207 protein-coding genes, 4 tRNA genes, 6 pseudogenes, 1 riboswitch and 1 other annotated feature (1 of these 219 cut by a window edge) are annotated in these 230,686 nt (G+C 40.5%); of the genes and pseudogenes, 81 read left to right on the top strand and 136 right to left on the bottom strand.

The window, feature by feature from the left end; all coding sequences use genetic code 11:
* From CWB60_RS01090 to CWB60_RS01030, 13 genes are all read right to left on the bottom strand, one after another.
* On the bottom strand, positions 1-478 hold the start of the coding sequence (locus tag CWB60_RS01090) for a PstS family phosphate ABC transporter substrate-binding protein (RefSeq protein ID WP_004586085.1). 488 nt of this gene lie to the left of the window's left edge; 478 of the gene's 966 nt are visible here — the first part of the coding sequence; it begins with the start codon at positions 476-478; the stop codon falls past the left edge of the window.
* Positions 479-593: 115 nt separating this feature from the next.
* A complete protein-coding gene (gene phoR / locus CWB60_RS01085) occupies positions 594-1,901 on the bottom strand; it encodes a phosphate regulon sensor histidine kinase PhoR (protein WP_004586084.1) in 1,308 nt (435 codons plus the stop codon).
* 58 nt (positions 1,902-1,959) lie between these two features.
* On the bottom strand, positions 1,960-2,649 hold the full coding sequence (gene phoB, locus CWB60_RS01080) for a phosphate regulon transcriptional regulator PhoB (RefSeq protein WP_004586083.1): 690 nt from the start codon (positions 2,647-2,649) through the stop codon (positions 1,960-1,962).
* A 633-nt stretch (positions 2,650-3,282) separates the two neighbouring features.
* Positions 3,283-4,347, bottom strand: a complete 1,065-nt coding sequence (fba, locus tag CWB60_RS01075; protein WP_004586082.1) for a class II fructose-bisphosphate aldolase — start codon at positions 4,345-4,347, stop codon at positions 3,283-3,285.
* A 203-nt stretch (positions 4,348-4,550) separates the two neighbouring features.
* Positions 4,551-5,726 carry a phosphoglycerate kinase gene (locus CWB60_RS01070; RefSeq protein ID WP_004586081.1) on the bottom strand — a complete coding sequence of 392 codons (1,176 nt, stop codon included), beginning with the start codon at positions 5,724-5,726 and terminating at the stop codon, positions 4,551-4,553.
* A gap of 63 nt (positions 5,727-5,789) precedes the next feature.
* Positions 5,790-6,800, bottom strand: a complete 1,011-nt coding sequence (epd, locus tag CWB60_RS01065) for an erythrose-4-phosphate dehydrogenase (protein ID WP_055252798.1) — start codon at positions 6,798-6,800, stop codon at positions 5,790-5,792.
* Positions 6,801-6,978: 178 nt separating this feature from the next.
* On the bottom strand, positions 6,979-7,641 hold the full coding sequence (locus tag CWB60_RS01060) for a peroxiredoxin-like family protein (RefSeq protein WP_138576903.1): 663 nt from the start codon (positions 7,639-7,641) through the stop codon (positions 6,979-6,981).
* Between the two features lie 79 nt (positions 7,642-7,720).
* Entirely contained in the window at positions 7,721-8,449 is a 729-nt protein-coding gene (locus tag CWB60_RS01055) for an SIMPL domain-containing protein (RefSeq protein ID WP_055252796.1), read from the bottom strand.
* An 82-nt stretch (positions 8,450-8,531) separates the two neighbouring features.
* Complete coding sequence (locus CWB60_RS01050) at positions 8,532-9,224, bottom strand: hypothetical protein (protein ID WP_029773917.1); 693 nt, start codon at positions 9,222-9,224, stop codon at positions 8,532-8,534.
* A 58-nt stretch (positions 9,225-9,282) separates the two neighbouring features.
* On the bottom strand, positions 9,283-9,906 hold the full coding sequence (locus CWB60_RS01045; protein WP_055252795.1) for a 3'-5' exonuclease: 624 nt from the start codon (positions 9,904-9,906) through the stop codon (positions 9,283-9,285).
* A 15-nt stretch (positions 9,907-9,921) separates the two neighbouring features.
* The gene (locus CWB60_RS01040; protein ID WP_055252794.1) at positions 9,922-11,760 is read right to left on the bottom strand and encodes a DUF294 nucleotidyltransferase-like domain-containing protein; all 1,839 of its coding nucleotides are present in this window, start codon (positions 11,758-11,760) and stop codon (positions 9,922-9,924) included.
* 113 nt (positions 11,761-11,873) lie between these two features.
* Positions 11,874-13,598, bottom strand: a complete 1,725-nt coding sequence (locus CWB60_RS01035; RefSeq protein WP_004586075.1) for a sodium:solute symporter family protein — start codon at positions 13,596-13,598, stop codon at positions 11,874-11,876.
* Positions 13,599-13,608: 10 nt separating this feature from the next.
* Positions 13,609-13,872, bottom strand: a complete 264-nt coding sequence (locus CWB60_RS01030; protein WP_004586074.1) for a DUF4212 domain-containing protein — start codon at positions 13,870-13,872, stop codon at positions 13,609-13,611.
* Positions 13,873-14,264: 392 nt separating this feature from the next.
* On the opposite strand from CWB60_RS01030, the gene CWB60_RS01025 reads away from it, so the two are divergent.
* Positions 14,265-17,705 carry a PAS domain-containing hybrid sensor histidine kinase/response regulator gene (locus CWB60_RS01025; RefSeq protein WP_004586073.1) on the top strand — a complete coding sequence of 1,147 codons (3,441 nt, stop codon included), beginning with the start codon at positions 14,265-14,267 and terminating at the stop codon, positions 17,703-17,705.
* 81 nt (positions 17,706-17,786) lie between these two features.
* On the opposite strand, the gene CWB60_RS01020 is transcribed toward CWB60_RS01025, so the two are convergent.
* The 4 genes from CWB60_RS01020 to CWB60_RS01005 form a co-directional block, all read right to left on the bottom strand.
* A complete protein-coding gene (locus CWB60_RS01020) occupies positions 17,787-20,483 on the bottom strand; it encodes a DUF2339 domain-containing protein (RefSeq protein ID WP_138576905.1) in 2,697 nt (898 codons plus the stop codon).
* A gap of 175 nt (positions 20,484-20,658) precedes the next feature.
* The gene (locus CWB60_RS01015) at positions 20,659-22,020 is read right to left on the bottom strand and encodes a DUF4397 domain-containing protein (RefSeq protein ID WP_138576907.1); all 1,362 of its coding nucleotides are present in this window, start codon (positions 22,018-22,020) and stop codon (positions 20,659-20,661) included.
* A gap of 153 nt (positions 22,021-22,173) precedes the next feature.
* On the bottom strand, positions 22,174-23,079 hold the full coding sequence (locus CWB60_RS01010; protein ID WP_138576909.1) for a GGDEF domain-containing protein: 906 nt from the start codon (positions 23,077-23,079) through the stop codon (positions 22,174-22,176).
* Between the two features lie 227 nt (positions 23,080-23,306).
* On the bottom strand, positions 23,307-23,891 hold the full coding sequence (locus CWB60_RS01005) for a YqaA family protein (protein ID WP_024033203.1): 585 nt from the start codon (positions 23,889-23,891) through the stop codon (positions 23,307-23,309).
* A 190-nt stretch (positions 23,892-24,081) separates the two neighbouring features.
* Here CWB60_RS01005 and CWB60_RS01000 point away from each other — a divergent pair, with 190 nt between their 5' ends.
* Positions 24,082-25,317, top strand: a complete 1,236-nt coding sequence (locus tag CWB60_RS01000) for a TMEM143 family protein (RefSeq protein WP_138576911.1) — start codon at positions 24,082-24,084, stop codon at positions 25,315-25,317.
* Between the two features lie 284 nt (positions 25,318-25,601).
* On the opposite strand, the gene csrA is transcribed toward CWB60_RS01000, so the two are convergent.
* The 6 genes from csrA to CWB60_RS00970 form a co-directional block, all read right to left on the bottom strand.
* On the bottom strand, positions 25,602-25,793 hold the full coding sequence (csrA, locus tag CWB60_RS00995; RefSeq protein ID WP_004587515.1) for a carbon storage regulator CsrA: 192 nt from the start codon (positions 25,791-25,793) through the stop codon (positions 25,602-25,604).
* Positions 25,794-25,882: 89 nt separating this feature from the next.
* Positions 25,883-27,100: an aspartate kinase gene (locus CWB60_RS00990; protein ID WP_055254819.1), complete on the bottom strand. Its 1,218-nt coding sequence runs from the start codon at positions 27,098-27,100 to the stop codon at positions 25,883-25,885.
* Positions 27,101-27,106: 6 nt separating this feature from the next.
* Positions 27,107-29,707: an alanine--tRNA ligase gene (alaS, locus tag CWB60_RS00985; RefSeq protein WP_138576913.1), complete on the bottom strand. Its 2,601-nt coding sequence runs from the start codon at positions 29,705-29,707 to the stop codon at positions 27,107-27,109.
* 19 nt (positions 29,708-29,726) lie between these two features.
* Positions 29,727-30,179: a regulatory protein RecX gene (locus tag CWB60_RS00980; RefSeq protein ID WP_004587512.1), complete on the bottom strand. Its 453-nt coding sequence runs from the start codon at positions 30,177-30,179 to the stop codon at positions 29,727-29,729.
* Positions 30,179-30,967, bottom strand: coding sequence for a BPSS1780 family membrane protein (locus CWB60_RS00975; RefSeq protein WP_004587511.1), 789 nt, complete (start codon positions 30,965-30,967; stop codon positions 30,179-30,181). Before CWB60_RS00975 ends, CWB60_RS00980 begins: the two co-directional genes overlap by 1 nt.
* 80 nt (positions 30,968-31,047) lie before the next feature.
* Positions 31,048-31,671, bottom strand: a complete 624-nt coding sequence (locus tag CWB60_RS00970; RefSeq protein WP_024031598.1) for a GTP cyclohydrolase II — start codon at positions 31,669-31,671, stop codon at positions 31,048-31,050.
* Positions 31,672-32,127: 456 nt separating this feature from the next.
* Here CWB60_RS00970 and CWB60_RS00965 point away from each other — a divergent pair, with 456 nt between their 5' ends.
* Entirely contained in the window at positions 32,128-33,240 is a 1,113-nt protein-coding gene (locus CWB60_RS00965; RefSeq protein WP_138576915.1) for an energy transducer TonB, read from the top strand.
* Between the two features lie 43 nt (positions 33,241-33,283).
* Here CWB60_RS00965 and CWB60_RS00960 read toward each other — a convergent pair whose 3' ends face one another.
* Both CWB60_RS00960 and CWB60_RS00955 read right to left on the bottom strand, forming a co-directional pair.
* The gene (locus CWB60_RS00960; protein ID WP_024031596.1) at positions 33,284-33,733 is read right to left on the bottom strand and encodes a low molecular weight protein-tyrosine-phosphatase; all 450 of its coding nucleotides are present in this window, start codon (positions 33,731-33,733) and stop codon (positions 33,284-33,286) included.
* A gap of 34 nt (positions 33,734-33,767) precedes the next feature.
* Complete coding sequence (locus tag CWB60_RS00955; protein ID WP_054983855.1) at positions 33,768-34,274, bottom strand: DUF3087 domain-containing protein; 507 nt, start codon at positions 34,272-34,274, stop codon at positions 33,768-33,770.
* A 145-nt stretch (positions 34,275-34,419) separates the two neighbouring features.
* Between CWB60_RS00955 and CWB60_RS00950 the strand changes: the two genes are divergently transcribed.
* The 4 genes from CWB60_RS00950 to CWB60_RS00935 all read left to right on the top strand — a co-directional run bounded on the left by CWB60_RS00950 (position 34,420) and on the right by CWB60_RS00935 (position 37,922).
* Complete coding sequence (locus CWB60_RS00950; protein WP_024031594.1) at positions 34,420-35,055, top strand: energy transducer TonB; 636 nt, start codon at positions 34,420-34,422, stop codon at positions 35,053-35,055.
* Positions 35,056-35,069: 14 nt separating this feature from the next.
* Positions 35,070-35,642: a sigma-70 family RNA polymerase sigma factor gene (locus CWB60_RS00945; protein WP_085065520.1), complete on the top strand. Its 573-nt coding sequence runs from the start codon at positions 35,070-35,072 to the stop codon at positions 35,640-35,642.
* Positions 35,629-36,252, top strand: a complete 624-nt coding sequence (locus CWB60_RS00940) for a hypothetical protein (protein ID WP_138576917.1) — start codon at positions 35,629-35,631, stop codon at positions 36,250-36,252. Before CWB60_RS00945 ends, CWB60_RS00940 begins: the two co-directional genes overlap by 14 nt.
* 140 nt (positions 36,253-36,392) lie before the next feature.
* A complete protein-coding gene (locus CWB60_RS00935; protein ID WP_138576919.1) occupies positions 36,393-37,922 on the top strand; it encodes a hypothetical protein in 1,530 nt (509 codons plus the stop codon).
* A 334-nt stretch (positions 37,923-38,256) separates the two neighbouring features.
* Here CWB60_RS00935 and CWB60_RS00930 read toward each other — a convergent pair whose 3' ends face one another.
* The 17 genes from CWB60_RS00930 to xerD all read right to left on the bottom strand — a co-directional run bounded on the left by CWB60_RS00930 (position 38,257) and on the right by xerD (position 55,873).
* The gene (locus CWB60_RS00930; RefSeq protein WP_004587502.1) at positions 38,257-39,999 is read right to left on the bottom strand and encodes a potassium/proton antiporter; all 1,743 of its coding nucleotides are present in this window, start codon (positions 39,997-39,999) and stop codon (positions 38,257-38,259) included.
* A gap of 210 nt (positions 40,000-40,209) precedes the next feature.
* Positions 40,210-40,920: a hypothetical protein gene (locus CWB60_RS00925; RefSeq protein WP_138576921.1), complete on the bottom strand. Its 711-nt coding sequence runs from the start codon at positions 40,918-40,920 to the stop codon at positions 40,210-40,212.
* 202 nt (positions 40,921-41,122) lie between these two features.
* The gene (locus CWB60_RS00920; protein WP_138576923.1) at positions 41,123-41,980 is read right to left on the bottom strand and encodes a hypothetical protein; all 858 of its coding nucleotides are present in this window, start codon (positions 41,978-41,980) and stop codon (positions 41,123-41,125) included.
* A 14-nt stretch (positions 41,981-41,994) separates the two neighbouring features.
* Positions 41,995-43,017 carry a LysM peptidoglycan-binding domain-containing protein gene (locus CWB60_RS00915; RefSeq protein ID WP_138576925.1) on the bottom strand — a complete coding sequence of 341 codons (1,023 nt, stop codon included), beginning with the start codon at positions 43,015-43,017 and terminating at the stop codon, positions 41,995-41,997.
* Between the two features lie 193 nt (positions 43,018-43,210).
* Positions 43,211-44,587, bottom strand: coding sequence for a Na+/H+ antiporter NhaC family protein (locus CWB60_RS00910; protein WP_138576927.1), 1,377 nt, complete (start codon positions 44,585-44,587; stop codon positions 43,211-43,213).
* 187 nt (positions 44,588-44,774) lie between these two features.
* Positions 44,775-46,439, bottom strand: a complete 1,665-nt coding sequence (pbp4b, locus tag CWB60_RS00905; RefSeq protein ID WP_138576929.1) for a penicillin binding protein PBP4B — start codon at positions 46,437-46,439, stop codon at positions 44,775-44,777.
* Between the two features lie 9 nt (positions 46,440-46,448).
* Complete coding sequence (locus CWB60_RS00900; protein WP_138576931.1) at positions 46,449-47,624, bottom strand: exo-beta-N-acetylmuramidase NamZ family protein; 1,176 nt, start codon at positions 47,622-47,624, stop codon at positions 46,449-46,451.
* A 372-nt stretch (positions 47,625-47,996) separates the two neighbouring features.
* Positions 47,997-48,073 (bottom strand) — tRNA-Arg (locus CWB60_RS00895).
* A gap of 138 nt (positions 48,074-48,211) precedes the next feature.
* A tRNA-Arg gene (locus CWB60_RS00890) sits at positions 48,212-48,288 on the bottom strand.
* Between the two features lie 149 nt (positions 48,289-48,437).
* Positions 48,438-48,514, bottom strand: a tRNA-Arg gene (locus CWB60_RS00885).
* Positions 48,515-48,548: 34 nt separating this feature from the next.
* Positions 48,549-48,641 (bottom strand) — tRNA-Ser (locus CWB60_RS00880).
* A 128-nt stretch (positions 48,642-48,769) separates the two neighbouring features.
* A complete protein-coding gene (locus CWB60_RS00875) occupies positions 48,770-48,952 on the bottom strand; it encodes a hypothetical protein (RefSeq protein WP_024031585.1) in 183 nt (60 codons plus the stop codon).
* A 396-nt stretch (positions 48,953-49,348) separates the two neighbouring features.
* Complete coding sequence (lysS, locus tag CWB60_RS00870) at positions 49,349-50,884, bottom strand: lysine--tRNA ligase (protein WP_004588007.1); 1,536 nt, start codon at positions 50,882-50,884, stop codon at positions 49,349-49,351.
* A 26-nt stretch (positions 50,885-50,910) separates the two neighbouring features.
* Positions 50,911-52,009 (bottom strand): peptide chain release factor 2 gene (prfB, locus tag CWB60_RS00865; protein ID WP_096041210.1). Its coding sequence is split into 2 segments (ribosomal slippage): positions 50,911-51,933 and positions 51,935-52,009, totalling 1,098 coding nucleotides; the frame shifts between segments, so codons are not numbered across the junction.
* A gap of 144 nt (positions 52,010-52,153) precedes the next feature.
* Positions 52,154-53,875 carry a single-stranded-DNA-specific exonuclease RecJ gene (gene recJ / locus CWB60_RS00860; protein ID WP_064385747.1) on the bottom strand — a complete coding sequence of 574 codons (1,722 nt, stop codon included), beginning with the start codon at positions 53,873-53,875 and terminating at the stop codon, positions 52,154-52,156.
* Positions 53,876-54,157: 282 nt separating this feature from the next.
* On the bottom strand, positions 54,158-54,886 hold the full coding sequence (gene dsbC / locus CWB60_RS00855; protein ID WP_138578685.1) for a bifunctional protein-disulfide isomerase/oxidoreductase DsbC: 729 nt from the start codon (positions 54,884-54,886) through the stop codon (positions 54,158-54,160).
* A gap of 60 nt (positions 54,887-54,946) precedes the next feature.
* Positions 54,947-55,873 (bottom strand): site-specific tyrosine recombinase XerD, encoded by a 927-nt coding sequence (xerD, locus tag CWB60_RS00850; protein ID WP_054983744.1) that lies wholly within the window; start codon positions 55,871-55,873, stop codon positions 54,947-54,949.
* Between the two features lie 106 nt (positions 55,874-55,979).
* Here xerD and fldB point away from each other — a divergent pair, with 106 nt between their 5' ends.
* Positions 55,980-56,501, top strand: a complete 522-nt coding sequence (fldB, locus tag CWB60_RS00845) for a flavodoxin FldB (protein ID WP_004588002.1) — start codon at positions 55,980-55,982, stop codon at positions 56,499-56,501.
* 34 nt (positions 56,502-56,535) lie between these two features.
* Here fldB and CWB60_RS00840 read toward each other — a convergent pair whose 3' ends face one another.
* On the bottom strand, positions 56,536-57,483 hold the full coding sequence (locus CWB60_RS00840) for a DMT family transporter (RefSeq protein WP_138578683.1): 948 nt from the start codon (positions 57,481-57,483) through the stop codon (positions 56,536-56,538).
* Between the two features lie 192 nt (positions 57,484-57,675).
* Between CWB60_RS00840 and CWB60_RS00835 the strand changes: the two genes are divergently transcribed.
* Positions 57,676-58,590, top strand: coding sequence for a LysR substrate-binding domain-containing protein (locus tag CWB60_RS00835; protein WP_138578681.1), 915 nt, complete (start codon positions 57,676-57,678; stop codon positions 58,588-58,590).
* Between the two features lie 2 nt (positions 58,591-58,592).
* Here the strand turns inward: CWB60_RS00835 and CWB60_RS00830 are convergent, their stop codons facing one another.
* From CWB60_RS00830 to CWB60_RS00820, 3 genes are all read right to left on the bottom strand, one after another.
* Entirely contained in the window at positions 58,593-59,039 is a 447-nt protein-coding gene (locus tag CWB60_RS00830) for a DUF2147 domain-containing protein (protein WP_055254841.1), read from the bottom strand.
* A gap of 179 nt (positions 59,040-59,218) precedes the next feature.
* Positions 59,219-61,225 (bottom strand): alpha-amylase, encoded by a 2,007-nt coding sequence (locus CWB60_RS00825; RefSeq protein WP_138578679.1) that lies wholly within the window; start codon positions 61,223-61,225, stop codon positions 59,219-59,221.
* Between the two features lie 155 nt (positions 61,226-61,380).
* Positions 61,381-62,079, bottom strand: a complete 699-nt coding sequence (locus tag CWB60_RS00820; protein WP_029774208.1) for a tRNA1(Val) (adenine(37)-N6)-methyltransferase — start codon at positions 62,077-62,079, stop codon at positions 61,381-61,383.
* 76 nt (positions 62,080-62,155) lie between these two features.
* On the opposite strand from CWB60_RS00820, the gene srmB reads away from it, so the two are divergent.
* Together srmB and CWB60_RS00810 are read left to right on the top strand one after the other, a co-directional pair.
* Positions 62,156-63,385: an ATP-dependent RNA helicase SrmB gene (srmB, locus tag CWB60_RS00815; RefSeq protein ID WP_138578677.1), complete on the top strand. Its 1,230-nt coding sequence runs from the start codon at positions 62,156-62,158 to the stop codon at positions 63,383-63,385.
* 229 nt (positions 63,386-63,614) lie between these two features.
* Positions 63,615-63,935: a BON domain-containing protein gene (locus tag CWB60_RS00810; protein WP_004587996.1), complete on the top strand. Its 321-nt coding sequence runs from the start codon at positions 63,615-63,617 to the stop codon at positions 63,933-63,935.
* Positions 63,936-64,734: 799 nt separating this feature from the next.
* Here CWB60_RS00810 and CWB60_RS00805 read toward each other — a convergent pair.
* Both CWB60_RS00805 and yaaA read right to left on the bottom strand, forming a co-directional pair.
* Positions 64,735-65,691, bottom strand: a complete 957-nt coding sequence (locus tag CWB60_RS00805; protein ID WP_029774207.1) for a mechanosensitive ion channel family protein — start codon at positions 65,689-65,691, stop codon at positions 64,735-64,737.
* A gap of 123 nt (positions 65,692-65,814) precedes the next feature.
* A complete protein-coding gene (yaaA, locus tag CWB60_RS00800) occupies positions 65,815-66,594 on the bottom strand; it encodes a peroxide stress protein YaaA (RefSeq protein ID WP_138578675.1) in 780 nt (259 codons plus the stop codon).
* A 254-nt stretch (positions 66,595-66,848) separates the two neighbouring features.
* Between yaaA and tal the strand changes: the two genes are divergently transcribed.
* Both tal and CWB60_RS00790 read left to right on the top strand, forming a co-directional pair.
* The gene (gene tal, locus CWB60_RS00795) at positions 66,849-67,799 is read left to right on the top strand and encodes a transaldolase (RefSeq protein WP_004587993.1); all 951 of its coding nucleotides are present in this window, start codon (positions 66,849-66,851) and stop codon (positions 67,797-67,799) included.
* Positions 67,800-68,104: 305 nt separating this feature from the next.
* Positions 68,105-68,293: a DUF3545 family protein gene (locus CWB60_RS00790; protein WP_004587992.1), complete on the top strand. Its 189-nt coding sequence runs from the start codon at positions 68,105-68,107 to the stop codon at positions 68,291-68,293.
* 180 nt (positions 68,294-68,473) lie between these two features.
* Here CWB60_RS00790 and ung read toward each other — a convergent pair whose 3' ends face one another.
* From ung to CWB60_RS00750, 8 genes are all read right to left on the bottom strand, one after another.
* Complete coding sequence (gene ung, locus CWB60_RS00785; RefSeq protein WP_138578673.1) at positions 68,474-69,136, bottom strand: uracil-DNA glycosylase; 663 nt, start codon at positions 69,134-69,136, stop codon at positions 68,474-68,476.
* Positions 69,133-69,993, bottom strand: a complete 861-nt coding sequence (locus tag CWB60_RS00780) for a cobalamin-binding protein (protein ID WP_138578671.1) — start codon at positions 69,991-69,993, stop codon at positions 69,133-69,135. Before CWB60_RS00780 ends, ung begins: the two co-directional genes overlap by 4 nt.
* Positions 69,993-70,592 (bottom strand): cob(I)yrinic acid a,c-diamide adenosyltransferase, encoded by a 600-nt coding sequence (gene cobO, locus CWB60_RS00775; protein ID WP_004587989.1) that lies wholly within the window; start codon positions 70,590-70,592, stop codon positions 69,993-69,995. Before cobO ends, CWB60_RS00780 begins: the two co-directional genes overlap by 1 nt.
* Positions 70,576-72,066 (bottom strand): cobyric acid synthase, encoded by a 1,491-nt coding sequence (locus CWB60_RS00770; protein WP_138578669.1) that lies wholly within the window; start codon positions 72,064-72,066, stop codon positions 70,576-70,578. The genes cobO and CWB60_RS00770 overlap by 17 nt, the downstream gene beginning before the upstream one ends.
* Before the next feature lie 5 nt (positions 72,067-72,071).
* On the bottom strand, positions 72,072-73,076 hold the full coding sequence (locus CWB60_RS00765; protein WP_004587987.1) for a FecCD family ABC transporter permease: 1,005 nt from the start codon (positions 73,074-73,076) through the stop codon (positions 72,072-72,074).
* Positions 73,077-73,080: 4 nt separating this feature from the next.
* On the bottom strand, positions 73,081-73,890 hold the full coding sequence (locus CWB60_RS00760; RefSeq protein ID WP_024031566.1) for an ABC transporter ATP-binding protein: 810 nt from the start codon (positions 73,888-73,890) through the stop codon (positions 73,081-73,083).
* 68 nt (positions 73,891-73,958) lie between these two features.
* A riboswitch (cobalamin riboswitch) is annotated at positions 73,959-74,090 on the bottom strand.
* A gap of 98 nt (positions 74,091-74,188) precedes the next feature.
* Positions 74,189-75,121 carry a porin gene (locus CWB60_RS00755; RefSeq protein WP_054983757.1) on the bottom strand — a complete coding sequence of 311 codons (933 nt, stop codon included), beginning with the start codon at positions 75,119-75,121 and terminating at the stop codon, positions 74,189-74,191.
* A gap of 198 nt (positions 75,122-75,319) precedes the next feature.
* Positions 75,320-76,189: a LysR family transcriptional regulator gene (locus tag CWB60_RS00750; RefSeq protein ID WP_138578667.1), complete on the bottom strand. Its 870-nt coding sequence runs from the start codon at positions 76,187-76,189 to the stop codon at positions 75,320-75,322.
* Positions 76,190-76,279: 90 nt separating this feature from the next.
* Between CWB60_RS00750 and CWB60_RS00745 the strand changes: the two genes are divergently transcribed.
* Both CWB60_RS00745 and CWB60_RS00740 read left to right on the top strand, forming a co-directional pair.
* A complete protein-coding gene (locus CWB60_RS00745; RefSeq protein ID WP_004587983.1) occupies positions 76,280-76,654 on the top strand; it encodes a MaoP family protein in 375 nt (124 codons plus the stop codon).
* 87 nt (positions 76,655-76,741) lie between these two features.
* A complete protein-coding gene (locus tag CWB60_RS00740) occupies positions 76,742-77,977 on the top strand; it encodes a response regulator (RefSeq protein WP_039972264.1) in 1,236 nt (411 codons plus the stop codon).
* 52 nt (positions 77,978-78,029) lie between these two features.
* On the opposite strand, the gene rarD is transcribed toward CWB60_RS00740, so the two are convergent.
* Positions 78,030-78,947, bottom strand: coding sequence for an EamA family transporter RarD (gene rarD, locus CWB60_RS00735; protein WP_004587981.1), 918 nt, complete (start codon positions 78,945-78,947; stop codon positions 78,030-78,032).
* A 130-nt stretch (positions 78,948-79,077) separates the two neighbouring features.
* Positions 79,078-79,533, bottom strand: a complete 456-nt coding sequence (locus CWB60_RS00730; protein ID WP_024031562.1) for a thioesterase family protein — start codon at positions 79,531-79,533, stop codon at positions 79,078-79,080.
* Between the two features lie 134 nt (positions 79,534-79,667).
* Between CWB60_RS00730 and recQ the strand changes: the two genes are divergently transcribed.
* The 4 genes from recQ (at position 79,668) to CWB60_RS00710 (ending at position 84,282) form a co-directional block, all read left to right on the top strand.
* Positions 79,668-81,491 carry a DNA helicase RecQ gene (gene recQ / locus CWB60_RS00725; RefSeq protein WP_054983758.1) on the top strand — a complete coding sequence of 608 codons (1,824 nt, stop codon included), beginning with the start codon at positions 79,668-79,670 and terminating at the stop codon, positions 81,489-81,491.
* Between the two features lie 7 nt (positions 81,492-81,498).
* Positions 81,499-81,783, top strand: coding sequence for a DUF3630 family protein (locus CWB60_RS00720; RefSeq protein WP_138578665.1), 285 nt, complete (start codon positions 81,499-81,501; stop codon positions 81,781-81,783).
* A gap of 146 nt (positions 81,784-81,929) precedes the next feature.
* Positions 81,930-83,639 (top strand): BamA/TamA family outer membrane protein, encoded by a 1,710-nt coding sequence (locus tag CWB60_RS00715; protein ID WP_138578663.1) that lies wholly within the window; start codon positions 81,930-81,932, stop codon positions 83,637-83,639.
* Between the two features lie 70 nt (positions 83,640-83,709).
* The gene (locus tag CWB60_RS00710; RefSeq protein ID WP_138578661.1) at positions 83,710-84,282 is read left to right on the top strand and encodes a mechanosensitive ion channel domain-containing protein; all 573 of its coding nucleotides are present in this window, start codon (positions 83,710-83,712) and stop codon (positions 84,280-84,282) included.
* Positions 84,283-84,356: 74 nt separating this feature from the next.
* Here the strand turns inward: CWB60_RS00710 and CWB60_RS00705 are convergent, their stop codons facing one another.
* From CWB60_RS00705 to CWB60_RS00695, 3 genes are read right to left on the bottom strand one after another with little or no spacing between them, the layout of a single operon-like run.
* Positions 84,357-85,415: a succinylglutamate desuccinylase/aspartoacylase family protein gene (locus tag CWB60_RS00705; RefSeq protein WP_024031557.1), complete on the bottom strand. Its 1,059-nt coding sequence runs from the start codon at positions 85,413-85,415 to the stop codon at positions 84,357-84,359.
* Complete coding sequence (rimK, locus tag CWB60_RS00700) at positions 85,402-86,307, bottom strand: 30S ribosomal protein S6--L-glutamate ligase (RefSeq protein WP_004587974.1); 906 nt, start codon at positions 86,305-86,307, stop codon at positions 85,402-85,404. The genes CWB60_RS00705 and rimK overlap by 14 nt, the downstream gene beginning before the upstream one ends.
* 10 nt (positions 86,308-86,317) lie before the next feature.
* Positions 86,318-86,746 (bottom strand): ATP-dependent zinc protease family protein, encoded by a 429-nt coding sequence (locus tag CWB60_RS00695; protein ID WP_138578659.1) that lies wholly within the window; start codon positions 86,744-86,746, stop codon positions 86,318-86,320.
* Between the two features lie 278 nt (positions 86,747-87,024).
* On the opposite strand from CWB60_RS00695, the gene CWB60_RS00690 reads away from it, so the two are divergent.
* Positions 87,025-87,996: a zinc transporter ZntB gene (locus CWB60_RS00690; RefSeq protein WP_029772374.1), complete on the top strand. Its 972-nt coding sequence runs from the start codon at positions 87,025-87,027 to the stop codon at positions 87,994-87,996.
* Between the two features lie 54 nt (positions 87,997-88,050).
* On the opposite strand, the gene CWB60_RS00685 is transcribed toward CWB60_RS00690, so the two are convergent.
* The 10 genes from CWB60_RS00685 to CWB60_RS00640 form a co-directional block, all read right to left on the bottom strand.
* Positions 88,051-89,226 (bottom strand): polysaccharide lyase family 7 protein, encoded by a 1,176-nt coding sequence (locus CWB60_RS00685; protein ID WP_138578657.1) that lies wholly within the window; start codon positions 89,224-89,226, stop codon positions 88,051-88,053.
* A gap of 680 nt (positions 89,227-89,906) precedes the next feature.
* Positions 89,907-90,242 carry a ribonuclease E inhibitor RraB gene (gene rraB / locus CWB60_RS00680; RefSeq protein ID WP_004587970.1) on the bottom strand — a complete coding sequence of 112 codons (336 nt, stop codon included), beginning with the start codon at positions 90,240-90,242 and terminating at the stop codon, positions 89,907-89,909.
* Positions 90,242-90,955 carry a 1-acylglycerol-3-phosphate O-acyltransferase gene (locus tag CWB60_RS00675; protein ID WP_029772377.1) on the bottom strand — a complete coding sequence of 238 codons (714 nt, stop codon included), beginning with the start codon at positions 90,953-90,955 and terminating at the stop codon, positions 90,242-90,244. Before CWB60_RS00675 ends, rraB begins: the two co-directional genes overlap by 1 nt.
* A 169-nt stretch (positions 90,956-91,124) precedes the next feature.
* On the bottom strand, positions 91,125-93,419 hold the full coding sequence (parC, locus tag CWB60_RS00670) for a DNA topoisomerase IV subunit A (protein WP_121637001.1): 2,295 nt from the start codon (positions 93,417-93,419) through the stop codon (positions 91,125-91,127).
* A gap of 10 nt (positions 93,420-93,429) precedes the next feature.
* Positions 93,430-94,524, bottom strand: a complete 1,095-nt coding sequence (locus CWB60_RS00665; protein ID WP_138578655.1) for a PQQ-dependent sugar dehydrogenase — start codon at positions 94,522-94,524, stop codon at positions 93,430-93,432.
* 30 nt (positions 94,525-94,554) lie between these two features.
* The gene (parE, locus tag CWB60_RS00660; protein WP_055254871.1) at positions 94,555-96,444 is read right to left on the bottom strand and encodes a DNA topoisomerase IV subunit B; all 1,890 of its coding nucleotides are present in this window, start codon (positions 96,442-96,444) and stop codon (positions 94,555-94,557) included.
* 26 nt (positions 96,445-96,470) lie between these two features.
* Positions 96,471-97,040: a YqiA/YcfP family alpha/beta fold hydrolase gene (locus CWB60_RS00655; RefSeq protein ID WP_004587965.1), complete on the bottom strand. Its 570-nt coding sequence runs from the start codon at positions 97,038-97,040 to the stop codon at positions 96,471-96,473.
* Positions 97,025-97,810, bottom strand: a complete 786-nt coding sequence (locus tag CWB60_RS00650) for a metallophosphoesterase (RefSeq protein ID WP_138578653.1) — start codon at positions 97,808-97,810, stop codon at positions 97,025-97,027. Before CWB60_RS00650 ends, CWB60_RS00655 begins: the two co-directional genes overlap by 16 nt.
* Positions 97,797-98,255, bottom strand: a complete 459-nt coding sequence (locus tag CWB60_RS00645) for a DUF1249 domain-containing protein (RefSeq protein WP_024031550.1) — start codon at positions 98,253-98,255, stop codon at positions 97,797-97,799. The genes CWB60_RS00650 and CWB60_RS00645 overlap by 14 nt, the downstream gene beginning before the upstream one ends.
* A 26-nt stretch (positions 98,256-98,281) precedes the next feature.
* Entirely contained in the window at positions 98,282-98,908 is a 627-nt protein-coding gene (locus CWB60_RS00640; protein WP_004587962.1) for an NUDIX domain-containing protein, read from the bottom strand.
* 150 nt (positions 98,909-99,058) lie between these two features.
* On the opposite strand from CWB60_RS00640, the gene tolC reads away from it, so the two are divergent.
* The 3 genes from tolC (at position 99,059) to CWB60_RS00625 (ending at position 102,052) form a co-directional block, all read left to right on the top strand.
* Entirely contained in the window at positions 99,059-100,414 is a 1,356-nt protein-coding gene (gene tolC / locus CWB60_RS00635) for an outer membrane channel protein TolC (RefSeq protein WP_029772380.1), read from the top strand.
* A gap of 97 nt (positions 100,415-100,511) precedes the next feature.
* Entirely contained in the window at positions 100,512-101,441 is a 930-nt protein-coding gene (lpxL, locus tag CWB60_RS00630) for an LpxL/LpxP family Kdo(2)-lipid IV(A) lauroyl/palmitoleoyl acyltransferase (protein ID WP_054983765.1), read from the top strand.
* A gap of 38 nt (positions 101,442-101,479) precedes the next feature.
* Entirely contained in the window at positions 101,480-102,052 is a 573-nt protein-coding gene (locus CWB60_RS00625) for a toxin co-regulated pilus biosynthesis Q family protein (RefSeq protein ID WP_138578651.1), read from the top strand.
* A gap of 382 nt (positions 102,053-102,434) precedes the next feature.
* Here CWB60_RS00625 and glnE read toward each other — a convergent pair whose 3' ends face one another.
* Positions 102,435-105,275, bottom strand: a complete 2,841-nt coding sequence (glnE, locus tag CWB60_RS00620) for a bifunctional [glutamate--ammonia ligase]-adenylyl-L-tyrosine phosphorylase/[glutamate--ammonia-ligase] adenylyltransferase (protein ID WP_138578012.1) — start codon at positions 105,273-105,275, stop codon at positions 102,435-102,437.
* A gap of 78 nt (positions 105,276-105,353) precedes the next feature.
* Between glnE and CWB60_RS00615 the strand changes: the two genes are divergently transcribed.
* The 6 genes from CWB60_RS00615 to ruvX all read left to right on the top strand — a co-directional run bounded on the left by CWB60_RS00615 (position 105,354) and on the right by ruvX (position 109,779).
* The gene (locus CWB60_RS00615; RefSeq protein ID WP_004586847.1) at positions 105,354-106,247 is read left to right on the top strand and encodes a DUF350 domain-containing protein; all 894 of its coding nucleotides are present in this window, start codon (positions 105,354-105,356) and stop codon (positions 106,245-106,247) included.
* A gap of 81 nt (positions 106,248-106,328) precedes the next feature.
* Entirely contained in the window at positions 106,329-106,805 is a 477-nt protein-coding gene (locus CWB60_RS00610) for a hypothetical protein (protein WP_024031544.1), read from the top strand.
* A gap of 72 nt (positions 106,806-106,877) precedes the next feature.
* Positions 106,878-107,612: a 16S rRNA (uracil(1498)-N(3))-methyltransferase gene (gene rsmE, locus CWB60_RS00605; protein ID WP_024031543.1), complete on the top strand. Its 735-nt coding sequence runs from the start codon at positions 106,878-106,880 to the stop codon at positions 107,610-107,612.
* Between the two features lie 75 nt (positions 107,613-107,687).
* Positions 107,688-108,638: a glutathione synthase gene (gene gshB, locus CWB60_RS00600; protein ID WP_029772385.1), complete on the top strand. Its 951-nt coding sequence runs from the start codon at positions 107,688-107,690 to the stop codon at positions 108,636-108,638.
* Positions 108,639-108,762: 124 nt separating this feature from the next.
* Positions 108,763-109,320, top strand: coding sequence for a YqgE/AlgH family protein (locus tag CWB60_RS00595; RefSeq protein WP_004586843.1), 558 nt, complete (start codon positions 108,763-108,765; stop codon positions 109,318-109,320).
* A 9-nt stretch (positions 109,321-109,329) separates the two neighbouring features.
* Entirely contained in the window at positions 109,330-109,779 is a 450-nt protein-coding gene (gene ruvX / locus CWB60_RS00590; RefSeq protein WP_004586842.1) for a Holliday junction resolvase RuvX, read from the top strand.
* Positions 109,780-109,912: 133 nt separating this feature from the next.
* On the opposite strand, the gene CWB60_RS00585 is transcribed toward ruvX, so the two are convergent.
* Together CWB60_RS00585 and CWB60_RS00580 are read right to left on the bottom strand one after the other, a co-directional pair.
* Positions 109,913-111,046, bottom strand: a complete 1,134-nt coding sequence (locus CWB60_RS00585) for a PilT/PilU family type 4a pilus ATPase (RefSeq protein ID WP_064385708.1) — start codon at positions 111,044-111,046, stop codon at positions 109,913-109,915.
* 9 nt (positions 111,047-111,055) lie between these two features.
* Positions 111,056-112,096: a type IV pilus twitching motility protein PilT gene (locus tag CWB60_RS00580; protein WP_004586840.1), complete on the bottom strand. Its 1,041-nt coding sequence runs from the start codon at positions 112,094-112,096 to the stop codon at positions 111,056-111,058.
* Positions 112,097-112,098: 2 nt separating this feature from the next.
* On the opposite strand from CWB60_RS00580, the gene CWB60_RS00575 reads away from it, so the two are divergent.
* The 8 genes from CWB60_RS00575 to CWB60_RS00540 all read left to right on the top strand — a co-directional run bounded on the left by CWB60_RS00575 (position 112,099) and on the right by CWB60_RS00540 (position 119,120).
* The gene (locus CWB60_RS00575; protein WP_138578010.1) at positions 112,099-112,812 is read left to right on the top strand and encodes a YggS family pyridoxal phosphate-dependent enzyme; all 714 of its coding nucleotides are present in this window, start codon (positions 112,099-112,101) and stop codon (positions 112,810-112,812) included.
* A gap of 17 nt (positions 112,813-112,829) precedes the next feature.
* Positions 112,830-113,651 (top strand): pyrroline-5-carboxylate reductase, encoded by an 822-nt coding sequence (proC, locus tag CWB60_RS00570; protein ID WP_138578008.1) that lies wholly within the window; start codon positions 112,830-112,832, stop codon positions 113,649-113,651.
* Between the two features lie 26 nt (positions 113,652-113,677).
* Positions 113,678-114,211, top strand: coding sequence for a YggT family protein (locus CWB60_RS00565; RefSeq protein ID WP_004586837.1), 534 nt, complete (start codon positions 113,678-113,680; stop codon positions 114,209-114,211).
* 57 nt (positions 114,212-114,268) lie between these two features.
* Complete coding sequence (locus tag CWB60_RS00560) at positions 114,269-114,712, top strand: DUF4426 domain-containing protein (protein ID WP_138578006.1); 444 nt, start codon at positions 114,269-114,271, stop codon at positions 114,710-114,712.
* Positions 114,713-114,716: 4 nt separating this feature from the next.
* The gene (locus CWB60_RS00555) at positions 114,717-115,316 is read left to right on the top strand and encodes an XTP/dITP diphosphatase (protein ID WP_138578004.1); all 600 of its coding nucleotides are present in this window, start codon (positions 114,717-114,719) and stop codon (positions 115,314-115,316) included.
* Positions 115,313-116,449 (top strand): radical SAM family heme chaperone HemW, encoded by a 1,137-nt coding sequence (gene hemW / locus CWB60_RS00550; RefSeq protein ID WP_138578002.1) that lies wholly within the window; start codon positions 115,313-115,315, stop codon positions 116,447-116,449. The genes CWB60_RS00555 and hemW overlap by 4 nt, the downstream gene beginning before the upstream one ends.
* A gap of 86 nt (positions 116,450-116,535) precedes the next feature.
* Positions 116,536-118,368 carry a DUF885 domain-containing protein gene (locus CWB60_RS00545; protein ID WP_029772392.1) on the top strand — a complete coding sequence of 611 codons (1,833 nt, stop codon included), beginning with the start codon at positions 116,536-116,538 and terminating at the stop codon, positions 118,366-118,368.
* A gap of 83 nt (positions 118,369-118,451) precedes the next feature.
* A complete protein-coding gene (locus tag CWB60_RS00540) occupies positions 118,452-119,120 on the top strand; it encodes a hypothetical protein (RefSeq protein WP_138578000.1) in 669 nt (222 codons plus the stop codon).
* Here the strand turns inward: CWB60_RS00540 and CWB60_RS00535 are convergent.
* Positions 119,117-119,833 carry an SIMPL domain-containing protein gene (locus tag CWB60_RS00535; RefSeq protein WP_004586831.1) on the bottom strand — a complete coding sequence of 239 codons (717 nt, stop codon included), beginning with the start codon at positions 119,831-119,833 and terminating at the stop codon, positions 119,117-119,119. The two genes, CWB60_RS00540 and CWB60_RS00535, sit on opposite strands and share 4 nt — an antisense overlap.
* Before the next feature lie 114 nt (positions 119,834-119,947).
* On the opposite strand from CWB60_RS00535, the gene CWB60_RS00530 reads away from it, so the two are divergent.
* Both CWB60_RS00530 and CWB60_RS00525 read left to right on the top strand, forming a co-directional pair.
* On the top strand, positions 119,948-122,620 hold the full coding sequence (locus CWB60_RS00530; RefSeq protein ID WP_138577998.1) for a bifunctional acetate--CoA ligase family protein/GNAT family N-acetyltransferase: 2,673 nt from the start codon (positions 119,948-119,950) through the stop codon (positions 122,618-122,620).
* On the top strand, positions 122,617-123,564 hold the full coding sequence (locus CWB60_RS00525; RefSeq protein ID WP_055254900.1) for an ion transporter: 948 nt from the start codon (positions 122,617-122,619) through the stop codon (positions 123,562-123,564). The genes CWB60_RS00530 and CWB60_RS00525 overlap by 4 nt, the downstream gene beginning before the upstream one ends.
* 8 nt (positions 123,565-123,572) lie before the next feature.
* Here CWB60_RS00525 and CWB60_RS00520 read toward each other — a convergent pair whose 3' ends face one another.
* From CWB60_RS00520 to CWB60_RS00510, 3 genes are read right to left on the bottom strand one after another with little or no spacing between them, the layout of a single operon-like run.
* Positions 123,573-128,078: an EAL domain-containing protein gene (locus CWB60_RS00520; protein ID WP_138577996.1), complete on the bottom strand. Its 4,506-nt coding sequence runs from the start codon at positions 128,076-128,078 to the stop codon at positions 123,573-123,575.
* Between the two features lie 20 nt (positions 128,079-128,098).
* Positions 128,099-128,500, bottom strand: coding sequence for a GNAT family N-acetyltransferase (locus CWB60_RS00515; protein WP_004586827.1), 402 nt, complete (start codon positions 128,498-128,500; stop codon positions 128,099-128,101).
* Between the two features lie 3 nt (positions 128,501-128,503).
* Positions 128,504-128,707: a DUF3283 family protein gene (locus CWB60_RS00510; RefSeq protein WP_004586826.1), complete on the bottom strand. Its 204-nt coding sequence runs from the start codon at positions 128,705-128,707 to the stop codon at positions 128,504-128,506.
* Between the two features lie 156 nt (positions 128,708-128,863).
* On the opposite strand from CWB60_RS00510, the gene CWB60_RS00505 reads away from it, so the two are divergent.
* Entirely contained in the window at positions 128,864-129,562 is a 699-nt protein-coding gene (locus CWB60_RS00505) for a substrate-binding periplasmic protein (protein ID WP_138577994.1), read from the top strand.
* Positions 129,563-129,577: 15 nt separating this feature from the next.
* Here the strand turns inward: CWB60_RS00505 and CWB60_RS00500 are convergent, their stop codons facing one another.
* Together CWB60_RS00500 and CWB60_RS00495 are read right to left on the bottom strand one after the other, a co-directional pair.
* Positions 129,578-129,823, bottom strand: coding sequence for a DUF1289 domain-containing protein (locus tag CWB60_RS00500; protein WP_004586824.1), 246 nt, complete (start codon positions 129,821-129,823; stop codon positions 129,578-129,580).
* A 108-nt stretch (positions 129,824-129,931) separates the two neighbouring features.
* Positions 129,932-131,071 (bottom strand): 1-acyl-sn-glycerol-3-phosphate acyltransferase, encoded by a 1,140-nt coding sequence (locus CWB60_RS00495; RefSeq protein ID WP_029774392.1) that lies wholly within the window; start codon positions 131,069-131,071, stop codon positions 129,932-129,934.
* A gap of 430 nt (positions 131,072-131,501) precedes the next feature.
* Here CWB60_RS00495 and CWB60_RS00490 point away from each other — a divergent pair, with 430 nt between their 5' ends.
* Together CWB60_RS00490 and CWB60_RS00485 are read left to right on the top strand one after the other, a co-directional pair.
* Positions 131,502-132,446: a D-2-hydroxyacid dehydrogenase gene (locus CWB60_RS00490; RefSeq protein ID WP_138577992.1), complete on the top strand. Its 945-nt coding sequence runs from the start codon at positions 131,502-131,504 to the stop codon at positions 132,444-132,446.
* 295 nt (positions 132,447-132,741) lie between these two features.
* Positions 132,742-133,122: a DUF3192 domain-containing protein gene (locus CWB60_RS00485; protein WP_004585870.1), complete on the top strand. Its 381-nt coding sequence runs from the start codon at positions 132,742-132,744 to the stop codon at positions 133,120-133,122.
* Positions 133,123-133,210: 88 nt separating this feature from the next.
* Here the strand turns inward: CWB60_RS00485 and CWB60_RS00480 are convergent, their stop codons facing one another.
* The 3 genes and pseudogenes from CWB60_RS00480 to CWB60_RS00470 form a co-directional block, all read right to left on the bottom strand.
* Positions 133,211-134,116 carry a diguanylate cyclase gene (locus CWB60_RS00480; protein ID WP_138577990.1) on the bottom strand — a complete coding sequence of 302 codons (906 nt, stop codon included), beginning with the start codon at positions 134,114-134,116 and terminating at the stop codon, positions 133,211-133,213.
* Positions 134,100-137,891 (bottom strand): PAS domain-containing hybrid sensor histidine kinase/response regulator, encoded by a 3,792-nt coding sequence (locus CWB60_RS00475; RefSeq protein ID WP_138577988.1) that lies wholly within the window; start codon positions 137,889-137,891, stop codon positions 134,100-134,102. The genes CWB60_RS00480 and CWB60_RS00475 overlap by 17 nt, the downstream gene beginning before the upstream one ends.
* Before the next feature lie 66 nt (positions 137,892-137,957).
* A pseudogene (locus CWB60_RS00470) lies at positions 137,958-138,497 on the bottom strand (PhoH family protein); the annotation flags it as partial.
* A 110-nt stretch (positions 138,498-138,607) separates the two neighbouring features.
* Here CWB60_RS00470 and CWB60_RS00465 point away from each other — a divergent pair.
* The 7 genes and pseudogenes from CWB60_RS00465 to CWB60_RS00435 form a co-directional block, all read left to right on the top strand.
* Positions 138,608-141,880: a hypothetical protein gene (locus CWB60_RS00465; RefSeq protein WP_058405809.1), complete on the top strand. Its 3,273-nt coding sequence runs from the start codon at positions 138,608-138,610 to the stop codon at positions 141,878-141,880.
* Positions 141,870-144,239, top strand: coding sequence for a hypothetical protein (locus CWB60_RS00460; RefSeq protein WP_058405808.1), 2,370 nt, complete (start codon positions 141,870-141,872; stop codon positions 144,237-144,239). The genes CWB60_RS00465 and CWB60_RS00460 overlap by 11 nt, the downstream gene beginning before the upstream one ends.
* The gene (locus CWB60_RS00455; RefSeq protein WP_058405807.1) at positions 144,232-144,936 is read left to right on the top strand and encodes a hypothetical protein; all 705 of its coding nucleotides are present in this window, start codon (positions 144,232-144,234) and stop codon (positions 144,934-144,936) included. The genes CWB60_RS00460 and CWB60_RS00455 overlap by 8 nt, the downstream gene beginning before the upstream one ends.
* A gap of 3 nt (positions 144,937-144,939) precedes the next feature.
* On the top strand, positions 144,940-145,383 hold the full coding sequence (locus CWB60_RS00450; RefSeq protein ID WP_058405806.1) for a hypothetical protein: 444 nt from the start codon (positions 144,940-144,942) through the stop codon (positions 145,381-145,383).
* Positions 145,383-147,614, top strand: coding sequence for an ATP-dependent DNA helicase (locus CWB60_RS00445; RefSeq protein WP_058405805.1), 2,232 nt, complete (start codon positions 145,383-145,385; stop codon positions 147,612-147,614). The genes CWB60_RS00450 and CWB60_RS00445 overlap by 1 nt, the downstream gene beginning before the upstream one ends.
* Positions 147,607-148,950, top strand: a complete 1,344-nt coding sequence (locus CWB60_RS00440; RefSeq protein ID WP_082653643.1) for a site-specific integrase — start codon at positions 147,607-147,609, stop codon at positions 148,948-148,950. Before CWB60_RS00445 ends, CWB60_RS00440 begins: the two co-directional genes overlap by 8 nt.
* A 247-nt stretch (positions 148,951-149,197) precedes the next feature.
* Positions 149,198-149,980 (top strand): annotated as a pseudogene (locus tag CWB60_RS00435) (IS256 family transposase); the annotation flags it as partial.
* A 32-nt stretch (positions 149,981-150,012) separates the two neighbouring features.
* Here CWB60_RS00435 and CWB60_RS00430 read toward each other — a convergent pair.
* A complete protein-coding gene (locus CWB60_RS00430) occupies positions 150,013-150,636 on the bottom strand; it encodes a recombinase family protein (RefSeq protein WP_008467336.1) in 624 nt (207 codons plus the stop codon).
* Between the two features lie 350 nt (positions 150,637-150,986).
* On the opposite strand from CWB60_RS00430, the gene merR reads away from it, so the two are divergent.
* The 6 genes from merR to CWB60_RS00400 all read left to right on the top strand — a co-directional run bounded on the left by merR (position 150,987) and on the right by CWB60_RS00400 (position 154,657).
* Entirely contained in the window at positions 150,987-151,358 is a 372-nt protein-coding gene (gene merR, locus CWB60_RS00425; protein WP_033011277.1) for a mercury resistance transcriptional regulator MerR, read from the top strand.
* 190 nt (positions 151,359-151,548) lie between these two features.
* Positions 151,549-151,896, top strand: coding sequence for a mercuric transporter MerT family protein (locus CWB60_RS00420; protein WP_016899520.1), 348 nt, complete (start codon positions 151,549-151,551; stop codon positions 151,894-151,896).
* A gap of 46 nt (positions 151,897-151,942) precedes the next feature.
* Positions 151,943-152,227, top strand: a complete 285-nt coding sequence (merP, locus tag CWB60_RS00415) for a mercury resistance system periplasmic binding protein MerP (RefSeq protein WP_008110847.1) — start codon at positions 151,943-151,945, stop codon at positions 152,225-152,227.
* Complete coding sequence (gene merC / locus CWB60_RS00410) at positions 152,227-152,646, top strand: organomercurial transporter MerC (protein WP_008467331.1); 420 nt, start codon at positions 152,227-152,229, stop codon at positions 152,644-152,646. Before merP ends, merC begins: the two co-directional genes overlap by 1 nt.
* Before the next feature lie 20 nt (positions 152,647-152,666).
* Positions 152,667-154,106 carry a mercury(II) reductase gene (merA, locus tag CWB60_RS00405; protein ID WP_138577984.1) on the top strand — a complete coding sequence of 480 codons (1,440 nt, stop codon included), beginning with the start codon at positions 152,667-152,669 and terminating at the stop codon, positions 154,104-154,106.
* A 113-nt stretch (positions 154,107-154,219) separates the two neighbouring features.
* A complete protein-coding gene (locus CWB60_RS00400; protein ID WP_008110853.1) occupies positions 154,220-154,657 on the top strand; it encodes a MerR family transcriptional regulator in 438 nt (145 codons plus the stop codon).
* Positions 154,658-154,826: 169 nt separating this feature from the next.
* On the opposite strand, the gene CWB60_RS00395 is transcribed toward CWB60_RS00400, so the two are convergent.
* The gene (locus CWB60_RS00395) at positions 154,827-155,042 is read right to left on the bottom strand and encodes a Tn3 family transposase (RefSeq protein WP_160327105.1); all 216 of its coding nucleotides are present in this window, start codon (positions 155,040-155,042) and stop codon (positions 154,827-154,829) included.
* Here CWB60_RS00395 and CWB60_RS00390 point away from each other — a divergent pair.
* Both CWB60_RS00390 and CWB60_RS00385 read left to right on the top strand, forming a co-directional pair.
* Positions 155,026-155,151 (top strand): annotated as a pseudogene (locus CWB60_RS00390) (IS256 family transposase); the annotation flags it as partial. The gene CWB60_RS00395 and the pseudogene CWB60_RS00390 sit on opposite strands and share 17 nt — an antisense overlap.
* A 33-nt stretch (positions 155,152-155,184) precedes the next feature.
* Positions 155,185-155,646: pseudogene (locus CWB60_RS00385) on the top strand (MauE/DoxX family redox-associated membrane protein); the annotation flags it as partial.
* Between the two features lie 216 nt (positions 155,647-155,862).
* Here CWB60_RS00385 and CWB60_RS00380 read toward each other — a convergent pair.
* The 27 genes and pseudogenes from CWB60_RS00380 to CWB60_RS00245 form a co-directional block, all read right to left on the bottom strand.
* On the bottom strand, positions 155,863-156,213 hold the full coding sequence (locus CWB60_RS00380) for a hypothetical protein (protein WP_004589646.1): 351 nt from the start codon (positions 156,211-156,213) through the stop codon (positions 155,863-155,865).
* Between the two features lie 50 nt (positions 156,214-156,263).
* Entirely contained in the window at positions 156,264-156,635 is a 372-nt protein-coding gene (locus tag CWB60_RS00375; protein ID WP_008467865.1) for a hypothetical protein, read from the bottom strand.
* 10 nt (positions 156,636-156,645) lie between these two features.
* Positions 156,646-157,068: a hypothetical protein gene (locus CWB60_RS00370; protein ID WP_138577982.1), complete on the bottom strand. Its 423-nt coding sequence runs from the start codon at positions 157,066-157,068 to the stop codon at positions 156,646-156,648.
* On the bottom strand, positions 157,052-157,717 hold the full coding sequence (locus CWB60_RS00365) for a methyltransferase family protein (RefSeq protein ID WP_138577980.1): 666 nt from the start codon (positions 157,715-157,717) through the stop codon (positions 157,052-157,054). Before CWB60_RS00365 ends, CWB60_RS00370 begins: the two co-directional genes overlap by 17 nt.
* On the bottom strand, positions 157,710-158,045 hold the full coding sequence (locus CWB60_RS00360) for a DUF2933 domain-containing protein (RefSeq protein ID WP_016899208.1): 336 nt from the start codon (positions 158,043-158,045) through the stop codon (positions 157,710-157,712). Before CWB60_RS00360 ends, CWB60_RS00365 begins: the two co-directional genes overlap by 8 nt.
* Before the next feature lie 9 nt (positions 158,046-158,054).
* The gene (locus CWB60_RS00355) at positions 158,055-158,408 is read right to left on the bottom strand and encodes a cupredoxin domain-containing protein (RefSeq protein WP_028834966.1); all 354 of its coding nucleotides are present in this window, start codon (positions 158,406-158,408) and stop codon (positions 158,055-158,057) included.
* Positions 158,409-158,419: 11 nt separating this feature from the next.
* Positions 158,420-160,663: a heavy metal translocating P-type ATPase gene (locus tag CWB60_RS00350; RefSeq protein WP_028834967.1), complete on the bottom strand. Its 2,244-nt coding sequence runs from the start codon at positions 160,661-160,663 to the stop codon at positions 158,420-158,422.
* Between the two features lie 101 nt (positions 160,664-160,764).
* Positions 160,765-161,178 (bottom strand): MerR family transcriptional regulator, encoded by a 414-nt coding sequence (locus CWB60_RS00345; RefSeq protein WP_008467855.1) that lies wholly within the window; start codon positions 161,176-161,178, stop codon positions 160,765-160,767.
* Between the two features lie 299 nt (positions 161,179-161,477).
* Positions 161,478-161,900, bottom strand: a complete 423-nt coding sequence (locus CWB60_RS00340; RefSeq protein ID WP_010558026.1) for a hypothetical protein — start codon at positions 161,898-161,900, stop codon at positions 161,478-161,480.
* 631 nt (positions 161,901-162,531) lie between these two features.
* The gene (locus CWB60_RS00330) at positions 162,532-163,398 is read right to left on the bottom strand and encodes a copper resistance protein B (RefSeq protein WP_028834968.1); all 867 of its coding nucleotides are present in this window, start codon (positions 163,396-163,398) and stop codon (positions 162,532-162,534) included.
* Positions 163,395-165,218: a copper resistance system multicopper oxidase gene (locus tag CWB60_RS00325; RefSeq protein ID WP_010558029.1), complete on the bottom strand. Its 1,824-nt coding sequence runs from the start codon at positions 165,216-165,218 to the stop codon at positions 163,395-163,397. The genes CWB60_RS00330 and CWB60_RS00325 overlap by 4 nt, the downstream gene beginning before the upstream one ends.
* 27 nt (positions 165,219-165,245) lie before the next feature.
* Positions 165,246-165,716, bottom strand: coding sequence for a YybH family protein (locus CWB60_RS00320; protein WP_021032425.1), 471 nt, complete (start codon positions 165,714-165,716; stop codon positions 165,246-165,248).
* 15 nt (positions 165,717-165,731) lie between these two features.
* Positions 165,732-166,619: a CopD family protein gene (locus CWB60_RS00315; protein WP_010558031.1), complete on the bottom strand. Its 888-nt coding sequence runs from the start codon at positions 166,617-166,619 to the stop codon at positions 165,732-165,734.
* A 19-nt stretch (positions 166,620-166,638) separates the two neighbouring features.
* A complete protein-coding gene (locus CWB60_RS00310) occupies positions 166,639-166,986 on the bottom strand; it encodes a copper resistance CopC family protein (RefSeq protein ID WP_029773133.1) in 348 nt (115 codons plus the stop codon).
* 24 nt (positions 166,987-167,010) lie between these two features.
* Positions 167,011-168,843, bottom strand: coding sequence for a 2Fe-2S iron-sulfur cluster-binding protein (locus tag CWB60_RS00305; protein WP_029773132.1), 1,833 nt, complete (start codon positions 168,841-168,843; stop codon positions 167,011-167,013).
* Positions 168,843-169,463 (bottom strand): PepSY domain-containing protein, encoded by a 621-nt coding sequence (locus CWB60_RS00300; protein WP_223230573.1) that lies wholly within the window; start codon positions 169,461-169,463, stop codon positions 168,843-168,845. The genes CWB60_RS00305 and CWB60_RS00300 overlap by 1 nt, the downstream gene beginning before the upstream one ends.
* Positions 169,464-169,542: 79 nt before the next feature.
* Positions 169,543-172,707: an efflux RND transporter permease subunit gene (locus CWB60_RS00295; protein WP_138577978.1), complete on the bottom strand. Its 3,165-nt coding sequence runs from the start codon at positions 172,705-172,707 to the stop codon at positions 169,543-169,545.
* Between the two features lie 14 nt (positions 172,708-172,721).
* A complete protein-coding gene (locus CWB60_RS00290) occupies positions 172,722-174,464 on the bottom strand; it encodes an efflux RND transporter periplasmic adaptor subunit (protein WP_029773130.1) in 1,743 nt (580 codons plus the stop codon).
* Positions 174,464-175,891: a TolC family protein gene (locus CWB60_RS00285; RefSeq protein ID WP_029773129.1), complete on the bottom strand. Its 1,428-nt coding sequence runs from the start codon at positions 175,889-175,891 to the stop codon at positions 174,464-174,466. Before CWB60_RS00285 ends, CWB60_RS00290 begins: the two co-directional genes overlap by 1 nt.
* Positions 175,891-176,388, bottom strand: coding sequence for a DUF411 domain-containing protein (locus tag CWB60_RS00280; protein ID WP_004589252.1), 498 nt, complete (start codon positions 176,386-176,388; stop codon positions 175,891-175,893). The genes CWB60_RS00285 and CWB60_RS00280 overlap by 1 nt, the downstream gene beginning before the upstream one ends.
* Before the next feature lie 107 nt (positions 176,389-176,495).
* On the bottom strand, positions 176,496-176,867 hold the full coding sequence (locus CWB60_RS00275) for a hypothetical protein (RefSeq protein WP_029773128.1): 372 nt from the start codon (positions 176,865-176,867) through the stop codon (positions 176,496-176,498).
* 157 nt (positions 176,868-177,024) lie between these two features.
* Positions 177,025-177,372, bottom strand: a complete 348-nt coding sequence (locus CWB60_RS00270; protein WP_016899198.1) for a hypothetical protein — start codon at positions 177,370-177,372, stop codon at positions 177,025-177,027.
* A 12-nt stretch (positions 177,373-177,384) separates the two neighbouring features.
* Complete coding sequence (locus CWB60_RS00265) at positions 177,385-177,702, bottom strand: hypothetical protein (RefSeq protein ID WP_008109627.1); 318 nt, start codon at positions 177,700-177,702, stop codon at positions 177,385-177,387.
* On the bottom strand, positions 177,699-178,736 hold the full coding sequence (locus tag CWB60_RS00260; protein ID WP_008109625.1) for a hypothetical protein: 1,038 nt from the start codon (positions 178,734-178,736) through the stop codon (positions 177,699-177,701). The genes CWB60_RS00265 and CWB60_RS00260 overlap by 4 nt, the downstream gene beginning before the upstream one ends.
* 207 nt (positions 178,737-178,943) lie before the next feature.
* Positions 178,944-179,306, bottom strand: coding sequence for a hypothetical protein (locus CWB60_RS00255; RefSeq protein WP_029773034.1), 363 nt, complete (start codon positions 179,304-179,306; stop codon positions 178,944-178,946).
* A 192-nt stretch (positions 179,307-179,498) separates the two neighbouring features.
* Complete coding sequence (locus CWB60_RS00250) at positions 179,499-180,881, bottom strand: PhoH family protein (protein ID WP_029773033.1); 1,383 nt, start codon at positions 180,879-180,881, stop codon at positions 179,499-179,501.
* Between the two features lie 257 nt (positions 180,882-181,138).
* Positions 181,139-182,002: pseudogene (locus CWB60_RS00245) on the bottom strand (PIN domain-containing protein); the annotation flags it as partial.
* 306 nt (positions 182,003-182,308) lie between these two features.
* Here CWB60_RS00245 and rapA point away from each other — a divergent pair.
* From rapA to CWB60_RS00225, 3 genes are all read left to right on the top strand, one after another.
* Entirely contained in the window at positions 182,309-185,203 is a 2,895-nt protein-coding gene (rapA, locus tag CWB60_RS00240) for an RNA polymerase-associated protein RapA (RefSeq protein WP_138577976.1), read from the top strand.
* A gap of 535 nt (positions 185,204-185,738) precedes the next feature.
* Positions 185,739-186,392 (top strand): bifunctional tRNA pseudouridine(32) synthase/23S rRNA pseudouridine(746) synthase RluA, encoded by a 654-nt coding sequence (gene rluA, locus CWB60_RS00230; RefSeq protein WP_138577974.1) that lies wholly within the window; start codon positions 185,739-185,741, stop codon positions 186,390-186,392.
* Positions 186,393-186,473: 81 nt separating this feature from the next.
* Positions 186,474-187,430 carry a DUF3530 family protein gene (locus CWB60_RS00225; protein ID WP_138577972.1) on the top strand — a complete coding sequence of 319 codons (957 nt, stop codon included), beginning with the start codon at positions 186,474-186,476 and terminating at the stop codon, positions 187,428-187,430.
* Here CWB60_RS00225 and djlA read toward each other — a convergent pair.
* Genes djlA through CWB60_RS00210 form a run of 3 tightly spaced genes read right to left on the bottom strand, consistent with a single transcriptional unit; the run spans position 187,413 to position 189,951 of the window.
* Positions 187,413-188,273, bottom strand: a complete 861-nt coding sequence (gene djlA, locus CWB60_RS00220; protein ID WP_029773301.1) for a co-chaperone DjlA — start codon at positions 188,271-188,273, stop codon at positions 187,413-187,415. The two genes, CWB60_RS00225 and djlA, sit on opposite strands and share 18 nt — an antisense overlap.
* 17 nt (positions 188,274-188,290) lie before the next feature.
* Positions 188,291-188,953 (bottom strand): N-acetylmuramate alpha-1-phosphate uridylyltransferase MurU, encoded by a 663-nt coding sequence (gene murU / locus CWB60_RS00215; RefSeq protein WP_138577970.1) that lies wholly within the window; start codon positions 188,951-188,953, stop codon positions 188,291-188,293.
* Complete coding sequence (locus tag CWB60_RS00210) at positions 188,950-189,951, bottom strand: aminoglycoside phosphotransferase family protein (RefSeq protein ID WP_138577968.1); 1,002 nt, start codon at positions 189,949-189,951, stop codon at positions 188,950-188,952. Before CWB60_RS00210 ends, murU begins: the two co-directional genes overlap by 4 nt.
* A 101-nt stretch (positions 189,952-190,052) precedes the next feature.
* On the opposite strand from CWB60_RS00210, the gene lptD reads away from it, so the two are divergent.
* The 7 genes from lptD (at position 190,053) to CWB60_RS00175 (ending at position 198,822) form a co-directional block, all read left to right on the top strand.
* A complete protein-coding gene (lptD, locus tag CWB60_RS00205; protein WP_138577966.1) occupies positions 190,053-192,305 on the top strand; it encodes an LPS assembly protein LptD in 2,253 nt (750 codons plus the stop codon).
* A gap of 92 nt (positions 192,306-192,397) precedes the next feature.
* Complete coding sequence (gene surA, locus CWB60_RS00200; RefSeq protein ID WP_064385734.1) at positions 192,398-193,693, top strand: peptidylprolyl isomerase SurA; 1,296 nt, start codon at positions 192,398-192,400, stop codon at positions 193,691-193,693.
* 2 nt (positions 193,694-193,695) lie between these two features.
* Positions 193,696-194,688 (top strand): 4-hydroxythreonine-4-phosphate dehydrogenase PdxA, encoded by a 993-nt coding sequence (gene pdxA, locus CWB60_RS00195; RefSeq protein WP_024031517.1) that lies wholly within the window; start codon positions 193,696-193,698, stop codon positions 194,686-194,688.
* A complete protein-coding gene (rsmA, locus tag CWB60_RS00190; protein WP_004585856.1) occupies positions 194,685-195,491 on the top strand; it encodes a 16S rRNA (adenine(1518)-N(6)/adenine(1519)-N(6))-dimethyltransferase RsmA in 807 nt (268 codons plus the stop codon). Before pdxA ends, rsmA begins: the two co-directional genes overlap by 4 nt.
* Complete coding sequence (apaG, locus tag CWB60_RS00185; protein ID WP_004585855.1) at positions 195,475-195,864, top strand: Co2+/Mg2+ efflux facilitator ApaG/CorD; 390 nt, start codon at positions 195,475-195,477, stop codon at positions 195,862-195,864. The genes rsmA and apaG overlap by 17 nt, the downstream gene beginning before the upstream one ends.
* An 11-nt stretch (positions 195,865-195,875) precedes the next feature.
* Complete coding sequence (locus CWB60_RS00180) at positions 195,876-196,694, top strand: symmetrical bis(5'-nucleosyl)-tetraphosphatase (RefSeq protein ID WP_138577964.1); 819 nt, start codon at positions 195,876-195,878, stop codon at positions 196,692-196,694.
* Between the two features lie 112 nt (positions 196,695-196,806).
* Positions 196,807-198,822, top strand: a complete 2,016-nt coding sequence (locus CWB60_RS00175; protein ID WP_126005891.1) for a methyl-accepting chemotaxis protein — start codon at positions 196,807-196,809, stop codon at positions 198,820-198,822.
* Positions 198,823-198,908: 86 nt separating this feature from the next.
* On the opposite strand, the gene CWB60_RS00170 is transcribed toward CWB60_RS00175, so the two are convergent.
* Together CWB60_RS00170 and CWB60_RS00165 are read right to left on the bottom strand one after the other, a co-directional pair.
* Complete coding sequence (locus tag CWB60_RS00170; protein ID WP_064385740.1) at positions 198,909-201,095, bottom strand: YgiQ family radical SAM protein; 2,187 nt, start codon at positions 201,093-201,095, stop codon at positions 198,909-198,911.
* A 105-nt stretch (positions 201,096-201,200) separates the two neighbouring features.
* On the bottom strand, positions 201,201-203,402 hold the full coding sequence (locus CWB60_RS00165; RefSeq protein WP_138577962.1) for a bifunctional diguanylate cyclase/phosphodiesterase: 2,202 nt from the start codon (positions 203,400-203,402) through the stop codon (positions 201,201-201,203).
* Positions 203,403-203,543: 141 nt separating this feature from the next.
* Here CWB60_RS00165 and CWB60_RS00160 point away from each other — a divergent pair, with 141 nt between their 5' ends.
* A complete protein-coding gene (locus tag CWB60_RS00160; protein WP_138577960.1) occupies positions 203,544-204,125 on the top strand; it encodes an SRPBCC family protein in 582 nt (193 codons plus the stop codon).
* A complete protein-coding gene (locus tag CWB60_RS00155) occupies positions 204,094-204,981 on the top strand; it encodes a TIGR03899 family protein (protein WP_138577958.1) in 888 nt (295 codons plus the stop codon). Before CWB60_RS00160 ends, CWB60_RS00155 begins: the two co-directional genes overlap by 32 nt.
* A 24-nt stretch (positions 204,982-205,005) precedes the next feature.
* Here the strand turns inward: CWB60_RS00155 and CWB60_RS00150 are convergent, their stop codons facing one another.
* From CWB60_RS00150 to dusA, 7 genes are all read right to left on the bottom strand, one after another.
* Positions 205,006-205,776, bottom strand: coding sequence for a TIGR04219 family outer membrane beta-barrel protein (locus CWB60_RS00150; protein WP_004585848.1), 771 nt, complete (start codon positions 205,774-205,776; stop codon positions 205,006-205,008).
* Positions 205,777-205,779: 3 nt separating this feature from the next.
* Positions 205,780-206,766 (bottom strand): DUF2333 family protein, encoded by a 987-nt coding sequence (locus CWB60_RS00145; protein WP_004585847.1) that lies wholly within the window; start codon positions 206,764-206,766, stop codon positions 205,780-205,782.
* Positions 206,767-206,774: 8 nt separating this feature from the next.
* The gene (locus CWB60_RS00140; protein WP_138577956.1) at positions 206,775-207,287 is read right to left on the bottom strand and encodes a copper chaperone PCu(A)C; all 513 of its coding nucleotides are present in this window, start codon (positions 207,285-207,287) and stop codon (positions 206,775-206,777) included.
* 79 nt (positions 207,288-207,366) lie between these two features.
* Positions 207,367-207,693, bottom strand: a complete 327-nt coding sequence (locus tag CWB60_RS00135; RefSeq protein ID WP_024031509.1) for a hypothetical protein — start codon at positions 207,691-207,693, stop codon at positions 207,367-207,369.
* A 9-nt stretch (positions 207,694-207,702) separates the two neighbouring features.
* Positions 207,703-207,909 carry a PspC domain-containing protein gene (locus CWB60_RS00130; RefSeq protein ID WP_054983547.1) on the bottom strand — a complete coding sequence of 69 codons (207 nt, stop codon included), beginning with the start codon at positions 207,907-207,909 and terminating at the stop codon, positions 207,703-207,705.
* 10 nt (positions 207,910-207,919) lie between these two features.
* Entirely contained in the window at positions 207,920-208,612 is a 693-nt protein-coding gene (locus CWB60_RS00125; RefSeq protein ID WP_138577954.1) for a PspA/IM30 family protein, read from the bottom strand.
* A 245-nt stretch (positions 208,613-208,857) separates the two neighbouring features.
* A complete protein-coding gene (gene dusA, locus CWB60_RS00120) occupies positions 208,858-209,847 on the bottom strand; it encodes a tRNA dihydrouridine(20/20a) synthase DusA (protein WP_138577952.1) in 990 nt (329 codons plus the stop codon).
* 232 nt (positions 209,848-210,079) lie between these two features.
* On the opposite strand from dusA, the gene CWB60_RS00115 reads away from it, so the two are divergent.
* Both CWB60_RS00115 and CWB60_RS00110 read left to right on the top strand, forming a co-directional pair.
* A complete protein-coding gene (locus tag CWB60_RS00115; RefSeq protein ID WP_138577950.1) occupies positions 210,080-211,138 on the top strand; it encodes a site-specific integrase in 1,059 nt (352 codons plus the stop codon).
* Positions 211,139-211,375: 237 nt separating this feature from the next.
* Positions 211,376-213,592: an AAA family ATPase gene (locus tag CWB60_RS00110; protein ID WP_138577948.1), complete on the top strand. Its 2,217-nt coding sequence runs from the start codon at positions 211,376-211,378 to the stop codon at positions 213,590-213,592.
* 506 nt (positions 213,593-214,098) lie between these two features.
* On the opposite strand, the gene CWB60_RS00105 is transcribed toward CWB60_RS00110, so the two are convergent.
* The 3 genes from CWB60_RS00105 to CWB60_RS00100 all read right to left on the bottom strand — a co-directional run bounded on the left by CWB60_RS00105 (position 214,099) and on the right by CWB60_RS00100 (position 215,405).
* The gene (locus CWB60_RS00105; protein WP_013463096.1) at positions 214,099-214,773 is read right to left on the bottom strand and encodes a hypothetical protein; all 675 of its coding nucleotides are present in this window, start codon (positions 214,771-214,773) and stop codon (positions 214,099-214,101) included.
* 120 nt (positions 214,774-214,893) lie between these two features.
* On the bottom strand, positions 214,894-215,058 hold the full coding sequence (locus tag CWB60_RS20705; protein ID WP_157743020.1) for a hypothetical protein: 165 nt from the start codon (positions 215,056-215,058) through the stop codon (positions 214,894-214,896).
* Entirely contained in the window at positions 215,055-215,405 is a 351-nt protein-coding gene (locus CWB60_RS00100) for a hypothetical protein (protein WP_138577947.1), read from the bottom strand. The genes CWB60_RS20705 and CWB60_RS00100 overlap by 4 nt, the downstream gene beginning before the upstream one ends.
* Positions 215,406-215,490: 85 nt before the next feature.
* On the opposite strand from CWB60_RS00100, the gene CWB60_RS00095 reads away from it, so the two are divergent.
* The gene (locus CWB60_RS00095) at positions 215,491-216,123 is read left to right on the top strand and encodes a recombinase family protein (protein ID WP_263972598.1); all 633 of its coding nucleotides are present in this window, start codon (positions 215,491-215,493) and stop codon (positions 216,121-216,123) included.
* A 415-nt stretch (positions 216,124-216,538) separates the two neighbouring features.
* Positions 216,539-216,982 (top strand): hypothetical protein, encoded by a 444-nt coding sequence (locus CWB60_RS00090; protein ID WP_024604508.1) that lies wholly within the window; start codon positions 216,539-216,541, stop codon positions 216,980-216,982.
* Between the two features lie 58 nt (positions 216,983-217,040).
* Here the strand turns inward: CWB60_RS00090 and tnpA are convergent, their stop codons facing one another.
* Entirely contained in the window at positions 217,041-217,721 is a 681-nt protein-coding gene (gene tnpA / locus CWB60_RS20845; protein ID WP_249318288.1) for an IS66 family insertion sequence element accessory protein TnpA, read from the bottom strand.
* Positions 217,722-217,779: 58 nt separating this feature from the next.
* On the opposite strand from tnpA, the gene CWB60_RS21150 reads away from it, so the two are divergent.
* Positions 217,780-217,884 carry a DUF4879 domain-containing protein gene (locus CWB60_RS21150; RefSeq protein WP_502704735.1) on the top strand — a complete coding sequence of 35 codons (105 nt, stop codon included), beginning with the start codon at positions 217,780-217,782 and terminating at the stop codon, positions 217,882-217,884.
* A gap of 43 nt (positions 217,885-217,927) precedes the next feature.
* Here the strand turns inward: CWB60_RS21150 and CWB60_RS00075 are convergent, their stop codons facing one another.
* The 8 genes from CWB60_RS00075 to CWB60_RS00040 form a co-directional block, all read right to left on the bottom strand.
* Positions 217,928-218,365: a hypothetical protein gene (locus tag CWB60_RS00075; RefSeq protein ID WP_013463093.1), complete on the bottom strand. Its 438-nt coding sequence runs from the start codon at positions 218,363-218,365 to the stop codon at positions 217,928-217,930.
* 240 nt (positions 218,366-218,605) lie between these two features.
* Entirely contained in the window at positions 218,606-218,986 is a 381-nt protein-coding gene (locus CWB60_RS00070) for a YlcI/YnfO family protein (RefSeq protein WP_024606317.1), read from the bottom strand.
* Between the two features lie 172 nt (positions 218,987-219,158).
* Positions 219,159-220,378 (bottom strand): IS3 family transposase gene (locus CWB60_RS00065; RefSeq protein WP_223230517.1). Its coding sequence is split into 2 segments (ribosomal slippage): positions 219,159-220,090 and positions 220,090-220,378, totalling 1,221 coding nucleotides; the frame shifts between segments, so codons are not numbered across the junction.
* Positions 219,984-220,100, bottom strand: a sequence feature (AL1L pseudoknot). Its footprint overlaps the gene before it by 117 nt.
* Positions 220,341-220,577: an AAA family ATPase gene (locus tag CWB60_RS21145; protein ID WP_171036106.1), complete on the bottom strand. Its 237-nt coding sequence runs from the start codon at positions 220,575-220,577 to the stop codon at positions 220,341-220,343. Before CWB60_RS21145 ends, CWB60_RS00065 begins: the two co-directional genes overlap by 38 nt.
* 480 nt (positions 220,578-221,057) lie before the next feature.
* Positions 221,058-221,576, bottom strand: a complete 519-nt coding sequence (locus CWB60_RS00055) for an HD domain-containing protein (RefSeq protein WP_138577945.1) — start codon at positions 221,574-221,576, stop codon at positions 221,058-221,060.
* 96 nt (positions 221,577-221,672) lie between these two features.
* Positions 221,673-222,002 (bottom strand): hypothetical protein, encoded by a 330-nt coding sequence (locus tag CWB60_RS00050; protein WP_138577943.1) that lies wholly within the window; start codon positions 222,000-222,002, stop codon positions 221,673-221,675.
* Positions 221,999-222,346 carry a hypothetical protein gene (locus CWB60_RS00045; protein ID WP_138577941.1) on the bottom strand — a complete coding sequence of 116 codons (348 nt, stop codon included), beginning with the start codon at positions 222,344-222,346 and terminating at the stop codon, positions 221,999-222,001. The genes CWB60_RS00050 and CWB60_RS00045 overlap by 4 nt, the downstream gene beginning before the upstream one ends.
* 648 nt (positions 222,347-222,994) lie before the next feature.
* Positions 222,995-223,615 (bottom strand): MarC family protein, encoded by a 621-nt coding sequence (locus CWB60_RS00040; protein WP_004589061.1) that lies wholly within the window; start codon positions 223,613-223,615, stop codon positions 222,995-222,997.
* 94 nt (positions 223,616-223,709) lie between these two features.
* On the opposite strand from CWB60_RS00040, the gene CWB60_RS00035 reads away from it, so the two are divergent.
* From CWB60_RS00035 to CWB60_RS00005, 7 genes and pseudogenes are all read left to right on the top strand, one after another.
* Positions 223,710-224,144 (top strand): transcriptional repressor, encoded by a 435-nt coding sequence (locus CWB60_RS00035; RefSeq protein WP_138578014.1) that lies wholly within the window; start codon positions 223,710-223,712, stop codon positions 224,142-224,144.
* 72 nt (positions 224,145-224,216) lie between these two features.
* A complete protein-coding gene (locus CWB60_RS00030; protein ID WP_029773279.1) occupies positions 224,217-224,684 on the top strand; it encodes a chemotaxis protein CheX in 468 nt (155 codons plus the stop codon).
* Positions 224,681-224,941, top strand: a pseudogene (locus tag CWB60_RS00025) (secondary thiamine-phosphate synthase enzyme YjbQ); the annotation flags it as partial. The gene CWB60_RS00030 and the pseudogene CWB60_RS00025, both read left to right, overlap by 4 nt.
* A 107-nt stretch (positions 224,942-225,048) precedes the next feature.
* Positions 225,049-226,407: a tyrosine-type recombinase/integrase gene (locus tag CWB60_RS00020; RefSeq protein WP_138577939.1), complete on the top strand. Its 1,359-nt coding sequence runs from the start codon at positions 225,049-225,051 to the stop codon at positions 226,405-226,407.
* Positions 226,400-228,286 (top strand): hypothetical protein, encoded by a 1,887-nt coding sequence (locus CWB60_RS00015; protein WP_138577937.1) that lies wholly within the window; start codon positions 226,400-226,402, stop codon positions 228,284-228,286. The genes CWB60_RS00020 and CWB60_RS00015 overlap by 8 nt, the downstream gene beginning before the upstream one ends.
* Complete coding sequence (locus CWB60_RS00010; RefSeq protein ID WP_138577935.1) at positions 228,286-230,289, top strand: site-specific integrase; 2,004 nt, start codon at positions 228,286-228,288, stop codon at positions 230,287-230,289. Before CWB60_RS00015 ends, CWB60_RS00010 begins: the two co-directional genes overlap by 1 nt.
* Positions 230,286-230,606, top strand: coding sequence for a hypothetical protein (locus CWB60_RS00005; protein WP_138577933.1), 321 nt, complete (start codon positions 230,286-230,288; stop codon positions 230,604-230,606). Before CWB60_RS00010 ends, CWB60_RS00005 begins: the two co-directional genes overlap by 4 nt.
* Positions 230,607-230,686 lie beyond the last annotated feature (80 nt).

Genomic DNA, 230,686 nt, shown 5'->3' with positions numbered 1-230,686 from the left:
GGTTAACTTGCTCAGACGCACCACATTTACGAGTAGATGAAAAAATAGCATCTACTTGGTCAATACGTAAGCCTTCAATTGGGTTATCTTTGTGTACAAATACCGCTAGTGCATCAATCGCTACACGTACTTCTGTAGGCTTGTAACCGTAGCGTTTTTCGAACGCTTCGATTTCTTTTGATTTCATTTTACGGCTCATAGGACCCATGTTAGAGGTGCCTTCGGTAAGCGCTGGTGGAGCAGTAGACGAACCTGCCGCTTGAATTTGAATATTTACATTAGGGTAAATACGTTTGTACTCTTCAGCCCAGAAAGTCATCATGTTAGCTAAAGTATCAGAGCCTACAGATGAAAAGTTACCTGAAACGCCGTTAATTTTTTGATATTCAGGAATTGCGTCGTCAAGAGCAACAGCCTGTGCAGATACTAATGTTGTAACAGCCACACCCATTGCGGCAACTAAGTTTTTAAATTTCATGCGGGGTTCTCCGATTTGTTCGTCCCATTTCCTAACTGTCGTCTACTGTAAAGTGAGTAGATGACAGTTACATTACTCTTAAATGACACTTTTATGACTTTGCTTTTTATTGCCTTTAACTTGCTAAGTTAACAAGCTTATCCTTTGAAAAGTCGAAAGAAAAACACGAGCCTTTACCAAGCTCACTGCTTATATTTAATTTACTATCGTGACGTGTAAGCACATGTTTAGTAATTGCTAAGCCTAAACCTGAGCCACCGGTTGTGCGACTCCTTGCTTTATCTACGCGGTAAAAGCGCTCAGTTAAACGATTTATATGCTCTGGTGCAATACCATCGCCATTATCATTTACGCTAAAATGCGCAAGCCCCTCTTTACGCTGCCAGGTAACAACAATTTTTCCGCCCGCTTTAGTGTAATGTATAGCGTTAAACACTAAATTAGAAAATGCACTGCGTAGCTCATCTTCAGAGCCTTTAATATCAAGCTCATTATCTATATCAAAAATAAGCTCATGGCCTTTATCTTGGTTTATAGATTGCGCTTCGGTTTTAATGTAGTTGAGCATTTGCGGCACATTAATGGCTTTGTCGTTGTCTTGCCTACGCGCCCCTTCAATACGCGAAAGAGATAAAAGCTGATTAACTAAGCTGTCCATACGCTTACATTGCTCAAGCATGGTATTTTGCGCTTTATTCCACATTGCAGGCGGTGGCATCATATCGCCATCCATCATCTCAAGGTAGCCAGTAACAACCGTAAGTGGCGTACGCAGCTCATGTGATACATTGGCAACAAAATCTTTGCGCATTTGCTCTAGCTGCTTTAGGCGTGTTACATCACGTACTACCACCATAAGCTGCGTGTTGGCATACGGCATTACCCTAAATTCAAGCACTTGGTCAACAATATGTCCGTTATCAAGCTCTAATGGCTCTTCAAATTCACCGCGCAGCATGTACTTGGCAAATTTAGGTTCGCGTATTAGGTTATCTAGGCGCTGGCCATGATCGGTCGGCCATTGGAGCCCCAATACTTTAAGTGCAAGTTGGTTACACCAAACAATGCTTAAATCACTTTGCAACACCACTACGGCATCGGGTACGGCTTCAGCTCCATCGCGAAAGCGACGAATTAAATCGGCCAGTTCATTGCGTTTTTTACGATTACGGTGCTGTAAATGATAAATGCCTTCAAATACTTGTTCCCACGCACCCTCGCCCTCTGGTGGGTTAAAGCTACGTTGATTTAAAAGCCAATCGCTTAAGCGATAAAGTTGATGATAATGCCAGACTAAAAGAGAAGAAGTGCCTAAAAATAAAAGCAAAAATGGTGCACCAATAAGCACACCAACTAATAACAGGGGTAAAAAATAGATAAACAGACGTTTTACTAACGCCTGTTTATTAATAACTCGATACATACACTCACTTTACCTTTGAGTAGTAATTTATGCGTACTCACACCCTAGCTGCGGTACCTTATAATTTACTAGAAAAACGATAACCTGCACCACGTACTGTTTGTACTAAGCGATCATGCCCCAGCGGTGCAATCGCTTTGCGTAAACGACGTATGTGCACATCAACTGTACGGTCTTCTACGTACACATTAGTTCCCCAAACATGGTCAAGCAGTTGCTCACGGCTATAAACACGCTCTGGGTGAGTCATAAAAAAATGTAATAATCTAAATTCGGTTGGGCCCATATCAAGCTCGCTTCCCTCAGAGGTAACGCGGTGCGATATTGGGTCTAAACGCAAGCCATGTACTTCTATGGCTTCTTCTAATGAGGTAGGCGATACACGGCGAATAACCGCTTTAATACGAGCCATTAACTCTTTAGGAGAAAAAGGTTTAGTGACGTAGTCATCTGCCCCTACTTCTAGGCCGCGTACTTTGTCTTCTTCTTCGCCGCGGGCTGTAAGCATAATGATTGGAATTTGGCGTGTGTATTCACTTTGCTTAAATTGCTTAGCAATTTGAATACCGCTACCACCTGGTAACATCCAATCGAGTAAAACCATATCTGGGTATGGTTCAACCATAGCTGCAATTGCAGAATCGTAATCTTCTGCTTCAATTGCTTGAAATCCATTTTGCTCTAAAACAAAAACTAACATCTCTCTGATAGGAGCTTCATCATCTACGACTAGTACTTTACGTGACATTCCAAATTATCTCTTACGCTATCGAATTAGTTTTCATTATTATGACTAAGTATGACATTTTTATGAAAGTGTAACGTGTAAATTAAAATCCTGGTAAAAAAAACACAAAATAGTGACAAAAAACCTCATTAACGTCATATTTTTAAAACTATTTTGCAAATTACGGTTAATCAAAACATATTTACAAAAAGATGACAGTTTTATTTCTAAGTAGATACTCATAGCGGGATCATTGCTTTACTAACACAGTAAAAAACCAGATACGAAACTGAGTTTGCACTGGAAGATGTCATTACGTGGTTAAAAATAGATCTGTTTTTTACTAAGCAGCCTATAAAAAGATCAGATTTTTACTAAGCCGATCGGGTTTGGGATCACGGTTATACTTAGTCAAACAACTAAGCATCTGATCTATTGTACAAATAAAAAACGATCTGATTGATTGAGCGCCTAACATGGCGTAAATTTATGCGCTAGTTGGTAAATAAATGATCCGAATGCGGGGCGGTTAGTAAATCAGTGATCCCATTTTATTAAGTTGGTACAACAGTGATCCCAGTGCTTTGCGGTATAAAAAAACCAGCTGGATTACGCCAGCTGGTTTTTATAACGCTATTTATTAATCAAAGATCATTATTTAATTTGTGGGTCTAACTCACCACTTAAATATTTAAGGTGCATGTCATCAAGTGAAATTGGCTTAATTTTACCTGCTTGACCAGCTGTACCAAACGCGTTGTAACGCGCAACACAAATCTCTGTCATTGCTTTAGTTGCTTCTGCTAGGTATTTACGCGGATCGAAGTTAGATGGGTTAAGCGCCATATGACGGCGAATAGCACCGGTAGAGGCCAGGCGTAAATCGGTATCAATATTTACTTTACGTACACCGTATTTGATCCCTTCTACAATTTGCTCAACAGGTACACCGTACGTTTCAGGAATTTCGCCACCGTATTGATTTATGATCTCTAACCACTCTTGTGGTACAGACGACGATCCGTGCATTACTAAGTGCGTGTTCGGGATACGTGCGTGAATTTCTTTAATACGATCAATCGCTAAAATGTCATCTGTGGGTGGGCGCGTAAATTTATACGCACCGTGCGATGTTCCACAAGCAATTGCCAAGGCATCAACATGGGTTTTATTTACAAAATCAGCGGCTTCTTCTGGGTCGGTAAGCATTTGATCAGTAGTTAGTTTACCTTCTGCGCCTACACCATCTTCTTCGCCCGCTTCACCGGTTTCAAGTGAGCCAAGTACACCTAGCTCGCCCTCTACCGATACGCCACAAGCATGTGCCATAGCCACGGTTTCGCGTGTTACTTCTACATTATATTCGTAGCTTGATGGGGTTTTTCCGTCAGTCATTAATGAGCCATCCATCATAACTGATGAAAAGCCAAGTTGAATTGAGCGTTGGCAAACACCGGGTGAGGTACCGTGATCTTGGTGCATTACTACTGGAATGTGCGGCCATTCTTCAACGGCTGCTAAAATCATGTGGCGGATAAATGGAGCACCAGCATAAGCACGTGCGCCTGCTGATCCTTGAACAATTACTGGGCTGTTTGTTTTATCAGCCGCTTCCATTATTGCGCGCATTTGCTCTTGGTTATTCACGTTAAAGGCTGGAACGCCGTAACCGTGTTCAGCTGCATGATCTAAAAGTTGTCGCATACTGATTAAAGCCATTGGGTATTCTCCAATTTATCGACAGCAGTCTCCTGCCATCTAGTTTGAACGGATATGTTAGTTTGACGCAATCACTGCGCCACAAAATAAAGCAATTTACACTGCTTAGTTTTGTCTTAATTAACTATTAAATAAGGGTGAGAGGTATTTAATAATTAATCGTTGGTGAGGGTTTCCCCTCACCTAATGCGGCTAAAAATTTATTATTTAGCGCGCGACTCTAGCATTTCTACTGCTGGAAGTTTTTTGCCTTCTAAAAACTCTAAGAACGCACCACCACCGGTAGAAATGTAAGATACTTTATCGGCAATGCCGTATTTATCAATTGCCGCTAAAGTGTCACCACCGCCTGCAATCGAAAACGCATTAGAGTTAGCAATTGCCTGAGCAATAGCACGTGTACCATTACCAAACTGATCAAACTCAAATACGCCAACTGGGCCATTCCATACAACAGTACCGGCGTTTGCAATAATTTTTGCAAGCTGGCTGGCTGTATCAGGGCCAATATCAAAAATCATGTCATCGCTTGTTACTTCGCTTACATCTTTAAGCGTAGCGACTGCAGAGTCTGAAAATTCATTACCTACCACAACATCAGTCGGTACCGGAATTTCACCATCGTTTGCTTTAGCTGCTGCACATAAACGATTTGCTTCATCCATTAAATCAGCTTCATAAAGTGATTTACCAACCGGATGACCCGCAGCAGCAATAAAGGTATTAGCAATACCGCCACCTGTTACAAGCTGATCTACAATCGTTGAAAGCGAGTCTAAAACAGTTAATTTAGTTGATACTTTAGAACCACCTACAATGGCCACTAATGGGCGTGCTGGGTTATCTAGTGCTTTACCTAGTGCTTCAAGTTCTGCTGATAATAACGGGCCAGCACAGGCAACATCTGCAAATAAGCCAACGCCATGAGTAGACGCTTGTGCGCGGTGCGCGGTGCCAAATGCATCCATTACATACACATCACACAGTGCAGCAAGTTGTTTTGATAAGGCTTCGTCGTTTTTCTTCTCGCCTTTATTAAATCGTACGTTTTCAAATACAACTACTTCGTTATCGGCAACTTCAACGCCGTTTAAGTAGTCTTTTTCAAGGCGTACATTTTGCTCAAGTGCATCGTTTAGGTAATCGGCTACAGGGGCAAGTGAAAATTCGTCATCGTACTCGCCTTCCGTAGGGCGGCCAAGGTGCGACATAACCATTACTTTAGCGCCTTTTTCAAGAGCTAGCTTAATAGTAGGTAGTGCAGCACGAATACGTGCATCTGAGGTCACTTTACCTGCTTTAACTGGTACATTTAAATCTTCACGAATTAATACGCGCTTGCCGTTTAAATCTAAATCTGCCATTTTTATGACCGACATAACATCTCCTTAGTTAACGATACTTGAACCTGAAAAATAAATTTTAAAATTATTATAAAATGCTTACTTAGCCATCATCGCACGTGCTGTATCTAGCATGCGATTGGCAAAACCCCATTCGTTATCACACCAAACAAGTAACTTTATCAGGCGTTTGTGACTAACGCGTGTCTGCGTGCCATCAATAATACAAGAATGTGGGTCGTGATTAAAATCAACCGATACCAATGGCTCTTCGGTGTAACTTAAAATACCTTCTAAGCGGTCTTTTGCTTGGGCTTTAAGTGCCGTATTTACCGCGTTTAAATCTACATCGGCATTTACTGTAACACTTAAATCCATTGCCGTTACGTTAATTGTCGGCACGCGAACCGCAATGGCTTCAAAGCGCCCTTCAAATTTGGGTAAAATGCGGTCTATTCCTCGTGCTAATTTTGTATCAACTGGAATAATAGACTGACTCGCAGCGCGGGTACGACGTAAATCATGATGGTACGCATCAATCACTTGTTGATCGTTCATCGACGCGTGAATAGTGGTAATAGCGCCCGATTCAATGCCAAACGCATCATCTAGCACTTTAATAACAGGCACCACACAGTTTGTAGTACATGAGCCGTTAGATACTATAGTGTGCTCGCGTTTGAGCTCATCATCGTTAATGCCATACACAATGGTGGCATCTACATCGTTATCAGCTGGGTGCGAAAACAACACCTTTTTAGCACCCGCAGTAATGTGTAATTGTGCATGCTCGCGCGAGTGATAAACACCGGTACATTCAAGCACTACATCTACATCAAGGGTTTGCCAAGGTAATTCTACTGGGTTTTCTTCACAAAATAGTGCAATGGTATCGCTTGCAACGCTAATGGTGTCTTCACCAAGTTTTACAGGAAAAGAAAAACGACCGTGGGACGTGTCGTATTTTAATAAATGAGCAATAGCTTCAGGGTCAGCAAGTTCGTTAATCGCAACAATTTTTATCTCGTTGCTCAAACCTGACTCGTACAACGCGCGGACAATATTTCGACCAATACGACCAAAACCATTAATTGCAAGTTTGATTGCCATGAAATATAAAATCCACTCTCTTTACGTGCAGACAAAGGCATCGATGCCTTTTAGATGGCTGTATTGTAATCGACCTTGAACATTATTATAAGAGGGAGCGATTAGAAACTTTAAATTAACCCAAAAGTAGCTAATTTACTTGGCTACTTTTGGGCATAAAGCGAGCTTGCTTGAGTGCTTACTGTAGTGCTTTTAAAGCATTAATTATATCTTGTGGCTCTGAGCGGGTGCGGTAATCAACATCGACATAGCGCCACGTCACTTTACCTTCGCTATCTAAAACAAACGTGGCAGGGATAGGTAAAATACTGCCGTTGCCGTTATTAAGCGACTCTAAATCAAGGCCGCGGTCTTCGCGCATATGCTCTAATAAAAATGCAGGTACTTGCCACGCTACGCCATAGCTTGCTGCTATATCTGCATTTTGGTCACTCAGCACAACAAAATCCATATTACGTATGTCGTTTTCGCTCATTGAGCCATCGGGCGCTTGTGGGCTAATAGCCACCAGCTGTTCGCCTAATGCGTGAATTTCAGGTAGGCGTGACTGCAATGCTTTTAGCTGTAAATTACAATAAGGGCACCAACTACCACGATAAAAAGTTATAACCACAGGCCCTTTTGCAAGTAGCTCATCTAATAAAACTTGCTCACCGTGCTGGTTAGGCAGTTCAAAGCGTGGGGCATTTTGATCTAAATTAAGTGCATTTGCCCCTTCTTGAAACGCTTTTGCCTGAGCAATGGTTTCATCAACGCCTTTCATAAAATCAGGATTACCTTTTCGCCCTGCTGCTATTTTTGCTTCGGTTTGTGCTTTTAATGTGTTGCTTTCATCGCTCATAGTATTGCTACCTTCAAATTAATCAAAAACATAAAACTAGCTTACAGTACGAACATGTATTTGAAATGAAATTATTAATTTAATCAGTTATCTCTAAATCAAACACCACGTTTATGGATGATTTAAAGCTTATTGTTGCCTGTAAATCGTTACTAAGTATTTGAGGAAAAGAGTTATTATCATACTGCGCCCTGTGCATCTTGGTTATAGCTGTACTAAAACCACTGTCATAGTTGTTTTTAGTTGAGCGAATAGTGCGTACTTCACCTACTTTTGCATTGAATGAATCAGCAAGTAAATCCGCTTTTATTTTTGCATCTTCAATTGCTAACTGTGTGGCTTGCGCTTGTAATTGCTCAAATTTTGAAGATAAAAACGCAATATTTTGAATCGCATTTACTTCTTGGTTCAATAAAAAATCGGTTAAATCGCTCACACGCTCAATACTGTTTAGCGTTACTTCAAACGTTCTTATCGCTGCGTATTCGCTAAGTGCCTGATGCCCTGTTTCAATATAATCCATTCCTGTTTTTTCAATTTTAACGTTTGAGGCAACTACGTCATCGGCGCTTATTTCAAATTGATTGAGCCCATCTATTAATAACTTCACTTTATTCTCAAGCGCGTTATTGGCGGCATTCGGCTCATTTTTAACACTATTCACCTTAAATAGTATTTTAGCCATGTCAGGCTCAACTAATACCTCAGCAGTGCCTTGCACTGAGATATGACGATTGGCAGGTAAGCTCGAATTAGCACAAGCGATCACAGGGAATAAGGTTAGAAGAATAGTGGTAATGAGTCTCATAATTTGTCCTGAATAAGTGCCATGCTTGGTTATGCGTCCATACTAATAAATAGCAGCCAATCGTGTTTCAGCGAATGTTTAATTACTGTGTGCTTGATGCAGCTTTTGACTTTGGCTTAATCGTTTTTTCTTGGTGTAGATTAGGTATCAAAGCTGAAATATTTTCTTGTGAAATAATAAGTAACTCATCTTGTTTATTATCATAAACAAATAAATTCCGCATTGTTGAGGCTACTATTTGAACATTTTGAAGTTGAGTTACTTTACTCTGAGCAATTGGATAATTTAATGACAAGTGATAATTCATTGTTCTTTCATTTATTATATCTTTACTGTGTGAATGCGCCAACATAGTAGGGTATGTAGATATTATAAGTGCTAAAAATAACATTAATGAGTAACTAGGTTTTAATAAATAGAACGGGTAACCAAAGCCATAATAAAGTTTTTTTAACACGGTTGTTTTACTAGGATCTGGCATGTGTCCTGAGCGCCAATTTAAATAAATAGCTGTTAAAACGATGATCGTAGTATAAAGAGTAATAAGTAAAAAATTTGAAATCAGTGCCAGTAAAAAGTCACTTATTTCAATGAAATTGAATATATCAACCGAGAAGTTATTAAGTAAAACGTAAAGATACACAACGCCTGATAAACTACCCAGTAAGTAAAGAATAGTAAGAAACACACCAAAATTATTGTGAATGTACTTTTTAACTGCTTTAAGGTCATTGTTTAACTGGTTGTAATACTTACTGGCGGCTTCAATTACCATAATAAATCCTTTTAAAATTCTTATCTTAACAAAATAATTAGTAAATGCTGTAGCTTTGTTAAATTATTGACCTCAACTGCAACTCCTTCCCACGGTTTATTTGGTAGCACTGGGCTAGTAATAATTCGGCGGTGGCCTGTGCGTCTGTAAGTGCGTTATGACAATGATAGCTTGGTAACTCATAACGTTTGCGACACGCACTTAGGGTTAAATCATCTTGTTTTATTTCTGCACCTTGGCAAATAAGGCGCTTTTTTTCTATGTGGAGGGTGTCGAGTATCAACTTAGGTTGTGCGTTTATATTGGAACCTTTAAGGGCTGCTTTTAAAAACCCCCAATCCAGTATGGCGTTATGAAAAACCAAAATATGGTCACTAAAATCACGGCTTAGCTGCGTTAATATAGTGTGCAGGCTTTGTCCTTTAGCCACTGTGTCGTCAATAATGCCGTGAAAAACAGGGCTTTGCTCTAGGCTTTTTACATCCTTGTTTATTAAATGCTGCGACTCGCTCATTTTTATACATTGGTTGTCTATTTTAACCCAGGCTACTGAGACAATTTCATGCTGGTTTACATCAAGCCCAGTAAGCTCTAAATCAATCACTAAATAGCGTTGCGTTAACGCATTTTGACTTAATAAATTACGCCTTTTTATATACTTACTGAGCCATTTTTTTACCACAGCGCTTACCTCTTATTACAAACTGCCACGGGCAAATTTAAACGCCGCGGCTTGCTGCGCTTGTTTTACTAAATAAAAAGCCTCTTTAAGCTGATGGCGCTCTAATGAACTTAATTTATCGGGGTTTATACAGTTACTTGGCAAACCTTCTTCGTTTATTTGCGTACTAAAACGTAACTGAGTTAAAAATCGCCAGCAATCTTTTAAATTATAAATATCGTCTTTATTTAGCAGTGAATGCTTAAGTAAAGCATCTAAGCGCTCTTGGGTATTGGCGCGTTTTATTCCGGCTTTTAACGCATATAAACGCACTATGTCGTTAATGATCACCACACCGCGTTTTTTTAAATCTATGTACTTATGGTTGTTGTCGCTTTTTTGCGTTTTAAGCTTATTAAATAAACCTATAGGCACTGAGCTGGCTCTTATATCGGTTGCCATAGCAGCATAAAATAACTCATCGCGCGATATCCTGTTTAACTGCTCGCAAAAGCCGCTGTATAGAGCATTGGAGCCTTCTATAAAGCGCAAATCAAAAAATATTTTGCAGTTAAGCATGGCGCTTGGGGTTGGGCTTTTTATCCATTTAAAAAAGCGCTCGCACCACTGGCTTACACTCATTCTGCATTCATCGCTGCTGGCCATAATATTCCCCGGGCAACGCCTAATGCCACATTCTACTAACTGCTCACATACAAACTCCCCCATGTGTTTAAAGTAAGCTTGGTGTTGCTCGCTTAAATCATTTGGGAGTAATAAGCCGTTGTCTTGATCTGAATGTAAGGTTTGCTCTTCGCGTGCTTGCGAGCCAAAACATATAAAGCAAAAACTGGTGGGCGCTGCGCCATTTTCTTCTTGAAATAAATGAATAAGACGCGAGGTGAGTGCATCGGTTAAGCCGCTGAGCAGTTTACCAATTAGCGATATGTCTTCTATGTTGTACGAAAAACTTCGCAGTAACTCAGGGATTTCGCCTGCATAACGTTTTAAATCGGCAATGCTGTGGGCTTTATAAATGCGGCCAATAAGCTGCACAGGGTCACTTTTTTGCTGGCGCAGTAAATCGGTACTAGTAAGCATACCCAAAGGCTTATGGTTTTCATCAAGTACAGGTAAATGATGAATATTGTATTTAAGCATTAAATGCAAAGCAGAAAACACCCGATTGTTTTCAAATATAAATTTAGGCTTTGCACTCATTATGCTGCTAACCGCATCTTGTGGGTCGACTTCATCGGCCAGTACACGGTTACGTAAGTCGCGGTCGGTCACTACGCCAACTAAAATGGCGTGTTCGGTGATCATAATTGACGATACACCGTGTTTTTTCATTTTTTTAGCGGTTTGCCTAATACTGGCATCGGGTGCTAAGGTTATGGCGGTGCGGGTCATCAGCTCAGATATTCTGCGCTCAGACCAGCTATCGTTTTTACTTTTATAATGTGATGAAAGTAAACGATTGGCGTGCGCGCGTACAAAATATTGCTCAAACGGTTTGTATTGATGACGTAAAAAGTCAAAATGCGTTTGCGCAAGCATATACACTATGCCCTCTTTTTGTACCTGTAACCTATTTTGAATCGCCTCTCCGGTTAACAAAGAAGGATAGCCAAAGTAATCCCCCTGCGCTAAACGCTTTACTACATCACCTTTTGCATCCACTAGGTCGTATAAACCAGAGCGAATTAAAAAAAGCTTTGGGGTTTGCGTTTGCAGCCACTGCGCTTGGTTTTCTCGGGTTAAATAAACACTATCAATATGGCTTACAAAATACTCACACGCACTGTCGTGTAGCATGCTAAATGGCGCCTGCATACACACAAACTGGGCAACTTCCTGCTGCTCTACACTCATTGCTGTACTCTTAAAAAGTATACACAAAATCTAATGTACTCATTATTTGAACAAATAAAAAGCCCGACTAAAGTCGGGCTTTTGGTGCTTTATTTTTAAGTAGGCTTAGCGCATTAATGTGCGTGTGCTTCACCTGACCCTTTAGGATTACGAATACCTTCCACCATTTGTTGTATTTCAAGCGGTGTCGATTTTGTTAATTTAAGTACGGTTGCAGCAACCACAAAGTTAATGATCATCCCCACTAAGCCAATTCCTTCGGGCGAAATACCTAAGAACCAATTTTCTGGGCTATTAAGCTCAGGGCTTACAAATTTAAAGAAGATAATATACGCAGCGGTAAAGCCTATACCGGTCACCATGCCAGCAATTGCGCCTTCTTTATTCATTGTTTTAGAGAATATCCCCATAATAATTGCCGGGAAGAAACTCGCCGCCGCTAAACCAAAGGCAAAGGCGACCACCGATGCAACAAACCCAGGCGGGTTAATCCCAAAGTAAGCTGATATAACAATGGCAATCATCGCGGCTAACCGAGCAGCTAGTAGCTCTTGTTTATCGCTTATGTCGGGTTTAAGGGTGCGTTTAAGTAAATCGTGCGACACTGATGTTGAAATAACCAGCAATAACCCCGCTGTGGTTGAAAGCGCAGCAGCAATACCACCGGCCGCAACTAATGCGATTACCCATGCTGGTAAATCAGCAATTTCAGGGTTAGCCAGTACCATAATATCGCGGTCTACTTTTACTTCGTTTGCGCTTGTTGGGTCTTCTACCTTGCCGGCGGTGTAAAACATTTTGCCGTCGCCGTTTTTATCATTAAAGGTAATTAAGCCCGTGCGTTCCCAGTTTTTGATCCACGCTGGTGCTTGAGCGTACTCTGTACCGCTACCATCTTTACCGTTAATGGTGTCAATCATGTTTACGCGTGCAAACGAGGCAACCGCCGGTGCAGTAGTGTAAACAATAGCAATAAATACCAGTGTCCACGCTGCTGAAATACGGGTATCTTTAACGCGTGGTACAGTGAAAAAGCGAACAATTACATGCGGTAAACCTGCAGTACCCACCATTAAAGCGCCGGTAATAGCAAATACGTCAATCATGCTTTTAGAGCCTTCGGTGTATTGTGCAAAGCCCAGCTCTGCGCTTAACCCGTCTAGCTTATCAAGTACATACATGCCTGAGCCATCACTCAATGTGGCACCAAAGCCGGTTTGCGGGAAGAAGTGGCCTGTCATCATCATTGAAATAAAGATAGCGGGCACAAGATAGGCAAACACAAGCACACAGTACTGCGCTACTTGCGTGTAGGTAATGCCTTTCATGCCGCCAAGTACCGCATAAAAGAATACAATCACCATTCCAATGTAAACACCGGTTTCAATTTCTACTTCTAAAAAGCGCGAAAATACCACGCCTACGCCACGCATTTGTCCAGCAATGTAAGTAAAACAAATAAAGATTGCACACAAAATAGCAACAACACGTGCTGTTTGTGAGTAGTAACGATCGCCTATAAAGTCAGGTACAGTGAATTTGCCAAATTTACGTAAGTAAGGCGCTAAACACATAGCGAGTAATACATAGCCGCCAGTCCACCCCATTAAGTAAACACCGCCATCGTAACCTGCAAACGAAATAATACCCGCCATTGAAATAAACGACGCTGCGCTCATCCAATCGGCTGCGGTTGCCATACCATTGGCAAGCGGAGGTACGCCGCCCCCTGCCACGTAAAACTCATTTGTAGAGCCTGCACGCGCCCAAATTGCAATGCCGATATAAAGCGCAAAACTTAAACCAACAATTATAAATGTGAGTGTTTGAACATCCATTACCTAGCTCCTATTCGTCTACGCCGTATTTTTTATCTAACGTGTTCATTTTGAAAACGTAAACAAAAATCAAAGCTACAAAGGTGTAAATAGCGCCCTGTTGTGAAAACCAGAAGCCAAGTTTAAACCCAAAAAAACGTACTTCATTCAGTACATCTACCAGTAATATGCCAAAGCCAAATGAGACCACAAACCACACTGCTAGTAACTTAAACAGTAGTGAAATGTTTTCTGCCCAATAAGCTTTTGCTTGTTCTTCATCTTTAAAAGCCATTTTTATTTTCCCCTTTAAGCATTGCATAATTGCAATGAGTGGTTTTTTTATAGTCGGTTATTAATTTAGCAACGCGGCGTGAAGAGTGAAGTGAGACCATAGTCGTAACAGCCTGTTAACGTTTACGTAAACTGCAAATGCAATTGTATTTAAAAATACAATTACACATAATTTTCAGTAGGTTAGCTTTTGCCTAAGCGCGTTAACGGCAAAATTTAAGTGGCTTTGTGTAAAAATGCGACATTAGTCTAATAAATCATCAACAATATAAATAATCATTTAAAATCAATACAATAAAAACAACGTTAATATTTTGCATAAAATTGTGCACGCACACTTAAAGTTATCTCTGTTATTGTGTGTGGGTATAAATAATAAGGTTTAATAACAACATGACTGCTGTACTGATTTTTGTAGCATTAGGCTATATTGGGGTGCTGTTTTGGCTCGCTAATTGGGGCGATAAAACAACACCACTTGCTAAACGGATTAGCCATCATCCTTTTGTGTATTCGTTATCGTTAGGGATTTATTGTACCTCGTGGACGTACTATGGTTCGGTTGGTACCGCTGCCACCAGTAGTTGGAGCTATTTACCCATTTTATTGGGGCCTTCATTGTTGTTCTTTTTTGGCCAAGGCTTTTTACGCAAACTGGTATTAGTAAGTAAAAAACAAAACATTACCACCATTGCCGATTTTATTTCTGCCCGCTACGGTAAACGTCAAACCAGTGCAATACTGGTCACTGTTATTGCCCTACTTGCCACCATTCCCTATATTGCGCTGCAGTTAAAAGCACTCAGTACCAGCTTTTTGCTTTTGCAAAACAGCAATCAAATATCTGGCGAAATGCTTACCCTCACCGCCACGTTAATTATGGCGCTGTTTGCAATATTTTTTGGTACCCGTAAGGTAGATGTTACCGAGTACCGCTCTGGGCTTATGCTAGCAGTCGCCTTTGAGTCAATGATAAAGCTCATTGCGCTTATTGCCGTCGCTGGCTTAGCCTTGTACACCTTATTTAATTTACCCACCCTTAGCGGCGACAAAGTCACAGAGTCGATTTGGCAACACTGGGGCAACTTTAACTTTTTTAGTTTTAACTTTATTGGCCAGTCACTTATGGCTGCCGCGGCCATAATTTGTTTACCACGACAATTTCATGTCACCGTGGTAGATAACCAAGACAAACGCCATTTATTTACTGCTCGCTGGGCTTTTCCGCTGTATTTATTACTCACCGCCGCGATGATAATTCCTATTGCTACTGCCGCAATTCACCCAAGTATTGGTAGCAGTTTTTCACCCGACAGCTTTGTATTAGCGCTACCGCTTATTCACGACCAAGCTTTTTTAAGTACCTTTGTATTTATTGGCGGGCTTTCTGCAGCCACCGCTATGATAGTGGTGGCCACACTTACGCTTAGCACCATGATCTCTAACGATGTAGTGCTGCCGCTTATGCTACGCCGTAAATTTAAGCGCAACTTAATTACCAGCAGTTATAAATCGCAAATTTTGTTAGTTAGGCGTTTTACCATAGCCGGCATACTTATATTGGCTTATTTTTATCAGCAATGGTTTGGCCATGGTAGTGCGCTGGCCAGTATGGGGCTGGTGGCATTTTCGTTAGTAACGCAGCTGCTCCCGGCTATTGTGGGCGGGCTTTACTGGCGAAAAGGCCATGCTTATGGTGTATATGCGGGGCTATTAGCGGGTTTTATTTGTTGGGTATTATTTTTAATGATGCCAATTTTAGATGCCGGTAGCGCTCTTGATAGCGAGCTTCAGCAAACACTTATTACACGCGGCACTCTGATTGCCTTATTTGCTAACATTGGCTGTTATATTAGCTTTTCGTTAGGGGCAGAAGAGCGCTTGATAGATAAAATTCAGGCCGCCGCATTTGTTAACCCTAAAGATCAGGCTATTTTATCGCGCCGCTTAAACAAAAATGTTAAAGCCACGGTTTACGACTTTAAAATACTACTGCAAACCTTTTTAGGTATTCAGCGTAGCCAACAAGTACTGGCGCACTTTTCACTTTCGCACCAGCTAAGTGACAATAATGCCCACCCCGAGCCCGAATTTATAGCCTACTGCGAACGTGCGTTAACTGGGGTGTTAGGGGCGTCTTCGGCGCAGGCGCTAATCCGTACGGTTTCATCGGGTAAACGTATGGCCTTTGAAGAGGTGGTTAACTTTTTTGACGAAACCACACAAGCACTGCAGTTTAACCAAAACCTTTTGTATACCTCGCTCGAAAACTTAAGCCATGGTATTTCGGTGGTCGATAAAGATTTAAAACTGGTGGCATGGAATAAGCGCTACAGCCAAATGTTTGGCTACCCCGACGGCTTTTTAGAAGTGGGGCAACCCATAGAAGATATAATAAGGTACAACGCAGTACGCGGTGAATGTGGCCCAGGCGAAATAGAGCGCCAAGTAGAAAAACGCGTTCAGCATTTAAAAAATGGTAGCTCGCATCACTTTATTCGTCACCGCCGTAATGGCCAAGTGTACGAAATGATAGGTAACCCCCTACCCGATGGCGGCTTTGTAACGAGTTTTTCAGACATTACAAACCATATAAGTACGCAAAATGCGCTTGAAGAAATTAACATGGATCTTGAAAACCGCATTGAGGCGCGAACTCAAGAAGTGCAAACCATTAATAAAGACTTACAAGCCCAAATAGATAGCCGAGTAAAAACAGAGCAAGCACTTACTTTAGCCAAGCGCGAAGCAGAGCAAGCCAACGACAGTAAAACGCGATTTTTAGCACTGGCTAGCCACGATATTTTACAGCCCCTTAACGCGGCGCGTTTATACCTTGCAGCCATTGATGAAAAGCAGCTTGATACAACTAACCAAAATAGCTTTAATAAGCTTGGCCACAGTTTAGACTCAACCGTGCATTTAATGTCAGCCTTACTAGAAATTGCCAAGTTAGAGCAAGGCGCAATGACCCCAACCCCTCGGCACTTTTGTATAAACGATATACTTATGCCACTGCAAAGCGAGTACGCTATTTTATCAAGCGATAAAGGCTTAAAACTAACCGTGCGTTCAAACGCACAAATTGTGCATAGCGACATTACCTACTTGCGCCGAATTATACAAAACTTGGTGTCTAATGCGGTTAAATACACCGAAACAGGGCGAGTATTAATAGCATGCAGAAACCGTAAACATAATTTACGTATAGAAGTATGGGACACCGGCCCAGGTATTAGCCAAATAGAACAAGCTAAAATATTTAACGACTTTTACCGTATAGAAGCCGGTGATAACAAAGGCGTTGGTTTAGGGCTTGGCGTTGTAAAACGTATGGCCGATTTACTTAGCTTAGAGCTTGATGTGCACTCAGAGCCCGGTAAAGGCAGTCGCTTTAGTATTGAAGTACCCTATGGCGATGCGCAGTTTGTTCAACAAAAAGCAACGGCCAGCAGTTTAGTAGAAAACCGCGACGCGATTAACATAGTCGCGGTAGACGATGACCCCGAAAACCTAGCAGCAATGGCCAGTTTACTTAAAAAGTGGCAAGCCAATTACACCTTGTTTGACGATGTAAATAAAGTACTCGCGCACGCTAAACAGCACACAGCGCCCGATGTAATTTTAATGGATTACCAATTAGGTAATGACTGCGATGGTATTTCGCTTATAAAAACACTGCGTGATACATGGCAAAGCGAAGTGCCCGCCATACTTATAACTGCCGTACGCGACACCGAGCTTAAACAAGAAACCAAAGCGGCTAATATTCATTATTTAAGTAAGCCTATTAAGCCAGGTAAGCTTAAAGCTTTACTTAATCACAGCACGTAATAGCCAATTGGCAGCAAAAAATAAGCCCAGTATTAGCTGGGCTTATTTATGTGCTTAACAAAGCGTTGGAACCCTAAATTATTAGGCTGGTTTGGCTTGGCTGCGTAGTTTTTGAAATAACCAACTTAGCCCCACTAACGACAAGCCTAAGCCAATAAACGACAGCGCTTTTAAAAGCCCCGTTAAATTAGCCATGTCCACTAAGAATACTTTTAAAATAACCGCTGCCAATAATCCTAACCCTATCTTTTGGATTAATAGCTGATTTTTTAAATGCCCTAGCACCACAGTAATAGCCCCTAACACAAGCCAAATAACCGAGTAGCTATAAAGCTCTGCGTTGCTTGCACCTGTTGATAAGTAAATATAAGGGCCTTGCCAGTATTGGCGTATAAAGCCATTAATTGCCAACACACTCAATACACCCGCTACTGTGAGTATAAATGGCGCAGCTTTTGTATACAGCGGTTTAATTAACGTATAAAGCCAAAGCACGAGACCCGCAGGCACTAACCAAAGCAAAAATAGCCAATTAAATACAAAATATTCGCCAATATAAATAGAGCTTAAAAATGGATTAGCGTTTAGTAAGGTGCTCAGTGCAGTAACACCCGCAGCACCTGCTAATGCTATGCCTGCCACTTGGTATAATTTAGCTAAGCTACCGGCAATACGAGCACGGTGTAAATATACACAACCCAGCGCAAGCCAATTACAGGTGAGTAAAGCTTGTTCATAAAAGCTCAAAGAATCAAACTGCGGATAGTGCCCTACCAGTTGATAGCTGGTTTCGGTGGTAATAAATAACGCCAAGCAATGCAGCGCTGCGCCTTCAAGCCAAACTTTTAACTGCGATGCGTTAAAGCATTTGGCTGCAGTGTAAAATAACACCACACACAAAGGATAAACTACTAAGCTCCAGTGCACACCCAATACACTAAGCGCCTCGTAACTTGGGGTCCACGGTGACAGTGTAAGGCGAAGTAGTAATGCAGCCACCAGCGCTTTAATTGGCCAATGTGGCATAGGCACCCGATAGCGGTTTATTAACACGCTAATAAGTAAAACTTGAATAGCCAGTGCAATGGTTAGCCCGCTGTCATTTAATAACATAGTGATAGCAAGCGTGATGTTGGCATTTGCCCCCACCCAATATGTAAAGCGCTGAAAAAGCGTTGCGCCACCTATTGCGCACCTAATTAAAATGGCGCTACTTGTAAGTAGTATCACTGCCCACAATGGATAGGCTGCGGCCAACGCATGGTTTGGGATTATAGCGTATAAGGTGGCAATCATTATAAATACGCTAAACGAGGCAGTAATATGAAAAGCCAATCGTTTAGGTTGCCACTTTATACCAAAATAAAGCCCATATACGCCGAGCGCTAACCCTAAAAATATAGCGCCACCATATTGGTGCCTAAATATAAATAGCGAGTCAGAATAATCAGCATAATAAGAAGGCGTGCTTAATAGCCAGAGTACTGCTATTAACATCGCCACCCCTTGCCATAAATCCCAGCGGCTATTTTTAAGCACTAAAAACAGCAATGTTAATATGCTTAACGCATTTATTATTTGCCACTGTAAGTAGTTAGTACTATCAAAAAGCATAGCCAGTAACAAAGGGACAATACAGGCAAGCATTAAAGGGTTACTAGGCAGTGCGTTTATTAGGCGCTTTAAACTATGTGGGCGAGTTTCAACCACCGCAAGTTTTAACCCCAAGCGTGGCACGGCAATTAAACCAATAACACTTAATAGCCCATACGTACCCATAAGCCAAATGGTGCTGCTGTTAGCTAAAGTAAAGCCAACAACATACCAGCTCAAATGCCCCGCCCAAAGTAAATACCACAGCCATGCACGCTGTACTTTATACGCGACCAGCGCAGCAGATAAGCTCACAAACCCAATGTACATATAAAGCGCAAATAAATTATTGCTGCCGGTATTAATCAGCACGGGGACACAATAAGCACCAATAATACCTAGTACGGCTAATACTGGGCCAAGCATTATTGCCATAGCGCTCGCACTTATGGCAATAACCCCAAGTACAACAAATGCTGTTAAAGGGCTGATCATGTTATAGCTGCTATACGCTAATAAGGTCAGTGCAAAGCACGTAATAAAACCCCCACTGGCAAGCGCTGCAGGTATATAGTTCTTAAACCCTTCAAATACACTATTTTTGTAATGCATATAAGCTGCGGCTGCAATTAAGCCTCCACCAAATAAACCGCCTAGGGTTAATCGCATCGTAGGAGAGAGCAACCCGGCTTCTAAACTGTACTTTGCTAAAAATATACCGCCTAGCGCCAATGCGATTGCGCCTATCCAGGTCATCCAGTTTTGTTCAAAGTCGCTACGCAATTTTTCAAAAAAAGAAGTAACAAGTGTGGGTTTGAGATTTTTACTGCCTTGCTTATGTTTATTGGCAGAAGCTTTAGCGGAAGGCTTTATTGCTGAAGCTGGCGTTTTTACCTGGTCACGAGGCTGATTGGATTGATTAGGACTAACTTGATTAAAAGTCGCCTCATTGCTATTTGCTTGAGCCGTGTCCGCATGTTCAGCTGTGGAGCAATCGGTGCTTTTATCGGCGTTTTCACCGTGGCTTTGTGCGTTGTTAGCTAATTCTAAACTAAGTACTTTTGCTTTTAATTGGGCAATTTCTTGCTTTAAATTACTAAGTTGTGCAATTGCGACAATACCGCAAATAGCACCGGCCATTATTGCAAATGCAAATAAACCCACTATCCCTAAAAACTCATCCATGGCACGCTCTTTTTATTTATTATGTTATGAGTGTACCTAAAATTTTTAAAAGTTATAGCAATCTGCTTATATATGGGTTTATTTAATGTAAACAAAATCACGCTACAGCTAGGCAAAAAAAGCCCCAAACAATAAAGCTTAGGGCTTTTACTTTCTAGAACGTGTTACATGTTACTTATTCTACGCTGTCTGTAATTGTGCGCGTTACACTCATTTTAAAGCCTGAACTGGTTGTCTCATCGTGATCTAAAATTAAGATATAGTTACCTTCTTCGGTAAAATCTATATCGCTTTGTTGAATTAACACTATTTGTTGGCCGTTATCTTCGTATACGGCATACACAGTGTAAGCTTCATCATCTACATCAATTTCTTCTTGATCGTATCTATCTAAGCCATCAATTACATTGGTGGCGTCATCAACAGTTTCACCATTTAAGGTAAAGTACACGTCAACTTCGCTTACTGTTTGCCCTGCGTAGCTTTCAATTAGGTTAACAACCGAAATAGTATGGCTGTAGCTGCTAGGTGTTAGGTTTTCCTCAACACTCATCATGCGTAAACCATTATCGACATCGTTGTAAAAAACGCCTACCGCACTTTGCTCGCGCTCTAGGGTCATTAAAAAGTTATCGGCAAGCTTAGTGCCCTCTTCGTCGTACATTGCAACGCTGTAACTGTTTGGCGAAAGCTCAATGTAATCGGTGTAGGTATCGCTTGCTACCGTATTGGTATCGTTAACTGTGGTGCCACGGGTCGTGCTAAAGCTAACTGGCGAGTAATCGTCAACGGTATTTATAAAGCGCAATTGGCCTAACGCTGATTGGTGCTTTAGTGCTGTAACATAGTTATTGTCAGTCACAATATCGAGCGTGATACCGTTTTCTTCTGTTGCATAGCTTGGGCGGATCATGGCTACGTAGCTTTCTTCATCATAAAAATAAACCGACTCCGACTCATACACTACATCAGTGCTACCTGCCTCAGTGATATAAATTGTGTAGTAACCCTCATCAAGGGTTTGTAAATCTAGCTCACTCAAATACTGTGTTGATGTAAATAGTTCAGCACTTTCAAATACGCCATCATCGGTTGCTAGGTAAATATCGTAGCTAGTGTCTTCACTGGTGATATTGTAAAAACCTAAGTTAAACTCATCTGTATCACTTGAAATGGGCACGCTTAGCTCTGTGAACGTAGGTTCGTCAAAGTTACCGCTCATTACAATTAGTTCGGTTTTGTCACCTTTGATTGATACTTCTTGTTCGCTAATTGTAATGTAGCTGTCGTTTGCATCTAAGTATTCAAAGCTTAAATCGTAAGTGCCGGTGCTGTAATTATGACGCGTGGTTACATCTGCAAAGTCGGTGCCTGAGCGCTCAGTTTCGTCTACAAATAAACGCGTATATGGGCTGTTATAAGAGCCATTATATAATTGTACGTAGCCTGTATCACTTGAGCCGTCGCTGCCGCCACAACCAACTAGAATAGACATTAAACTTAGAGGTAAAGCAGCTTTCAACAGAGAGTTGGTCATTAAAGTTTCCTTATTATTAAAATCACTATTATGACTTCTTTGCTGCATTTTAATTTCATAGTTTACAAAGTATTACCCTCGCTGACAGTTCTTTACGAAAACGTTTAAAAGTGTAATAAATGTGCAAATAATAAGGATATTTGCGTAGAAAGCTTAAGGGGCTATTTTATATTGATCTCGGCCATTATTTTTAGCAACGTATAAAGCCATGTCTGCCCGCTTCATTACCTTGTCGAGGTGCTCGTTAGCGCTTTGCAGCGCCATACCAATACTTACGGTAAGCTGTTTGACCTGTTTAACTTTAATATTGTGTGCAATGTCTATTAGTTGCCCACAAAATTCAGCCGCTTGGCTTATATTTCCGGTAGGCAAATAGCCGCCAAACTCCTCACCGCCTAAACGAGCAAATACTGCATTATTAACAAATGCACTATTATACTTAGTAGCTAACTGCTGTAGCACTAAGTCACCCTCATCATGGCCAAACTCATCATTAATAGCCTTAAAATGATCAATATCTATAATTAAAATAACGTAAGGCGTACTAGAGGCAGTTTTAACATGCCGATAAAAATAGCGTCTATTATGTACTTGTGTAAGATCGTCCGTTATCAACTCGTGCGCTAAACGGTTATGTATACTTTGTACAAAACGCATGGTCTTAAATAACCCATAGGCGGTAAAAAGCATTCCCATGGTTCTGCATAAGTCTTCAAAATAAACACTCATCCAATAAGGCTGCACAACTAATTCATCTATTACATCAGCCGTTGTACCCATACTCCATAGCAATAAACCTAAAGTAGAAAACACGTACGCTTGTTTTGAAAGCTCAGAGCATTGCACTATCCAAAATAAAAATACGAGCACGATGAGATTGCAAAAATCGGTAGTAAAACCATACACATTGTTTTGCACGTTTAAAGGGGGGAAAGTATTTAAAGCATAAAGTGAAAAAACAATAATGTAGAGAAGTAACGCTATACTTACCGCCTTATTTATCCAACTCATTTTATAAAAGTTAGACAGCCTAACGGTAAGTTTTACAGTTTCAATCATAGGGTGGCGCTTTTTAATGCGTTATTAACAAACTATAGCACACCAGAAAAAACCGCTATAAAAGGTTAACTTACCCTGTACTTGCAGGGTTATTTCACCACCTTGAATACAAAGAGTTGAGCAAAGCAGACACAAATACAATGCAAAGCTAAAAACCCACATTTGCATTAGTGTCCACACAGTTTTAGTCGCGCTGAGCAGCTTACTTATAACAACTAAGTATAAAACTATATTAAGGTGCTAAGGCCCCATAAAGCTAATATTAAAATAGTAATAGCAATCATTGCTTTAGTTTTGTGTTTACTGATTATTTGCTCGGCTTTATTACCTGCGTAATATACAACAACGGCTAAACTAAAATAGCGAATTGAACGAGCAATACCTGAGGCTAATAAAAACAAACCAATAGAGTATTTTGTAGCCCCAGCGGCAAGCATCGCAATTTGAAACGGAATGGGCACAATTCCCAGCGTCATTACAAACCAAAAACCTTGGCTTTGCATTTGCTGCTTAACATTTTCAAATTGCTCTTGGCTTGAAAACATTTCAATAACCCAGTCACCTACAGCGTCAAATAGGTAATAACCCAGCGCATAACCAAATAAAGCACCAATCACGCACCCAACTGTTGCCATAAGCGCTATTAACCAAAGCTTTTCACGACGTGCTTGCATAAGAGGCACAAGCACTGCTTCAAGCGGAATAGGGACTATCGTAGATTCTAAAAACGACGCTACGGTAATGCCTGTTAGCATATGTTTAGAATCTATAAAGTGCCGTGTTTTTTCTTTTAGTTTTTTTTGAATAGCCATGTAAATCCTTTTTTTGCTTGTGATGATAAGCCGTTGCTCAATGGGTTAATTCTTACATATTTACGTTAATACACGCTGAAAACAGTTAAAGATTTAACAGCCACATAACTGTTAACAAATTAGCAATGTTTATAAGAATATTTTATTATGTGCCAATGCAGTTAAATACCTACCAAAGCAGTTAAAATTTATGCAAAGTGCACGTTTTATTCCCTTTAGAAAACAAGATATTGTTGATATGTGCAGCGCTGAGCTCACAAACAACTCAGAGCAAACATCGTTTAAACAATTTTGCGATTTATTAGCAAGCCTTATCCATTACGATTACCATTCAACACTCGAGTCGCTCAAAAATAACTACGCGCCCTTTGATCCCAATAGCGATACGCGATCTTTAGCGCCAGTATCAGCTGATCAAAAAGCGCAGTGCCAACGCGAATTTGCTAAAGATTTTGCTAAGGTACTTAATTCAGCTAACTTTGAAGTGATCACCCATCAAGACCTGCAAGATGCACTCAACGAAGAGTCACTATTTAAAGTACGCCTTGAGGTAGAGTTTGACGACTTTGAAGAAGTGGTTTTTTACCGCCGTGGCGAATCACAACTCACTGAAACCATAACCAGCTTTTGGGGCTTGCGTAAAAAGCCCCTGCACTTTACCAATTACGACCGCGTTGCGGTGTTTATTCGCTTTAAAGATAAAGCCTACTTTGAGGCTAAAAATAAAACGCCTTTAGGGTTTGAGCCAAGCTCGACCATAGTTAAGCTGTTTCAAAATGTCCCAAAAGCCGACCTTGAAATGCTATTTCCGAATAGCGAAGTACGTATGCGCCCTATTGATAAAGTGATTATTGGCTCATCGGCTTTAGTAGGCGGTGCTGTGGTATTAATTACTAAGCTTGGCGCATCTATTTTATTGTTATTTGCTTTATTTGCTTTTTGGGGAGGCTTTAGAAGTGAAGCCGTAGAAATGACCCAACAACACTTTATTACCTTTGCTATTGGAATGGGGGTTTTTGGCAGCTTTATTTTTAAAGAATGGAGTAAATTTAAAAACCGTAAAATTAAATTTATGAAAGCCCTAAGCGATAATCTTTACTTTAAAAACCTTGATAACAACGCGGGTGTTTTTCATACCCTTATAGACGCAGCCGAAGAAGAAGACATAAAAGAAGCTCTGCTGGCCTATACGTTTTTACTAAAATCTAAAAATGGCTTAAGCGCACAAATGCTTGATGAGCAAATAGAGGCGTGGTTTAAAACAAAGTATAAATGCGAACTCGACTTTGAAATTAGCGATGCGCTTGAAAAACTCACCCGGATGCGTTTAGTAACCTGCACTAACGATGTGTATAGCGCAATAAATTTAGATCATGCCAAAACCATTTTGGATGAGCGCTGGGATAACCTGTTTCAATATAATTAAATAACCTTTAAGGCGGTTAGCTAGATTTAGATTCGGGGATTAGCTAATCTTACTCAAAGTACCTTAACTTTAATTTATGCTTTAGCATATTGTATTTTATGATAGCTTATATATTGCCTGAGATAGGTTACTTTCGCCTATCACCTTGTAAATTAAATACTTTCTATACAAAATTCATTGAATAGAGCTTGACGTAATAGAGCAAGCTAAGAACAAAAAAAAGCCACTCAGTGAGTGGCTTTTGGTATAGCTAAGTGCATTACTCAGCTAGGTATACGTGTTGATTAAGCATTGCCCGGATTAGGGTTAGACTTTTCAGCTTGTATACGCATGTAAATCTCTTCACGATGCACTGAAACGTCTTTAGGTGCGTTAACACCAATTCGAACTTGATTTCCTTTAACACCTAATACAGTAACAGTTACTTCGTCACCAATCATTAGGGTTTCACCTACTCTACGAGTTAGTATTAGCATTCTCTTGCTCCCATGTTCCAATAAATTATAAGATTCCGCTTGACCATTTTAATGAAAAATTGATTGAAAAGTAAGTAAAAACTCCCAAACTATCCATTTTCTGTTAAAAATTCTGAGTGTAACGCTCTTACTGCTAGTTCTAAATACTTCTCGTCAATTAAAACCGATACCTTGATTTCAGACGTCGATACTAAAACTATGTGTATGCCTTCTTGCGCCAATGCATCAAAAAATTGATGCGCTACACCACTGTGAGACTTCATTCCTATGCCAACAGCCGACACTTTTGCAACTGTTGTATCACTAGAAATGCTATCAGCTTGCAGATTTACCTGTTGTTGAGTTAGTAAATCGTGTGCTTGCAAATAGTCATTTGAATGCACAGTAAAAGCATAGTCTATTTTTTCAAAGTTATGATTAACTTGACTAATCATATCTATTTCGATGCCATTTTCTGCAAAAAGTTTCAAAATTTTTGTAAGAGAATGAACACAGTATGGTACGCCATGTACCTTTATCAAGCATTCGTCACGATTAAACGCAATCCCCGACACAACCTTAGTTGGCATATCGCTCTCCTCAAAACTTATTAGCGTTCCTTCATCGGGCTCAAAACTCGAAAGCACCCTTAGCGGCATTTTATGATTACCAGCCGACTCAACAGCACGAATATGCAATACTTTTGCGCCTAAGCTTGCCAGCTCTAGCATTTCGGCAAACGTTACATGGCGCATTCGCTGTGCGTTTGGTTCTACACGAGGATCAGTAGTGTATACGCCATCAACGTCGGTATAGATCTGACATTCATCGGCTTTTATTGCCGTGGCTATTTCTACCGCAGAGGTATCGGTGCCGCCGCGTCCAAGGGTTGTAATATTGCCCTCTACATCGCGCCCCTGAAAACCGGCAATAATCGCAACCCGATTATGCTCAAGCTCATGCTTTAAACGCGTCGCAGCAACCTCTTCAATACGGGCTTTACCAAACATGTTATCGGTTTGAATATTAACCTGATCGGCTAGTAGGCTTACAGCCGAATGGCCACGTTTTATAATAGCCATAGCAAGGAGCGAAACAGAAACCTGTTCTCCAGTGCTAATAAGTACGTCTAATTCTCGGCTACTCGGGCGAGTATCTATTTGCTTGGCGAGGTTAATTAAGCGGTTGGTTTCTCCCGACATGGCCGAAAGAACCACAACCACTTGATGACCTTGCTGCTTAGTTTTAACAACAAGGTCGGCGACCGCTTCTATTCGCTCAATAGAGCCAACCGAAGTGCCGCCAAACTTTTGGACAATAAGTGCCACGTAAGCTTAAACTTTCTCGCTTACCCAGGCTGTCACGCTTTCAAGCGCGGCGTTTAGGTTTTCTGGCTGTGAACCACCCGCTTGTGCCATATCAGGACGACCGCCCCCTTTGCCGCCTACTTGGCCTGCCATGTGGTTTACAAGCTCACCGGCTTTAACTTTAACGGTTAAATCTTTCGTTACACCGGTAATTAGGCTTACTTTTTCGCCGCTGGCAACACCCAATGCAATAACACCTGAGCCAATCTTGTTTTTAAGATCGTCAACCATACCACGAAGCGCTTTAGATTCAGTTCCTTCAACGTTTGCCACTAATAGCTTAACGCCATTAATTTCAACAATCGAATCAAGTAAAGACGCACCCGCTGCACTGGCTAGCTTATCGTTAAGCTGTGCAATTTGCTTTTCAAGGCCTTTAGACTTTTCAAGAAGCGCAGTTACTTTTTCAAGTACCGATGCGCTATCACCTTTTACCAGCGCTGCTACATCGTTTAGCTGTTTTTCTTGCTCGCTTACATACGCCACTGCATCTGCGCCTGTTACAGCTTCAATACGGCGTACGCCTGCAGCAATACCGCTTTCAGATACAATTTTAAATAAGCCAATATCACCCGCGCGCTCTACGTGCGTACCGCCACACAGTTCAATTGAGTAATCGCCAATGGTTACTACGCGTACTTCATCGTCGTACTTTTCGCCAAACAGCGCCATTGCCCCTTTTGCTTTAGCGTCATCAATCGCCATAAGCTCAGTGTTTAGGGCAAAGTTACGACGAATTTCATCGTTAACTACACGCTCAATTTCACGTAGCTCGTCTTTAGTAACAGCTTCAAAGTGCGAGAAGTCAAAACGTAAACGCTCAGGCTCAACCAGTGAGCCTTTTTGGCTTACGTGTTCACCTAATAGTTGGCGCAGTGCTTCGTGTAAAATATGCGTAGCTGTGTGATTTTTCTTAATGCGTTCACGGCGTGCATCATCAATAGTGGCATCTACTTTATCGTTAACCGCAATGCGCCCTTGTACGCTACCGTGGTGCGCAAACGCATTACCCAGTTTAGTAGTGTTAGTCACTGTAAACTCACCACCTGCAACAGTAATGGTACCGGTATCACCTGTTTGGCCACCAGATTCTGCATAAAATGGCGTATGATTAAGTACAACAATGCCTTGTTGGCCGTCTTCTAAAATAGAAACCGACTCACCATTTGCAAAAACTTCTACTACTGTAGCGCTATGATGTGTGCTGTCGTAGCCTTTAAACTCAGTGTGTTTTTCTGACTTTAATTGCTCGTTGTAATCGGCACCAAATTTACCAGCTTGCTGCGCTGTTTTACGCTGTACAGCCATGCACTCTTCAAAGCCTGCATGGTCTATTGTCATTTGGCGTTCACGGGCTACATCGGCCGTTAAATCAGCAGGGAAACCATAGGTGTCGTATAATTTAAATACTAAATCACCAGGAATAACATCGCCTTTAAGCTCGCTTAGGCTTTCTTCTAAAATAGCTAAGCCACGCTCAAGGGTTTTACCAAATTGTTCTTCTTCAATGCGCAGTACTTTTTCGATAATTTCTTGCTGCTTTGCAAGCTCTGGGTAGGCTTGGCCCATTTGTTCAATAAGCGCTGCAACCAGTTTATAGAAAAACGCACCTTGTGCACCAAGCTTGTTACCATGGCGTACTGCACGACGAATAATACGACGCAATACATAACCACGGCCTTCGTTTGATGGCATAACACCATCAGAAATTAAAAACGCACACGAACGAATATGATCCGCAACAACGCGTAGCGACTTATCGTTTAAATCTTGTGCGTTAGTTACACTTGCCGCAGCTGCAATTAAGCCTTGGAACAAGTCGATTTCGTAGTTTGAATGCACGCCTTGTAAAATAGCAGCAATACGCTCAAGGCCCATACCTGTATCAACAGATTGTTTAGGCAGCGGCTCCATAGTACCGTCGCTTTGACGGTTGTACTGCATAAATACAAGGTTCCAAATTTCGATAAAGCGGTCGCCATCTTCTTCAGGTGAGCCCGGAGGACCGCCCCAAATGTGCTCACCGTGATCGTAAAATATTTCAGAACACGGGCCACACGGGCCAGTATCGCCCATTGACCAAAAGTTATCTGAGGTAGCAATACGAATAATACGATCTTCGCTTAGGCCAATATCATTGTGCCAAAAGCCAAATGCATCTTCATCGTCGTGGTAAATAGTAACAAGTAGTTTTTCTTGTGGTAATTTAACAACCTCAGTTAAAAACTCCCACGCAAACTTAATAGCGTCTTGTTTAAAGTAATCGCCAAAACTAAAGTTACCTAGCATTTCAAAAAATGTATGGTGACGCGCTGTGTAACCTACGTTTTCTAAATCGTTATGTTTACCACCAGCACGCACACAACGCTGTGCACTAGTAGCACGCGTGTAAGGGCGAGTTTCGGCGCCTAAAAACACATCCTTAAAAGGAACCATACCGGCATTGTTAAATAACAACGTGGCATCGTTACCCGGAATAAGTGAAGCCGATTGGACAATTTGGTGCTGTTTGCTGGCAAAAAAGTCTAAAAACTGTTGCCTAAGTTGTGCCGTAGTCATGTGCTGCATGTGAAAATCTCACCTGTATTTACTGTGCTTGCATTGCAAAATCAATTTGTTCGTAGCTAAATCCTCGGTACATTAAGTAGCGCACGCGCTTAGCTTTATCTTTGTACTCGAGGTTGGCCGGTGTAGTTGAATACTTTTTGTTGTACGCTTCCTGCGCAAGCTCAAACCAGTCTATTTCAAGCTCTTCAACCACTCTTTCAAGTAGTGAACGGTCAATCCCTTTGCCTATGGCTTCGCTTTGAATGCGCTTTAAGCCATGGCCTTTAAAAATGTGTTTTCTGACAAACCCTTCGCAATAGCGTTGCTCGTTAATAAAATTGTGCTCTTCGCACCAATTAAGCAGGGTTTCTATAAACTCGTCGCTGGCTTCTTTTTGCTGAAGCTTAAAGGTTAACTCACGGCGCGAATACTCTTGGCGCCCAAGTAACCACAGTACATAGTTTTTAAGCTTTTGTTTTAACTTATCATCCATTAAGCGTCAAAGCGCCCGCTTTGTTCACTGCTAAGTGGTTTAACATTGCTATCGTCACTTGGCGGTACAACTGGCATAAAAATAGCCTGATAAGATACAAAGAAACTAATGTAGCAAATTGGCATTAAAATCAACAGCGGTAAGAACGATAAGAACATAGAAAGCGCCATAAATAACACACAAATAATGCCAAAAACACTCAATGCGAACAGGTTATGATAAAAAACCAATAGCGAATTTTTAAGCGCCGTTAAAATACGTTTTTCTTTACTAAAATAAATAAGCGGTACCGCGTAAGCAAACGCCATTAAATACACCGCCATTGCCACTAAAAATAGCACCACACTGGCGCCCGAAATACTATTTAAAGTTTGCTCAAGCGCAATGTTAGGATCAAGCCCCTCTTGGCTCATAATAGCTACTGCATCAGCAAATAGGCCATTAGCCAATAAGGCCATTAAAATACCCGCTCCCATTTGGTAAAGCGCTAAACGTAGTAGCCCTAAACGGTTACCTTTTGCGCTAAAGGGTTTGAGTATGTCTGCTAGCATAATTTTACCGCCCTGCTGCTTGCTAAGCACCGCTTGGTAAAAACCGGCGGTTAAAAAAGGCGTAGCAAGTGCCGCAACAACTTGCAGCAAAGGTAAAAATAACGACAGTATGCCCACTATGCCTATTAATAAGTGCATAACTACAAAGGTAAATGGCTGGGTTTTAAAAATATGCCAACCGGCTTTAAACCACTTTAGCCCGGCATCGGCTTTAAAAATTCGTAATTCGTTAGACATACAGGCTCTTAAATTAAACAAAACACGCCAAGTATAACTTGGCGTGAGGGGGGATTAACAGACACTACATGATTAAATAGTTAAGGTTTTTTAATTTTTTTAATATCTAACATATGTGCGCCGTGTTTTATTTTGGTTTCTAGGTAAGCTTTGTTACCTGTAAGGCCTGCTTTAATATGCGCATGGGTACCAATAACGGTGTCTACTTCAATGCCGGCATCTTTTAATGCATTAAGCTTTTTAGGGTTATTGGTCATTAATTTAACGTGGCTTAAATTAAGTGCGTTGAGCATTAATACCGCGTCCGAAAAATCACGTAAGTCGTCAGCAAAACCTAAGTGGTTATTAGCCTCGTAAGTGTTCATCCCTTGAGATTGCAGCACGTAAGCATCAATTTTATTATATAAACCAATACCTCGGCCCTCTTGGCGTAAATACAATAACACCCCGCCTTGCTCGTGCATCATTTCAATACACTCATTTAACTGCTCGCCACAATCGCAGCGCGATGAATGAAACACATCACCGGTTAAACACTCAGAGTGCATGCGAATAAGCGGCACATTTTGATTTACATCAGCATTGTTAAATACAAACGCAACGTGTTCTTGGCCGTCTTTTAAGCCACTAAAAGACACTATTTCTGCGGGAATATCACTATTTTTGCCAACATTAAGCTGGGCTCTTGCTCTTACTTGCGCCACGACAAATCCAAATAATTAAATAACTACGACACCATAAGGTGATAATATCACAAATGTTTAAAGTTAGATCGTAGTACACTAGGTTTATGGCAAATATATGGCGATTACACAGGCTATTTTCAATCTTAATATGCAATAAACTCCCACTACCTAGGGCTATTTCCCCAAAACAATGACAAACTTGTACGCATTTGCTATTTTAATTTTATTACTTTTACCACGCTGCTTATACATTAAGTTAATACACCGCACCTATAAAAAGCTAAAACGGTGTTACCTAGTTATCTCAGCAGGCACTTTTAGCACAGTTTAATGGCGAAAATTAGTTACAGCTTAGTGCACATTGGTAGTTAGGTAATTAGTTAGTTTTATAAGCAAGCGCCCACACAAAAGATAATGAAAACCATTATCACTTGTGGTATTTTGTTTCTAGATTGAACACTAATAGGGATTATTATGAAAGCACAACACCTCGCCTTAGTTATCGGATTAACCTTTACGCCTTTTGCAAGCCAGGCCAATGCAAGCCAAGTAAGCGATGATAAAGCCGCCTTTTCTGATGCATACCAAAGTTATTTAACGGCTGTTAAAAAAGACGAAAACATAGAGCAAGCAGCTAAACATGCCTATACTACAGGCCTTGCGCTTTATGGTGATAAAAGTGATAACACCGCAAGCCTTGCTATTAATTACGCCAAAGCAATTACAGCGCCGCGCTCTACCAACGACAAAAAAAATGTATCAGAGCAACGCTTCGAACTTTACTCGCAAGCCTATACAATACTGGCAAATAACCACGGTAAAAATGCAATAGAAACAATCGACGCCCTAATAGGCAAGGCTGAAAACACCAGCTCGGCCTATCAAGCCGATAACAATTACGACCGTGTAATTGAAATAGCTAAAACACAAAACAACCCTAAATTTGTTGCCGACATGCAGTTTGAAGCAGCCTCGCTGCTTGCCAAAAAATTTGCTCATAAAAAGTACCATAAAGCTAAAACACTGCTTAACCAAGCCGATGACTACTACCGTAATAACCTAGACGACAACACCGTAGAGCGCATTAAAGCCGACTTTTTAATGGCGTCGTTTGCTCAAGGTAAGAAAAAATACAATGAAGCCATTGAACGACTAAACCATGTTGTATCGGTATTTGATAACAACTTAAGCTTTGATCACAGCGCTGAGCTTACTGCGCACTCAAAGCTTGTTAACCTTTACGAAAAAACAGGCCAAAGCGAGCAAGCCACTAAGCATTGTTTAGCAATTGCTAAAATGGTGCCGTGGAAAAAAACACAAGAGCAAACACCTATATACCGCAAAAATCCTGAGTACCCACAAAACAAAGCACGCCAAATGCGAGATGGTATTGTCGTTGTTGAATTTGACGTAGATACCGCAGGCTTTGTTAAAAACCCAGAGGTAGTTAGCTCACAAGGGGGGAAAGAGTTTGAAAGGTCGGCACTTACGGCACTTAAAAAGTGGCGTTATGCACCAAAATTTGAAGACGGCCAACCCGTTGTTGCAAGCACGCAAGTACAGCTCGACTTTAAAATAGCCAGATAACACGCAAGGTATTATAGCGTCTTTTTTGTTCAGGTAGTTTTATTCAAAGCTTTGCGAGTATTTTATCGCTTGCGGCTTCAATTAAATCGAGCACATTTTCAAAGCCATCATCGCCGCCGTAGTATGGGTCGGGTATGGCGCTTTGGCTTTGCTCGCCGTATTCTAAAAACAATGCCAGCTTGTAATGTAAATGGGTGGGGCATTGCGCTTTTAAGTCAGCTAAGTTTTGTGTGTCGGCCGCTAAAATTAAATCAAACTCAGTAAAATCGCTGCTGCGCACTGGGCGAGAAAATATACCTTTAAAGCTATAACCGCGTTTTTCACCCGCAGCCATTGAGCGGCTATCTGGCGTTTTACCTTCGTGGTAGCCAATAGTCCCTGCCGAGTCTACCTTAACCTCAACGCCTAATTTTTTAGCACGCGCTTTTAACACCGCCTCTGCTGTGGGCGAGCGGCAAATATTACCTAAACACACTATCAGTACTTTTTTCATTAAGGCTCCTTTAGCTAATTTAATCACCTAGGCTTTAAAACTGTTTTAATATAGCCTCGTTATAGTCATCGGCATTTAAAGTCAGGTTATACTTGGCCGCCACACTATCAAGCTCGGCTTGTTTTATAGCTAACTCATCCATAGTAATGGTGTTATCGTCAAGCTGCCATAAAAGCCGTGAGCCCGCATAACTATAATGAATCGCTAATAATGCATCGGCATTACCCTCGCGCCCTGCCGCTTTTAGCTTTGGCATTTTGCGGGTTATTTTATTAAGCGCTTGTTTTAGCTCCCACACGTACACTACTTCGGTCATAAAACTATGGGTACGGTATTTATTTAACAGCCAGCCAATGGCCAAACTTGTTATAACAACACCGGTTAAATTCCAATGAAAGTGACTCCCACTTTCATCAGGAAACAACGCAATTAACGTTTGCGATATAGCCAAGCTGCCAACAGCTAAACCCGCCGCACACCCTACAATTACCCTATTTAAATGTTTGCGGTAACGTGCTTTATCTATTTGTATGAGTTGCATAACAGCCTAAAAAATTAATAAGTAAAAATATAGCGAACGCTATTGTAACTAAACCCCGCAATTTTTATAAAATAATTTAACCCCTTTTTTATTTGCCCCCCGTTATAGCTTTTAAACAACCCAATAAGTTTACTCGGAGCGGCTTATGCACACACTTGAAGTACCCAATAATTCAGCATTTATTAAAACATCAACCGCCGTTATTGGCGGCGCAGTAATGACCTTTGCCGCCTTTGCATTTATGCAATACCTAATTAGTGGCGAGCAGCGCGCACCTATAAAACTCGGCGACGATATTATTGTAGAGATTTTTCAGGCGCCAGAGGATTCACAAGTAAGGCATATACAAAAAATACAGCCACCACCGCCTGTACCAAAAACGCCGCCTAAAGCACCACCAATCGATACCTCAAACGACCCTGTAATAGCGATTAACGAATTAACACCAATCACTATTGATGATTTTGGAGATGATATAAATAGCACGATTAACCGCCCAACAGGCGATGCAACACCCATAGTGCGCATAAATCCAAAATACCCAACATCTGCCGCGCGCAATGGCATAGAAGGCTGGGTACAACTGAGCTTTAGTATTTCGCCCACCGGCGAAGTAATAAACCCAGTGGTAATAAACGCCGAGCCCAAACGCACCTTTGACCGCGAAGCAATAAGAGCCATAAAACGCTGGAAATATCGCCCCAAAGTAATAGAAGGTGTGGCACAATTACAAACAGATCAAACCGTACAGCTCGATTTTAAATTAGATAACTCTATTTAACGGACTAAACGCCTATGCTACTCAGTATTAAGTCATGGTTATTTGAAACGCCAAGCAAGGATTGCATGGCAAGTTACGCAAAAAGTGGCGACAACCGCCACTTAGAGCAGCTTATTGCCTTATACAGTAACGATTTATATCACTACCTAGTGACGCAATCTAATACGCATTTAGCATACGACGTAAGCCAACAAACCTGGCTAAAAGTAATCGAAAAACGCCACCTTTACCAAGCGCAAACCACGCCAAAAGCGTGGTTATTTAAACTCGCGCGCAACACATTAGTAGACGAATACCGCAAACAGCAGCGCTTTGTAGAGCTTGACGAAAACACCCACCTACCCGCGCAGCAAAATGAGCAAGGTAATAACAATAGTATTAGCAATATAAATTACCAAGCGTTCGATAGCGCACTCAAGCAACTGAGCTTTGTACAACGCGAAGCCATTACCTTACAACAAGAAGGCTTTAGCCTTGCCGACATAGAGCTTATAACGCAAAGCAACCATGAGAGCGTAAAAACAAGGCTGCGCTATGCCAAGCAAAACCTTAAACGTTTATTAGGAGCAAACAATGAACAAGCCTGATGAGCAGTTTGATCAAAAGCTCACTCAACACTACAAAGAGCGAAAAGCACGCACTACACTCAGCGCTTCCCAACAAAAAGCGTTACTTAATAATGCCAGCCATAAAAAGCCCTCAAGGCTTAGTTTTACGCTACAGTTAACCAGCCTTGCCTGCGCACTGGGCGTATTCGCCTTTATTGTGTTTGATAGTAACGAGGGCATTAACCACGCACCTAAAACGGTGCTTAACAGCTCATTTAAAACTATAGACATTCACGACTACTCAATTATTAAAACCCACGAAATAAACCCATCGGGCAGTTACACAAGCGCCATTACCGAGCAAAAACACGCACTCGATACACAACACGCTAATAGCTTGCGCTTACACCAACAACGCCACATAGAATACGGCACGCTCGTAAAGGTTGATAACGACTGGTACATAGCCAGCTGTAATGACGAGGTACTGGTACAAATTAAGCAGTCACTGCTCAGTGATTTAAAGGGTAAGCATGCGGTAGAAAGAGGTCTAAATACGGGCGATATGCTCGCTATGGCGCATAACGGTAAAGGGCAGATTGTAGCGCTTAAACATGCGGGTGCTGGGGTTAGGCAGTGTGGGGCTTAGGTGGTTTGGAGCTTAGATGGTGGTAATTAATTATTATAGATACAATATTTTATAAAATCCGTGCGTATTAGTAAATATCATAAATCGCATAATTAATTTAGAATAAGTTAAAGGTATTTGTAATTTATAAGGAAATAATAGTGTCAGATATTTGTATTCAAAATAATTGTAACATCCCAGCAATGTTCAATGGGGAATGTGCCCTTCATTGCAATAAAAGTGATTATCAAACAGATAAAATGAATGGAAAACTTAAAGAGTTTTATGATGATCTTGAATACCACATACGAAAAAACGTATTAAAAAATTCATCTGAAGAGCCGAAAAAAGAAATTGCTTCTGGTAAATATGCACAAGAGAACCTACCCACTAAAAAGCAAAAAATAATTCATCTTCGGCAGATAAAATTTCCAGAAAGGGATCCAAGAGACGAATTTGATTTCTTTAAGCTTCTAAAGCAATTTAAAGGGATCCACTTTGATGATTCCACTATATACTTTGGCAGTATAAATTTGCCTAATGTTCAGCTCTTTTTCCAAGATTGCATATTTCTGAATGATTGGTCTATACACTCTTTTCTAATGATAGAAGATGTTACTGAGCGAACAATTTTTCAAAATTGTGTCTTTCAAGGAGCTGTCACAAGTGCGTCTCCTGAAAGCGCAATTGATAAACTAGAAATAGAGAGTTATTTATTTAATGATTGCACTTTTAAGTGTCAGGTAATTTTTCATAGAGGAACCTACCTGAAAAGCATCTTTTTTAATTCCGAAGGATTTATCCAAAAAATATGTAACTTACACATAGAGAACTGTGAATTCAAAGAACGCTTATTACTTAACAAAAGTGAAATAGAAGTTTTAAAAATCCAAAATATGGAATTTGAAGGCAAAGTTGAACTTAAAGAGTGTGATATCAAATGTACACTGATATCTAATGTTAACTTCAAGTCATTATTCGATGCTTACAAAACCAAATTTAACCAGTTCAAAATGAATCGAAGTATTTTTGATGATTTTTCAGGCTTTGAAAAATGTGAGTTTGGTTGTGTTGGTAGTACAAGCCTAGAAAAAATCGAATTTGAATATGTTACGTTTCTTAATTTTACAAACTTTAGAAAAGCTAAGTTTTATAGTGGGTTAGATTTTGAGCATACAAATTTGAAGGAATCACCTAACTTTTTAAATGCAGAAATAAATTACAAAAATACAAACAGAGAAACCTTCAGGATCATAAAACATTCATTCGACAAAATAGGGAATCAAATTGAAGCAAATAAATACTTCGCTTTAGAAATGAAAAAATACAAAGAAGAGCTAAAAGCTAAAAATGGCTTTTCAGCCGAGAAAGCGGTCTTATGGCTTAATGAAAGCATATCTAATTTTGGTTCTAGTATATTTACTCCCCTAAGTTTGATGCTGGTAACAGCAATTATTTATTATTTTTTAATTTTAGGTTATGAAAATAATTACGTGTATAAAATATATGAACCTTTAAATGAATACATAATTAGTATTTCAAAAAACTTAAATGCCTTGGCCAAAGGAATACCACCATATGGTAGGTTTTTAAAAGAAGGGATGGAGTTCGTAACTTTGATTTACCATATTTTCTTTTTAACTTTTACTTGGCACTTTATAGTGGCAGTAAAACGATGTACAAAAAGATAGGTATATAACCTAAGGAAAAGTTTCTGTGTACTCTTTTAAAAAAGTGAGCTACTTAGCTGGCTTTTAAATATTTAAACAATCCAAATTGAATAAATAGTTATTCTCGTTACCAAACAGAACTGACTACAAGCGATAGTAGTCAGCCAAAACCTTGAATAAGGTTCCATGCTATATTTAGGTTTTGGTCTTATACACAGCGCCAGCAAGCTGTACGCCTACAACATACACTACATATAATTAGCTTTGGGTTTGCTCATTGCATCGGTGATACGTTGGGTTTCGTGTCACTCAACCCAACCTACGTCGCTAATATCTTGTAAATCATCGGTAATGGCTACTGCTTTAAAAGTCGTTGTTCTGGATTGTGTAAGTACTTTAAGCCGATGGTCACTATACGTGTATGTACCATTGTTATAACGCGTAGTTGAACATTACCAATAACCACAATTGAGCCTTTACTGATTTCTCCTGAGAGCTTTTGGTTGATCACCTCTTCCAAGCTTATGCCCTCTGGGGCGTCTATTTTCATGTGATATGAGTAAAATATATCGCCTACTAGCGTAACCCCTTTCACTTTAAGTTCGTTGCGCGCTAAGTGACTGTCTTGGTGGTTTGTTTTATCGGTTGCTGTAAAAACTAAATCAACAAAAGGTCTGTTAGCGGGTTTTAAAACAACAAATAAATGATCGTTTGGTTTTAATTTAGTAGAGCCGCGTGGCGGTATAATTGAAGGCCCTCGTGTGATCATGGCTACAACTACACTTTCTGGCAGAGCAGCATGTGACAAACTGCGCCCAGAAACCCGAGAAACCTCACTTAACGTGTACTCTACAATTTCTATATCAATATCATTTAGGGCGGTAATTTCGAGCGTTGCAGCTGCTAAATCGGGTGGCGGCTCTATTAAACTTAACTTTTTAGCCATCCAAGGCATAGTTGAGCCTTGCAACGTGGCCGAGATTAACACCACGAAAAAAACCACATTAAAAATAAGCTCAGCCCCTGAAAGGCCAAACAACAGTGGGAATATAGCTAAAATAATCGGCACTGAGCCTCTTAGCCCCACCCAAGATACAAATAATGTTTCGCGATTATTAAAGCCAAATAATTTTAAAATTGGCGCTACCGCTAGTGGGCGAGCAACAAAAATAAGTGCCAGTGCAATTAACAACCCTTCTAGCCATACATCAACCAACGACGAGGGGTTAATTAAAAGCCCTAACACAACAAACATGGTTATTTGCCCTAGCCACGCTAAACCGTCATGAAACAGAAAAATACCGCGTTTATATACAAATTTACTGTTACCTAAAATAACGCCGGTTATAAATACAGCTAAAAAGCCACTGCCGCCAAGCGTTGCAGAAAGGCCAAAAGAAAGCAGCCCAAATGCGGTTACCATCACTAAATACAAACCCGATGCATTTAGTTTAATTCGATTAATAAACCAAACCGACACTTTACCTATTAAAAACCCACAAACGGCGCCAACACCCATTTGCTGGGCAAATAGCTGCAGTAAACCCAGCCCTATTGGCATGTCGTTCACTAGCATTTCGAGCAAACCAACCGTTAAAAAAATAGCCATTGGGTCGTTCGAGGCACTTTCTATTTCAAGGGTTGATTTAAGCTTTTTATTTAGGTGAATACCGGCGCTACGTAAAAGTGCAAATACGGCAGCGGCATCTGTAGAGCCCACAATAGCGCCCAGTAAAACGCCTTGTAATACGGGTAAGTCTAAAATATAAGTGGCGACAAGGCCGGTAATTACAGCCGTTAAAAGCACCCCGACCGTTGCTAAAGCCGAAGCAGGTTTCCACACTTGTTTAATAGAGCTGGTTGGCGTTTGTAGCCCACCATCAAATAGAATAATAGCCAGTGCTAACGTGCCTAGAGCATGAGCCGCCTCTGCGTTATCAAATGATATACCTGCAATACCGTCTTCACCTGCAAGCATGCCCACCAGTAAAAATAGCACCAGCACGGGTAGGCCAACGCGCGCAGATAGCTTGCTCGAGATAACCCCTAGTAAAATTAAAATGGCACTAACAAGAATGATATTATCTATTACAAACATAGTGTGGGTTTACAGCCTTGTATAAGTTAAAAAGTAAGAATTTATAGCTATTAAAAAACTTAAAGCTCATGCCATACAATAACCTAAAAAATATAAATACGGGTACTTAACTGCATATTTAAAACAAAAAAACCTGCGATTAAGCAGGCTTTCGTATATTTAGTAGAGTCCTCTCATAAAATATTTAAAACTGTCTTTTCAGCCTTAACTCTATGAGAATCCGTTTTCAATATCCCTAAAAGTCCATTGTCCATTTGGATCAGCTATATCGATTAACTCACACGCTTTTTTATTCCAAGCCGCTAAACACGTAATGTAGTTAGTTAATTGATGATAGGCTCTATCCGGCGCATCAGGACGTATTCTTGACATAGTGAAACCTGAATAAGTAGCGCCACTACCTACCCAACTAACAATAGAGGATACGGCTCCACCTCCAGGAACAACAAAACCAACTGTAGTTGTGACCAGTCCTAATATAGTAGCTGTTCTTTCTACTGCGTTACCTGTTTTCATAATATCACTGCTTATTACAGGGTGTAATAAAGCTAACAAATTAACTGCTTGTGGTTGATTAGAAGCAACGGCAACATCATTGGATGTTTTGGAAGTATTAGTTGGTGCGGCTCTCCCACCACGCATTGCAGGTAGTAGGCTATTAAAAGATTTTTGGCTATTATTACTTGTGGAAAAAGTTACTGACTGTGTACTCAAGCCTCCGGCTTTAACTCTTTTTTCATCTCGTGGCGTTACAGTTGATTTATAAGTGCGCTGTAACCTCCTATAAACAGCTGCACTGCATTGAGTCATTTGTATAGCTAATGCTGCTTGCTCTTTGAAGTCTCGACCGATTGCTCGCTCTGATAACTGAGTTAGCTGATTTTTCTTTTTAAGAGCTTGCTGACCAATCATAATATCCATAAAAATGTCCTTATTTATTATTTAATTGGTGAAATCATATCATTTAAAGTTACGTAGAGAAATCCTGACTAGTTACTATTACAATGATTTAAGGTACATAAAAAGCTGCTTCAGAGTATTCGATTTATGCTTCTTTAACAGAGGAATATCTTAAGTATGAACCATGACTATATGTAAAACATAAGCCCTTTACTAAATTTACTTAGTGAATTATTTGAGGCTTAATATTACTAAAATCACTGTGGATTGTAATCTCTACATTATCAGGTTTTATAGCAACATCGCTTAAACCCGTATTAGTGAAATACTCTTCGAAGCCCTGCTGATATTCAGGAAGAACCTGCTTATATGCAGTAATAAATAAACTCAGCTTTTTAGCTATAGTTGGATACTTAGCTGCAAGGTCTCGTAGCTTTTCAGGTTCAGAAAAAGCAAATTCGGCGAAAATATTAAAGTCGTTCTCAATATTAGTTTTACCGTAGGTAGATAAAAATCCATTTTCATAATCAGGCCCTATACTTCTATCTTGCGTTAAAGCCTCATAATTCGAGGAAGCAGGACTCCAACTTTCAGGCAACAGACCTTGCCATGCAAGATTAACAAAAGGGGAGCGTAAATAAATTAAAGAACTAAGCTCGTGATGAACTCCCCGTAACGAATTTTCATAATTGAAGTTAGTACCGTTCTTATCTGAGATATTTGATAATATTATAGAGTTTCTTGAATATGTTCCCCCCGCTTCAGCCCCCTCCATGAGCATAGGTCCTGAAATATAAATAGCATTAATAAATTTGGAAACAAAGCCTTCAGGGTAAACCTCCAGCGCGGTTTCAATGCCATCAAGTGACTCTGAAGAATCCTCCAAAGAAGTGCTTTGCATTTCAAGTGTAGGCGGCTTGCCTTCAATTCCTAAAAATTGTTCAGGGAAAAATAAACGAGTATCGCCAGCTCGGATATCTAATTGGTATGTTTTACCTAAGCGCTTAGCTTGTTCTGATGCACTTTCTAAGTAAGTACATCCACTGAGAAAAAATAAAAAAACAATTGAAAATATTCTCACTAAATAAACCTCTTTTAATGGGCGTGTCTAAGTGTTGCGACTGGGACTATAGAAGTGCTAAACCTAACAACTGCGGGTAATACAGCGGGAATAACTACTGCTCTAGCAGAACCCCATAATACAACTCCCCTCGCTGTCATCCCTGCAGCTGCAGCAAAACTAGCGGGATCATCAGCGACTCCTGCACCTAATGTGACGTAATCTTCTACTAAAGTACCAATAACAATTAATGTAGCTCCAGCAAATAGTCCTATAGCTAAGGGCTTATCCCATACACTACTGTCAGGGTTATGTTCTCTAGCACTTTTACCATCTGAGCCCGTAAATGTTACTTCTAAAACAAACGACACTTTTTCAGCTATATAGTTAAATTGATTAATTTTTCCTTTTAATTGAGGGAGCTGCACTTCATATTTTAATTTTGGTATTGGTGAATTTGATGTGACTTCAATTCCCAGTGATGTAGTTGGGCTGTTTGGAGTAGTACTCTTAGAGACAATATTAGTTCCAAGCGTTAACTTTTTAGTTTTTTCGTCGAAAGCTAATTTTGTTTCACTAATTAATGCTCCAAAAGCTTTATTAGCTTGAGATGTTACCGTCGCCTCTAATTTTTTATCGTTAACTACGTAATTAACAGGATATTTATCTACACTAGATAAAACAATATTACCTGTCATTTTAATTTCCACTATAGCATTAGGGAGTACAATTGGAGGTTGTCTTATATCATCTAACTTATAGCTTAATGAAATTGGCGAAGTGATTTTAGGGAGTTGTTTTTGTGAAGACTCATTAACTGTATTAAATGCTCTGGCATTTTGCTTAATTTTAATTTGAGAAATATCTAAAGAAGGTATGAGTATTTTTTGCCCTGGATAAATTAGGTCGGGATTAGTTATAGGCTTATTAGTAATAGCCACAACTTCTTTTCGGTTATTAAACTTCCATAACCTAGGCCATTCCATTGGAGACCCTAAGTGTTTAGAAGATATATCCCATAATGTATCACCTTTTTTTACAATGTATTCCTTTACCATTTTTATTCCTAATATATTTAAATTCCATTATGGGCATAAATATACGAGGACAAACCCACCATGTCAATTTAGCTTAACTCTATTGGATGATATTCATCTATAATTTCAGTTTAATTAAGCATTGTATAATATTAAAAAGCCTGCAATTAAGCAGGCTTTTGAGTGTTTGGAATTGTCGTATTCTAAAATGCGTTTATAACACTATTATGCTTGTTACTAAGTACGCTATAAACGTCAGTGCGCCGCCAAATAACGCGTACGGTAGCTGCGTTTTAACGTGGGTGAGTAAGTCACACCCCGAGGCGAGTGCCGATACAGCGCTGGTGTCGGATATAGGGGAGCAGTGATCGCCAAATATACCGCCGCCTAAAATAGCGCCCACCACCAGTGAAGGTGGCAAACCGAGCGCTTGAATAAGCGGTACGCCAATAGGAATAAGTATGGCAAATGTGCCCCACGATGTACCCGTAGTAAACGACATAACCGCGCCGGTTAAAAACAGCACTGGTACAATTAAGTAAATAGGTAAGTAATCGCCCACTAGTGATGCGACAAATACGCCCGTGCCTAGCTCTTTTAAGCTTGCGCCCAGTGTAAGTGAAAGCAATACAATGCTCACCAGCGGTAATAACTCGCCCATGCCTTTAAAGCCGGTGTCGACTAATTGATGGTGAGTAAATTGGCGCGAGCTAATCATTAAAACATATGCAACCACAATGGCTAATACCGTTGCGTATAAAACCGATTTAGAGCCGCTGCCTTCTGCAAGTACGCCGTTGCCGGTGTAAAACATAAAGCCTACCATGCTCACAATTAGGGTAAGTAATGGCACGAGCATGTAACGCGCTTTAGAGCCTTTTATTTCTTCTTTTAGATCGGTTTTTTGCAGCTCTAGCTTTTGCTCGGCTTCTTTCATTGGGCCGTGTACTTTATCAAACGCGATAGTGTAAAACACAATGACTAGCGTGATAATCGCGTAAAAGTTATACCCTACGCTGCCCCATAAAATAGAAACTGCCGATTCGCTTAGCTCGTAATTGCCAAGTAAACCCAGTACAAATGCGCCCCAACCGTTAAGTAATATTAAAATACACACCGGTGCACTGGTACTATCAATAATATAAGCAAGACGGGCTCGGCTCATTTTAAACTTGTCGAACAAGCCACGCGATACAATACCTGAGGTTAATACGCTGAGGTTTGACTCTATAAATACCGCGATGCCGGTAAACATGGTTAAAAAGCCAACTTGGCGCTTACTTTTTGCAATGCCTTTATTCATAAGCATATTAACGGTGGCTGCTACGCCGCCAGATTCGCGTATGTAGGCAAGCAAGGCACCAATCATAATACTAAATATTAAAATGCGAGTGTTACCCGGCGAGCTGGCTACCGATATTATGCGCTCAATGGTATTTAAAAATGTAGCAAATAAGGTATTACCCTCGCCTTGTATAGCGAGTAAAAATTCTGACGAAGCCACGGCCACCAAAAGTGCCATTATTACTTCTTTTCGCCAAAATACGATAGCGATAGCAATGAGCGGCGGTAATATAGAATACCAAGACATAAATTAACCTTTATTAATAGCGAAGTGCGTTCGCTTTATTCACGTTGAAACGCTTATTTTACAGGCCGTTTTAAAAATGTGGCCTGAATTTGTAAACCGCTTAGCTTAATGGATTGGCTTAGTTAAGTCACCTGCAAATAAATCACTTAAGGCACTGCACTTAGGCCGTTTTAGCCTAAACGATAATTTATTGATTTAGTAGTGCTTCGTAAATAAGCGATACCACCGAGCCATATTGCGCGGTCTCGTATTGTTTGCCCAAAAACTGGTAATGTTTTTGGCTTCCTTTTATTTTTGTGTGCCGCGCATTGGTCAATAAAATAATGGCTAAGTCGTAGGTTGGGTCAATAACCGTTACTGTGCCCGTCCAGCCGGTGTGCCCATACGCTTGTGCACTTGCATAAGGGCCAAAATGCCAACGCCTAGCTTGGTTGTTACCTGCAAGCCTAAAGCCTAGGCCATAGGTTTCGTTGTTTAATTGTGGCGTTACAAACTGCGTTAAAGTTGATGCGCTAAATAATTGGGTATTGCCAAAGCCACCTTGGTTTAATAGTACTTGGCAAAGCACAGCTAAATCGGGTGCATTACTAAATAAACCGGCATGCCCTGCTACGCCATTAAACGAATAAAATGCTCGCTCGTCGTGCACTTCGCCCTGCAAAACATTGGTACGAATATTATCAAAGGTAATACGGCCATCACGGGTATTGCCGCTAAGCTCGGTTGCTGCAAATTCAGCGCGTTTAAAGCCCTTTTTAAGTGGGTTAAATACCGTATTGGTCAATTTAAGTGGGGCGTAAATGTGTTGCTCTAGGTAGTCATCAAGTGGTTGCCCGGTTATGCGTTCAACCAGTACGCCTAAAATCATGTAATCAATATCGGAGTAAACGGCTTGTGCGGGGTATTTATTGCTCAGCGGCACTTGCGTAAGTAACAGCTGCTTTGTTGTTTGGCTATTTTGCGAAAAATACGCATCGCCATTTTTAGCACCTTTACGATGAAAATCAAACACAGGCGGGTAACCCGCAGTATGCGTAAGTAAATTTTTAACTGTGCGCAGCTCGCGGCCATCACCTTTGTATTCGGGTAAGTAACTTTGTACGGGCTTGTTTATATTTAAAAGTCCTTCGCTTACAAGTTTCATAAGGGCAAAATTAGTGGCAAATATTTTGGTGTTAGAGGCTAAATCAAACAGAGTGTGTGTTTGCATTGGCTCTGGGCGTAGTAGCATTAAATCACTTTGTTGGTACTGTTTGGCATCGCCATAGGCACTAAGCTTTATGAGTTCGCCACTTTTAATAACAGCCAATACCGCACCAGGAAAACCAGCTTGTATGTCTTTTTCAATAAGGGCATCGACCTGGCTAAAGTCTATATTACTTTGCGCAGCGGTATTTAAGGTTGGAAACTCAAAGCGCAAGGTAAGGCTTGCGCCTTTAGGTTTAATATTTTCAACCTTAAACGTATTTACCCCGTTGTGAGTGCGCCTTGCTAGCGAATACTCATATAAAGTATTAGCGGCTAATTGGTTGGTAATATTAAGCTTTTGGTTATTTATAAAAATATCGGCGCTTATCGCGTTATTATTTTGAATTAATAACTGCCCTCGCCCTTTATACGCTTTAAATGTGCCACGGTTATTTACGTACTCACGGCTACTTGGGTTAGCCTCAGGAAAAGTGACAATAACTTGGGCGTTTGGAAGCGTTACTAATTTGCTTTGCTTAAGCTCACTGGCTGTAAACTCATTTGGCTTATTTGCCGAACTGCACGCTACAAGAGTAACACTAACAAGCGCCAGTAAAGCCGTTTTAAAACAGCTTCTTAATTTTTTGTTTATTACTAAAGCCATTTGCTCCCCTTACTTGTACAGCAAATAAGGCGCTCGTTGCTTTTTAAATGCTGCAAGCCCTTGCTGCCAACTTTGTTTTATTTGCCGCTCTGATTGCCCTGCTTCAATAGCTAAACGTAGTTTGTTAGTGCCAGCCAATTTATCCATAAAATCAGCGCGTTCAAAAAAGGTAATATTGTTTTTAGTTAATTTATTATAAGCCGTTATTAAGTAACTTAAATCAAGCCCGCGCGTGTTTGCTGTGCGTAAATCGAGCCCTTTTACAGGGGTATTTTTAAATTTAGGGTTTGCTGCCGCCCCTTTAATAGAGCGCGGTGTAAAACTAAAATCCCCAAGCGCAACGGGCGAGTAGCCAATGACTTGAAACGCAAAGTCGGTGCCTCTGCCAATACTTACAGGGGTTGACTCAAAAAAGCAAAGCGACGGATACAGCGCAATTGATTGATCGTTCGGTAAATTAGGGCTGGGTTTTACAGGTAAATTGTAGGATGTTAAGCGCGTGTAATGATCAACCGGGATCACCGTAAGCTTTAAATCAGCCGCTTTATTGATCCAGCTTTCGCCTTTGATCATTTTTGCAAGCTCGCCTACCGTCATGCCGTGCAGCACGGGGATCGGGTGCATACCTACAAACGATTTAAATTGGCGCTCAAGTATTGGCCCATCAACGTAGGCAATATTGGGGTTTGGCCTATCAAGCACAATAAATTCTATGCCCTGCTCGGCTGCGGCCTCCATCATGTAATGCATAGAGCTTATATAGGTATAAAAGCGCACGCCCACATCTTGAATATCAAAAATAATAACATCTACTTCGCTCAAAGCCTCAGCGCTTGGTTTTTTGTTTTTGCCATAAATAGAAATAAGCGGGATACCGGTTTTACTATCAACCGCATTTTTAACATGAGCTCCTGCGTCGTGATCGCCTCTAAAGCCATGCTCAGGTGCAAAAATTTTGGTTATGGTTATATTTTTAGTGAGTAAAGCATCAACCAAATGAGTATTTTCAACAAGCGATGTTTGATTTACCACAAGCCCAACACGTTTATTTTGTAGCTGTGGCAAATAATGTTTGTATTGAGCAGCGCCAACAATTGGCGTTGTTTGAGCTGTGTGAGCGTGCGCGCCCACATTAAAAATAGTGATAAATAGTAAAACAAAGGTGATGAATACAGCTTTAAACATACAGCAAGTTCCTTTTAAACAAGGTGTTTAAAATACCACAGCTTAAGTTAAAGAGCAGTGAATGGTTTTGAGCTGTACATAAGTAACTAGAAGGTGCGCTTCTAACGTGATCACGCTTTATGTCTACGACAATTAAACTCAGGGTTTAAAGTTTACCCTTAGGCGCTAAGCTTGCTAGCGCGACGAGCATCGCTCGTAAATGGGTTTGAATATATGCATAAGTAATTAGAAGCTGCGCTTCTAACGTGAGCAAGCTCTACGTCTACGCTGAAATTTTTAGCAGGGGTGTTTGTTTTGCTTAACTGATAGCTGATAGCTTTCTCAAAATTCAGATACAAAAAAACCGACTTAATGTCGGCTTATGTATGAAAGTGGTGGGCGCAGGAGGATTCGAACCTCCGACCGCCTGGTTCGTAGCCAGGTACTCTATCCAGCTGAGCTATGCGCCCACTTTCATTTTTTCTTATTTATACTCTAAGTGGAGTTTCTGAAACAATAAATATAAGTATACATTGTAAAATATGCGCTTAACTTATATGTTATTTCAGACACAAAAAAACCGACTTTTGTCGGCTTATATATGAAAGTGGTGGGCGCAGGAGGATTCGAACCTCCGACCGCCTGGTTCGTAGCCAGGTACTCTATCCAGCTGAGCTATGCGCCCACTTTTACTATTTGCTTATTTATACTCTAAGCAGAGTGTGTAAAAAGTGCTGGAAGCAGGACGTATCTTGTAAGAATGAACCTCCGACCGATTTGGTTTTAAACCAAACACTTTAACTTATTTATACTCTAAGCAGAGTGTGTAAAGAGTGGTGGGCGCAGGAGGATTCGAACCTCCGACCGCCTGGTTCGTAGCCAGGTACTCTATCCAGCTGAGCTATGCGCCCAATCTTTACTTTACAAGACTGCCATTAAAAGAAATGGTGGAGAAGGAGGGATTCGAACCCTCGATAGAGCTACAAACTCTATACTCCCTTAGCAGGGGAGCTCCTTCGGCCACTCGGACACCTCTCCGTCTTGTGGGGCGTATAATAAAGATTTCAGAAAATATGTCAAACACTTTTATGCCAAAAATGACTATCTGGTTACAGAACGCACATAAGTCAGCTTTAATTGTATAATTGGTTTGAAAAGTAAACGATTTAAATGTTTTTGTCTTGTGGATTAACGCCCATTAAAGGCACTAAATCATCTTTGAGCTGCGCTAAATATTGCTCTTGGTAACCTAATTGCTGAAACTCAGCAATACAGGCTCGGTAATAAGCTTGTCGCTTTTGCTCTGTGGTGTCAGTTTCTGGCGATTCTTCAACTCGGTTGTCTTTCATATTATATTCTAAGTCCATTTGAGAATTCATATTTAGAGTGCTATTTTAACCCAGCTCAAAATTTTGGCGTATTTTAGCTAAGTTTTTTACATAAATACAACATAATGTTTAAAAAACAGTCATAAAATTACGTTATAGCACTGTTATTAAGGTCATTTAAAACAAGGCTACATTAAATAACCCAATCTGAATTAACTATTAATAAGTACTAATAACTAGCTTTAAAATTTAGCTTAGTACTAATTAATTAAAAAGCGAACAATCTTATCCTCTCTTTCGTCTGTTTTTATAAAGCAATTTACTCTCCAACTTTTCCTGCATTGGCGCTTATTTTTGTACTCACACAAAAACGCCGCTAAAATTTAGCGGCGTTTATCACATTTATTTTGTTTAAGCTTAGTCAGCTTGTGGGCGCATATGCGGGAACAAAATAACATCTTTAATGGTTGGTGAATCAGTAAATAACATTACTAAGCGGTCAATACCAATACCTTCACCGGCAGTAGGCGGTAAGCCGTACTCTAGTGCGCGTATGTAGTCTTCATCGTAATGCATTGCTTCATCATCGCCGGCGTCTTTTTCTTCAACTTGGCGAGTAAAGCGCTCTGCTTGATCTTGTGCATCGTTAAGCTCCGAGAAGCCATTTGCAAGCTCACGTCCGCCAACAAAAAACTCAAAGCGGTCGGTAACAAATGGGTTTTCGTCGTTACGGCGCGCAAGTGGCGATACTTCCCACGGGTAGCCTGTAATAAATGTAGGTTGGATAAGCATGTGCTCAGCCGTCTCTTCAAATATTTCACATAAAAACTTACCTGGGCCCCATACACAATTTTCAGGAATTTTAACGTGCACTTGTTTAGCGTACGCTTTTAATTCTTCAAAGTGGTTTTCTGGGTCATTAAATACCGCAGCATCAAACTCAGGGTTATATTTTAAGATAGCATCAGCCATGCTTAGGCGCTCAAACGGTTGGCCAAAGTCGTACTCTACTGAGTCGATAACTTCGCCGTTTTCATCTTTAGTTGTATTAACAACAATTGGGCTACCTAAAACGTTTGTTGCAACTGTACGTAGCATGTCTTCGGTAATGTTCATCAGATCGATGTAATCAGCGTATGCTTGGTAAAATTCAATCATAGTGAATTCTGGGTTGTGGCGCGTTGATAACCCTTCGTTACGGAAGTTACGGTTAATTTCAAATACGCGGTCAAAACCACCTACGACTAAACGCTTAAGGTAAAGCTCAGGTGCTATACGTAAGTACATGTCTATATCAAGTGCGTTATGGTGAGTCACAAATGGACGCGCAGACGCACCGCCAGGAATAACCTGTAGCATTGGCGTTTCTACTTCCATAAAGTCGCGCTCTGCTAAAAAGCGGCGAATACCTTCAACTACTTGTGAGCGAATGCGGAATGTTTCGCGCGTCGCTTCGTTAGTAATTAAATCAACATAACGTTGACGGTACTTGGTTTCTTGATCTGATAAACCATGAAACTTCTCTGGTAATGGGCGTAGTGATTTAGTAAGTAGTTCGTACTCGGTCATTTCTACGTATAAATCGCCTTTACCTGATTTATTAAGCGCACCTTTAACACCAATAATATCGCCAATATCTAGTTGGCCATATTTTGCTTTTAAGTCTTTTTGCACATCTTTAGATGCGTAAGCTTGTACACGGCCTTTCATGTCTTGAATGGCCATAAAAGGACCACGCTTAGCTAAAATACGGCCAGCAATTGATACAACGTGCTTAAGCTCTACTAATTCTTCTTTACTCTTATCACCAAACTCAGCCTGTAAATCAGCCGTGTAATGTTCACGACGGAACTGATTAGGATGACCGTTGGCTGGGCAATTTTCGCGAATAGCGTCTAATTTGCCGCGACGCTCAGCGATTAACTTATTTTCGTCTTGGATTTGATCAGTCATTTTTTAGCTCTTTTTTAGCTTGGTGGTTATAGGCCAGATTTTAGGCTGGCTTCAATAAATTTGTCTAGGTTGCCGTCAAGTACCGATTGCGTATTACGGTTTTCAACGCCAGTTCGTAAATCTTTAATACGTGCATCATCAAGTACGTAAGAACGAATTTGACTTCCCCAGCCAATATCCGACTTTGCGTCTTCTTGCGATTGCTTTTCAGCATTTTGCTGCTGAAGTTCAAGCTCAAATAATTTTGCTTTTAACTGCTTCATTGCTTGGGCTTTATTTTTGTGTTGTGAACGCTCGTTTTGACACTGAACAACCGTGTTGGTAGGTACGTGAGTAATACGTACTGCCGATTCGGTGGTATTAACGTGCTGACCACCCGCGCCCGATGCACGGTAAACGTCTATACGTAAGTCAGCTGGATTAATATCAATTTCAATATTGTCATCTACTTCTGGGTAAACAAACGCAGAGGCAAACGAGGTATGACGACGACCACTTGAATCAAATGGGCTTTTACGTACTAAACGGTGTACGCCTGTTTCTGTGCGCAGCCAACCATATGCGTATTCGCCGACAAAGCGCACTGTTGCACCTTTAATACCGGCCACATCGCCATCGGTTGCTTCTACTAGCTCAACTTTAAAGCCTTTCGCTTCGCCCCAGCGTAAATACATGCGTAATAACATGTTACACCAGTCTTGTGCTTCAGTACCGCCAGACCCAGACTGTAAATCAAGGTAAGCATCGTTTGCATCGTGAGAGCCCGAAAACATACGGCGAAACTCTAAACCCTCAAGCTGTTTATTTAAGCCTTCAAGTTCAGTTTGCGCTTCAACAAACGTGTCTTCGTCTTCTGCTTCTACTGCAAGCTCTAATAAACCTTCTACGTCGTCAGCACCTGCTACTAAGTTGTCGATTGTTTCAACAACCGCTTCTAAGGCTGATTTTTCACGACCAAGTGCTTGTGCGCGCTCAGGTTCATTCCATACGGCTGAATCTTCAAGTTCGGCGTTTACTTCTTCTAGGCGCTCTTGTTTGTGAGCGTAGTCAAAGGTACCCCCGAAGCAGTTCAGTACGTTCGCGAATTTCCTTGATTTGATTAATCACAGGATTCACTTCAAACATGTACATTACTCCAAAATGGCTAGATTATTGCGCGCTAAAATTAGCACTAAACGCAATAAATTATCGTCAAATGATAAAAACGCCCGATTTTAACAAAAAACCGCGCGCTTTATTAGCCTTTTATGCATGCATTGTGCATATTTTTTAATGCACTTTTTCAAGCTCGCGAACAATTAATTGCAGACTAAACTTGCCTCTAAATTCGTTTATGTCGAGCTGATAAGCCACTTTGACATAACGGGCCTCGGTGTCGGGCCATGCTTTTACATCTATTCCAAATGCAATGGCGTCAACTAAGCGCCCAGATTGATGTTTAAGCACCAGCTTTAAGTGTTTTTCGCCTACTATACGCTGCTGAATAACTTCAAAGGTGTGCTCAAATACCGGCTCAGGAAATTGCTGCCCCCATGGGCCTGATTGCTTTAATAGCTGAGCAAAGTCCATTGTAAAGCACTCGTTTGGCAGCTCGCCATCGGTAAATACAATGCAGCGTTTACTTTCTTCGCTTAATTGCGCGCTTACAGCTGCATCAAACGCGTTTTTAAAGTCATTAAAATTTTGCTCATCAATACTTAGCCCTGCCGCCATGGCATGGCCGCCAAATTTATTAATTAAGTGCGGGTCGGCGGTATTTAGCCCTTCGAGTAAATCGCGCATGTGCAGCCCTTCAATAGAGCGGCACGAGCCTTTTATTTCACCGTTTTCGCCACCGGCAAAAATAACGGTTGGGCGGTGGTATTTTTCTTTTAAGCGACCCGCCAAAATACCAATAACACCTTGGTGCCAATCTTCTTGGTATAAACAAATGGCATCGGGAATGGTGTCGTCACTAAACGCGAGCCTATCAAGCACTGCTTGCGCCTCGGCTTGCATGCCCTGCTCTATTTCGCGTCGTGCATGGTTTAAGCTATCTAACTCGCTGGCAATCCGCCTTGCTTGGTTTATATCGGTACTTAATAAGCACGCTATGCCCAAACTCATGTCATCTAGTCGCCCTGCTGCGTTTAAACGCGGGGCCAACGAAAAACCAAAGTCACTGGCGCTTAAACGCGCTGCATTACGATTAGCCACTTCAATAAGCGCAGTAATACCTGGGCGTGTTTTACCGCTGCGAATACGCGCCAACCCTTGGTGTACTAAAGTGCGGTTATTTGCATCAAGCGCAACTACATCGGCCACGGTGCCAAGGGCAACTATATCAAGCAAGTCGGCTAAATTTGGCATAGCATGGCGTTCAAAATAACCTTGCTCTCGTAACGTGCTTCTAAGGGCTATAAGCAAGTAAAAGGCAACGCCGACACCCGCAATTGATTTTGAAGGAAAACGGCAATCATGGCGATTTGGGTTAACAATTGCATCGGCATTAGGGAGCTGCTCCCCTTGCAAGTGGTGATCAGTAACCAGTACTTTAATGCCCACTTTTTTTAGTATGTCTATGCCTGCGATACATGAAATACCGTTATCTACCGTAATGACCAGCTCTGGTTTTATATCAACAATTTGCTCAGCAAGCGCAGGGCTTAAACCATAGCCTAAGCTAAACCTGTCCGGTACAAGGTAGTCTAAGTTATTAAAGCCAAACATTGCCAAGCCTTGCATTAAGGTAGCTGTACTGGTTGCGCCATCGGCATCGAAGTCGCCAACAATTAAAATGCGGCTTTGCGCATTCAGCGCATCAATTAATAGCTCGGTGGCTTTGTCGATGTCTTTAAACAGTTTAAAGTCGATTAGCGTGGCTGCACTATTATTTAGCTCGTGTGCATTTTGCACGTTACGCGTGGCATAAATTTGCTTAATAACAGGGTGCAGATCGCTTGGCAGGTAAGAATCGTCTACATTTTCGCGCGCAATGATCAGTTTTTTCATGCTGGTTTTTAACTTATGGTGTTCATAATAAAAAGACAAAAAAAGGCCATAAAGGCCTTTTTAAACCAATTCGCTTAATTAAGTGATCTATTTTGAGGCTGGAAAAACGTGTTGATAGCTAGGCAATAAATTCGCTATTTAGTTGTTCTCGGCATTGCTCTATCTTCTGCATCCATGCAGTCGTAAATAAGCATTTTTTAACGCCTGTAGCAGCATGTTTAGCCCCGCAAAATGATTAAATATTATCGCGGATTGGTATTAAACAGTTACTCAGATTTTTAATTAACCTGCTTTGTTCGCCTCAAGCGCTGCACTTAATGCCGCGGCTGGCTGGTAGCCTGGGATCATTGTACCGTCTTCTAAAATAATGGCTGGCGTGCCGCTAATACCAAAGCTTTGGCCTAGCTGGTAATGCTCAGCTACTGGTGCGCTACAACCGGCAACAACTGTTGTGTCTTCGCCTGATTTAGCTTCTGTTAGTGCTTCTTGCTGGTCGCGTGCACACCATACATTCATTAAATCGGCGTAGCCCGAACCTTGCAGTCCACCACGCGGAAACGCTAAATAACGAACAGTAATGCCTGCATCAAGCAAGTCGTCTAGTTCGCGGTGTAATTTACGACAATAGCCACAGCTAATATCGGTAAATACCGTAATTTGGTGTTTTTCGTTAGGCGCTTTATAAACGATCATTGAATTTTGGTATTCTTTAATACCTTCAACACGGACACCATTTAACGCTTGCTCGGTTAAGTTGCTGCGGTTGTTTAAATCAATTAGCGTGCCTTGCATTAAAAACTGGCCGTCTGGGCTGGCGTAAAGTACACCTTTATTTGTAATAAGCTCTTTTAAACCGGCAACGGGGCTTGGGTTTATTTGCTTAACTGTTACACCTAACGTAGCAAATTTAGTAACAATAGGATCATTAGCATCTGGCGTTGTGGCTACGCCATTTGCAAATGCACTAATACTTGTGCACAACATTGCACCTGCTAACATTAATTTTTTCATAATTTTCTCTATCTAATAATACGTACTAAATTGACCGCTAAGCTGATATTAAATTTCATATTACGCGCGCGGATGATGCTCTGAGTGTACCGATTTTAATCGCTCATTGGCAACATGGGTATAAATTTGTGTAGTCGATAAGTCGCTGTGCCCTAACATCATCTGCACCACTCTTAAGTCGGCACCATGATTAAGTAAATGTGTTGCAAAGGCATGACGCAATGTATGCGGCGATAAATCTGACTCAATAGACGCCAAAATAGCATAGTGTTTAATACGATGCCAAAAGGTTTGTCGGGTCATACCTACACCGCGTTTTGAAGGAAACACAAAATCGGTGGCGTGTTTTATCATTTGTGCACGCCCCCCTTTTAAAAACTGCTCAAGCCAGTACATGGCTTCTTCGCCTAAAGGTACTAAGCGCTCTTTGTTGCCCTTACCTTTTACAAACACAACCGACTGGCGCAAGTTAATTTGCTCCATACGCAGCCCTACAAGCTCGGTTACACGCAAGCCCGTAGCATAAAGTAGCTCTAGCATGGCTTTATCGCGCAGCCCCATTGGTTCTTCAATATTGGGCGCACTTAATAATGCCTCTACCTCGGCTTCTGAGAGCGTTTTAGGTAACGATTGACCCGCTTTTGGTTGCGCAATGTTTTCAAGCGGTGAGCTTGCGATATGTTTTTCACGTACAAAATACTGATAAAACCGCTTTAAAGCACTTATGCTGCGTGCCGTGCTACGTGGTTTTAACCCTAAATCTACGCGATACGCTAGGTAGCTTTCTATATCTAAGCTGGTTACCGTCATTAAGCTTTCGCCTTTTAAAAACTGACAAAACTTATCTAGGTCACTGCGATACGCGCTAAGGGTGTTTTCGCTTACACCTTGCTCTAAGTACAAGCTATCTAAAAAGGTTTCTAAAAAGTCGCTGTTGCTGTTTAGCTCGGTATTTGGTTCAGGTAAATCGTCAGGTAGCGTTGTCACGTTGTGATCTCATGTTGGTAATACCCACGGTAGAAGGTATCAATTAAAAATACCTTACGGTAAACTGCGCCCTATCATAACAGGCAATTACACAGTGATAAATACGATGCAGATTGGTTTATTTTTTGGCTCTACTACATGCTACACAGAGATGGCAGCAGAAAAAATTCGCGACCTTATTGGCGCCGATGTAGTGACCTTACACAATATTAAAGACGAACCACTTAAAAATGCAGAGCAGTACGACTTTATCATCTTTGGTATTTCAACATGGGATTTTGGAGAAATACAAGAAGACTGGGAGTCTAAGTGGGACGACATTAAAGATGTAAACCTAAATGGTAAAACCATTGCTTTATTTGGCATGGGCGACCAACAAGGTTACGGACAATGGTTTCAAGACGCCCTTGGTATGCTTCACGATGAAATAAATACCCAGTCGTTTACGCAACTTGGTTTTTGGCCAAACGATGAAAACTACGAGTTTGAAGCGTCAAAAGCACTTACCCCCGATGGCAAACACTTTGTTGGCCTGGCGCTTGATGAAGACAGCCAATACGAGCTAAGCGATGAGCGCATAGCCAGCTGGGTTGAACAAATAATGACAGAGTATAGCGAAACGCTATAACGAGTTTGGCCTAAACCATGTTTAGGCCAACGCATTACAAATAACTAAGTTTTTTAGCGCACTTTTTTTCACGTATTTTTGCTTGCCTTTGCAATAGCCAATTAGGCGCAAAGGTATTAATAATACATGCCAGTACAATAAGCGCTGAGCCTATTACTTGCGATAAACTTAATGTTGTATCGTAAAAAATTAGCTGAAATAACAACGCAAATAATAAGTTAGAATAAATAAGCGGTGCTAGCTGCGAGTTAGAACTGGCTAATCGGTACGCCTTTCCTCTAAAAAACTGCGTTGCAGCAGTCGAAAACCCAATTAACGCCACCATCAGTAATAAACTATAATTGCTTATATCGATTGCAAAACCTTGATAAAAGCGCTCACCTTCGCTGGTAAACATTAATACTGGCACCATAAAAATGGCAGCCAGCGTAAAACTCCAACCGTTAATAACCATCATCGGAAGCTTAATTTTACTGGCTCTAAACAAGGTGATTTGCGAGCAGGCATTAAAAATACCAGCCCCTAAACCAATTAATAAGCTCCAGCGCCATTGTATGCCGTCGCTATGAATATTTTGAATAATCACACCCGCAAACATCAGCGCCATTGTAGGTAGCAATAACCAATTTAATTTAGTTTTAAAAAGCACCCGTTCTATTAGCGGTATAAATAACGGCCCAGTGCTAAATAAAATAACCGCTTCCACCAGCGTTAAAGTATTTAGCGCCACTAAAAAGCAATTTTGGCACAGCACTATAAAAATTGCGCGAATAGCAAAGGTTCGCCATGCTGATTTATTAGGCAGCTGCCATTTAATACCTGCCGCCAATGCCAGCATAATAATCGCGGGTAAAAACACCCGTAAAAAAACCACTTCGCTGGTGCTAAAGTAATCGGTAAGTAACTTGGCTATAAAGCTATTTAACGCCAAGGTAAATGTAGAGAGCAGCATAAACATACTAGCACGAGAATTTAACGTCACCGCAGTTATCCTTTGAATAAAAAATGAATGTAAAAAGCAAAATTAAAGGCTTAATTTTTTTAATCTATTTATTATTTTTCAAAAAATTGGCATTGGCTTTTATGGCGCTAATTTTACGTGTACTTTATAAATTTAAAAGCGAATAATATTAAACTAACCTGTAAGTAAAACTTAACTGTTAATAAATAACCTATGATCAAATCAGCGCCGTTAAAATCTCTCTATACGTTTATAGCTGTTGCCGAAACTGGCAGCATGGTGCTCGCGGCTGAGCAGCTAAGTATTAGTCACTCGGCGGTAAGTCAGTCTATTAAAGCGTTAGAGTTACAACTTAATACACCGCTTTTTAATCGCATTGGTCGCCGCGTTGAGCTCAACCCTGTGGGTGAGCGCTATTACAAACGCATAGCCCCGGCCATGGCTGAAATTTTAGCAGCCAGCCAAGAGGCAAGTAACACAGCGAATGAGCCAACTTATTTAACACTCAATATGGTTAACTCACTAGCACTGCACTGGTGGATCCCTAGGGTGGCCGATTTTCAGCGAATTTCGCCAAACAGTGACATTCGTATTTCTAACTTGGTGGGAGAATTTGATTTAGAGCGTGAAGGGATTGATGCAGCGATTATTCATGGCCAGCCCGATAAGTGGCAAAATTATCACTGTGAAAAACTAGCCGACGATCAGTTAATTTTAGTCTGTAACCCACAGCTTTTAGCTGGCTTAAATAAAGATGAGTTAACCGCGCAAAATTTGCTGCAGCGTTTTAAAGCAATCTACGTTACCAACCCACGTAGACAAAACGATTGGCAAACGTGGTGCGAGGCTAATAATTTAGCGCAGCCTAAGCAGCATAATAACTTAACCTTTAATATTTCAGTGCAAGCAACGCAAGCCGCGATGCGCCAGCTTGGCGTTTTGGTCACCCACAAACAATTTGTACGCGACGATATAAAGCACGGCATGCTCACGCAAATTGGCCAAAGCATTGTAAATCCGCATCAGCAGTTTTATTTTGCAACGAGCCACGCCATGCTTAATCACCCACAGGTAAGCGCATTACGAGCGTGGCTTAAACGCGAGTTTTTAAAAACAGCAAACGAGTAGTGCTACTCCACACGTTGCCAATATTGGTTACGGTAAAAAAAGCCTATATAGCCACGTACTTCTAATGTTTTACCGTCGTTTTGTGGCGTTAGTTGCACGGTATAAGTTTTACCATTTGTAGGGTCAAGTATTTCACCATCGCCCCACACGCCATCATCTTCTGGTTTTACATCAGTGATTATGGTCATCCCTAAAATAGGCTGATTTTTTAATGCCCCATCACACTCTTTACAAATACCGGTTTGTTTAGCTGGGTCTAAAATAGTCTCAACTTTACCACTGAGCACCTTATCGTTTTGAGTAATGCGTACATACGATTTAGCCTCGTTGGTGTCTTCATCTATGGTTTTCCAAAGCCCAACAGGAGTCATGTTTGCAAGCGCACCTTGGCTTATAAATAAAGCCGCAGCGAGTGTAGTTAGTAACGGTAATTTGTTTAACTTTTTCATTGTGTTGCCTAAATTAAAAAATGGCGAATAAAACGATAATACCAGCTGATTTATAAACGCACTATTAAATTAAACTTCTATTTAGGTACATATAAAAGTAAAAAACCAAGTGCGCGTTAACCCACTTGGTTTTTAAATTGGCTGATAGTTTTTTAACGTACGCGTTTTAAAGTACGTATTTAAAAGTCACGTACCTCTACACTTGAGCGGTTAAATTCAAACATATTAATTTTGCCACACTGTGCCATATGGTTAGTACTTGTATAGGGGGTATTTGCTTGGCTTATATCGCCTTCCCACTCTTGGCCATTTTTTATAAATGCTTTTAATTCAAACCATCCGTTAACAGCTTTACTGCAATCCATATCAACATCAAGCATCCAATAGTGTTCGCCCCATATATTAAGGGGTGTAACACCAAAGCCATCTACTGTTACCGATTTTTGGGCGCCATATTCACTTGGCCAAACATTTGTAGTCCAATCCATGGCAGTACCTTGCGCTTCACTGCTTTGGCCTTGTTCAATTCCATACCAATCTAGGTAGTTATCGTTTGCTTTCCAAGGTGTTGTGGTGTTGTTTTTTAGATTGTTATGGCGAATTGGCATAGCACATTCAACATTTGTTGTTTGGCAGTTTCTAGCAAGGTTTGTATTTGCATAGGTGTGGTCTATCCCACCGCGTACAAACATGTCTTGTCCGCTTTGTGTTTGAGCATTAATAAAAATAACGGTTCTTTGCCAGTCGCTATTATTAGGCACTGCCTCTTGGGTTAATTTAGCATTTTTATGAATTGCTATTGCATCCCATGGCGCTACATTTAAATTAATAGTGCCGTTGCTATTAACTGTTATTACTTCACCGCTACAGCTAGTAGCATTACCCAAAAGCTCGCCTTTTAACACATTGCAGTACTGTCCAGGCGCCATATCTGTTTGAATTGTTGCATTAAGCGTTGAGTCTTCTTTATTAATTGCCATATGACCTGAGCTACCACGTCCAAATGCAATCTGGTTATGGGTGTTATCCCACCAATTTGTTACTACCCAGTTGTCGGCTGTGTTATTTCTAAAATCGACACCACCCGCAATATAAGACCAGCGATGCTCGCACTTCCAGTTACTTGCAAAACATTCTAAATTACCATTATTGTGCACCGGTACACTTGGCCCACCCGCATCTGTATCGCCGTGAAAATCATAACTCGACATTACTTTTGGATACCCATACGGATACGCCAACATAAATACGTTGGCTAGGTCGTATAAACGGCCATCTTCAAAGGTGATTACATTACCTGCACCACCATGGCCGCGCTGATTGTCGTGGTTATCTACAAATACCACAGCTGATGAACTTGGCATAAAGCCCCAGCCTTCACCAAAATTACTTAACCATGCAAGCGAGCCATTTCTAAAGGTATTACCAAGCTGCGTACTGTATTTAAACTCGGTAACTAGCCCTGTACTTAAATACTCTGAGGCTGCAACCGCTTCAGTACCTTGATCTATCACCTCATGAAACACCACTGGCGAGCCATTTATTTTTGCCATTAAACTTTGAATATCACTTGCAGCAACATGCTTAGCAGCATCAAACCTAAAACCTTTAACACCCATAGCTTGAAGGTCATTAATATATGCCGCTAATGTATTTTGCACATAATTTGAAGAAGTATTTAAATCGGCCAGCCCTACTAGCTCACAGTTTTGCACGCGATAACGGTTATTACCGTAATCTTCTGGGTTAATAGAACAACTTTCGTGAAAATCTTGTGGGCTATAAATAGGGTATTGTTTATTACCAAAAGTATTACCAGCAGTGCCCGTACCACTGCCGGCTGCCATATGGTTTATTAATGTATCAACATATATATCGACGCCTGCGGTGTTACAGCGATTAACCATATCTATAAATTGCGAACGGTTACCGCCTCGGCTTTGTAGTTGGTAGCTCACAGGTTGATAGCGAGTCCACCATTGGCTACCTGTAATATGCTCGTTAGGCGGAGACACCTGTACAGCAGCGTACCCTTTTGGTCCTAAAAACTGCTCACATTCTTGGGCTACATCTTGCCAATTCCATTCAAATAAATGCACAAATGTTGTAGGCGCAGCCGATACTAAACTTGGTAAGGTTAAACCTATGCTAAAACCTGCAGTGGTGATCATTTTATTCAGTTTCATAGTGTGTGTTTCCAGTGTTGGGCGAGTTAAACAACATACTCGACGTTATTTACAAGTGGTTAACACTAGTTTGAGAGTTGCTCAAATAAAAACTGAATACGTATGCATAATGGGTAAACTATCCTTTATTACTAGATAATTACCTGCCTTAAAAATTACATTTTCAAGTAAAACGCTTTACATAACGCAATATAATCATCGCTGTAGCGGTTGTTTTCATCTTTTATGCATAGGGAGGTAAGCTCAAGCAAAGTGTTTACTAAGCTAAAGCGCATCAAACTGCGGCTAAATGCTTTACTTGGTGTGGTTTTTACTTGGCAATGCGCGTTTAAATAAAGCCCGTTTTGTTTTGCCAGTTCAATGAATAGGCCCGCCTCTGTGGTGGGTAAAATTACGTTAAAGCACGAATACTCATGACTTAAACGCATATAGGCATGTATTAGTTCGTCAAAACTTAAACCATCGGTATGGCGTGCGGTGTTACGGGCATCGCTTAGCCCTTTTAAACTGCGGTTAAAATAAGGGGGGTTAGAAATCACGACATCAAATGGCGCCGCCTGTTTAAACGCTTGTATAGTGGTGTGCTTTACTGTGATATTTGGCCACGGGCTAGAGGCTATATTTTGCTGCGCTTGCTTGTAAGCAGCTTCATCAATTTCAACAGCGGTTATGCTAAGTGCTGGTTGGCGCTGTTTACACATAAGCGCAAGTAAACCGGTACCTGTGCCTATATCGAGTAATGTGTTGGCGCCTTTTAAATACGCCCATGCGCCAAGTAAAATGCCATCGGTTGAGACCTTCATAGCACAGCTATCGTGCTCAACCTTAAATTGTTTAAACGTAAACCCTGACATTTTTTCACCTTTTCATTCACCAACTGGCGTATAGCGCGTATAATTGCAGGTAATTGTCCCTTATTTTAGACACTCTATGCAATTTTCTGAATTTGATCTTGATACTAAACTACTCAACGCCATTGATAAAATGGGCTACGAGACACCAACCAGCATTCAACAACAAGCTATTCCTGAAGCGCTGCAAGGTCGCGATATTTTAGCATCAGCACCTACTGGCACAGGTAAAACGGCGGCATTTTTAATTCCGGCTATTCAATACTTAATGGATTTTCCGCGTCGCGACCCAGGTTTTGCACGTGTGTTAATAATGACCCCAACCCGTGAACTGGCTTATCAAATTCATGAGCAATGTGAACTACTTGCTAAAGGCACTCACCTTAAAATTGGTGTAGTAACAGGTGGTATAAACTACGGCACCCATAAAGAAATTTTTGAAAACAATAACGATATTTTAATCGCCACACCAGGACGTTTAATGGAATATCTTGAAACCGAAAATTTCCATGCTGAAAACGTAGAAATGCTTATTCTTGATGAAGCCGACCGCATGTTAGACATGGGCTTTAGAAAAGAAATGCTGCGCATATGTGACGAAGCTAAAAACCGTCGTCAGTGCTTTTTATTCTCTGCAACGTTAGAAGGCGATAGCGTTGAGTTATTTGCAGAGCGTATTTTAAACGACCCTGCTTTACTTGAAGCCGAATCGTCACGCAAAGAAAAAGCAAAAATTCATCAATGGGTTCACCTTGCTGATGACTACCACCACAAGCTTGAGCTGTTGGTTAATACCTTAAGCGGCCCAGATGTAAGTAAAGCCATTGTGTTTGTAAAAACCCGTGAGCGCCTAGAAACGCTAATTGGTGAGCTAACTAACAATGGCGTAAAAGCCGCGTGGCTGCGTGGCGAAATGCCGCAAGATAAGCGCATGAAAGCGATGGAAAATTTCCACAGTGGTAAAACGCGCATATTAATAGCAACCGATGTTGCGGCCCGCGGTATTGATGTTTCTGACATTAGCCACGTAATTAACTTTGATATGCCGCGCACTGCCGATGTCTATGTACACCGTATTGGCCGTACTGGCCGTGCAGGTAAAAAAGGGATTGCTATATCATTAGTTGAAGCGCACGACATTGGCATTTTATACAAGGTTGAGCGATACACAGAGCAAAAGCTTAAGCGCCGTATAATTAAAGGGCTTGAGCCACAGCATAAAGAAGCTAAGCCACCCGCTAAAAAGCGTAAAGACCCGGTAAAAATGAAAGCTAAGAAAAAAGCCAAAGCTAAAATTAAAAAGAAATAGCACACCATAAATAAACAAGCCGGCAGTTGCCGGCTTTTTTGTACCCGTTACAAATGTAACCCAAGCATGTAACTCATTCCCATTAAAGTGTAATTATTGCCCACCTGAATTCCCACTTAATAAAATAACCTTATATTTCAATAAATTAAAACTGGCATCGAAATTGTAACTGAGAAAGTAACTCAGCTAAGAATAGCTGCACGATTAACCGTAATGTAAGGATGAAGTTATGAACCGCTTTAAGTTAACTATCGCTTTAGTATCATTTTGTTGTTTATTTTTATTAGCTTGCGCTACAAAAGTAAGTGCAGCAACTAACTTAGCCGTAGTAAGCAGTGTGGCTACTCAACCTAACTTACAACAAACAATCACCAATACGTTACGCACTAACCCAAACTTAGCATTAAGCGATATTCGCGTGCAGGTTGAAGACGGTGAAGTTGACCTATACGGTGAAGCGCAAACAGGTTTTCAGCGTGCACTTGCGCAAAAGTTTTTAGAAAATATGGATGGCGTTAAAATTATCCGTAATAAAATTAGTGTTATCTGATACCGCATTACAGTATTTGTTTATATAACTTATTCCTCTGCGTGGCTTGTTTCTCCAACACAAGCCGCGCTTTTTTATGCTTAATAGCACACTTTAGTATCTAAACTTCTAGCTTTAGCTCCCCTATGAAAAGCAGAGCAAACACTTAGCCGTCCTTTCCCACTCTTTTAAATTAGTGACTTACTACAGCTTTGATAAAAGAATGCTATAACAAGGCTGTAAAGTTCATATAATCAGCGCATTTTTAATACCGTTGGCAATCTACAAGTGTTTGCTAATCAACCTCACCATAAATAACAGATAATATATGACTTAATGCATGCAAATGCCCCATCACTTACACAAGGAAGCTAATACATGAAATGGTTTATTTACTACTGCTAATCCCTCTTATTGGCCATGCAGAGGAAGCTACATTTGGCTTTGCTGCAGATGTGTCTGTATCCGGCTTTTTAGCCCAGAAATTAGTGAAATAGATATTATAAAAGTCTTTGCTGATTTGGCAGGATTAAAAGTAGGCGACAAGGTAATAGAATTAGATAGCTGCGCTATTTCAGATTGCCCTGCTGAGGTTACAAAAATCGATGACAAAAAGCAGTGGTGAAACGCTTTTACTACTAATCAAAAATTCGATGGCAGCGAAAAGCAAATAAGTATTAACTTAAAATAAATTGATTAAAAGTATAGTTAAATTTAACCCGACTTAGCGCTTTGAAATTACTAGCAGCGCACTTTTTATGTAAAAATGCGCTGCTAGTGGGTAACTATTACTGGGCTAGTTTAAACCAGTATTAGTCGCTCATTCGCTTTGATTTGAACCCGTATTACTCCCGCCTTGTTGTTTGGGTGACTGTTGGTTTATTTTATCGCTTATCATGGCATCGAGCTTTTCACCGCCTTTAATGCCAAAATCTAACGTACGTATTGGGAATGGAATACTTATATCTGCAGCATCAAGCGCTTGTTTAACAGCGACTACGCCTTTATGGCGTACTGTCATAAAGTCTGGCTCGCCTGGGTATTTTATCCAAAACCACACCAGTAAATTAATACTACTGTCGCCAAAACCTTCTGCGTACACAGCGGTTTCATCTTTGCGTATTACAAAGTCAAACTCGTTAATTTTATCTACTATCACTTCTTTGGCTTTTTCAATGTCGTCGCCGTATGAAATACCCACCGGTACCTCTATGCGCCTAACGCCTAACGTGGTGTAATTTTTTAACACATTTCTAAATAATACCTTGTTAGGTACCAGTATTAACTGCCCGTAAAAGCTCTCTATTAGCGTGTTACGCAGGTTTATAGAATGTACCGAGCCAAATACATCGTCGGTTTCAATTACATCACCCGCTTTAAATGGCTTGCGTATTCCCATAGCAATACCGGCAATTAAGTTCTCGGTCATGTCTTGAAAAGCAAAGCCAATGGCTAAACCCACAATACCCGCACCCGCTAGTAACGATGTGACTGTGCCTTTTAACCCCATAAAATCTAAAGCGATAAATAGGCCCACACATAACACAATAACCTTAAAAATAGACGCCATTAAATCAGCAATTTGCTTAGAGTCGAGTGAGCGCCTTAATAGGTTTTTCATTAGCTGGCCGGCAAAGCGCGCTATTATTGAAAATACAATGGCTATTACCACTGCCACAATAAAGTTTGGGATGTGGCTTATTACTACATCAAACCACCCTCCGAGTTTTTCTTCGATGAGTTTTTCGGCTTCGGCTACTGAAGGTATGCTGATCATATTTTTACACCTATCTATTTTTTATCTCATTAATAGTAGGTGAAGTTAGCAAGTTTAGCGCCAGCATAAAAAAAGCCATGCAATGCATGGCTTTTTAACTCATTGTTTGCTGAGTATAAACGCTTAGTTTTGCTCGTCGCGCATAAATACTGGCTCAAGCTCTTTTGCTGTTGCTTCAGGGCTAAAGTAATAACCCGCCACAGTAAACTCTTTTAATTGGCTAAGCTGTGTGACCTGGTTTTCTATAATGTAACGGGCCATCATGCCGCGCGCTTTTTTAGCGTAAAAGCTAATTACCTTATATTGACCATTTTTGCAGTCTTTAAAATGCGGGGTAATAATTTGCGCATTGAGTGCTTTTTTATCTACTGCTTTAAAGTACTCGTTTGAAGCAAGATTAACCAGGTATTGTGCGTCTTGCGCTTTTAATTCCTCGTTTAATTTATTAGCAATAATGCTACCCCAAAATTCATACAAATTTTTCCCGCGAGGGTTATCAAGCTTAGTACCCATTTCTAGGCGGTAGGCTTGCATTAAATCAAGCGGCTTTAATAAGCCGTATAAACCCGAAAGTATACGTAAATGGTTTTGCGCATAATCGAGGTTAGCGGCAGTGAGTGTTGCGGCATCTAAACCACCGTACACATCGCCGTTAAAGGCTAGTACCGCTTGTTTAGCATTACTTTGTGTAAATGGTTGCGACCATTCGCTAAAGCGCGCAGCGTTAAGCCCTGCAAGCTTATCGCTAATTTTCATTAGGCTGCCAATTTGCGCTGGAGTTAGTTCACGGCATACTTTCATGAGCTCTTCGCTGTGCTCTAGTAATTCAGGTTGAGTGAACTTATCTGTTGCGGGTGGCGTTTCGTAATCAAGATTTTTTGCTGGTGAAATAACAGTGATCATAGTTAGCTATTGACTTGTAATTTATTTAATGTCAATTTCAACATTAAATGAGACGAAAAGCACGTTTTGTTTATAAAATACCATTGAAAATTAATCGCAATGGCCTAAATCCTACCTTAATAAATCATGCATCGTCGTTTTTCTATTGATAAGGACATAAGACCTATCAAGCATTGTCACACTGTTGCAGTATTGAATACTTATATTAAGGTAGTTTAGATTTTCTTTTAACTTGCTTGGAATGAGGAAGGCAAATGACTAGCGCTCTACAAAGGCTAAAACAACATTCATCTATCGTAGCCGACACTGGCGATATTGAAGCGATCAAAAAGCATCAACCAGAAGATGCAACCACAAACCCGTCGCTTTTATTAAAAGCGAGCGAGATTGAAGCTTACAAGCCTTATTTAGATAAAGCTTGGAGCTATGCAAAAGAAACAGAGCAAGATGCAGCTAAACAGCTTGAACTTGCATGTGACTACTTTGCCGTATTACTTGGTAAAGAAATTAGCGAAATTGTACCTGGTTATATTTCTACTGAAGTAGATGCTCGTTTATCATTCGACACCCAAGCAACTATTGATAAAGCACATACCCTGCTTAGCCTTTATGAAAAAGAAGGTGTAAGCAAAGACAAAATTTTAATTAAAGTTGCGTCTACATGGGAAGGCATTAAAGCGGCCGAACAGCTAGAAAAAGAAGGGACTAAATGTAACCTAACTTTATTATTTAGCGATGCTCAAGCACGTGCGTGTGCTGATGCAAATGTATTTCTAATCTCGCCATTTGTTGGCCGTATTTTAGATTGGCACGTAGCAAATGGTATGGAAAAACCAACCGATCCGCTACAAGATCCAGGTGTTCAATCTGTACGTAGCATTTTTGAGTTTTATAAACGCCATGATTACAAAACCGTTGTTATGGGCGCAAGCTTCCGTAACACTGGTGAAATTATTGCGCTTACAGGTTGTGACAAGCTAACGATTAGCCCTAACCTACTAGAAGACTTAGGCAATTTAGAAGGTGCAGAAGAATACTTACTACAAAGTGATATTCCTAAAGAGCCAAAGCCTGCTCCACTTACTGAGTCGCAGTTCCGTTGGTTACATAACCAAGATGCAATGGCCACTGAAAAACTAGCTGAAGGTATCCGCTCATTCGCAGATGCACAAGAGCAGCTAGAAGCACGTTTTAAAGCAATGTAATACGCGCTAATTATGTATTAAACGCCGCACCTGCGGCGTTTTTTTATGCCCTTAATATAATCCGCACTGCTTTATACTAACCTGCCACAACATGTACCATTGCCTACACAGCTAAATAGCTCACTTTTAGTGTTTTTTTATTTATTTTTTCTATCTAAAAATAGCGCGCTCAATAAAGCTAGCTAGTATTAAACTTCATCAACGCATCACATACCTGTAACAAATTCGTCACTTTTTTATTCTATTTTAGCTAGGCCTGTGGTATAGGTATTCTCGAGGTTCACTAAAATCAATAGGAGATAGTCATGGATAGCCTAAACGATATATTAGAGATATTAGAAGGTCCTGATACAACAAGAAAAACCTCTCAAAAGAATAAAAAAAGAAAGTGGCGCGAGATTGAGGCCATAAAAGACAAACAACGGTTACGTAAAGAACTACAGGAGTTAGACTTTTTTACAGACAGCATTGAAATTGATGAGCTAGATTTTTAATTTCAAACTCATTGCGCTCAATTAGGCAATTTATTTTGCGGCAGGAAAACCGTATCGATAGTAAAGCTAACGCCAGGTTTTACCCCTTCAAAGTAATTGATAATTATTGCGCATGGGCATTAGTACACAATAACTAAGCAAAAGGCTTTCATGATACGAAAGCCTTTTTTAATATATCAATTAAACCTGCCAGTTAATGGGCGTATCGCCTTGGGCTTGTAATAATTCATTTGTTTGTGAAAAGTGCTTACAGCCAAAAAAACCACGATGCGCAGAAAGCGGCGATGGGTGCGGCCCTTTTAAAATATGATGGCGAGCGCTGTTAATATTTTTACCTTTTTTTTGCGCATGAGCGCCCCATAAGATAAACACGACACCTTTGCAGTGTGCATTTATATGAGCTATCACGTTATCGGTAAATTGCTCCCACCCTAAATGCTTATGCGAGTGCGCTTGGCCTTGCTCAACCGTGAGTACCGTATTGAGTAAAAACACGCCCTGCTCTGCCCAGCTTTGTAAGTAGCCATGGTCTGGTATTTCAAAACCGGGAATATCCGTTGCCAATTCTTTGTACATATTTTTTAGCGACGGCGGTAACTTTTTAACCTCTGGCAACACAGAAAAACATAAGCCATGGGCTTGGCCTTCTCCGTGGTATGGGTCTTGGCCTAAAATAACCACGCGAATATTGTTAAGGGCTGTCGCTTCAAAGGCGCTAAATACTTGCTCTTTGGGTGGGTACACAGCAACACCTTCGACACGGCGTTTTGCTACATAATCTAATGTTTGCTGCATATAAGTTTGCTGTAATTCATATTCTAAAAAGGCTGGCCAATCGCTCATTGTATACTCTTAATTTGTTTGCGTGATGCGTCTATTTTATCACACATATTTGCCAGTCCATCTAGCATGCGCGGCGTAAAACGATGTAATAAATCGGCATTTACACGTATAAATTGGTTATGTTTTACAGCGGGGACTTCTGGCCATTTTTGCCAATTAATTTTAGGCTGTGGCTTATCGGCTTGTTCATCAGGAATAATAATAATCTGTGGTTTTTTAATCACCACGTTTTCAATACTTATTTGCGGGTAGTCGGTTGGGCTGTGTGCAAATACATTGCTTACATGACATGTTTCTATAAGCTGGTTTATCCATGTGTTTTCACTTACCGTCATCATTGGCTCTGGCCATAATTGATAAAAACCAGTTAATATTTTTTTGCTTTGCTGCTGCTTTTTAATATTTTTGAGCTTAGTAATAAATGCGTTTGCTACTTGCTTGCTTTGCTCAATACGCCCAGTAAATTTTCCAAAAGCAATCAGCTCGTTTGCAACTTCTTCTATTTTTTTGGGAGCACTTAAATGTATTTTTATACCAAGGCGTTTAATTTGTTCTAAATCTTCACTTTGGTTACCGCTTTTCCAACCAATCACTAAATCGGGTTTTAGCGCTAATAATTTTTCAAGGGAAATACCATAGTAACCACCAATGCGTTCAATACTTTTAGCTTCATTTGGGTAATCAGCGTAATCAACAGTGCCAACAATATTACTTCCCGCACCTATAGCAAATAGGTTTTCTACTATATGCGGTGCAAGTGCTACAACGCGCAGTTTATCTGGCGCAGCTGTATCACTGGCCACGGCACTGCCCCCAGAACACAATAACAGCAGTGCAGTAAAAAACGCTTTATACATTAGTAATCAAACCCTTCTAGTGCTTTTATACCCGAGTCGAAGGCGTGTTTAACATTGCGCACTTCGCTTACTGTATCGGCAAGGTCTGTTAATGTGCGGTGCGCTGCGCGACCTGTAATAATAACCGATTGCATGGGAGGGCGATTATTTAGCGCGTTTACTACCTCATCTAAATCAATATAACCGTAAGTCACCATGTAGGTAAGCTCATCTAGTAATACTAAATCAATACTGCTATCAGCAAGCATACGCTTTGACTCTTGCCATGTTGCTTGCGCGGCTGCGGTGTCGGCTTCTTTGTTTTGCGTATCCCATGTAAAACCGGTATTCATAACGGCAAATTCAACCCCTGCGCCTTGTAATAAGTTACGCTCTCCACACTCCCATGTGCCTTTAATAAACTGACAAACAGCGGCTTTTTTACCATGCCCTACGCAGCGAGCAACCACACCAAAGCCTGAGGTGGATTTACCTTTACCATTACCCGTAATTACCTGAAATATCCCTTTAACATCTTGCGCAGCAGCCACGCGTGCATCTACCTGCTCTTTTACTTTTTGTTGGCGCTGCTGGTGCTTATCGTTATTTGTATCCGTCATTATTATCTCCTTCATAAATCGAAATAATGTGTTGTATGTTCAAATGCGCCTCGCACATAGTGGCCAAGCGCTCAAGTTGTTGCTCGCGGTGCGCTACAATACTCACAGGTTGTATGGTTGCATCGCTTTTTACCCACTTTAAAATTTGCAGTGTGGCAGCGGGTTCATCAAACAAGCCATGCAAATAAGTACCAGCAATGGCATTATCATCACTAATAAAGCCATCGTTTTCAAACCCATAAGGGTGCGCGTTAAACGTTAAAAATGGCTTATCAAGTGCTGCGCCTTCACTAATGCCGGCATGAATTTCGTAGCCGCTACACGGTGTTTGCAAATCATTTAACTGCATAGCCGCCGTTACTTTAGTGAGTACTTTTTGGGTGCTTAGAGCGGTATCAAAGTCACTTAATGCAAGGCCTTTAACACGTTTTAATGACGATTCAACCCCCATCGGATCAGCAATGCTATTTCCCAACATTTGCATACCACCACAGATACCCAATACTTTGCCACCATAGCGTAAGTGGCGCTTTATTTGCGTATCCCAGCCTTCATTTTTTACAAAACTTAAATCGCCCAGCACGTTTTTACTGCCAGGAATAATAATCAGATCAACCGGTGGGATCGCGTGTGTGTGGCGTACATAATTTATATTAATATTTGGGTGCAGCCGCAATGCATCAAAATCGGTATGGTTACTAATATGCGGCAATAAAAGCACGGCTATATTAATGGTGGCAGTCGTCACCGTGTTATCTATTGCTACAGCATCTTCGGCATCAAGTGCTAAATCATGCAAATAAGGCAGCACTCCAAGCACTGGTTTTTTTGTGTAGCGCTCAAGCCAATCTAGTCCACTTTGTAGCAAGCTTATATCGCCTCTAAAGCGGTTTATAACAAAGCCTTTTACGCGCGCTTGCTCGGATTCGCTTAATAACGCAAGTGTGCCCACTAAATGCGCAAACACACCGCCTTTGTCTATATCGGCAATAATAATGACAGGGCAATCTACCGCTTCTGCGTAACCCATATTGGCAATGTCGTTCTCGCGTAGGTTTATTTCTGCGGGGCTGCCTGCGCCCTCAACCAATAATAAATCAAACTGCTTTGCTAGGCGTTTATGCGAGGCAAGCACTGCATCCATCGCAACCTGTTTATAGTTATGATAAGCCCCTGCCTCCATATTACTAATGGCTTTTCCATGTATAATGACTTGTGCCCCCGTATCACTATTTGGTTTGAGCAATATGGGGTTAAAGTCGTTTTGAGGCTCTACTTTAGCGGCTATAGCTTGCAAAGCTTGCGCACGGCCTATTTCTCCACCCTCTTTTGTAACCGCGCTATTAAGCGCCATATTCTGCGGTTTAAAAGGCGCGACCTTTACACCTTGCTTTGCAAACACTCTACAAAGCGCAGCGACTAAGGTGCTTTTTCCGGCATCTGACGTAGTGCCTTGAATCATTAAGGTTTTCATCAGCACTATGCCTTTGTTTTTCTAAAAAAGAGTAAGCTTAAAAAAAATACGCTACCCATAGCTGCTGTAATTACCCCTACAGGGAGCTCTTGGTTTTTAAGTAATGAGCGCGAAAGCACATCGACCCACACCATAAACGTGCCGCCCACTAAGCTAGTAATTAGTAAGCCAGCAGTACTGCCCTGAGATATAAAAAAGCGCACTATGTGCGGCACCATTAAACCTACAAAACCAATACCGCCACATAAGGCCACCAGCACGGCCGTTATTAACGAGCTCAATACCAACATTAAAATTCTAAAACGGTGCACACGGACCCCAAGCGTTATCGCGCTTTCATCGCCAAGAAGCAGCGCATTTAACTGCCTTTTAAAGCTCAGCATAAAGCTAATACACACCACTATAACCACGCATGGCAACCATAACGTGGCCCATTGTGCGCGGGCAAAGCTACCTAACGTCCAAAACAAAATACCAGCCACTGCTTGCGGGTCACTCCAATACAGCAATAAACTTGTAAATGCGCTAAATAAAAATGACAGCGCCACCCCCGCTAGCAACATAGACTCTACTTGCGTGCTTTTTTGCCGCCCAGCAATAAGTATCAATAAGCCCATTGCTAAAAAGCTCCCCAATAAGGCAGCAGCCGATAACATAAACCCTGCACTAATACCCGCAACGGCCATAAGCAGTACGACCCCAAACGACGCGCCTGACGATATGCCAAATAAATACGGATCAGCGAGCGGGTTACGGGTAACCGTTTGTAAAATAAGCCCTGCAATAGCCAAACCTGCGCCCGCCATAAAGGCAAGTAAGGTACGAGGTAACCTAAGCTCATAAATAATACGCGCGTTAAAGGAGCCCTCCCCTGCTGATAAAATTCCTGTGAGCACATCACTTAACGGCGTATCTGCGGCGCCAAAGCTCAGTGCGCTAAAAAGGCTGCCCAGTGCAATTAATACGGCTGCTATAAATATTGTCCACTGGTTTATTTTTGTTATATCCATTTAATTAATAGCCATAAAAGTAAGTAATATGAGGAATAGTTTGGCCATTTTCTGTGCGCTGAGGGTGGCTAGTTACGCGCGCACATACCCCAAAAACATCCGCTAGCATGTCCTCACTAAGTACCTGCGCAGGCGAACCTGTATGTGTTATTTTACCTTTATTAATAACCACCAGCTCATCGCACATAGCGGCTGCTAAATTTAAATCATGAAATGAGGCAAACACAGTGACCCCTAGCGATTTTGCCAGTTCCATCACTTGTATTTGATATTTAACATCTAAATGGCTGGTTGGCTCATCCATGATGAGTAATTGCGGTTGCTGCACTATAGCGCGGGCAATCAATGCACGTTGCTTTTCGCCCCCCGAAAGCGATTCAAAATTTTGCTTACACTGTTGCTCAAGCCCTACGGTTTTTATTGCCTGTGTAATTTTTTGTTTGTCGCTGTGGGTGGTGGCGCTAAATAATGATTTATGAGGTGTAAGCCCAAGGGCAACCACATCAAATAATGTTAGGTTAAATTGCGCGGGCGTTTCTTGTAGAACTACAGCAACATATTTTGCGTAGTCTTCACTTTTAAGCTGCCAAATATCCTGCTGATTAAAGGTAACGTTACCAGCGGTGGGTTTATTAAAGCGATACAAACAGCGCAGTAAGCTCGACTTACCCGCCCCATTTGGGCCAATTAACCCAATAAACTTACCCTTAGCTATGTGTAAATTAATATTGTTTAAAATGGCGTGATCATCAACTTCCCACGACACATTTTGAACGTTTAATAAGGGTGTATTTGGCGCTAATGTAGTTTGCAAAAGTGAGTCCTTGGAAAGCGTGCACTCACTAACACACAGCTAAAAGACTAGTGCATCAATAAAAATGAGTTTACCCGCTCGTTAAAAAAGTATACCAATCTAGAACTTCTCATGCTGATTGATATGTCTCATTTGTATCTGACTTAAAGCGTGATGCTAATTACAGTTACGGGAATAGTTGAGGAATTTCACCCCATTCCAAATGAGGGTCTATTATGGGCGGGTAAGTAAATAATTTAAAGCAAAAAAAACCGCGCTCATTAGAGCGCGGTTAATAAAGGGAGTGTTTAAGCAACGCTTAAAACTTGTATTCCATACCTAGGCCAACGTAGTCTTGGTCAACATTGTTGTCCATATCAAAGCTTGAGTAAAAACCAAATACTTTAATGTTTTTATTAAACTTATGATCAACACCTACAGAAACTGCCGTTTTGTCGTCGCTGTCATCAAAGTCCATTGCTTGGTATTGCACTTTAAACGTGTTTTTACCCATGCTGTAGGCTGCGTTTAATAAATAGCCGTCAGCTTCTGCGCTACCGTCTACTTTTTCTTGAGTTTGGTACATAGCGCCTAATTTAAAGCTCTCTACTTTACCTTGAATTGACGCACGCACTACATCGTAGCCATTTACTTCGCTATCGGCTGCAACCGAGGCGTATACCGCACTCTTTTTAAGTGCAGAGTCACCGTAAGTAACCGCCATTGAATAACCGTTATCTGCATCTACGTCATCTTCGGCAATAAATGTAGCAAGTACTTTAAAGCCTTCGTAGCTTTTAGATGTATAAGTGATTGAATCACCTAAGCGGTTTTCACCTTTAAAGACATTTTTAATATCGCCTTCAAGGTCATTAAATAAATCTAACTTACCTTGCGATTGTTTAAGCGCTGTATCGTTACGACCCACAACAACTTGACCATATGCACCTTTTAAACCTACATACTGGTTACGTGCAGAAATATTGTCGTCGTTATCACCTTTAGAGTCAGCATCAGATACATCAACTTGAAACTCAAACTTATAAACCGCTTCTAATCCATCAGTAATCTTTTCAGACCCTTTTAGTCCAAAGCGAGATGCATTACTTTTAATTTCAGTGAAAGACCCTTCGCCATCATCAGACGATTGCACAGTAACATTCGCTTTACCGTATACATCAACGTCTGCAAACGCGCTAAAAGATAAACCACTTACTAGTGCAACACATAAGCTCGATTTTACAAAATTCATGTTATTTCCTCGATAATCACAAGACTAATTTTTAAAACAGCTGCAGTTTGTCACCGTTAAATGACAGATATATTACAAAGGAAACATTTTTGTCTTTTTATTTTAATAAAAGTGTCTAAATTCTGAAAACAAACCGACATGAATATTTAATAAACAAAATTGTACCTATTCAACCTCATTAAAAATCATAGTCGGTATTTAGTGTTCATCAATAGGCTGATAAGCATTTATTTTAGGTAATAAGTTAATCAGGGTTTCTATTAACTCTTTTTGTTCGTTGTCTCTGTGGTAGGCCACAAAAATATCACGCGAAGTATGTTCTACGTCTTTTACATGAAACAGCTCACCCTTTTCTAGGTGAGACTCAACAAGCACCTCGGGGATGAACGCACTGCCGCCACACTGAAGAATTAAATCAAGGGCAATACGCCCCGTACTGGTTCTAAAATAAGGCGGCGTTTTACCGGTAAATTGGCGCGCATGCCATAGCGAAAACGTAGTGCCCCAATCAACATATACATATTGGTTATCAAAAAAGTTCTCGTTAGTGGCCGTGTCATAGCCACTAACCGGAATAATTGGCAGCTCGCAAATTCGCTCTACCACAAGCTCGTCTACTTTAGGGGGGTCAAATAAAATGGCTAAATCAAGCGTACGCTCTAATAATAACCGCGTGCTTTCTTGTTGGGCTTTAACCTCTGCGACCAACGAGACCCCAGGCATAGCCGACACAATATTAGTAATGCCAAATTGTAAAAACGCATCCCATATATTAGGTGTACCCGCTAAACTTATTTGCTTGTGCATGTTATCGGCAAGTGCCACATCCACTTTGGCACGCTGCATGCCGGTGATGATCATTTTAGCGTGCGGAAGCAATCGCTCTCCTGGCGCCGTTAATTGAATATTGTTACGCTGGCGAATAAACAAGTTTACACCCAACCCCTGCTCTAATTGGCGAATTCGAAAGCTTACTGCCGATTGAGTGATATACAGGTTTTCGGCCGCTTTACCAAAGTGACGCGTGCGCACAACCTCTACAAATGTTTTTAATAAATCTATATCCAATTTTTTATCCTCACGATAAAAATAACTTGTTTAATAAATTGTCAAACTTGCATCATACTCCAGCAATAAACAGGGTATGAGGATACAGTTATGAGCAACGATATTTCACTACTTCGCCAAGCGTTTGTTAGCCAACGTCAATTTTATGATGATCAAAACTTTCCTCGCGGGTTTAGCCGCAGCGGAAACTTCACCTTATTAGAAGCCAGCATATTAGAGCAACACGGCGTTGTACTAAAAGGCCTTTATAATAAAACTTTAGCACCCCAAAATACGCTACAAGAGCAATTTGTTGACGTAGTTTGTGGCAGTAAAGAACCTACAAACCCAATCGAAAAAGCCTGGGTTAAATATTTAAAACTAACAACCTGTAAAACCAAGTTTCATACACTTTTTGGCCGTTCAAAAATGTCAGGGCCGGTACCAATAAGCCAAGATGATTATAGCGAATCAGATAGCGTATAAGCCCCTAAGATATTTGCTTTTTTGCGTTTTAACAGTTACAACTTGTATAAGCAAATACTTTTGCAAAATATCAAACAAGGTTGTTACGTGACGCGAAAAATACTCATAGTTGAAGATACGCCTACTATAGCGCGTGTGCAAAAGCATATCGCGCTTAAAGCAGGTTACGAAGTAGATATAGCCGAGTCTTTAGCGGCAACAAAAGAGCTAATAAAACACAATAGCTACTTTTGCGCTGTTGTTGATTTTATCCTTCCCGATGCTCCTGCCGGTGAGGCGATTCCGTATACTATTAATGCCGACATTCCCACCATCGTAATGACAGGCAACATAGATAAACAAACTCGCGACACGGTAGAAAAATACCCAATAATTGATTACATAATCAAAGAAAACAAACAAGCTTACCAATACCTAGAAAAACAACTAAGCCGTTTACCACGTAACGAGAACGTAAAAGTGTTGGTCGTCGACGACTCAACCTCTACCCGTAGATACATTTGCAGTTTACTAAAGCGCCATAAGTATCAAATACTCGAAGCAAAGGACGGCAAAGATGCGCTAGAGGTACTTGAAAGCCAAAAAGACGTGTCTGTTATTATTACCGATAACGAAATGCCAAACATGAATGGTGATGAGCTATGCGCCGAAATTCGCCGGCTTTACAGTAATGATGAAAAAGCCATTATCGGTATTTCAGGTGCTGACTCGTCAGCATTATCGAGCCTATTTTTAAAAAATGGTGCCAACGACTACCTTCATAAACCCTTTAACAGCGAAGAGTTTTACTGCCGACTAAGTCAAAACGTCGACATGCTTGAGCAAATAGCAACAATTAAACGCCAAGCAAATACCGACTACTTAACAAACCTGCCTAATCGACGTTACTTTTTTGAAGAGTCGAGCAAGTCTCTCAAGTATTTAAAAAAATCAAATCAAGATGGCGCACTCGCCATGCTTGATATAGACCACTTTAAATCGATTAACGATACATACGGTCACGATTCAGGCGATGAGGTTCTCAAAGGGTTGGCGGTGTGTTTTAAAAAGTACTTTGAAAAGCAGCTAGTCGCTCGCTTAGGCGGTGAAGAATTTGCCGTTTACTTTACTGATGCAACCACAGCGCAAGCGCTAAAACGCCTTGAAGGATTTAGGCAATTTATAGAGCTTAATAGCCAAGAGTTTAGCCAAGAAAAAATTAAATTTACAATTTCTATTGGTTTTGCAAGCGGCCCTATTTACCAAATAGATGAGTTACTTAAACAGGCCGATTTAAAGCTATATGATGCAAAAGAAACCGGCCGTAATAAAGTAATAAGCTAAACCTTAACGCTGCTTTATAGCAACTTGCTTAAACTATTATTGCGCATAGGTATTAAACTTCGGCGGCGGTAACAGCCGCTTTTTTACGCTTACGCGATTGATGATAAGAGTCCCAAGTAAATATAGCCAGTGCACTCCAAATACAGGCAAACGTAATCACCCGCTCTGCATCAAATACTTCATCGTAAAACACCACAGCAAGCATAAACATTAAACTTGGCCCTATGTACTGAAAAAAGCCCAATGTTGTGTACTGCAAACGCTTGGCCGCTCCGGTAAAGCAAAGCAGCGGCAACGTAGTAATAATACCGGCACTAATTAACAGCGCATTAGTATGCCAATCGTTTAGGGCTAAGTCGGAAGTAGGCGTTGGTGCCATTACCCACCAGTAAATTAATGCAACCGGCAGTAAAATTAGGGCTTCGAGTAAAATGCCTGGCAGCGCTTCAACAGGTAACTTTTTACGCAGTAAGCCATAAATAGCAAAAGACGTGGCAAGCGAAAACGCCACCACCGGAAACGAGCCAAAACTGACCAATTGCAATACTACGCCCGCAAAGGCTAAAAACACTGCAAACCCTTGTAACTTTCGCAGCCGCTCGCCTAAAAATAGCATGCCCAACAGCACATTAAGCAATGGGTTTATGTAATACCCTAAACTGGCATCGAGCATATGGTTATTATTAACCGCCCAAATAAACAGCCCCCAATTAAAGCCCAATATAGAAGAGGTAAGTACTAACATTAAAATAATTTTTGGCTGGGCAACTATGCGCTTAACCTTATCCCAGTATTTAAGCACACTGACCACAAGCACTAAAAAAACCACAGACCAGACAACACGGTGAGTTAAAATTTCAAAAGCAGAAACATGCTGTATTTGTTTGAAATAAATAGGCGCTAAGCCCCACATTAAAAAAGCTAAACAGGCAAAAATACCGCCTTTACGCTGCTCGTTTGCAATCGACATACATACTACTTATTCATACTAAAAGGCCGACAGTTTATACCAATTCGCGCTATTAAGTGATTTATTTTGCGGTAACTAAAGCTCAGCGCAAGGCAAAGCTTTTTATTTTAGCCGTACGTAATTAGCAGCTTTAACCTACTAAATACGTACCTGTACCAAAGGCGATTTGGATTGCCTTTTCATTGTGTAGCTCCATTCTACATACACACACTTTATTACCAGAGCGGATCAAAGTAGCACTGGCTGTAAATGCTTCCCCTTTGCCAGGGCGCAAATAATCTGTGCGCAAATCAATAGTGCCTAAGGTAGCCAGCTTTTGCTGTACGCTAGGGATATCAAGGTCGGTTAATTTATCAATAACACTGGCTGCTGCAAGCATGCCGCCCACATTATCGAGCACCGCCGATATAATACCGCCATGAAGAATTTTTTGTGCAGGATTGCCTATAAATACATCCTGCCAGGGAAAGGTAATTTTAGCTTGCTCAGGGCTGAGCGACTCTACCGAGATATTTAAAAACTGATTAAATGGCATGCCATTTACAAACAATGCGCCAACTTGTTCAATTAACATTTCTTTATTCATTATTATTCTCTATGTTTAAATTAACACTGGTACGATGAGTTAAGCATACCTGAAGCAAAACCACGAGGCACTAATTAAATCATTTACCTCTAAGCTAAAGACATCCTATTAAAAAAACACTAAAATAGCCGCCGATGAATACTCTAACCCCTACACCTAGCACATTGGTCCGCAAGCCCGACACGGTTCTTAAACAAGTGTTTGGCTACAGCGAGTTTCGTGATGGCCAAAAAGCGGTGATCGACGCGGCCATTAATGGCCAAGACTCTTTGGTACTTCTGCCTACAGGCGGCGGTAAATCAGTGTGTTACCAAGTACCAGCGTTAGTGCTCGAAGGGGTTACTGTGGTAATTTCACCGCTTATCTCGCTCATGCAAGACCAAGTAACGCAACTGCAAGCATTAGGTGTTAAAGCCGCTTACATTAATAATAGCCTGGCTCGCGAAGAGCAACAATTAGTGTACCAACAATTGCACCAAGGGCTAATAAAATTACTGTATGTTGCCCCTGAAAAAGTGCTTCAGCATGAATTTACTGAGCGACTCAGCCACTTAAATATCAGCTTATTTGCAATTGACGAAGCACATTGTGTATCGCATTGGGGGCATGACTTTAGACCTCATTACTTTAGATTAAATGAGCTTAAGCAGCGCTTTTCACATGTACCTATGATGGCACTGACCGCCACGGCCGATAAAGCGACCCGCTTTGATATAGTTGAGCAATTAAAATTACAACAGCCCTATATACATACCGGCAGCTTCGACAGACCGAATATTCGTTACACCATCGAAGAAAAGTTCAAGCCCATGGCGCAACTACTGCGCTATTTAAAAGAGCAAAAAAATCAAAGTGGCATTATTTACTGCACTAGCCGTAAGCGTGTTGATGACATTGCCGAAAAACTCGCTGATGCAGGTTTAAATGCCGCCGCGTACCATGCCGGTATGAGCAACGAACAGCGCCAATTTGTGCAAACCGGATTTGCCCGTGACGACATTCAAATAGTCGTTGCGACCGTTGCCTTTGGTATGGGCATAAATAAACCAAATGTGCGTTTTGTTCTGCATTACGATATTCCAAAAAGTATTGAAGCCTACTATCAAGAAACTGGCCGCGCTGGGCGTGATGGCTTAGCCGCAGAAGCCATTATGTATTTTGATCCCGCCGATATAGGCCGCGTTAGGCGCTTTTTTGAAGACATAGACGATGAACAACGTCGCCGCGTAGAAGAACAACGCTTTAATGCCATGGCCAGCTTTGCCGAGGCGCAAACATGCCGCCGGCAAATACTATTAAACTACTTTAGCGAGTATAAACGCGAGCAATGTGGCAACTGTGATATTTGCATTAACCCACCAAAAAGCTTTGATGGCACATTAGTAGCGCAACAAGCGCTTTCGTGTGTGTATCGAGCTGGGCAGCGTTTTGGCTTAGGCTATATTGTAGAATTATTACGCGGGGCTAATACCAGCCGCATACGCGACAACAACCACCACGAACTCAGCACCTATGGCATAGGCAAAGACAAAAGCAGTGAATTTTGGCTCAGTATATTACGCCAACTTATACACCAAGGCTTGTTAAGCCAAGATATTACCCAAGGTGCCTCGCTGCGCTTAACCGAAGCAGCACGCGCAGTGCTTAAAAGTGAATACGCTCTACAGCTTGCCGAGCCGCGCTTACAAGCTAAACACGTATACCAAGATAAACTGGCGCAGTTTAACTACGACAAAAAACTATTTGCCCGCTTACGGGCTCTGCGTAAAGAACTCGCTGATGCCGACGATGTACCGCCGTACGTTGTATTTAACGATAAAACCTTAGCCGAAATGGCGCAATTAATGCCCACCAACGACAGCGAATTTTTAAAGGTGTCGGGCGTTGGCTTTACCAAACTCAATAAATATGGCGGCGAATTTTTAACGGCCATTCGTAATTACCTTGCTAGCAATTAAGTAAACTATGACCCAAATTGAATACAATCACGCCCATAAATGCATTGTTATAAGCCCGGTAGAAGCCCCACACGATGAAGACTTTGAGCTGTGGAGCACGCTGTTTTTACACGCAGATGAAATAACAATTATTGACTACGCAGGGGGTGCTGACCGTCATCAATTGCGCTTTAGCTATCAACAGCAAACCTTTAATTTAAATTTTGAACACTACAGCGAAAGTATTTGGATTAATGGCGAAGGCCAAGAAGCCGAGCATTTATTAGCAGCCCTTGCTTTTTACTTAAGATAAAACGCCTCGCATAAGCACTAATTAACAAAGGTGCATAACGGTAACAATTAATTAGTTTCAAAATCCATACCTTTTACTTACATTGTAATAACAATGATGTAAGCTGATATTACGACTCATATTTGCAGTAGTATTGAAGAGGTTGAATGGTGAATAGAAAATGGATTGCACACTGTTGTATAAGCTTAGCCCTTGTAAGCTTTAGTGCGCCTAAAGCCTTTGCACAACAACCACCCAATAAAACTAACACCTGCTCCGCTGTGCAAACTCACTCAGACAAAAGCAATAATTTACGCCGTGAGGTTGAAGATAAAACCACACTGATTAATAGTCGCAGCGACGCCCGAATAACCTCAATTACCCTTAAACAACTTAACGTTTTTAATACCGAGCTGGAGGAGGAAAATAACGCGCTTTTTCGTTTTGCCAACCGCGCGCATATTCAAACCGAGCCAGACGTTATTAGTAATATTTTGTTATTTAAACAAGGCGATAATTACAATGCCAGAAAACTCGCTGAGTCAGAGCGTTTATTACGCCAACAAAACTATTTATACGATGCGCAAATAAGCGCGGTTGAAAACTGCGACGGCAACGTAGATGTAACTGTGGTAACTCGCGATTTATGGACTTTACTACCCGAAATAAGCTTTAGTCGCAGCGGTGGCGAAAATAAATCGAGTATTGGTTTTCGTGAGTCCAATTTACTGGGTTGGGGCAAGCGTTTATCGTTTTCACGCACCACCGACAGCGATCGTAATGGTTATTTATTTGTTTATGACGATCCTAATATATTATCTAGCCGGTATCGCGGGCGCTTAGAGTATGCCGACAACAGTGACGGTAAACGCCACTTATTAGAGCTAACCTATCCGTTTTACGCCATAGATACACCTTATAGCTATGGTATTAAAAGCTTTTCTGAACAGCGAGAAGAGTCGTTGTATCGCCGTGGTGATGAATACAGTGAGTTTGATCAAACAACCGATTTTTTTAGCGCTTTTTTAGGCCACTCTAAAGCATTATCTGATAGCTGGACACAGCGCTTAACGCTTGGCTATGTAAACCAAGAAGACAGCTTTGCAGAAATAGAAACAACCTTTGCTCCCTTGGCCAAAAACAGACAACTAAGTTACCCCTATGTGAGTGGTCATTGGTTTGAAGACAGTTATATAAAAGTACGTAATTTTGACAGTATTTCGCGCACCGAAGATTTAAATTTAGGGTGGAATATTAAAGCCCTATTAGGCTACTCAGATGAGTCACTAAGTAATGATGACAGCAGAGCCGTGTATTCGTTAAAAGCTAAAAAAGCGCACTTTACTACCGACAGAACGCTGTGGCGTTTTAGTGCTCAAGTGGATGGTTATTGGAATAAAGAGCAAAAACAACTAGAAAACTTTTTAGCCACCAGCGAAGTGCAGTACTACTTAAATACCAGCGAAAACCAATCTTGGTTTGTTAAAGCCCGTGCTCAGTATGCTAAAAACCTAACCGCCGATAAGCAGCTAACACTTGGCGGCGAAACGGGCCTTCGTGGCTATCCTATGGATTACCAGCATGGCGACCGAAGCTTTTTAGTCAGCTTAGAAAAACGCTATTACTGGGAGTACGATTTACTGCAGCTATTTAAAGTCGGTGCAGCGGGCTTTGTTGATGTTGGCCGCGCTTGGTTTAACGATGAAGACAACGGCGAGAACGATCATGTTTTAAAAAATGTTGGTGTGGGTTTGCGTTTAGCACCTAGCAGAGCAAACTCTGGCACCATGATCCACCTTGATATTGCCGCCCCGCTTGATAGCTACGACGATGTTGATTCGGTGCAGTGGCTCGTAAGTGTTAAAAACACCTTTTAAATAGCGAGCAATAAACGAAAGCGTTACACTAGCGCTTTAAATTTACCTAAAAACAGTACGGGATCACACTTTGGAATTGTTTGCGCTTTTAGAGCTAGTGGGTACGCAATATAAATTGATTTTTACCCTTATGGCCATTTTACTTTTTCCTCTTTTATTAAAAGTCACTAAAAAGTTGCTCGAAAAAGCCATAAAAGGAAAAGTAGATGTTCATCGTAAATTTAGAGCTGAGCTGTTATTAAAAATAATACTCGCGTTTGTAGTGCTGTGCTTAGTGCTTATATTTTGGGGTATAGAGCTGCGCGGGCTATTAGTTTTGGGCTCATCCTTATTTGCTATGCTCGGGGTCGCTTTATTTGCCGCTTGGTCGCTGCTTAGTAACCTTACCGCTTTTTTACTCATGTTTATTCAAAATGGTTTTCATGTGGGAAATTGGGTGCGTATTGTTGATGGCGCAAACCATATAGAAGGGCGCATTGTCGAATTAGGTTTAATGAACGTGCTACTTGAGCATGTGGATGGGCACCGAGTTGTTTACCCTAACAACCTGTTTGTGACACGCCCGGTTATGGTATTAAATAAAGAACCTAAGCCTACAAAGGCACCGGTAATAAAACGGATTATTGGCCCTAAAAAGACATAGTTTAAAAAGTCATATCCGCAAAAAAGCCGCAGTAAGGCAAACCTCACTGCGGCTTTTTAGTAGCTAACATAGTGCTAATTATTTAGCTCAGCTGTTTTAAGCTCTTCATCTAAATCATTTATTTCGTCAATAAAATGCTCTAATTGCTGCTCTACTAAGCTGTTATCATTTGCAAAGTAAGCAAGGTGGAATACCGCATCCCCTTCATTTACTAATGGCATAGTTTGCTGGCCTATCACAATACCGCCCTTAGGCGCTAAAAGCTCAAGCTCGGCATCACCTAATGGGCTACTTATGTACGCCAGCACTTGGCCTTTTTCTACGTGTTCACCTAGCGATACTTGCGCACGTACAATGCCATCTACCTCAGCGCGTATCCAACTTGTAGACCCTGCAATAATAGGATCGGGCAGTTTTTTAGGACGCTTGCCGCGGATCATTTTTAAATGCCGCATCACATAATCCACACCCTGCACACCTGCTGCAATGGCAATAGGGTCAAAGCGTAAGGCTTCACCGGCTTCGTAAGTAATAACCGGTATACCTAAATTAGCGGCTTCACTACGTAATGAGCCATTACGAAGGGATGCATTTATAACCGCTGGCGTACCGAATGCTTTAGCCATATCAGCGGTTGCTTCATCATCTAAGTTAGCGCGTATTTGCGGTAAGTTAGTACGGTGAATAGCCCCCGTATGTAAATCAATAATGTGGGTACAATGTACCGCCACCTGATTAAAAAACATATGTGCCATACGCCCCGCTAGCGATCCACGCTCAGAACCCGGAAAGCTGCGGTTCATATCACGTCTATCGGGTAAATAACGTGATTTATGAATAAAGCCAAACACATTAACAATCGGCACAGCAATTATGGTTCCGCGCAGTTGGCTTGCATCTATTTTAGAGAGCAGCTGGCGTACAACTTCTACACCATTTAGCTCATCCCCATGAATAGCGGCACACACCATCAGCACTGGGCCTTCCATTACACCATTAACCACTTCAATAGGAATATTGAGCGGTGAATGGGTGTAAAGTTTAGCAGCCTCTAAGGCAAGGGTTTTACGCTCGCCCACGCCTACACTTTCACCTAGTAAGGTAAAAGGACGATTAATTTTAACCTTTGCCACGGGTTGCGGTTCCTTTAATAGCAGCATTTTTTTCGATGAAATCAATCACCATACCGGCAATATCTTTACCTGTTGCCACTTCAATCCCTTCAAGGCCTGGAGAAGAGTTTACTTCCATTACCAACGGCCCACGAGATGAGCGAAGTAAATCAACGCCCGCTACATTTAAGCCCATTGCTTTTGCTGCAGCAACGGCGGTTTTACGCTCTTCTGGGGTAATGCGTACCAATGTAGCGCTACCACCACGGTGAAGGTTTGAGCGAAACTCGCCTTCTTGCGCTTGGCGCTTCATGGCCGCTATTACTTTATCACCAAGTACAAAACAACGAATATCGGCTCCGCCGGCTTCTTTAATGTATTCTTGAACCATAATATTGGCTTTTAAACCCATAAACGCTTCAATAACACTTTCAGCCGCTTTACGTGTTTCAGCAAGTACAACACCAATGCCTTGTGTGCCTTCAAGTAATTTAATAACCACCGGAGCACCGCCTACCATTTCTAGTAAGTCTTTAACGTCATCTGGTTTGCTGGCAAAACCGGTTACCGGCATGCCTACGCCTTTACGTGATAACAGCTGAAGTGAGCGTAATTTATCGCGCGAACGAGAAATAGCCACCGATTCGTTAACAGGATAAACCCCCATCATTTCGAACTGACGTAAAACAGAGCAACCATAAAACGTCACCGATGCACCAATGCGTGGAACAATGGCGTCAAAATCTTTTAAATTTTCACCACGGTAGTGAATTTCTGGCTGTTCTGAGTTTATATTCATATAGCAACGAAGCGCATCAATCACCTTTACCTCGTGACCGCGTGCCTCTGCCGCTTCAATTAAGCGACGCGTTGAATACAAATTTCTGTTGCGAGATAAAATACCAATTTTCATAGTTAAAACCTTAACTATCTAATAAATGAGATAAAGCCGGATCAACGACTATACGATTTTCCATGGCTGTACGCCCTAATAACATTCTAAACTTCATGGTTGCTCTACTCGTTAAAGTAACTTCTATTGGCCAGCTGTGCTGCCCTGCAGACAACCTTGTTTCTATAAAGTAGCGCAACTCTTTTTGCCCACTAGAGCTGGTTACGGCCTTAATTTTTTTAACCTTTGCTTTGCAAGTAATGCGTGTTTGCTCATCGTCTTGCAAAGGCTGGGCTATAAATTTCACCCACTTTTCACCGTCTTCTTCGTACTCTTCAATGTTAATTGCATGAATACATGAAGTGCGGGCGCCAGTATCAACTTTTGCTTTAATCTTCTCGATGCCAAGCTCGGGTAAACTTAACCACTCACGCCAACCAACTGTTAACTTTGCTGTCATAAATTTGCCCTTAATAAAAAAGTGACTTATACGCTACGGCGCAAAAAACACCAGCGAAATAAATTTATCTAGTCGATGAGTAAATTAAATTGATCTTTTATAGGAACTAATCACACAATGCGCGCCTTGCTGTTTAGTGCCTTATTTAGCAATTAAAGCCTGCATATAGGTTTTACCTTAACGCTAACTTATTAAAAGTTAAAGTAAGTTTGTAAAGCACTATGCAGATACACTATAGTTAACTGTATTAAAAATACACTATTATATGAGTTTAAAATATGATTAATGGTTTACTGCATGCACTGGTGCTTGATGAAAAAGGCGGCGCGCACGCCATAGAAAACACCCGCGATTTAAATAACTGGCACCCTAGCCAAGGTAAACTGTGGATACATATGGACTACAGCCAAAGCGAGGCAGTAACGTGGCTTAAAAGCCAGGCTCACCTTACCGACTTTGAGCTTGATTCGCTTATTGCTGATGAAACTCGCCCTCGCTTAACACCTAGTACCAATGGCCATATGCTGTTTTTGCGTGGTGTAAATTTAAACCCAGCGCAAAGCCCTGAGGACATGGTGTCAATTCGTTTATTTATTAGCGAATCTGTGGTTATCACAACGCGCAAACGTCGCTTACTTTCGATTCAAGATATATTAGCAGAGCTTAATGCTGGCCACGGCCCATGCTCAATATCAGAGTTGGTCGGCTCTATTACGCAAAAACTGACATCACGCATGCAAAGTGTCATTGATACGCTTGATGAAACCCTCGATGAATTTGAAGAAGAAATAGACGAGCCAAGTAAAAAGTTTGATAACCAAGGTTTATCTCAACTACGCCGTCAAACTATTGCCTTAAAGCGTTACTTAAAACCGCAAAAAGAAGCGTTGAGTTTAATGGTAAATAACCATTACCCCTGGCTTTTAGATGAAGATAAAGCAAAGCTAAACGAAACCACTAACTTACTTATTCGTTATTTAGAAGAGCTAGATAGCGCCATAGAGCGTGCGCAAATTATTCAGCAAACCATTACTAACCAAGTGTCTGAGCAATTAAATCAACGCATGTATGTAATGTCGGTTGTGGCTGCGCTTTTTTTACCACTGGGCTTTTTAACGGGCCTTTTAGGGGTAAATGTAGGTGGCATACCAGGTACCGAAAACCCTTATGCATTTAGTGCATTTGTGATTTTTTTAATTGTGCTTACTGGCGGTATTGGCGTGTACTTTAAAAATAAAAAATGGTTATAAAATAAAGTTTTTTTATTATGGCCACTCAATTGAGTGGCCATAATAAGTCACTAATTAATTAGTTTCGCGCGTATAACTCACATTGGTCATCGTCACTTTTGACTCTGTAATGCCTAAATCCTCAAAACAGTTTTTAAACGAGTTAGAGTTTCCGGCCTCACCACATTTGTCTAATGTGTATGGGTCTTGCGATTGCAGGTAGTTACCAAACTTAAAGTATGACTGCGAATCATCCTCTACTGGTATACCGAACGAGTTACCGAATGCCGTAACCTCTACATCGCCGTAGTTATTAACTACCCGCAAGTTAAATTTCTCACCGCTGGTCATTGTACCCAAAGCAAATTTTTCTTCATTACCGCTGGTATTACGTAAACGTACGTACACATCAAAAATTCCGTTGTTCGCTACGCTATCATTAAAGCCCGATTCATCAGTATCCGACACATACACTTTAGATATAGTGCCGGTATCGCTAGCATGGTGCTGCGATATAATTGTTTTTCCGCCATCAGACATCTCAACTTTTACCGTAGCTTCGAACACTTCATAGGTTTGAGTCATAGCAACGCGTAAACTTGCTTTAACCTTATACTCATGACGCCAGCCATTACCATTAGGCGTAATATGTTGTGCCTCTAACGGCACAAACACTAAGGTGCTATCGTCAACGAGAGGATTTGGGTTATCCCCTTCTAAATCAAAAATGCTACCACTGGTTATGCTGCTAGGAATTGTTGAACCATTTGAGTTATCGCTGCCGCCATCTGAGCCACCATCATTACTGCCGCTGCCCTCAACCAAGGCAAAATTATCAAACCTTACATCGCTGGTGTTGTTGTAATGTTTAGCAAAAACCTGAAGTGAATTGGTGTTTGCTGAGGTAAATGTTTTTGTTACTTTAGTCCACGAAGAAACATTAAAGGTTTGGTTTTTAAATAAACCATTTAAATCGTTTACACCAATTTGCCCTTTACCCAACACATAAGCACTTAGGGTGTATTCAGTGTTAGGCTGTATATCTACCACTTGATAAACCCGTGCTGGACTGCCCTGAATCTTTAACGATTTTGAGCCACTGTAAGCATCTGAAGAAATAGCGGCTGGGTCGGTTTCGTTCCAGTTACTAAAGCCACTTTCAAAGCCTGCATTATTAATTGTTGCAGCATGAGATAGTGCTGAACTTGTCGCAATTGCGCTGTAAAAAAACAGTTTTTTATGGTTAATCATTATCTTTATTCCTTTAAACCTGAATATAAAAATAACCTAACTACCTAGTTTTGTGTCAGTCACTAAAACTTAGATCACCCTGTGTAAACAGGTTTCTATTTTTGTGTATGAATAGATTTGGCAAGAATACTTGGGTTACAAAATCAATCTAAAACCCCTGAATTGGCCTTACCAATATTAATGCCATTTGGCGAGATAAAGGCTATATTTTTTGTTACCAATATGTCAACAGAGGATGTAATAGAAAATAAGTATTAGTTTTATTAAATATTGCATTTACAACTTGTAAATAGTTATAACTATTCAATAGGTTATATATTAGGGACAGGTTAGCAATAAATAAAAATATTTTTTCAATTTAATGAATAAGTAGTACGTCGAAACAAGCTCTATTACCAATAGGAATATGAACAAGCTTAACTTTTAATGAATAAATTAAGGAGAATTAAGTTTTTTATATGAAAGATAATAATTGGTTATAACAAAAATGAAATTGGTAACACGAAAAGTATTAAATTTTTGCCGTTAAATAAGGCAAAATAAAGGGGGGTATTAATGCGCCATTACACTAAAAATGAATTAATATCTGAAAATAGGCTGCGGTTTAAAGAGTCATGTTTACTCTGTGCACAAAAAAGCGAGCATATATAAATGCTCGCCTTTATCAACTAGCTAACGCCTTACTCTTGAAAGTAAGTGCCCCAACCGTCGTATTCAACGTCACACTCAACAGCTAACGCTGCAAGTTTATCAACGTCTTCCATTATAACTTCAACGTCTAGCTCAGCTTCGACTACAATATCAAAGCTCCAAATTTTGCTGCCATCTTCTAGCTCAAGCTCTGCCGGTTCTTCAACATCGTAGCCTAATTTAAAGGCAGCCAGTGCCGCTTGCTCTAATTTGCTAAAATCTTCGCATACAAAATGATGCTCAACTTCATAAAGTATTTCAGGATCAGAGCCATCTTCAAGTAGTGAACTTACGATGTCTTCACTTATTTCACGCCAGTTTTCCATTATTTATCTCTCGCTTGAGCATCTAATTCAGTTATTTTAGCAGCCATAATACTATGCACTTGGGTGGCCTGTTCACGGGCACTCACTTTTTTATCAAGTGATATAGGCGCTAACATTTCAATGTAAATTGTACCATTATCCCAGCGGTTTAGCTTAATAGTTTTATCAGTTGTGCTCATACATACCGGTACTATGGGTACATCTGCGCTTAAAGCGGTGTGAAATGCACCGGTTTTAAATGGCAGTAAACCGCGGCCATAGCTTCTTGTGCCTTCGGGAAATACCCAAATAGATAGGCCTTTTTGTTTAATTTTTTCAGCGGCTTTTGAAATTGTACCTGCCGCTTTTGAGCGATTAGCTCTATCAATCAATATGTTGCCCGACAACCAGTAAAGTTGTCCAAAAAATGGGATCCACTTTAAGCTTTTTTTGCCTAAGCTAACGCAGTTTTCAGGCACCATAGCCGATACAGTAAATAAATCGTAATTGTTTTGATGGTTTGATAGGTAAACCGCAGGGCCAATATTGAGCGCATCAGGGTGGCGTTTAAGGACAAGTTTAACCCCTAACATTTTAGCCATTGAGCCAAACCAGCCGGCTATCACATGCACATTATTAGGGTGAAACGGTCTCACAATCGACAGTAACAACCCAAACACGCAGCTGAAAAATATAAACAGCACCATAATTAAAACACGTATAACAGCTAACAAACTTCTCTCCAAAATGTGTGTGCAATGCGCTATAAGCCACGCATATTTCACTATTATAACGTGATTTTATGACGATCACGAGACAATAGCGAACAGCTGTAAGCTGAAAAATACAGCATAAACAAAAACGGCCTGCAAAAGCAGGCCGTTAGAGGTGTATATTTCGGGTTTATTCTTCGGCTAATGTGTCATCACTTTGCTCATCTGCCGGCGTAAACTCCACCACTGCTTCATCAACACGCTGTAGGCCTCGCGGTAACTTATTACCTCTACGCCCGCGCTCACCATGATAATGCTCCAAGTCGCTCGGTTTAAGCGTTAGCTTTCGTTTACCAGCATGAAGGGTAACGCTACTGCCTTGTGGTACCACCGCCAGCACTTTGACAAACTCTTCACGTGCTTGCACTTTAGCCCCTGGTATAGAGATAATTTTATTGCCTTTACCTTTACCCAGTTTTGGTAAGTCGCGCAGTGGGAACAACAGCATGCGCCCTTCGTTCGAAATGGCCATGCAGTAATCGGTTGCTACATCGTTTACTCTGATTGGTGAGAGTAAAATTCCGCCCTTAGGCACGCTCACCAAGGCTTTACCGTTTTTATTTTTACTTACTAAATCTTTAAAGTCAGTAATAAAGCCATAACCCGCGTCAGAGGCCATAAGTAGCACTTGATTATCTTCACCCATTACCACGTGCTCAAAATTAGCTCCAGTGGTGAGGTTAAAGCGCCCTGTCATCGGCTCGCCTTGGCTACGTGCCGATGGCAAGCTGTGTGCATCGGTTGCAAATGCACGCCCTGCTGAGTCTAAAAATACCGCAGGCTGATTACTCTTACCCTTAGCGGAGGCTTTGTACTCATCGCCAGCACGGTAATTAAGCCCTTCTACATCAATGTCATGGCCTTTACCAACACGTGCCCAGCCTTTATCAGAAAGCACGACTGTTACCGACTCTGAAGGAATTAAATCTTTTTCACTCAGAGCTTTAGCTTCTACGCGCTCAATAACAGGTGAGCGGCGATCGTCGCCATACATGTCGGCCGCTTCTTGAATTTCTTTTTTAAGAAGCGTTGACATACGACGGTCTGAGCCAAGCGTTAGCTCTAACTTGTCACGTTCTTTGGCCAGTTCATCTTGCTCGCCACGTATTTTAAATTCTTCTAGTTTTGCTAAATGACGAAGTTTTAATTCTAAAATGGCTTCGGCTTGAGTATCGGTTAAATCAAAGCGCTCCATCAACACAGGTTTTGGTTTATCTTCTGTGCGAATAATTTCAATCACTTCATCAATATTTAAAAAGGCAGCAAGTAAACCTTCTAAAATATGCAATCGTGCCAGTACTTTATCTAAACGGTGCTGTAAGCGCCTACGTACTGTTTCGCGTCTAAACGTTAGCCACTCAGATAAAATACTGCGTAGGTCTTTTACTTGCGGGCGGCCGTCAAGGCCTAGCATGTTTAAGTTTACACGGTAGTTTTTTTCAAGGTCGGTGGTGGCAAATAAGTGCGCCATTAACGGCTCAGCTTTAATGCGGTTTGAACGCGGTACAATCACAATACGGGTTGGATTTTCGTGATCAGACTCATCTCGTAAATCAGCGACCATTGGCAGCTTTTTAGCATTCATTTGCGCTGCGATTTGCTCAAGCACCTTAGCCCCTGAACACTGATGCGGTAGCGCAGTAATAACAATATCGCCATGCTCTTCAGTATACACCGCGCGCATTTTAATTGAGCCTCGGCCGGTTTTGTATATTTTATGAATATCGGCTTTCGGGGTAATTATTTCAGCGTCGGTTGGATAATCAGGTGCGTGTACAAGCTCAAGTAACTCATCAAGCTCGGTTTTAGGCTTATCAAGTAATAAACAACAGGCACTGGCTACTTCACGCACATTATGTGGTGGAATATCGGTTGCCATACCTACTGCAATACCCGTTACGCCATTTAACAAAATATGCGGTAAGCGCGCCGGTAATACTAATGGCTCGTCCATGGTGCCGTCAAAGTTTGGCGTCCAATCAACGGTGCCTTGGCCTAGCTCTTTAAGTAATACCTCAGAGAACTTTGATAAGCGTGCTTCGGTATAACGCATTGCTGCAAACGATTTAGGGTCATCTGCTGCCCCCCAGTTACCTTGCCCATCAACTAATGGGTAACGGTAAGAAAACGGCTGCGCCATTAATACCATAGCCTCGTAACAGGCACTGTCGCCATGCGGGTGGTATTTACCTAATACATCACCTACCGTACGAGCCGATTTTTTATATTTAGCAGCGGCCGATAAACCCAGCTCGCTCATAGCATAAATAATACGACGTTGAACCGGTTTTAAACCATCGCCAACATGCGGTAATGCACGGTCCATAATTACGTACATAGAGTAATTTAAGTAGGCGTCTTCGGTAAAACGCCCCATTGTTTGTTGTTCAATTCCTTGCATTAGCAAGGTATCTGTATCACTCATTAAAGCTTACCTAGTTTTTCTTATAGCTTACGCGGTAGATCACGTTTGCGTAATCGTCGCTTATTAGCAGACTGCCGTCATTTAATTGTGCAAATGCAACTGGGCGTCCAAAGGTTGTTTCGTTATGCATAAAGCCGGTAATAAATGGCGTGTATTTAGTAATACGCCCTTGCTCTACATTGGCTACAGCCACTTTATAACCTGATTTTTTAGTACGATTCCACGAGCCATGTTCAGCAACAAATAGCTGCTCTTTGTAAGAGCCCGGGAACTGTTTACCGGTATAAAAATGAATGCCAAGTGGCGCAACGTGAGCTCCTAGCGCAAGCGCTGGCGGGCTGTAGTCGCTAATGTTTTTACCTTTACCAAACTCAGGATCTACAATGGCACCGGCGTGAACATAAGGAAAACCAAAATGCTCGTTTTCTTTACTTACGCGGTTAATTTCATCAGGTGGAATATCATCACCCATCATGTCGCGGCCATTATCACTAAACCATAATGCTTGCGTGCTTGGATGAAAGTCAAACCCCACTGAGTTGCGTACCCCTTGGGCTATTGTTTTAATTTGTTTGGTTTCTACATCAAGTGCAAAAATACGCCCGTAACGCTCATCTTCGGCGCATATATTACACGGAACACCAACCGGAATAATAAGCTCTCCGGTGGGTGCAAAGCGTAAAAACTTCCACCCGTGGTGACGATCCGATGGCAACGCGTTGTAAACCACGTCAAATTTAGGGTCTTTTAACTGCGTGTCTACGTTTTTAAAGCGAATAATACGGTGTACTTCACCTACGTATAAATCGCCATCTTTAATTGCTAATCCCGAGGGCATATTTAGCCCCTCAGCAATCACCATTTTTTTATCTGCTATGCCATCACTGTTATGATCGATTAACGCATACACATTTCCTGCTTTGCGCGAACCTGCGTAAACAATGCCTTTTTTTGATACTGCTATTTGGCGTGCATTTTCAACATCATCAGCAAATAAGCTTACCTCAAACCCAGGTGCTACGGTGAGTTTGTCTAGTATGTCTTTTGCCATTGCTGGGGCTGTTGTTAAGCCAAGCAATAATAAACTTCCTAGTATTTTATTCATTTGCCTCTCCAAGTGTTAAACACAAGCTTATTATACCTGTGCTTTATTACCGTGATCTTCTAGCCACTGGCGTCTGTCTGACGAGCGCTTTTTAGCAAGTAGCATATCCATCATTTCTAATGTTTGCTCCTCTTCGTCTAGCGTAAGTTGCACTAAGCGGCGAGTGTTTGGGTCCATTGTCGTTTCGCGCAGCTGCAGCGGGTTCATTTCGCCGAGCCCTTTAAATCGTTGCACGTTTACTTTACCGCGCTTTTTCTCTGCTTCTATGCGGGCCAAAATACCTGTTTTTTCATCTTCATCGAGGGCGTAATACACCTCTTTACCAATGTCGATTCTAAACAGCGGTGGCATAGCTACGTATACATGTCCTGTTTTAACCAGTTGCGGAAAATGACGCACAAACAAAGCACACAATAAGGTGGCAATGTGTAGTCCATCCGAGTCAGCATCGGCCAATATACAAATTTTATTATAACGCAGGCCGGTTAAATCAGTTGAGTCTGGGTCAATACCCAGCGCCACCGAAATATCATGCACCTCTTGCGAGGCTAATATTTGCCCTGATTCAACTTCCCACGTATTCAAAATTTTACCGCGCAGTGGCATTATTGCCTGAAACTCACGATCGCGTGCCTGCTTAGCCGAGCCACCTGCTGAGTCACCCTCTACCAAAAATAGCTCGGTACGGTCGTTATCGGCGGCACTACAGTCGGTTAGTTTACCGGGTAACGCAGGGCCTGAGGTAACGCGTTTACGCACTACTTTTTTCGCCGCTCGCAATCGGCGCTGTGCATTTGAAATACATAGTTCTGCAAGCAATTCTGCAGTGTCTGTGTGCTCGTTTAACCATAAGCTAAATGAGTCTTTAACCACACCCGATACAAACGCTGCACATGAGCGAGAAGAAAGCTTTTCTTTGGTTTGGCCGGCAAATTGTGGGTCTTGCATTTTTACCGATAACACATAGCTACAGCGCTCCCAAATATCATCTGGGGTAAGCTTTACGCCACGCGGTAATAAGTTTCTAAATTCACAAAATTCGCGCATTGCTTCAAGTAAGCCTTGGCGCAAACCATTTACGTGTGTACCACCTTGTGCGGTAGGAATAAGGTTTACATAGCTCTCAGCAATCGACTCACCGCCCTCAGGTTGCCATACAACAGCCCAATCAGCCCCTTCAATCGAGCTTGAAAACTCGCCTACAAATGGGTCTTTTGGCAGTACTTCAAAGCCTTTAACAGCTTCAATTAAGTAATCCTTTAAGCCTGTTTCGTAAAACCATTCTTGAGTTTCTTTAGTTTGCTTATTAACAAACTTAATGCGCAAGCCTGGACATAAAACCGCTTTTGCTTTTAATAGGTGGTTTAATTTAGTAATTGAAAAGTTAGCTGAGTCAAAGTAACTCGCATCGGGCCAAAATCGAACGGTTGTACCAGTGTTGCGCTTACCAACAGTGCCGATGACATTTAAGTCTTCAACTTTATCGCCGTTTTCAAAGGCCATTCTAAATTGTTGAGCGTCGCGCCTTACCGTTACTTCAACACGGTGCGATAACGCATTTACAACCGAAATACCTACCCCGTGTAAACCGCCCGAAAACTGATAGTTTTTGTTAGAGAATTTACCACCTGCATGCAGCTTGGTAAAAATCAGCTCCACCCCAGGAATACCTTCCTCAGGGTGAATATCTATAGGCATACCACGGCCATCGTCTATAACTTCAAGAGAGTTATCTTCGTGTAAGATCACATCAATTTTAGTGGCATGGCCCGCCATGGCTTCATCGACACTGTTATCGATAACCTCTTGGCCTAAATGGTTTGGACGTACCGTGTCGGTATACATACCAGGGCGGCGTTTTACCGGCTCTAATCCATTGAGAACCTCAATGGCTTCGGCGTTATAATTTTGCTGACTCATAATTTTTATCTTTATATGCGCTTAGGCTAATTTGTTTTAGGTAATTTAAGAAACTCTACAATACTATCTAAGGTGCGTTCAAAACCAACAAAGCTGTGATCGCCACCAAACTCAACTAACTGTTTGCATTGTGAAAAATAATTTACTGCGTGTTGATAATTTAACACTTCATCTCCCGTTTGCTGCAACAAATAGAGCAGTTCGGGGGATGTTAATTTAGGCACATACAATGCTTTTAAAGCATCCATGTGGCTGGTATTTAACTCATAATGATAATCTTGATACGGATTATAATTGTGGCCAATAAGCGGCGCTAATAAGTTAAACGGTGCTACTGCTGGGTTTATTAAAGCTGCTCGCAGGTTATAACGCTGCGACAAGTAGGTGGCATAAAACCCACCTAGTGAGCTCCCAAGTAACGCGGTATCTGGCGTTAATAAATGCTCAAGCTGTAAAATAGCTTGTAAGGGCTCGTGATTTAAACGCGGTACGCAATAGTCAACGTCATAGTTTGCCATAAGCTCACCAAAGCGCACAGCTTTATATGATTTTTCAGAACTATTAAAGCCATGAATATAAATTACGCGTTTAACCATACAACATCCGTTTTAACTGTTAAAGCATTGTCCTGTGTAGTTAAATGCAACATTCGATAAGCGGGGCCGTGGTTTTCTTGCTGCCATTGCGGGCAATTTTTTGTAAATTGCACCGAACTGGCGGGCGTTGCATAAATACTCAGCTCTCTAAAAGTTTGCGTATAGTGATTATGCACATGACCGTGCAGCAACGCCGCTACATTAGCACTATTAACTAACACGTTTAATAATTGCGGGCCGTTTTCAAGCATGTGTTTATCAAGGTAGCCATTAATAGCAAGCGGGTTGTGATGACAAAACACCACATGCTGCGATTGCGAACTTGCTAAACAATCCGCGATTTCATTTAAGTGCTCGCTAGACACCCACCCTGCAGGTGTAGGGCCTTTTGAATTTATAAGTAGCAGCTCAAATCCTTGTGCGATAATACGTTTAGCCGACACTATTTGCCCACCACTGATGCGATTAAGCATGGCAATCTCATCATGATTGCCTGGTACCCAAAATACTGGGCAGGTCAAATCAGCGTTTTTAATAAGCTCAGCAAATAATAAATAAGACTCAAAACTATGATCTTGTGTTAAATCACCACCAAATATAACCGCATCTAATGACTGCGTGGCCATGTGCGCTAATGCTTGTGCAAAATGCGCGGCGGTGTTTACGTTAAAGTACTCAGCGTTAGGGTCGGCAAATAAATGGCTATCGGTTATATGCGCAACACGCAGCGATGAGCGGTTAAAGTGATAATGCTCATCAAACCAAGCCATTGTTTATATCCCAGTTTAGTACTGCTCGGCCATGCTCTACACAGGCTACTAACCAGTCATATAAAAATGCATTAAGTTGATACTTTTCATCTTTTTGGTGCATTTTAGGATTTGGATAACCATAAGATGGCTTTATCCGTTGATGATAATCGTGGTGAATAATTTCAGCCACTTTTGCATCTTGATAAAGCCTGACTGTTAAATACAAAGGAGAAACGCCTTTAACCATCCCTGTTAGCTGTTTGATAGAAATATCCAGTGTGTACTTAGCACTATCGTCAATGATAATGGCAAATTCACTATGACCTAATTTAACTTTACGCACACTATTAGCACTGCGCTCTTTAGGTAATAGTTTTGAAAGACGTACGTAATTATGCTCGCAAAGCGTCATGTACTTTGGGAGGCTCTGAATATATCGTTGGGTTGCTAAAAGTGCTGTCAAAGTACCGCCGTATTAAAAAGTTAAAATTATGTCCACTTACTGCTTATTTTTTCACGATTTAACGCCAACCACTGTAAACAGATTACCGTTGCCGCGTTATCTATTTCACCGTTATTGAGGCGCGAAAGCGCATCATCAAGGCTTAATATATGGGTTTTAATGTCTTCACCTTCGCTTTCAAGGCCATATACACCACTTTGTACTTGGCTTAAATCTGCCCGCGCTAGGTATAAATGTAAGCGCTCAGTGGTACCGCCCGGACTTGAAAGGTAAGAGAGCATAAATTCAAGATCAGTAAGCTCAAGCCCAGCCTCTTCATAGGCTTCTTTTTTTACCACCCCTTCGTAATCGGTACTGCCATCGGTCATACCGGCAATACATTCTAGCAGCCAGGGCGAGTGTTTGCTGTTAATAGCGCCAATACGTATTTGCTCTATTAAAAGTACACTTTGCGTAGTTACATCATAAGGTAGAACAGCAATGGCATCGCCCCGCTCTAGTATTTCGCGCTTTATAAGTTGCGATGTACCACCATTAAACAGGCTATGCTCAAACTCATACATATCCACCTTAAAAAAGCCATTATACAGACTTTTAACTGCTTTTAAGCTCACATCTTTATGTGTAAATTGAACCAAGCTTTTATCTGCCATATTATACATCCCGCTTATTTAAACGATTAAAGTTTGTTAATATATTCTGTTACATTTGAACATACAGTTTTACTAATTTCTTTTTTAGTTATTTAGCAAAACACGTTACCATGCTTTTAGTACAAAATTTGTCTAAGGACTGAACCTAACATGAAAAAGAACATCCTTGCAGCGCTCGTTAGTTTGTCGTGCGCATTAGGCACAACCACAGCAAGTGCTGAAGATTTAATGCAAGTTTTTGAAATTGCTACTGCTAACGATCCCACTGTTTTAAAAGCAAAAGCCCAAGCAGATGCGCAATCTTACGAAAGCGATTTAGCAATGAGTGCATTACTGCCGCAAATTGGCGTAAGCATGGGCTATGAAAAAAGCGATTCTACCTCTTTTCAGAGCGTTGGTGATTTAGCTGACCAAGTTAAAATAAACAGCGATACCGACCAATTCACGCGTGGTGTTAGTTTAAGCCAAACCTTATTCGACTTAGGCGCATGGAATACACTTGATATTGCCGAAAAACAAGCGCTGCAAGCCAATGCGCAATACGATAACGCAAAACAAAACTTAATTGTGCGCGTTGCTGAAGGCTATTTTAACGTATTAAGCGCCATTGATAACCTTGAATTTGTGCAAGCCGAAAAGCGTGCCATTGAACGCCAGTTAGAGCAAACCAAACAGCGCTACGCAGTTGGCCTTACAGCAATTACAGATGTTCACGAAGCGCAAGCACAATACGATAACTCAGTAGCACAAGAAATTATTGCCAGTAATGCCGTTGAAACCGCACGCGAGCAACTGCGTGAAATAACCGGTAAGTACCACGCAAAACTTGATTTTTTAAACACCGAAACATTTTCAACAGTAAAACCGGTTAAAAAATCGACTGACTTTGTAAAAGTAGCTGAGAACAATAATATCAGCTTACAAGTGGCTAAAGTCACGGTTGATATTGCTAAGGATCAGATCACGCTTGCTAAAGCTGGCCACTACCCAAAGCTAACACTTGATGCCAGCTACGGTGATTCTTTAACTGACCAAAATATAAATGGTTTAAGCTTTAACGACCAACCACGTGCCGACTCAACATCGGTTGCCGTTAATTTAAGTGTTCCTCTGTACACAGGCGGCGCAACCGTAGCTGCAACTAAACAAGCCCGTGCGTTTTATGTTTCAGCCAGCCAAGATTACGAAACAAATTACCGCGCCGTAACGCGTACCGTTATTACCTCATACAACCAAGTTGTATCAGACATCGCGACTTACAAAGCCTTAGAGCAAGCCGTGGTATCAGCGCAAAGTGCGCTTAAAGCAACAGAAGCTGGCTTTGAAGTAGGCACGCGTACTATTGTTGATGTGCTTGTAAGCACGCAAAACCTGTACGATGCAAAACGTAACCTAGCTGATGTACGCTATCGTTACGTGTTATCTACGCTTCGCTTAAAGCAAGCTGCTGGTACACTAACAAGTGCCGATTTACTAGGTATTAACCAAGGCTTAAAAAAAGCCTAATAAGTTAAAAGGTAACGTTTAAAGCCAGCCATTGCTGGCTTTTTGTATTTTATAACAGTAAGCGTTAAACTAGCGTTTTTATTTTAGAGAGTATTTTGTGGTCACCTCATCTCCTTTTAAAGCCTCGTTTTTAGGCCCTCGTTATTGGCTAACGTGGATTGGCGTTTTCTTTTTGTATTTGATTTCGTGGTTGCCACAAAAAATTCAGCTTAGCTTAGGTAAGTTATTAGGGCGCTTAGTACATAAATTTATGAAACGTCGTCGCCATATTGCCGAGGTTAATATAAAGCTGTGTTTTCCTGATATGAGCGAAGCCGAGCAACAACAGCTTGTGCTAAAAAACATGGAAAATACCGGTATTGCCATGGTGGAAACTGGCATGGCCTGGTGGTGGCCGCAGTGGCGCGTTAAAAAAGCGTATGGCTCTATTAAAGGATTAGAGCACTTTGAGCGCGTGCAGGCTCAAGGTAAAGGCGTATTGCTATTGGTGCCGCATATTTTGCATTTAGAAATGGCGAGTCGTGTTATGGGCACCAAATGCCAAGGGCTGGGATTTTACCGCCCACACAACAATGCACTCATGGAATACTTTACAACCAATGGCCGCCTTCGTTCTAACGAGTATTTAATTGGACGAAAAGACGTAAAAGGCTTGTTAAAGTCACTAAAAAATAAAAAGGTGTGTTACTACCTACCCGACCAAGACTACGGCCGTAACCGCTGTGAATTTGTGCCTTTTTACGCAGTGCCAGATACAGCCACAACCACAGGTACATTACTTTTTGCAGCAAGTAAACACTGCGAAACCATGAGCCTAATTAGTCGTCGTGATGAGCACGGTAAATACCATTTAGAAATAGTACCTGAGCTTGAAAATTTCCCAAGCGGCGATGATAAAGCAGATGTAACACGTGTAAATCAGCGCGTTGAGCAATCAATTAATGCAGCGCCTGAGCAATACATGTGGCTGCACCGCCGTTTTAAAACACGCCCAGATAAAAATACTCCTTCTTTTTATAAAAAGTAGTGGTATAAATAAATAATGATAATAAATGAGCATAAGTTATGTGGTTTTGGGTTAAGCATTTAATACTAGCAGTTGCATTAATCTTACTAACTACCTATGTGTTAGTTGGTACGGGTCCATTGTTTGACATAAAAGAGAGTAAAAACGCAGCCGCCGAGGGGCTTTCACGCTTTTATTCGTCTATCCGTAACCAAGTTAAATCCGATAGGGAGCGCGATAAGTTTGTACTACAACTTAAAAAACCCGAGCAAACACTTGATCGTGTTTTAGCAGAGCGCGGCAGAGCCGTTGACCCTATGCCTGCTAGCTGGACAGGAACAAGTGCACCAAGACGCTTTGAAAACGGCTCAACGTTAAAAGACGTACTTAACCAATACGCTAAAAGCGAAGGTATTCAATTATATTGGTATTTGAGTAAAGACTACGTTGTAAAAGATCATTTTAGAGTTGATAGCAGTTTTACCTCAGCGCTTTATCAAGTAGGCCGCGCAATTAATGATGACTTTGAATACGAAGTGTATACCTACCTTTGCCACAAACAGCGCGCAGCGGTGATCACTGAGCTGCCCTCTGAATTTGTGCGCAGCAATTGTTTAAAGCTTAATACTTAGCAGCGTAAATAAACCAAACCCATAGATAATAAAAACCCAAGCCTGTGCTTGGGTTTTTAGTGTTTATGTTTCGAGGGCGTGTTGAACTTTGATGGTTGAATTTGCAGCAGCATGTTTGGTTTTTAGGCAAGACAGAGCCTATGAAGTGTGGGTATTCCACATAAATAGGCGATAACGCAGCATAAATGCCAAACATGCGCTGCCCTTCGGGTTCTGCCTAGGGGCGATAAACTCTTTGTTGCCTACATGGATGTAGGTAAGGGGCGTGAGCAGGACGCGGAAGCTTTGCTCAGTTTTTACTTATTCTTACAGGGATGTAAGTCATTAGAATAACGCAGGAGCAGTTATCGAGCCCACTAGGTTACAAACCTCGCGCCGCGATTTAATCGTCCCTAGATTGAACAAATTTCAATCCGCAAAGATCAACACGCCCTAGTTCAAATATTGCATTCCAGCATGCCGTTACACTTTCTATATCGGTTTGATACTCCTTACGCGACACCAAGCGACCTTGCTGATTTAGGCTTAAAACGTGGTAACGTGAGCGATAATCAATATACGCCTGGATTAACTGCTGCTTTTGGGTTTTAGTGATACAACCAATCGCGGCAGCGTCTGTGAGTATTCTTACATTATCGGAAAACACCGTTAGCTGGCTAAACTGATTTGCGTTTTTGAGCACTAGGTATTGAGTTATAAATTCAATGTCGGTCATGGCGCCTACATCTTGTTTTAAATCAAATTGCTCAGAGTTTCCTTTAGCTAAGTGCGTGCGCATTTTTTCGCGCATTTTAAGCACATCCTGTTTGAGTGTATCTACATCCCGTGGGGCACATAATATCTCTTTACGAATTTGTGCAAAGCGCGCTCTTAGCTCATCTTGGCCTAATATAACGCGGGCGCGCACAAGCGCTTGGTGCTCCCAAGTCCATGCTTGCGTTTGCTGATAATGATTAAAGCTCTCTAAGTTAATAGCCAATAAACCAGAGGCGCCTTCAGGGCGCAGGCGTGTATCAAGCTCATACAATATGCCCGAGGCGGTACGGGTATTAAATAAATGCATTAAGCGCTGTGCAAGTTTTAAATAAAACTGTCGTGAGGTAATCGATTTATCGCCATTGGTACTGCTATTACCGTCGTGATTATGCACAAACACAAGGTCTAGGTCGGAGTCGTAGCCTACTTCAAAGCCGCCCGTTTTACCGTACGCAATAACGGCAAAGCCTTTGTGTTCATCATCAGTGTTTGGTGGCATGCCAAAGCGCTTAACCGTGTTATACCACGCGATATTAACTGCTTGGTCTACCACAGCCTCGGCAAGAGCAGTTAAGTGATCGCTTACTTTCATAACATCAATCACACCGGTTGCATCGGCAGCCGCGATACGTAATTGATGTGTTTGCTTAAATTGCCTAAGCGCTTCCATTTGTAGCTCTAGGTCGTCGTGTTCTATACGTAAAAAATATTGCCGTATTTCATCTTTATAGGCGCTCAACGGCGTAGGTTTGTAAAGGGCAGCAGGGTCTATTAGCTCATCAAGCAAAATAGGATAACGGGAAATATGCTCCCCTATCCATTTACTATGGCAACATAATAAAACAAGCTGCTTTAGCGCACCTTGGTTTTCGTAAAGCAATTCAAGGTAAGCAGTACGCGATACAATTTTATTTAAAATTTGGCATACCAAGGTAAATGTCTCACCACTGGCATTAAAGTCACTGAGCTGTTTGAGCAATAAAGGCATTAGCTTGTCGAGAATATCTCGCCCACGATTACCTATATTTACCTTACTCAAACGTTGTTTAAAATCATGAAGTGGTACTTGCCACTGATCTTTTATGTCGTTTAAAAAGCTAACATCACCATGATCCCAAGCACTTATAAACGCACCTTCGCAGGTATCAAGGGGAACGGTTTCCTCCCCTATCACCAATAAAAATTCATCGTGAATTTTGGCCATGACCTGCTCAATATCGCTCATGGTATGGTTAAAACTTTCAGACTCGAGTAAGTAATTTAAGCGCTCTTGATTAAGCTCATCATCGGGCAGGGTTTGTGTTTGTTGATCGTCAAACATTTGCAAGTATTGCTCTACTTTACGTAAGTGTAAGTAGTTGCGCTTTAGCTCATTCGCTTCTTGCTCATCCATCGCTTGGTTTAACGTTAACTGCTCTAAGGCGTACAGTAACGATTGGGTTTGTAAGTTAGCTTCTCGCCCACCACGCACCATTTGCAAAGCTTGTACAATAAATTCAACCTCGCGAATGCCACCAGCACCTAGTTTTATATTGTTGGTCAGGCGTTTTCGGCGGACCTCTTGGGCTATCATAAGCTTCATTTTTCTGAGCGATTCAATCACCGAAAAATCAATATATCGACGATAAACAAAGGGTTTTAAAAGCTGTATAAATTCATCCCAATATTGATTGGGTGTGCCAATTAGCCGCCCTTTTAACATGGCGTAACGTTCCCAATCGCGGCCTTGCTCTTGGTAGTAATCTTCTATGGCGTGAAAGCTCATCACTAAAGGCCCACTTTCACCAAATGGGCGCAAGCGCATATCAACCCTAAATACTTGGCCATCACCGGTTACTTGATTAAGTGCATTAATCAGTTTTTGCGCTACTTTGGTGTAAAACACTTGGGCTTCAATACGTTTGCGCCCACCTTGGGTCGGTACATTGCGCGGATAAGCAAAAATCAAATCTATATCTGATGAATAATTAAGCTCGTGGCCGCCCAATTTACCCATGCCTAAAACCATTAAAGGCAAAGAGTTACCTTGCTCATCTAATGGCTCCCCTGCTGTTTTTGCCGTTTGCGCATGGGCCCATCTATTTGCGCTATTAATTAGCATATCAGCTAATAGGCTTATGTATTTTATACTGTCACTGATTGGGTTATCGCAACACAAATCGAGGTACGCTACTTTTAACCAGTATTTTTCTCGGTACTGTCTTAAAATCTTATTGCACTGGTTTTCATCTACTTGCTGCAAGTCAAGGCCGTCGAATGGCGCGGGCACGTCTCGGCTAAATTGCTCATCTGGGTTTATTAACCAGTCTTTTAATTGAGGTTGCGACTCTAAACTACGAAAAGCAAAGTCGCTCAAAGCACATAATTTTACAACTTCTTCTTGTATAGGTTGCTGCGGATACAGCTGTGCAAAGCGTGTTGAGCCAAGTTTTTGTAATTGAATAGGAAGTTGCATTTTGTTACTCATCAATCCTCTCTTTTATATATGCGCTAACCATACTAGAATAACTAAAACCAAGAAAGGTTATCTCTACTTAGGATCAGCATGTCATATTTATCATTATCTAACACTAGTTTAGTTGCGATTGCCATTAGTTTTGCGGTTATATGCATTACTATTTTTAGTCTTAGAATTGTCGCTCAAATAAAAGCAAAACAGGCACTTAAAGATGAACTAGCGCAGCATGATAATTTTGCAATGGGGATTAGTTTCGCCTCAGAAATTACCGTGGTTATTGCCACTATGGCGTTTTTATTTGATGAAATAAGTATGAGCACGGCACAACATAATCCATTAAAAGTGGTTATTTTAATTGTTCTATTATTTACATTTATAAAAGTCGGACATTTAATTCATAGAAAATGGATATTACACAGATTTAATGAAGAAGCTGCTATATTAAAGCAAAATGTATGCGCTGCATTGGTTGATTCTGGTATGTTATTAGCCAACTGTATTATTGCACTTGGCTTGTATACCTGGACTCATGCACAAGGGTTTAGTAACTTACTTATTGCTTTTGTTAGCTTTTTTACGCTACAAGGGATGTTTGCACTAGATAGCAAAATCCGTGAATACCGCTTCGCTAAAGCAAACCAAGGTGCGTCACTGCAAAGTAACTTTAACCTTGAAAACACCTCTATTGGCATTAGATACGCAGGAAAATCAATAGGTTTAGCCCTAGCCGTGTATGCAGGATTATCTAGTGCGGCCTTTCAAAATGGAAAAATGGTCGAAAATATATTTACACTGGTAATGCATTGCGGTGTAATGTGGGTGTTATTATATTGTTTAAGTTTTGTAATAAAAGCAATTTCATTACCCAATATTGATGCCGCTTTAGAGGTCGACCATCAGGACAATATAGGCATAGCATGCATTGAGTTTGCTGTTTTTTGTGCTATAGGCTATTTACTTATTAGCATGTTTTCACTTTAACGCCACGCTATTAAATAAGTCGCCAAGCGCCCCGTATTTAGTTAACTGGCATAACACATTTGCATAAAGCAACGGGGCCCTATGTCATTTGAAGTAACTAACTATTTGTTAATTGATATAGATAACGAATTTAGTCGTACATTTGCCGAGTATTATTTTAAGCACGCGGCACCCAATACACCCAGCACCTTAATAGTTGCAGGCAGTAACACCCGTAAGCTGGTAAAAATGATGTTTGACGAACTCATTAAAGACTATTGCTATTGCGACCTAGAAAACGAAATTAGCGTATCTGAACTAGCCACTTACCTGCACGAGCACCACGATATTCAGGGCGTATTATTTAATAACACCGACTATCTACTTGCCGACGACAAACAACGTTTTATATATAACTCCCTGCATGAAAAACGCTACGTAGTTAGCTTTGACGACAACGGCTATACATTTAATCGTATTACTGACGAAGGCTTTAAAAATCACTTATCGTGCGATACCGATATTGCCGAAACACCTAAAGATTTAATCGCACTTGCCAAGGCACTTAAACAAAAATAAATAATTGCGTACAGCGCCCTGCTTACTTACCATAGCGCTATACACCTTTACGCTATAAAATAAGTGACCCCCATGCGAGTACCTCATATTTATCAGGCATCGAGTATTGCCTTAAACACCCCGGTTTCTTTAAACGACGATGCAGCGGGCCATATTGGCCGCGTATTGCGCATGAAAGTAGGCGAACATGTGTCTATTTTTAATGGCGAAGGCGGTGAATACTTCAGTGAAATTATTGAGGTAACTAAAAAATCAGTTGTTGTTATGCCACAACGTTTTGATGAGCATGATGTCGAGTCGCCGCTTAAAATTCATTTAGGGCAATGCGTATCACGTGGCGACAAAATGGACTTTACCATCCAAAAATCTGTTGAACTTGGCATTAGCGAAATCACCCCTATTTTTAGTCAGCGCTGTGGCGTTAAACTCAGTGGCGACCGGTTAGAAAAAAAACACCAACAATGGCAAAAAATTGCAATTTCAGCCGCCGAACAATCGGGGCGTAACTTTGTACCAGTTGTTCACACACCGGTTGATTTAAAGCAATGGCTTGAACAACAAACAGACGCCATTAAGCTCACTTTGCACCCTCGTGCCGAGCACAGCATTAAAACAATAACCGTTCCAAGCGCCGGTGTACGCTTTTTAGTAGGCCCTGAAGGCGGCTTTACCGATGAAGAAATGCTGCAAACTAAAGATCAGCACTTTGTTGATATTCGCTTAGGGCCGCGCGTTTTACGAACAGAAACGGCCGCTTTAACGGTCTTAAGTGCATTACAATTGCAATTTGGCGATTTAGCTAATTGAAATAGCTCAATGGTACCCTCATATAAAAACTATTAGCACTCTAGTAGTCATTATAATTAGATTAAGGCACAGCGCATGGCGATAAAGTTAGGTATTATTTCTGATCCTATTAGTGGATTTAACATCAAAAAAGACACCGGTTTTGCAATGATGATGCAAGCGCAAAAACGTGGTTACGAAATTTACTACATGGAGATGGATGACTTATCACTTCGCCAAGGTAAATCGTATGCAACCGCAGCAAAAGCGCAGGTATTTAACAACACCGAAAAGTGGTACGAACTTGAAGAAAAAACCACAATCGCGCTTGCCGACCTAGACGTTATTTTAATGCGAAAAGATCCACCGTTCGATACGGAGTACATCTACGCAACTTATATCTTAGAGCGTGCAGAGCAAGAAGGTACTTTAATTATTAATAAACCACAAAGCCTGCGCGATGCTAACGAAAAGCTATTTACAGCGTGGTTTAGCGAGCATACGCCAGATACTCTAGTAACACGCAGCCAAGCTCAAATACGCGCGTTTTTAGCTGAGCATAAAGACATTATTTTAAAACCACTCGATGGCATGGGCGGCGCATCTATTTTTCGTATTAAAGAAGATGATGCAAACATTGGCGTTATTTGCGAAACCTTAACTGAGCATGGTAGTCGCTTTGCCATGGTGCAAAATTACATTCCAGAGATCAAACAAGGTGATAAACGCGTATTGGTTGTTGATGGTGAAGTTATTCCGTATTGTTTAGCGCGTATTCCACAAAATGGTGAAACCCGCGGTAACTTAGCTGCAGGTGGCCGTGGTGAAGCCCGCCCCCTTAGCGAGTCAGACCTTAAAATAGCTCAAGCAGTTGCCCCTACGCTTAAAGAAAAAGGGTTAGTGTTTGTAGGGTTAGATATTATTGGCGACAAGCTCACCGAAATTAACGTAACAGCACCAACCTGCGTACGTGAAATTGAAGCCGCTTACGATATATCTATTACCGGTATTTTGTTTGACGCAATTGAGCGTAAGCTCGCTAAATAAACACCATTTAAAAGTCCATTAATTTAAGTATTTCATACAATTAATGGACTTTTTATACGCTACGTATATATCTATGCCATACTCAAAGTTCAATAAGTATTCATAAACTAAAAGGGTGAAATCTATGCAATCATTAGAAAATCATTTTTTAATCGCTATGCCGTCGATGCAAGACCCTTTTTTTAAACGTGCTGTTACCTATATTTGTGAGCACAATGAAGATGGGGCTATGGGATTGGTGATCAACCAGCCTATTGATGTGACCGTTGGTGAGCTTTTAGATAAAATAGAAATAGACAACGACAAAACCCAACAAGCCGCGCAAGTCTCTGTTTTTGCAGGTGGTCCGGTTAAAACCGACCGAGGTTTTGTACTTCATTCACCTCAGCCAGGCTACTCTGCAAGCCAAAAGCTTAGCAGTGATATAATGATCACCACATCAAAAGACGTACTTGCCAACCTAACCACCGCCCATGCACCTGAGCAATTTATTATTACGCTTGGTTATTCGGGCTGGGAGCAAGGACAACTTGAGAAAGAGCTTTTAGATAACAGTTGGTTGATCATTAAAGCCGATCCGAAGATCATTTTTGATACGCCGGTAGAAAAACGCTGGGAAAAAGCAGTTTCGATGCTGGGCTTTGATGTTAGCCAACTTTGCAGCGAAGCTGGACACGCTTAAAGAACGATAATGACGAAAAAAAACCTTAAGCCGCAAGGCCAGCGCACCGTAATGGGCTTTGACTTTGGCACCAAAAGCATTGGTATTGCCATAGGACAAGAGCTTACAGGCAGTGCGTCTAGCCTAAAAGCGGTAAAAGCCCAAGATGGTATTCCTAATTGGGATCATATTGCGGTTCAAGTTAAAGAGTGGCAACCCGACTTAATGGTCGTCGGGTTACCCCTTAATATGGATGGTACTTCGCAAGAGGTAACCTTTAAGGCTAAAAAGTTTGCTAACCGCTTGCACAATCATTATGGCATACCGGTGCAAACACAAGATGAGCGACTCACAACCGCCGATGCAAAAGCGCGTTTATTTGAGCACGGTGGCTATAAAAATTTAGGGAAAGGAAATGTCGATAATATGTCGGCAGTGATTATTTTAGAGAGTTTTTTTGAAGCCAGTTATGGTGAATAAATAATGCCGACTCCTTTAATTACGTAATCTATTTTAAAGGTAGAAAAACACCGCAGTGGTATAAAACGTTATAAGTAACTTTATCCATAAAAAAAGCGCCGCTGGGCGCTTTTTTTATGGATAAAATGCAGTGTTAATTGCTGTTTTTATCATCTAGTCCATCAATAGTTACACCTTGTAAAAATCCTGCACCTTGTTGCTCATTATTGCGCAGCTTAATCATTAAGCGTAAATCGTTTGGCGAATCAGCATGATGCAGTGCATCGGCGTAATTAATACGTTGCTGTTTGTATAGCTCAAATAAGGCTTGGTCAAAGGTTTGCATACCCATTTCTTTAGATTTAGACATGGCCTCTTTTATGCCACCAATATCCCCATTTTTAATTAGCTCTGCCACCATGGGTGAGTTTAATAATATTTCAATCGCGGCTACACGCCCTTCCCCATCAGAAGTGGGAATAAGTTGCTGGGCAACAATGGCGCGTAAATTTAGCGCTAAGTCGTACTTAAGCTTGTCGTGTTTTTCTTTAGGGACTAAGTGCATAATACGGTCAATGGCTTGGTTGGCATTATTAGCATGCAATGTAGCCACACATAAGTGACCCGTTTCGGCAAAGCTCAGTGCGTATTCCATGGTTTCTTGCGAGCGTATTTCACCAATTAAAATAACATCGGGAGCTTGGCGTAAAGAGCTTTTAAGTGCCGACTCAAAGCTGTCGGTATCAAGCCCTACTTCGCGCTGAGTAATAATACTTTTACGGTGCTCGTGCACAAACTCAATCGGATCTTCAATGGTGAGTATATGGCCGCGCTGGTTGCGGTTTCTGTAGCCAATTAAGGCAGCCAGTGAAGTTGATTTACCCGTGCCAGTACCACCAACAAACAGCACTAACCCGCGCTTTGACATAATTACATCGGTGAGTGTAGAGGGCAGCCCTAAATCACTTACATCAGGTATTTGCGTTACAATGCGGCGAATAACCATACCCGCTCTATCGCGCTGCCAAAAAGCCGATATACGAAAACGCCCTTCGTCTGTGGCTATCGCAAAGTTACACTCTTTAGTGGTATGAAACTCGTTTTTTTGTTTATCGCTCATCGCTGACTCTACTAGCGCAAGCGATTGCTCGTCACTTAACTTATCGTCGCTAAGAGCGATAAGCTCACCATTAATTTTTGCACTGACTGGTAATTGACTAGAGACAAATAAATCCGAGCCTTTTTTATCAATCATTATGTGTAAAAAGTGATTTAAAGATAAATTCATAATATGTCCTTAGCCACCAAACTGGGTTTTATCTTGGGCTTTTTCTTTTGCGGCTGCGGTTGTCACAATGCCGTGATTAACTAAATTATTTAAACATTGATCCATGGTTTGCATACCGTGTGATGCACCCGTTTGAATAGATGAATACATTTGTGCAATTTTATCTTCACGAATTAAGTTACGAATCGCCGGTACACCAATCATAATTTCGTGCGCGGCCACGCGTCCACCGCCAATTTTTTTCAGTAGTGTTTGCGAAATAACGGCGCGCAGTGACTCAGAAAGCATTGAGCGCACCATATCTTTTTCTTCACCTGGGAATACATCAATAATACGGTCAATCGTTTTTGGTGCCGAGGTGGTATGTAGCGTACCAAACACTAAGTGGCCGGTTTCAGCGGCGGTCATCGCAAGGCGAATGGTTTCTAAGTCACGTAGCTCACCAACGAGTATTACATCCGGGTCTTCACGCAGCGCGCTGCGCAGTGCATTAGAGAAGCTGTGCGTATCTCGGTGCACTTCACGTTGGTTAATAAGACTGAGTTTATTATCGTGTACAAATTCGATAGGATCTTCAATGGTGAGGATATGGTGATGTTTTGTTTGATTTATATAATCGACCATAGCCGCAAGCGTTGTTGATTTACCCGAACCAGTTGGGCCGGTAACCAATACTAAACCACGCGGGTTATCTGATATTGTTTTAAAAATATCTGGCGCACCTAAATCTTCAAGCGTCAGTACATCGCTAGGGATGGTACGAAACACCGCTGCAGGGCCGCGGTTTGAGTTAAATGCGTTAACACGAAATCGAGCAAGGTTAGGCACTTCAAACGAAAAATCCACTTCTAGATTTTGTTCGTAGTCCTTGCGCTGATTATCGTTCATAATGTCGTAAACAAGGCTGTTTACATCTTTGTCTGCAAGTGCAGGTATATTAATGCGGCGAACATCACCATCTACGCGTATCATAGGTGAAACACCTGACGATAAGTGTAAATCAGATGCTTTGTGTTGCACACTAAACGCTAATAATTCGGTAATATCCATTTATGACTCCACAACTAACTGATAAATATATGGTTACAATAGCAGAACGACTCACATCCGCCTACGCTAGAATTACCAGCGCGGCTAAAAATGCTAAACGTAGTAGCGACGCTATTACGCTGCTAGCAGTATCAAAAACAAAACCAAGCGACGATATTATTGCTGCCTACGAGCATGGCCAGCGCCAATTTGGTGAGTCTTATGTTCAAGAGGCTGTAGATAAAATAGCTCAACTACACACATTTAGCGACATCATTTGGCATTTCATTGGCCCTATTCAATCAAATAAAAGCGCCCTTGTTGCTGCACATTTTGATTGGGTACAAAGCGTAGATAGAATAAAAATAGCTAAGCGTTTAAACAGTCAACGTCCAGAAAACCTAGCGCCTTTAAATGTGCTTATTCAAGTAAATATAAGCGCCGAGGAGGCAAAGTCGGGCTGTAGCGTAGAGCAAATACCCGAACTAGCTGAGTTTATTGACCAATGTGAGCAACTCACTTTGCGTGGTTTAATGGCTATTCCGGCTAAAAGCGACGATCCGAGTGAGCAAAGTCAATCTTTTGAGCAATTACAAACTTGCTTTGATAAACTAAAGGCCCAATATCCTCATATAGATACGTTGTCGATGGGGATGAGCAATGATGTTGAAGCCGCCGTTAGCGCAGGTTCAACCATGGTGAGGATCGGCACAGATATTTTTGGAACTCGAACTTAAAAGGTGATAACAGACATATGTCAGATAAAACAATCGCATTTATAGGCACAGGTAACATGAGCTACGCCATTATTGGTGGCATGGTAAAAAACGGTTTTAATGCAAACAACATCATTGCTACAAACCGCAACCAAGAAAAGCTTGCCAAGGTAGCAGACGATTTCAAGGTGAAAACCACCAGCGACAATAACGAAGCCTTACGCGATGCTGATGTCATTGTATTGTCTGTTAAACCACAAATGATGGGCGATTTATGTAAATCGTTCCAAGAATCGGGGATCGACTTTAGTGATAAACTGTTTATTTCGGTAGCGGCTGGCTTAACCGTTAAGCGTTTACGCGAAATGCTTGGCCAAAACGTTAAAATGGTACGTTGTATGCCAAACACGCCATCGCTACTAGGGCGTGGTGTATCGGGTTTATTTGGCGCAGATGAAACACCCGAAGAGCACGACTTTGTACAACAAGTGTTTGAGTGCACAGGTATTGTTGTGTGGGTAGAGCAAGAGTCGCAAATTAACGATGTCATTGCTGTGACAGGCTCATCGCCCGCTTACTTTTTCTTATTTATGGAAGCCATTGAAGAAAAAGCGAAAGCACTTGGCTTTAACGATGAAGATGCGCGCCGCTTAGTACAGCAAACTGCGCTGGGTGCAGCCGAAATGGCATTGAGCCAACCAGAGATAAGCATTTCGCAATTACGCGCTAATGTAACTTCTAAAGGCGGCACCACCCATGCTGCGGTTGAGCATTTAAAAGGCGAAGGCCTAGTGCAAACAGTTAGCGATGCAATGGATGCGTGTATTGCGCGTGCAATGCAAATGGAAAAAGAACTTTAAAATTACTTTTTATTAAAGGTTACACTATGAATGCCATGCAATTTTTGATCAGTACCCTGTTTGATTTGTTTTTAATGGTGGTACTACTGCGTTTTTGGCTACAGTGGGCAAAAGCCGACTTTTACAACCCAATGAGCCAATTTGTGGTTAAAGCAACGTCGTTTGCAGTTAACCCGTTACGTAAAATTATACCTGGCCTAGGGGGGCTTGATTTAGCCTCTCTATTGCTGGCATTTATTGTAGCCGTTGCCAAAATTAGTACTTTAATGCTGGTGATATACGGCGCATGGGCTGCGCAACCTGTGTTTATACAAGCACTTATTACCGTACTTAAAGAAGGCTTAAACCTTGTATTTTGGGTATTGATTATTCGCGCTATTTTAAGCTGGGTAAGTCAAGGTTATAACCCAATAGAAGCGGTTTTCCATCAGCTTACTGAGCCAATGCTCAAGCCACTTCGTAAAATTATTCCACCAATGGGTGGCTTAGATTTATCGGTGCTTGTACTAATTATTGGTATTCAGTTTTTACAAATGCTGCTAATGGACTTTTTAGCCTAAATTTTTTGTTATAAGCAAAAGAGGCCCTTTGGCCTCTTTTTTATATAGGACATCATAATGAACCGTTTAATTAAGTTTTTCTTTATTAGTTTTTTAGCCTTTGCTTTTAATGCCCACAGTGAAGACATGCAAGGCGCACAGTACAAAGAGCTGGGCCCTTGGCAAGTGCATTACATTGCTTTTCCATCTACCTTTATTCAGCCGCAAATAGCTAAAACATATGGCCTTGAGCGTAGTGGTTATAAAGGCATTGTTAATATTTCAGTACTGAAAAACAATAGCGATAAAACCGCGCAAACCGCTCAGCTCAGCGGCACCGCAAAAAACCTACTCGGCAATAAGCAAGCCCTTACTTTTAAAGAAGTAAAAGAGGGTGAATCAATTTATTACCTTGCGCAAGTAGACTACACCAACGAAGAGATTTTACGTTTTGAGATAAACATCCAGCAAGGTAGTCAGTCTCAAAAACTCACGTTTCAGCAAAAATTTTACGTAGATTAAAAACATGACCAAAACATTAGTGCTTGCCACAGGCAACCCTGGCAAAGTTAAAGAGCTGGCCAATATGCTTAGCCCGCTTAATATAAATGTGCTTCCGCAAAGCGATTTTAACGTAGGCGAAGTGGCCGAAACCGGCACCACCTTTGTAGAGAACGCGATAATTAAAGCCCGCCATGCTGCTAAAATTACCGGCATGCCAGCCATTGCAGATGACTCAGGCTTAGAGGTAGATGGCTTAAATGGTGCGCCGGGCGTGTACTCAGCTCGTTTTGCCGGTGAAAGCGCCAGCGATCAAGACAACATAGATAAACTACTTAACGAATTAGCCAATAACCCAAATCGTAAAGCCCGCTTTTGGTGTGTGCTGGTATTAATGCGCCACGCCGATGACCCTACCCCGCTAATTTGTAGCGCAAGCTGGGAAGGCGAAATTACACAAACCCAAAATGGCGAAGGCGGCTTTGGTTACGATCCGGTATTTTTTGTAGCAGAGCAAAACTGTACCAGCGCCGAGCTCACCAAAGAGCAAAAAAATGCGGTGAGTCATCGCGGCCAAGCACTTAAAAAGTTATTACTAGAGCTACAAAGCAAAGGCGGCCTGTGAACCTTCCACCACTGAGCTTATATGTGCATGTACCTTGGTGCGTGCAAAAATGCCCCTATTGCGATTTTAATAGCCATGGGCAAAAAGGCGACATTCCTGAAGCTGAATATGTTCAGCATTTAATTGACGACTTAAAAGCAGATTTGCACTTGGTGCAAGGGCGTAAAATTCACAGTATTTTTATTGGCGGCGGTACTCCAAGCTTATTAACTGGCGATGCATACACCCGCTTATTAAGCGAAGTCGATAACCTAATTGGCCTAAGCGACAACTGCGAAATAACCCTTGAGGCAAATCCTGGTACCGTAGAAACCGGACGCTTTAAAGAGTACGTTAAAGCGGGTATTAACCGTATTTCTATTGGCGTGCAAAGCATGCAAAACGACAAGTTAAAAGCACTGGGCCGTATTCATGGCGCCGATGAAGCGCACTACGCTGCAGAGCAAGCTAAGCAAGCCGGGTTAAATAGCTTTAACCTTGATTTAATGCATGGCTTGCCTGGGCAAAGCCTTGACGATGCGCTGAGCGATTTAAAAAAAATAATTGCTTTAAACCCGCCACATATATCCTGGTATCAGCTTACTATTGAACCTAATACACAATTTGCATCCAAGCCGCCAACTTTGCCACAAGATGAAACCCTATGGGATATTCAAGAGCAAGGCCAAGCACTACTTGCTCAAGCCGGTTACATACAATACGAAATATCGGGCTATGCAAAGCCAGGCTTTCAATGCCAACATAACTTGAATTATTGGCGTTTTGGCGATTATCTCGGTATTGGCTGTGGCGCTCATGGTAAGGTGACTGATGCAAAAACCGGCATTATTACCCGTACTGAAAAAATTAAGCATCCGCGCGGTTACATGGATATGCTTAAGCCGTACTTGTATAAAAGCTGGCAAGTAGAGCAAGACGATTTAGCCTTTGAATTTTTTATGAATCGCTTTCGCTTAGTCGAGCCTTGCCCTATTGATGATTACAGTGCGCTGACTAATCAGCCATTGCAAAACCAACAAGCAGCGTTAACTAAAGCAATAAATGCAGGTTTGTTAATACAAGAAAACGGCCACTGGCAAGTTAGCCTCAAAGGGCATCGTTTTTTAAATGACCTGCTAGAATTGTTCGTGTAGTGGTTTTAACCACGCGCGATAAACATAAAATACAAGCAAATAAATATAATACCCCCTAATGGGTTTCTAACAACAAAGGGAAAACAATGCGTAAACTTACCTTTATTGCAGCAGCCGTGAGCGTTGCTATTTTAGCCGGCTGCCAGCAGGCACCACAACAAACAACCCCGGCGCCTGCAGTGCAAGCGCAACCTGTGCAAAGCGAAATCGACAAAGCGAATGCGTTTTTTGAAGATACCTTTAACCGCGATGTAATGAGCAGCCCGGTTTATCAAACTTACATGGGTATTAAAAAAGATTACGATAAATGGGATGACGGCAGCGAAGAGCAAAAACTAAAAGACCTTGCGCAAGCAAAAGAAGACTTAGTTACTTTAAATGCTATCAACCGCGACCTGCTTGATGATGCCACTAAAGTAAGTTACGACTTAAAAAAACAAGACCTAGAAAGCTCGATTGCTGATTTTAAATGGCGTTACCATAACTACCCGGTTAACCAAATGTTTGGTACGCACTCTATGGTGCCTGCGTTTTTAATTAACCAACATTCAATTAGTAATGTTAAAGAAGCTAAAGATTATATTGCGCGTTTAAACGGTGTACCTACTGTATTTGATCAGCTAATTACTGATTTAGAAACCCGTGCTGATAAAGGCATTATTGCGCCTAAATTTGTGTTCCCACATGTTATAGATTCGAGCAAAAACATCATTCATGGTGCGCCGTTTGATAAAGGTGAAGACTCAACACTATTAGCCGACTTTAAACGTAAAGTAAGCGCTCTTGAAATTAGCCAAAATGAAAAAGATGCCTTAATTAGCGATGCAACTGATGCATTAAAATCAGCCGTTAAGCCTTCTTACTCTAAGTTAATTAATTACTTAGCACAGCTAGAAAAACGTGCAGATAACCGCGATGGCGCATGGAAACTGCCTGACGGCGAAGCGTTTTACAATAACGCACTTAAGCGCACCACAACAACTGACTTAACCGCTAAAGAAATTCATGCCATTGGCCTTGCTGAAGTAAAACGTATTCATGATGAAATGCGTGAAATTAAAGACAAAGTAGGTTTTAAAGGTGATTTAAAAGCGTTTATGCAGTTTATGAAAACGGATAAACAATTTTATTATGCCAATGACGAGCAAGGTAAACAGCGTTATTTAGATGAAGCCACTGGCCTAATCAACACCATGAAAACTCGTCTAGATGAGTTATTTATTGTTAAGCCAAAGGCTGATCTTAAAGTTAAAGCCGTTGAAGCATTCCGCGAAAAAGCAGCAGGTAAAGCATTTTACCAACAACCTGCACCAGATGGCTCACGCCCTGGTATTTACTACGCAAACCTTTACGACATGGAAGCAATGCCAACGTACCAAATGGAAGCATTAGCGTACCATGAGGGTATTCCGGGTCACCACATGCAAATTGCTATTTCACAAGAGCTTGAAGGTGTACCTAAGTTTCGTAAGTTTGGTGGCTACACCGCTTATATTGAAGGTTGGGGCTTATACTCAGAGTACATTCCTAAAGAAATGGGCCTTTACTCAGACCCATACTCAGACTTTGGTCGCCTTTCAATGGAATTATGGCGCGCATGTCGCCTAGTGGTTGATACCGGTATTCACGCAATGAAGTGGACTCGCCAAGAGGGTATTGATTACTACGTAAATAACACGCCTAATGCCACATCTGACGGTGTTAAAATGGTTGAGCGTCACATTGTAATGCCATCGCAAGCGACAGCTTATAAAGTGGGTATGCTTAAAATTTTAGAGCTGCGTGAAGAGGCTAAAAAGCAACTAGGCGATAAGTTTGATATTCGTCAGTTCCACGACGTTATACTTAAAAATGGCCCTGTACCACTTAACGTACTAGAGAACTTTGTAAACGAGTGGGTAGCAAGTAAAAAAGCTTAATACTTGGTTATAAATAGAAAAAGGTCGCTGATGCGGCCTTTTTTGTTTTATAGTAATAAAAACGCTCAGAGGTAGGGTTAAGAATGGATTTAAGCATACAATTACTTAATGCGCGCATTGCTAAGCATCAGCTAGACGAGCTCGATAACGACTTTAAACAGTTAAGCCCGGCTCAGCAAACATTACAGCTAAACCACCTTTACGAAAGTGCTTTGCGGATGAGTATTAAATACGACTTTATGCAAAATGTGGCAACACGTATTTTAACAACCAACACCCCACCAGCACCTTTTATAAACCAATTAACAACAATTGATGCATTAACGTTTTTTACACCTGCATTAAAAGAAAATAACGGCTTTTTAGCACAAGACAGCCAAGGAAATAATGTACTGCACAATGTATTTAAACACGCCAATGCTCAAAAGCTGGCGTTTAACTATGTGCGCTCATTAATGCTATTTGAATCTAACGATAATTTAGTAAAAGCCCTTGCACAAACAAATGCTCGCGGCCTTACCCCTGTTGCCTGTTATATCGCCTATGCTGATAAACCTAGCACACCAATAAAGCATGAATTTTCAGCATTATTAGCGCTTATGGAAATAGAGCAAAAACAAAATCCAACCGCTAAACAGCAACTGGCAAACATATTAAAAGGCGCTGATATAAACGAAACCAGTATTTTACTTAGCGCTGCTTACCTACAGCGCTCAACCGCGCAAATTGCCCACTTAGTTAGAGCAATTTAGTCACTTAAGTAATATTCAACACTGGTGACCACCCTCACCTTTTTGATATGTGGCGTGTTTGAATCGCGATTGCTAATGCTAAATTGCCCTTGGCGAGCGGATTTTATTTTACCCAGCGTTGAGTTCGAATCTTTAGCAAATTTGTTGGCAACTTCACGGGCTTTTTCTGTAGCCTCTTGCACCATGGCTGGTTTTATATCGTTAAGGCCGGTAAATAAATACTCAACTTTGGTTTCGTAACTATTTTGCACAATGGCAATGCCCTGTTTAGCTAATTGACTCACTTTACTCAGCGCATTTTGTACTTTGTCGGGCGCGTTCGAATACACAATAATATTAGCGCGTACCAAGTAACGAAACTTTTGATTATCGTTAGCGTATTCACGGGCTTGCTTATCAATAATCGACTGGCTACCCGTGCTTATTTCGTCATCATCAAAGCCATGTAGCTTTAAAAATGCAATAACAGCATCGTTTTTTTGCTCAACCCGACTAACCAGTTTTTCTAAGTCGTTGTCTGCATCACTGTATTGCAGCGGCCAAATTACCGTATCAGCGCTAACTTCACGCTCTGCTAACCCTTTAACCTGCACACTACGTTCCATGCTTTTTACATCTACTGCGGCACTTTTAATAATAAAGCCTAATAAAATTAAGCCTATACTTAGGCAAATTGCGGCTATAACTGTGTAAAAACCGGGTGTTTTATTCACAAAAAACTCCTTGATTGATATCAATAATAAGTATCTATGCGCTCGAAATAACACAGCAAACAGGGTACATTGAGACTATAAATAACGCAAAATATAATCAGCCAAGGATATGCCATGAGCTTAAAGCGCATCAGCCAATTTTTTAATCCGGCCTCGGTAGCCGTTATTGGCGCCTCGAATACCCCCACACGCGCGGGGTTTGTGGTTATGCGCAATTTATTACAAGGTGGGTTTAAAGGGCCAATCATGCCCGTAACCCCTACCCATAGTGCGGTACACGGTGTGCTTGCCTACCCTGATATTGCCGCGCTGCCCAAAGTGCCCGACTTAGCCGTTATTTGTACAAATAAAAATACCTTACTGAGCATTATCGAGCAGCTAGGTGAACTTGGCTGTAAAAGTGCAATTGTGATTGCTGATGGGCTCTCATTGAGCCAAAAAACAGCCTTAAAGCGCGCTGCAAATGCACATCACGTTACTTTGCTTGGGCCTAATTGTTTAGGGCTGCTTATTCCGCATATTGGCCTTAATGCCAGCTTTTCTCACACAGTTGCAGCACCAGGGAAACTGGCATTTATATCGCAATCCGCAGCGGTGTGTTCCACTATTTTAGATTGGGCTAAAAATAAAGAAATTGGCTTTTCGTATTTTGTTTCGGTCGGTGATTGCCTAGATATCGATTTTGACGAGCTGCTCGATTTTTTAGGCCGCGATGCTAAAACCAAAGCGATTTTGCTCTACATAGATAATATTGAGGATATTCGCGGGTTTATATCAGCAGCACGGGCAGCGGCCTTTAGTAAACCGGTTATTGCCATTAAAACGGGAAAAACCGGAGCAGGCGCACTGGCTGCTGAAATTCATACCGGTGGCAAGCAAAGTTCAGATGCAGTGTACGATGCGCTTTTTCAACGCGCCGGAATGCTACGTGTTAGTGATCTGCGCGAACTTTTTGCAGCCACGCAAACACTTGCCATCCACCCTAAATTACTAAAAGTTGAGCAGTTAACCATTTTAACCAACGGCGGCGGCCCGGGGGTTATGGCGGTCGATGAGCTTATTTTAAATTCGGGCAAACTTACCCAGCTTAGTGAGCAAACACGATCCGCACTCAATAAAGTTATTCCGCAGTCGGATACTACATCTAACCCTGTCGATATTTTTGGTGACTCTGCTCCGGCGCGTTACAAGCAAGCATTAGAAATTTTACTTCGCGCCGAAGAAGTTAAAAACTTACTTATTATTCATACCCCTTCGGCACTTGCACCAAGTGAAGACTACGCCGATATGATAGTGCAAACCTTACAAAAAATACCAAAGATGGCACGCCCTTATGTAATGACCAACTTTATGGGGGAAGATGCGGCTTATGCCGCGAGGCGTGTTTGCTCTAACCACACTATTCCAACCTATCGTACGCCTGAGGGTGCGGTTGGCGCATTTATGCATTTAGTTAGCTATCGTCGTAACCAAAAACATTTAACGCAAACACCCGAATCAAATACCGATGATGCAAAAATAAATAAATCAGCGGCCACTACGCTCATTAACGAATTTTTAGAAGAAGAGCAAAGCTACTTACCCACTCATCAAGCAAGCCAAATTCTTAGTCATTATGGTGTTGAGTGTATTCAAACAGAAGTAGCCTACACGCCCACAGAGGCGCGTGAGCAAGCAATTGAACTAGGTTTTCCGGTAGCGTTAAAGTTGATTAGCCCAAGTATTGCCTCAAAATCAGAAGTAGGGGGCGTGGTTCTTAACTTAAACGATGCAAACGAGGTTGAACAAACCGCCTTTGCCATGCTGATACGAATTAAAAACACCTATCCAGATGCTGTTATTGAAGGGTTTTCATTGCAAAAAATGGCGCCGCGCGCCGGCGCTAATGAACTGCGAATCGCCATTAAAACTGAGCCTAATTTTGGCCCTGTTATATTACTTGGTGAAGCGGGTAATGGGTTAGAGTATGCCCAAGCAGCCGTTGCTTTGCCGCCGCTTAATATGAACTTAGCTAAATACCTCATTGCAGCCGCAAACGATAAAGGCGTATTAAAAGATCGCATTTTGCCAGAAAAAGTCGACAAATATCGCTTGTGCGCCCTGCTCACACGTATATCTCAACTTGTTGTCGATCAGCCCGATATAAGTGCCATGGAACTTAATCCTATTTTAGCCAGTAATGGGCAATTTTTGGTGCTTGATGCCACAATTAGTGTTAATCGCTATCAGGCACGCAGCGATCGTAAACGTTTATGTATTCGCCCTTACCCTATTGATCTTGTAGAAGAAGTAACCCTTAAAAATAATACACGAGCTACATTAAGGCCTATTCGTCCAGAGGATGAAAAAGCCCACCAAGAGTTTGATCAATCACTCAATAAAGAAGATCGTTACAAACGCTTTTTTGGTGAGCTGCCCCAGTTTAACCACGACCAGCTCGCAAAAATGACACAAATAGATTACGACCGAGAAATGGCCTTTATTGTATGCCAGCGCTTTGAAGGTAAAAGCCGCACCCTAGGTGTAGCACGCGTTATTATGGACCCTGATAATTTACATGCTGAGTTTGCAACCGTGGTTCGCTCTGACTACCAAGGCTTAGGTCTTGGCAGACTGCTTATGAGCGCTGCAATAAATCATTGTAAGCGCCAAGGCGTAGAAGTAATTGAAGGCATAACACTGCCTGAGAACACCGGCATGATTGAGCTTGCCCGTAAGTTAGGTTTTACTATTAGCCGTGATTTTGAAGAAGGCAGTATTAATATGCTGTTAAAGCTAAACACATGAGCAGCACAGCAAGACAAACGTTAGCGCAGGTATTTGAAGGGACTGGCGATTACCGCAAAGCGGGGCATATACTAGATACCGCGCTGATTGCTTTAATTATGCTTAACGTTATTGCCATTGTGTTGGAATCAGTACCGAGTATAAACAAAGTATATTACCCGCAGTTTTTACTATTAGAGGTTATTTCGGTGGCTATTTTTAGCCTTGAATACCTTGCAAGGCTTTGGGCCTGTGTCGATAAAAGCAAATACGTAGCTATAAAAGGTTCAAACGCAAAACGCCGGCTGCATTATTTTTTATCACCTTTGGCTCTCATCGATTTAATAGCCATTTTACCCAGCTTGTTAATGTTTGTGTTTCCTCTGGATTTGCGTTTTTTACGTGTATTAAGGCTGTTAAGAGTATTTAAACTTACTCGTTATTCACGTGCAATGCAGTTGCTATTACAAGCATTTAAAGACGAAGCGAGCTCGTTACTGGCTGCGTTTTTTATTATGTCGGTACTGCTAATACTTGCCTCCTGCGGTATTTATTTATTGGAGCACGATATTCAGCCAGATAAATTTGGCTCTATTCCTGCGGCTATGTGGTGGGCTATGGCGACCCTCACTACGGTTGGGTATGGTGATGTTGTACCGCTAACGCCACTTGGTAAACTATTTGGTGGCGTAGTCACTTTGGTGAGCATGGGAATGGTGGCAATTCCTACAGGCTTGCTTGCCTCAAGTTTTTCGGAGCAAATACGTAAACGCCGGCAATTTTTTGAAGATGCCGTACATGAGCAAATTCACCAAGGCAGTTTAGATGACTCACAGCGTTTGCACTTAGAGGAGCTGCGCTACAAACTAGGTTTAAGTAAGCTTGAGGCCAATAAAGCAATTAAAACGCAGCTTAATCAACGCAACAGCCATTTATTTTGCCGCCACTGTGGTAAACGCCAATAAGCTTATTTTTACTGGTTAAATATGTTGCCCCAATCTTGTTTGATCAGTTCGGGAACAGCTTCTTTAGGTACTGGCTTACTAAATAAATAGCCCTGAAAATGCTTACACCCTAACTGCTTTAAAAACTGCAGCTGTTGTTTGTTTTCAATGCCCTCTGCCACACACTCTTTACCTAAACTATGAGCTAAGGTAAGCGTTGATTGAATAATGGCTTCATCATCCGAGTCCACACCAATATCTTGCACAAAGCTTCTATCTATTTTTAGTACATCGATAGGAAAACGCTTTAAATACGTTAATGAGGCATAGCCTGTTCCAAAGTCATCCATGTAGAGTTTACAGCCAAGCTTTTTCAGCATTTCCATACTGTGCAGCGCATGTTTAGAGTCGCGCATTAAAATAGACTCGGTGATTTCAAACACTATGGCTTCTGAGGGCACATTAGCGTGGCTCAGCGCTTTATGAATGTCGGTTACAAGCTCTTCGTATTCAAAATCAAGTGCTGAGAGGTTTATCGACAAGTACAGCTGAGGTGAAATCTCACGCCATTGTTTAAGGGCTTGCAACGCACGGGCAAAGGTTTGCAGCATAATTTTTGTTATTAACCCTATGCTCTCAGCCGCTAAAGAAAACTCTTGCGTGGGCACTAAAGTGTTTTCTGGCCAGCGTAACAACACTTCAAAACCTTCGGTTTTTTGAGTGTGCGCATTCACTATAGGCTGGTAGTAATTGCAAAACTCTTGCTCTTGATACGCTTTAGTTAGCAAAGACTCTAAATGCAGGGCTTTTTGTACATGCTGATTCATCTCCTGCTTGTAAAACTTATAACTGCTTTCGAGCGACTCTTTTGCATGGTACAAAGCTATACTGGCAGCTTTTAACAGCGCCGCATGATCTGCGGCGTCATCAGGCGCTATTGCTACACCAATACTTAAATTAACATTTACCACCTGGCCATTAAATTCCATATTTTGGCTTACAGAATCTATTAATTTAGAGCAAATAAGTAATACTTCTTCAATTTGCTGCACATCTTCCACCAGCACCACAAATTCATCGCCACCAAAGCGCGCAACACTTGCAGAAGGACGCAAAGAGCGCTTAATGCGCTTAGCCACTTGCTTTATTAGCTCATCAGCCGCTTCACGTCCAAATGAGTCGTTAAAGTATTTAAACCGCTTAATGTTTATGTGCAGCATAGCTACTTTACATTGATGATTTTGCGCTTGCTCAATCGCATGCTCAACCCTGTCGTTAAACAGCATACGGTTAGGCAAACCGGTTAATGAGTCATAGTTGGCTAAAATATGAAGCTCATTTTCAGCCAATTTTTGCGCATGAATATCGGTTAAAATAATAACGTAGCTGCTTAAACGGTGTTCAGTGTCGGCCACTGCACTTATTTTTACTAACACATGGCGCTGCTCACCACTGGCAAGGGTGACTAAGTCTTCACAGGAAAAATGCTCACCCACATTCAGCTTTTGCATTATCCGTAAATAGTCAAAACGATTACTTCGCGATATACCTAAATTAAGGGCGCGGCTAGAGCGTGGCTCACTAGGAAAGTTAAAGGCCGTTTGCAACGATTTGTTAGAGGCGCGAACCGTAAAGTTTTTATCAAGAATAAATACCCAATCGCGGGTTTGCTCAAACGCAGCGGTAAATAAACGGGCATGCTCTTCAAACACCATTTCGCGGGTCATATTGGTGTAAGTACCCGCTACTTTTTTAGGAAGTTGTCCGCTCCATTCCACCACTTTGCCAAAGTCTTTATACCAACGCCAATAGCCTTTAGCGTGGCGTAAACGATAAGTGCAATTAAAGTAGCCTTTATCGGTTGATAAAAATTCTAACCATTCTAATCTGAAAAGCGCTTTATCTTGCGGGTGAATTTTAGCTAGGTAATCATCTAGGCTCACGCTTTCTTGATCATACCCAAGTTCATTACATAAGCGCGGCTGGTAAATACTACTCGATGTTGACTGCCAATCCCACATGCCCGACTCACTACCCTCTAAGGCTAGTTTTAATCGCGCTTCACTTTCTTTACTTTCTTTATTAGCGGCCAGTAATATGCGCTGAATTTTGTTGCGGCGCATTACCCAAAAAGCAATAAATGCGATAAACAAAACGCCATAAAGCACCATAAAATATGGCGCTCGCCACAGGGGATACTTAACACGAATTTTTAGCACTGCAGGCGGCGTGTACTCGCCGGTTAACGGATCTTTAGCCCATACTTTGAGCTGGTAATTACCTGGATTTAATTTAGGGAATAACACCCGATTATTATTACGGGTGTAGGTTTTTTGGCCGTTATCGAGCTGGTACTCATAAATTATGCGCTCTTGATAGCTAAAGGCCATCGCCGAAAACGCTACCTCTAAACCGATATCATCATGGTTGAGGACTATTTCATTTAATGGCTGTTTTAAATCGATAGATAAGTCGCGCGACATTAAATCAACTCGCGTTATATTTACATGATCAATTAATGAGTGGTAATTTTGATTTTCCATCGGATGAAAATATGTAATGCCCTTTAAGCTGCCATAGGCAATGCGCCCATCGCTTAAATGCGCCATGGCACTGCTGTTAAACTCAGCAGAAAGCAGCCCCTCAGATGTAGTAAACTGCTGAAAATGAAGTGTTTCTGGGTTTAGTCGCCATATGCCTTTATGGCTGCTCATCCAAATCATGCCATTATCATCAAGCACCATGTCATAAAGTAAGGTACCTAACTTATTTTTTTCTAAGTCAATCGTGTGTACCAATTTGTAACTGGCTGCATCAAGCCCAATCAGGCCAAAATTAGATAGTGAAATCCATAAAATATTGTTGTTATCGACCACGTAAGAAAGCACATTAATAGCCACGTTATCGTGCTGTTTTGGCACTTTATAAATGGTGTTTAATGCTAATGTGGTTGGGTTTACCTGGTATAAAATACCCGCATTAAAAAACAGGGGCATATCAGGCTTGGTTGCCAGCGCTGGCGAAAAACCATGCGCCAAAAACGGCTCTATTTTGCTAAAGGCCCCTTCTAATCGGGTGATCTGCTGAGTATCAATATTATATACAAACATACCGTGATCTGAGTGCACATAGTACAAATCACCGTTAGGCATTAAGGTTACGCCGTGTACCCAGCCTTCTATGTAGGCTCTATTGTTGGGGTTTGTTATTGTTGGCTCGTTAATTTGATGCGTTATGGGGTCAAACTCAAACAGCCCACGGTTTGTATGTAACCAAAGCTTTTGCTTATAAGGAATAATTTCATACACGCTAAATTCGGTAGTCAGTAAGTCTACTTTGTGGTTTTTTAAGTAAACTTGGCTGGTGTTAGTGGCTAAATCAATTTCGGTTAAGCCATTATGCGTTGCCAGCCATAGGCTGTTGCCATACTCCGTAATGCCCCAAACCGAAGGATGTGAAAGGCCATCGCCACCCAGTTTACTACCATCTATATTGCTAAAGTGATAGGTATTATTAGACAGATAAAATGCACCATCGGTTTTAGTAGCGAGCCAATATCCCCCCGATTTATCTTTTACCATGTCTATCATACTGGTATCAGATAGGCTGTATTTACTTTGTGTAATACGTGTATTTTTTACCAACTCTTTGCTATTTAAATCAAATTTAAAGAGCCCTTTATTAGTCGCCAGATCTAGCTTTTCGCCTTCGTTGATGATGCGCCATACATTTAAATCGGCAATAACGGCTTGGTTTTTAAATGCTATGTCGGGGCGTTCAAACATGCCTGGCAAGTCGCTAATATCAACTTGATACAAGCCTTTAACGGTGCCTACTAACAACTGATTATTTTCAATAACCGAAAACGATTTAACGTTGTTTTGATAAATATGCTCAGCTTTGCTTTTTAAATGCTGCAGCGGCCTAATTTGCTCAGAGGCGATATCAAATACAAACGCCCCATGGCTTGTGCCTATAAAAATATACCCATTGTAATGAAAAAGCTCTCTTACTAAGGTGTTTTCGTATTCTTTAGGCAGCTCAAATAAGCTGGTTATTTTACCTGTTTCAATATCTAATTTAGCAAAGTCGCGACCACGCCCAATCCATAAGGTTTTGTCATCAACCGCGGCCATACTAAATACCGACTGGCTTAAAATTTGTTTTTCGCTGGTAGGTTGAGAAATAAATTGCTGGTAGGTGTCGGTACTTGGGTCGTATTTAAATAAGCCGGCAAGTAATGAGGCTATCCAAATATTGCCTGCGGGGTCTTGGTAAATACAATCAATTATGGCTTCTTCAAGCTCGCCATTAGGGCCATTAATTGAAACAACTTGATAACCATCATAGCGGTTTAACCCCCCTTCGGTAGAGAGCCATAGGTAACCGTTATCATCAAGCAGCATAGTGTTCACATAGCTTTGCGACAGGCCTTCACTGGGGGATAAACGTTTAACCTGTGCGCCAACTTGGCAACTAAATATAGCGATTAAAGCTATACAGCAACTAATGATCCAATGAACGCCTTTACTCATGGCTTGATCCGTTGTTTTTGTTATAAGTATTCGAGTGCGACTATATTTCGATGCGTATAAATATCAAAAAGTGCTTTTAAACCAGGAGTATATGTTAATACTTGGTTAAAACCAAGACTCGTATATAAAGCTGTAATATTTTTATAAGCAAAGGTGTAAAGCGGCATGCTTTGCTGTTTTATAGCAGCGCATACTAGTTGCTTTGCCAGCCCTTTTGCACGGTGCTGCGGGGCAACAAATACGGTCGATAAAAATAAAAAATCGTGTTTATTTTGTATCCGACACGCCGCAACTATCTGCATTTCACTGTAAACAACCCAAACCTGATCTTGCTTATTAGCACGTCCTCTTACGCTATACAGTGCATAAAACTTATTAACTAATGGAATCTTAAGTGTGTCTAACTTTTGTACTGTATACATATATTAGCTTAGCATTAACGCCAAATACTGCTCAAACTGTTGCTTTAAAAACGTTTGCTCTGCCACTGGGCGGCTATGAATCGTATTATAAACTTGCTCACGTGTTTTTTTATTACGTTTAATTTGATAAGCCCAAAATGAGGCTTCGTAATCTAATTGAATCTGGTATTTTTGCTCTCGGGGTAAAGCACATAAATTAAAACTCACAACCACTCCTAAGTACGGTTAGTTATCCGCATTTATTATACGTATATTTGAACCCATTTACTGTTTAAAAAGCAACAAACATGGGCAAAAACCAGACTATTTTGGTATTATTCGCTGCGATCATTTGCCCTGTCCTCATTTTAAACGGAAGTAACCTTGCAGATACAGCTCAATGCTTTGTTTTTATTAGTCGTTTTATTTTTTAGTAAAATTACACTCGCCAATCACAATAGCGTTATATTTAACCGCCCGGCCGACTCAGCTCAAGCAAGCTATGCGCTCGCTTTACTCACATTAGCCTATAAAGAACTTAATTATGAAGTACACATAATTGATTTTAATCGCCAAAATGCCTTATTAGCAGCCAATAATGGGGTGTTAGATGGCCAGCTTGGCCGCGATATGAGTATAGAGGCGGACAATAAAAACCTGATCAGAATTAACTACCCACTGTTTGACTATAAGCTTTTACTGTTTAAAAACTGCCAACCCAATACACTCGATAAGCTCGATAGTATTGCGGTTTTATCAGGCTATCCAGTTCAACACCATTACTTAAATGAGCATAAGTTTAACGGCAATATTATTGAAGTAAAAAATATTACGACCCAACTTAACCTACTAGCCCAGCATAAAGTTGATGGGGTAATTATGCTCGACTTTGTGCTTAAAGCCGATAACTTTTCCCTGCCAGAGACGTGTATGCAAACCCAGCTGCTAAGTACATTTTCGCTCTATCACTATGTACATAAAAAGCACGCGGCTTTGGTAAGTAAATTATTGAATGCTTTAAATAAACTACACGATAACGGCACTAGTCGCGCATTGCGCGCAAAATACAATTTAAAACTCTAGCATGTACAGCAAGGTTTAAAATTCAAAGCCTTGTTGTTTATCTAAAGTGGCTTGTGATTGCGCAGCTTGGCGTTTTTGTAAATACCGTTTGTAACGTTGTTGGCACAAGCTAAGTACTTTCTTTTTTTGCGCATTGCTTAACGCGTTCCAATTAAAGCGCTCATCCCGGCTTCGGTAGCAGCCTTTGCAATAACCTCGGTTGTTTACTTGGCAAATACTTTTACAGGGGCTTGGAATATCAAATATTTCAATTTGTTGCATTGCGCCCCCTAAGTAGATTAATTGCTTTGTATGAGTATAGCGTTATTTATGCACAAAAAAAAAGCAGCGTTTACGCTGCTTTATTACGCTATTTGCCAACGCAGATGCCTAATGGCTTTGCTCACATACTTTGTTTGTGATTTCAGTTTTGCGTTGAAATGGCTTTGCATACATAGCTAAAACAAGTGGCTTTAGCTCTTCTGGCACTAAGGCTAAACGCTGCTCAAAAGTGGCGGTATCGGGCTCATCAATAACTGCTTGCTTGCACCCACCGGCAATGTAATTTCCTGGGTGTAAGTAAAAAGACTCAACAATATGCTTATCAATTGTTTGCGCCAGCTCATCAGCATCATCGCAGCCGCTTTCAACCGGTTGCCCAAATGCTAAGTGCACATGCCCTTTAGCAGAGCTAAACCCTTCAACAATACTTGCTATGTCTTCGCCTGCTGATTTTACGTATTCACCGTGCTGCTGTTTATGATAAAGCTCTTTTGCTTTAGAAATTGCACAAGGCTCATACTGATAGGAAATAGACACCGGAACAATTTTTAACTCTTTAATGTACTCGCCAAATTCTTTCTTTTGTTTGCGACCATTAAGTTGCAGCATTTTCAAAAGTGCCGGATCTGTTTGATCAAAGCCGTCTTTAGCACGCCCTTCTTTTTGCGCAATCCAAATAGAATTTCCTGCTGTTAACGAGTCATAAATATACGATGACAACTGCGTAAGCGCCTTAAGCATCTCTTTAGGTGCTTTGGCTGAGCGCTTAACGATAAAGCTTTTATTTAAACGCATCAGCTCGGTTATATACGGTATTTGCAATAAGTTATCACCAATTGCTATACGCACCGTCTTCATTTTATGTTGATACAAACCCCAATTAACAAGTGCAGGGTCCAGCACTATGTCGCGGTGGTTTGATATAAATAAATACGCCTGCTGCGGGTCTAATTTGTCTAATCCCGAAAAGGTGACTTTTGAGGTAGTGCGTTTTATAAGTTTATCTAAATACTTTGCAACTTCGTTTTGTACATCTTCAACGCTCGTAAATTTACCCCATTTTTTTCGTAACTGGCTTCTCACCAGTGTACGAGCAATAAAAGGCATAGCGGATATAAAGCGCGGTAAGTTGTACTTTGCTATTACATCTATAAACGCATTATCGTTAATTAAACGCGCTAGCGAGGCCGCAACTTCATCGTCGTTGTAAGGTCTTATGTCTGCGTACTTATCTTCTAATTCACTCATTACTGCATCTACAATGTTAAAAAAACGGCACGCAAAACGTACCGTTTATATATAATTTTGATTATAACTCAGCCACTCTTAAATAAGAAATAGCCATTTGGTTATGCTTATTTGCGAGCCATTTCAGTCTATGACCACACAAAAAGGGGTTGGTGCATTGTTTTTTAGTTTTATCAACGTTAATAAGGCTTGTTGACCTTTCACAGGAAAGTGAGTTCAACCTCAATTGATAAACAGGCTCCAGCGATATAGCCCGCTAAAATATCATGTTATTTATATTTGAGTGGGCAGACCAGCCAATTTAAACTTTTATCAGCAACCTGACTTTTTGTACTAAGCATTTGGTAGTAATAGCATTAACAAAGGTGTGTATTCGTAGTACCTTAAACGCTCTTGCCATTTTACGGTACGCATTTAGATAGGACACACAATGAAAATCACCATTCTCGATAACGCTACTTTAGCTAAAACCTCGTTAACTTGCATTGAAGAACTAGGTGAGCTAACTACTTACGAACTTACGTCACCTGAGCAAGTTGTTGCTCACAGCGAAGGCGCGGACGTCCTTATTACCAACAAGGTTGTGCTAAATCGCGATACGATAAGCCAACTTAAAACGCTCAAGCTTATTTGCGTAAGTGCAACAGGCACTAATAATGTTGATTTAAACGCCGCTGAAGAATTTGGTATTGCCGTTACCAACGTAGCAGGCTACTCAACCCCTTCGGTTGTACAGCACACGTTTTCGTTAGTGACTAATTTATTAGGTAATACACACCGCTACCAGCGCGACTGCCAGCAAGGCGCTTGGCAAAAAAGTGAGATGTTTTGCCGATTAGATTACAGCTTTAATGATTTACAAGGTAAAACATTTGCCATTATAGGTGGTGGAACGCTAGGTAAAGGTGTGGCGACAGTAGCGCAAGCTTTTGGAGCCAATGTAGTGGTTGCAGAGCGTAAAGGCGCCTCTTGTAGAGAAGGCCGTACACCTTTTGAAGAAGTATTAAAAACCGCTGATATAATTAGCGTGCACTGCCCGCTTACTGATGAAACACGTGATTTAATTTCGTTAGATGAGCTAAAAATGATGAAACCCAGCAGTATTATTATCAATACCGCCCGTGGTGGCATTATAAATGAAGCCGACTTAGCCACAGCCCTAGAGCAAAATTTAATTGCCGGTGCGGGTGTTGATGTACTTACTAAAGAGCCGGCAGAGCCTTCTAACCCGCTGGCTAATTACACAGGCGAAAACTTGCTTCTTACACCTCACATTGCATGGGCCAGCACAGAGTCAATCGTACGCTTAATTAATGAGGTAAGCCTAAATATTGCAGCCTTTACTAACGGCGAGTCTCGTAACCGCTTGGTATAATAACAATTTGCAATAATAATGAGCCGCATTGAGGCTAGGTTTTACCTGCCTCAAAGTCGCTCATTCTATTTAGTAAATAGCTGTAACGTGTTTTCGCTATACTAAATAAACGCAGGCTAGCTTAATCGTTAAAAAACCTAAAAAGTGGCTGTTTTTGCTAATGATTTTTATAATTAATCACTTAAAAACAGCCATCACAATCTAACCCTATGAATTTTATAACTTTGTTATATTGGCCTATTACTTGCTCCTGATAAGTAAATAATTAAATTAAAACTCATCAAGGACTATAACAATGAAAAAATCACTTTTAGCTGCTGCACTTATTGCTCCGTTTTTAACAGGCTGTGTTATTGCCGTATCAGATGGCGAAGCAGAAACGCACTGGGCAGGTAACGACTCATCAAGCTGGCAACATCAGCATAAAAAAAACCGCGAAGCGATTGCAGATTTAACAATGGATAGCAGCTACCAATCTGTTTTAGCGCAATTAAAAACGCCAAACTTTACCGAGCTATTGAAAAAAGACGATGATGTGTATCAGGTACTGTTTTACGTGACTAACAGCATTCACTCTGATGGCAAAACAACAAAAGATGAATGCACGCCATTGGTATTTAAAAATGATAAATTGGTAGGTATTGGTGAAAGCGCGCTGGGCATGATCACAAAATAATCGCTAGTAGCGTAAAGCAGCCCCACTTGGTAATAACATTAACGTGTGGGGCCGATTTAAATAACGCTTTAATATAAACACAGCCACATTATAAGTTAAGCGCAACCACCTGATCTCGCCCTGCATCTTTTGCGGCATATAGCCCTAGGTCAGCTTGTTCGAGTAAGGCTTGTTCGGCACTTGCATTGCCGTTTTCCATACTGGCAATGCCAATACTGATTGTTATGTGATCTGCATTTAACGAAGCTTTGTGCTCTATATTGAGGCTGTTTACTGCTTTTCTTAACTTTTGGGCAAATGCTAATGCCTGTTGTTTATTAACATCGGGTAATACCGCTGCAAATTCTTCCCCCCCGTAGCGGGCAATAAAGTCAGTACTACGCTCACATTGCGCTGCTAACGCCTGGGCAACCTGCTTTAAACACTCATCCCCCGCTCGGTGGCCATAGCAATCGTTGTAACGCTTAAAGTGATCTATATCTACTAATAAAACAGACAAACACGAGCCATTACGTTTACTTCTACGCCATTCACGAGAGAGGTTTTCATCTAAATAACGCCTGTTGGGTATTTCCGTTAAACCGTCTATTGAGGCAAGCATTTCTAACAAATCATTTTTTTGCTTGATCAGTAATTGGTTGCGTACCCGCACTTTGACTATAGACGCATTAAAGGGTTTAGTGATGTAATCCATTGCACCTAATTCAAGTCCTTTTGCTTCATCGGTGTGGCTATTATTAGCCGATATAAACACTATAGGAATAGACTGAGTAATAGGGTTTTCTTTAAGCTGTACAAGCACTTCATAACCATCAATGCCTGGCATCACCACATCTAAAATAATTAAATCGACCTGATTAGATTTAATAAAGGTGAGCGCTTTTTCTCCACTTTCGACTAAAAATACGTCATGCTCCGTGCCCAGTGTTTTTTCAAGCACCAGCCGGTTAAGGGGATCATCATCCACAATTAGTATTTTAGCTCTTTTTGGCATCCCGTCCCCCTAAGGTTTCAATAAATATAATCACTTGCTTTAGTTGAATGATTAGCTCTTTTAAAGTGTGCTGAAGCGGCTCGTTAGTTGTTTTAAGGTGCGTTTCACATTGTTTTGCACACAATGAAAGCCTAATAAAACCTAAGTTACCCGCCACGCCTTTAATGCTATGCACTAAGCGTACCACTTCATCTCGCTGGGTGTTTTCTTCAATTTGTTCTAACTGCGTTTCACACAACTTCGCAAACTTTCCGACCATGGTTGCCAGTAAATTTTCATCAAAATTAAACTGGGTGAGCGCAAAGCTTTGGTCATAAAACTTAGGTTTTATAAAGTCTACGTCTCTAATTGCATCTAACAGCACAGCTGCAACCACAGGTTTAGTCAAATGCTTATTCATGCCGCTACTAAGTGAGCGCTCAACATCTGCAGGTTCACAATGTGCTGTTAAAGCAAAAATAGGCAGCTGGCGCGCGTCAAACTGTTGGCGAATCAATTGCGTTGCTTGGCAACCATCAATATGCGGCATTTGCACGTCCATCAAAATTAAATCTGGTTTTAATATTTGTAGCAGCTCTATTGCATCTGGCGCATTGGTAACCGTTATTACATTTATATGGGACTGTTTTAGCACACTACTAATAATATCTAAATTAAGCGGGTTATCATCAACCGCCATAATAAGTAGACCCGATATATCTTTTTTTACTTCTTCATTATTTTCAGCGGCTTTAGGTGGCTCTGCCCCCGCATTAGCATTTAAGCTAATCAAGCGCTGAGCTAACGCCGTAGCTTTAACATGTTGTGCGTTGATTTGCATAGTACAAGGCAATGCTAAAGTGTGCTCGTGATTAACCACAACCACAGGGTATGAGTTGCCACTGAGCGTTTCGTGTATAGATTCAACCTTTAATAAATCGTTCAATGTGGTTTCATCAATAATCAGTTGCTGTGCATCAGCAAGCTTTATTGGGTAGCGAAGCGCCTCTTCTAAATCAATGGCCGTCACTTGTGAGTAGGCATTAACCACTTCGTTTAGCTGTACAGTGTCATCGCTCACAATGGCTAATGTATTAGGTATAAATACACTATTTTTAGCCGTATCTACCGCAAGCGCTAGAGTAAAGAAAAACTCACATCCACGGCCTTTGTCGCTATTAATTGCAATTTCGCCGCCCATTAAGGCTACACCATGTTTAACTATAGCAAGTCCAAGCCCGACCCCTTGGTGAATACGCGTAGAAGATTCATCGCCTTGAGTAAAAGCATCAAACAGTCGTCGTTGGTCAGCCTTAGCAATACCTACACCACTGTCTATTACGTGAAAACAAATACGTTGCTGATCTAAAACGTCATTTTCTTCAAGCACCATTTTTAAGGTAATACTGCCTTTATTAGTAAACTTAACGGCATTGGTAAGTAAGTTACCTAATATTTGTTGCAAACGTATTGAATCCCCCACCAGCGCGGGGTTAATGAGTGGATCTATTTCAATATTAAAGCTTAACCCTTTGTTTTGGCACAATGGCGCTGTTAAGCTCTCGCAAATATCAATCAGTTCAACTAAGCAAAAAGGCACCGGTTTTATTTGCGCTTGCGAACTTTCTACTCGGGCAAAATCGAGCATTCTGTTTAGCATTAATAATAAGCTTTGAGCTGCGTTTTTAGCCTGCTTAGTTTGTTGCAGCTGCTTATTTTTTAAGCCTTGCTCTACTATCATATCTAACAGCCCTAACACAGCGTTAAGAGGGGTGCGGATCTCATGGCTTAGATTAGCAATAAAGCGGCTTTTAGCTATTGTTGCGCGTTCTGCGTCATGCTTAGCTTTAGTCAGCGCACTTACATCTTGAATATGAATAACATAATAAGAGGGATCACGGTTTTCATCCCACACCAGCGACACACTCAGCTGCAGCCAACTTGTTAGTTTTCCTTGTGAGAGCGTTAAATGATAAACCCGTTTTTTATCATCTAATAAGTGACAAAGCGCATTTTTTATTTCTTGCCACTGTGCCTCATCAAACAGCATTTTTAGTGGCTCACCAGTTAAAATATCTTGCTGTGAAAATAACTTACGAGCCGCTTTGTTAACTTGCAATATGGTGTGCTCAAGCGAAAGTAACACCACACTGTTTGCTGCAAACTCTATTGCACTTCTAAATTTAGATTCTGACGCTTTTAACGCCGATAGAGTTTGCTGCTGCTCAGTAATGTCTCGCCCAATTCCCATAGTGCCTAATAAGTGCTGGTGCTCGTTATAAAATGGGGCAATCGTTAATTGATACGATTTGTCGGTGCTATCTATGCGTTGCTCAATGCTACTTTTGGTTTGTAAAACTTGCTTTTCTAGTAGGCTTAACTGCAAATCGTCGCTGTCTAAATCTTCAATACGCTTACCAACTAGGATGGCTTGCTCTTTGCCTACATAGGCTTCAAATGCTTTATTACAACCTAAAAAAGAGCCATCAATATTTTTAAAGTAAATAAGATCAGGCACACTATTTAGCATGGTATTTAATAGCGCTAGGTGTCGCTCTTTTGCTTCGTAGCTGCGTTTTAGCTTTTGAGATTGCAGCTGTAACTGTTCATCGAGTTCTTTATTAGCCTCTTGGAGCGACTCAACTAACTGTGCATTTTTATCAAATACATATTTAACGCGAGAAAACCAAGGCTGCCAATTTAAAGGGATGGGATAATTAGAAAGCGCGGCTTTAGGGGCATCATTTTGTTCAAAATATTGCATTAAATGAGTCATAGGCCTAACAAAAATACGTTGGCTTAACCAAAAAAATACCGCAAACATTAAGCTTAAAAATAACGTTAAAAACGCAAACTCTAAAAGAACTTCATACCTAATTGGCGTGATCACTTTTATTTGCGGCTCATAAAAGGCGGCATGAATGGGCAGATTCCCCATAGCTTGCATAAAAAACTGCGCATTTTTGTTATTAACTAAGTTTATTTTTTCATTGTTATGGGCTAATTCAGGCCAATAATCTTTTAAGGCTGTTGCTTCATTTAACTGCTTAACAGAGCTGGCTATCACTTGATGCGACTGGTTCATAAACACATATTCGCCTTCGCTTGGTGCCACCTTTTTAAGCCAGCTAGACATGGCCTCTAAATCGTATATTAAAATGATGTAGTCTGACGAATTAGGTTGTTTTTTACGGCCAATAGCAAAATAAGCGCTATCGCGTATTTTAACAATGGCGCTTGAGGTAAGCTGGCCAGGTATAAATGTGGGCTTAAAATTACCATTTAAAATTTTATTAAGCATAGTGCTTTGGCTTTTATTACGCCTTACCACATAGGCAAACCCCGAATCATCAACATAGGCAACAGCCGACAACGATTGCATAAGCGATAACGCGGTATTAAACGTTGGGCTTAGGGTTGTAGCTTGCTGCCATTGGATCAACGCCCGGTTAGAAAAAGCAAACTGCCCTTTACCGACTATTTCGCCTTGGCGCTCGCTAAAGTGGCGGTAGTAGTAATTGTCGTATTGATTAATACCTTCTAATAAGTTGCGATTGAACTGCTCAACACTAGGCTGCTGATACGATATAAAGGCATTGTCAAAAAAGTCGTTTACCGAGCTCATTATATGGCTAACTTGAGCCGACACTTGCTCAAAATCGGCTTGACGTTTTTCTATGGCGCGCTCAACTTTTATATTATACAAGTGCAAACACAGTAAAAATGCCACAAATAAGGGAACAAATAATGCTACAAATAAAGAGCGGTAATAGTCTTTTAGAGGTAAAAATTTCAACGTTTTGCCTAAGTTTTGGCCCGATAGTCAGCCACTAGACTATCGAGCCAAATTGTTCTGCGCAAGTTATAAATTTTCTTCTGCAAAGGAGGCTAAACGGCTGCGCACTACCCCGTTTAAATTAACTGTTGCACTACCTTCAAAGTCTTTAAAACGCTCAACAATATAAGTAAGGCCGGAGGTAACGGGGGTTAAGTAGTTACTATCTATTTGCGCTAAATTACCGCTACAAATTAGTTTTGTTCCCTCGCCACAACGGGTAATAATAGTTTTAAGCTGAGATGCCGTTAAGTTTTGGCTCTCATCCAAAATTACCACTGCATTTTGAATACTACGCCCACGCATAAAGTTCACCGACTTAAACTGTACATTGGCTTTTTCCATTATGTAATTTCGACTCGAAATTGGGTTCTCGTCTCCTTTGTGTAGTACCTCTAAGGTGTCGGTAATTGCAGCTAACCACGGCGCCATTTTTTCTTCTTCGGTACCGGGTAAAAAACCGATAGACTCAGCTATTTCGGGGGTATTACGCGTTACAATGACCTTGTCGTAAATACCACGCTCAATCACCATTTCAAGCGCACTGGCCAGTGCCAGTAATGTTTTAAGGTATTATAAATTATAAATAGACACACCGACCGACCGATTAAATGCTATGATTTACATTAACCATTCTGAAAGTCGATGAATTTTTTAAGGTATACCTAAGTCAGCCCATGAAAAACTATAACAATAAAAGCATCCTCAACATCGACAATGCAATTTTCCAAAGCTTAGCCCCAAAAGGTAGCTTTTTACAACATTGTTTAATCTGCTCAAAATGGGATGATGAAAACGAAAAAAGCTCTTCTCTTGCGCATTACAATTTACGATTAGCGATATCAAAGTTACTGCAACTGATAAAAGCTGACGAAGAAGAGCACCAAGCATTAATCCATTTATTAGTGCGTAAACCAGAAACTATAACCATCACAGATCTAATCCAAGGTTACAAGTCAGTTGAGCTAGCATTAATAAACAGCTTTCCTTTGAGCAGAGCCAAAAGTTACAGCACCGCAGTCAGAAACTTTTTCAATTCATTCAGTGCTCCCATAGAAAGTGGCTTCAATGCATCAGAATTAGCTTATGAAACACTATTATCAACAACTGTAGACTTTAAGAAAAACCCTAACATCGACCTTTTTACCGTCTATGTAAGAAATCAAACAAAATTTGCCGTTATTGATCCCGATACCTTCCCAAATCTATTTGTTAACGATTCGGTTTTACACAATCTTCTGGTCAATTTAGAAAACGCATCAAAAGAAGCCCCCTTTGAATACTCAGTCATTGCGGGCTTAAAAAAATTAATACGTGAAATTGATCAGTGGCCTGAATATTCTGAAATAAAAATATTACTTAACAGTCCCTTAAACTTATTAACCCCAAATAAAATTAACGATGCACTAATCGATTTTGAGAAATGCTTACATAAGGCATTGCCAAATAGAAAGTTGAATCAGCTAAGTACACTGTTTAGACAGAAACTATTTGATCATGGACTAACCGCTCCTGAGCTAAATAAAGCGAAAGACCTCTTCAAAACCAATTTCAACAGCTCAGGTCAGTTAAAATTTAAACCACGATTCATAATACAATGTAAGAACGTTGAGCATATTGTAGATTCGTTTCAACTACCATTGGTTCTGCCGTTAGAGAGTGTGGGCGAGAATTGTTTTAATCAGTTCGAAAAAATATCAGAAACCAGCGTTGCCGATACGGACAGCGTAACTGACCTAATAGAAATCTTGATGCTGCTTCAGCAAGGGGGATATAGTGACGCGAGACTATTATTAGCTAAAAAACCCGAAGACTTGATTACTTATAATGTTTCCAAGGGTTTAATAGATCTAGAGCTATTAATCACCAAACACTTCCCAGACAAGAAACAAGAAAAGCTACGCCTTATTCGTGACTTTCTGAACTTATGTGATATCCCAACTCAAAGTGGAAAATTATTAAACGATTTTGAGATTGATTCGACTATCAATGTAAAAGAAAAAGTTAAAACTATGGCTTTTCAAGGGTATTCCAAAGTTAACGGTAAAAAGAGTGATGTTACCGTCGAGTTTAACCTGACCAAATTAACCCCCTTATTAAAATTAAATAGCGTGCTAGTCACGGCGTTGAACAACCTACAAACGTACACAAAAACCACGCCGATGCCTGCCATATCTTTATCTGACATAGAGCGAACTTTAGGCTATGTCGTAGATACATCATTAGAGTCAGCGCAAGTAAGGCATATCCTTATCAGCCCTTTATCTGACCTAGAGCAGCGGGATTTCAGGTTGGGCTTTGCTCAACTTGAAGACATCATCGATGAGCAAGATATACAATTAAAAGCACCTAGAAGCCAAAGTCTACGAACATTTTTAAGTAATCACGCGGGTAAAATCAACGGCCAGATTGATATAAAAAACTGTGGTTTCAAATCTCGGTTTAGCGCTTCTGATGAAATGAATGCTCAAAAACTAATTGAGCCTGTAGATGAGAATGGCGATGTCTTACCCAGCCCTATTTTAAACCAACAACAATCGCTGTCAGAACTAAGAAAAAGTGTACAAGCGTACTTTGAAAAGCCAATTAACCAGATACTAAATGCGTGTAAGAAAGAAGTTGAATGTTATAAACAGCTTGTATCTACTTTTAACACTTATACGGAAAAAGACGAAAATGGGGTTCACATCAAAGATACCCCAGAAGAAGTTACTGTTCTAGTTAAAGATAATCAGGTTGACGAAGGTCGGTTGATTTTAAAGTCACAAGCGAGTTCCATCAGAAAGGAATTTACAAATGAAGTTGTGATAGGGGCTTACCTTCGACATCAACTATCCATTGGCATATCAGGCTCAATTTACTGCTCTCAAAAATCTGAGTTAATCCCGACTTATGTGAAACACTGGTTTCCTAACTCAAGTACAGGTATGAGAGATTTCTTTTGGTCAGGCATATTTTTGCCTAAAAATGTTCTTCTTGTGTGCTTTATAAGATTAGTTATCAGAACCACTTGGAATAAAGATGTAATAGCTACATTGACTCGTGCAAATTTGCCAGAGCAAATGCCAGAAGGATCTTTTGTACTTGCTGGCTTCAAAGAAAAAGTAGGTAAAGAGACTACGCCCGTTACGATTGAGCCTCATGAAAGAGAAATTCGTGAGGTGATCAGCTTTCTTATCCAACATCATGACAACATGATACGAATGGACTTTCAACCAGATAGTATTTGGGATACTCCGGGTTCGACAAAACTAAATTTCCTATCGGCAGCTATTATAGACAGGCTGCGTGATCACTACACCCTTCCATATTTCCGGATGGAGTTATTAGCCAAACATCAAATGAACCTTAGAAAAGGTATCGACGGTAGCTTGGTTAATTCACAACGAGAACGGAATCATGCAAGCAGTAGAGTCACTTCTGCTTATCTAACGCACCCTATCGCCGTGATTGAATATGAAGCCAACAATGCTGACTTTCAGCGAAAATTTGAGACAACCGTCCAGTTTAGACATAAAGAAACATCAATAGAGAAATACGGCTTAGATCGCAACAACATTGACGAAGATTTAATCGTAGCACCAGCAGACCATAAAGAAGAATTGCCAGATTGGTTCATTTTAGCAGACGGCTCATCATGCACAGACATCTTCGCTGCTGTTGATAAATCTAAGCAAGATAGCATTTGTAAAGGTCGAAAATGCCATTCAGGAGAAGGATGTGAGTTCAATCGCGTAGAACTAGGTGTTGATGAATTTGTACGAACTCTGCGACATCAGGCTTATTACATAGCACGTGGTGAGGTGCTGCTGGCAAAGCATGGTAGAGAGTATTTTGATGAGTATATAGCACCTGACATGCGATTTACGTTTGGTTTAGTGAAGTATGTAGAGTTATCCAATCCTCTAATGTTCAAAGACGCTAAAGGGAGATTAGAAAATGAACAGTAATCTTAAGTACCAGTTCTTAGAAGACATAAAGCCGGAAGAGATACTGGAAGAGCATGACGACCTGCTTTTAGAAAATGCAAAACTGTTGCAAGTTACAGATGAAAAGCTCTCTATTGAAGGTACTGTTTTACATTATCATGCAAAGATCACTGGCGCGAAAGCCAATGAAACGGTAGTGCAAAAAGGCTCTGTAGATCTACGTGATATATGGGTTCCCGGTGCTGCGGGGTGGCAGCACCCAGTGCCTATCTTGGTTTACCCTGACTATGCCAAGGCGCTTGTTGAAATCGTCGATATCTATGCAAACAGAGCTAAACATACGCCGACATTTGTAAAAACAGGGATAATGTCGCAAGTTAACGTTGCAGCGCAATTCATTGAATATATGTGCTTACATGGTCATCTCGTACTAAATGGTGTAAATCAAAAGCAAATCGATAAGATGAAAGTAACGCTCAAAGAAGGTGGTATTCCAGCAACGCTAGCCTTGCATGAACGAGTTAATTCATTTGTCGATTTGTTAATCGAGAATGACGAACTAGAGCCATTTTTAATCAAAGACGGTAATACCGAAAACTCTAAAGTAACTAGTATAAGAGTACCTAAGATTGCCCAATGTATCGGTGCGGTTAGTCTAGAAAATCAAGTTCCAACCAGCGTTTACAAAAAAGTAACAGAACACCTAAAATCAAAGGGAGTTAAATTCGGTGCTCGTTTAGCATCTAAAGGCGCATCTGCACCTTCTCAACCAGCCGTTAAATCTTTGAATAACTGGTTTGGTACTTGGAATAGGTTTGCAAAACTAGATAATGAAGATCGGATGCAGTTTATTCCTTTTCCTAACCCCAACCAGCTTTCTAAAAAACTAGGTAAAGTTGCTGGTCGCACAAAAAATTTGGATTTAGAACATGTTGTTGATCTATTAGGCGGTTCACACCTTTGGGTATACGAATATTCATCCAAAATAATTTCATTAGTAAATGAAATTACCAACTTAAAAAATCAATACCTTGATGAAGGGCTTCGCCATCGAACACTGACTGAAGGTAGATTTCCAGAGTTTTTAGTTAGTTCGAAAAAAGTTAAAGAGCTTGAAAAACTGCTAGGTATTGAAATTCACAAATCGAGTTTAACCGCTTCAGATAAAGATTCTGAGGCGTTCTCTGTAACCGAAGTAATCACGTTATTGATGACCGCATGCTATGTCATATTGCAAACTTACAACGCAAGAAGACAAGCCGAAGTCCAGCACCCTCTTATTGGCATTACGGAAGAGTTCTTTCGCTGTAAAGATAAAAAATTCAATTGGTATCAAGCGTGCTTTTATAACGAGAAAAATGGTGAGCGACGCTGGTACACAACTAACAACGGTAGCACTAAAGCAATTCAATGCTTAATTAAATTGAAAAAAGCATGGGGCGCTGTTGATGTTGACGGTTTGTTTAATGTGCCAAGTTTTCGAATTGATGATCAAGGAAACTTTAAACACTATAAATATCATTTTAATAAGGGAAAAGATTCAAAGATCACTGGCAATGCATTTTTAAAAATGGTGCTAGATGATGCTGAAGTGGACATGTCAAGCCACCCATTCAGACGTATCTACGCTGTTATTTACCATTATCAGTATAAAAACGCAGACTTACTAGCATTATGTCACCAGCTAGGACATGTTGATCCCGAAGAAACAACTGTTTATGTAACGGAGCCTGCCGCTAGAGAAACGCATGAGCAACTTCATCATAAAACCAAGCTGACTCGAAATGAGAAAGCTGAATCAACCATTGCGATAAAAGAAGAAAATAAGTCTCTAGATAAAATCATTGCTGAAGTAGGTGTTGAAACAACGGCAAAAGACATTCTGGCTTTACTTATGGGCACCGAAGAAATGGCAGGTAAATATACTTCTTATTTGAAAAAGGTTTACCGCGTTTTGCAAAAGAGTGTGAGGTTCAACAACTATACCAAAGACAAGTACGGTAAAGGCTTTAGCGAATTACCTGACGAAGAAAAAAGTAATGAAATAGCTCAAGTACTTGATGCTAGAGGTCATAAACACAAGCCTAAACCCCACGCAACTTGCCATAAAAAAGAGAATGAAGCTAAAAAGCATAAGTCTCCTTGTGAGCCATCTGTTTGTAAGGGCTGTGTATACCAAGAAGTAAAACGAACTCAACTAAACATAATGAAAGAAGACTTAATCGCGCTAAAGGCTGTCCTAACTGATTTTTCAATGCTTCCTATTGAACGTATGCGAGCAAAGGAGCAAAGCGATAACTTATCTATTTTGATAGAAAGCCATGAACGCGCAATGGAAAGAAGTAAGAGTATTTTCAAAGGGGGGCAACCTAATGGCTAAGACAAATCAAAACCAAGATCCTCAACAAAAAGAAGCCTTTGAGCGTATTGAACGAAAAGTAGAAATACTTGAAAAGTGGGCAAACGAAGGCATCCCTTTTGTATTGGTTCAAGGTAATAAACAAGTTGATGACAAAGGAAAATATGTCCTTGAATTCTTTCCTACCAGCCCTACAGGACTTAGAAATTGGAACGGTAAACAAAATAGTAAGGAAGTTGTTAAGCAATATGATATTCCGCCATATACAACGTCTGCAAAGTCTTTAGATGCTATACCCACGAGCTTAAAATTAAAAATTTATGGCGATAAAAATAAACTTAACCTTTGGGAAAGGCTGAAGTTTAAGGCCAAGCTGCAAGCCAACACTAAAGAAAAGAACGCCCTACAAGAGCTAGAGGAAGAGCTGAAAATATCTAAAGCTAATCACCAAGGGCTGGCATACGAGTTAATTGAACTTCGAGTGACTAACAAACACTTGGAAGAAGAAAACTGCACGCTAGAGAACCAGATTGAAAGTGTACGTTTGTCTATAAAATCCCAGCTTGATCTGAAGAAAAAACAACTTAAGCAGTCTGATCTAAAGAGCAAGCAGCTTAGCATCGAAAATACAAAGCTAAAAAAGCTTTTAGACGAACATGGTATCGACTACGAAAATGCTGACGAAAGCACCTCTATTATTGATTTTCCGGGGAAGTAAATCATGGTGAATAAGCGCAGAAAATCTTCTCAGGATATCGGTAAACAGAATGCTAAAAAGATAGCAGATTGGGTAAATACTTCGCCTGTTATCCCTTTGTATCAAGGTCGGGTTAACAAGACTCAAATTTTCAAGATGCATAATGTGCCTAAATCAACACTTGATACGAATGAAGATCTACAAAAGTTATTTGCTCCTGATGGTCCAATAGAGAAGCTAGTTCGAAAACAAAACGGGCTTGAGATTGAACTACCTGATGATGTTGAAGAAGAAAATTCAGCAAAAGAAAATGTAGAAAATATGGTTTCAAATAGTGAGCTTGAATTGAAAGTTAAGGTATTAGAGACCCAGCTTAACTCTATTCAATTAGATCTGGCTTCAGAAGAGTTTTTGTTGGCAACAGGTCGGTATATTCCAAAGCTTTACTTGGATGACGGTGACGTGTGATGCAAATAAGCAATATATCATTTCACGAAGATGTTAAGCAATTAACAGGCGTAGTCACTTTAGTTCGGCACTATACACAAGATAAACGTGGTATCTCATCTATATTTTTATTAAAGGTTGCACGTGAAAAAATAGTCGTTAAGGCTGAATTCGGTGCGATTACGTCAATCCCGCAAACAGGAGAAATCTGGAGAGCGACTGGTGATTATTCCTTTGATAAAGAATATGGCTCACAGTTCATTGTAGATGAGGCTTTAAAGCTGCACCCCAACGCAGAAATTTCAACTGAGGTACTTTGTGATTTCCTTATCTACAACGCCCATTTTGTCGGTATAAATAGCTATTGGACGAAGAAACTTAATCTCGCTTTTGGTGAAGATTTATTTGCAGTTTTACAAAGTTACTCAGCTAAAAAGTTATCTAACTGTAAAAAGCTAAAAATCTCACCAGTTATGGCTCAAAATCTTTGTGATGGTTGGGCTAAGGCTGTTGGTGAAAGTGAATTAAATCTATTTTTTGAACGACACAAATTACCAGTTGAGTATGTTGAAAGTACTCGTCAACTACTAGGCCGTGACGCAATTAGCTTGATAAAAAAGAATCCATATCTGCTCTATCCTATAACATCTGTAAATGCTGCAAAGCGGACATGGAAATCACTAGACAAAAAAGTAAGAGCTAACTTTGATATCAATTTAAACGATAAGCGTAGAGCTATTTCATTTGTTGAATCACTACTTTATTCAGCACATAGCAATAACGGTGATATGGCGTTACCTGCTAATGAAGTCAAAGCTGAACTGATTGAAGCAGGCATTGGGCTTGAACTTAATGAAATTGAAGACTGTGCTTTTCAGACACTTTGTTTCAACAAACAAAATGACACTATACAAATCTTAGGTCATCAGGCGATTGAAAAGGCAATTAATGCATTACTTCACAGGCGTTTATCTAAGATAAAGCAGCTATTTGATACGAATTCGTTGGCGTTTGACGAAACGTTATCAATATTAGATCACCACAGTGTTGAACTAAATCCTCTTCAGTTACAGGCATTAGGTAATGCCTTTAATCGACCTGTTTCTTTTATTGTAGGAGAAGCTGGTACAGGAAAGTCTTTGCTATCCCAGATCATCATTGATGTATGCCTTAATAATGGTATTAACGTTTGGAGAGTTAATTCAGTTGTTTGTAATGGAGACAATATACTGCCTAATTTAAAGGGAGAATCTATTAATCGCTTCATTTCACAGGCAAAAAAGCGAAACCTAAAAGGCGCATTGTCAGGAGCACTTATACTGATAGAAAATTCACATTCAGTTGATATGTTAACGTTATATAAACTATTAAAGGTTGTTCCTCTTAATGCTCACATTTGTTTTATTGGTGATAAATTTACATTACCGCCTATAGGTCCGGGATCGTTTTTTAAACAAGCTGTTGAATTGAAAAGTGAAGCCGTAACAGAGTTAGTTGAGGTCAATGGTGCCGAGTCCCAGCTTAATATCCAGCGGCTATATAGCTCTTTAATGGGCAGCACGGCATCATCAGTATTTGATGCTATTCCTGCATTTGACGTGTCAAAAGAACAAAGCCTAAGTATTTACCATACTGAAGATAAATCTCACGAGATGCTTAGTGCCATTACAATCAATATTTGGTTCGAATTGATTCCAATGTTAAGTGATGTACCTAAGATCATTTGTTCGAATCCTCAGTTATGCGATGACATAAATTCTCAAGTTCAGCGTATTCGTTTTAACCGAAAAAAAGTAGCAAAGCTAGAAATTGGAGAATCTGTTTTCTATGCGGGGGAGCCTATTATTTTTGCTAAATCTAATAAGTTTGTTGATGTACCAGTTGGTACGTTGGCAAACATAGCAGAAATATACGAAAAGCCTGTCGTTATATATGGGCGTGAGTATTGGATGAAGATAAACATTGGCGATGATTGTATCGATTTGTCATCAGATGATATTGAAAGTATTTCGCTGTGTTATGCAATTACGGCGCATAAGGTTCAAACTAATCAATTTACTCATTCCTTAGTTGTTTTGGATAATTTCTATTTGATTAATAAACCTTGGCTTTATACATGTATTAACGCTTCTAGTGATTCCATTCTGTTTATCGGCAATAAGAGCCAGCTAGTTGCTCAAGTTAATACAACTGATTTTAGTGCTAAAAGACATCACGGCACCCCTTTGAAATTGGAGGTTTCAGGTGAGTAACAAGATTACTGAAACAAAAATACGCTATGACCGTCACGATCACTACGTCTATCAAGATATTAACGGAGAGGTCCTTTGGGGACCTACTGATTTTCTAATCGATCTTGATAGAGATCCTAAAACCAAGCGTACCTATAGAAAAGCGTTTAGACGATTATTTAAATTTTTGAACTCTGGTAAACATAAAATAAGCTGGCTTGAAATGAATGACTCTCGCATGAGGGAATTTAGGACGTTCTGCTTGAAAGAAACGACAACAGATTCACGATATCGAGGTGATGAAAACGTTGCTAAACAGACGGTCAATAGCGACTTTTTGATGCCAATCTATAACTTTTATCATTGGGTACAAAAGCAAGGTACATATCACCCAAATATTCTTGGTTTTGATCCGGCTAATAAGTTCTCATATCAAATAACATCATCATTATTGTTGAAGGAAATCGCCGTATCTAGAAACGAAAAGCCAAACAATGATTCACTTTATCCAGAATTATTCAGAGATTGTGATAAAAGAAGTAGACAAAAGAAAGATGCTAGCGAATACGAACTAGAAGAATTAAACAATTATATCATTAATGAATATGACGGTTATGAACGCACGTCATTATTGCTAATTGCGCAGATTATGAATGAAACTGGTAGTCGCCCAATTTCAGTTAGTAGTTATAAAAGGCTTCAATTTTCAGATGAAATTATCACTAAAGAATTCGACCTAAACAAACAAGATTACTTGTCGGTTGTTCCGAAGCTAGCAAAGCAAGGTAATACTATGCCGATAAACTTTAGGTTATCTACTGTGCTAGCAATTAGTCATTTCATTAAGAATGATTTGAATGAATTTCTTAGGAATGTTGATACAGGTAGCTATGAAGGGCATTTGTTTTTAGACCCTAACAGCTTTAAACCACTAACGGCAGAGAATATTAGCAAGATCTTTAGTGAAATCACCACAGAACTTGGCTGGCCTAAAGGTAAATCAATTTATTCTTTACGTCATAAGTTTGCAGGAGATAGCCTTGATAAACATCTGGACGCTGCAATAGAGTTAGGTTTTAGTGCAAGTGAAACCGCTATTGCACTTCAGTTGGAAAGAGAAATGACCCATCGCAGTTCAGGCTCCTTAGAAGATTATATTTCAAGTCGAAAAAGAACAATGCAAAAAACGGAGTCTTTTAAAAAGTCATTGAAGATTAGTGAATTAGAATCAGATAAAATACGTCTTGAATTGGAAAAGAAAAAAATGATTGAAATTGCCGAACAGAAAGATAGTGAGAATCAGAAATTACTATTAGAGATAGAAAGGTTAAAAGCTAATTTGACACAACAAAGTTAGTGCAAATAATTATATAAATTTATTTTTAATCAATAAATGGTTAGACTGAATTGTTAAAGTGTTAGGCGAAAGAGGCTGTAATTGGGATTAATAGTACACGGGAACGTAGTCAAGGTTGACCACAGTAACAAAGAGTGGTTAAAAACAACACCTCACGGAAATCCCACTAAAGAAGTTATAGAAGGGCTTACGGTAGTGTTTAGAAATCTGTGTCATTTCAGTATTATTAAGAAAACAGGAGTGACACATGACTCAATCTTTCGACTTCAGCAAAGCATTAGCTGAACTTCAAGCTGGTAAAGATCTTACTGGCGAAGACGGTGTTCTAACACCATTAATCAAACAACTCACCGAAGCGGCTCTTAAAGCTGAATTAGAGCAGCATTTAGAATCTGAGACCGAAGTTAACCGTAAAAATGGTTCAACCAAAAAAACAGTTAAGTCATCCATAGGTCAATTCGAACTTGAAACGCCCAGAGACCGTTCAGGTTCGTTTGAACCTCAGCTTGTTAAAAAGAACCAAACCAAGTTAACGCCTGAAATTGATGAGAAAATTCTATCTATGTTTGCTTTAGGTATGAGCTACCGAGATATTCGAGGCCACATACAGGATATGTATGGCGTTGAAGTATCAGAGGCCACCATCACTGCCGTAACAGACCAACTGATACCAGAGCTTAAAGCATGGCAAGCGCGCAGCTTAGACACGCTTTACCCGTTTATCTGGCTTGATGCCATTCATTATAAGATTAAAGAAAATGGGCGCTACGTGAGTAAGGCTATTTATACCGTACTAGGTGTCAATATCGAGGGCCGCAAAGAGTTACTTGGTTTATATGTCTCTGAAAGTGAAGGGGCTAACTATTGGTTATCAGTATTAACAGATTTACATAATCGTGGTGTATCCGATATTTTAATTGCCTGTGTTGATGGACTAAAAGGTTTCCCTGAAGCAATAGCAACAATCTATCCTGACGCCGAAGTACAGGAGTGCGTTATTCATCAAATTCGTAATTCGATGAAGTATGTTGGGGTTTTGCGCCCATCCCCTCGAAATTAACCTTAGTCTAAATTTTTAAGCTTTTTTCTAACTCTAATTACCGTACTTCGACTAACTCCAACTGCTTCAGCCGTTTTATTAATACTAAATCCAGCTTCAGTAAACGAGGCAATCCTATCATGAGCCTCTAAATCAGGCTGACGACCGTGATAAAGTCCCTTTTGCTGTGCTTTTACAATACCTTCTTTTTGCTTACGTTCACGTTCTCGATATTCTTTATATGCACTGGCCGCTAATATTTCTAACAGCATATTATTAATAGCACTAAGTATTGATCTCATAAAATCATCACTTGGAAAACTGCCAAATGTTAAATGACTGGTTGGTAGATCTAAACTAACAACACTAATTCCTTTTTCATTTATTGAGGCTACAAGAGTTTTCCAATCATCAGGGCTTAGCCTTGTTAAACGATCGATTGATTCAACTAACAAAACATCACCGGACTCTGATTCATCCAATAAACGAATTAGCTCTGGTCTATCTAAAGAATTACCAGATTTATTTTCTATATAAAAAGAAGCAATTCGTTTGCTGAAGCCAGAAACGAATTTTTTTAATGAGCTTTTTGCTCTATTTGCATCTTGCTCAGAAGTTGATGCTCGTAAATATGCTCTTATGAACATTTTTGCCTAATTAGGTCTATTTAGATGGTGTCATATCATATAGGTTTATTTAAGTGGTGTCATTACGTAATTGCCTGTGATATATTAACAGTATCTTTAGGGTGTACCCATGTAGAACTGCATGTAATAACACTAATTTGGACTTTGATAATGAAAAAGGATAAACCATACATTGTTGTGGTTTAATATTGTTGTAACAACGGTAACTTTACTTATTTAATAGAAGAAAAAACAAAATCAATTAGCGATGTTTAAACTGGTATTCATTGATGGTCACTTTAATTAGATATAAAGTAAGTAAACAAAAAGTCAGTAAGGTAATTGATAACGTGTCTAAACGAACCATAAGTATGTTGGCTAAAGAACTGAGTGTAAATGTCGAAACAATTCGCTTTTATGAACGCAAAGGCTTAATTAAACAACCACCAAAGCCTATGCAGGGCTATAGACATTACCCGAAAGAAACGGTAAATAGAATACATTTTATCAAGCGTTCTCAAGAATTAGGTTTTACGCTAAATGAGATTGAAGGGTTACTTGCGTTAAACGATAGTCCATGTAGTAAAGTACAAGAATTAGCTAATAAAAAACTGATCGCAGTACAAAAAAAGATGGCTGACTTGTTGTTGTTAGAACACGCTTTGGAAGAACATTTAGGACAATGCCAAAATAATGATGACGATAGCCACTGCCCAATAATTGATTCGTTGCAACCGAAGTAAATGATTCACTTAACTACCATTTCCCACTAAAACAGCATATCCAATTTTACTTCTGCGCCTTAATTCAAGTTAGCTTATTCCCCGTATCTGTCGTAGCAGATTATCAAAGATAAATTTTTTATAAATCACCCTTGACTCCGTACTTAGGTACATGCAATACACTTGCATTATCACTTAATGAGGTATCTATATGAATCAAAAAGAATCAAACCTTCCAATGATAGGAGGCATCATAGCAGCATTAGGCGCAGGCGTATGCTGTGTAGGTCCTTTGCTCCTGTTATTACTTGGGGTAAGTGGCTCATGGATTGGTAATTTAACTGCATTTGAACCCTATAGGCCATTATTTATCGCATTTGTAGTGTTGTTGTTTGGTTACTCAGGTTGGAAAATTTACCGTCCTGTAGAAGAGTGTGAGCCGGGAACGGCCTGTGCAATTCCTAAGAAACAGCAACAACGAAAAGTCATTTTCTGGCTGAGCGCTATAGTTGCGACAATTTTAGTGACCAGTAATTATTGGATACTTTTGTTTGCTTAATATACAGATCAAGAAATTTATAACATTTTAAAATTTGGAGCTAATTATGAAAAAATTATTATTAACCGCACTGCTTTCACTTTCTAGTTTTGGTGCTTTTGCTGAAGTAAAAACAGTTACACTGGAAGTGCCAACGATGAACTGTGCGACATGTCCAATCACAGTTAAAAAGTCATTAGAAAATGTTGATGGCGTTGAAAATGCGAAAGTTACCTACAAGCCTAAGCTAGCTGTTGTTTCTTTTGATGACACTAAAACCAACATCAATGCATTAATTGCAGCGACTACCAACGCTGGCTACCCTTCAAATTTAAAAAGTGAAAATAAGTAATGTTTAGCCCCTTAGAACTAGTTACGCGTATCGGAGATAAAGCAGGCTCTATAGGTGCACTTGTTTCGGCAATGGGATGCGCCATGTGTTTTCCCGCGATAGCTAGTCTTGGTGCGGCAATTGGGATGGGATTTCTTAGTCAGTGGGAAGGGGTATTTATCAATACGTTGTTACCACTGTTTGCAGTATTAGCGCTGGCAATGAATATCTTAGGCTGGTTTAGCCATCGTCAATGGCACCGTAGTTTTATCGGTTCAATTGGCCCCATTTTGGTTTTACTCTCTTTATACCCTTGGTTCCAGTACGGGTGGAGTTCATACGTTACTTATACGGGGCTAGGACTAATGGTTGCTGTATCAATTTGGGACATGGTTTCTCCTGCGAATAAACGCTGTGATGATGAAACTTGTACCGCTTAACTTTTTAAGAGGAATAAAATATGTCAACGAATAGTTGTTGCTCGTCAAATGACATCCAGCCAGAACAATTACATGTAGCCATTATTGGTAGTGGTTCAGGGGCCTTTGCCAGTGCGATTAAAGCAGCAGAAGGCGGAGCAAGAGTTACTATCATTGAAGGAGCCGATGTAATCGGAGGTTGCTGTGTAAATGTCGGCTGTGTTCCTTCAAAAATATTGATCCGTGCTGCGCAATTAGCGCATCAGCAACGTACTAACCCGTTTGATGGTTTAGAAAATATTCAGCCACAACTTAGCCGCTCCTTATTAGCACATCAGCAAAACGCTCGCGTCGAAGAACTACGCGATGCTAAATATCAACGTATTTTAGAGAGTAATCCCGCGCTATCTTTACTTAAAGGTTATGCACGTTTTAAAAATCAAAATACCTTGCTAGTTCACAAGTCTGATGGTAGTGAAGAAGAGCTGGTTGCAGATCGCATTTTAATTGCAACAGGCTCTACACCAAGCATTCCGCCAATTAAGGGTTTAGTTGATACACCTTATTGGACATCAACAGAAGCCTTATTTGCAGAAGAGTTACCGAGTAGTCTAGTTGTCATCGGCTCCTCCGTTGTTGCTCTGGAAATTGCGCAAGCTTATGCCCGTTTAGGTAGCCGTGTGACAATTCTAGCCAGACATACCCTTTTATATGCTGAAGATCCGTTATTAGGTGAAAAACTGGCAGAGTGCTTTGAAAAAGAAGGTATTAGGGTACTTAATAATACGCAAGCAAGTCATGTTTCTTATGATAGCAATGGTTTTTCATTGGAAACTAACGAAGGAACATTAATCGCTGAAAAATTGCTTATCTCTACGGGTCGCCATGCAAATACTGGAAAGCTTGGTTTAGAAACTGTTGGTGTTGAAACAGATAAAAGTGGTGCCATTGTTGTTAATAGTATGATGGAAACATCAACAGCTAACATTTATGCCGCTGGAGATTGCTCCAATATGCCACAATTTGTTTATGTTGCTGCTGCTGCCGGAAGTAGGGCTGGAATTAATATGACAGGTGGAAATGCGCAACTCGACTTATCTACCATGCCTGCTGTTATATTCACCGACCCACAAGTTGCTACGGTAGGTCTAACCGAAGTACAAGCTTCAGCGGTAGGAATAAATACGATAAGTCGTGTACTTGATATGGAAAACGTACCAAGAGCTTTAGCAAATTTTGAAACGGATGGTTTTATCAAGTTGGTAGCTGAAGAATCCACGGGAAAACTGATAGGCGCACAAATTTTAGCCCATGAAGGCGGAGAACTGATTCAAAGTGCGGCTCTTGCTATTCATAATAAAATGACAGTCGAAGAATTGGCAGGTCAACTATTTCCGTATTTGACGATGGTTGAAGGATTGAAGTTATGCGCTCAAACCTTTAGCAAAGACGTTAAAGAGCTATCTTGCTGCGCAGGGTAATCATTTAACGGTAATGTACTTACAGAAATGTTAATGGAGTGCCAATTGATTGAATGTAATCAAGATATCTTAAGGCATTCCATTAACAACACAAATTGGAAGCATGCTAAATCATGATTAAATCTAAGGTTGAAAACATTCCTGTTGGTGAAGTCAGTTTTTTGACAGAGATACCTGACATCAATAAGTTCATTAGTAGTGATGATGATGCGTTGGATTTTCCTTTGAGTATTTCTCAACTGGCACTAGCTGCACAAACATCTGTCCATACGGTAAGAAATTATGTTCTTGAGAACTTAGTACACTGCGAAGAAAAAACTAAGTCAGGCCATTCACTTTACGGCTTATGTGCATTAAAGAGATTAAAGTTCATTCGAGCAGCAAGGGCGGCAGGTCTTCTTGTAGTTGATATCAAGCCATTACTAATGGCAATAGATGCAGGAGAAAGAAAAGTTCCTGAAGACATCCAAAAGCTGCTACTTACTAAAATCGAGCATAGAAAAGTATTTTTAAATCTAGTAACAAACCAAATTGAAGAGTTTTGCAATTAGAACAATTATAGAACAGTTCATGGCTCGACTAAAAACTTGTTAGCTTATCTGTTTTCTATCAATGTTAGCTTGTATATATCAAGCATATAGAATATCAACACCTCCAATTTTTAATGGCACTTTGATGCGCAGTACCTTTTGAATTAGAAATACAAACAGATGGCATTCTTTAACTTATTGATTCTACATCACTAAGTAAACCAGCTAAGTCGATTTCTTTGCGGTCTTTATTAAAGGCATATTCCCCATTTAGATTAATGTGTTGCCAAGCAACAGGTGAAAGCCGAGAAATAACATCAACCACATCTTGCCTACCGTTCCTCTCTTGGATTTGTAAAAATGCCGATAGTAACGCGGAATTATAATAAATATTGTATGCAGGCATATTAAATGCCTCGAAGAAATGGACAATGCCAATCCATAATTGGAATCTGACATTGTCGCAATTGGCCATCCACTTCGAAGGTAGGTTAGATGGTGTGCTAGATATTTAGCAACTTAGGCTGACACAGAATTCTGAACGCCCTCCCGTTGTAGCCATTTTCTCGATAGCTGCACTTCTTGCTGTCGCATCTCAACATTTTGCTTCCGGCTCATTTATCTCCATCAGAACACTGATGCTATTTATAGCTTTTTCAATGACGCTCTTAGCGGTGCAAAAACTGAAAGACCTATACAGTTTCACAAATTCGTTTATTACTTATGATTTACTAGCGATGAGATGGATAAGATATGGTTATATTTATCCCTTCATTGAAGCATATGCAGGTATTGGTATGGTTGCCCAACTACAGCCTCTCGCAGTGGCACCATTTTCATTGTTTATCGGCACAGTTGGAGCAATTTCAGTTTTCAAAGCCGTTTACATCGACAAACGCCAGTTAAAGTGTGCCTGTGTAGGCGGCGATAGCAGTGTGCCACTTGGATTTGTATCGCTATCTGAAAACTTATTTATGATCGCGGGAGCATTGATTATGCTGCTGATGTAAAGGTATAGCTCTATTCGGCGGCCCCTTAACTGTTAAGATTAGACCTAGGATGCCAGCCCATACCTTTCTAATTCATATGTAACATTTTTTCTGTCGTACTGGCATCAAGATAACCAGAACTGAGCAAACAATCTCAAAGGTTGTACAAAATAACACTAAAGTTTTTTCATTAAGTTTTATTGTTATGCTCTTGTGGTGGCTTTCGCCACCACTTTATTAGTTTTCAAGTTCCACCATATCTTTCGCTGCAATGTCACCAGACACTAGCTTTACAGTTGCGAAATGATCATTCACAATTTTAGTAATTTGTACCGTTCCTACCTTTTCGATAGTGTAGGGATCTTCACCTTCACTCAATACTATTCTTTCATGGAATCTAATAACACTGTATTTTTGCCCAACCTCTGCGCCATGCTTAGCACCAATACAGATTAGAGTTCGATTATCAGAACTTTCTACTACCTGACCTCTCATCATGTATTTATGATAAAAAGTGGTATTGGAACAACCCACTAAATATAAACCGAATGTAAGCAATAAAAGAGCTTTTATATAGGGTGTTTTCATCACTGTTACCTCATTTGACTAACTAATTATCTATACACTTTTTTATGAATTCATTTGTTTTTCCGGCCAGCCCCCGAAGGTGCTTGATGACAACTCCAAGGCTTATGAACAGAGTTATCTTTGATGTTCTGATCAACAAATTTATAGTAACTTTCTTTAGTATGTGTCCACCAATCATCATGAACATCTGCGCCATACTTACGGATTACCTCCTCAATCCCATCAAGGCTTACGTTTGCGGCATCATAGGCAAGGTGTATTTCACCTTCTTTGATGTTGTAACTAACTTCATCTATACCAAAAAGCTGATCTATTTCTTTTACTAACTCGTCACAGCTTTCTTCTGTGACATTGCTAAGCTTTAGGTTTCGAACAACTAAATTTTGCTCTTTAACGCCAACTCTATGATTTAAATCGCTCATAATTTTTCTCCTAATGTTTGTGTGAATGCTGTTGATTGCTATCTTTCATTTCTTCCATTTTACGGTTCATCTGCGGCATCATGTTCCCCATCATTTCTAAATGATGTTCAGCCATCTTGATTTGTTGATGCATTGGCATTTCTTCCATGTTTTTGTGCATGGATTGCATCATCTTCATCATTGAACGGTGATGTTCAACCATCATCTGCTGTTGCTTTTCAGGATCTTTTTCAGTTTTAATGGCATGGACTTCCTTTTTCATTTCCATCATTTTTGAATGCATTTTTCCCATGTTCTCATGCGACATTGCCATGCCTTGATGCATATCCGATTTGTTCGCACCTTCATGTTTATTCTCATTGTTTTGAGCAAATAAGCTTGTGGCCGCCAATAGTGAGCTGACAAATAAAATTGATTTAGTTAACGTTTTCATGATTTTTACCTTCTATGTTCTTATTAAAATTTGGAATCCAACTTGGTGTCGATTCCATATACCTGTGGTACTCCGAACCAAACTCAGCAATCGCTTGTGCTTCTTCGCGTTTCGCTAGCTCGACGTAAACAACGACTAAGATCGGAAACATCGCAAGTGTTGGGATTGTCGGCCACTGCAATAAAAAGCCGAACATGATTAGAATGAAAGCTACATACTGTGGGTGGCGACACCTTGCATACCATCCAGTTGTAGCCAATTGATGATGTTTTTGCGCGTGATGCAATACATTCCATGCTGAAGACAACATAAAGAAACCTGCAACAATAAACACCATACTCACTATATGAAATGGGTCCCAATGGGCATCACCTTGAAATCCAAAGAAAGTATGTAATAAATGCCCATTTTCATGCGCAAAGAAATTTACTTCTGGATAGGTCTCCGTCAGCCACCCCGACAGAATATAGATAGTTAAAGGAAAGCCATACATTTCAGTAAATAGGGCAACAATAAAGGCAGAGAACGCGCTTAGACTTCTCCAATCAGTTGATGTTTTTGGTTTGACAAAACTAAAGGCAAAAAAGATAAAAATTGCTGAGTTCAGTATCACCATTGACCATAAGCCATAATCATATGTTTCATTCATCACTGCTTTCCTTTTTATGTGATTCCTTACGTGCCTTTTCTAACCCTTGTATGTAGCCATCGTGATAGGCTGCATTTTTATCCGTGAGTTCTTGAAAGCTCTCTTCCTTTTTTTCATCAGGCGCATGTGAATGATCGTGACCATGTTTACCATGACTGCCATGCATAAATACGTGCATCAAGGGGCATAGCAATAAAATCAAGTAGGGAAGAAATTGCAGCATATGTTGACCATGCTCAAGCACTAAGAAGTAGGTCACTGCGGCAATAAGTGCCAGTGCAGCCCAGCCTGTAGGTGTTGACCAAAAATTAGGGTGTTGATTTTTCATATTGCCCTCCTAAACGACTTTTAAGACACCGCGATACATTTGCATCTGACAGTGAAACTCATGCTCTCCCGGTGATAAGTTCAATAGGGTAATTTGAGTAATTTCATTTAATTTAAGCTGTTCGCTTATATCCAATGAAGGAATAAGCATTGTTTCAGCGCAGGGGGATTGATCTTTGCGCATAAACTTCAGAGTGACAGGTTGGCTAGCAGACACCTGAATTGAGGATGGGGAATACACACCACCCCTCACTTCAATGAGTACTTCATTACCTTGAACGATTGTTTTATTGGGTTTATATAGCCAAAACCACCAAACAATCAGCGCGATTAACATTAAGCCTAATAAGTTAATAACCATCATTGTGATTCTCCTTAATGCTCTTTTGCTTTAAAAAAGCGAAGTCGATTTGCATTTGACACTACAGTCAATGACGAAAACGCCATTGCAGCACCTGCAATTACAGGGCTAAGCAGAATGCCAAAGAAGGGATATAGAACCCCCGCAGCAAAAGGAATCCCGGCTACGTTATAGACAAACGCGCCAAACAAGTTTTGTTTGATATTTCGTAAAGTAGCTTTGCTTACCGCTATGGCATCAGCAAGGCCATGAAGTGAACCACGCATTAGGGTAATGTCAGCACTTTCGATAGCTACATCAGTCCCTGTGCCTATGGCGAAGCCAACATCGGCTAACGCTAGCGCAGGAGCATCGTTGATGCCATCTCCTGTCATACCAACAATTTCGCCGCCTTCTTGTAGCTCTTTCACCTTGTTGGCTTTATCTTCTGGCAGCACTTCAGCAAGAAACTCACTAATACCCGCTTTTTTAGCTACGGCGGCAGCGGTTTCCTTGTTATCACCCGTTAACATGATGACGCGTATACCATTAGCCTGAAGCCGTTTGATAGCAGAGATTGAGTCTGACTTGATAGGATCTGCAACAGCAATGATTGCTGCAAGTTCACCATCTACAGCAAAGTACATAGGTGTTTTGGCTTCTTTGGCTAAAGACTGTGCTTGTTCAACAAAGCCTGTGAGGTCTACGCCTTTTAACTTCATTAGTTTATCGTTTCCGAAAAGCAGGGCTTTGTTGTTGCAGCTTGCTTCTACACCAAAACCCGTAATGGCGTTAAAGGCTTCAATTTTTAGTAACTCAATATCCTGATCTAACGCACTTTCAACAATCGCTTGCGCTAAAGGATGCTCTGAGCCGCTTTCTAAACTTGCTGCAAGCTGTAGTACGTCTTTTTCGTCAGTAGCTTTTGCTAAAATAATATCGGTTACCTTAGGTGCCCCTTCAGTAATAGTGCCCGTTTTATCTAAAATCATGGCAGTGATTTTAGAGGCGGTTTGCAGTGCCTCACCGTTGCGAATAAGCACTCCGGCTTCTGCTGCTTTTCCTACTCCCACCATGACAGACATGGGTGTTGCCAAGCCTAAAGCACACGGGCAGGCAATAATAAGCACAGTAGTTGCTGAAACGATGGCAAAAGCAATGGCTGGCTCAGGTCCAAAGTTAAGCCATGCTAGCGCACTTAACACAGAGATAATCATCACGACAGGTACGAAAAAAGCTGAAATAACATCGGCCAAACGGCCAATCGGCGGTTTTGAATTTTGTGCTCGTTTCACCATATTGATGATTTGTGCAAGCGCCGTGTCTTTACCAACGCGTGTGGCTCTAAATAAAATCATGCCTGATTTGTTCAAAGTACCTGCGACAACCTCATCTTCTTCAGCTTTTTCAGCAGGCATAGGTTCGCCTGTCAGCATGGACTCATCAATAGAGGTGTGTCCTTCCAATACCACGCCATCGACGGGAATTTTTTCACCCGGTTTTACCTTCACAATATCGTTAAATAAAACCTGCTCAATACCTATCTGAACTTCTTTGTTGTCACGAACCACGGTTGCTGTTTTGGCTTGCAAGCCGATAAGACGTTTAATGGCCTCAGAGGTTTTACCTCTGGCTTTGATTTCTAATGCTAAACCTAAATCAATTAAGCCAATGATCATGGCGGTAGCTTCAAAATAAACATGCCGTGCCATCAATGGAACAGCGTCAGGTGCAAACACGACAACCATCGAATACAACCAAGCTGTACTTGTTCCTAAAGCTATTAGAGTGTCCATATTAGCGGAGTGGTTTTTAAAGCTTTTCCAAGCGCCAACATAAAAATGCTTACCTGAAAAATACATAACACCAAAAGTTAAAATGCCTACAACCAGCCAAGACATGCGCTCAAGGTTTGTTTCAACCGTCATTTCTCCAACCACAATGCTGTAGATCATCAAAGGAACGCCGAGTGAAAGGGCAATAAACGTATCGCGCATTAGCTTTTTGTAATATGCAAAATCCGCAGCCTCTTTCTCATCAAGCGCATCTGTTGCTGAGCTATCATCAATTGGCTTCGCGTTATACCCCACTGACTCAACAGCTTTGATCAACTCTTTTGTTTTAGCTGTCCCATAAACTGTTACTGTCCTATCAGCAAAATTCATTTCCGCACTGACGACTCCAAGAGTTGCCTTCAACGCCCCTTCAATTTTGCCTACACAGCTAGCACACCCAGCACCTTCAATGATAAGCTGTTGGTTATGTGATACTTTCTCCAACGTATTCTCCTTACTTTTACACGAAGAGGGTTGAGCTTTTGCCTGACAGCAACAGCCTGATTCAGTTTTTATATTTGTGTTAGTAGCCACCCTTTTTCCTCCTATGCTTTTTTAATTTGCTCAAAGTTTTCGATGAGATGACAAACCATGTTTGCAGTCGGTGCTTTGTCTTCCATTTCTTCCCATCGAGAAAGCGCAGAAGACATTTTTCCTCGAAGTGCCAACATTGCTTGAAACTGCTTTTCTGTTTCTTCAAGCCGCTCTTTGATCAGGCTTCTGACTAATGGGCACGCACTTTTACCATCTTCAGATTCATTAATAATTTCCTTGATATCTGCAACGGAAAAACCAAGGTTTCTGGCACTTAAAATGAATTTAAGTCTCGATACTTCTTTATTCGAGTATGACTTGTAGCCGTTCACTGACTTAGCAGGTTTTAACAATCCTAATCTGGTGTAATAGCGCACCGTATCAGCAGTCGTTCCAAGGCTTTTTGCCAGCTCCGCAACTTTCATATTCACTCCTCAGTTTTTTAGCTAAGTTTGTACTCTCATCTTCAGCTTAGACCTGTGTCTAAGACACAGGTCAAGTACTAATTCTAGTGAATAAGCTAAAAACTAATTTTTTGGTAAAAGAGAAATCTCGGTCAAAATCGACAGCATTAAGTACTGTAAATAGCAATAGTTTGAGCATGTTCATCATGCCTCCAAAAAATATTGTGCTAATTGTTCAAAACGGTTGGTAATTTAAACCAATCAGTAAATCGTTTTATTTTTGATGGGACTGGCGAAAAAAAGGCGCACTGATCCCGTGATTAGCCAATAATTGGTGGACGATAAAGTAAGAGATGGATACCAGATTTTGGTAGGGGTATACGCTGTAGAATTAGCTCAGAATGAATATTGCAAATACCTTCGTCTTGCGCTTCCACAAGATAGGCATTTAAATGAAAGCTTGTACAAAAACCGCCTTCACAACAAACACAATCACCAGCTTTACATTTTTCACAGTCTTCATCACCATGACGGTTTTTAGAATCTTGCGAATTTTCAGTGTGATAGTGACTATTGTCATTCATTGATTGATGATGCATATTTTTGCTTGGTTGTATAATATGCGTGTCGGAAGATCCATTTTGATGTTCTTCACAATTCATTGGTTTAGCAATAGCAAAGCCATGCTGCGTAAGCAACAGAGTAATTACCACTATTTTAAACCACTTGAAAAGTCCAAACATTTTAATTCCTTATTTATCACCTACAATATTAGCCACTTTATAAAAATAATTTTATGATCTTGATCAACCTTTGAACTAAAACCTAAACTTTTTACTTTTTACTTTTTACTTTTTACTTTTTTAAACAGCTTTAACTTCACAAGTATAAAAGGGGTGTCTAATTTATACTCATGAGATTGAAGCCAAGCATGAGCACCATTAAAAGAAATAAAAACCCTACGCTCATAACTAGGTATTGAGTAATGGATCATTTTTCCAATTGTTCAGCTTTAAGCGCAGTACTTTGCAACAATCGGTTCTATCCCGGGCACATCCAATTCCCGTTCATCAAAAGTGATAAAATGGCCTATTGTACGTCTTTCAATGGCGATGTTTTTTGCCTTGACTCTTTAACCTTAACCATTCGCCAACTTTACTTCTTAGCTGATATTCCACCTTGATAGGTATACACCAGACTGGCACCGATTGAAAACAAGAAGTAGCTTACTATTACTGCTCTTAGTTCTTTCCAAAAAAACTATTAGCTAGGCCTTTCCTAACATAACTAAAATGGTTTAAATCCCAAAAAACGAAAGCTACCATCAATATAGTTGCGGTAGCTCTCATCAAGTCAATATAGTATTTCTTCATATCAGAGCCAGAACTTGATACCTGCAACAAAAGCAGTATCACGAGTACTTTGCCCATTTAACTTCGCAAAGTCGGCTGTATTACCAAATTTATTTGTCCACTCAACGCCAACATAGGGAGCAAACTGGCGGGTAAACTCATAACGAACCCGAAAACCAATAGCACTGCTAGACAAGCCACTACCAAGGTTATTTTGGACGTCATCCTTACCGTAAAGCGTCAACTCTGCTCGTGGTTGAACAATTAACTTTTGAGTAAGTAATAGCTCATACTCAGCTTCGATCGAAAATGCACTATTACCTTGCTCTCCTAAATACGCAGTCATATCAATTTCAAACCAGTAGGGGGCTAGACCTTGTAAACCAAAAGCTAGCCATTTGCGGTTTTCACCTTCGTTATTATAATCAAGTCGAATACCGACTTGTGTATCCCAATAAGCAGATATTGCGTGGCCCCATAGAAAATCTGTTTGGTTCTCCTCTAAATTACCTTCGCTAAAATCTCCTTCAGTTTTGATGACTAATCTATCAAAAGTAGTGCCATACCATGCCTGAAAGTCAAAAACACCTGCGTTTGTTTGCTCATTATATTCAAGACGATCCCCTAGTAGCGCGTAAAATGAATGCTCATCTGCCAAAGTCAGTCGTTTGTCGCTACTGAGTGCATAAGGGCCTTCAGTCAAAGTTGTACCTGCTGCATAAGCATGGGGGTCTCTAGCATCTTTAGGTGCATCTCCGCCTTGTGCTTGCATTTTAGAATCACCCATCTCAGTCATCTCATCTTTTGCAGATACAGATACAGATACACTTATAAGGGGCAAACCTATTAATAATAGTCTTAACGTATTGGTTAGTATTAATTTTTTCATGATACAACTACCTCTCTAAACATACCTGCATCCATGTGGAATAATAAATGGCAATGCCATGCCCAGCGACCTACGTCATGAGGTGTTGTTAAAAAACTAATTCTTTGCGCTGGTTGTACAGGGATAGTATGGCGACGAACCTGTACATCACCTTTTTCATTCTCCAAATCGCTCCACATACCATGCAGGTGCATGGGATGTGTCATCATTGTATCGTTTTGTAAAATAACTCTTAAACGTTGATTATGCTTCATGTGAACTGGCGTGCTTTTTCCAAATTCCAAGCCATCAAATGACCAGCTATAACGCTCCATGTTTCCAGTTAAATGTAATTCAATTTCAGCCTCTGGCTCTTGCTGGTTTGTAATTCCCTCAAGAGAATGTAAATCTGCAAGTGTTAAAACACGGCGTCCATTTTTACGTAAACCTATACCGGGATCATCAAGGTTTGTTCTAGGCATATCAACACGCATATCAACAGAAGCTCCATACTCTGTTTTTGCATGACGCACTTTAGTGCTAGCAACAGCTAATGGGTTTTTAGTCATTCCATGTTTACTATGATCCATTGCCATCGCTCCATGACCCATTGCACTATGATCCATTTTATTAGAATTCATGCCCGACATACCTGCCGTATCAGCCATTGTAGAATGCACACTATCATGGGTCATATTGCCCATCATATCTGTCATCGTTAACCACTCAACGGGGTCTAAAGAAGGTACTGGTGCATCAACGTTAGGTGCCATTGATAAAGTACCTTTAGCATAACCTGAGCGATCCATGCTTTGTGCAAAAATCGTATATGCATCATTTTTTGGCTCGACAAGTACATCATAAGTTTCACCGGGACCAAATCTAAATTCATCTACTGTCACAGGTTCAACATTTTGTCCATCAGCTTGTACAACTGTTAACTTCAGCTCAGGTATTCTTACATCAAAAAACGTATTGCTAGAACCGTTAATAAATCTAAGCCTAACCTTTTCGCCAGCTTTAAACATTCCACGCCAGTTTGTCAAAGGCGCACAACCATTCATTAAAAAAGTCATTGCAGATGCTGATAAGTCTGCAAGATCTGTAGGGTTCATTCTCATTTTATTCCACATTTCCCGGCGTTGTAGCGCATTTGAAACGCTGCTATTTGAAATGTCATCAAAAAACTCTGGAACAGTAGGTTGATTAAAGTTAAATACATCGCCCTGTACTTTTAACTTGCGAAACAAATCCATTGGGTCATCATCAGTCCAATCAGACAATTGGATGACATGCTCATTGTCAGCACTAATAATATCCTTTTCTCTTGGCTCAATAATTAATGCGCCGTACATACCTGTCATTTCTTGAAAGCCACTGTGTGAGTGATACCAATATGTGCCGCTTTGTTGCAGCTTAAATTTATAAACAAAGGTTTCACCCGGCATTATACCTTTAAAGCTAATACCCGGTACGCCATCCATTTGATACGGAAGAATGATCCCATGCCAATGAATTGAACTCGGCACTGATAATTTATTAGTTACCCTGATAGTAACGTCATCACCTTCTCTGAGGCGCAAGGTAGGAGCTGGTATTGAGCCATTGATTGTTGTAGCCATTCTTACAACACCTGTGAAGTTTACGGGTGACTCATCTATCACTAAATCTATTACTTCTCCACTTAGTTCGGGCGCAGTACCTGTTGAAGTTCCAGCAATCAAAGATGAAGCTGCATGAAGAACACTTGGAAAAGCAGCTAATACACCGCCAGCAATTACACCTTGTACAAAGCGTCTACGTGGCGTAGAAACTTGATGTAATGGACTTTTAATTCTCATTTTGTACTCCGTTATTTAACCAATAAATTAATGTGACCAATGAATGTGCTTAATCTTCCATTCACCATTTTGTTTTTCCAGCACTATCGTTTCCATGCCTTGATAATCGCGTTCAACACCTTTATGAGTACCTGTAGTTTGACTACGCGACGCAGAGATAGCGGTATTTCCAAGTATCGTCACTTGATGTTCAAGTGTGTCGCTCTTCATCGCTGCTAAATACTTCATATCCGACAACATATGATGATGAGCATATTCATCAGCGCTCCTTTCAACGCGGCCTCCCTCGAAAATGGTGACATCATCCGCTAACTGCGCTCTAGCCTGTTTTTGATTGCCAGTTTCAAGTGCTTGATGAAATGCCAAAACAACTTTTGCGGCAGGGGTATCTATACCTTTAAACAAACCTTTGTCTTTGTTCTTATCACCATGAGCGTTTGCTGCGAAACTAAACGTCATTAATAAAACGAGTAATATATTTATTGTTTTCATTTTCATTCTCTCTTTTAGGTTTTAATTTGCAGGGCCAACAACACTAGTAAGCCCAGCCGTTACAGATAAAATGGCAAAAGCTACTAGCATTTCTATCGAGATAGATTTAGATAAAGCCTCTCTGCCTTGACTATTTTTAAGTTGTGGAACGAGTATTAGTTTATGTTTAGCAGCAAGTGCCAAAATAGACACTACAAGGGCCAATTTAAACAACAGTGTTTGTCCGTAACTTGAGCTTATTAGTGCATCAAGACTTCCGACCAATTGAATCACGAGCCAGAGGCCTGCTACCAACAATAGGCTCACTGTAAAACTTGCTTGTTTGCCAAAGCTTTCCATCAGCAAATGAAGTTCTGCATAACTTAGCTGATGGCAAGCCTGTTTTAGTGGCAATAACGCCCCAAACCACCATGCCATAACGAGCACATGCAAAATAAGCAAGCCTTTTTCAATTGTGCCTAACTCAGAAATATGACCCAGTAACGTGAATGAGTATGCAAGGATTAATAAACTCAACATTAAAGCGCTTTGTTTTAAGTACGAGTTCACAGCGAGTTTGAACCTTAAAGCTAAAGCGATTATTGCGGTAACTAGCCCAAGCGCTCGAAGCAAAGCTCCAGTGCCGACAGAGGAGTCCCACATAATAGCCAATATATCAGCGTCTATCGCCCCCTGAATTCCCTCTTCTGCCATTGCACCAGTACTGGCAAAGAACCAAGTAATATTAGCGATCAAAGCCATAACTATATAAGTTCTTGTCCACGTTAAATTCGCTATTACAGTATTAGTATGAGATTCATTATTCTCAAATATTTGCCTGAAAAATGTATAACCAGCAATACAGGCAAAGCCGACGTAAAATACAATTTTTGACAGTACAATGACTGTATTCCAGATATACATTTCCATATCAATCACACCGCCTATTTTAGTGAACCATAAAGCCGAAGCTATGTTTCATTTTATGACCATCGTTACCTAAGAAGGTTACATCCACAGCATAGTTTGCAGGAGCTAATTTAGGTAGTTTCCATGTAAATTTGCTAGTAGCGACTTTAGAAGGCTCGAATCCAAATTTAAATTCTTCGCCTTGTTTATTGGCCAATGAAACTTTTACAACACGTACCTCTTTGGTGAACACCAAAGTTAACTCTTCTGGAGGATTCATTAGCATTGCATTATCAGCAGGCACACTTTTTTCAAGATGCACATGCGCAAATACCGCACTACTAAAAACGACACTGATTATGGTTAAAAGTTTAATTAATGTTTTCATATATACCTCTATTTATTTAATGGATTAACGACTAAATTTATCTTTGAAAATTTGATTACTTGGAATCCCAGCATCTGTAATTATTTTTTCCACTTCACTCATCATTGCTTCTGGACCGCACAAGTAAAACTCAGCCAAAAGCAGTTCTGATTTTTGGTTCATATACGGCAGAAGTACTTTTTGAACATAGCCTGAGTGCCCTTGCCATTCCTCTGAAGGATTAGAAAGAGTAGGAATATAAGAGAAGTTTTTATGCTTCTCACTCAGTGACTTCAATTCATTATGGTATAGCAAGTCATCTTCAGTTCGCGCACCATAGATAAGAGTCAAACCACTTTTATCTTTATGCTTTTTCAACTGTTCAAAAATAATAGACCTCAGTGGTGCAAGTCCTGAACCCGCACCAATAAACACGCGACTAACTTTTTTATTTGAAGTGGCATAAAAATCAGAAAAAGGGCCTTTTGCAGTTATCGTTTCACCTACTTGGAGTGAACCTAAATAACTTGAACCTATTCCTGCTTTAAAACCATTCTTTGCGGTCTGCCAACGGATATTAAACATTAACTCATCAGACTCCTCGTCAAAGTTAACTAATGAGTAGTGGCGAGTTACACCGTTATGAGAAAATTTTCCATGATAGTAGCTATCCCAGTATTTTTCATAGCACTCTGGCATATCATCTGGACGTAAGCTATTCATCCCTGCTGGCACATGAAATTGCATATATGCACCAGCTTTAAATGCCAACTGTTTGCCTGATTTCAGCTTAAATTTCACTTCCTTGATAAAAGGAGTAATGAAATTAGTCGCAACCACAACTAGCTCATGATTTTCAATATTGCGATCAGTATTAACTTCAATCGAACTAATTTCAGAGAACCTATGCTGACATCCAAGCCGATAACCTTCCTTAAGTTGCTCCTGAGATAAATGTTCCTGTTCAGATAGTGTGATAGGTAATTTAGTTGAACTTAAGAACACGCATTTGCCACAAGTACCGCCACCACCGCAACCTGAAGGAAGGTATACATGTGAACTAGCTAGCCCTTCTAGTACAGTTGAGCGACCAACTGCTGAGATGTCAGTAATAGTATTTTCATTGGAAAACGTCACTGCCACTTTTTGCCTGTTAGTGCCCCAACCTAGCTTCAGTAAACCACTTCGATACTGTTGTATCAGCCAAGTAACACCAGTAATTGAAAGGAATAGCGTTGCAAAAGCAAATGCAATGATCAACCAATGGTTAAATCCTCCAGAATTGCCATAGTCCATAAAGTGAAGCTTCATCATCAGATCTTTCAATCTGAAATCATCATTGGCATGGCGAAGTACTTGACCTGTAATACTATCTAAATAAATAGTTGTATTGTTCTCATCCTCAACGGCAACTTGCCACATAGGATTTTGCTGCCTTACGTGATCAGAAAACGGAGGTTGAGATAACACTGGAGTAGTTAACTTACCCTGTCCTGAGTAGGAGTTTTTTGCCAAAGTTAGTACTTGTTCTTCAGACAAATTAAATGGCTTTCCTGTTACAGCATCAAATAGCTTTGAGTGGCGTTCTTGATAGCTATGCTGCCCCTTATCGAACACAAAATGATAGTAAGGCTGATGTAAAACCCATATAAGGTTTACTTCCTGCGGAGCATTACTAGTAATGTCTTTAATAGGGAATAGGTCAAAGCCTGTAATGCTACCTTCATGATGAGAATGAACTCTAAGTTCATTACCACTGGCTTTACTGTGATCCATCAAATTGAAGTAAAGGCCCGTTCCCAACCAAATAAGCAGTTGTAAACCAACAAATAAAGAAAGCCACTTGTGTATCGTTGTATTTAACTTAAATAGTAGCATCAAATGACTCCCTTTTTATTTGGGGAAAGCACTCGGTAATAAGTCAATACTGCGCCAGTAATTGCTCCCATTAGACCTAGAGTTGCGACCAAGAACAAAAACCAGTTAGATACGTTTTCTCCATCATAGTAATCCATAATGTGGAACCGCCACATCCAATCAAACAATCGCCAGTAATCATGACGCTTGGCAACAAGTGATCCTGTTTGTTGACTTATATAAAATGTCGGTGTGGAGAATTGCTCAAACGTCACTCTCCAAACAGGTAAATGCCTTGGGGACAACTCAGCAGGCAAGTTTGTCGCTGACTTAATCAACCTTACGCTGTCGATTTGATGATTCAGCGCATAATGGTATTGTGCGATTTCTTTAGCCTTGATTTCATCAACAAGGGCCTGAACAGCTCCAGTTTTAGCATCTATTGCTACTTTTCCATTTTCTCCATTAATAAAAGAATACAAAGGACGGCCCATACTTTGAGTAAGTGTAACTTGGCTAGCTTTAGGATAATCCGCAGCTAGCTTTACAATGGAGTAATCCATACTTGCTAAATCTATTTTGGCTTCCTCACTCTTAGCCAAGGTTTCGCCGTGTATATAGTGAATATCCATAGTCACCATATACACGCCTGTAATAGACCAGAAGAGGAATTGTATTCCGACAAATGCCATTAGCCATTTGTGATATTTTCTAGCCGTGCTAAGCATTACTTTTTAGCTCCGCCTTAGAAAGCTCCTTGTTAAAGGCGTTTAATTCTGGCTTTTTAACGATTGAGTAAATTACTGGGAGCACAATAAGAGTGAGTAGCACAGCACTTGTCATTCCGCCTACCATAGGTGCAGCAATACGACTCATAATCTCCGAACCTGTTCCTGTACCATATAAAATGGGCATCAAGCCGATAATGATTGTTGCAACTGTCATCATTACTGGACGAACTCGTAAGCCTGCACCGTGCAATAATGCATCTTGATATGCATCATCAGAGATAGGTTCAGCTCGCTCTTCAGCTTTTTCCTTAAGCTCAGCAAGTGCCTGATTGAGATAGACCAACATTATCACACCAATCTCAACCGCTACCCCAGCTAGAGCAATAAAGCCCACGCCTACAGCCACAGAGAAGTTAAACCCTTCCAGATACATCAACCATAAGCCACCAATCATCGCCATCGGCAAGGTAACGATAATGATAGCCACCTCACTAAACGCTCTGAAGTTTAAGTAAAGTAGAATAACAATAATGGCGAGTGTTAAAGGCAATACATAGGTGAGCTTTTCTTTCGCTCTTTCCATATATTCGTATTGCCCAGCCCAAGTAATTGAATAACCTGCTGGTAGTTTTAGATTATTAGCCAAGTGTATTTTTGCACTTTCAACATAAGTACCTACGTCAACACCGTCTATATCGATAAACGTCCAGCCATTTAAACGAGCATTTTCACTCTTAATTCCCGGCGGACCGTTCTCAACTCGAATATCTGCGACATCACCTAGTGCAATGCGTTGACCACTTGGTGTTACAACAGGTAATCGTGATAGCTGCTCAGGAGAGTCTCGATAGTCTTGCGGATAGCGTAAGTTAACAGGGTAACGCTCTTGACCTTCTACCGTTTGGGTAACGTTCATACCACCAATAGCTGTAGAAACCACTTGTTGAACATCTTCGATGTTTAACCCAAAGCGACTTGCCTTATCGCGTGAAATATCAACCTTGATATATCGTCCACCTGCAACTCGCTCTGAGTAAACTGATGCTGTGCCTGTAACTTCGGGTAAAATTTGCTCTATTTGTTGGCCGATTTCCTGAATCACATCAAGCTCTGGTCCGGCGACTTTAATACCCACAGGCGTTTTTATGCCTGTTGCTAACATGTCGATTCGGGTCTTGATTGGCATAACCCAAGCATTCGTTAAGCCCGGAAACTTAACCAATTTATCAAACTCAGCTTTTAACGATTCAGTAGTCACACCCTCTCGCCACTGCTCTTGTGGCTTCAATTGAATAAAGGTTTCAATCATGGTTAAAGGTGCAGGATCGGTTGCAGTTTCAGCTCTTCCTACTTTACCAAATACAGTTTCAACTTCTGGCACAGTGCGAATAAGCTTGTCTGTTTGCTGCAATAACTCCCTTGCTTTACCAATTGAAATACCGGGATAGGTAGTAGGCATATACATGAGATCGCCTTCATCCAATGGCGGAATGAATTCACTACCAATTTTATCGACAGGCCAAAAGCCAACGATAGTCACTAATATTGCTGCTACTACTGTCGATTTTGGAAACTTCATGACTTGCTTTAAAACAGGCATGTAGATAGCAATCAATAATCGGTTTAACGGGTTTTTCTTTTCAGAAACAACTTTGCCTCGAATAAAGTAGCCCATCAAAACAGGCACCAATGTGATCGCCAAACCTGCTGATGCCGCCATTGCATAGGTTTTTGTATAGGCGAGCGGAGAGAACATTCTTCCTTCTTGCGCTTCCAAGATAAATACAGGTAAGAATGAGACTGTAATGATCAGTAAGCTAAAAAATAGTGCAGGGCCTACTTCACTCGCAGCCTTAGCAACAATTTGCCAGCGATTTTCATCTGTTAGTGGTGTTTTCTCCATATGCTTGTGCATATTTTCAATCATCACTATTGCACCATCAGTCATCGCACCAATCGCAATAGCGATACCGCCTAAAGACATAATGTTGGCATTGATGCCTTGCATATACATGATAATGAACGACACCAAGATACCTAATGGCAGAGTAACAACTGCCACAATAGATGAGCGAAGATGAAATAGGAAAGCCACACAGACAATAGCAACGACTGCAAGCTCCTCTAGCAACTTGCTCCAAAGATTATCAACAGCACGATCTATTAACTTCGATCTGTCATAAACAGGGACAATCTCCACCCCCTCTGGTAGAGAAGATTTAAGCGATTCAAGTTTTTCTTTTACCCCGTTTATGGTTTGTTGAGCGTTTTCACCAAAGCGCATAACGACAACACCACCAACAACTTCGCCTTCACCATTAAGCTCTGCGATACCACGGCGCATTTGAGGCCCTAAATTAACGGTAGCAACATCACCAATACGCAATGGCGTGCCTTGTTCGTTAATACCAAGTGGGATTTTCTCTATATCACTAACTGATTGAATATACCCCGTTGCGGTAACCATATATTCAGCTTCAGCCATTTCCACAACGGATGCGCCAGTTTCTTTGTTCCCTTTTTGTAAGGCTATTTGTATTAAACTTAGAGGAATATCGTAAGCTCTCAATTTATCAGGATCTACTTGCACTTGATACTGCTTAACCATACCACCAACGGCGGCAACTTCGGACACGCCCGGAACAGTTTGTAGTTCATACTTTAAGAACCAGTCTTGAATGCTTCTTAATTGGCTTAGATCATGGTTTCCAGACTTATCTGTTAAAGCGTAAATGTATACCCAACCCACACCTGTTGCATCAGGTCCTAATTGAGGTTTTGCCGAATCAGGCAGGCTTGATGCTACTTGGCTTAAGTATTCAAGTACTCTGCTTCTAGCCCAATACAAATCAGTATCGTCATCAAAAATAATGTAGACGTAGGAATCACCAAAAAATGAGTAACCACGAACAGTTTGCGCCCCCGGCACTGATAACATCGCTGTAGTAAGAGGAAATGTCACTTGATCCTGCACTACTTGTGGTGCCTGTCCCGGATAGCTCGTCTTAATTATCACCTGCACATCAGAAAGATCGGGGAGTGCATCTACTGGTGTTTTTTGTAATGAATACAAACCACCAAACGCGATAATTAAGGTAATCAACAAAACAAAGAAACGATTGCCGATAGACCATCTAATAATTGATTCAATCATTATTTTTCTCCCACTTAATGATTAGAATGATCAACAGCAGCTTTATTTTCCTTGCCGTGTTGTTCATCTGATTCAAGAGAAATGTCAGTGATAACTAAGTCATCTCTAACCTCAAAAGTGAAAGTGACATTATCACCGACATTGAAATCAACCATTTCTATATTGTCCGCGACGATAAAATCCATCGTCGCAGCAGGTCTATCCCATTTCTCTATTGGGCCTCTGCTAATATTTAGAATCCGTGTATCAATATCAATCGCATTGATCAAACCAGATACTGTTGCTGATGATACTTCAGGCTCACTCATGATATGAATTCCAGTAATTTCATATCCACCGTCTTCGGTTTTGCTCACTTCAAAGTGCAAAGATTGACCTGACTTTAATGAGTCAATATCGACTTTTTCAGCCACAGTAAAATCCATAACCATTTCAGGCCAATCCCAAGCTTCAGCAGGGCCATGTGAAATATTAACCATGCGGTGCCCTGCCATAACACTATTAACATCCCCTTGCATCCAAACAGAGTTAGGCACTTCATCATGAGTCATTCGTTTAAAGTCAGAGCTTTTACTTGATTCAGAATCAATCAAGAATTGGGCAGATGTCACCACAACGTCATCTTCATTTAAGCCGTCTAATATTTCGATGCTGTCGATATCAACCCGGCCAATAGTCACTTCAATAGATTTAAATTGCCCATCACCTAACGCAAGTACTACTCTGTCCTGTTTACCTGTTCTAATAACGGCTTCTTTAGGCACGAGGATGGTGCTATCAGCTTGATTAGCGTGAATAGAGACTTGTGCAAACATATTTGGTTTTAATTGATAGTCTGTGTTATCAAATTTCAATCTCACTCGGAGTGTGCGTGTTTTACTGTTCAATGTTGGATAAACATAATCAACGACACCAGCCCAGTCCTCACCGGGTAAATAATCCAGTGTCATTGATACAGGAAGTCCTTTTTTAATTAAGGCTGCGTCACGTTCAAACACTTCTGCTTCAACCCAAACTTGATCTAGCTGGCCAATGCTTAATAAGGTGTTTCCCGGCTTTACATAAAAACCTTCTCTAACCTTCAAACCATCGACAACACCTGCTTGTGGTGAATAAAAGGTAATTGTTTGCTGAACCTTTCGTGTCTTTTCTAGCTTTTGAACAAAGTCTGCTGAAAGCTGTAACGCTTTTAGGCGATCTTTGGCTGCTGAAATTAAAGAACTATTGTTGCGCTTTAACGCTATTAACAGCTCTTCCTGAGCATTAACTAACTGAGGAGAATATAGTGTATAAAGAGGCTGCCCTTTCTCTACAGGGTTACCTGCTGCTTTGATGTAAAGTTTATCAATCCAGCCATCAACCCGTGGGTGGATATGAATTAGCTTATCTTCATCATATTGAACGTAACCTACCGTTGAGATTTCAGTATGCATATTTTTCAGTTCAACAGGTGCAGTGCGAACCCCAAGGTTATTCACTACATGAGGCGCAATTTTTACTGCTCCGGGGCCAAAGTCATCACCAGATGATCCTTCCTCATACACAGGAATTAAATCCATCCCCATAGGCGACTTACCGGGCTTGTCCCGGCGGTAATTAGAATCCATCGGTGCAACCCAATACAGAGGCTTTTTTTCTCCTGATGTTGCTTCATTACTATTACTGTTTGAGCCAGTACCTTGATATAAGCTCAATGCTCCTGCACCTAGTGCTGCCCCAATAATGACGGCAATAATTGTTTTCGTATTCGTTGACATTATTTTTCTCCAAATTGCTTATTGGATAAGTGCTGATTAGTTTTGTGCGAAGTGTGCAATGGCTTATGTTCAGCATTTGATTTAGATTGAGAATGCGCAAAGAAATAGTTGATGCGAGTAACTGTTTTAAGTGCATCAACATCAATTCTTAAAGCTGATATTCTGGTATTTAATTCGGCAATTCTTGCTCGAACAACTTCGGCAAAATCGCCATCATCATTTGTGTAGGCTGTCAATGACGCTTCTGCTTGGTCATGAGTTTGTTTAAGGAGTTGTTCTTTATAGATAGATTGTCTATCTGATAAGCGTTTAAGCTGTCTTAGTTCTTTTTCTAAAACACTGATCATTTGCTTTGTCAGTAATAGTTTCTCGGTTTTAATAGTCTCTGAATCTGCAATAGAAGCTGCAACTTGCTTATCTTGTCTGTTCTCGGTGAACAAGGGTAAATCAAACGTTACTCCAACAGAAAATAAATCAGCTCGGCTATCACCAGAGGGCATATTGTCGCGATAGGCATAACTAGCATTAACACCCCATTGCGGCTCATATTGCTGTTTAGCTAATTCAACACCTTTTTCTGAAGCTTTGCGTTTTATATCAATTGCAAGTATGGCTGGGTGATTCGAAAGCTCCTGAGCCAATAGATTTCTTGAGTAATTAGATGCTTTTAGGACTGTTGGATTATTCAAAGTAATTGCAGGTAACTTTTTAGAAACCCTAAACTCTAATGGTTGCGCGTCAAAGTTGAATGATTCATTCAAACGATCCGCATCGTAAATATGAAGCCACTCATTGAGACGAGCGATTGTCGTTTCTAGTTTCTGCTTTTGCGAAGTTAATCTGTCATCTAACTGCACGATTTCCAACTGAGCACGAATAACATCTTGCTGTCTAGTTTTACCAACAACGTTTGAATAGCTAGCTTTAGCCACTTCCGCCATCTGCTCAAAGAGAGACCAATCATCTTCAATCAATTTAATAGTTTGTTGGGCTAAGTAAGCATCTAACCAAAGTTGTGACACTTGGCTTTTCAACTTAGCTTTACGATCCTCTCGTAACAGTGGAAATTTCGTGGACTCAATTTGTAACTGGTCTTTCTTGATCTCTAGACTGTCGCCTCTCGGAAACATTTGAGAGACGCCAACCTTTAGCTGAGTCATTCCTTCCTGATCTAAATCCCAAGTATCTGTTGGTAAATTCATTATCCCTAGCGATACTTTCGGATCAGGCAAAGTACCTGAAGCAATACTTCTATTTTCAACTGCACTTTGTTTCAATCGGCTACCATGAAGCCAAGGATCATTTTGCTGAGCTAAGGTGATAGCTTGTTCAAGCGACACTACTTTCTCAGCTTGAGCTGAGAATACAGATAAGCCGAGTATTAATGCAGTTGAAAGTGAAGTAAGGTTTGAAGAGTTCAATTTCATTAGAATTGCTCCTCGTATGTCTTAACTTTTGCATAGACTTTGCTCGTTCCATCTTTAAATAGAATTAACACGTTGTATGGCATAAAGCGGTCATCGACTTCCATACCGGGAGAGCCAACTGGCATTGCTGGAACTGAAAGCCCAATCGCATTGGGATGTTCTTCTGATAAGAACTGCTGAATAAATTTAGCAGGTATATGACCTTCAAAGGCAAATCCATTTCTACTCACTGCCGTGTGGCATGAACGGTAATTAGGTTTGATACCATACTTAGTTTTGATGTTGCCGATGTTTCGGAAATCTTTGGAATGCGCAACGATCCCTTTGTCTTCAATATGAGTTATCCATTTTTTACAACACCCACAAGTAGGGGTTTTATAAACGATTAACTCCAAAGGTGTTACGTCGTTATTGTGTGCATGGTTATGTTCGTTGGCGTTTGCAAACGCAGGTGAAAGCAGCATTACTACTGCTATTTTTAAATACTTATTGATCATTTTTGCCCCCAGACATCGCTGGAAAATATCTATAGCGCTACGACGCTATATTGACTAACAGAAAAATTAATTACATGTGCGAGAAATTTGGACGCACTAATCCTGTATTAGGCAAAAATTGGTGGACGATAAAGGGAAGTGGAAATTGAATGAGGTTGTTTAGATTGCAGAGCAGCTACAGATTCACTGAATATTTGAATATCTGTCGAATCAATACTGGAATTTAGGACTGTCGTAGATGAGCAAGCATTTGCAGGACAAATACATTCAACGTCACAACAATCTTCTGATTGACCATTACTGCTTTTATTCATATCACCATGATCCATGTTCATGTTCATGTTCATGTTCATGTTCATGTGTGATTCGTGAGAACCTGATGACATTTCGCAAGGCATAGCAGAATACGCAAATGCTTGCCCTACAAAGGCAACCAGCATAAGCGTCATTACTAAGACTTTTGAAAATGCTTTAGACATAAAATTCTCTTACAAGTATACATCTCTAATACTAATGCAAATTTTTGACTAAGTCAATTGATGCTGTATAAACATTTATGAATATTTGATTATCGTCAAATTTTTCAAAGAGGTAAGTGACAAATAATAATCTCATCAGACTTCTTATCTTCGCTATTCAATGGCTTTTATTTTGAGACTTAAGTTGCTCTCTCATTTCTAAAACTCGATCTGCCGAATAAGCTCCTGCTCTCATAACAACCAGTTCAACAAATGAAATATCAATTAACTTATGGTCAGCATCAATCACATAACAACTCCCACTATGTGTGTATATTTCTAACTTATCTTCATCAGCAGATTTGCTAACAATCTTTGAAGTCACGATTTGCTGAAATGGCCGAAACCTGAATGTTTCATCTTCAATAACCCCCCCTGATAAAAACTCGCCAAGAAATATTTTTTCAAATTCTTTATAGTCGTAAACAGATACTATGTAGGCATCCTTTAAATATATTCTATCCAACGTATTCCCTTACTAATAACTAGCCGGGAGCATATCTCGCAGCTCTAATAACTCATTAGGAGAATACATACACTCATGCATTAAATTAAACTCAAATGCATTTACATCAAACTCTTTAGATTCAGCATCTAAGATATAAAAGTCAACACCAAAGCACTTACTTTCTAGACCATTGATTTCCAAAACCTTTATCGTGAATAAAGCATCTCCTTCTTTACCATTTTCATTTTCGTCAGCAAATGTGCCGTAAAGCACCCGTTCAACTTTTTCCTCTGTATCAGATTGAATTGAGATAAGTTTTGCGTTGGTTAGTTTTACTCTAGGTCTCATGCTTGAACTCCTTTCATATCTTCTACAGAAAAAGGACGAAAAAAACTTAGATATTTAACCCCATCAACTTTAAGCAAATTGTTGTCAGCATCAAAATGTGACAGAACACTAGATTGATACAACGAAATGTATTTTTCATAATCGATTGTGTTAAAAAAGTTGGTATCAACGCGCCTCGCATAAAAAACAAGATCTTGCTGTTCGATACGAACAATGAACTTCTGATCGCCATCTAGATTTTTGACTCGTAGACATAAATCAGGTTTGTGCCAATCAGATACAAAGGAAGGAATCAATGGGAAGCCATATACCAAATAGCGCATACCTTCGATTTTGAAGGTTGTTGGATTGAACTGAGCCTTATTTACTTTGCCGCTACTGAATAATTCAAGTGTCAACACCAGCCAGTGCACATGCTTAGAAAATGTATTTCCTTCAGAAATACAGCCTTCAAACTCACCATTATGGTTTACATGATTGATGTACATGTATTTTCTAATGTCATCCAAGGAAAGCTTTTCAAACGGAAACTTGCAAGCGATTAGCCTGAAATAACAACCATGAACTTTTAAATCTGCATATTGAACTATCAACGGATCATCAAAGGCATCAAAGTATGGTCGCCACTCTAAGCGGAAGTCTGCACCTGTATTTACAATAAACTTGGCATTTTCAGGCAACCCTAAAACTTGGTATATCACTGAAACTAACTCTAATGTTTCGATATCTACCAGCATCAGGCTTTCAATACGGTTTGCCATTGACTCAATTTCTTTATGAAGCGATTCAATAATTTCTTGATCATCGTATTCGTTGATCATTAAATATTTCAGGGAATCGTGCTTTAGAATTGAGTCCAGCTTTTTCTTTTCAAATACTTCAGAGAGATATTTATGGGTATCAGAAAAATAAGGGCAGTTATAAACACCTCGAGCCCACAGGCCTTGGGCGTAAAGATCAGGAAACTCTAATAACTCAGCAAACTCTTTTGCTTGTTTATTGAGCTTATTCTTTAATTGATAAAGTGAGATCATTTAGTTCTCCAAACAACTTTCCAATAAACAATGGCCTACCAACACATTGCTTTATTTATTGTTCAAATAACCAAATTTTTACGGATGCTCCGCTTCACTGTTCACGTTTTTCAAGGCGAAAAACATGTGTAGGCGTAGGCTGTCCGTTCAGCCTTCATATTATAATATCGCCAAAAAACAAAATGACAACTTACGTATTTGTACAACTTAGGTAGATATTTTGAGTTTGAACTCTGAAAAGCTAAGCCCAAACAGGGATACGACCATCTCTTCATTTATATTGGAGCCGGGAAATTTTTTTTCAAAATTTCCAATAATGCTATCTAGGTGGCTAGCTAATATTTTTACTAAAAATATTTCCGAGTTTGGTGAGAGTGCAGACAGTGCTATCAATGGGTTGTCAAAGGATTCAGCTTTTATTTTTACTAGTAAATCGCTGTAACTGTCACTGCCGTAAAGACAAATAGCTAGGGCTTCTTGGGCTTGTCCAAGGGGAATAGTTAATAATTTAGATAATCGTTTTGCCTGCCTTTTTATATTTACTAGCAGGTCTTCTTTATTAAAAGACATCAATACACCAAAAAACGGCAACGCTAGGCCACGCACCTATGTCACTCAGTTTTTGTGAATATTTAATCTTTTAGTTCAGAGTAAATCCATTTCGTCCTGTTTTCGTGGGAACGGGCTTCTCTGAAAAGCCACTGCAAAAAGCAGTGGCTATTGTCGCAATATTATAAGGAAATGTGAATGGTAGTTTGATGCCTACATATTCTTTTCAGTGAATTCAGCCAAGCTACTACGCTCTACTTCATCAAAAATTAGCACTGAGCCTTTTTCATAATGACGATACACATTAACAGCCGCACTTGCACCAGAAGAAGCAGGTGTTACAAACTTATCATCAATCTGGGCTAAGTTGCCCAACACGATTGTGCGACAATTTTTGCCACCACGACTAAGCATTCCTTTAATTTGAGCACGGGTCATATTTTGTGCTTCATCAATAATTAAAACAGCATCATCAATTGACCTGCCTCGAAAATAAGCCATAGAAGTAAACTCTATATTGGCACGCTCTATGACATGCTCAACAGTTGCACTAATATTACCTTCATTGTTATCACCTGAATGCATTGATATAAGCGCATCTGTTATACCTGCTAATAACGGCATTGATTTCTCTGTCAGGTCACCGGGTAAAAACCCCGGATCATCGTCCATAAAGTCTCTGGAGCGCACCACAACGATTTTTTTGTACTTTTTTAACTCCAATACTTGATGCAGCGCCGAAGCAACTGCTAAAAAAGTTTTTCCGGAGCCAGCAGGGCCAAGGATGATATTTAAGTCATAATATGGATCTGTTAATTGGCTTAAAGCTACTGCCTGACGCTGATTTTTAGGCAAAATGCCCCATACTTTTTCTTGTTTACGAGGCAATAACTTTGTGAATACCTCAGTATCTGTTACTTCTGAAATTCGCCCAATGTGTCCAGCTTCATCGTACCAATACATGTTTGGCTGAACTTCATCATTAAATAGACTTATTGGGAAAGTATAAACTTCTCCTGAAACCTTGAAGTCTTTGTCTGATTTAATTCGATCAAAAAGATCTCCTTTAAAGGCTTGTACCCCTGTGTATAAAAGATCAATATCTGATATTTGATTATCTACGGCAACGTCTTCTGCCATGACCCCTACGGTTCGAGCTTTCAAGCGCATATTAATGTCACGGCTAACAATTATTACGTCTTTATCTAAGTCCTTCTGAAGATACAGTGCATAGTTAATTATTCTATTGTCAGCGTCACTTCCAATACCGTGCTTTAACTCTTTAGCCATATCGAGCTGGGTATCAATTCCAATAAACAGTTTTCCTCGTTTAGCTGTTTCAGTAGAAGGCAGTGGAATACCAGCTTCCATCTCTTCTGCACTGTGCCCATTTATTATATCTTCAAGCATACGAATACATACACGAGCATCAGCACTAACCGATTTGTTAGTTCTTTCTTTTAAGTTATCTAATTCTTCTAGAACTGTTAGACAGATGTATACGTCTTCACTGTACGCAAGAAGTGACTTTGGATCATGAACTAGTGCCGATGTATCCAATACTCTTGGGTTTTTGTTTTCACTTGGATTATTCATTTTAGTTCTCCTTTGAGAACGATTTTCATTAATTAGCATTTTAGATTTACCTTAGCTTTATTATTTTTGTTTGTGCCTCTTGCAGGTTAAATCCGTTATTTATATTTATTGATGAATGGTTCTATTCTTTAAGTCACACTTAATGACATGTTAGAGAGATTAGATCTTAGCCTGTTATAAATACTCAATTTATTCAGTAAGAATAAGGTCTGTAGATAGGTCTGCACAAATATTGAAAAAAAGCTTGCAGTAATACCTGTTTTACCGCACCCCGCTGGGCCGGTTAAAATAACCAGCTCAATACTAGGGTCAAGCAAGGCGTCGAGTGCCATACCTTGGTAAATATTTTTAGGCTTTACGCCCCACGCTTGCTGATGCATTAAACGCTCAACACTAATATCTTTTAATTTAATACGCTCGTTATCGTAAGATTTGACCCGCGCAGCAAAGTGCTCGCTGCCATCAAGTATGTACTCATTGCAAAACACATCAGGAATTAAGTTTTTAGCCACATAATGAAACGTATCACGGCCGTGTTGCTGTGTTTCGCATTGCCCTACGTGCTGCCAAAAATCGCCCTCTATTTTTTTATAGCCGCTAGTTAATAAAGCAATATCATCGATTAATTGGTCGGTACGGTAATCTTCAACATATTTAAGGCCAGCACCTTTTGCCTTAAGGCGCATGTTTATATCTTTTGTCACCAATACAATTTTTGAATCGCTGTGCTGTTTTTGTAAATACACGGCGCAGTTAATAATACGGTGATCGTTTTCATCTCCCGGTAAACCAGAAATAGAATCTGCAAAAAGATGGTCATTAACAATAATGAGCGTACCGGTTGAATTGGCATTTGCCTTTTTATTGCTAGGCAGTGCAACACCCTGCAACATTTGCTCTGGAGTTGCGTCTTTTAGTACCTCATCTAAGCCGCGAATAGCCACTCGTGCATCACGACTTACGTCGTGTTTTCTATCTTTAATGTGGTCAAGCTCTTCTAAAACAGTCATGGGAATGACAACGTTATGTTCTTGGAAAGACAAATAAGCGAGGGGTTCGTGGAGTAATACATTGGTGTCTAGCACATACATTTTACTTTCAAGGTTCGAAGCTTTTTCCATAGCACTTTCCTTACGTTTTATGATTTTTATGCTATACCAAAATAACTAAGTAAAACGGGCCTAAATTCAAACCTGCAATACTTAATTGCTAAGGCATAATCTAAGTTTAGTCTATTTGTCATAAAAGTCCGTTTTATTACAAACACGATATAGTTTTTATTTACCTAAAAAAGAGCCATTTGTTAGCACTGTTAATGGGATTAATTCGCACTTATAAAATTAATTAAAAGTGAGTCAAATAGCGCCTTGCAGTGGTGTTATGTAACAGGTAACATAGCCGCCTTTTTCTTCATAGACGAGACATACATGAATTTTTCCTTAGGTCAGCGTTGGATCAGTGATACAGAGTCAGATTTAGGATTAGGCACCGTAGTTGCCATTGAAGGCCGCCAGGTCAGCATTTTATTTCCTGCCAGTGGTGAAAACCGTGTTTATTCTAGTGCAGAAGCACCGGTTACCCGTGTGGCATTTAATCCAGGTGATGTGATCAAAAGCGTTGAAGAATGGGAATTAGAAGTAGAGTCTATTGAAGTGCAAGGTGAACTACTTTGCTACGTAGGTACTCGCGTTGATACCGGCGAAGAAGCAAAGCTAAAAGAAACCTTTTTAGATCATTTTATTAAGTTTAATAAACCGCAAGATCGTTTATTTGCAGGCCAAGTAGATCGCTTTGATCGCTACACCTTACGTTACCAAACATGGCAACACCAATTTGAGCGCCAGCAATCGCCTATTAAAGGCTTAATTGGCCAGCGCGCTAACCTTATTCCGCATCAGCTTTATATTGCACAAGAAGTAGGTAAACGTTTTGCCCCACGGGTACTGCTCTCAGATGAAGTAGGCCTTGGTAAAACCATTGAAGCCGGCATGATATTACACCAACAAATCATTAGTGGCCGTGCTAGCCGTGTACTTATTGTGGTGCCAGAAAACCTGCAGCACCAATGGTTAGTAGAAATGCTACGCCGCTTTAATTTACGTTTTTCTATTTTTGATGAAGAGCGCTGCGACGAAGCCTTTGCAGACTCGCCAAACGTATTTGATACCGAGCAGCTAGTGCTTACCAGCCTTGAGTTTTTAACCAAGAAAAAACGCTGGTTTGAACAAGCAACACTTGCTGATTGGGATTTATTAGTTGTTGATGAAGCGCACCACCTAAGCATTAACAATGGTAAGCCGAGCACCGAATATCAACGCATGGCTGAGCTTAGCCAAGATATTCCGGGCCTTATTCTATTAACAGCAACGCCTGATCAACTTGGTCACCGTAGCCACTTTGCCCGCTTACAATTGCTCGACCCAGATAGATTTTACGACTACGACGTATTCAAAGAAGAAGAAGCTAATTACAAAGACGTTGCCGAAGCGGCAAATCAGCTACTGCAAGCACAAGCCCTTGATGATACAGCCAAAGCCACACTCATTGAGTTATTAAAAGAAACCGATATTACTGATGTGCTTGAAAAAGCTCAGCAAGGTGATTTACCTGCGCGTAAAGAAATACTTAACATGCTGCTTGATCGCCACGGCACAGGTCGTATTTTGTTTAGAAACAGCCGCAGCGGAATTGATGGCTACCCTAGCCGTAAATTACATGCTTACCCAATGGCACTGCCAAAGCAATATAAAACAGCAATGTCAGTACTTGGCAGCATGAGCGGTATACAAAGTGCAGAGCTAAGCGCACAACGCGCTCTGTTTCCAGAAAAAATCTTTCAAGAGTTTGAAGGTGAAAGTGCCAGCTGGGGCGCATTTGATCCACGTGTAGATTGGTTAATCGAAACACTTAAAACCCTAAAGCACGAAAAAGTACTGCTTATTTGTGCCAAAGCCGAAACCGCTATTAGCCTTGAGCAAATTTTGCGTGAGCGTGAAGCAATAAAAGCATCTGTGTTCCACGAGGGCATGTCGATTATAGAGCGTGACCGCGCAGCAGCCTTTTTTGCCGATGAATACGACAATGCACAAATACTGTTGTGTTCAGAGATTGGCTCAGAAGGACGTAACTTCCAGTTTTCGCATCACTTAGTGTTATTTGATTTACCACTAAACCCTGACTTACTTGAACAACGTATCGGCCGATTAGACCGTATTGGGCAAACAAAAGATGTCAATATTCATGTGCCGTATTTTGAAAATACAGCGCAAGAAGTATTACTGCGTTGGTACAACGAAGGCCTTGATGCATTTGAAAGCACATCAACCACTGGCCAGATATTGTATAAAGAATTTAGTGAAGACCTACTTGATTACATTGCTGCCCATAATTGTGATGAAGAAGAGCTCGACCCTCTACTTGAGCAAGTAGCCAAGCAAAATGCCGTGCTACGCAAACAAATGGAAAGTGGCCGTGACCGTTTATTAGAGCTGCATTCATCTGGCCAAGGCGCTGCCGATTCATTGGTTGAAGAAATTGAAGCACTTGATAACCAATTTGAGTTACCAAGTTACATGATCAACGTATTCGACACATTTGGAGTAAGCCAAGAAGACAAAGGCGAAAACACCATTATTTTAAAGCCAACAGAGCATATGCTAAGTGCATCGTTCCCTAGCTTAAAAGAAGATGGCATGACGGTTACATTTGACCGCGATACCGCCCTCTCTCAAGAAGACGTACATTTTATTAGCTGGGATCATCCTATGGTGCAAGGCACGATGGACATGATTTGTGATGATGACTTTGGTAGTGCTTCTGTAGCTTTGCTTAAAAACAAAAAATTACCACCAGGTACCTTTTTTGTTGAGCTAATATTTGTAGCCGAAGCTATGGCACCAAAAGCCCTGCAAGTAGGTCGCTTTTTACCGCCAACGCCTATTCGCATATTACTTGATAAAGCCAGTAATAACCTCGGCGAAAACGTGGCATTTGATAGTTTTAACCAACAGCTTTCAGCCGTTGGTCGTCAAACTGCAAGTAAATTAGCGGGTGCTTTACAAGGTGCGGTTCATCCAATGATCAACACTGCAAAAGAGATGGCTCAGCAACAGCTTGAGGTTATACGCAGTGCGTCACTTGAAAAAATGCAAAGCACCTTAGGTGAAGAACAAGCTCGCCTTGAAGCGCTTAAGCAAATTAACCCTAATATTCGCCAAGAAGAAATTACCTTCTTCGATAAGCAGCGCAGCGAGCTGACAACGCATATAGAAAAAGCCCAGTTAAAACTTGATGCGATACGCTTAATCGTAGTTTCGCACTAAAGGGTTTTTGAGCGTTTAGTTTATAGCCATCAGCCGTTAGTTAGATCAAGATATAACTAAACTACACTTCAAAAAGCACGGTTTACAGGCCGTGCTTTTTACATTCACCTCTACAATTCCTCATCAGTATCTTGGCCACCTAATAAAGCCATTATTTCAATACCTATTTCTGTAACTCTGTAATAAATGCTGTCTGAGCCACAAACGGCACGCCGATTGATCACTAAAACCGCTTTTTTCTGAGTTAGCAAGCTTACCACTTATTGCTTCTGCTCTTCTTGCACGACGAATTAAATCATTCACCAATTCACTTTTATTTGTGTAATCCCCCCACGTTTTCAACGTGATTACGAAGCCATAAATCATTCTGTTCAGTAAGTGAAATACTTTGCCTTGCCATAATGTGTTCCTACAACTTTAAGCTGGTGCAATTTCACACCAGCATGAAAAATACGCAATTAAACTTTTATCTTTTCCTTGAGCCTTTGCTCTCGCTCCCCTAAAATAGCGCCCTGCAAAATTACTGAGGTCGGCCGTGTTAGTTAATTACAATCCCCCAATGAGTCCGTATTTAACAATACTGCACCAAGATGACGACTTGCTCATCGTTAATAAACCCAGCGAACTTTTAACCGTCCCGGGTAAAGATCCAAAACATGCCGATAGCTTAATTAATCGCGTTAACCGTGTTTTTCCTACAGCTAAAATAGTGCACCGCCTAGATATGGCAACCTCGGGCATACTTTGCCTTGCTATGAATAAGGCAGCTCATAGGCATTTAAGTATGCAGTTTCAAGAACGTGAAACTGCAAAACGCTATATTGCACGTGTTTACGGCCAACTTGAGCAAGATACCGGATCGGTTGATTTGCCACTTATTTGTGATTGGCCTAATCGCCCTAAGCAAATGGTTGATTATGAAAACGGTAAGCCCTCGCTAACCCACTTTAAAATACTTGCACGAGAAGCGGGCGCAACACGTGTAGAGCTCACGCCAATTACGGGGCGATCGCACCAATTACGCGTGCACATGCTAAGCCTTGGCCACCCAATACTGGGCGATAGACTTTATGCCCATAAAGAGGCCCTAGCCGCGGCGCCACGTTTACAACTACATGCGCAAATATTGCAACTAAAACACCCCGTGACCGAGCAAGTACTGACCTTTGAGGTAGAGCCCGACTTTTAATAGGTAAAGCCCACAAAGTTAGTACTAAACTTTTACCTTAGCGCGCCGATACTTAGTTATTACTCACGTTTTGGGCTTACTATGATATCTGCGCAGCTAATCAAAAAAACGCTACAAAGTGTATGTTGTTGCTCTGCGTTATGCTTAAGCGCATATGCCAGTGCTGCAGAGCATATAGCCCCACCTTCTTTATCAAGTATCGAAAATAGCGATATAAAACGTCTACTACCCAATGATGAAGTTAAACCCATACTTGCTGGAGATACAGAGTTCTTAAGCTTGTATAGCGAATACATGAGCCGCGATTTTAGAGGTATTGTATTACTCATCCCCGACTGGAATTCTACCCCCACTAGCAATGCTGGCATGAGTTACCTGCGAAAAGAGCTTACTAATTTAGGTTACACAACCTACGCCATGACAGTACCCGATATAGATTGGCAAGCAAGTAACATGGCTGCACAAGCAGATACCCAATCAAGCACGCAATCAAGTACGCAAGCGCAAAATGAAGAGCCAACAAAAACGGCGCAAAGTAACAGCGACGGTGCTGTTACAACGGCTCAAGAGCCACACTTTGTTAATGCCATTGATTTGGTGAGTAACGAGGTACTAAGTCATTATAAAACTAATTTAATAATGCGTTATGAGGCGCTCTATCAAAACGCGATGAGCGAGCCAAATAATATTGTCGTCATAGCACAAGGTACCAGTGCGGGGGTACTCCTAGAATACTATGCCGATTTTCCAGACTCGCGAATAGATGCGTTTATAAGCTTAAGTAGTTATTTACCTAATACACAGCGCAATAAAGGTTTAGCGCAAACCACATCGCTGGTGACCCCCGCCTTGCTTGATATTTACTATGCAAATGATAATACCGATATACTTATGAGCCTTAAAAACCGCCAGCGCTGGGTAAATCGAAATGCTAAATTTGATTACCGCCAGCGCCAACTCTTTGGCCTGCGCGATGCGCCAGAGCAGCATGCACGGTTAACTAAAGTGATAGACGGTTTTTTACGCCGCCTTTTTTAAATACTCGTAAGCCGCTTGAATATCTTGGCTTTTTTTAACTGCTACTTCCATCATGTGTTTAGGCAGCCCTTGAGATACTAATTTATCAGGGTGATGCTGCGCCATTAATTTACGATACGCTACTTTAATATCTCGTTGCGTCGCGTCACTACTTAACCCTAATAAAGCCAAGGCCTGTGAGCGGTTCATGCTGTTATTAGGGGGCACATGATGACCAGAGCCTTCACGGTAACTGCTACTTTGACCTTGCTGCTGTTGTCTATACTGTTGTTGCTGCTGTCTAAAACTAAATTCAGCTTGGTAACGCTTAAGAATAAAAGCAAAATGAGTTTTAGAAATACCTAATTGCTTACTTACCTCTTGTAACAGCTGTTTTTCTTGCTCTGCGAGCACGCCATCAGAAAACGCCATTTGAATTTGAATTTCTAAAAACAGTTGCAGTAAGTCGTAACGTTTTGCAAAGCGTTCTTTAAAGTCGTGTACTGTTTCTTTAATCGAAAAGTCGCTGTCTTTACCTGATTGAAATGCATGCTGAGCTTCGCGGCGCTCATCGCCCTTTAGCCCCATTTCATCCATAAACATACTTGCCGCTTTTATATGCACCTCGCTTACGCGACCGTTCGACTTTGCAATATGCCCCATAACCGCAAAGCAGCTCGAAAAAAACAACGCTTGGCGCTCGTTTACATCATCACCTTTAAACAAACCTGAAAAGCCGCCGGCTTTATCAAAATCGTTTTTTAAGCTTTTATCAAATAAATGGCCGAGGTATAAACCTAAAATGGCACCAAAAATTTTACCAAACATAAAGCCAAAACAAAAACCGAGTATTTTTCCCCACATCTAATTAACTGCCTCTATTAAAGTGTGTTTTGTATGCGCTCGTTGAGCTGCGCGAGTCGCTGTGGTGTGCCGATATCGTCCCACTGACCAATATAAAGCTCAGTTGAGATAACCTGTTGGGCGAGCTTTTCTCGCAATATTGGCCCAAGCGGGCGTGTGCCAGGCTCTAAACCTTTAAAAAAATTAGCGTGGTAACGGCTAATTCCCGAAAATGTATACTTTTGACTCTCAGCCGATAAGTGACTTAACGCAAAATCCCCTTTTTCGTTATGCGGTGGATTTTCTACTAACACTATGTGGGCCTCGCCGTCTTGCAGGTGCAATTGTGTAAGCGCACTCACATCGTAATCTGTGAATACATCGCCGTTAATTACAATAAATTGCTCACCTAGTAATGGCAGCGCCTGAATAATTCCGCCTGCGGTTTCAAGGCCGCCCTCCGCCTCTTGGCTATATTCAATGCGCACACCAAACTCAGCACCATTTTTAAAATAGCTTTTTATTTTATCCCCTTGCCAAGCTAGGTTTATAACAATGTTAGTAATGCCAGCGGCTTTAAGGTTATTAATATGGTGCTCAATCAGCGGTTTCCCCGCCACTTTTAGCATAGGTTTAGGCATAGCTTGTGTAAGCGGCATCATTCGTTGGCCGCGCCCGGCAGCTAAAATCATGGCTTTCATGTGCGCTCCTTAGCTAATTTTAGTGTTACCTGCGGTATTACAATGCTGCTTACCCACTCACTTAACGCTGCAAGCTCTGGATAGGTTTTAGCAACATCAACAATGTAATCCAACGTCGGTAAAATATTATCAAGGTAGCCGGTTTTACCATCGCGTAAATAGAGCCGGCAAAATATTCCCGCTGCCTTTAAATGGCGCTGAATACCCGTTAAATCAAACCACTGTTTAAACTGCTCAAAAGAAATATCTGTTATTAATTTTTGCGCTGTAAATTCTTCATAGCCGTACTCAAGCAGCTGATTAAGCTGTGCTTGTGGCAACTTAAAGTAGCAATCGCGTAGCAGCGACACTAAGTCATAGCACAGCGGCCCGCGCACGGCATCTTGGTAATCTATAATTGCCCACTGCTCATTGCTATACATAATATTACGGCAGTGATAATCACGATGAACCGTGACCCTAGGCTGCGCTAGCATAGCGTTCGTTAATAGCTCACAGCTTTGCTGCCAAAGCGTTTGTTGCTCAGTACTCATTGTTAAGCCAATAAAATCAGTAACCAGCCATTGGCTAAAAATATTCAGCTCAAGATGAATAAATTCTTTATTATAATTTTGCATAGCTGCTGATTCAGGTGTTTTGGCCCAGCTTGCCGCTAAACGGATTAATTGCTTGTAATATTCATCTCTATTTGGTTCATCGAGCTTATCGGCTAAGTGTGTACTTCCTAAGTCACTTAACACAAAAAAGCCTTGTTCTTCATCGCTTGCAATTATTTCAGGCAATAAAAAGCCGTTGTCGGTGAATACTTTATTAAGAGAGATATACGGAGCGTTATTTACTTTTTGTGGGTCGGAGTCCATCACAATAAACGCTTTTCCGGCACAGCTTAAACGGTAATAACGGCGAAAGCTGGCATCCCCAGTAATGGCTACTAAGGAGTGTGGTTTAGCATCAAAGTGCGTATTTATAAATAGTTGTAAATTATCAAAGCGTGTCATTATATAAGATGTCTATTTTTATAGGTCAATTACTGTATTTGCCATTGTTTTCCTTTATTATGTCTAGCTTATAATAAACCAAAGAGCATTAAGGTCGATAAATGAGCAAAACCTGGGGCATATTGATGCTAGGCGTAATTAGCGCACCATCGCTTGCCGAAACTGAACTGGCACACAATTTATGTGGCATTTCAATGCAAACCAGAGCTTGGCAACCTCTACCAAACTTAGCGGTAGGATCGGTTGATATACAAGCTGACGATGTAGAGCTCCTAGGCACACAAAGCGCTGAATTTACCGGCAATGTTGATATTAACACCCTTGATATGAGTTTGTCCGCACAAACTGCGCTTATAGATAAGCAGCGCGGTTTACTTAATGCAACAGGCCCTATTACTTATCAAGACCGTGTAAGCCAAGTAAACAGCTCAGGTTTAAATGCCGATTTAAATAATTCAGAAATAAGCCTACTAGGTGCCGATTACAGCTTAACAGCGCAACAAGGTAAAGGTGGCGCCGAAAAACTCACTGTCAACGAGTCTGGCTTATTGTTAATGAATGCAAGCTTTACTACTTGCCCAAGCGATACACCCGTGTGGGAAATAGAAGCCGACGAAATTAACCTCTCTCGTGAAGAAGGCTGGGGCGAAACCTATAACGCCGTTTTACGTATTCTTGATACCCCCGTTTTATATTTACCTTATTTCACGTTTCCGCTGGATGAGCGACGCAAGTCGGGCTTATTAACACCTAGCATTTCGAGCTCCGACCGTTACGGCCTTGAAACTGTTACGCCTTATTATTGGAATATTGCGCCTAATTTTGACGCCACTATTACACCACGTTATATGTCGCGCAAAGGCTTACAATTGCAAACCGAGTTTAGATACCTCACGGAGCAACATGAAGGCTTAGTCGGTATTGAATATTTAGATAGCGATGATTCGGAGCCAAGCCTTGATGAGCGCTATATGTTTCATTGGCAGCAACAAAGCTATTTAAGTGAAGACTGGCGCGCTAATATTGATGTAACTAACGTCAGTGATGACAACTACATCACCGATTTAAGCTCTAATTACGCAAATAAAACCGATACCCAACTTTATCGTACCGGCTCTGTGACTCACCTTGGCGACACATGGCGTACCGATATTAAATTTCAAAACTTTGAAGTACTGGGCGATCACTTAGAGTCGTATGCCGCGGTTCCACAAATTAGCTTTACACAAACCGCCCCATGGCGTTTTGATAACTTTGACTTTAGTTTGTCGGGTGAAGTAAGCCACTTTACCAACGAATCTTCAGAAATTGCCATAGACAGTGCTACCCGTGTACACGTAGAGCCAAAAGCGCGCTTTAACTACGCAACACATGCGTGGTCGTTTCTCTCAGAAGTGAGCTTATTACAAACTAACTACAAGCAAAGTGGTAATTTAACGGGCACTCAATATAGCGATAGCGTTTCGCGTACCTTGCCAAAAGTACGTTTGTACTCGCAGCTTAACTTTGAACGTGACACCTCGACCTTTTTTGAAGATGGCATTCAAACTCTTGAGCCACAAATACAGTATTTATATACCCCTAATAAGGATCAATCTGAGATAGGCCTATTTGACACCACTCGCCTACAAGATGACTTTTTTGGCCTATTTAGAGATACGCGCTTTTCGGGTGTAGACCGTATAGCCGCAGCTAACCAATTTACGTTAGGTGCAACAACACGCTTATTTGATAATAAACACGAAGAAGTGTTTAACTTTAGCGCGGGTCAAATTTTTTACCTAAACGACTCGGCTAAACCTACCGAGCAAGATTTAGACTCAGAGACAAACTACAACGCCCTTTTTGCAGCGCAAACAATGCTACATTGGCACCGCCGTTGGTACCTCTCAGCGGGTATGCAATACGACACGGATGGTAAGCAAATGATCCAGTCAAATGTCACCCTCGATTACAAAGGTGACAATAATGAGCTAGTTCAATTGAACCATCGCTATGCAAATGATGTCTCAGGAAATACAATCGAGCAAACGGGTGTATTTACAAGTATCCCAATTAGTGATCAGTGGCAATTTATTGCAAGCTACCACCGGGACCTTGAAAATAATCGAAGCATCGAATTTTTAAGCGGATTACAGTATGAGTCATGCTGTTGGGCAATCCAAATTACTGGTCACCGTCAGATTGAAACCGATTTAAATCAGTCTATCGGGCAGCAACAAGCCACTTTTGATTCAGGTATTAGTTTAAACTTTGTATTAAAAGGGCTTGGCAGTAAGAGCCGTTACGATGCACAAAAATTATTACAACAAGGTATTTTTGGCTACCGTAGACCGTATTTTCTTAATAATTAAGGCAAACGAGCAATTAAGGTGATACTTTAAAGCCCTAAAATGCAGTACGCCCTGTTTTAAAGCAGTACTATTAGAAGAGTAGTAAAAAGAATATGAATTTAAAAAAACTATTATCAACAGCTATTTTAAGCTTAAGCTTATGCCATGGCGCATTTGCCGCCCCACAGGAAATCGACAAAGTAATTGGTGTTGTAAACCAAGGCGTAATTTTAAAAAGTGAAGTAGACACCATAATTAATCGTGTTAAAAAGCAAGCCGCAGAGCAAGGCCAACAACTTCCTAAAGACGAAACGCTTCGCGTACAAGCCGTTGAGCGTTTAGTTAACCAAACGCTTATGATGCAAATGGCTGAACGTATGGGCCTAGAAATTTCAGACAGCCAGTTAGACCAAACACTCGCAAATATGGCAAAAGATCAAGGCGGCAGCATTGCCGATCTTCGTCGTACCATTGAAGCCGCTGGCGAGAGCTTTCAAGCCTACCGCGAAGAAATTCGTAAAGAGATCACCACCCAACAGGTTACCCGTGCCAATGTAGATCGTCGAATTTATATTAGCCAACAAGAAGTAGATAACCTGTTAAAAATAATGGAAAGCCAAGGTCAAAACTCTGAAGAGTATGATATTGGCCACATCCTTATTGATATTCCTAACGATGCAACAGCAGATGAAATCACCAGTGCGAAAACCCGTGCTGACAAAGTTATTGAGCTATTAAACGATGGCCAAGAGTTTAAACGCATCGCTATTTCATCATCAGGTGGCTCAAAAGCGCTTGAAGGCGGACAACTCGGTTATATGGGTATCAACGAAATGCCTTCGTTATTTGCCGAAGCTGTAAAAGGTCAAAAGAAAGGCGCTATTGTTGGCCCGCTTCGCTCAGGTGCTGGCTTTCATATAATTAAGGTGCAAGATGTACGTGGTCGCCAATTAGTAGAAACTACAGAAGTACGCTCACGCCATATTCTTATTAAGCCTTCAATTATTTTAAGTGAAGAAAAAGCACGTAGCATGCTAGCAGGATTTGCCAAAGATTTACGCGCAGGAAACGCTGACTTTGCTGAGCTTGCTAAAGAATACTCAGAAGATCCAGGCTCAGCCCTTAAAGGCGGTGAGTATGATTGGACTGACCCTACAACGTATGTACCGGCGTTTAAAGATACTTTGTTATCACTTGATAAAAATCAAATTAGTGAACCATTTAGAACACAATTTGGTTGGCACATAGTACAACTTTTAGATAAACGTGTAGCAGATAAAACCGAGCTAGCTAAACGTAACCGTGCGCACGGCATGTTGTTTAATCGTAAATTTAAAGAAGAAAGTTTTAACTGGCAGCAAGAAATGCGCGAACAAGCCCATGTTGAAATTTTCCCTATAGACGAGTAATTATGACATTACGAATTGCAATTACCCCGGGTGAACCTGCGGGGATTGGCCCTGACTTGCTGCTGCAATTAGCGCAGCAACCATGGCAAGCTCAACTGGTCGCTATCGCCGACAAACAGTTATTAAAAGAACGCGCTCAACACTTGGGCCTTAATATTGAGCTAATTGATTTTGATGAAAATGCCCCTGCAGCTATAGCGCCGGCAGGTAGCATTTATATTCACCAAGTAGATTTAGGCACTGACGTTAAGCTAGGTGAACTAGACGACTTAAACGGCCAATACGTGCTTGATACCTTACGTATTGCCAGCGAAAAAAATATGGACGGTACCTTTGATGCCGTTGTCACAGGCCCTGTTCACAAAGGGATTATTAATAAAGCCGGTATTTCCTTTAGTGGCCACACTGAGTACTTTGCTCAGCAGTCGGGCACCTCTGATGTAGTAATGATGCTAGCAACCGAAGGCTTGCGTGTTGCTCTAGTAACAACGCATATACCACTGGCTTATGTATCGCGTGCTATTACACAAGAGCGCTTAACTAAAGTTATTAGTATTTTAAACCACGACTTACAAACTAAGTTTGGTATTGAGCAACCGAAAATTTTAGTGTGTGGATTAAACCCCCATGCCGGCGAAGACGGTCATTTAGGCACTGAAGAAATAGAAACAATTTCACCTACGCTTGAGCTCTTAAACAGCCAAGGCATGAATTTAATTGGTCCGCTTCCTGCCGATACCCTATTTCAGGATAAATACCTCTCTCAAGCCGATGCCGTGCTTGCTATGTATCACGATCAGGGTTTACCTGTGCTAAAATACAAGGGATTTGGTAACTCGGTAAATATAACCTTAGGTTTACCATTTATCCGCACTTCGGTTGATCACGGTACTGCGCTTGATTTAGCAGGCACCGGTGACGCTGAAGTTGGCAGTTTTGAATTAGCGATCCGCGAAGCAATTAAGCTCGCCCATGAAAAAGCACAGAATCAATGACCGATAAAGTACATTTAGGACACCGCGCCCGTAAACGTTTTGGGCAAAACTTTTTATTTGATGAATCTATCATTGATAAAATAGTGACTGCAATCGATCCTAAACCACAAGACAACCTAGTAGAGATTGGCCCAGGTTTAGGCGCAATTACCGAGCCTGTTGCCGATTTAAGCGGCCAACTTACTGTTGTTGAGCTAGATAAAGACTTAGCTCAGCGTTTAATTGAGCACCCTTTTTTAGGTCCTAAATTAAACGTAAACCAAGGCGATGCAATGAAGTTTGACTTTGCAAGCCTTGTACGCGATGACAAAAAATTAAAAGTGTTTGGTAACCTGCCTTACAATATTTCTACGCCATTACTGTTTCATCTTTTTGAGTTTGCTGATCATATTGAGCACATGCACTTTATGCTGCAAAAAGAAGTAGTAAAACGTATGGTTGCAGGCCCAGGCAGCAAAACTTTTGGCCGCTTAAGCGTGATGACACAATACTACTGCCACGCAATGCCTGTGGTTGAAGTACCGCCAGAGTGTTTTAAACCAGCACCTAAAGTAGACTCTGCGGTTATTCGTCTGATCCCTAAAAAAGCCGAGCAACGTACCGCTAAAAGCGTGAAAATTTTAAACACCGTGTGTTTAGAAGCCTTTAATCAACGCCGTAAAACATTGCGTAACAGCTTAGGCAACTTACTCACCGCAGATGAGCTTACCAGCATTGGTATTGATATTACTTTGCGTGCTGAAAGCCTAACGTTACAACAATTTATTGATATAGCTAATTGGATTTATGACAACAAGCAGTAATATTGGCTCTCCTGTAAAAGTCTCTGTAGAGACTTTTTATGTTGAAGGGCAATCTCAGCCTGAGCTAGAAAAGTACGTTTTTGCCTACTCAGTGACAATTAAAAACCACAGTCTTTGCAGCGCTACACTTTTGAGCCGTTATTGGTTGATCACCGATGCCAATGGTAAAGAAGTTGAAGTAGAAGGCGAAGGCGTTGTGGGCGAAACCCCCGTTATAGGCCCAGGCGAAACTTACAAATACACCAGTGGCGCAATATTAGACACCCCTGTTGGCACCATGCAGGGACACTACACACTGCGCAATGAGTTTGGCTCTGAGTTTGAAGCACCTATAAGCGTATTTCGTTTAGCGTGCCCTAACATTTTACATTAGTAAAAAGCGCCATGGCTGATTACGCAATTGGTGATTTACAAGGCTGCTTTAAAGAGTTTAGCCGCTTGCTCAAACGGGTTGACTTTAACCCAAGCAAAGATCACCTTTATTTAGTGGGCGATATCGTCGCACGTGGGCCGGACTCTCTGGCCTGCCTAGATTATATTTATCGCCATCAAGACAGCATGACTGTTACTTTAGGCAATCATGATTTACACATGGTTGCCTGTCACTATCTTAATAAGCCAATCAACCCCAAAGATAAACTCGGTGCTATTTTTGATAGTAAAAAGCTTCCTCACTATATCGCCTATTTGCAAACTCAGCCGCTTGCTATTTATTTAGCACAGCACCGCAGCTTTATATCGCATGCAGGGCTTAACCCTAATTGGTCTATAGAAAGCGCACTTAAACACGCACAGTTTGCTCAGCGTTGTTATCAATCGGCAAATGCTAAGCACTTTTTTGAAAAAATGTATCAGCCTCATCCCGCTATATTGCATGACGATTTAAACGAATTTGATAAGTTTAGGTACATTGTTAACTACTTTACCCGCATGCGCTTTTTAACCAGCAACAACACGTTAGAGCTTAGTGCGAAAGGCGCAATTAGCGATAATAAAACGTTAACAGCCTGGTTCACTCACCCTAATATAAAAGCATTAGAAAACAACCTTATATTTGGCCATTGGGCCGCTCTTGAAGGGGTTACTCAGCTCAATCACATACATGCGCTCGATACCGGATGCGTATGGGGCGGTGCTTTAACGATGATGAACTTGCAAACTAAGCAAAAAATAGTAGAAAAGCCGACGCTTTTATCTAAATAAACTGTAAAACCCCAGCACATATGTTAAATTTAAATTAATAGATATTAATTGCTTAACTTATTGGTTAAAAAGCCGATAAGATGTGATTGAAGTACTTTAATTGGAAATCCATATGAATCTGACAGTAAGCCAACGAATTTGGTGTGGTTTTATATTTATCACCTTATTACTCATAATCATTGGTGGTAACTCTTTAATAAAAATTGCGAGCATTGACCGCTCTACCCAGCAGGTAAACCAGTTATCACTGCCCGCGCTTAATAAAAGCTCAGAACTACAAGCTGAATTTATTTTAATGAGTAAAGCAGCCCAAGCTAGTTTTTATACCACCTCAAGCGCACAGCTCACCCCTATAAAACAAAAAGTACTTGAGCAAAAAGACAAATTCAACTCGCTGCACGCAGACCTTCAACGCGTAGTAAAAAATGATGCATCACTGAGTCAAAAAAGCCAAGCTGTAGAAAAAACCTACTTAAGCTTTTTAGGTACGGTCGAAAACCTATTAGCTGATAAAGATAAACAACTGGCACTTAATAAAACCCTCACAGCACAGCTTGAAACAATTGAGATTGCAGCTGAAGATGCCAATTCAGTCGTGCTTGATATCACAGATATTACTAACTTTGAGCAAAACCACCCACGCGCTTACCAAGCTGCCAATAACTTAGAAAACAACTTTATGTCTGTGGTGAGTAACAGTACCGATATGCTCACGGTTAAAACGACAAACACCCTAGATATTGTAAAAAATGAGCAAGCTTATTACCTTGACGAAGTAATTCGTACTTTAGCGTTAATAAAGCCAGCTATAGAACAAGATAACAACGACCTATACAGTGATTTACAAGCATACGTTGATACGCTAATAGAAAATATTAGCGGCAATAATAGCCTAGCGGCCAATAAGCAGCGCCTTATTGACGCTATCGCACTTACCGAAAAAGAACTTGCCCAATCAGAGCAAGCAACCACTATGGCACTGTCGCAAATTGATGATTTAGTAACACAAGCAAGTACTGTGGCTTACAAATTACAAGAAGGTGTTCGCGAGGATGTAGATTCAGCGACGCTCTGGACATGGGCAGGTATGATCATCGCAACGTTAATTGCAATTGCAATTGCGATCCTTACCGTTAATAGAATCACTAAGCCACTGGCTGAGGTTAATCGGATTTTAGATATTGTTGCCAGCGGTGATATGACCCAACGCTTAGATGACTCTGCAAAAGATGAATTTGGCGAGCTATCAAAAAGCTGTAACACCCTTATAGATAGCCTACGTAGCTTAATTAAGGGCATTATTTCACGCTCAACTCAATTAGCAGCGGCGTCTGAGCAAACATCGGCCATTACCGGTGAGTCAAGCCAAGCTATTCGTAACCAACAAGCACAAGTAGAGCAAGCGGCAACAGCCACAACCGAAATGAGCAGCACGTCGCAAACAGTAAGCAACAGCGCACAGCAGGCACTTAACGAAATTAAAAATGCCGATAAAGAAGCTGAACGTGTAAAAGGTATTTCTCATCAAAATAAAGCCACTATTGAGCAACTTGCTCGCGAGGTGGACGATGCATCAGGTGTTATTAATAAGCTTCATCAAGACAGCGCATCTATAGGCAGTATTTTAGATGTAATACGCGGCATTGCAGAGCAAACCAACCTATTAGCACTTAACGCTGCAATTGAAGCAGCACGTGCCGGTGAATATGGCCGAGGTTTTGCAGTAGTAGCGGATGAAGTACGCTCACTGGCAAGCAAAACGCAAGAGTCGACCCAAGAGATACAATCTATGATTGAATCGCTTCAAAGTGGCGCAGAAGCGGCTGTAACAGCAATGGATAAAGGTAAACAGCAAGCAGAATCATGTGTTGAACAAAGCGACTTAGCAAGCAGCGCATTAGACTCAATTACACTTGCCGTATCGCAAGCACACGATGTAAGTGAAGAAATCTCTACCGCTGCTCAAGAGCAACAACAAGTATCACAAGAAATTAGTGAACGTTTAGAATCTATTGTAGCCATAGCCGAGCAAACAGCTGAGGGTGCAAATCAAACAAATATTTCAAGCTCAGAAGTAGCCAAACTTGCTGAAGAGCTAAGAATATCGGTAGAAAACTTTAAGGTGTAATGCACACCTAACAGCAGCAAATTAACGCAATAAAAAACCCGGTACTGTTACTCAGTATCGGGTTTTTTATTTACTGGTTTTAACGCTTAGCGAGAAGCACGCTGGCGATTGCCGCCCACTTTAGGCTTAGTGTTAGCCTTTTTAAATTGGCTAAACCCAGTATGGCGCGTTAAGGCTGGGCGCCCTCCTTTACCTTTACCAGCGCCTTTATGTGCTTTTTCATCGCGGCCTTCTTCTGGCACTAAGCAATTTGGGCCTTTACCAATTAAATTGGCTTTCCCCATACTACGCAGTGCATCGCGGATCATTGGCCAACCCGATGGATCGTGATAACGCAATATGGCTTTGTGTAAGCGACGTTGGCGCGCTCCTTTTGGCACAGGTACTTGCTCTTTGTTGTTTTTAATATTACGCAACGAGTTCATTTCTGTATGGTAAATGGTGGTTGCATTGGCCATAGGCGACGGGTAAAAATTTTGTACTTGGTCTAACTTAAAGTCGTTAGATTTAAGCCACAATGCCATGTTAACCATGTCTTCGTCTTTGGTACCTGGGTGCGCTGAAATAAAGTACGGTATTAAATACTGCTTTTTACCCGCTTCTTTTGAGTACTTATCAAATAATTCTTTAAATTGATCGTAAGCACCCATGCCCGGCTTCATCATTTTAGACAAAGGGCCATCTTCTGTGTGCTCAGGGGCAATTTTTAAATAGCCGCCCACATGATGTGTCACCAACTCTTTTACATAGCGAGGGTCTTGTACGGCTAGATCGTAACGAACGCCTGAGGCGATCAAAATCTTTTTAATGCCTTTCACTTCACGGGCTTTTTTGTATAAATCGATAGTAGGTGTATGGTCTGTATCCATGTGCTTACATATATCAGGGTAAACACATGAAAGTCGTCTACAGGTACTTTCTGCTTTTTTGCTCGTACAGCGTAATTTATACATGTTGGCCGTTGGGCCACCTAAATCAGAAATAACACCGGTAAAACCAGGTACTTTATCTCTAATTTGTTCTATTTCATCAATAATCGACTCTTGCGAGCGACTTTGAATAATACGTCCTTCATGCTCGGTAATAGAGCAGAACGAACAGCCACCAAAACAGCCACGCATAATATTAACCGACGTTTTAATCATATCGTAGGCTGGTATTTTTGCATCACCATAACTTGGGTGCGGTATACGCTGATAAGGCAAACCAAATACATCATCCATCTCATGGGTTTCGAGCGGAAATGCCGGCGGGTTAACCCAAATAGAGCGATCGCCATGGCGCTGAAATAACGCACGAGCACAACCTGGGTTGGTCTCTTGGTGCAAAATGCGCGAAGCATGGGCATAAAGCGGTTTATTAACGCTTACTTGCTCAAATGCAGGTAGTTTAACGTATGTTTTTTCCCACGGTTTAGGGCGCGCAGGCTGAACGGTAATGGGTTTAGCGGCCTCGGCTTTTAAATCAATACCGGCTTGCTTAAACTCTGATTTACTACACCCAACATCATCAGCCCCATAGGGGTTTGGGATAGGGTCAATTTTGCCTATTTTATCAATCGCTGTTGAATCACTTCCGCGCCATCCCGGTATTGGCTCTTTACGAATAACCGCTGTACCACGAATATCCTGAATTGTATCCATAGTTTCGCCAGCGGCTATACGGTGGGCTACTTCCACCAGCGGGCGCTCTGCATTACCATAAATAAGGATGTCGGCTTTGGCATCAAATAAAATACTACGGCGTACTTTTTCTTGCCAGTAGTCGTAATGAGCAATACGGCGCAAGCTTGCTTCAATACCACCAATAACAATAGGCACACCTTTGTAGGCTTCGCGTAAGCGCTGAGAGTAAATCATCACCGCACGGTCAGGGCGCTTGCCGCCCACATTACCTGGTGTATAGGCATCGTCATGGCGCATTCGTTTTTCAGCCGTGTAGCGGTTGATCATCGAATCCATGTTGCCGGCTGTAACACCAAAAAATAAGTTTGGTTTACCAAGCCCCATAAAGGCATCTTTTGATTGCCAATCTGGCTGAGCAATTATACCCACTCTAAAGCCTTGCGCTTCAAGTACACGGCCAATTACCGCCATACCAAAACTAGGGTGATCTACATAGGCATCGCCGCTAATAATTATAATGTCGCAGCTATCCCAGCCAAGAGCGTCCATTTCTTCGCGAGTGGTAGGTAAAAATGGGGCGGTGCCATAACATTCTGCCCAATATTTGGGGTATGAAAATAGCGCGCGTTCAGCTTTAAGGGAGCTCATAGTTTTGGCCGTAGAATAACAAAAGGCGCGAATTATATCCTAATACATTGCTTATTTATACAACATTGCCTAGAGATATCGCGCCTACTGTAAAGTCTGTTGATATTAAGTTTTTTTATTTCGCTCTTTAATAAACTCTAAAAGTTCGTGCTCAGGCATCGGCTTAGCGTACATAAAACCTTGTACTTCATCACACCCTAAGTTTTTCAAAAACTCTGCCTGCTGCTGTGTTTCTACACCTTCAGCAATTGTTTTTAGTCCTAGTTTAGCACCAAGCGACACCACCAAAGCAGCAATAGCACCGGTATCGTTATCAGGTAAATCTTTTACAAATGCGCGGTCTATTTTAAGCCTATCAAGCGGTAAACTTTGTAAGTAACTTAACGAAGAAAAGCCCGTTCCAAAATCATCAATCGCCACTTCTACGCCTAATTCTTTTAACTCTTTTAGGGTATTGATCACGGTTTCTAATTCATCCATTACCACGCTTTCAGTCACTTCTAACTCTATATTGCATGGTTTAACATCGTACTTTTGTAAGGTGTTTTTTACTGTTTTAGCGTAGCCTTTAACCTTAAATTGCGGCACAGATACATTTACAGCAATGCAAATTTCTTCACCGAGTGCCTCTAAGCGTTTTTGCTGTTGGCAAGCTTGTTCTAAAACCCATTGGCCAATATCAACAATTAAACCGGCATCCTCTGCTAAAGGCACAAACACCGCAGGAGATATAAACGAGCCATCTTCTGATGGCCAGCGCAGCAATGCTTCACAGCCAATCAAAGACAAATCATCAAGTGAAAGCTGAGGCTGATACCACACTTGGAGCTTTTGCCGAGCAAAATCATGACGTAACTGCCTAATAATACCTAAGCGCCAAGCCATTTTGTCTTGCATATCAATATCGTAGTAAATACCCTCTTTGCATTTAAGCTTTTTAGCTTGGTTTAATGCAATATAGGCAACTTTGAGTGTATCTAACCCAGTACTTTGAAAGTCTTGCTGCTGACATAAACCAATTCTAAAATCGACAGGCAAAATATGCTCGCCAGCACTAAAAGGCACACTTAGCACGTCGTTAAATTGTTCAAGGTCAAACTCCGTTTGGCGAATAATAAAGCCAAATACATCTGCGCCAATACGCGACAATAACTTTACATCTGGGTAAGCATCTTTAAGCCGCTTTACAATCTCGATTAACAAATGATTGCCAATTTCTTGTCCTAAGCCATTGTTAATATCTGCAAAACCAATCACATCAATTAATACAAAAACGTAGTCATTAACGTGTGGTTTTTGATAACGCACCACCCGCTCAATAAAATTAGTACGATTAGAAATACCGGTTAGTACATCTTTGTAGGCCGCATCTCTTAGTTTTACAAACAGCCTTACGTTATCAAGGGCTACACTCACATTAGTAAGAAAAATCTCTGCAAATTGCAGCTGCGCATCACTCGGTTTATGCTCGCACTCTAAATAAATAGCAGCCTGGCGGTGCTTACTTTTAACAATAAAAGTTACGCTCGAATCAGTTTGGCAATGCTGGGCCGACTCAAAACACTGATCTACTTGTTCAAGCGCAACGCTATCAACATTAGCAAGCTTTTCACCAAAGTAGCTCTCATAATGGCCACTGCCACCTAATACTTGAATAAAGTTATCGCCATCTAGCTTACTGCATACCAACCCAACTTGTTGACACTCTAAAATAATGCCCAAGTGTTTAATAATCTCTTTGCACAACACTTTAATATCGGTAAGCCCTAAAATAGACTTTGAAGCCGAAACAATGGTGTTCATTGCATCACTTTGATACTCAAGTTGGCACACTTGCTCGTACGAGCGAATAGCGGTAATTAAAGAAGTTACTAATTTAGAACGAGTTAACTCTGTTTTTGTTTTATAATCGTTAATGTCATATTCGCGAATTACTTTTTCTTCTGGGGTGTTGCCCGCTTGGCCGGTACGTAAAATAATTCGCACATGCTGATTATTTAGCTCTTCGCGTACGCGTTTTACAACTTGCAAACCCGCATCATCAGATTCCATCACTACATCTAAAAAAATAACGGATATTGTATTATTGTTTTTGAGTATTTCGATGGCTTCGCTGCCAGAGTACGCATCGTGAAAACGCAGCCCTGCTCCCCAAAACTCTACGCCCGACAATGCAAGCTTAGTCACTGAATGTATTTCAGGATCGTCATCAACGATCAAAACATCCCAAAAATCAGTTAATTCTTGGGTTATTTCTTCTTCGCTGTCTGGCGCTAAAAATAAAAAATCGCTTTGCTCTGACGACATTATCTACCCTTTATCAGTTTTAATACTTATATAAGCTCATACCTATGTGCTAAAAATATATTTTTGGTTTATAGGCTAATTCATACTATAGTCGATTAATAAAAAGTTGTTATATTTCAAACTAAAAAACTCGTAAAAGGTGTGCCTATTAAATTTTTTAAAATCCTTATAAAAACGCTCTTATTGTTAGTTTTAGTGGCTATTTTGATTGGTTTAACCCTGCCGCAAAATTACAGCGTAAATAAAAACATACAAATAAATGCCAATGTAGCGACCGTTAAATCGCTGGTGTCTGACTTTAGCCTTTGGCATACATGGTCGCCCTGGGGCAAAGTAGATCCGTCTATCGCTTTTACTTTAGGCGAACCTAGTCGCGGTATAGGCGCGCATCAATCGTGGCAAAGCGACTGGGGGGATGGAGAAATGACCATTACTTCGCTTTCACAAAATAAAATGACCTTTAATGCACTTTTAAAAAATGAGCATATTATTGAAGGTGAAATTACATTTACCGAAGTAGAAGGTGTGGTAAATGTAACGTGTAATATTAATGGCCAAACCAATACCCCGCTAATTTCGGGTTATCTATCAATTTTTAGTGAGTATGTATTAAGCAATACAGTGTCACTTGGCTTAAATAACTTACAAACAGTGGCGCAATTACGCGACCAAAAAACACAGCTGGATAACGATGACAGTAAAATCAGCCCAAGCGAGAATTAACCTCGCCAATATCATTGAGTCTTTACTTGGTTACCCCGTAAAAAAAATAACCACAAATACTGGGCAACCAAGTACAGATCAAAGTTACGGTTCTAAAGGCGATCTAAACCCGCTTTATCACATAAATAGCGATAACCCTATTTTAGCGCGCGCCCAAAAGCGCCAAGATTTACTGCTTATAAAACAGCAGCAAAATATAGAAACCATTTTAGCTAAAGCAATGGGATTTTGCCCCGATGTGGCAAGTAATAAGCAACCAGATGCCGACTGGATAGAACGCTTTATTGCCCTATGTGAAGACACCTCAAATGAATCGATGCAAACACTGTGGGCTAAAATTTTAACTGGCGAGACCCTCAACCCCGGTACATTTTCTATAAAAAGCTTACAAACACTCAAGCATATGACCCAACGCGAAGCAGATGCATTACAAAAGTGTGTATCGCTGAGCAGCTACAACGCAAAAGACGACAGCCACTTTATTTTATTAGGGTTTTATAAAAAGCCTTCGCTTTTCGACTTACTACGAAAAGGCAATAAGGTATCGCTTAATTTAGGTAAAACGGGGATCAGCTTTCCTGATATTTTAACGCTAATGGATCTTAATTTAATCTACAGAAAAGAAATAGAATCAGCGGTATTAAAAGCAGGACAAGAACTCACCCTGTCGTTTTTATCGCAAAAAGTGACGTTAAAAGCTAAAAGCAGTGACTTAGTATTAAGCTATTACAAGTTTACCCAAACAGGCGATGAGCTTTCTAAGCTTATAAATTACCCTGTAAATAAGGTGTATAAGCAATTAATTAATAATGCATTGGAGGGAGAATTTGATTTAACGTGGCATGTTAATAAATAACACACCACGCTGTAAGCTCACTAATTAAAAGTGAACTTGAATACCCGCAAATGGGCCTGATGCGTCAATATCGGTATTAATATCATCAACATCATCTAGCTCTAACGTCATTGAGCGGTAACCCGCTTTAATAGCTACATCTACCGCTAGGTTATCAATAAGTTCATACGCTACGCCTACTTGGTAGTCTTGTACTTTACTATCGTCGATAGCCAAAAAGCTGCCTTCAAAAAACACGCTTAAACCCGTAAATGGTAAGCCTGCTTCAGCACGGCCATACGCAAGTGGCACAAAGCCCGAAAAATCTTTAGTCTCAGAGAAGTTAGTGCCACCTTGTTGAGTGGTACCAGTTACAACAATGTCACCGTCAAACTGCTTTGCGTTTAAGCCTAAATCAATTGAAATTAAATCGTTATCAAAGATTTCGTAATAAAGAATGTAATCAATGTGAGTTAAATCACTTAATGTATTTGCAGTTGTACCAACCACGTAATCTGAGCCATTAAAGCTAAACGTATCAGTAAGGGTTGCTGAGCCATTAAGTTCAAGCTCAGTGTATTTAAGCTTTAGGTTAGGAACTAATGGCACTGGGTGCTCTAGTGCCGCGTAGTAGCTAATAAAGGTTTCGTCTTCAAAATTAAAATCTTGTGGTGCGTTATCTTTGTAAGAAAACTGACCGTCGTTGTCTGACTGCCAGCCATCAACACCTACATATAAACCTAATAGAGTGTCTGCCTGTGCTGCAGGGGCTAAACATGCCATTGAAAGGGCAGCTGCTAAACAATACTTTTTCATTTTTTATCCTTGAGCTAGTAGTTCGCTAAGTTCGATTAAAGCCGCATTGGCTCTTGAAATATAATTTGCCATAACTAAAGAATGATTTGCCACAAAGCCAAAACCATTCCCGTTTAATATAATTGGGCTCCACACGGTTTCTTGTGTTGCCTCAAGCTCACGTATAATTTGCTGTAAGCTTACACGTGCATTTTTCTTTTCTAATACATCAGCAAAGTCATACTCAACCGCTTGTAAAAAGTGTAATAACGCCCACGTTGCACCGCGCGACTCGTAAAACACGTCGTCTATTTCCCACCACGACGTTCTTACTTGCTGCTGAAGTGGTGTGTAGGTCGCTTGCGTGTTTGAAGAATTACCAGCTAAATCGGTATTTACTTTGTCTTGACCAACACTTGCACTTAAACGCTGACTTAAACTGCCTAAACGCTTTTCGGCTTCTTTTAACCAGCTACGAAGATTATCTGCACGTGAATAAAATTGGCTATCGCGCTCATGCTCGTTAGCAATTTGTGAGCGGTACACAAGAAGGTAGTCTATTCCCTTTTGGTACTCTCCCTCGGCACTTGGCCATGCCCATGCCTCAGAGCTAATATTAAATTGTGGCTGCGCTTTTTTAAGGGCTTCATGTTCGGTAGATTGCGACTGTGAGCGGCTAAAGTCTTTACGCATTGATAGCGCTAAATCACGCACCATTTCAAGCGCGCCATATTCCCACGCAGGCATGTCATCCATTATCACACTTGGCGGCATCACATCGTTTGATAAATATCCACCTTGCTTATCAAGTAATGTGCTAGCAACGGTAATAAGCGTTGAGGTGGTTGTATAGCCTGTTACCATTTTTTCGTTGCGTGCTTGCGCGGTTTCTTTTGCATTAGTTACTACATTAAAACGTGCCGGCTCAATGCTCCAATAAACTGCAATAGCGTAAAAAATAATAAGTAGTACCACTAAGGCACCAGCTATTTTTCCTTTATGTTGCGACATTTATCCTCCTAGTGATGAGCGTGTTGTTTTTTAGATGGCTTTGAATGCGCAGCTTGCGCTTCAAGCGAAACCACTTGGGCATTAGTAAACAAGCGGTTACCGTCACTAAAATATAGCGTGAGTTTACGTTCTTGCCCTACTTTTAGTGGCTTTTGTGGATCAAATACCATTAAATGGTAACCACCAGGCTCAAAGCTTAGGCTTTCATGACCCTTAATAGTAACGGCTTTAACCTGTTGCATTTTCATCATGCCATTGACATGTTTGTGCTCATGTATTTCTACACGGCCTAAACCTTCGATGGTTGCTTTAGTTAATTTAGCAACACCACCACCGTGGTTAGAAATTGTTAAATAGCCAACACTCGACTTACTACCAGGCAAAAACGCCCTTACTTGTGCATGGCTTACTTCAAGCTTAGCTTCGTCTGTATCGTGGCTGTGCCCAGCATGTGCAGCAACCGATGACGAAAACACATTAATCATTAACGCCGAGGCCATAAAAAAGCACTGCTTCATCATCGCTTTATTCCTTGTGAAAGCATAAAATTTCACTTTAAATTTAACATAGTTAACTAATAATAGTCAGTTAAATTAAGGCTTAAGAGGTTACTTTTTTGTTATCGAGCACCAACCAGCACAGTACAGCTACAAATAATAATGGCCAGGCTATCATCACTGAACCAAATAACAGTGCCAAAATGGTGCCAACCAGCGCGACAATCCCTGCGCCTATTAACCCCATGGTCACTAAAGCCATTACGGCTACCACTGCAATAATAGCGACTAATACGCCAGCCAGCTCAAGCCCCACCCAGCTCATATCTGCAATCCAAAGTGGAAACTGCCATGAATCAAAATGTATTAGCGACACAGTATCAGTAAAAAGTAACACATATACGACAACACATATTGCTAAGGTTTTCATATCCCTCTCCTAATACGCACGCTCTTCAAGGCAGCAGTGAGCAATCAAATAACCAAGCGCCACCGCAAACGGAAAACTTATAAATAATAAAATTGTTACTAAGCGTGTTGACCACACTGGAAAATCAAGGCGACGCGCTAACCCACTGCATACGCCCGATATTTTTTTATTCAGTGAATCTTTGTACCAACTACGCTGTGTTTTAAAGTTATTCATACTCTACTCCTTAAGCGCTTGGCGCAGTTGTATTGGTATTACTTTGCTTAACACTGGCTTTTAAACGAGCCAGCTCTGCATCTATTTTTTCATTTTTTACTAAAGACTCAATTTGCTCAGCGGTTGATTGCGCTGTATTTGTAAGTTCATAAGCATCAACCTGTGCTTCTATGCCTTCCACTTTTTGCTCTATCATTTCAAAGCGAGACAAAGCATTTGCGACGTTGTCGCTGTGTAATTGCATGTTCACTTTTTCACGTGCAGCAACAATATCGTGGCGTTTTATTAATTGAGCTTGTTTGCTTTTAGCTTGCGCCATTTTTTGCTGTAAACGCTCACAATCTGCCGTAATTTTCTCTATCGACTCTTTTAGAGTATTTAGCTGAGTGTTTTTTGCTGCAATTTGCTCATCTACTCGCTGTTTTTCTACTAACGCAGACTTGGCTAAATCGTCACGGTTTTTAGCAACTGCCAGCTCAGCTTTTGTTTGCCACAAAGTTAAGTCTTTTTGTTTTTGTGCAATTTGGCGTTTAAGCGTTTTTTCTTCGCACAGCAAGGCTGCGGCCGTACTTCTACATTCGTTAAGCGCTTCTTGCATTTCACTTAGCATAAGGTTGAGGAGTTTTTCTGGATCTTCTGCTTTATCAAGCATGGCAGCAATATTGGATTGGATAACATCATTTACGCGATTAAATATACTCATTGTTTTGTCCTGTTGTTTTTAATTGATAACAACAACAAGATTCCAAGAGTTATGCCAAGTAACAAAAAGTTATTTATAAGCATTTAAATTCAATCAGTTAGACAGCTAATAAGTTATTTTAAACTGACTAAAAACTGAATGTTAATAAGCGAAAATCACTAATTTATTTATCTTTTGACTAAATTTTAGTTATAAAAAAACCACTTTAAAAAGTGGTTTTTTTATAACTGCTCAGCGCTTTAGTATTACTCAGGCACAAAACTTAATGCTTTATCCATTACCGACAAATCAGCCTGTTTACCGTGACCATTTTCTGAAAGGTGACGTCTAAATCCGCGCGCCCCTGGCTGCCCCTGAAAAATCCCCAGCATATGGCGTGCTATATGCCAAAAGTTAGCACCTAAACGCATTTCCTCTTCTATGTAATCATACATAGCGCGCACCACATCGTGACGAGTCTGAGTATTGGCCACCTCACCGTAAATCTTTTCATCCACCTCATTAAGTATAAATGGATTACTATATGCTTCGCGACCAATCATAACGCCGTCTATATGCGCTAAATGCGCTAGGCTTTCTTCAATTGTTTTAACGCCGCCATTAATGCTTAAATCGAGCTGTGGGTAGTCTTTTTTTAGTTGGTAAACGCGTGGGTAATCAAGAGGCGGTACTTCACGATTTTCTTTAGGGCTTAAACCATTTAACCACGCTTTACGGGCATGAATAATAAAGTCATCACAGCCAACTTTATGGCTGGCTTCAATTAATGCGCATAAAAACTCATACGAGTCTTGCTCATCAATACCGATGCGTGTTTTTACCGTAACAGGAATACTAACTTCGCTTTTCATTGCCGCAACACACTGTGCAACCAGCTCAGGCTCGGCCATTAGGCATGCACCAAAGCGCCCGTTTTGTACTCTATCTGAAGGGCAGCCTACATTTAAGTTAATCTCATCGTAGCCACGCTCACCCGCAAGCTTTGCACACTTTGCTAGCGCCTCGGGATCAGATCCCCCCAGCTGCAAAGCAACCGGACCCTCGTGCTGATTAAAGTGTAGGTAATCGCCGCGACCAAATAAAATCGCCCCCGTGGTGATCATCTCAGTGTATAAAACAGCCTGCTTACTCATCTTACGATGAAAAGTGCGACAATGACGATCAGTCCAATCAAGCATGGGTGCAACGGAAAATTTTCTATCTAACGCATTCGACTGCGGCGCAGGGTTTTTCATTAATTTACCTTATACATCAATAATTTATAACTTGATAACAGGTTGGTTATCTTTCATTATTCTTCACGTTATTTAGATATTTTAACAAGTTCGGTCTCCCTATGGTCTCCCAAGGAACCGAGTAAAGAATGAATTAAGGCACCTGCACAATGAATGTTTATTATATAAAAAACCAACCAATTGATCATGAACAATCGGCTTGTCAGGCAAAGATATTTTTATAGGTAGTATTATGTCCTCACATTACGTCGAAAAACGAAAGCGCGCCGATGGAACAACGAAGTACCGTTGCAAGGTTGTAGTAAAAGAAAAAGGCAAAGTTATACATCAGGAAAGTAAAACTTTTGATAAAAAAGCCAGTGCTGACACGTGGGGAAAACGTCGCTCTAATGAAATAGATTTAAATGGTCTTTCCAGACCCATAGAGTACATAAAAATTAACGACCTTATCGATCGTTATTTAACAGATCCTAAAATAGCTCCCAACGTAAAGCGGACTAAGGGGGCTTGCCTAACCATGCTTAAAAGTTATGGCATTGCTAAGCTATATGCTCACGATCTTAAATCATCAGATATTATTGAGCATTGTCATCAGCGAATAAGCTCTGGTGCTAAGCCTGCAACAGTTGCCCATGACTACTTTTATTTAAAGTCAGTCTTTAAAGCTGCAAAGCCTTTCTGGGGTATGGAAATCACTGAACAGCCTTATGTTGATGCGAAACCCATGTTAGAGCAGATGAACTTAATTGGAAAAAGCCAAAGAAGGACACGTCGTTTAAAAAAAGGCGAATATGAAGCACTTGAACAAGGCTTAAAGATCAGAGAAGAGCACCGCTCTGCACATATTCCTTTTGTTGATATATTTCAATTCAGTATTTTAACTTGCATGCGTTTAGGCGAAGTAACCAACCTCAAATGGGTCGATTTAGATAACGATACAAGGACTATTTTGTGTAGAGATAGAAAAGATCCTCGTAAAAAAGAAGGTAACCATATGCGAGTCCCTCTTTTAGGTGAAGCCTATAGCATAACAATTAGACAACCCAGAAAAGAAGAATTAATTTTCCCTTACAACCCTAAATCTATTGGTTCAGGCTTTCGCAGCGTTCGAAAGAAGCTAGGCATCAAAGAGCTAACTTATCATGATTTAAGGCGTGAGGGAGCAAGCCGTCTATTTGAGAGAGACTACCGCATCGAAGAGGTCGCTCAAGTGACAGGGCATAAAGACTTAAAAGTATTATGGAATGTCTACACAGCATTAAACCCTGAAAATTTACACAGAGACTTGTAGCATGTGCAACTTAATAAAATAATTTGAATTAGCCTGAATGTAATCTGTCAGTTTAGTTTGCTCGATGTGACTAGACCTGACAGGCTACCCTAAATCGGTTCTGTCCCATTCAGTGCTGGTGACAAGGAGGTATTCCTTCAGGCTTGGTTGTTCAAAATTTACACTCTATTAAAGCATTCACATCCAATCTTAGATCATGCATAGTAGAATGAAGAACCACCTACTCGGAGTAAGTGCATGTTTAAGAGTGTAAAGTCCATAAAAAACTTCGGTATCTTTAAGGATGCCAACACTAATGCTGGTCAACCTTTCTATCAATTTAACTTATTCTATGGCTTTAATTACTCTGGAAAGACCACGCTTTCACGTGTTTTCCGAGCAATGCAGCTAGGTGAAATACCAGAAGGCTTCTCTGGGGCATCTTTTGAAGTGGACTGTCACGAAGCTAGCTCTATCAAAAGTAACAACTTACAAAAAGTAGAAAACCTACGTGTTTTCAATTCAGATTACATCGTTAAAAACGTTAATTTTGATGAATCAAGCGTAAACCCAGTTTTGATCGTAGGTGAACGTAACATCGAACTAGAAACAGAACTTCAAGGATTGGAAGAGACTATTCCTGCAAAAGAAGTTAAGCGAGATCAAGACATAGGGTTCGCAGCAAGCAAAGAAAAAGAGAAAAACAATCGTTTAACTGAAGTAGGTCGAAACGTTGCGGTATTGAGTATTCTAGGTAGGTCTACATTCAACGCTTCAAGCGCTAGATCCATGCTTGCATCTGCTGAAGCTAGTCATGATCTAACACCAGAAAAAATGAGTGCTTACATTGATACAGCAAGAGCCAGTAATGTATCAAGCGTGCCTAAAGTTAAACTTAGCACCCCAGAAATGAAAGGTATTTTGGGTGATATTGAATCAATCATGGCTACTTCAGTAACACAGACAACTATTGCTGAGTTGGATTCAGATAGAAGCCTTAGAAGTTGGGTTGAAGAAGGGATAGAGCGTAACGCTGGACACACTACCTGCCAGTTCTGTCACAACACGATTAGTCAGGCAAGAATTGATGAGCTAAATGCTTATTTTTCGAAAGCGTACAAAGACCTTAGCCAAAGGATTGATGTTGCTATCGCTTCGGTTCAATCACAAGCATTCATATCAAGTATTCCAGATACCAGTCAACTTTACCCAGATCTACAGAAAGGTTTTGACGAATTAAGAAGCCAAATCCAGCCAATCGATGATTCTGTCGAAGAACTAAAAGCGTCACTGGTTAAGTTGCTGACTGACAAGAAAGAACACATGGCTGAGGTACTTCCATTCAATGCATCAGACTATCCTTTACCGCTAGTTACAGACTTGGTGGAGCAGTTCAACACACCAATAACAGCGCATAATAAGCGGGCTGCTAACCATTCCACAGAGCAGCGTCAGGCTATTGAAGCAATCAAACGCCACTATGTGTACCAAGAAACACAGAACTACGATCACCCGCAAGCGCAGCTTGATATACAAGCGTTTAAAGATGCTTCTGTCACCGCACAAACCGAGATCAACGCTAATCTGGCACGTATCGATGCGATAAAGGCTGAACTTAATAACACTAAACAGGGAGCGCATAGTCTAAACGACAACTTGCGACAGTACTTCGGTAAGACTGATATAGAGATTAAGCCTGTAGGTGGCACATATAAATTCATGCGCGAAGATCGAGAGGCAAAGCACTTATCTGATGGTGAACGTACTGCAATAGCATTTGCGTACTTCATTACACAATTAGAAGATGAATCCTTAAATGGCATCAAACCTATCGTGTATTTGGATGACCCGATCTGTAGCCTTGATTCAAACCACATTTATAACGTTCTTGGCATTATCAAAAGTAAGCTAGGTCATGAGCACGTAGAACAGCTTTTCATTTCTACGCATAACTTTGAGTTCTTCAACTTAGTAAAAACGTGGCTGTTCTATTTCAGTAGGACTAAGACGGGCACAGCAAAGCGAGCACAGTTCTTCTTAGTTAATCGTACAGGCGAACAATCTAAGATTGCTCCATTGCCTAAGCTGCTTAAAGACCACAGATCCGAGTATGCTTATTTGATCAGCAAGGTTAAAGAAGCTGTAGAACGACCAGAGAATTGTGATTCTATTGCAGTGCAGTCGTACGTGAGGAAGATACTGGAAGTGTACTTTTCGTTCCGTTTCAATCTGACTGAATTTCGGGGTAATGGCAAAGACCAGATAGCACCTAATCTACTGAAGGACATTGAAGGTGCGGAAGTTAAAGCAAATACGTTGTATGAGTACGTGAATGAAAAATGTCATGCTAAGTCAATGGAACTAGGCGTTCAGTTTCCCGAAGCTATGCAGCCGCAATTAACTAACGCATGGGAGATCATTACAAACGCCATAGAAGCAAATGACAAGCCACATTATGACGCATATTATGCCTAACTTTTGAATATCACGTTATTTGTATTCTTGTTAACAATGAGATAAACGAATATATCCTTCTCTAAACAAACGATTATCGCCTGATAAAGTCAAATGGAGGTGTGTGATATCCAGATATGATGGCAGTTGTTGCTCCCCCTTGACACTCAGTAGTCAGGTTAACTAGCTTCTGTCCATAGACGGGTTATAAGTATAACTCGCCTTTGCCCCAAAACGTGTTAAAGCAATTATTCTATAGGTCGGCTTTGAGCGATAACCGGACACTGAAAAAGTTAAATTTATTCCTGTGTTTTAAGTAGAAATCTAATTTTGTCCAATAACATTATTAAACGCCGTTTTGGGGCAAAATAACATGCTTAATTCCTAGCTGTTTTAATTACTTGTTTACAAAGGTAATTATTGGTGAAATTATCAGGGTATGTAATATACGCCGTTTCGGTGTGTTATAAACCACCAAAATGGTGTTCAATAAGCTGTTAGCTGTTTTGCTATGTTCTAGGCTTTTTTCAAATAAAAACATCGACTTTCTTTTTGTCGGTTAACAATAAAGCAGCCTTTTCTTGATATAAATCAAAAGTATCGTCTGATATAAATTTATCAAACGTATTAATTATTTCTTTCATGTAAGAGGCTCTTACTTGATAAGTCTGACGTTCAGGATATTCTTTAGCAAGTCCATCTAATTTCTCTGAACTATTAGAAAAATACTCCATAACATTAATTTTTTTATCAGGATCTACATCCCCTCCACCATAAGAAAGGATCCTAAGTTTAGACTCTAAACTATTCATATCTTCTCTTTTTTTGGATATTATGGGGTTTCCTGACTTACCTAATCTAACTGGTTCATCACTATCGTATTTTTGTGTGTATTCTCGTTCCATTTCATTCACATTTTTAACAATACTATGAAGTTCTTTTATACTCATATTAGAAAAGTTGAGCTCTTCTTTTTTAAATACTTTTTCATATGCACTTCCCTCAATTAATGATGAATCAAAAGCATTATTGTCTTTTTTTTCTTTAACTTTAGGATCAAGGTGAGTTGTGTTTATATTAATTTTTAAGCCACTTTCGCTTGTTTTAGTAGAAAAGCTTTTTATTTTTTCATCATCACTGTTTGTAAAAATAGATATTTTACTTTCAAATAGAGTAGGTAGTAGATTGGTGCTGATTTTCATAAAAATCCTTTTTCATATGTCGTTTTCTTTTATCGACATAATTTTATAAAACTTAAGCTTTTATTTTAGATTGTTTTCTATTAACGACTCATAGGGCTGAGTCGTTAATAGAAAGTTTAACTAGCCACCAGATCTTACTTCATAAGTAATTCCACCATAAGTAGATCCAGTTGTTGTTTTATTTTCAACTTCCCAATAATAAGTGCCTGCATTAAAGATAGAAGTGGAAACTGCTACGCTATATCCGCCAGCAACTCTATCTCCATTGCTATCAACCAAAGTCACTTTGAAATCATGTCCGTCATAGTTCTTAAAATTGCAAAACCGTATCTACGGCAATTACCACCATCATAAGTAAAGCTTGCAATAGTTCGAGTCTGCTCCAATTTAAGACTAGTGTATCTAGTGTAAATTGTAGGGCTACAACGTTCATATTCACTGGTTGTTTGCTCATTTTTAGCTGCTTCTTCAAAATCAAGAATAGAATTCAATGATGCAACTTGATCATGTTGCTCTTGTACTTGAATCGAAGATGACTCTGTAACCGAAGTATCAGCACTGATTGCATTGAAAGAAAAACTTGCAGCAGCAACAACAAACATTGTTGCAGGGAGTAAATGTGAATATTTCATAACTTAAAATCCTTTATTGAGTTAGTTTACAAAAAGCTATACTTTATGATAACTATATTTGACTATTATCAAAAGTACTCTCATAATGTTTTTATCAAAACATCTTAAAGTATACGATAAAAAAATGTCAAAAATTGGATACGCGAGAGTAAGCTCAACAGGTCAAAGTTTAGAAGTGCAACTTGATAAGTTAAATCAAGTTGGCTGCGATAAAATTTATCATGAAAAGCAAAGTGGTAAAACAGCGGCTCGACCAGAGTTTCAAAAGTGCATGAATTATCTTCGGGAAGGGGACACTTTTGTTATCACCAGATTAGACCGTCTTGCGCGTTCCGTTATTCACTTATCACAAGTTGCGGAGCGCTTTCAGGCAGAAAATATTGATCTAGTAGTAATTGACCAAGCAATTGATACATCTACTCCCACTGGAAGGTTAATGTTTAACATGTTAGCAGCCATTGCCGAATTTGAAACTGATTTACGCTCTGAGCGGCAACTAGAGGGTATTGCTAAAGCTAAAGAGCACGGCGTTAAATTTGGTCGACCAACAAAAAGAACCGATGAAATAGATTTAGAAATTTATAATAAAAGGAAAGAAGGTGTACCCATTGGTCAATTGGCAAAAGATTATGACTTGGGTTCGGCTACGATTTATAGAATATTGAATGATGTATTTGAAAAAGTATCAACTGAAGCAACAAAATTATCGCTAGGCTAGATCTCATTCATTCGAGATTTAAATGAATACTTAATTATCCCCTTATTTAATCGGCAATAGTTTGCCGTTATTAAACCATACTATTTCCCATTTGCCGCTTCTGTTGGCTAAAATCACTGACATTTCTACCTCGATGTGTACTTTCGTGCTTATACCACTTTCATTAATTAAGTGATCTATTTTAGGCGGAGGAAAATCATTAAACACAAGGCTTTTTTACATAACTAGCTGTTCTAATAATTAAATAAATAACGCAGTAGTTAGTGGTTTTAACCCATATAAATGATCACTTAGTTTGTGAGATTAGTATTAATACTTCTAAAAAACCTGTTGCAAATAACAGGTTTCGATTTGTTGGCCTGCTACTTGCTCTGATATAAGCATTGTCGTTGCAATATTTAATAAGGGAGCAAATATGCAAATTACTAATACACCGTATGTTAATCATGCTGAGTCAGCCCAACATAGCGCGTTAAGCACAAGAATAAATGATGGACAGGCTACTAACACAACCAAGAAAACCGAAACAGACACCGTTTCAATCAGCTCTGCCGGTCGCAATGCTGAAGCTAAATGGCAAGAAATTGCAAATAAATACGATATGACCAATATTTCTGGAAATGAAGTAATGGGAATGGCTAAAGAGCTTTATGACAATAAGTTAATTTCTAGCGGTCAAATGCTTGATATGTATACACCACCAAGTATTGATTTTAATTTAGATGAAAAAGTTAATTATGTAGCTCACGTGACTAAGGAATTGGAAAGCCTAAAATTACATAGTGACGGGTCAGCTCAAATGAGAAATGCAATTGAAGCTAAGTCTAGAGTGTTTGATATTGTAAAACTTATTGGTTAAATACCCATGTTCGTGTGTCATTGTGAACATGGGTTGTGCTCTAATTCTTGTGTGTTAATTATTGAACGAAAACAGAATCACTCCAAAAACCAAATGGTGATGCTATCGAATTTGCTGAAACATTAACAGTACCACTTATATTTGATGCGCCAAAAAAATCGAATTGATGGAGGAATCCAGTAACTGTTTGGCCTGCACTACAAGTACTTAGGTTTGCTCCACATCTAGGAGTGCTAGATGTGGCAGATACACTAGAACCTGCAAACGTTGCGTTGTTTGTATTACCGTAACCGAACTGAAATACATAAACTCTAACTTGGCCACCGCCATGATTTTGAGTGGTTGAGAACTGATTAGCTGATACAGGGTCTATATTAGGATAGGAAACCGATTGTACGGCTCCAATTTCGAAATAAGTAATTCCTTGTGCGGCAACTCTTGTACTGACACTTGTGGCTAGCGTTTGGTTAGCTAATGTCGACTCGAAGTCTATTTGATAGCCGTTTGGTGTGGTGAGTTTAATGATTGAAGGTTGCGTAAAGGCTTGCTCATGAATAACAAACGGGATCACCTGTTGCTTTTTAACCCTTACCGTTTCGTCAGAAAGGCGTTTACGCCAAACATAGAAAGTCGATGCGTTAATGTTGTTATCACGACAAAATTGAATGATGGCTAAACCACTCGATTTTTGCTGCTCAAAAATGCCTTGCCAGTGTTTTATTTTTTGCTGTTTATTCATAATTACCTCAGGTTAATATGCTGAGTAAATTATGCATAGGTGCCATTAACATTGGTATGTGGGGCTAATTACGCGCTTACATCAAAACGGATTATTCAAATACCAAAATACTTCGACTAATTCGCCATGGAATACTATGTCAGTCCAGATCAGTATTCTTTGATTTATTAATGATGTAGGCCAGACATTCTGGCCTTTTTATATTTCTAAATACGAATGTTAACACCAGTACTTTTGTCTTGCATGATAGACATAGCTGATTCTAACATCTTCAAAGTAGTCTCGTCATTGCGTGACAGTGCGCCTTGGATGCCATCACGCGTTTTTTGAATGAAGTTATATCGTGTTTCATCACTGTGTGCACCTGCCAGTTCGCCTCCATTTACGGGTATTTTCATAGTCATAGCCATGAAAGGCCTGCCGTCATCGAGAGACATTTCTCCATTGCGGATTTGAGTGTTGGCCCAGTCCCGCATTTCTTGCCGGGTCATACTAGTGAAATCCGCCTGTTTTGTGCTGCTGTCAGTCTTATCATTGTCTGTTTGTGCTGCTGTTAATGCAGCCGAAAATGACGTTGAGGCCTCTGTTGAAGGCTTGGTACGCTGGTTCCCATTAAAATAATGTACGTTTGCATCAACTCGCATAGGTTCTTTTCCTTAGTATGATCGTATGAGTGATATTAACTGCAAAACCTGCGCCATAATTATACACTTATAGTCTTTTGAAAACGCCTTTAAAAAGTTTATTTAAATTAAGTTGTTGAAGGTAATTCATCGTAAAGTGAAAAGCTTAATACAGAGGTGTTGGACGGCAAAGGCTTTCCGGTAACTGGAATATTTACTAATAGGCTTGGCTCATAGGCCTTAAATTATTCAGGATAAAGCCTAATAAAAGAAGGTTTTGAAATAAGCAATATTAAAGTGAAATATTGGGATCGAGATTGATACAAAGATGAGGGATATAGAAATCAATATCCATTTCAATTTTTTGATTTCTTTTAAGTGATTTGCATTTTTAAGCGATTCATTTAGCCGCTGAATATTTAGTTCAACTTCGTGTACAGTCTCCTGAGAGACGAGCGCTAAATCTTTAATACTATCAACAGAGCTTTTTAAGTTTTTCTCTGTTGCTAGTATATGAGTATCAACGCTCTTAATTTCCAGTGATTTCTTCACATATTCAGATAAAGAAATACCTTCCTTTTGCGCCTCACTACTTAAAGACTCTTTTAATTTATCGTCAATTCGGATGCTTAGAATAGCCATTCTAAAATACCTCTGATGTATACGGGTGTAAACAAAGCGTATACGCCTATTTTTAAAGGCGCAACAGGTTATTTTAGATGAAAACTGTGTATGACAAAATGAGATAATAGGCACGCTGTCGAATGTATACAAATGAATCGCCCCGAGTTCATCGGAGACCAGTTTGTTTAAGTCAGGCCACTTTACCTGACTCGTTTAAATTATCATAGTAGTCTGTTTCATATTGAGCTGGTGAAATATACCCAATTGAAGATAATAAGCGTTGATTATTAAACCAATTGACCCACTCTAACGTTGCGTATTCAACAGCATCAACATTCTTCCACGGGCCATTTCTGCGAATAATCTCTGTTTTAAATAATCCATTTATTGTTTCAGCCAATGCATTGTCATAAGAGTCACCCACACTGCCTACAGACGCTTGAATTCCAGCTTCAGCAAGTCGCTCAGTGTATCGTATAGACAAATATTGGCTGCCTCTGTCGCTGTGGTGAATTAACCCTTCGGGGTTGCCACGATGCCAAATAGCTTGCTCTAACGCATCAAGAATAAGCTCTGTGTGCATTGTCGTTGATACACGCCAACCTACAATGTATCGTGAAAAAACATCTATCACGAAAGCGACATAAACAAACCCACTCCATGTGGCAACATAGGTGATGTCAGCTACCCAAAGTTGATTTGGCTGCTCAGCAGTAAATTGACGATTAACTAAATCAAGTGGCTTATCTTGTTGCTCGTCAGGTATCGTTGTCTTATGTGCTTTACCCCGACGAACACCTTGAATTCCCATAACTCGCATCAATCGTTCGACTGTACAGCGGGCGACTTGATGGTCGTCAAGCTGTAGCTGCTTCCATATTTTTCTTGCACCATAAACTGACATATTATCCTCCCACACTTCGCGAATGAGTATTATCAGCTCAGCATCACGCTTTTTGCGGTTAGACAGTCGCTCAGGCTCTCTTTGTATCTGTTTATGAGAATAATACGTTGATGGTGCAATCGGCAATTCCTTGCAAATTGACTCGACACCGTAATGCTCTCTGCAAGCATCAATAAAATCCACTATTACTTCTGTTTGCGGTCGAGCTCCGCTTGGGCGAAAAAAGCGGCAGCTTGCCTCAGGATATCATTCGTTCGCTTGAGCTCTTTATTCTCGCGCTCTAAGACGGCAAGGCGTTCTTCAGTTGATTGCGTATTAGAAGAGGGTTTAGACGGTTGAGCTTGAGATTTCTTGACCCATGCTCTAAGTGTTTCTGGGGTACATCCCAGTTTATCTGAAATCGATACTAGCGCAGCCCAAAGAGAAGGGTATTCATGCTGTTGTGTGGTAACAAGCCTAATTGCACGTTCACGAAATTCTGATGTATAGCGATTTGATTTTTTCATAGTTCCAGTTTCTCAAGTTATTGAGTCTCTGGCAAACACGGGGCGATTCATTAAAAAAAGTGTCAAGCGACTCCAAAACTGAGCTTTTTCCTATCCCATTGTCACCGACCAATCCACAAAATTTATCTTCATCAGTAATAGGTATGTAATTAATCCCTTGATAAGTTTTGTAATATCTTAAAAATGCTCCAATTATCATTATTATCCTTGTCAATTTTTAGAGAGGCTGATTTTTAGTCCAATCCAGCATTTGAACCTAGAAGACTTATAACCATTTAATAGTTCGGTCATCGCGAACATTTCTGCCTATTTAACATTCATTTATCTGCTTCATATAGTTTTAACAAATAACCTAAGGCATTACTATCATTAAGTTTTTTAAATTTTTTAAATAAAGTTAAATGAAACAATATGTGCTAGTTGCTCGTTTGCTGAAATATATGTGCAAATAACACCGTTTGACCAATCAGTTAACAACTATATTTTAGCCAACCCCAACAACAGCTTCTCCCTCTTGATCGCAATTAGGAAAAGTGCCAATAACGAACAATGAATTTAAGAAAAATAGTTTAAAGATGAACTTTGATGCCAAGGTTTGGACTTGCCAGATTAAGTAAAGTCGAAGACTTATCTGGCAAGCCTTCATAAAACTACAAATGTCGTGATTAACTAGAGAGCCCTATTTAACGACATACTCAGCTCTCCTTCTTAGATACTCATTATGCAACGCAAGGCTAGATTCTTTGCAAATTTCAGCAACTTGATCTAACCATTGAAAGTATTCTGTTTGCCGTTTTAATGTCCAAGCTGATGGTATTGCAGAAGCATTAGAGCACAAGTCTGCTAACTTGATACGTTTTACGGAGGAATGCTTCTTTGGAAGCACTTTAAGCACCTTTTCTCTTCGCTCCTCTAATGATAGCGATTTATCGTCAGAAAGTGCCTCTACTAACTCCAGAACACGATTACCACAGGTTTTATAGAGCTCCTCTCTAGTTACATCAGTATCCTCTAAAATGTCATGGAGTATTGCAGCACTTAGCTCATCTGCATCATCAATTTCAGCGATATCAGTGAGTAAGGCAGTCACTTCTATCAAGTGATTAATGTAAGGTGATCCATCTGACTTTCGCTTTTGCTGCGCATGATTTTTTGAAGCCAGCTCTAGTGATTTAATTAAAAGCTTATGAGAGCTCATATTAGTACCTTTTTTAAAATTTAATTACACTGCTGCTGGGGATATAAAAGTAAGCCTCAAACTTGGAATGCAGTGATCCGCTTATAGCCATCTATATCAGAGATGCTTTATGTACTCATCATATTGACGCTGAAGTTCCAACCAAGTAGCAGTACCAACTTTAGTCGCTCTGCTTAGCTGCTCAGCAAACACTAGGTCAACGGTCAAATTAGCTTCCATAAATAGTTCTAATACCTCCACCTTAATATTTAATAGAGCAGCTAGCTCTTGCATGCTGTTGTAGGTAAAGTTACTAAGGCAACGTCGCTTAAAAAACATGGAAGGGTGCTCTCTAAAGCCTCCATCTTTTCGTTTTTTAAGCTTTAAGTCACTGATGGGAATCCTAGCCGATGTCTTGATAAAGCTAAGTTTACTTATGTCGTTCATAACACCTCCATGGGGGAGCTATCTTGATCCCACGGTAAATTGGAAAACCTATTTTTCTGCTCGATTGGGAACTCATTTATGCTCATATACACTCTAAACCTTCCTTTAGTGGTCGATGATGCGTAAATAACTTCCTGTACAAATAACCACTTAGATTCAGTATCAAAAGCTGTATTAGACCAATCTAAATGCACGTCGTATCGATTAGCGAGCCGATTCCATGCCTTTGTTTGAGAACGAGCTTTCATTAAACCAATCCATGCCTCTATACGCTCGCCATTAGCATGAGCCTCTTTTAATAGCTGAGACAATCGGCGTTTATTCCTACGGCATTGTTTTCGCATTGTATTTATATCCTCTCAGCAGGATAATTCAGTTCAGGAACGGTAAGAATTTGATAAAGGTGGTAGAGCTCATAAGGCTTTAACTCCGCACACCCCTCTTCTAAAAGTTTATAAATCCTATAACTGTGAGGTTCTAGCCCATTACTGAGGGTATCCATAGCATTGGACACGAGCTGGGGGTAGCACTGACTTCTAAGTTTATCTATAGCTTTTGATTGGTACTGCTGTGGGGAAGTGTTGTACAACGTTTTACTGGTCATGCCTGCTCCTAGAGGTGAAGCGGCACGAACTTAGACGCTCCACCCAATGTTAATTGAGTGTAATCTTTATCTAAGTATCGATTTCGAATTGTGAGATTTTAAAGTACTACAGTAAAAACGATGAGGCAAGACACACGAAAAAAACTAATGGAAAAAACTACAGGTCAGTTTTTATATTTCGGTCTCCCTATAGTCCCCCAAGAACAACTTAACCTATTGATTATTAATGACAACACATCCAATCAAGCATGGGTGCAACAGAAAAACGTCTGTTTAACGTTGGATTATCTAATGTGCGTTTTTGCAATGTAAAAGCCTCGGGGATTATAAGTAAATGCGCCCATAAAAAGGTGCTGTATTTTACACAAAAGCCTAATTAGCATCAATGTTAGCTGTATATTTGTAAACCAAAATAATGCGCGATACCGTTGAGTATATTTGTAACTGCCACAGAGCTTAAAATTAACCCCATGATTCTACTTATAATACTTGCGCCACTGTCGCCTATTAATTTATGCACATGATTTGCGAGTAACAACAGCACAAGCACAACAACTAATACAACCAACATCATCGACGATGTAGTAACTTGCTCAACCCACGTGTATTCTTCGTTACGGGTCATCAGTACTGCGCCAAGCATGGCGCCTGGGCTTGCTATAGAGGGAATGGCTAGCGGAAAAATAGCTGTTTCTGTGCTGTCGCGCACACTTTTAATCTCAGACTCGGGCTTACTTTCACCAAAAATCATTGAAAGCGCAAAAATAAGCAGGACTATGCCCCCCGCTATTTGAAACGCCGACAGCGGTATTTCAATTGCATTTAATAGCTGCTCACCGGCAATAACAAAAAAGAGTAAAACCACAGCGGATACACCCACGGCTTTAAAAACAACTTTTCGTTTAAACTTTTCATCTTCCCCACGTGTCACAGCAATAAATACAGGCACTGTACCTATAGGGTCTATCACCGCAAAAAAGAAAATAAATATAGCTACCAGTTCATGCATTAATGGGGTTCCTAGATAAAAAGTGTTTAATAAAAACGCTGCAAGTACAACACAGTATGTTAGTATATCACGGTAGCGTAAGGATAAGAGAATGATGAATATAGAATCACTCGTAAGTAAAGCAAAACAAGTTTGTGACAACCGTGGTGCGCGTTTTACGCCTATCCGCGAAAAAGTATTTCGCCTATTAGCTAGCGCCCAAGGCGGCGTTGGGGCGTACGATTTACTTGAGCAATTAAAAGTAACAGAAACAGGCGCAAAACCTGCAACAATTTACCGTGCGCTAGACTTTTTATCAGAGCTGGACTTTATTCACAAAATAGAAAGCACCAATGCATTTATGCTTTGCCATCACTTTGATCATATTCATCCTGTGCAGCTATTAATTTGTGACAGTTGTGGCTTTGTAAAAGAGCTGCACTCTACGGTTATTTCTCACGAGCTAAACAACTTAGCTGCAGAAAGCGGCTTTGTTGTATCAGGGCAAACTATTGAAGCACACGGTAAGTGTGAGTCTTGTAGAAGCTAAACCCAAAGTTTGTTTTAAAGCTATACTCATATTTAGATAGCCACTTTAGCACCAATTTTAAGAGTACCTAACATGAATGTTGAGTTCATTAATCCATTTTTATCTTCTTTGATCAATGTGTTATCTACAATGGCACAAACCGAGTTAAAACCAGGTAAGCCGCGTATTAAAACAGACGAAGTCGCCTGTGGCGATGTATCTGGTTTAATTGGCATGGTGGGCGCGCAAACTCGTGGCTCATTTTCAATTACCTTTGATGAAAACTTAGCTCTGACTATCATGGAACGCATGCTTGGTGAGCGCCCTGACAACATAGACGATGAAGTAACTGATATGGTTGGGGAAATTACTAATATGGTTACCGGTGGAGCTAAAAACTTACTCGGCGAAAAAGGCTATGACTTTGATATGGCTACGCCAATTGTAGTTGCAGGTAAAGGCCACACCATCACACATAAAAGTAAGGGCAAAAAAATAATCATGCCATTTAGCTGTGATGCAGGCGATGCAAATATAGAAGTTAGCTTTGATAAGTTATGAGCTGGCAACAAACTCAAATAACCTTAAAACCGCGTGCTCGAGGATTTCATTTAATTGATGATGAAATACTCGCGCAGCTGAGCGAGCTGGCCAATTATAAAGTTGGCCTATTACATTTGTTTATTCAGCACACATCGGCAAGTTTAACCATAAACGAAAACGCCGATCCAACAGTGCGCATGGATATGGAAAGCCACTTTAACCATTTTGTTCCCGAGCGCCAACCTTACTATCGTCACGATTACGAAGGTGATGATGTACACTATAGTTAATTAACTTTAGCGAATATTAGAAGTTCAAAAAATGGACAATCTTTAGCCTTGTACTAGACTGACTAGATTAACAATCCACTTTAAGGCCGCTAATGTCCGCAGTCTCAAAAGTAGTGTTACGTGCATTGACGCTCTATACACCCAAGATAAAAAGCAACCTTGCTTTTGATAATTCCTCCTTCACAGTTGAAAAAGCTGAAGCAGATAACTTCCCTATTGCTAGCTACTCCCACTTTCCTGTAATTATTACAGAGTCCGGAATTCCTTGGCCTCCAGCAAATCTTTATCTACTTAGTAAACTAGAGCATATCAATACCCCCAGCCCAAAAACCTTAGAGTCAATCGCAAACGATCTAGTAACGTTTAAACGATTTCTTGATACTGAAGAAATTAGTCATGACTTTTTCCCCAAGCGAAGAATAAACAGACCCACTTACAGATTTAGAGCCTATTTGGTTGAAGAAATCAGAAATAAGAAGATAGCTACCAGTACAGCCAAACGAAAAATGAGTAGCATTATCGGCTTTTATCGTTGGCTACTAAAGCAACCAACATTTCAACCTGAATATCCTCCTTGGAACGAGTCGGAAAGGTTTATTACTTTCCATGACAACTTTGGCTTCACTCAATCTAAATCAGTAAAAAAAACAGATCTATCGCTTAGAGTGCAGGAGCAATATGCAACTGATGGCATTAATGACGGCGGAAAACTAAAACCTCTAACAAAACCGGAACAACGAAGTCTAGCCATTGCTCTAAACGCGTGTGGAAATATTGAAATGACTCTCATCTTTCTAATTGCCCTGACTTCTGGGGCTAGAGTGCAGAGCGTATGTACTATAAGGCGCGGAGACTTAAGTTTATCGAATACATATATGGGCCTCTGTATAGTACATGCGGGAAACTCCACATTAGTCGAAACTAAGTTTAACAAACGTATGACTATCTTTATCCCTCTATGGGTGATGGAAAAGCTGATTACTTATGCGCAATCTCCAAGGGCTATCAATCGCAAAGCTAATTCTCCGCACTATAAAGATGATGAACAATCCCAATATTTGTTTTTAACCAAAAGTGGAAAACCCTATTACATCTCTGAGAAGGACCCTCAAATAGCGTCATATAGATCCCCTCCACGGGGGGACGCTATCAGACAATTCATCAAAACGACTTTATCTACAGAACTTCAAAAGATAGGACATGATTTTAAATTTAGATTTCATGATCTAAGAGCTACATTTGGACTTAACTTGATAGAACAATTTACTGATAACTTGGAGCAAGGTGACATTTCTCGATTTGACTTACTAATGCTAGTTCGAGAGCGAATGGGTCACCAAAAGCTTGAAACAACCGAGGGCTACCTTAATTACCGCGTCAAAAATAAGAACCTAACCCAGGCGCAAAACAACTATGAAAACTTCCTAAGGGAACTAGCCGACAATGCCTAATGGTTTTAATAACCGAAAATTAACGGTAATAGACATCAAAGATCTGATCCAAGGGGCACTTTCGGACACTGTAAATATTTTTGATTACTCAACACTAGCTATTAAATTTGAAAGTCGAGCCAATCCTTTAGACATTGGAGCTTGGTGTTATCAAAATCGACTAAGAGCAAATCGTAGCCAAAGACTAGTTCGCCTTGACAGTATTCTGGACCATAGAAAGGTAAGAATAGAGAACTTGCTTGATAAGATAATCCTTGAACTGACTTCAGGGAAAAAAGAGTCCTCCTTAATTCAAGAGTTGAAAAATTTCGGGCGTTTTATTGATTGGTGTGACAGCTCTGGACACAGCCATTTTTTTAGTAACGAAAAAAAAGCAAATACAACTGTAATTGCTTTTATTGAGTATCAAAAAGGACTTCTCAGGGTACATTCCAGAAGCATCTTGACCGCTGTTACTGCTCAAAATAATGCAATTAAATGGCTTGCATCCAGCCTAGGCGTAGATCAATCAATGCTTATTGAAGGCCTTGTTTTACTTAAAAAGAACATGAGTTCAGTCAACTCAACAGTCTCGCCACTTAATAAAGACGTGATGCATCAGCTCAAGTGCTATGAGCAAATTTTGAATCAAATATCTGACATTTTAATTAATCAAAAGCCACTGCCTTACTTATTGGAACTTACAAACCAATCAATTTGGCTTATGCCACAGAAAAAAGTTTTCGCAACTGAAGCAATGCTAAAATCAAGGCAAAATTGGCCAAATAAATATTATGCATACGACTATCTCAATGGACGCATTTCACAACCCGAAGAAATTGAGCACTTTTACGATGGAACCTTCAAAAAGTATGCTGCGCAAACCGCCGTCAAAAGTGCAATAACTCTAAAGAATCAAGTAAATACAACACCACGACATTACATTCGTATTTTTTTATTTAACTACGCTCAAGCAGCTTTTTACAATTTATTTCTCGCAAATACTGGGATGAACTCAAAACAAGCTTTCGAAATGACCTGGTCCGAAGAGTTCATTACAAAAAATACATGCCAAGGCTTTAAGACCATAAAACAACGTGCTAAAGGCAAAACCCAAAACTTCGAAATAACCAGCACATTTCTTCCGACTTTCAAGCTTTTCTTGAAGCTACGAAGCTTTATTCTTGATGGAAACGATTACCCCAAACTATTTGTGTGTCATTTCAATGGAAAAGTTACCATGAAAGGAATGAATCGAGACTACCTAACTAATCTAACAAGAAAGCAGCTAGCTCATTTGATCGGATGTAAGCCAATTTCTCCAAGAGCATGGAGAGCATACAAAGGTGTCAAAGCATTAGAACAAACTCGAGGGGACATCAAAACAACATCCGATCTACTCCAGAATACACCTACAACTCTGATAAAAAGCTATGGAAATGTTTCAATTGGGATCGCCACAAAAGAATTTCAAAAATTCTATAAAAGACTAGTCAATCGTGCAGAGATTATGACCACACCAACACCATCAGGGAATTGCACTGATTTACACAACCCAGAAACTAGTCACTCTTCAATTAAGCCGGACTGTAAATCTTTCGAGCTCTGCTTATTCTGCGAGCATTATGCTTACCACGCCGATAGAGAAGATATTCATAAATTATTGAGTATGAAGTACGTAATCCTTGAGACAAAAAAATTAGCTAGCTCTAAAGAGCATTTTGACAAACTGTTTTCAGAGGTCCTTTTTAGGATTGATGAACTAGTCAATGAAGCCATAAGTAAGCAGTTAATAAGTAATGATGACTTAGGTGGAATAAAAAACATGATTAGCAGCGAAGAGCTCTCTCCTTACTGGCAGCAAAAACTAGATCTTCTCTCATTAATTGGAGCAATTTAATGCCATCTTACCAATCCAGTATTTACGAAATAGGCGGTGAACCTGACAACTACAACCCTATGGTAAAAAGCATATATAAATACCCTAGACCAACAAATGAGTTTGTAATTAGTCGTGAGGAGGGCGGGAAGGTTCTATCAAAATATATGGATGATTGCTGGGACTTATCACCATATAAATTAACTCTCCTTGGAAACAATAGAATCCATTTTAAATCATGGAGCACTAAAGATAATGATACATATGGAAAAAACGTAGAATGTTACAAATGGTTGATATTTATAATCATCTATCTAGCGCCAAATCAGGGAAGCAATAGTATAAAATCTGTGGGCACAGTCATTTCTTACTCCGTATTAATTAGGACGATACTGAAAACTATTGAGCATAAGGAATACTCACTCTTTGATTTCATTCAAAGCGAAAGCCTTATAAAAAATGAACTATCCTCCTTTCCAGCGAAAGCTCTAAGAATTCTTCCTTGCTTATTAAGTTGCTTGATTGCTTTAGGGGAGAAACGAACTGGACTTAAACCTATAAATAAAGAGTTTGTACTTTTTCTTGCGCACCATACTCCAGGGAACCATGATGAAATAGTTCAGACAGCAGTTATTCCCTCAAGGCTATATTCTAGAGTTATCACGGTATTAAATAATAAACTTGAACTTATACTAGATCATAAAGATAACCTGCTTAACTTTATTGATACTGTCCAACGCGATCGCCTGCTGGGGAGATCAGAAACAACTCAGTATGAATACTTTGAGGCAAATAATTGCGGGAAACCTAGAAATTACCGTCCGACTTTTAATAAAGCAATTCGCGAATTCCAATTAGCTGCACTCTTTCATCATTTCAATGTAAAATCTATGACACAGCTCGGCAGCTTCATTAAATTAATTCAAAATATTGTTAGAATTCAAATTCATATATTTTCAGGAATGAGAAGGAGCGAGGTCATATCTTTGAAATATGACTGTCTAAAAGAGGATGTATATGATGGTAAGAAATTTTATTTTCTTGAAGGAGTAACCACAAAGCTATCAAGGTCCGCTAAAAAATCTAGGTGGATTATTGCACCAGAAGCAATCGATGGAATAAACATTTGTAAGCAGATCACATCTTCAGTTGCTGCGGCCTGCAATTTAAGTAATCCGAATTCACTCTACCTATTCACAAACGTCAAGCATATTGGTCGTACTTTCTATTCTATCGATACTGATTCTGTCAGCTCATTTCAATCAAGCCAGGAACTTGCGAAGCTATTAAAGCTTTTTGAGGGAAGTTTAGTGATTTGCGAAGAGGACTTGGCCGAGCTGAGTATGTTATGCCCAACCAGAAACTGGTCCATAGAAGAGAAATACAAATTAGGAAAAACTTGGCCTTTGGCTACACACCAATTCAGGCGTAGCTTGGCTTTTTACATAGCCCAATCTGGATTAGTCTCTCTACCCTCGTTAAAACACCAGCTAAAACACTTAACTAACCAGATGACGCTGTTTTATGCAAAAGGCTCCGGTGCACAACTGAGTTTCTTTATGCAAGACAACAAGGAGCATTTCATAGCAGAAATCAACAGTGTAAAACCCGTTGCGGATGCATTATTTTTTATAAAGGACATATTAGGTTCTACAGAGAGATTAGAGGGAACATCAGGGAGATATATTGAAAAGTACTATAAGGGAGAAAATATAATCCCCCCTCATATTATTAAACGTGAAGAAATAATAAAAAGATTTAAAGAGGGAATAATAGCTTACACCCCTACCCCTCTAGGAGCATGCCTTTCAACAACTCAATGTAACAAAAGAGCTTTGCGAGCAGTTTCTGCATGTATAGATTGTGATAAAGCGGTTATTAAGCCTAGTAAGCTTGAAAATACAATAATCCACTTTGAGTCTTTTGTTAAAACCCTTCAACCATCTTCAATTGAATACAAGTTTGAGCATGAACAGTTACTCGATCTTAAAAGAATGCAAAACTATATTAGGAGAAGACAATGAGCACTATTCTGGACTATTTCGAGGCACTAGAACGTTTAAAATCTGGCTCTCCTATAAATGTTCCAAAAGGCACAAAAATTACCAATGATTCAGTAGCACTCGAAGCAGGGCGAAAAAAAGGGAGCATTAAGAGATCTAGGCCCATCTTTAAAGCCCTGATTTCCGAAATTGATCGAGCGAAAGAATCAAAGCCTTCAGCAATTCTCGAACTTGAAACAAAACTATCAAAAGAAAAACAAAAAGTGCTCGAATACCGAGAGAAATATGAAGCTGTTCTTGCTGAAAACATTATGCTTTTGAATGCCTTACATAAATAGGCTTTAACTTGCTCTGTTAGATTCTAATAATAGAACTCGATCAAATCTGACTGTCACATATGTGCCCAGACTGTGTGAAA

Origin of the sequence: Pseudoalteromonas sp. S327 (genome assembly GCF_005886415.1) — a bacterium.
Classification (GTDB): Bacteria; Pseudomonadota; Gammaproteobacteria; order Enterobacterales; family Alteromonadaceae; genus Pseudoalteromonas; species Pseudoalteromonas atlantica.
The sequence above is the reverse complement of the archived record's forward strand: the minus strand, read 5'-3'. Positions and strand labels throughout refer to the sequence as shown.

What these genes read in the sequence shown, in the direction of transcription:
- CWB60_RS00075 (WP_013463093.1), bottom strand. Translation starts at nt 218,365, where the DNA reads ATGCGAGTTGATGCAAACGTACATTATTTTAATGGGAACCAGCGTACC.
- tolC (WP_029772380.1), top strand. Translation starts at nt 99,059, where the DNA reads ATGAAAAAGAACATCCTTGCAGCGCTCGTTAGTTTGTCGTGCGCATTA.
- djlA (WP_029773301.1), bottom strand. Translation starts at nt 188,273, where the DNA reads ATGTGGGGAAAAATACTCGGTTTTTGTTTTGGCTTTATGTTTGGTAAA.
- CWB60_RS00005 (WP_138577933.1), top strand. Translation starts at nt 230,286, where the DNA reads ATGAGCACTATTCTGGACTATTTCGAGGCACTAGAACGTTTAAAATCT.
- CWB60_RS00930 (WP_004587502.1), bottom strand. Translation starts at nt 39,999, where the DNA reads ATGTTTGTAATAGATAATATCATTCTTGTTAGTGCCATTTTAATTTTA.
- CWB60_RS01010 (WP_138576909.1), bottom strand. Translation starts at nt 23,079, where the DNA reads ATGATTGAAACTGTAAAACTTACCGTTAGGCTGTCTAACTTTTATAAA.
- CWB60_RS00495 (WP_029774392.1), bottom strand. Translation starts at nt 131,071, where the DNA reads ATGAGTGAATTAGAAGATAAGTACGCAGACATAAGACCTTACAACGAC.
- CWB60_RS00295 (WP_138577978.1), bottom strand. Translation starts at nt 172,707, where the DNA reads ATGATTGAATCAATTATTAGATGGTCTATCGGCAATCGTTTCTTTGTT.
- CWB60_RS00650 (WP_138578653.1), bottom strand. Translation starts at nt 97,810, where the DNA reads ATGGCTTGGTTTGATGAGCATTATCACTTTAACCGCTCATCGCTGCGT.
- CWB60_RS00960 (WP_024031596.1), bottom strand. Translation starts at nt 33,733, where the DNA reads ATGAAAAAAGTACTGATAGTGTGTTTAGGTAATATTTGCCGCTCGCCC.
- CWB60_RS00325 (WP_010558029.1), bottom strand. Translation starts at nt 165,218, where the DNA reads ATGAGAATTAAAAGTCCATTACATCAAGTTTCTACGCCACGTAGACGC.
- cobO (WP_004587989.1), bottom strand. Translation starts at nt 70,592, where the DNA reads ATGACGGATACAAATAACGATAAGCACCAGCAGCGCCAACAAAAAGTA.
- CWB60_RS00950 (WP_024031594.1), top strand. Translation starts at nt 34,420, where the DNA reads ATGCACACACTTGAAGTACCCAATAATTCAGCATTTATTAAAACATCA.
- parC (WP_121637001.1), bottom strand. Translation starts at nt 93,419, where the DNA reads ATGAGTGATACAGATACCTTGCTAATGCAAGGAATTGAACAACAAACA.
- rsmA (WP_004585856.1), top strand. Translation starts at nt 194,685, where the DNA reads ATGACCGATAAAGTACATTTAGGACACCGCGCCCGTAAACGTTTTGGG.
- CWB60_RS00825 (WP_138578679.1), bottom strand. Translation starts at nt 61,225, where the DNA reads ATGAAACTGAATAAAATGATCACCACTGCAGGTTTTAGCATAGGTTTA.
- alaS (WP_138576913.1), bottom strand. Translation starts at nt 29,707, where the DNA reads ATGCAGCACATGACTACGGCACAACTTAGGCAACAGTTTTTAGACTTT.
- CWB60_RS00465 (WP_058405809.1), top strand. Translation starts at nt 138,608, where the DNA reads ATGAAAAACTATAACAATAAAAGCATCCTCAACATCGACAATGCAATT.
- CWB60_RS00145 (WP_004585847.1), bottom strand. Translation starts at nt 206,766, where the DNA reads ATGTCGCAACATAAAGGAAAAATAGCTGGTGCCTTAGTGGTACTACTT.
- CWB60_RS00480 (WP_138577990.1), bottom strand. Translation starts at nt 134,116, where the DNA reads ATGCCAAAAAGAGCTAAAATACTAATTGTGGATGATGATCCCCTTAAC.
- CWB60_RS00715 (WP_138578663.1), top strand. Translation starts at nt 81,930, where the DNA reads ATGGTGAATAGAAAATGGATTGCACACTGTTGTATAAGCTTAGCCCTT.
- CWB60_RS00030 (WP_029773279.1), top strand. Translation starts at nt 224,217, where the DNA reads ATGAATGTTGAGTTCATTAATCCATTTTTATCTTCTTTGATCAATGTG.
- CWB60_RS00545 (WP_029772392.1), top strand. Translation starts at nt 116,536, where the DNA reads ATGCGTAAACTTACCTTTATTGCAGCAGCCGTGAGCGTTGCTATTTTA.
- CWB60_RS00290 (WP_029773130.1), bottom strand. Translation starts at nt 174,464, where the DNA reads ATGTCAACGAATACGAAAACAATTATTGCCGTCATTATTGGGGCAGCA.
- CWB60_RS00370 (WP_138577982.1), bottom strand. Translation starts at nt 157,068, where the DNA reads ATGAAAACGTTAACTAAATCAATTTTATTTGTCAGCTCACTATTGGCG.
- CWB60_RS00765 (WP_004587987.1), bottom strand. Translation starts at nt 73,076, where the DNA reads ATGGATATAACAAAAATAAACCAGTGGACAATATTTATAGCAGCCGTA.
- CWB60_RS00540 (WP_138578000.1), top strand. Translation starts at nt 118,452, where the DNA reads ATGGATTTAAGCATACAATTACTTAATGCGCGCATTGCTAAGCATCAG.
- recQ (WP_054983758.1), top strand. Translation starts at nt 79,668, where the DNA reads ATGAATACTCTAACCCCTACACCTAGCACATTGGTCCGCAAGCCCGAC.
- CWB60_RS00345 (WP_008467855.1), bottom strand. Translation starts at nt 161,178, where the DNA reads ATGAAAGTTGCGGAGCTGGCAAAAAGCCTTGGAACGACTGCTGATACG.
- CWB60_RS00365 (WP_138577980.1), bottom strand. Translation starts at nt 157,717, where the DNA reads ATGAATGAAACATATGATTATGGCTTATGGTCAATGGTGATACTGAAC.
- ung (WP_138578673.1), bottom strand. Translation starts at nt 69,136, where the DNA reads ATGAGCGATTGGCCAGCCTTTTTAGAATATGAATTACAGCAAACTTAT.
- ruvX (WP_004586842.1), top strand. Translation starts at nt 109,330, where the DNA reads ATGACGAAAAAAAACCTTAAGCCGCAAGGCCAGCGCACCGTAATGGGC.
- pdxA (WP_024031517.1), top strand. Translation starts at nt 193,696, where the DNA reads ATGACATTACGAATTGCAATTACCCCGGGTGAACCTGCGGGGATTGGC.
- CWB60_RS00685 (WP_138578657.1), bottom strand. Translation starts at nt 89,226, where the DNA reads ATGATTAACCATAAAAAACTGTTTTTTTACAGCGCAATTGCGACAAGT.
- CWB60_RS00975 (WP_004587511.1), bottom strand. Translation starts at nt 30,967, where the DNA reads ATGTCTAACGAATTACGAATTTTTAAAGCCGATGCCGGGCTAAAGTGG.
- CWB60_RS00310 (WP_029773133.1), bottom strand. Translation starts at nt 166,986, where the DNA reads ATGAAAACATTAATTAAACTTTTAACCATAATCAGTGTCGTTTTTAGT.
- glnE (WP_138578012.1), bottom strand. Translation starts at nt 105,275, where the DNA reads ATGAGTAACAAAATGCAACTTCCTATTCAATTACAAAAACTTGGCTCA.
- CWB60_RS00810 (WP_004587996.1), top strand. Translation starts at nt 63,615, where the DNA reads ATGAACCGCTTTAAGTTAACTATCGCTTTAGTATCATTTTGTTGTTTA.
- CWB60_RS00115 (WP_138577950.1), top strand. Translation starts at nt 210,080, where the DNA reads ATGTCCTCACATTACGTCGAAAAACGAAAGCGCGCCGATGGAACAACG.
- CWB60_RS01060 (WP_138576903.1), bottom strand. Translation starts at nt 7,641, where the DNA reads ATGAGCGATGAAAGCAACACATTAAAAGCACAAACCGAAGCAAAAATA.
- CWB60_RS00050 (WP_138577943.1), bottom strand. Translation starts at nt 222,002, where the DNA reads ATGAACGACATAAGTAAACTTAGCTTTATCAAGACATCGGCTAGGATT.
- CWB60_RS00565 (WP_004586837.1), top strand. Translation starts at nt 113,678, where the DNA reads ATGAATGCCATGCAATTTTTGATCAGTACCCTGTTTGATTTGTTTTTA.
- CWB60_RS00745 (WP_004587983.1), top strand. Translation starts at nt 76,280, where the DNA reads ATGAGCAACGATATTTCACTACTTCGCCAAGCGTTTGTTAGCCAACGT.
- CWB60_RS00165 (WP_138577962.1), bottom strand. Translation starts at nt 203,402, where the DNA reads ATGTCGTCAGAGCAAAGCGATTTTTTATTTTTAGCGCCAGACAGCGAA.
- CWB60_RS00360 (WP_016899208.1), bottom strand. Translation starts at nt 158,045, where the DNA reads ATGAAAAATCAACACCCTAATTTTTGGTCAACACCTACAGGCTGGGCT.
- CWB60_RS00945 (WP_085065520.1), top strand. Translation starts at nt 35,070, where the DNA reads ATGCTACTCAGTATTAAGTCATGGTTATTTGAAACGCCAAGCAAGGAT.
- CWB60_RS00260 (WP_008109625.1), bottom strand. Translation starts at nt 178,736, where the DNA reads ATGATCTCACTTTATCAATTAAAGAATAAGCTCAATAAACAAGCAAAA.
- CWB60_RS00580 (WP_004586840.1), bottom strand. Translation starts at nt 112,096, where the DNA reads ATGGATATTACCGAATTATTAGCGTTTAGTGTGCAACACAAAGCATCT.
- CWB60_RS01000 (WP_138576911.1), top strand. Translation starts at nt 24,082, where the DNA reads ATGCAAAGTGCACGTTTTATTCCCTTTAGAAAACAAGATATTGTTGAT.
- recJ (WP_064385747.1), bottom strand. Translation starts at nt 53,875, where the DNA reads ATGAAAAAACTGATCATTGCGCGCGAAAATGTAGACGATTCTTACCTG.
- CWB60_RS01020 (WP_138576905.1), bottom strand. Translation starts at nt 20,483, where the DNA reads ATGGATGAGTTTTTAGGGATAGTGGGTTTATTTGCATTTGCAATAATG.
- rapA (WP_138577976.1), top strand. Translation starts at nt 182,309, where the DNA reads ATGAATTTTTCCTTAGGTCAGCGTTGGATCAGTGATACAGAGTCAGAT.
- CWB60_RS00720 (WP_138578665.1), top strand. Translation starts at nt 81,499, where the DNA reads ATGACCCAAATTGAATACAATCACGCCCATAAATGCATTGTTATAAGC.
- CWB60_RS00830 (WP_055254841.1), bottom strand. Translation starts at nt 59,039, where the DNA reads ATGAAAAAGTTAAACAAATTACCGTTACTAACTACACTCGCTGCGGCT.
- CWB60_RS00040 (WP_004589061.1), bottom strand. Translation starts at nt 223,615, where the DNA reads ATGCATGAACTGGTAGCTATATTTATTTTCTTTTTTGCGGTGATAGAC.
- tal (WP_004587993.1), top strand. Translation starts at nt 66,849, where the DNA reads ATGACTAGCGCTCTACAAAGGCTAAAACAACATTCATCTATCGTAGCC.
- CWB60_RS21145 (WP_171036106.1), bottom strand. Translation starts at nt 220,577, where the DNA reads ATGATAATTGGAGCATTTTTAAGATATTACAAAACTTATCAAGGGATT.
- merP (WP_008110847.1), top strand. Translation starts at nt 151,943, where the DNA reads ATGAAAAAATTATTATTAACCGCACTGCTTTCACTTTCTAGTTTTGGT.
- lptD (WP_138577966.1), top strand. Translation starts at nt 190,053, where the DNA reads ATGAGCAAAACCTGGGGCATATTGATGCTAGGCGTAATTAGCGCACCA.
- surA (WP_064385734.1), top strand. Translation starts at nt 192,398, where the DNA reads ATGAATTTAAAAAAACTATTATCAACAGCTATTTTAAGCTTAAGCTTA.
- CWB60_RS00395 (WP_160327105.1), bottom strand. Translation starts at nt 155,042, where the DNA reads ATGCCTGCATACAATATTTATTATAATTCCGCGTTACTATCGGCATTT.
- CWB60_RS00155 (WP_138577958.1), top strand. Translation starts at nt 204,094, where the DNA reads ATGACAGTAAAATCAGCCCAAGCGAGAATTAACCTCGCCAATATCATT.
- lysS (WP_004588007.1), bottom strand. Translation starts at nt 50,884, where the DNA reads ATGACTGATCAAATCCAAGACGAAAATAAGTTAATCGCTGAGCGTCGC.
- CWB60_RS00575 (WP_138578010.1), top strand. Translation starts at nt 112,099, where the DNA reads ATGACTCCACAACTAACTGATAAATATATGGTTACAATAGCAGAACGA.
- CWB60_RS00500 (WP_004586824.1), bottom strand. Translation starts at nt 129,823, where the DNA reads ATGCAACAAATTGAAATATTTGATATTCCAAGCCCCTGTAAAAGTATT.
- CWB60_RS00400 (WP_008110853.1), top strand. Translation starts at nt 154,220, where the DNA reads ATGATTAAATCTAAGGTTGAAAACATTCCTGTTGGTGAAGTCAGTTTT.
- CWB60_RS00430 (WP_008467336.1), bottom strand. Translation starts at nt 150,636, where the DNA reads ATGTTCATAAGAGCATATTTACGAGCATCAACTTCTGAGCAAGATGCA.
- CWB60_RS00455 (WP_058405807.1), top strand. Translation starts at nt 144,232, where the DNA reads ATGGCTAAGACAAATCAAAACCAAGATCCTCAACAAAAAGAAGCCTTT.
- merA (WP_138577984.1), top strand. Translation starts at nt 152,667, where the DNA reads ATGTCAACGAATAGTTGTTGCTCGTCAAATGACATCCAGCCAGAACAA.
- CWB60_RS00095 (WP_263972598.1), top strand. Translation starts at nt 215,491, where the DNA reads ATGTTTTTATCAAAACATCTTAAAGTATACGATAAAAAAATGTCAAAA.
- CWB60_RS00265 (WP_008109627.1), bottom strand. Translation starts at nt 177,702, where the DNA reads ATGAGACCTAGAGTAAAACTAACCAACGCAAAACTTATCTCAATTCAA.
- CWB60_RS00340 (WP_010558026.1), bottom strand. Translation starts at nt 161,900, where the DNA reads ATGTTTGGACTTTTCAAGTGGTTTAAAATAGTGGTAATTACTCTGTTG.
- rraB (WP_004587970.1), bottom strand. Translation starts at nt 90,242, where the DNA reads ATGGAAAACTGGCGTGAAATAAGTGAAGACATCGTAAGTTCACTACTT.
- CWB60_RS00790 (WP_004587992.1), top strand. Translation starts at nt 68,105, where the DNA reads ATGGATAGCCTAAACGATATATTAGAGATATTAGAAGGTCCTGATACA.
- rimK (WP_004587974.1), bottom strand. Translation starts at nt 86,307, where the DNA reads ATGAAAATTGGTATTTTATCTCGCAACAGAAATTTGTATTCAACGCGT.
- yaaA (WP_138578675.1), bottom strand. Translation starts at nt 66,594, where the DNA reads ATGATCACTGTTATTTCACCAGCAAAAAATCTTGATTACGAAACGCCA.
- CWB60_RS00755 (WP_054983757.1), bottom strand. Translation starts at nt 75,121, where the DNA reads ATGAATTTTGTAAAATCGAGCTTATGTGTTGCACTAGTAAGTGGTTTA.
- CWB60_RS00490 (WP_138577992.1), top strand. Translation starts at nt 131,502, where the DNA reads ATGAAAATCACCATTCTCGATAACGCTACTTTAGCTAAAACCTCGTTA.
- CWB60_RS00375 (WP_008467865.1), bottom strand. Translation starts at nt 156,635, where the DNA reads ATGAGCGATTTAAATCATAGAGTTGGCGTTAAAGAGCAAAATTTAGTT.
- CWB60_RS00285 (WP_029773129.1), bottom strand. Translation starts at nt 175,891, where the DNA reads ATGAAATTGAACTCTTCAAACCTTACTTCACTTTCAACTGCATTAATA.
- CWB60_RS00690 (WP_029772374.1), top strand. Translation starts at nt 87,025, where the DNA reads ATGATTAATGGTTTACTGCATGCACTGGTGCTTGATGAAAAAGGCGGC.
- CWB60_RS00300 (WP_223230573.1), bottom strand. Translation starts at nt 169,463, where the DNA reads ATGGTGACTATGGATATTCACTATATACACGGCGAAACCTTGGCTAAG.
- CWB60_RS00100 (WP_138577947.1), bottom strand. Translation starts at nt 215,405, where the DNA reads ATGAAATATTCACATTTACTCCCTGCAACAATGTTTGTTGTTGCTGCT.
- CWB60_RS00615 (WP_004586847.1), top strand. Translation starts at nt 105,354, where the DNA reads ATGTCATATTTATCATTATCTAACACTAGTTTAGTTGCGATTGCCATT.
- CWB60_RS00640 (WP_004587962.1), bottom strand. Translation starts at nt 98,908, where the DNA reads ATGGCAGATAAAAGCTTGGTTCAATTTACACATAAAGATGTGAGCTTA.
- CWB60_RS00955 (WP_054983855.1), bottom strand. Translation starts at nt 34,274, where the DNA reads ATGCAACTCATACAAATAGATAAAGCACGTTACCGCAAACATTTAAAT.
- CWB60_RS00780 (WP_138578671.1), bottom strand. Translation starts at nt 69,993, where the DNA reads ATGTATAAAGCGTTTTTTACTGCACTGCTGTTATTGTGTTCTGGGGGC.
- CWB60_RS00170 (WP_064385740.1), bottom strand. Translation starts at nt 201,095, where the DNA reads ATGAGCTCCCTTAAAGCTGAACGCGCGCTATTTTCATACCCCAAATAT.
- CWB60_RS00805 (WP_029774207.1), bottom strand. Translation starts at nt 65,691, where the DNA reads ATGATCAGCATACCTTCAGTAGCCGAAGCCGAAAAACTCATCGAAGAA.
- CWB60_RS01030 (WP_004586074.1), bottom strand. Translation starts at nt 13,872, where the DNA reads ATGGCTTTTAAAGATGAAGAACAAGCAAAAGCTTATTGGGCAGAAAAC.
- CWB60_RS00980 (WP_004587512.1), bottom strand. Translation starts at nt 30,179, where the DNA reads ATGGATGATAAGTTAAAACAAAAGCTTAAAAACTATGTACTGTGGTTA.
- phoB (WP_004586083.1), bottom strand. Translation starts at nt 2,649, where the DNA reads ATGTCACGTAAAGTACTAGTCGTAGATGATGAAGCTCCTATCAGAGAG.
- CWB60_RS00305 (WP_029773132.1), bottom strand. Translation starts at nt 168,843, where the DNA reads ATGCTACTATTTAAGTTAAATACAACGATACACAAGTGGCTTTCTTTA.
- CWB60_RS00925 (WP_138576921.1), bottom strand. Translation starts at nt 40,920, where the DNA reads ATGGATATTATGATTGGTCAGCAAGCTCTTAAAAAGAAAAATCAGCTA.
- CWB60_RS00610 (WP_024031544.1), top strand. Translation starts at nt 106,329, where the DNA reads ATGTCATTTGAAGTAACTAACTATTTGTTAATTGATATAGATAACGAA.
- merR (WP_033011277.1), top strand. Translation starts at nt 150,987, where the DNA reads ATGTTGGCTAAAGAACTGAGTGTAAATGTCGAAACAATTCGCTTTTAT.
- CWB60_RS00130 (WP_054983547.1), bottom strand. Translation starts at nt 207,909, where the DNA reads ATGAATAACTTTAAAACACAGCGTAGTTGGTACAAAGATTCACTGAAT.
- csrA (WP_004587515.1), bottom strand. Translation starts at nt 25,793, where the DNA reads ATGCTAATACTAACTCGTAGAGTAGGTGAAACCCTAATGATTGGTGAC.
- CWB60_RS00320 (WP_021032425.1), bottom strand. Translation starts at nt 165,716, where the DNA reads ATGAAAATGAAAACAATAAATATATTACTCGTTTTATTAATGACGTTT.
- CWB60_RS00250 (WP_029773033.1), bottom strand. Translation starts at nt 180,881, where the DNA reads ATGAATAATCCAAGTGAAAACAAAAACCCAAGAGTATTGGATACATCG.
- CWB60_RS00180 (WP_138577964.1), top strand. Translation starts at nt 195,876, where the DNA reads ATGGCTGATTACGCAATTGGTGATTTACAAGGCTGCTTTAAAGAGTTT.
- CWB60_RS00530 (WP_138577998.1), top strand. Translation starts at nt 119,948, where the DNA reads ATGAGCTTAAAGCGCATCAGCCAATTTTTTAATCCGGCCTCGGTAGCC.
- CWB60_RS00015 (WP_138577937.1), top strand. Translation starts at nt 226,400, where the DNA reads ATGCCTAATGGTTTTAATAACCGAAAATTAACGGTAATAGACATCAAA.
- CWB60_RS00730 (WP_024031562.1), bottom strand. Translation starts at nt 79,533, where the DNA reads ATGAATAAAGAAATGTTAATTGAACAAGTTGGCGCATTGTTTGTAAAT.
- CWB60_RS00625 (WP_138578651.1), top strand. Translation starts at nt 101,480, where the DNA reads ATGTGGTTTTGGGTTAAGCATTTAATACTAGCAGTTGCATTAATCTTA.
- srmB (WP_138578677.1), top strand. Translation starts at nt 62,156, where the DNA reads ATGCAATTTTCTGAATTTGATCTTGATACTAAACTACTCAACGCCATT.
- CWB60_RS00315 (WP_010558031.1), bottom strand. Translation starts at nt 166,619, where the DNA reads ATGGAAATGTATATCTGGAATACAGTCATTGTACTGTCAAAAATTGTA.
- CWB60_RS00175 (WP_126005891.1), top strand. Translation starts at nt 196,807, where the DNA reads ATGAATCTGACAGTAAGCCAACGAATTTGGTGTGGTTTTATATTTATC.
- CWB60_RS00595 (WP_004586843.1), top strand. Translation starts at nt 108,763, where the DNA reads ATGCAATCATTAGAAAATCATTTTTTAATCGCTATGCCGTCGATGCAA.
- CWB60_RS00150 (WP_004585848.1), bottom strand. Translation starts at nt 205,776, where the DNA reads ATGAAAAAGTATTGTTTAGCAGCTGCCCTTTCAATGGCATGTTTAGCC.
- CWB60_RS00525 (WP_055254900.1), top strand. Translation starts at nt 122,617, where the DNA reads ATGAGCAGCACAGCAAGACAAACGTTAGCGCAGGTATTTGAAGGGACT.
- CWB60_RS00460 (WP_058405808.1), top strand. Translation starts at nt 141,870, where the DNA reads ATGAACAGTAATCTTAAGTACCAGTTCTTAGAAGACATAAAGCCGGAA.
- phoR (WP_004586084.1), bottom strand. Translation starts at nt 1,901, where the DNA reads ATGTATCGAGTTATTAATAAACAGGCGTTAGTAAAACGTCTGTTTATC.
- CWB60_RS00875 (WP_024031585.1), bottom strand. Translation starts at nt 48,952, where the DNA reads ATGAAAGACAACCGAGTTGAAGAATCGCCAGAAACTGACACCACAGAG.
- pbp4b (WP_138576929.1), bottom strand. Translation starts at nt 46,439, where the DNA reads ATGGCTTTAGTAATAAACAAAAAATTAAGAAGCTGTTTTAAAACGGCT.
- apaG (WP_004585855.1), top strand. Translation starts at nt 195,475, where the DNA reads ATGACAACAAGCAGTAATATTGGCTCTCCTGTAAAAGTCTCTGTAGAG.
- CWB60_RS00515 (WP_004586827.1), bottom strand. Translation starts at nt 128,500, where the DNA reads ATGTATACAGTACAAAAGTTAGACACACTTAAGATTCCATTAGTTAAT.
- proC (WP_138578008.1), top strand. Translation starts at nt 112,830, where the DNA reads ATGTCAGATAAAACAATCGCATTTATAGGCACAGGTAACATGAGCTAC.
- fldB (WP_004588002.1), top strand. Translation starts at nt 55,980, where the DNA reads ATGCAGATTGGTTTATTTTTTGGCTCTACTACATGCTACACAGAGATG.
- CWB60_RS00105 (WP_013463096.1), bottom strand. Translation starts at nt 214,773, where the DNA reads ATGAAAATCAGCACCAATCTACTACCTACTCTATTTGAAAGTAAAATA.
- CWB60_RS01050 (WP_029773917.1), bottom strand. Translation starts at nt 9,224, where the DNA reads ATGGTAATTGAAGCCGCCAGTAAGTATTACAACCAGTTAAACAATGAC.
- CWB60_RS00010 (WP_138577935.1), top strand. Translation starts at nt 228,286, where the DNA reads ATGCCATCTTACCAATCCAGTATTTACGAAATAGGCGGTGAACCTGAC.
- tnpA (WP_249318288.1), bottom strand. Translation starts at nt 217,721, where the DNA reads ATGAATAAACAGCAAAAAATAAAACACTGGCAAGGCATTTTTGAGCAG.
- CWB60_RS01035 (WP_004586075.1), bottom strand. Translation starts at nt 13,598, where the DNA reads ATGGATGTTCAAACACTCACATTTATAATTGTTGGTTTAAGTTTTGCG.
- CWB60_RS00020 (WP_138577939.1), top strand. Translation starts at nt 225,049, where the DNA reads ATGTCCGCAGTCTCAAAAGTAGTGTTACGTGCATTGACGCTCTATACA.
- rsmE (WP_024031543.1), top strand. Translation starts at nt 106,878, where the DNA reads ATGCGAGTACCTCATATTTATCAGGCATCGAGTATTGCCTTAAACACC.
- CWB60_RS00520 (WP_138577996.1), bottom strand. Translation starts at nt 128,078, where the DNA reads ATGAGTAAAGGCGTTCATTGGATCATTAGTTGCTGTATAGCTTTAATC.
- CWB60_RS00585 (WP_064385708.1), bottom strand. Translation starts at nt 111,046, where the DNA reads ATGAATTTATCTTTAAATCACTTTTTACACATAATGATTGATAAAAAA.
- CWB60_RS01040 (WP_055252794.1), bottom strand. Translation starts at nt 11,760, where the DNA reads ATGAGTGTAGAGCAGCAGGAAGTTGCCCAGTTTGTGTGTATGCAGGCG.
- CWB60_RS00125 (WP_138577954.1), bottom strand. Translation starts at nt 208,612, where the DNA reads ATGAGTATATTTAATCGCGTAAATGATGTTATCCAATCCAATATTGCT.
- dusA (WP_138577952.1), bottom strand. Translation starts at nt 209,847, where the DNA reads ATGAAAAACCCTGCGCCGCAGTCGAATGCGTTAGATAGAAAATTTTCC.
- fba (WP_004586082.1), bottom strand. Translation starts at nt 4,347, where the DNA reads ATGGCTTTAATCAGTATGCGACAACTTTTAGATCATGCAGCTGAACAC.
- CWB60_RS00110 (WP_138577948.1), top strand. Translation starts at nt 211,376, where the DNA reads ATGTTTAAGAGTGTAAAGTCCATAAAAAACTTCGGTATCTTTAAGGAT.
- CWB60_RS00280 (WP_004589252.1), bottom strand. Translation starts at nt 176,388, where the DNA reads ATGATCAATAAGTATTTAAAAATAGCAGTAGTAATGCTGCTTTCACCT.
- CWB60_RS00420 (WP_016899520.1), top strand. Translation starts at nt 151,549, where the DNA reads ATGAATCAAAAAGAATCAAACCTTCCAATGATAGGAGGCATCATAGCA.
- CWB60_RS00090 (WP_024604508.1), top strand. Translation starts at nt 216,539, where the DNA reads ATGCAAATTACTAATACACCGTATGTTAATCATGCTGAGTCAGCCCAA.
- CWB60_RS00140 (WP_138577956.1), bottom strand. Translation starts at nt 207,287, where the DNA reads ATGATGAAGCAGTGCTTTTTTATGGCCTCGGCGTTAATGATTAATGTG.
- CWB60_RS00450 (WP_058405806.1), top strand. Translation starts at nt 144,940, where the DNA reads ATGGTGAATAAGCGCAGAAAATCTTCTCAGGATATCGGTAAACAGAAT.
- CWB60_RS00665 (WP_138578655.1), bottom strand. Translation starts at nt 94,524, where the DNA reads ATGAATAAAATACTAGGAAGTTTATTATTGCTTGGCTTAACAACAGCC.
- CWB60_RS00915 (WP_138576925.1), bottom strand. Translation starts at nt 43,017, where the DNA reads ATGGTAAAGGAATACATTGTAAAAAAAGGTGATACATTATGGGATATA.
- CWB60_RS01070 (WP_004586081.1), bottom strand. Translation starts at nt 5,726, where the DNA reads ATGTCGGTCATAAAAATGGCAGATTTAGATTTAAACGGCAAGCGCGTA.
- CWB60_RS00035 (WP_138578014.1), top strand. Translation starts at nt 223,710, where the DNA reads ATGAATATAGAATCACTCGTAAGTAAAGCAAAACAAGTTTGTGACAAC.
- CWB60_RS00655 (WP_004587965.1), bottom strand. Translation starts at nt 97,040, where the DNA reads ATGGTTAAACGCGTAATTTATATTCATGGCTTTAATAGTTCTGAAAAA.
- epd (WP_055252798.1), bottom strand. Translation starts at nt 6,800, where the DNA reads ATGGCAATCAAACTTGCAATTAATGGTTTTGGTCGTATTGGTCGAAAT.
- CWB60_RS00045 (WP_138577941.1), bottom strand. Translation starts at nt 222,346, where the DNA reads ATGCGAAAACAATGCCGTAGGAATAAACGCCGATTGTCTCAGCTATTA.
- CWB60_RS00225 (WP_138577972.1), top strand. Translation starts at nt 186,474, where the DNA reads ATGATATCTGCGCAGCTAATCAAAAAAACGCTACAAAGTGTATGTTGT.
- CWB60_RS00275 (WP_029773128.1), bottom strand. Translation starts at nt 176,867, where the DNA reads ATGTCTAAAGCATTTTCAAAAGTCTTAGTAATGACGCTTATGCTGGTT.
- CWB60_RS00210 (WP_138577968.1), bottom strand. Translation starts at nt 189,951, where the DNA reads ATGACACGCTTTGATAATTTACAACTATTTATAAATACGCACTTTGAT.
- CWB60_RS00900 (WP_138576931.1), bottom strand. Translation starts at nt 47,624, where the DNA reads ATGTTTAAAGCTGTATTCATCACCTTTGTTTTACTATTTATCACTATT.
- CWB60_RS00355 (WP_028834966.1), bottom strand. Translation starts at nt 158,408, where the DNA reads ATGATGGTTATTAACTTATTAGGCTTAATGTTAATCGCGCTGATTGTT.
- gshB (WP_029772385.1), top strand. Translation starts at nt 107,688, where the DNA reads ATGGCGATAAAGTTAGGTATTATTTCTGATCCTATTAGTGGATTTAAC.
- CWB60_RS00445 (WP_058405805.1), top strand. Translation starts at nt 145,383, where the DNA reads ATGCAAATAAGCAATATATCATTTCACGAAGATGTTAAGCAATTAACA.
- dsbC (WP_138578685.1), bottom strand. Translation starts at nt 54,886, where the DNA reads ATGAAAAAATTAATGTTAGCAGGTGCAATGTTGTGCACAAGTATTAGT.
- CWB60_RS01055 (WP_055252796.1), bottom strand. Translation starts at nt 8,449, where the DNA reads ATGAGACTCATTACCACTATTCTTCTAACCTTATTCCCTGTGATCGCT.
- CWB60_RS00055 (WP_138577945.1), bottom strand. Translation starts at nt 221,576, where the DNA reads ATGAGCTCTCATAAGCTTTTAATTAAATCACTAGAGCTGGCTTCAAAA.
- CWB60_RS00835 (WP_138578681.1), top strand. Translation starts at nt 57,676, where the DNA reads ATGATCAAATCAGCGCCGTTAAAATCTCTCTATACGTTTATAGCTGTT.
- CWB60_RS00560 (WP_138578006.1), top strand. Translation starts at nt 114,269, where the DNA reads ATGAACCGTTTAATTAAGTTTTTCTTTATTAGTTTTTTAGCCTTTGCT.
- CWB60_RS00555 (WP_138578004.1), top strand. Translation starts at nt 114,717, where the DNA reads ATGACCAAAACATTAGTGCTTGCCACAGGCAACCCTGGCAAAGTTAAA.
- CWB60_RS00965 (WP_138576915.1), top strand. Translation starts at nt 32,128, where the DNA reads ATGAAAGCACAACACCTCGCCTTAGTTATCGGATTAACCTTTACGCCT.
- CWB60_RS01025 (WP_004586073.1), top strand. Translation starts at nt 14,265, where the DNA reads ATGACTGCTGTACTGATTTTTGTAGCATTAGGCTATATTGGGGTGCTG.
- parE (WP_055254871.1), bottom strand. Translation starts at nt 96,444, where the DNA reads ATGAGTCAGCAAAATTATAACGCCGAAGCCATTGAGGTTCTCAATGGA.
- CWB60_RS00770 (WP_138578669.1), bottom strand. Translation starts at nt 72,066, where the DNA reads ATGAAAACCTTAATGATTCAAGGCACTACGTCAGATGCCGGAAAAAGC.
- CWB60_RS00255 (WP_029773034.1), bottom strand. Translation starts at nt 179,306, where the DNA reads ATGTCTTTTAATAAAGAAGACCTGCTAGTAAATATAAAAAGGCAGGCA.
- CWB60_RS00940 (WP_138576917.1), top strand. Translation starts at nt 35,629, where the DNA reads ATGAACAAGCCTGATGAGCAGTTTGATCAAAAGCTCACTCAACACTAC.
- murU (WP_138577970.1), bottom strand. Translation starts at nt 188,953, where the DNA reads ATGAAAGCCATGATTTTAGCTGCCGGGCGCGGCCAACGAATGATGCCG.
- CWB60_RS00485 (WP_004585870.1), top strand. Translation starts at nt 132,742, where the DNA reads ATGAAAAAATCACTTTTAGCTGCTGCACTTATTGCTCCGTTTTTAACA.
- rarD (WP_004587981.1), bottom strand. Translation starts at nt 78,947, where the DNA reads ATGTCGATTGCAAACGAGCAGCGTAAAGGCGGTATTTTTGCCTGTTTA.
- CWB60_RS00910 (WP_138576927.1), bottom strand. Translation starts at nt 44,587, where the DNA reads ATGTCTTGGTATTCTATATTACCGCCGCTCATTGCTATCGCTATCGTA.
- CWB60_RS00695 (WP_138578659.1), bottom strand. Translation starts at nt 86,746, where the DNA reads ATGACAGCAAAGTTAACAGTTGGTTGGCGTGAGTGGTTAAGTTTACCC.
- CWB60_RS00330 (WP_028834968.1), bottom strand. Translation starts at nt 163,398, where the DNA reads ATGAAAAAATTAATACTAACCAATACGTTAAGACTATTATTAATAGGT.
- CWB60_RS01015 (WP_138576907.1), bottom strand. Translation starts at nt 22,020, where the DNA reads ATGACCAACTCTCTGTTGAAAGCTGCTTTACCTCTAAGTTTAATGTCT.
- CWB60_RS01005 (WP_024033203.1), bottom strand. Translation starts at nt 23,891, where the DNA reads ATGGCTATTCAAAAAAAACTAAAAGAAAAAACACGGCACTTTATAGAT.
- CWB60_RS00070 (WP_024606317.1), bottom strand. Translation starts at nt 218,986, where the DNA reads ATGGCTATTCTAAGCATCCGAATTGACGATAAATTAAAAGAGTCTTTA.
- CWB60_RS00380 (WP_004589646.1), bottom strand. Translation starts at nt 156,213, where the DNA reads ATGAAAACACCCTATATAAAAGCTCTTTTATTGCTTACATTCGGTTTA.
- CWB60_RS00135 (WP_024031509.1), bottom strand. Translation starts at nt 207,693, where the DNA reads ATGAAAACCTTAGCAATATGTGTTGTCGTATATGTGTTACTTTTTACT.
- CWB60_RS00820 (WP_029774208.1), bottom strand. Translation starts at nt 62,079, where the DNA reads ATGTCAGGGTTTACGTTTAAACAATTTAAGGTTGAGCACGATAGCTGT.
- merC (WP_008467331.1), top strand. Translation starts at nt 152,227, where the DNA reads ATGTTTAGCCCCTTAGAACTAGTTACGCGTATCGGAGATAAAGCAGGC.